General features: G+C 46.6%; 186 protein-coding genes, 2 tRNA genes and 1 pseudogene (2 of these 189 only partly in view). 124 read left to right on the forward strand and 65 right to left on the reverse strand.

What is annotated here, in order from left to right; genetic code table 11:
- Positions 1–469 carry the 3' portion of an HAD family hydrolase gene (locus QFZ48_RS22105; RefSeq protein ID WP_370907477.1) on the forward strand. It extends 152 nt beyond the left edge of the window, so the window shows 469 of its 621 coding nt (coding positions 153–621); its start codon lies beyond the left edge, outside the window; it ends in the stop codon at positions 467–469.
- A 105-nt stretch (positions 470–574) separates the two neighbouring features.
- Here QFZ48_RS22105 and QFZ48_RS22110 read toward each other — a convergent pair whose 3' ends face one another.
- Entirely contained in the window at positions 575–943 is a 369-nt protein-coding gene (locus tag QFZ48_RS22110; RefSeq protein WP_429049653.1) for a hypothetical protein, read from the reverse strand.
- Between the two features lie 100 nt (positions 944–1,043).
- On the opposite strand from QFZ48_RS22110, the gene QFZ48_RS22115 reads away from it, so the two are divergent.
- Entirely contained in the window at positions 1,044–2,903 is a 1,860-nt protein-coding gene (locus tag QFZ48_RS22115) for a family 16 glycoside hydrolase (protein ID WP_429063654.1), read from the forward strand.
- A 21-nt stretch (positions 2,904–2,924) separates the two neighbouring features.
- Positions 2,925–4,868, forward strand: coding sequence for a hypothetical protein (locus tag QFZ48_RS22120; RefSeq protein ID WP_429063655.1), 1,944 nt, complete (start codon positions 2,925–2,927; stop codon positions 4,866–4,868).
- A gap of 396 nt (positions 4,869–5,264) precedes the next feature.
- Here the strand turns inward: QFZ48_RS22120 and QFZ48_RS22125 are convergent, their stop codons facing one another.
- Together QFZ48_RS22125 and QFZ48_RS22130 are read right to left on the reverse strand one after the other, a co-directional pair.
- On the reverse strand, positions 5,265–5,957 hold the full coding sequence (locus QFZ48_RS22125; protein ID WP_370907473.1) for a response regulator transcription factor: 693 nt from the start codon (positions 5,955–5,957) through the stop codon (positions 5,265–5,267).
- 4 nt (positions 5,958–5,961) lie between these two features.
- Positions 5,962–7,392 (reverse strand): sensor histidine kinase, encoded by a 1,431-nt coding sequence (locus QFZ48_RS22130; protein WP_429049648.1) that lies wholly within the window; start codon positions 7,390–7,392, stop codon positions 5,962–5,964.
- 199 nt (positions 7,393–7,591) lie between these two features.
- On the opposite strand from QFZ48_RS22130, the gene QFZ48_RS22135 reads away from it, so the two are divergent.
- Entirely contained in the window at positions 7,592–8,509 is a 918-nt protein-coding gene (locus QFZ48_RS22135) for a hypothetical protein (RefSeq protein WP_429063657.1), read from the forward strand.
- A 32-nt stretch (positions 8,510–8,541) separates the two neighbouring features.
- Here the strand turns inward: QFZ48_RS22135 and QFZ48_RS22140 are convergent, their stop codons facing one another.
- On the reverse strand, positions 8,542–9,009 hold the full coding sequence (locus QFZ48_RS22140) for a hypothetical protein (RefSeq protein WP_429049642.1): 468 nt from the start codon (positions 9,007–9,009) through the stop codon (positions 8,542–8,544).
- Positions 9,010–9,283: 274 nt separating this feature from the next.
- Here QFZ48_RS22140 and QFZ48_RS22145 point away from each other — a divergent pair, with 274 nt between their 5' ends.
- The 5 genes from QFZ48_RS22145 to QFZ48_RS22165 all read left to right on the forward strand — a co-directional run bounded on the left by QFZ48_RS22145 (position 9,284) and on the right by QFZ48_RS22165 (position 14,888).
- The gene (locus tag QFZ48_RS22145) at positions 9,284–9,916 is read left to right on the forward strand and encodes a TetR/AcrR family transcriptional regulator (RefSeq protein ID WP_429049639.1); all 633 of its coding nucleotides are present in this window, start codon (positions 9,284–9,286) and stop codon (positions 9,914–9,916) included.
- Positions 9,906–11,267: a TolC family protein gene (locus QFZ48_RS22150; protein WP_370907468.1), complete on the forward strand. Its 1,362-nt coding sequence runs from the start codon at positions 9,906–9,908 to the stop codon at positions 11,265–11,267. The genes QFZ48_RS22145 and QFZ48_RS22150 overlap by 11 nt, the downstream gene beginning before the upstream one ends.
- 70 nt (positions 11,268–11,337) lie before the next feature.
- Positions 11,338–12,426 (forward strand): HlyD family secretion protein, encoded by a 1,089-nt coding sequence (locus QFZ48_RS22155; RefSeq protein ID WP_370907467.1) that lies wholly within the window; start codon positions 11,338–11,340, stop codon positions 12,424–12,426.
- A gap of 174 nt (positions 12,427–12,600) precedes the next feature.
- Complete coding sequence (locus tag QFZ48_RS22160; RefSeq protein ID WP_370907466.1) at positions 12,601–14,178, forward strand: DHA2 family efflux MFS transporter permease subunit; 1,578 nt, start codon at positions 12,601–12,603, stop codon at positions 14,176–14,178.
- Between the two features lie 137 nt (positions 14,179–14,315).
- The gene (locus QFZ48_RS22165) at positions 14,316–14,888 is read left to right on the forward strand and encodes a hypothetical protein (RefSeq protein ID WP_370907465.1); all 573 of its coding nucleotides are present in this window, start codon (positions 14,316–14,318) and stop codon (positions 14,886–14,888) included.
- A gap of 5 nt (positions 14,889–14,893) precedes the next feature.
- Here the strand turns inward: QFZ48_RS22165 and QFZ48_RS22170 are convergent, their stop codons facing one another.
- Positions 14,894–15,355, reverse strand: coding sequence for a DUF962 domain-containing protein (locus QFZ48_RS22170; protein ID WP_370907464.1), 462 nt, complete (start codon positions 15,353–15,355; stop codon positions 14,894–14,896).
- A 159-nt stretch (positions 15,356–15,514) separates the two neighbouring features.
- Here QFZ48_RS22170 and QFZ48_RS22175 point away from each other — a divergent pair, with 159 nt between their 5' ends.
- On the forward strand, positions 15,515–16,297 hold the full coding sequence (locus QFZ48_RS22175; RefSeq protein ID WP_429063658.1) for an NAD(P)-dependent oxidoreductase: 783 nt from the start codon (positions 15,515–15,517) through the stop codon (positions 16,295–16,297).
- A 102-nt stretch (positions 16,298–16,399) separates the two neighbouring features.
- Here the strand turns inward: QFZ48_RS22175 and QFZ48_RS22180 are convergent, their stop codons facing one another.
- Positions 16,400–16,804, reverse strand: a complete 405-nt coding sequence (locus QFZ48_RS22180; RefSeq protein ID WP_429063659.1) for a winged helix-turn-helix transcriptional regulator — start codon at positions 16,802–16,804, stop codon at positions 16,400–16,402.
- A 166-nt stretch (positions 16,805–16,970) separates the two neighbouring features.
- Positions 16,971–18,881, reverse strand: coding sequence for an SPFH domain-containing protein (locus tag QFZ48_RS22185; protein WP_429063661.1), 1,911 nt, complete (start codon positions 18,879–18,881; stop codon positions 16,971–16,973).
- Positions 18,882–19,397: 516 nt separating this feature from the next.
- Between QFZ48_RS22185 and QFZ48_RS22190 the strand changes: the two genes are divergently transcribed.
- From QFZ48_RS22190 to QFZ48_RS22245, 12 genes are all read left to right on the forward strand, one after another.
- Positions 19,398–20,276, forward strand: a complete 879-nt coding sequence (locus QFZ48_RS22190; protein ID WP_429063663.1) for an ROK family protein — start codon at positions 19,398–19,400, stop codon at positions 20,274–20,276.
- Positions 20,277–20,476: 200 nt separating this feature from the next.
- Positions 20,477–21,094 carry an RNA polymerase sigma factor gene (locus tag QFZ48_RS22195; RefSeq protein WP_429049620.1) on the forward strand — a complete coding sequence of 206 codons (618 nt, stop codon included), beginning with the start codon at positions 20,477–20,479 and terminating at the stop codon, positions 21,092–21,094.
- Positions 21,095–21,164: 70 nt separating this feature from the next.
- The gene (locus QFZ48_RS22200; protein ID WP_429063664.1) at positions 21,165–22,286 is read left to right on the forward strand and encodes a FecR family protein; all 1,122 of its coding nucleotides are present in this window, start codon (positions 21,165–21,167) and stop codon (positions 22,284–22,286) included.
- A gap of 120 nt (positions 22,287–22,406) precedes the next feature.
- Positions 22,407–25,679 carry a TonB-dependent receptor gene (locus QFZ48_RS22205; protein WP_429063666.1) on the forward strand — a complete coding sequence of 1,091 codons (3,273 nt, stop codon included), beginning with the start codon at positions 22,407–22,409 and terminating at the stop codon, positions 25,677–25,679.
- A gap of 17 nt (positions 25,680–25,696) precedes the next feature.
- Positions 25,697–27,295, forward strand: coding sequence for a RagB/SusD family nutrient uptake outer membrane protein (locus QFZ48_RS22210; RefSeq protein ID WP_429049611.1), 1,599 nt, complete (start codon positions 25,697–25,699; stop codon positions 27,293–27,295).
- 166 nt (positions 27,296–27,461) lie between these two features.
- Positions 27,462–28,739: a Gfo/Idh/MocA family oxidoreductase gene (locus tag QFZ48_RS22215; protein WP_370907454.1), complete on the forward strand. Its 1,278-nt coding sequence runs from the start codon at positions 27,462–27,464 to the stop codon at positions 28,737–28,739.
- A 19-nt stretch (positions 28,740–28,758) separates the two neighbouring features.
- Positions 28,759–32,115 carry a DUF1080 domain-containing protein gene (locus QFZ48_RS22220; protein ID WP_429063667.1) on the forward strand — a complete coding sequence of 1,119 codons (3,357 nt, stop codon included), beginning with the start codon at positions 28,759–28,761 and terminating at the stop codon, positions 32,113–32,115.
- Between the two features lie 310 nt (positions 32,116–32,425).
- A complete protein-coding gene (locus tag QFZ48_RS22225) occupies positions 32,426–33,475 on the forward strand; it encodes a hypothetical protein (RefSeq protein WP_429063669.1) in 1,050 nt (349 codons plus the stop codon).
- A 14-nt stretch (positions 33,476–33,489) separates the two neighbouring features.
- Positions 33,490–34,911 (forward strand): hypothetical protein, encoded by a 1,422-nt coding sequence (locus QFZ48_RS22230; protein ID WP_429063671.1) that lies wholly within the window; start codon positions 33,490–33,492, stop codon positions 34,909–34,911.
- A 157-nt stretch (positions 34,912–35,068) separates the two neighbouring features.
- A complete protein-coding gene (locus QFZ48_RS22235) occupies positions 35,069–38,476 on the forward strand; it encodes a hypothetical protein (RefSeq protein ID WP_429063672.1) in 3,408 nt (1,135 codons plus the stop codon).
- A gap of 77 nt (positions 38,477–38,553) precedes the next feature.
- Positions 38,554–42,942, forward strand: a complete 4,389-nt coding sequence (locus tag QFZ48_RS22240) for a DUF6443 domain-containing protein (protein WP_429063674.1) — start codon at positions 38,554–38,556, stop codon at positions 42,940–42,942.
- A complete protein-coding gene (locus QFZ48_RS22245; RefSeq protein WP_429063676.1) occupies positions 42,936–43,205 on the forward strand; it encodes a hypothetical protein in 270 nt (89 codons plus the stop codon). Before QFZ48_RS22240 ends, QFZ48_RS22245 begins: the two co-directional genes overlap by 7 nt.
- 74 nt (positions 43,206–43,279) lie before the next feature.
- Here QFZ48_RS22245 and QFZ48_RS22250 read toward each other — a convergent pair whose 3' ends face one another.
- Positions 43,280–43,624, reverse strand: a complete 345-nt coding sequence (locus QFZ48_RS22250) for a helix-turn-helix domain-containing protein (protein ID WP_429063678.1) — start codon at positions 43,622–43,624, stop codon at positions 43,280–43,282.
- Positions 43,625–43,798: 174 nt separating this feature from the next.
- Between QFZ48_RS22250 and QFZ48_RS22255 the strand changes: the two genes are divergently transcribed.
- Complete coding sequence (locus QFZ48_RS22255; protein ID WP_429063680.1) at positions 43,799–44,386, forward strand: hypothetical protein; 588 nt, start codon at positions 43,799–43,801, stop codon at positions 44,384–44,386.
- Between the two features lie 357 nt (positions 44,387–44,743).
- On the opposite strand, the gene QFZ48_RS22260 is transcribed toward QFZ48_RS22255, so the two are convergent.
- The 4 genes from QFZ48_RS22260 to QFZ48_RS22275 form a co-directional block, all read right to left on the reverse strand.
- Positions 44,744–45,502: a zinc-dependent peptidase gene (locus QFZ48_RS22260; protein WP_429063682.1), complete on the reverse strand. Its 759-nt coding sequence runs from the start codon at positions 45,500–45,502 to the stop codon at positions 44,744–44,746.
- A 29-nt stretch (positions 45,503–45,531) separates the two neighbouring features.
- A complete protein-coding gene (locus QFZ48_RS22265) occupies positions 45,532–45,921 on the reverse strand; it encodes a M28 family peptidase (RefSeq protein ID WP_429065527.1) in 390 nt (129 codons plus the stop codon).
- A 114-nt stretch (positions 45,922–46,035) separates the two neighbouring features.
- Positions 46,036–47,135 (reverse strand): IS3 family transposase gene (locus tag QFZ48_RS22270; protein WP_394349268.1). Its coding sequence is split into 2 segments (ribosomal slippage): positions 46,036–46,880 and positions 46,880–47,135, totalling 1,101 coding nucleotides; the frame shifts between segments, so codons are not numbered across the junction.
- Between the two features lie 64 nt (positions 47,136–47,199).
- Positions 47,200–48,501, reverse strand: a complete 1,302-nt coding sequence (locus QFZ48_RS22275) for a M28 family metallopeptidase (protein ID WP_429063684.1) — start codon at positions 48,499–48,501, stop codon at positions 47,200–47,202.
- A gap of 205 nt (positions 48,502–48,706) precedes the next feature.
- Here QFZ48_RS22275 and QFZ48_RS22280 point away from each other — a divergent pair, with 205 nt between their 5' ends.
- Genes QFZ48_RS22280 through rpiA form a run of 5 tightly spaced genes read left to right on the forward strand, consistent with a single transcriptional unit; the run spans position 48,707 to position 54,217 of the window.
- Positions 48,707–49,630, forward strand: coding sequence for a dihydrodipicolinate synthase family protein (locus QFZ48_RS22280; protein WP_429049580.1), 924 nt, complete (start codon positions 48,707–48,709; stop codon positions 49,628–49,630).
- Positions 49,627–51,216, forward strand: a complete 1,590-nt coding sequence (locus QFZ48_RS22285; RefSeq protein WP_429049577.1) for an aldehyde dehydrogenase (NADP(+)) — start codon at positions 49,627–49,629, stop codon at positions 51,214–51,216. Before QFZ48_RS22280 ends, QFZ48_RS22285 begins: the two co-directional genes overlap by 4 nt.
- 14 nt (positions 51,217–51,230) lie before the next feature.
- The gene (locus QFZ48_RS22290) at positions 51,231–52,232 is read left to right on the forward strand and encodes a 4-hydroxyproline epimerase (protein WP_429049575.1); all 1,002 of its coding nucleotides are present in this window, start codon (positions 51,231–51,233) and stop codon (positions 52,230–52,232) included.
- Positions 52,233–52,243: 11 nt separating this feature from the next.
- Positions 52,244–53,488 (forward strand): NAD(P)/FAD-dependent oxidoreductase, encoded by a 1,245-nt coding sequence (locus QFZ48_RS22295; protein ID WP_429063686.1) that lies wholly within the window; start codon positions 52,244–52,246, stop codon positions 53,486–53,488.
- Between the two features lie 27 nt (positions 53,489–53,515).
- A complete protein-coding gene (gene rpiA, locus QFZ48_RS22300) occupies positions 53,516–54,217 on the forward strand; it encodes a ribose-5-phosphate isomerase RpiA (protein ID WP_429063688.1) in 702 nt (233 codons plus the stop codon).
- Here the strand turns inward: rpiA and QFZ48_RS22305 are convergent.
- A complete protein-coding gene (locus QFZ48_RS22305) occupies positions 54,183–55,466 on the reverse strand; it encodes an MFS transporter (protein WP_370907438.1) in 1,284 nt (427 codons plus the stop codon). The two genes, rpiA and QFZ48_RS22305, sit on opposite strands and share 35 nt — an antisense overlap.
- Before the next feature lie 261 nt (positions 55,467–55,727).
- Between QFZ48_RS22305 and QFZ48_RS22310 the strand changes: the two genes are divergently transcribed.
- From QFZ48_RS22310 to QFZ48_RS22320, 3 genes are all read left to right on the forward strand, one after another.
- Positions 55,728–55,919, forward strand: coding sequence for a cold-shock protein (locus tag QFZ48_RS22310; protein ID WP_079472790.1), 192 nt, complete (start codon positions 55,728–55,730; stop codon positions 55,917–55,919).
- 199 nt (positions 55,920–56,118) lie between these two features.
- Complete coding sequence (locus QFZ48_RS22315) at positions 56,119–56,379, forward strand: hypothetical protein (RefSeq protein WP_429063690.1); 261 nt, start codon at positions 56,119–56,121, stop codon at positions 56,377–56,379.
- A 46-nt stretch (positions 56,380–56,425) separates the two neighbouring features.
- Positions 56,426–56,887 carry a hypothetical protein gene (locus tag QFZ48_RS22320; RefSeq protein ID WP_429063692.1) on the forward strand — a complete coding sequence of 154 codons (462 nt, stop codon included), beginning with the start codon at positions 56,426–56,428 and terminating at the stop codon, positions 56,885–56,887.
- 388 nt (positions 56,888–57,275) lie between these two features.
- Here the strand turns inward: QFZ48_RS22320 and QFZ48_RS22325 are convergent, their stop codons facing one another.
- A complete protein-coding gene (locus QFZ48_RS22325; protein ID WP_429063694.1) occupies positions 57,276–58,229 on the reverse strand; it encodes a nitrilase family protein in 954 nt (317 codons plus the stop codon).
- 120 nt (positions 58,230–58,349) lie between these two features.
- Here QFZ48_RS22325 and QFZ48_RS22330 point away from each other — a divergent pair, with 120 nt between their 5' ends.
- The 25 genes from QFZ48_RS22330 to QFZ48_RS22450 all read left to right on the forward strand — a co-directional run bounded on the left by QFZ48_RS22330 (position 58,350) and on the right by QFZ48_RS22450 (position 88,380).
- The gene (locus QFZ48_RS22330) at positions 58,350–60,587 is read left to right on the forward strand and encodes a helix-turn-helix domain-containing protein (protein ID WP_429049564.1); all 2,238 of its coding nucleotides are present in this window, start codon (positions 58,350–58,352) and stop codon (positions 60,585–60,587) included.
- Between the two features lie 376 nt (positions 60,588–60,963).
- Positions 60,964–61,719 (forward strand): (Fe-S)-binding protein, encoded by a 756-nt coding sequence (locus QFZ48_RS22335; RefSeq protein ID WP_429049561.1) that lies wholly within the window; start codon positions 60,964–60,966, stop codon positions 61,717–61,719.
- Complete coding sequence (locus tag QFZ48_RS22340) at positions 61,700–63,076, forward strand: lactate utilization protein B (RefSeq protein WP_429063696.1); 1,377 nt, start codon at positions 61,700–61,702, stop codon at positions 63,074–63,076. The genes QFZ48_RS22335 and QFZ48_RS22340 overlap by 20 nt, the downstream gene beginning before the upstream one ends.
- The gene (locus QFZ48_RS22345) at positions 63,073–63,645 is read left to right on the forward strand and encodes a LutC/YkgG family protein (protein WP_429049557.1); all 573 of its coding nucleotides are present in this window, start codon (positions 63,073–63,075) and stop codon (positions 63,643–63,645) included. Before QFZ48_RS22340 ends, QFZ48_RS22345 begins: the two co-directional genes overlap by 4 nt.
- A gap of 983 nt (positions 63,646–64,628) precedes the next feature.
- The gene (locus tag QFZ48_RS22350) at positions 64,629–66,416 is read left to right on the forward strand and encodes a polysaccharide biosynthesis protein (RefSeq protein WP_370907431.1); all 1,788 of its coding nucleotides are present in this window, start codon (positions 64,629–64,631) and stop codon (positions 66,414–66,416) included.
- A gap of 133 nt (positions 66,417–66,549) precedes the next feature.
- Complete coding sequence (locus QFZ48_RS22355) at positions 66,550–67,308, forward strand: polysaccharide biosynthesis/export family protein (RefSeq protein WP_370907430.1); 759 nt, start codon at positions 66,550–66,552, stop codon at positions 67,306–67,308.
- A 3-nt stretch (positions 67,309–67,311) separates the two neighbouring features.
- On the forward strand, positions 67,312–69,714 hold the full coding sequence (locus tag QFZ48_RS22360) for a GumC family protein (RefSeq protein ID WP_429049554.1): 2,403 nt from the start codon (positions 67,312–67,314) through the stop codon (positions 69,712–69,714).
- 33 nt (positions 69,715–69,747) lie between these two features.
- Positions 69,748–71,055 (forward strand): nucleotide sugar dehydrogenase, encoded by a 1,308-nt coding sequence (locus QFZ48_RS22365; RefSeq protein WP_429049552.1) that lies wholly within the window; start codon positions 69,748–69,750, stop codon positions 71,053–71,055.
- Positions 71,056–71,159: 104 nt separating this feature from the next.
- Positions 71,160–71,291, forward strand: a complete 132-nt coding sequence (locus QFZ48_RS22370) for an NAD-dependent epimerase/dehydratase family protein (RefSeq protein WP_429063697.1) — start codon at positions 71,160–71,162, stop codon at positions 71,289–71,291.
- Positions 71,269–72,198 (forward strand): NAD-dependent epimerase/dehydratase family protein, encoded by a 930-nt coding sequence (locus tag QFZ48_RS22375; RefSeq protein WP_429063698.1) that lies wholly within the window; start codon positions 71,269–71,271, stop codon positions 72,196–72,198. The genes QFZ48_RS22370 and QFZ48_RS22375 overlap by 23 nt, the downstream gene beginning before the upstream one ends.
- Positions 72,199–72,411: 213 nt before the next feature.
- Positions 72,412–73,860 (forward strand): lipopolysaccharide biosynthesis protein, encoded by a 1,449-nt coding sequence (locus QFZ48_RS22380; protein WP_429063699.1) that lies wholly within the window; start codon positions 72,412–72,414, stop codon positions 73,858–73,860.
- A 49-nt stretch (positions 73,861–73,909) separates the two neighbouring features.
- Positions 73,910–75,352 (forward strand): O-antigen polysaccharide polymerase Wzy, encoded by a 1,443-nt coding sequence (gene wzy / locus QFZ48_RS22385; RefSeq protein WP_429063701.1) that lies wholly within the window; start codon positions 73,910–73,912, stop codon positions 75,350–75,352.
- Positions 75,330–76,442, forward strand: a complete 1,113-nt coding sequence (locus QFZ48_RS22390; protein ID WP_429063703.1) for a glycosyltransferase — start codon at positions 75,330–75,332, stop codon at positions 76,440–76,442. Before wzy ends, QFZ48_RS22390 begins: the two co-directional genes overlap by 23 nt.
- Positions 76,429–77,022, forward strand: coding sequence for an acyltransferase (locus QFZ48_RS22395; RefSeq protein ID WP_429049540.1), 594 nt, complete (start codon positions 76,429–76,431; stop codon positions 77,020–77,022). Before QFZ48_RS22390 ends, QFZ48_RS22395 begins: the two co-directional genes overlap by 14 nt.
- A 1-nt stretch (position 77,023) precedes the next feature.
- The gene (locus tag QFZ48_RS22400; RefSeq protein WP_370907422.1) at positions 77,024–77,917 is read left to right on the forward strand and encodes a glycosyltransferase family 2 protein; all 894 of its coding nucleotides are present in this window, start codon (positions 77,024–77,026) and stop codon (positions 77,915–77,917) included.
- 1 nt (position 77,918) lies between these two features.
- Positions 77,919–78,962: a polysaccharide biosynthesis protein gene (locus tag QFZ48_RS22405; RefSeq protein WP_370907421.1), complete on the forward strand. Its 1,044-nt coding sequence runs from the start codon at positions 77,919–77,921 to the stop codon at positions 78,960–78,962.
- Positions 78,963–79,000: 38 nt separating this feature from the next.
- Positions 79,001–80,149, forward strand: a complete 1,149-nt coding sequence (locus QFZ48_RS22410) for a right-handed parallel beta-helix repeat-containing protein (protein WP_429049537.1) — start codon at positions 79,001–79,003, stop codon at positions 80,147–80,149.
- A 26-nt stretch (positions 80,150–80,175) separates the two neighbouring features.
- A complete protein-coding gene (locus QFZ48_RS22415; protein ID WP_429063704.1) occupies positions 80,176–80,616 on the forward strand; it encodes a WxcM-like domain-containing protein in 441 nt (146 codons plus the stop codon).
- Between the two features lie 41 nt (positions 80,617–80,657).
- Positions 80,658–81,776, forward strand: a complete 1,119-nt coding sequence (locus QFZ48_RS22420) for an NAD-dependent epimerase/dehydratase family protein (protein ID WP_429049532.1) — start codon at positions 80,658–80,660, stop codon at positions 81,774–81,776.
- A 24-nt stretch (positions 81,777–81,800) separates the two neighbouring features.
- Positions 81,801–82,952: a non-hydrolyzing UDP-N-acetylglucosamine 2-epimerase gene (gene wecB, locus QFZ48_RS22425; protein WP_370907417.1), complete on the forward strand. Its 1,152-nt coding sequence runs from the start codon at positions 81,801–81,803 to the stop codon at positions 82,950–82,952.
- Positions 82,952–84,181 carry a glycosyltransferase family 4 protein gene (locus QFZ48_RS22430; RefSeq protein ID WP_429049527.1) on the forward strand — a complete coding sequence of 410 codons (1,230 nt, stop codon included), beginning with the start codon at positions 82,952–82,954 and terminating at the stop codon, positions 84,179–84,181. Before wecB ends, QFZ48_RS22430 begins: the two co-directional genes overlap by 1 nt.
- Positions 84,171–85,091, forward strand: a complete 921-nt coding sequence (locus QFZ48_RS22435) for an NAD-dependent epimerase/dehydratase family protein (RefSeq protein ID WP_429049526.1) — start codon at positions 84,171–84,173, stop codon at positions 85,089–85,091. Before QFZ48_RS22430 ends, QFZ48_RS22435 begins: the two co-directional genes overlap by 11 nt.
- Positions 85,088–86,035 carry an MraY family glycosyltransferase gene (locus tag QFZ48_RS22440; protein ID WP_429049524.1) on the forward strand — a complete coding sequence of 316 codons (948 nt, stop codon included), beginning with the start codon at positions 85,088–85,090 and terminating at the stop codon, positions 86,033–86,035. The genes QFZ48_RS22435 and QFZ48_RS22440 overlap by 4 nt, the downstream gene beginning before the upstream one ends.
- A gap of 2 nt (positions 86,036–86,037) precedes the next feature.
- Positions 86,038–86,574: a hypothetical protein gene (locus tag QFZ48_RS22445; RefSeq protein WP_429049521.1), complete on the forward strand. Its 537-nt coding sequence runs from the start codon at positions 86,038–86,040 to the stop codon at positions 86,572–86,574.
- A gap of 180 nt (positions 86,575–86,754) precedes the next feature.
- Positions 86,755–88,380, forward strand: a complete 1,626-nt coding sequence (locus QFZ48_RS22450; protein ID WP_429049518.1) for a gliding motility-associated C-terminal domain-containing protein — start codon at positions 86,755–86,757, stop codon at positions 88,378–88,380.
- Positions 88,381–88,382: 2 nt separating this feature from the next.
- Here QFZ48_RS22450 and QFZ48_RS22455 read toward each other — a convergent pair whose 3' ends face one another.
- Positions 88,383–89,123: a tyrosine-protein phosphatase gene (locus QFZ48_RS22455; protein WP_429049516.1), complete on the reverse strand. Its 741-nt coding sequence runs from the start codon at positions 89,121–89,123 to the stop codon at positions 88,383–88,385.
- Positions 89,124–89,170: 47 nt separating this feature from the next.
- Positions 89,171–89,641 carry a GAF domain-containing protein gene (locus QFZ48_RS22460; RefSeq protein ID WP_429049514.1) on the reverse strand — a complete coding sequence of 157 codons (471 nt, stop codon included), beginning with the start codon at positions 89,639–89,641 and terminating at the stop codon, positions 89,171–89,173.
- A 179-nt stretch (positions 89,642–89,820) separates the two neighbouring features.
- Between QFZ48_RS22460 and idi the strand changes: the two genes are divergently transcribed.
- Together idi and QFZ48_RS22470 are read left to right on the forward strand one after the other, a co-directional pair.
- Entirely contained in the window at positions 89,821–90,354 is a 534-nt protein-coding gene (idi, locus tag QFZ48_RS22465; RefSeq protein ID WP_429049512.1) for an isopentenyl-diphosphate Delta-isomerase, read from the forward strand.
- Positions 90,355–90,559: 205 nt separating this feature from the next.
- Positions 90,560–91,534: a terpene synthase family protein gene (locus QFZ48_RS22470; protein ID WP_429049511.1), complete on the forward strand. Its 975-nt coding sequence runs from the start codon at positions 90,560–90,562 to the stop codon at positions 91,532–91,534.
- 77 nt (positions 91,535–91,611) lie between these two features.
- Here the strand turns inward: QFZ48_RS22470 and QFZ48_RS22475 are convergent, their stop codons facing one another.
- Entirely contained in the window at positions 91,612–92,652 is a 1,041-nt protein-coding gene (locus QFZ48_RS22475; RefSeq protein WP_429049508.1) for a hypothetical protein, read from the reverse strand.
- Positions 92,653–92,663: 11 nt separating this feature from the next.
- Positions 92,664–93,368, reverse strand: coding sequence for a TMEM175 family protein (locus QFZ48_RS22480; protein ID WP_429049505.1), 705 nt, complete (start codon positions 93,366–93,368; stop codon positions 92,664–92,666).
- A gap of 174 nt (positions 93,369–93,542) precedes the next feature.
- Here QFZ48_RS22480 and QFZ48_RS22485 point away from each other — a divergent pair, with 174 nt between their 5' ends.
- From QFZ48_RS22485 to QFZ48_RS22500, 4 genes are read left to right on the forward strand one after another with little or no spacing between them, the layout of a single operon-like run.
- Complete coding sequence (locus QFZ48_RS22485) at positions 93,543–94,889, forward strand: TolC family protein (RefSeq protein ID WP_429063705.1); 1,347 nt, start codon at positions 93,543–93,545, stop codon at positions 94,887–94,889.
- Between the two features lie 36 nt (positions 94,890–94,925).
- Entirely contained in the window at positions 94,926–96,062 is a 1,137-nt protein-coding gene (locus QFZ48_RS22490; RefSeq protein WP_429063707.1) for an efflux RND transporter periplasmic adaptor subunit, read from the forward strand.
- A 21-nt stretch (positions 96,063–96,083) separates the two neighbouring features.
- Positions 96,084–99,257: an efflux RND transporter permease subunit gene (locus QFZ48_RS22495; protein WP_429049498.1), complete on the forward strand. Its 3,174-nt coding sequence runs from the start codon at positions 96,084–96,086 to the stop codon at positions 99,255–99,257.
- 16 nt (positions 99,258–99,273) lie between these two features.
- On the forward strand, positions 99,274–100,026 hold the full coding sequence (locus tag QFZ48_RS22500) for a class I SAM-dependent methyltransferase (protein WP_429049496.1): 753 nt from the start codon (positions 99,274–99,276) through the stop codon (positions 100,024–100,026).
- Between the two features lie 223 nt (positions 100,027–100,249).
- On the opposite strand, the gene QFZ48_RS22505 is transcribed toward QFZ48_RS22500, so the two are convergent.
- Together QFZ48_RS22505 and QFZ48_RS22510 are read right to left on the reverse strand one after the other, a co-directional pair.
- Positions 100,250–103,174 (reverse strand): FAD-binding and (Fe-S)-binding domain-containing protein, encoded by a 2,925-nt coding sequence (locus tag QFZ48_RS22505; protein ID WP_429049494.1) that lies wholly within the window; start codon positions 103,172–103,174, stop codon positions 100,250–100,252.
- A gap of 87 nt (positions 103,175–103,261) precedes the next feature.
- Complete coding sequence (locus QFZ48_RS22510) at positions 103,262–104,155, reverse strand: DUF72 domain-containing protein (RefSeq protein ID WP_429063709.1); 894 nt, start codon at positions 104,153–104,155, stop codon at positions 103,262–103,264.
- A gap of 175 nt (positions 104,156–104,330) precedes the next feature.
- Here QFZ48_RS22510 and QFZ48_RS22515 point away from each other — a divergent pair, with 175 nt between their 5' ends.
- Genes QFZ48_RS22515 through QFZ48_RS22525 form a run of 3 tightly spaced genes read left to right on the forward strand, consistent with a single transcriptional unit; the run spans position 104,331 to position 108,545 of the window.
- Positions 104,331–105,746, forward strand: coding sequence for a glycogen synthase (locus QFZ48_RS22515; protein WP_429063711.1), 1,416 nt, complete (start codon positions 104,331–104,333; stop codon positions 105,744–105,746).
- A gap of 43 nt (positions 105,747–105,789) precedes the next feature.
- Entirely contained in the window at positions 105,790–107,061 is a 1,272-nt protein-coding gene (locus QFZ48_RS22520; RefSeq protein WP_429049488.1) for a glucose-1-phosphate adenylyltransferase, read from the forward strand.
- Between the two features lie 14 nt (positions 107,062–107,075).
- Positions 107,076–108,545, forward strand: a complete 1,470-nt coding sequence (locus tag QFZ48_RS22525; RefSeq protein ID WP_370913184.1) for a glycoside hydrolase family 130 protein — start codon at positions 107,076–107,078, stop codon at positions 108,543–108,545.
- Between the two features lie 9 nt (positions 108,546–108,554).
- Here the strand turns inward: QFZ48_RS22525 and QFZ48_RS22530 are convergent, their stop codons facing one another.
- Positions 108,555–109,556: a glycosyltransferase family 4 protein gene (locus QFZ48_RS22530; RefSeq protein ID WP_429049486.1), complete on the reverse strand. Its 1,002-nt coding sequence runs from the start codon at positions 109,554–109,556 to the stop codon at positions 108,555–108,557.
- A gap of 218 nt (positions 109,557–109,774) precedes the next feature.
- On the opposite strand from QFZ48_RS22530, the gene bshC reads away from it, so the two are divergent.
- Entirely contained in the window at positions 109,775–111,358 is a 1,584-nt protein-coding gene (gene bshC, locus QFZ48_RS22535; protein WP_429063713.1) for a bacillithiol biosynthesis cysteine-adding enzyme BshC, read from the forward strand.
- A 209-nt stretch (positions 111,359–111,567) separates the two neighbouring features.
- Here bshC and QFZ48_RS22540 read toward each other — a convergent pair whose 3' ends face one another.
- Positions 111,568–113,796: an FUSC family membrane protein gene (locus QFZ48_RS22540; RefSeq protein WP_429063715.1), complete on the reverse strand. Its 2,229-nt coding sequence runs from the start codon at positions 113,794–113,796 to the stop codon at positions 111,568–111,570.
- A gap of 406 nt (positions 113,797–114,202) precedes the next feature.
- On the opposite strand from QFZ48_RS22540, the gene smc reads away from it, so the two are divergent.
- Positions 114,203–117,733 (forward strand): chromosome segregation protein SMC, encoded by a 3,531-nt coding sequence (gene smc, locus QFZ48_RS22545; protein ID WP_429049480.1) that lies wholly within the window; start codon positions 114,203–114,205, stop codon positions 117,731–117,733.
- 77 nt (positions 117,734–117,810) lie between these two features.
- Positions 117,811–118,206 (forward strand): DUF4259 domain-containing protein, encoded by a 396-nt coding sequence (locus tag QFZ48_RS22550; RefSeq protein ID WP_370913189.1) that lies wholly within the window; start codon positions 117,811–117,813, stop codon positions 118,204–118,206.
- A 209-nt stretch (positions 118,207–118,415) separates the two neighbouring features.
- Here the strand turns inward: QFZ48_RS22550 and QFZ48_RS22555 are convergent, their stop codons facing one another.
- Both QFZ48_RS22555 and QFZ48_RS22560 read right to left on the reverse strand, forming a co-directional pair.
- A complete protein-coding gene (locus tag QFZ48_RS22555; RefSeq protein WP_429065530.1) occupies positions 118,416–119,033 on the reverse strand; it encodes a nucleoside transporter C-terminal domain-containing protein in 618 nt (205 codons plus the stop codon).
- Positions 118,954–119,682: a Na+ dependent nucleoside transporter N-terminal domain-containing protein gene (locus tag QFZ48_RS22560; RefSeq protein ID WP_429063717.1), complete on the reverse strand. Its 729-nt coding sequence runs from the start codon at positions 119,680–119,682 to the stop codon at positions 118,954–118,956. Before QFZ48_RS22560 ends, QFZ48_RS22555 begins: the two co-directional genes overlap by 80 nt.
- A 154-nt stretch (positions 119,683–119,836) precedes the next feature.
- On the opposite strand from QFZ48_RS22560, the gene QFZ48_RS22565 reads away from it, so the two are divergent.
- Together QFZ48_RS22565 and QFZ48_RS22570 are read left to right on the forward strand one after the other, a co-directional pair.
- A complete protein-coding gene (locus tag QFZ48_RS22565; RefSeq protein WP_429049476.1) occupies positions 119,837–122,131 on the forward strand; it encodes a DUF7133 domain-containing protein in 2,295 nt (764 codons plus the stop codon).
- Positions 122,132–122,461: 330 nt separating this feature from the next.
- The gene (locus tag QFZ48_RS22570) at positions 122,462–122,836 is read left to right on the forward strand and encodes a GreA/GreB family elongation factor (protein WP_429049473.1); all 375 of its coding nucleotides are present in this window, start codon (positions 122,462–122,464) and stop codon (positions 122,834–122,836) included.
- A 54-nt stretch (positions 122,837–122,890) separates the two neighbouring features.
- On the opposite strand, the gene QFZ48_RS22575 is transcribed toward QFZ48_RS22570, so the two are convergent.
- The 5 genes from QFZ48_RS22575 to dnaE form a co-directional block, all read right to left on the reverse strand.
- Positions 122,891–123,421, reverse strand: coding sequence for a DUF192 domain-containing protein (locus tag QFZ48_RS22575; RefSeq protein ID WP_429049471.1), 531 nt, complete (start codon positions 123,419–123,421; stop codon positions 122,891–122,893).
- A 12-nt stretch (positions 123,422–123,433) separates the two neighbouring features.
- On the reverse strand, positions 123,434–124,615 hold the full coding sequence (gene mqnE, locus QFZ48_RS22580) for an aminofutalosine synthase MqnE (RefSeq protein WP_429063719.1): 1,182 nt from the start codon (positions 124,613–124,615) through the stop codon (positions 123,434–123,436).
- A complete protein-coding gene (locus QFZ48_RS22585; RefSeq protein WP_429063721.1) occupies positions 124,612–126,753 on the reverse strand; it encodes a M43 family zinc metalloprotease in 2,142 nt (713 codons plus the stop codon). The genes mqnE and QFZ48_RS22585 overlap by 4 nt, the downstream gene beginning before the upstream one ends.
- Before the next feature lie 715 nt (positions 126,754–127,468).
- Positions 127,469–127,786 (reverse strand): thioredoxin, encoded by a 318-nt coding sequence (gene trxA, locus QFZ48_RS22590; protein ID WP_079472839.1) that lies wholly within the window; start codon positions 127,784–127,786, stop codon positions 127,469–127,471.
- Between the two features lie 109 nt (positions 127,787–127,895).
- Entirely contained in the window at positions 127,896–131,543 is a 3,648-nt protein-coding gene (gene dnaE / locus QFZ48_RS22595) for a DNA polymerase III subunit alpha (RefSeq protein ID WP_429063722.1), read from the reverse strand.
- A 353-nt stretch (positions 131,544–131,896) separates the two neighbouring features.
- Between dnaE and QFZ48_RS22600 the strand changes: the two genes are divergently transcribed.
- The 7 genes from QFZ48_RS22600 (at position 131,897) to QFZ48_RS22630 (ending at position 138,109) form a co-directional block, all read left to right on the forward strand.
- Positions 131,897–132,571, forward strand: coding sequence for a C40 family peptidase (locus tag QFZ48_RS22600; RefSeq protein ID WP_429049459.1), 675 nt, complete (start codon positions 131,897–131,899; stop codon positions 132,569–132,571).
- An 89-nt stretch (positions 132,572–132,660) separates the two neighbouring features.
- Positions 132,661–133,599: a hypothetical protein gene (locus tag QFZ48_RS22605; protein WP_370913264.1), complete on the forward strand. Its 939-nt coding sequence runs from the start codon at positions 132,661–132,663 to the stop codon at positions 133,597–133,599.
- Positions 133,592–134,302, forward strand: coding sequence for a methyltransferase domain-containing protein (locus tag QFZ48_RS22610; RefSeq protein ID WP_429049457.1), 711 nt, complete (start codon positions 133,592–133,594; stop codon positions 134,300–134,302). The genes QFZ48_RS22605 and QFZ48_RS22610 overlap by 8 nt, the downstream gene beginning before the upstream one ends.
- Positions 134,286–135,092 (forward strand): FkbM family methyltransferase, encoded by an 807-nt coding sequence (locus QFZ48_RS22615; protein ID WP_429049454.1) that lies wholly within the window; start codon positions 134,286–134,288, stop codon positions 135,090–135,092. The genes QFZ48_RS22610 and QFZ48_RS22615 overlap by 17 nt, the downstream gene beginning before the upstream one ends.
- A gap of 9 nt (positions 135,093–135,101) precedes the next feature.
- Positions 135,102–136,100 carry a polysaccharide deacetylase family protein gene (locus QFZ48_RS22620; RefSeq protein ID WP_429063724.1) on the forward strand — a complete coding sequence of 333 codons (999 nt, stop codon included), beginning with the start codon at positions 135,102–135,104 and terminating at the stop codon, positions 136,098–136,100.
- Between the two features lie 3 nt (positions 136,101–136,103).
- A complete protein-coding gene (locus QFZ48_RS22625) occupies positions 136,104–137,345 on the forward strand; it encodes a glycosyltransferase (RefSeq protein ID WP_429063725.1) in 1,242 nt (413 codons plus the stop codon).
- An 8-nt stretch (positions 137,346–137,353) separates the two neighbouring features.
- Positions 137,354–138,109 carry a glycosyltransferase family 2 protein gene (locus QFZ48_RS22630; RefSeq protein ID WP_429063727.1) on the forward strand — a complete coding sequence of 252 codons (756 nt, stop codon included), beginning with the start codon at positions 137,354–137,356 and terminating at the stop codon, positions 138,107–138,109.
- A gap of 76 nt (positions 138,110–138,185) precedes the next feature.
- On the opposite strand, the gene QFZ48_RS22635 is transcribed toward QFZ48_RS22630, so the two are convergent.
- Positions 138,186–140,702, reverse strand: coding sequence for a YfhO family protein (locus tag QFZ48_RS22635; RefSeq protein ID WP_429063729.1), 2,517 nt, complete (start codon positions 140,700–140,702; stop codon positions 138,186–138,188).
- Positions 140,703–141,045: 343 nt separating this feature from the next.
- Between QFZ48_RS22635 and QFZ48_RS22640 the strand changes: the two genes are divergently transcribed.
- Complete coding sequence (locus QFZ48_RS22640; RefSeq protein WP_429063731.1) at positions 141,046–141,852, forward strand: queuosine precursor transporter; 807 nt, start codon at positions 141,046–141,048, stop codon at positions 141,850–141,852.
- 43 nt (positions 141,853–141,895) lie between these two features.
- Here the strand turns inward: QFZ48_RS22640 and QFZ48_RS22645 are convergent, their stop codons facing one another.
- Both QFZ48_RS22645 and QFZ48_RS22650 read right to left on the reverse strand, forming a co-directional pair.
- Positions 141,896–142,348: an NUDIX domain-containing protein gene (locus QFZ48_RS22645; protein ID WP_370913274.1), complete on the reverse strand. Its 453-nt coding sequence runs from the start codon at positions 142,346–142,348 to the stop codon at positions 141,896–141,898.
- A gap of 18 nt (positions 142,349–142,366) precedes the next feature.
- Positions 142,367–143,305, reverse strand: a complete 939-nt coding sequence (locus QFZ48_RS22650; protein WP_079472853.1) for a magnesium transporter CorA family protein — start codon at positions 143,303–143,305, stop codon at positions 142,367–142,369.
- A gap of 280 nt (positions 143,306–143,585) precedes the next feature.
- Here QFZ48_RS22650 and QFZ48_RS22655 point away from each other — a divergent pair, with 280 nt between their 5' ends.
- From QFZ48_RS22655 to QFZ48_RS22665, 3 genes are read left to right on the forward strand one after another with little or no spacing between them, the layout of a single operon-like run.
- On the forward strand, positions 143,586–144,884 hold the full coding sequence (locus QFZ48_RS22655) for a lipopolysaccharide biosynthesis protein (protein ID WP_429063733.1): 1,299 nt from the start codon (positions 143,586–143,588) through the stop codon (positions 144,882–144,884).
- Between the two features lie 49 nt (positions 144,885–144,933).
- Positions 144,934–145,884, forward strand: coding sequence for a class I SAM-dependent methyltransferase (locus QFZ48_RS22660; RefSeq protein ID WP_429049442.1), 951 nt, complete (start codon positions 144,934–144,936; stop codon positions 145,882–145,884).
- Between the two features lie 3 nt (positions 145,885–145,887).
- A complete protein-coding gene (locus QFZ48_RS22665) occupies positions 145,888–146,721 on the forward strand; it encodes a glycosyltransferase family 2 protein (protein ID WP_429049441.1) in 834 nt (277 codons plus the stop codon).
- Between the two features lie 2 nt (positions 146,722–146,723).
- Here the strand turns inward: QFZ48_RS22665 and dapF are convergent, their stop codons facing one another.
- A complete protein-coding gene (gene dapF, locus QFZ48_RS22670; protein ID WP_429049438.1) occupies positions 146,724–147,509 on the reverse strand; it encodes a diaminopimelate epimerase in 786 nt (261 codons plus the stop codon).
- Between the two features lie 240 nt (positions 147,510–147,749).
- Positions 147,750–148,628 carry a nucleoside phosphorylase gene (locus QFZ48_RS22675; RefSeq protein ID WP_429049436.1) on the reverse strand — a complete coding sequence of 293 codons (879 nt, stop codon included), beginning with the start codon at positions 148,626–148,628 and terminating at the stop codon, positions 147,750–147,752.
- Positions 148,629–148,825: 197 nt separating this feature from the next.
- On the opposite strand from QFZ48_RS22675, the gene QFZ48_RS22680 reads away from it, so the two are divergent.
- Positions 148,826–148,899 (forward strand) — tRNA-Cys (locus QFZ48_RS22680).
- 443 nt (positions 148,900–149,342) lie between these two features.
- Positions 149,343–149,831, forward strand: a complete 489-nt coding sequence (locus tag QFZ48_RS22685; RefSeq protein WP_370913279.1) for a GNAT family N-acetyltransferase — start codon at positions 149,343–149,345, stop codon at positions 149,829–149,831.
- Positions 149,832–149,886: 55 nt separating this feature from the next.
- On the opposite strand, the gene QFZ48_RS22690 is transcribed toward QFZ48_RS22685, so the two are convergent.
- The 4 genes from QFZ48_RS22690 to QFZ48_RS22705 all read right to left on the reverse strand — a co-directional run bounded on the left by QFZ48_RS22690 (position 149,887) and on the right by QFZ48_RS22705 (position 154,985).
- Complete coding sequence (locus tag QFZ48_RS22690) at positions 149,887–150,624, reverse strand: 3-keto-disaccharide hydrolase (protein ID WP_429049435.1); 738 nt, start codon at positions 150,622–150,624, stop codon at positions 149,887–149,889.
- 50 nt (positions 150,625–150,674) lie between these two features.
- On the reverse strand, positions 150,675–151,997 hold the full coding sequence (locus QFZ48_RS22695) for a Gfo/Idh/MocA family protein (RefSeq protein ID WP_429063734.1): 1,323 nt from the start codon (positions 151,995–151,997) through the stop codon (positions 150,675–150,677).
- A gap of 305 nt (positions 151,998–152,302) precedes the next feature.
- Complete coding sequence (locus QFZ48_RS22700; RefSeq protein WP_370913282.1) at positions 152,303–153,808, reverse strand: sigma 54-interacting transcriptional regulator; 1,506 nt, start codon at positions 153,806–153,808, stop codon at positions 152,303–152,305.
- An 82-nt stretch (positions 153,809–153,890) separates the two neighbouring features.
- Positions 153,891–154,985: a vWA domain-containing protein gene (locus QFZ48_RS22705; protein WP_429049429.1), complete on the reverse strand. Its 1,095-nt coding sequence runs from the start codon at positions 154,983–154,985 to the stop codon at positions 153,891–153,893.
- Between the two features lie 373 nt (positions 154,986–155,358).
- Here QFZ48_RS22705 and QFZ48_RS22710 point away from each other — a divergent pair, with 373 nt between their 5' ends.
- From QFZ48_RS22710 to QFZ48_RS22720, 3 genes are all read left to right on the forward strand, one after another.
- Entirely contained in the window at positions 155,359–156,204 is an 846-nt protein-coding gene (locus QFZ48_RS22710; protein WP_429049426.1) for a sugar phosphate isomerase/epimerase family protein, read from the forward strand.
- A gap of 200 nt (positions 156,205–156,404) precedes the next feature.
- Positions 156,405–156,914 carry an ABC transporter permease gene (locus tag QFZ48_RS22715; RefSeq protein ID WP_429063735.1) on the forward strand — a complete coding sequence of 170 codons (510 nt, stop codon included), beginning with the start codon at positions 156,405–156,407 and terminating at the stop codon, positions 156,912–156,914.
- Positions 156,811–158,847 (forward strand): FtsX-like permease family protein, encoded by a 2,037-nt coding sequence (locus QFZ48_RS22720; protein WP_429065533.1) that lies wholly within the window; start codon positions 156,811–156,813, stop codon positions 158,845–158,847. Before QFZ48_RS22715 ends, QFZ48_RS22720 begins: the two co-directional genes overlap by 104 nt.
- A gap of 67 nt (positions 158,848–158,914) precedes the next feature.
- On the opposite strand, the gene QFZ48_RS22725 is transcribed toward QFZ48_RS22720, so the two are convergent.
- The 4 genes from QFZ48_RS22725 to QFZ48_RS22740 all read right to left on the reverse strand — a co-directional run bounded on the left by QFZ48_RS22725 (position 158,915) and on the right by QFZ48_RS22740 (position 164,517).
- On the reverse strand, positions 158,915–162,154 hold the full coding sequence (locus QFZ48_RS22725) for a glycosyltransferase family 117 protein (protein WP_429063736.1): 3,240 nt from the start codon (positions 162,152–162,154) through the stop codon (positions 158,915–158,917).
- Between the two features lie 185 nt (positions 162,155–162,339).
- Positions 162,340–162,633 (reverse strand): putative quinol monooxygenase, encoded by a 294-nt coding sequence (locus tag QFZ48_RS22730; RefSeq protein ID WP_429049418.1) that lies wholly within the window; start codon positions 162,631–162,633, stop codon positions 162,340–162,342.
- Complete coding sequence (locus QFZ48_RS22735) at positions 162,630–163,457, reverse strand: SAM hydrolase/SAM-dependent halogenase family protein (RefSeq protein ID WP_370913288.1); 828 nt, start codon at positions 163,455–163,457, stop codon at positions 162,630–162,632. Before QFZ48_RS22735 ends, QFZ48_RS22730 begins: the two co-directional genes overlap by 4 nt.
- 247 nt (positions 163,458–163,704) lie before the next feature.
- The gene (locus tag QFZ48_RS22740) at positions 163,705–164,517 is read right to left on the reverse strand and encodes an SDR family oxidoreductase (protein WP_429063737.1); all 813 of its coding nucleotides are present in this window, start codon (positions 164,515–164,517) and stop codon (positions 163,705–163,707) included.
- 190 nt (positions 164,518–164,707) lie between these two features.
- On the opposite strand from QFZ48_RS22740, the gene QFZ48_RS22745 reads away from it, so the two are divergent.
- Positions 164,708–164,780, forward strand: a tRNA-Lys gene (locus QFZ48_RS22745).
- A 220-nt stretch (positions 164,781–165,000) separates the two neighbouring features.
- Here QFZ48_RS22745 and QFZ48_RS22750 read toward each other — a convergent pair.
- Both QFZ48_RS22750 and QFZ48_RS22755 read right to left on the reverse strand, forming a co-directional pair.
- Positions 165,001–165,882 (reverse strand): toll/interleukin-1 receptor domain-containing protein, encoded by an 882-nt coding sequence (locus tag QFZ48_RS22750; RefSeq protein WP_429063739.1) that lies wholly within the window; start codon positions 165,880–165,882, stop codon positions 165,001–165,003.
- Positions 165,883–165,945: 63 nt separating this feature from the next.
- Complete coding sequence (locus tag QFZ48_RS22755; protein ID WP_429063741.1) at positions 165,946–166,713, reverse strand: hypothetical protein; 768 nt, start codon at positions 166,711–166,713, stop codon at positions 165,946–165,948.
- On the opposite strand from QFZ48_RS22755, the gene QFZ48_RS22760 reads away from it, so the two are divergent.
- The 8 genes from QFZ48_RS22760 to QFZ48_RS22795 all read left to right on the forward strand — a co-directional run bounded on the left by QFZ48_RS22760 (position 166,712) and on the right by QFZ48_RS22795 (position 177,332).
- Positions 166,712–167,811 (forward strand): IS3 family transposase gene (locus tag QFZ48_RS22760; RefSeq protein ID WP_394349268.1). Its coding sequence is split into 2 segments (ribosomal slippage): positions 166,712–166,967 and positions 166,967–167,811, totalling 1,101 coding nucleotides; the frame shifts between segments, so codons are not numbered across the junction. The two genes, QFZ48_RS22755 and QFZ48_RS22760, sit on opposite strands and share 2 nt — an antisense overlap.
- Positions 167,812–168,102: 291 nt before the next feature.
- Positions 168,103–168,516, forward strand: coding sequence for a hypothetical protein (locus QFZ48_RS22765; RefSeq protein ID WP_429063743.1), 414 nt, complete (start codon positions 168,103–168,105; stop codon positions 168,514–168,516).
- Between the two features lie 108 nt (positions 168,517–168,624).
- Complete coding sequence (locus QFZ48_RS22770; RefSeq protein ID WP_429065536.1) at positions 168,625–168,768, forward strand: winged helix-turn-helix transcriptional regulator; 144 nt, start codon at positions 168,625–168,627, stop codon at positions 168,766–168,768.
- Between the two features lie 182 nt (positions 168,769–168,950).
- Positions 168,951–169,505, forward strand: coding sequence for an RNA polymerase sigma factor (locus QFZ48_RS22775; RefSeq protein WP_429063745.1), 555 nt, complete (start codon positions 168,951–168,953; stop codon positions 169,503–169,505).
- A gap of 68 nt (positions 169,506–169,573) precedes the next feature.
- Positions 169,574–170,641, forward strand: a complete 1,068-nt coding sequence (locus QFZ48_RS22780) for a FecR family protein (protein ID WP_429063747.1) — start codon at positions 169,574–169,576, stop codon at positions 170,639–170,641.
- 144 nt (positions 170,642–170,785) lie between these two features.
- Positions 170,786–174,190 (forward strand): SusC/RagA family TonB-linked outer membrane protein, encoded by a 3,405-nt coding sequence (locus QFZ48_RS22785; protein ID WP_429063749.1) that lies wholly within the window; start codon positions 170,786–170,788, stop codon positions 174,188–174,190.
- Positions 174,191–174,200: 10 nt separating this feature from the next.
- A complete protein-coding gene (locus tag QFZ48_RS22790) occupies positions 174,201–176,150 on the forward strand; it encodes a RagB/SusD family nutrient uptake outer membrane protein (RefSeq protein ID WP_429063751.1) in 1,950 nt (649 codons plus the stop codon).
- 21 nt (positions 176,151–176,171) lie between these two features.
- On the forward strand, positions 176,172–177,332 hold the full coding sequence (locus QFZ48_RS22795; protein ID WP_429063753.1) for a DUF1735 domain-containing protein: 1,161 nt from the start codon (positions 176,172–176,174) through the stop codon (positions 177,330–177,332).
- A 314-nt stretch (positions 177,333–177,646) separates the two neighbouring features.
- Here the strand turns inward: QFZ48_RS22795 and QFZ48_RS22800 are convergent, their stop codons facing one another.
- Together QFZ48_RS22800 and QFZ48_RS22805 are read right to left on the reverse strand one after the other, a co-directional pair.
- Entirely contained in the window at positions 177,647–178,096 is a 450-nt protein-coding gene (locus QFZ48_RS22800; RefSeq protein WP_429063755.1) for a VOC family protein, read from the reverse strand.
- An 81-nt stretch (positions 178,097–178,177) separates the two neighbouring features.
- Complete coding sequence (locus QFZ48_RS22805; protein ID WP_429063757.1) at positions 178,178–178,504, reverse strand: T9SS type A sorting domain-containing protein; 327 nt, start codon at positions 178,502–178,504, stop codon at positions 178,178–178,180.
- Positions 178,505–178,551: 47 nt separating this feature from the next.
- On the opposite strand from QFZ48_RS22805, the gene QFZ48_RS22810 reads away from it, so the two are divergent.
- Positions 178,552–179,025 (forward strand): hypothetical protein, encoded by a 474-nt coding sequence (locus QFZ48_RS22810; RefSeq protein WP_429063759.1) that lies wholly within the window; start codon positions 178,552–178,554, stop codon positions 179,023–179,025.
- A 41-nt stretch (positions 179,026–179,066) separates the two neighbouring features.
- On the opposite strand, the gene QFZ48_RS22815 is transcribed toward QFZ48_RS22810, so the two are convergent.
- Positions 179,067–180,329, reverse strand: a complete 1,263-nt coding sequence (locus QFZ48_RS22815; RefSeq protein WP_429063760.1) for a serine hydrolase domain-containing protein — start codon at positions 180,327–180,329, stop codon at positions 179,067–179,069.
- A gap of 518 nt (positions 180,330–180,847) precedes the next feature.
- On the opposite strand from QFZ48_RS22815, the gene QFZ48_RS22820 reads away from it, so the two are divergent.
- Positions 180,848–181,027: an ORF6N domain-containing protein gene (locus QFZ48_RS22820; protein ID WP_429065539.1), complete on the forward strand. Its 180-nt coding sequence runs from the start codon at positions 180,848–180,850 to the stop codon at positions 181,025–181,027.
- 440 nt (positions 181,028–181,467) lie between these two features.
- Here QFZ48_RS22820 and QFZ48_RS22825 read toward each other — a convergent pair whose 3' ends face one another.
- From QFZ48_RS22825 to QFZ48_RS22855, 7 genes and pseudogenes are all read right to left on the reverse strand, one after another.
- On the reverse strand, positions 181,468–182,385 hold the full coding sequence (locus tag QFZ48_RS22825) for an arginase family protein (RefSeq protein ID WP_429063761.1): 918 nt from the start codon (positions 182,383–182,385) through the stop codon (positions 181,468–181,470).
- A gap of 45 nt (positions 182,386–182,430) precedes the next feature.
- Positions 182,431–183,168, reverse strand: a complete 738-nt coding sequence (locus QFZ48_RS22830; RefSeq protein WP_429063763.1) for an SDR family oxidoreductase — start codon at positions 183,166–183,168, stop codon at positions 182,431–182,433.
- 63 nt (positions 183,169–183,231) lie between these two features.
- A complete protein-coding gene (locus QFZ48_RS22835; RefSeq protein ID WP_429063765.1) occupies positions 183,232–183,798 on the reverse strand; it encodes a helix-turn-helix domain-containing protein in 567 nt (188 codons plus the stop codon).
- Positions 183,799–183,831: 33 nt separating this feature from the next.
- Positions 183,832–184,104 (reverse strand): hypothetical protein, encoded by a 273-nt coding sequence (locus QFZ48_RS22840; RefSeq protein WP_429063766.1) that lies wholly within the window; start codon positions 184,102–184,104, stop codon positions 183,832–183,834.
- Between the two features lie 213 nt (positions 184,105–184,317).
- Positions 184,318–184,767, reverse strand: a pseudogene (locus tag QFZ48_RS22845) (glycosyltransferase family 2 protein); the annotation flags it as partial.
- A gap of 150 nt (positions 184,768–184,917) precedes the next feature.
- Positions 184,918–185,664 carry a hypothetical protein gene (locus QFZ48_RS22850; RefSeq protein WP_429063768.1) on the reverse strand — a complete coding sequence of 249 codons (747 nt, stop codon included), beginning with the start codon at positions 185,662–185,664 and terminating at the stop codon, positions 184,918–184,920.
- 71 nt (positions 185,665–185,735) lie between these two features.
- Complete coding sequence (locus QFZ48_RS22855) at positions 185,736–186,533, reverse strand: hypothetical protein (protein ID WP_429063769.1); 798 nt, start codon at positions 186,531–186,533, stop codon at positions 185,736–185,738.
- Positions 186,534–186,819: 286 nt separating this feature from the next.
- Here QFZ48_RS22855 and QFZ48_RS22860 point away from each other — a divergent pair, with 286 nt between their 5' ends.
- Positions 186,820–187,275, forward strand: coding sequence for a protein-disulfide reductase DsbD domain-containing protein (locus QFZ48_RS22860; protein WP_429049358.1), 456 nt, complete (start codon positions 186,820–186,822; stop codon positions 187,273–187,275).
- Between the two features lie 98 nt (positions 187,276–187,373).
- Here QFZ48_RS22860 and QFZ48_RS22865 read toward each other — a convergent pair whose 3' ends face one another.
- On the reverse strand, positions 187,374–187,757 hold the full coding sequence (locus QFZ48_RS22865) for a nuclear transport factor 2 family protein (RefSeq protein WP_429063771.1): 384 nt from the start codon (positions 187,755–187,757) through the stop codon (positions 187,374–187,376).
- 68 nt (positions 187,758–187,825) lie between these two features.
- Positions 187,826–188,254: an EthD family reductase gene (locus tag QFZ48_RS22870; protein WP_429049355.1), complete on the reverse strand. Its 429-nt coding sequence runs from the start codon at positions 188,252–188,254 to the stop codon at positions 187,826–187,828.
- 176 nt (positions 188,255–188,430) lie between these two features.
- On the opposite strand from QFZ48_RS22870, the gene QFZ48_RS22875 reads away from it, so the two are divergent.
- The 14 genes from QFZ48_RS22875 (at position 188,431) to QFZ48_RS22940 (ending at position 206,811) form a co-directional block, all read left to right on the forward strand.
- The gene (locus QFZ48_RS22875) at positions 188,431–189,018 is read left to right on the forward strand and encodes an RNA polymerase sigma factor (protein ID WP_429063773.1); all 588 of its coding nucleotides are present in this window, start codon (positions 188,431–188,433) and stop codon (positions 189,016–189,018) included.
- 63 nt (positions 189,019–189,081) lie between these two features.
- The gene (locus tag QFZ48_RS22880) at positions 189,082–190,293 is read left to right on the forward strand and encodes a FecR family protein (RefSeq protein ID WP_429063775.1); all 1,212 of its coding nucleotides are present in this window, start codon (positions 189,082–189,084) and stop codon (positions 190,291–190,293) included.
- Between the two features lie 229 nt (positions 190,294–190,522).
- Positions 190,523–193,825 carry a SusC/RagA family TonB-linked outer membrane protein gene (locus QFZ48_RS22885; protein ID WP_429063777.1) on the forward strand — a complete coding sequence of 1,101 codons (3,303 nt, stop codon included), beginning with the start codon at positions 190,523–190,525 and terminating at the stop codon, positions 193,823–193,825.
- A 10-nt stretch (positions 193,826–193,835) separates the two neighbouring features.
- Positions 193,836–195,293, forward strand: coding sequence for a RagB/SusD family nutrient uptake outer membrane protein (locus QFZ48_RS22890; protein ID WP_429049349.1), 1,458 nt, complete (start codon positions 193,836–193,838; stop codon positions 195,291–195,293).
- 32 nt (positions 195,294–195,325) lie between these two features.
- Complete coding sequence (locus QFZ48_RS22895) at positions 195,326–196,093, forward strand: hypothetical protein (protein ID WP_429049348.1); 768 nt, start codon at positions 195,326–195,328, stop codon at positions 196,091–196,093.
- A gap of 29 nt (positions 196,094–196,122) precedes the next feature.
- Positions 196,123–197,058 (forward strand): ABC transporter ATP-binding protein, encoded by a 936-nt coding sequence (locus QFZ48_RS22900; RefSeq protein WP_429049346.1) that lies wholly within the window; start codon positions 196,123–196,125, stop codon positions 197,056–197,058.
- Positions 197,058–199,280, forward strand: a complete 2,223-nt coding sequence (locus tag QFZ48_RS22905; protein ID WP_429063779.1) for an ABC transporter permease subunit — start codon at positions 197,058–197,060, stop codon at positions 199,278–199,280. Before QFZ48_RS22900 ends, QFZ48_RS22905 begins: the two co-directional genes overlap by 1 nt.
- 137 nt (positions 199,281–199,417) lie before the next feature.
- Positions 199,418–200,731, forward strand: coding sequence for a MutS-related protein (locus QFZ48_RS22910; RefSeq protein ID WP_429063781.1), 1,314 nt, complete (start codon positions 199,418–199,420; stop codon positions 200,729–200,731).
- Complete coding sequence (locus QFZ48_RS22915) at positions 200,728–202,047, forward strand: MutS-related protein (protein WP_429049339.1); 1,320 nt, start codon at positions 200,728–200,730, stop codon at positions 202,045–202,047. The genes QFZ48_RS22910 and QFZ48_RS22915 overlap by 4 nt, the downstream gene beginning before the upstream one ends.
- A 54-nt stretch (positions 202,048–202,101) precedes the next feature.
- Complete coding sequence (locus QFZ48_RS22920) at positions 202,102–203,580, forward strand: S41 family peptidase (RefSeq protein ID WP_429063783.1); 1,479 nt, start codon at positions 202,102–202,104, stop codon at positions 203,578–203,580.
- A 192-nt stretch (positions 203,581–203,772) separates the two neighbouring features.
- Entirely contained in the window at positions 203,773–203,973 is a 201-nt protein-coding gene (locus QFZ48_RS22925; protein WP_429065542.1) for a DUF1016 N-terminal domain-containing protein, read from the forward strand.
- A complete protein-coding gene (locus tag QFZ48_RS22930; protein WP_429065545.1) occupies positions 203,913–204,296 on the forward strand; it encodes a DUF1016 N-terminal domain-containing protein in 384 nt (127 codons plus the stop codon). Before QFZ48_RS22925 ends, QFZ48_RS22930 begins: the two co-directional genes overlap by 61 nt.
- A gap of 18 nt (positions 204,297–204,314) precedes the next feature.
- Positions 204,315–205,388, forward strand: a complete 1,074-nt coding sequence (locus QFZ48_RS22935) for an ABC transporter permease (RefSeq protein WP_429063785.1) — start codon at positions 204,315–204,317, stop codon at positions 205,386–205,388.
- On the forward strand, positions 205,282–206,811 hold the full coding sequence (locus QFZ48_RS22940; protein WP_429063787.1) for an FtsX-like permease family protein: 1,530 nt from the start codon (positions 205,282–205,284) through the stop codon (positions 206,809–206,811). Before QFZ48_RS22935 ends, QFZ48_RS22940 begins: the two co-directional genes overlap by 107 nt.
- Positions 206,812–206,839: 28 nt before the next feature.
- Here QFZ48_RS22940 and QFZ48_RS22945 read toward each other — a convergent pair whose 3' ends face one another.
- The 6 genes from QFZ48_RS22945 to QFZ48_RS22970 all read right to left on the reverse strand — a co-directional run bounded on the left by QFZ48_RS22945 (position 206,840) and on the right by QFZ48_RS22970 (position 214,069).
- Positions 206,840–207,901: a hypothetical protein gene (locus QFZ48_RS22945; protein WP_429063788.1), complete on the reverse strand. Its 1,062-nt coding sequence runs from the start codon at positions 207,899–207,901 to the stop codon at positions 206,840–206,842.
- A gap of 92 nt (positions 207,902–207,993) precedes the next feature.
- Entirely contained in the window at positions 207,994–208,890 is an 897-nt protein-coding gene (locus tag QFZ48_RS22950; RefSeq protein WP_429063789.1) for an aminoglycoside 6-adenylyltransferase, read from the reverse strand.
- A 30-nt stretch (positions 208,891–208,920) separates the two neighbouring features.
- Positions 208,921–211,569, reverse strand: coding sequence for an ABC transporter permease (locus QFZ48_RS22955; RefSeq protein ID WP_429063790.1), 2,649 nt, complete (start codon positions 211,567–211,569; stop codon positions 208,921–208,923).
- Between the two features lies 1 nt (position 211,570).
- Positions 211,571–211,903: a PadR family transcriptional regulator gene (locus tag QFZ48_RS22960; RefSeq protein WP_370911929.1), complete on the reverse strand. Its 333-nt coding sequence runs from the start codon at positions 211,901–211,903 to the stop codon at positions 211,571–211,573.
- 156 nt (positions 211,904–212,059) lie between these two features.
- Positions 212,060–213,040, reverse strand: coding sequence for a type I glyceraldehyde-3-phosphate dehydrogenase (gene gap / locus QFZ48_RS22965; protein ID WP_429063792.1), 981 nt, complete (start codon positions 213,038–213,040; stop codon positions 212,060–212,062).
- Positions 213,041–213,067: 27 nt separating this feature from the next.
- Positions 213,068–214,069 (reverse strand): GlxA family transcriptional regulator, encoded by a 1,002-nt coding sequence (locus QFZ48_RS22970; RefSeq protein WP_429049320.1) that lies wholly within the window; start codon positions 214,067–214,069, stop codon positions 213,068–213,070.
- A 296-nt stretch (positions 214,070–214,365) separates the two neighbouring features.
- On the opposite strand from QFZ48_RS22970, the gene QFZ48_RS22975 reads away from it, so the two are divergent.
- Complete coding sequence (locus QFZ48_RS22975) at positions 214,366–215,517, forward strand: alginate lyase family protein (RefSeq protein WP_429063793.1); 1,152 nt, start codon at positions 214,366–214,368, stop codon at positions 215,515–215,517.
- A gap of 15 nt (positions 215,518–215,532) precedes the next feature.
- Positions 215,533–215,889, forward strand: a complete 357-nt coding sequence (locus QFZ48_RS22980) for a nuclear transport factor 2 family protein (RefSeq protein ID WP_429063795.1) — start codon at positions 215,533–215,535, stop codon at positions 215,887–215,889.
- A gap of 12 nt (positions 215,890–215,901) precedes the next feature.
- Here QFZ48_RS22980 and QFZ48_RS22985 read toward each other — a convergent pair whose 3' ends face one another.
- The gene (locus QFZ48_RS22985) at positions 215,902–216,675 is read right to left on the reverse strand and encodes a hypothetical protein (RefSeq protein ID WP_429063797.1); all 774 of its coding nucleotides are present in this window, start codon (positions 216,673–216,675) and stop codon (positions 215,902–215,904) included.
- Between the two features lie 103 nt (positions 216,676–216,778).
- Between QFZ48_RS22985 and QFZ48_RS22990 the strand changes: the two genes are divergently transcribed.
- Entirely contained in the window at positions 216,779–217,246 is a 468-nt protein-coding gene (locus QFZ48_RS22990; protein WP_429063798.1) for a hypothetical protein, read from the forward strand.
- Between the two features lie 39 nt (positions 217,247–217,285).
- On the opposite strand, the gene QFZ48_RS22995 is transcribed toward QFZ48_RS22990, so the two are convergent.
- Both QFZ48_RS22995 and QFZ48_RS23000 read right to left on the reverse strand, forming a co-directional pair.
- The gene (locus QFZ48_RS22995; protein WP_370911936.1) at positions 217,286–217,612 is read right to left on the reverse strand and encodes a DMT family transporter; all 327 of its coding nucleotides are present in this window, start codon (positions 217,610–217,612) and stop codon (positions 217,286–217,288) included.
- A gap of 75 nt (positions 217,613–217,687) precedes the next feature.
- Entirely contained in the window at positions 217,688–218,251 is a 564-nt protein-coding gene (locus QFZ48_RS23000; protein WP_429049310.1) for a Crp/Fnr family transcriptional regulator, read from the reverse strand.
- A 50-nt stretch (positions 218,252–218,301) separates the two neighbouring features.
- Between QFZ48_RS23000 and QFZ48_RS23005 the strand changes: the two genes are divergently transcribed.
- The 9 genes from QFZ48_RS23005 to QFZ48_RS23045 form a co-directional block, all read left to right on the forward strand.
- On the forward strand, positions 218,302–218,868 hold the full coding sequence (locus QFZ48_RS23005; RefSeq protein ID WP_429063799.1) for a Crp/Fnr family transcriptional regulator: 567 nt from the start codon (positions 218,302–218,304) through the stop codon (positions 218,866–218,868).
- A gap of 63 nt (positions 218,869–218,931) precedes the next feature.
- The gene (locus QFZ48_RS23010) at positions 218,932–219,744 is read left to right on the forward strand and encodes an alpha/beta fold hydrolase (RefSeq protein WP_429063801.1); all 813 of its coding nucleotides are present in this window, start codon (positions 218,932–218,934) and stop codon (positions 219,742–219,744) included.
- Positions 219,745–219,929: 185 nt separating this feature from the next.
- Complete coding sequence (locus tag QFZ48_RS23015) at positions 219,930–220,520, forward strand: RNA polymerase sigma factor (protein WP_429049303.1); 591 nt, start codon at positions 219,930–219,932, stop codon at positions 220,518–220,520.
- Between the two features lie 111 nt (positions 220,521–220,631).
- Positions 220,632–221,798, forward strand: a complete 1,167-nt coding sequence (locus QFZ48_RS23020; RefSeq protein WP_429049301.1) for a FecR family protein — start codon at positions 220,632–220,634, stop codon at positions 221,796–221,798.
- A 267-nt stretch (positions 221,799–222,065) separates the two neighbouring features.
- Positions 222,066–225,311: a TonB-dependent receptor gene (locus QFZ48_RS23025; protein WP_429063802.1), complete on the forward strand. Its 3,246-nt coding sequence runs from the start codon at positions 222,066–222,068 to the stop codon at positions 225,309–225,311.
- 15 nt (positions 225,312–225,326) lie between these two features.
- Positions 225,327–226,790 carry a RagB/SusD family nutrient uptake outer membrane protein gene (locus QFZ48_RS23030; protein WP_429049293.1) on the forward strand — a complete coding sequence of 488 codons (1,464 nt, stop codon included), beginning with the start codon at positions 225,327–225,329 and terminating at the stop codon, positions 226,788–226,790.
- Positions 226,791–226,870: 80 nt separating this feature from the next.
- The gene (locus QFZ48_RS23035) at positions 226,871–228,520 is read left to right on the forward strand and encodes an FAD-dependent oxidoreductase (RefSeq protein ID WP_429049291.1); all 1,650 of its coding nucleotides are present in this window, start codon (positions 226,871–226,873) and stop codon (positions 228,518–228,520) included.
- A gap of 3 nt (positions 228,521–228,523) precedes the next feature.
- Positions 228,524–229,759, forward strand: coding sequence for an MFS transporter (locus QFZ48_RS23040; protein WP_429063804.1), 1,236 nt, complete (start codon positions 228,524–228,526; stop codon positions 229,757–229,759).
- 32 nt (positions 229,760–229,791) lie between these two features.
- Positions 229,792–230,686, forward strand: the 5' end (the start) of a protein-coding gene (locus QFZ48_RS23045) for a T9SS type A sorting domain-containing protein (protein WP_429063805.1). Its footprint extends 2,021 nt past the window's final position; 895 of the gene's 2,916 nt are visible here — the first part of the coding sequence; the start codon lies at positions 229,792–229,794; its stop codon lies beyond the right edge, outside the window.

Consider the following 230,686-nt stretch of genomic DNA (forward strand, 5'->3'; position numbering starts at 1 on the left):
TACTTACGAAGAAGGTAAACTCACGCTGGACGAATACCTGAGCCGCGTAGTGTTTTATGAAGACAGATCCTTTAGCCGCCAGGATTTCCGCGAGTTTATGTTTGCCCAGTCAGCGCCGTACCCGGAGATGCTGGAGCTGATCCCACAGCTGAAAGAAAAATACAAACTGAAAATTGCTATTGTTAATAATGAAGGCAGGGAGCTGAATGAACACCGGATCCATCATTTTAATATCAGCCGTTTTGTTGACTTTTACATTTCTTCCTGCTTTGTACATTTCCGCAAACCCGATGCAGATATCTATAAGATAGCGCTCGATATTGCACAGGTTAAACCTGCGGAAGTGGTGTATGTGGAAGACCGCTCTATGTTCATCGATGTAGCTGCGGGTCTTGGTATCAACGGCGTTTGCCATACAGATTATGAAAGCACCGTAAAAAAACTGGCGGCTTTCGGATTGGCGTTGTAGCGGATTTTGTCTTTCTCGCTGATTACGCTGATTATACTGATTTTTACTTTGGATTTTATAAAGGATTAAGGGAGATATAAGCGAATTTGTCCGCTTATATCTCCTTTAATTATTAAAATCTAAAAATCCAAAGTAAAAATCAGTATAATCAGCGTAATCAGCGAGAAAGACAAAATTCGCTTTTATCTCCCTTAATCCTTTATAAAATCCAAAGTAAAAATCAGTATAATCAGCGTAATCAGCGAGAAAGACAAAATCCGCTTTTATCTCCCTTAATCCTTTATAAAATCCAAAAGTAAAAATCAGTATAATCAGCGTAATCCTGAGAAAGACAAAATCCGCCAGGTTTTTTACCGCTGGTGTAATTTTTTTGCCCCCACTGACTACTTTCTTGTAATTAATTTCTATTTTGGCACCCGTGATCAAAATTAGTCCAGTCCCACGTTTAGCGATAGTTGAGAATTTAAATTTCATTAACAATTGGGGTTGCCTATATAGAAAATAATGATGTATTAGCTATAGAGCTAAATGCATTTAGCAATCAATGTAAACTTTTTAAAAAAAATCCAGATCTATGCTTAGATGGAACAAGTTCCGTCCAAAGTTGAAACAGTTACGTGTGTACGACCGGAGAACTTTGGTATTGATTTTAAGTATTGGCAGTTGTCAACAGATGATGGCACAGAACAAATTGCCATTAACAGATTTATCTGCATTTCAGCAGCCCGCAGCCAACTGGCGTATAGCCGGTGGCGTTAAAGCAGACCTGCAACAGAACAACCTGCTGCAAACAACTGCAGGTACAGGCATCCTGGTAAACCTGCCTGAAAAGAATGCACATGGACAGGACCTTTTCAGTACACTGCAACATGGCGACCTGGATCTCGAACTGGACTATATGATGTCCAAAGGCTCTAATTCAGGTATTTATTTACAGGGAAGATATGAAATCCAGCTACTCGACAGCTGGGGCACTTCAGCTCCCCGCGCTTCCGACAACGGAGGGATCTACGAACGCTGGAACGACAGCAAACCGGAAGGACAGCAAGGCTACGACGGTCATGCTCCCCGCCAGAATGTAAGCCGCGCGCCCGGCTTATGGCAGCACATGAAAATTTCATTCCAGGCGCCCCGCTTTGATGCCGCCGGCAATAAAACCGCCGATGCCGTTATCCTGAAGCTGGAACTGAACGGTGTAACTATCCAGGAAAACGTAGTGCTTTCCGGACCTACCCGCGGCGCCGTACAAAATAATGAAGTAGCTTCCGGCCCGCTCCGTATCCAGGGAGACCACGGCACCGTAGCTTTCAGGAACATCGTGATCAATAACTACAGTGCTCCCAGACCAACACTGGAAGGCATAAAATACAGCGTGTACAAGGGAGGCTTTGATAAAGAACCCGACTTTGCTACCCTGAAACCCTTAACTACCGGAACTTCCGCGCTGCTGACCTCCAACATTGCAGGTTTGCCGGACAACGACTTCCTGGTGCGTTACACCTCTACCATCGCCATTAAAACCGCTGGTAAATACAACTTTAACCTGCATACCTCCGGCGGCGGCGGCGTATTGAAGGTAAATAACCAGCCTGTTGTCACACCACGGGGCTGGGATGGCCACGGCAGCATTGAATTACAACCCGGCAGTTACCCGGTGGAAGTGCTGTATGTCAAAAATACCGACTGGGCAAAACCGTCCATCACTTTATCCGTGAGCGAAGCCGGTATCCGCGAATTTGTGATCAGCGATGCCAACGTACCGGTGGATGATCCTACTGATCCTATCCTGGTAACAGCCAACGAAAACACCGTGTTGCGCAGTTTCATGGATGTACCTGGTGGTAAACGCGTGGTACACGCCGTATCTGTGGGCAGTCCTGCTAAAGTGCATTACACCTACGATATGGACAATGGCTTACCCTTCCAGGTGTGGCGCGGCGAATTCCTGAACACCACGCCTATGTGGCACGACCGTGGCGATGGGTCTTCCCGTCCGCTGGGTACTGTGCAGGTAATTACCAATCAACCTGCGCTGGCCATTGGTAAACTGGCCACCAAAGAAACTGCCTGGAGCACTGATACCGCCGGTACCGGCTTCCGTCCAACCGGCTATTCACTCGATGAAAGCGGCAAACCTACTTTCCGCTACAATATCTATGGTACTGCGGTAACAGACGATATCAGCGTGCTCCCGGAAAACCAGGGTATTCACCGTACCGTTACGGTGAAGCAACCTGCATCCGACCTGTATCTGCGTATAGCCGAAGGCGATAGTATTGAGCAGGTGTCTCCCGGATTATATGTGATCGGCGACAAATCTTATTATGTGAAGATGGATGATGCCAAAGCGAATCCTATTATCCGCAACCAGAACGGCCGCGCGGAGCTGATAGTGCCGGTACAGGCGAAAACAGGTTATGCGGTTATCTTCTAAGCAGCAACACTAATGACTATTATGAAACTGAATTATAAAAGAATTACAGCAGGAATAGCCGCAGGCATGTTCCTGATGACAACGGCCATCACGCCTGTAAAAGCACAGGAGTCCCCGAAGGAAGAGGACTTTTTCCGCATCGCGCGTATCAGCTCACCCGAAGGCACCCTGCTGGAAGTGGGTGGTTTATGCACCCTTCCCAATGGCGACCTGGGTGTAGCTACCCGCCGCGGCGATATATTTATAGTAGAGAATCCCACCAGCAAAACACCCTACTTCAGGAAAGTGGCCTCCGGGCTGCATGAAGTACTGGGGCTGGCTTACAAAAACGGTTCCCTCTACTGCGCACAACGCGGTGAACTCACCAAAATGACCGATACCAACATGGACGGTAAAATGGACCTGTTTGAAACCGTATACTCCTGGCCTTTATCCGGTCACTATCATGAGTACAGTTTTGGTCCGGTTCTGGGCACAGACGGCTCCTTCTTTGTTTCCGGCAACGTTGCCTTTGGCGATGAAGAATGGTGGCGTGGTGAAAGCAAGGTACCCTGGAGAGGCTGGATGATGCATATTACAGAAGACGGTAAAATGGAACCATTTGCGACCGGTTTCCGCTCTCCATGCGGACTTGGTATGATCGATGGAGAACTGTTCTACACAGAAAACCAGGGCGACTGGATGGGATCCGGTGGGTTAACCCACGTGAAGAAGGGAAGTTTTGTTGGACATCCCGCAGGCTTACGCTGGACCAATCTGCCAAATTCCCCGGTAAAACTCACCACGGAAGAACTGTACAGCAAAGTAGATCCGCGTTTCCGCAGGGATGCAAACGGTCGTGCTATCAAGCCTGAAAACGTAGAGAACGAAAAGTTTGTGACGCTGTTTGATATGAAGAAATATTTCCCTGAAGTACAAGTGCCCGCTGTTTGGCTGCCACACGGTATTTTAGGTATTTCCAATGCACAGCTCACCACCATCCCCGAAGGTGCTTTTGGTCCGTTTGCCAAACAAGTGCTGATCGGCGATCAGGGACAGAGCAAAATTGTACGTGTATTCCTGGAGAAAGTAAAAGGTGAATACCAGGGCGCTGCCTGGGATTTCAGAAGCGGCTTCCAGTCGGGCGTACTGCGCCTCGCCTGGGGTAAAGACGGTTCCCTCTTTGTAGGTGAAACCAACCGTGGATGGGGTTCTGCCGGTGATGCCAACCAGGGCCTGCAACGCCTGGTATGGAACAACAAAGTACCGTTTGAAATGAGAACGGTAAGCGCCATGCCTGACGGTTTTGAAATTACTTTCACTTTACCGGTAGATAAAAAGTATGCAGAAGATATCGCTTCTTACAATGTAGAAAGCTTTATCTATAAATATCACCCGGTATATGGCAGTCCTACTGTTAATTCAGAAAAACTGACCATCAAAGGTGTACAGGTATCTCCCGATGGTATGAAGGTTCGCCTCGTGATCGACGGGCTGCGCCAGTACTACATCCATAAGCTGTCGCTGAATGGTATCCGTACCCAGGAAAATTCCTATTCACTGGTACATCCTGACGTGTACTACACCCTGAATAACATTCCTGATGGTGCAAAGCTGGCAGTTGCCGCACTGAGCACTAAAAACTCTGCTGCCAAACCAACTACTACGGCTACCAAGGTGGCGGATGCAAAAGCAGCTTCCACAGCAGCCAAACCAGCTCCTGCAAAGACGCTGACCTACGAGCAGATCAAGCCATTGCTGAACAAGTACACCTGTTCTTCCTGCCACAATCCTGATAAAAAGCAGGTGGGACCTGGTTTCCGTGATGTAGCAAAAAGAAATTATTCTGTTGCCAAGATACTGTCGCTGATTAAAAACCCGCAGGCGGAGAACTGGCCTGGCTATGCTACGCCAATGCCTCCGTTCCCGCAGGTGCCGCAGGCAGATGCCACGAAAATTGCTATGTGGATCAATTCACTGAAATAAGCGGATTTTGTCTTTCTCAGGATTAAACTTATTACACTGATTACGCTGATTTGATCACTTTTTGATTTTAAAAGATTTGGGGAGATATAAGCGAATATACCCGCTTGTATCTCCCCTTACTATTAAATCTAAAAATCAAAAAAAGTAGAATCCGAAAAATCATTAAAATCAGCGTAATCAGCGAGAAAGACAAAATCCGCTGAACTTTTTTCCGTTATCCCTGTTAACTATGTATCACTATGAAAAACACCTATAGCGGCAATGCCCTCCTGTATATGTTTTTCCCTTGCACGATATTACTGAAATGATGAAGATACGGTTGATAAACAGGCACAACATCTTGTAAGAGATGTGCAGGGGCGGGCCCTTAAGCGATGTAGCGCCCGCCCTTTTTTATTAAGTAAGACTGAACATGAACCCAATCCCATAAATATTCCGGATACTGATATTTTCATTCCCCTGGAAGTATTTGCGGAAGCGGGATACAAACACATCTAAACTTCTTCCTACAAAATAATCATTTGCTCCCCATACCTCGTGCAGGATATCTTCGCGGCGGATTACCTTATTGCTGTTGTGATAGAAGTGCAGCAGCAGGTCGCTTTCCAGCGGGGTGAGAATAGTTTCCTTGCCATTACCAATGAGCTTCAGGGAGTCTTTATGAAAGCGCATGCCTCCAAGTTCAATGGCATTGCTGGTGGCGATGCTGTTTACGATCTGGTTTCTTTTCAGGATATTTTTTATGCGGAGCACCAGTTCATCCACATCAAATGGTTTTACAATGTAATCGTCTGCCCCGATCTTCAGGCCGTACAGGCGGTCCTTCTTTTCACCACGCGCGGTGAGGAAGAGGAACGGAACGCTGGGTTGTATTTTCACCAGTTCCTGCGCCAGTTCGAAGCCGTCCATTTCGGGAAGGTTGATGTCTATCAGAATAATATGCCAGGCTGTAGGAGTAGCGGTAAACGCCTCCAACGCCGATCGCCCGCTTTGTTGCCAGTCGACAGTAAAGTCCATCAGCTCCAGGTATTGCTTTACAACGTTACCCAGGTCCGTTTCATCTTCTACCAGCAGAATGTGATGTTTCATAGCGTTATATTTTTGAAGGTATGTTAATTACGAAAGTACTGCCAGCACCGGGTTCACTGCTCACCTTAATCGTCCAGCCATGCGCATCCACGCATTGTTTTACATAATAAAGGCCCAGCCCCAGGCCTTTGGTGGGCCTGGACAGGTTAGGCTGGTGCCGGTAGAATTTTTCAAAGATATGGCGGAGGGTAGCAGCGTTCATGCCGATACCATTGTCTTGTATGATCAGTGCGATGGATTCTTTTTCCTGCAGCGTGGTAATGGTAATGACCTTCTCTGCCTGGTCGTTGTACTTCACGGCATTATCCAGGATGTTTTGCAGCAGGGTGGTAAAATGAAAGGTGTCTGCTTCAATCATTACCGGTTGGCCGCTGTTGTGAAAATGGAAGCGGACAGGCTGTTTCATGGTATTAAGACTATACACTGCCAGTATCCCGCTGATCAGTTCATTCAGATCCGTGGTGGTGGTTTTGAGCGCCAGTTTCTCTGTGGCTGCAATATTGATCACCTTTTCTACCAGTAGTTTCAGGCGTTCTGCCTGGCGGTGGATGATTTCGGACAGCGCGGTAACGCTTTGTTTATTATCCAGTGTTTTTTCATTCTGGATATTTTTATTAGCAACGATGATAGCAGTGATGGGCGTGTTAAACTCGTGCGTAATATTATTGATGAAATCGGATTTCATATCTGACAGATGCTTTTGCCGGATCCATTTGAAGAGTGTGATGGCAAACAATGTGATCACCGCCAGCAGGGTAAGCAGGCCGGGGAGGATGGTATATTTCATTTGCCGGAGCACCAGGGTGCGGCGGTTATAGGGATCTGCGTAAAATGAGAACGACAGGGAATAAGAATAGGGCAGGGGCGAATTGGCCACCAGCGAAGACGCTGCGCTGTTTTCATTGAGCTTCGGCAGGTTGCCGCAAATAAAGAGTCCCATTTCCTTTTGCCTGTCGGCCGGGATGAGCGGGTACTTTTTAAAGCGGTTGTATACGTTTACATACTGGCTGTCTTTGAACTTGATATCCAGCCGGTGAATACATAAAGCAAACAAGAGGGAGTCTTTGATCCCGTCGTTGGCCTTGATGGCTTTCAGCATGCTGTCGGTGTTCTCATGCTTTACCAGTTCCCGGATGATGCGGTTCACGAGATGTTGTGCGGCGGTGTCGAAGCCGTGGCGGTTGGTGTTATACAGTTGTTCCAGGTAAGGGTACTGCGGCACAATGATACTGTCCAGCAGCGGCTGCCCTCCCGGGAACAGCTTATCATTGGCGATGGCCAGGTTATAGGCTTCGCCGATCCTTCCTTTTTCCACGTAGTTAAAACGGCTGTCCAGCAACTGATAGGTATTATATATCAGGAAAAACTGTACAATAGCCAACGCGATAATACAGATAACAGCTGTCAGGATATACAGCTTGATAGAATGCCTCATGCTTCGCTTTATTACTTTTGGTTGACCTTTCCTGTTCTTCACTTGATAACGACGTCCGTTCCCGATGCTTTTAAGTTTTGTTTACAATCCGTTAGGGATTTTTTAAAATTGATTCGATTCCTGTTGGCTATTTTCACCATTAAGATACTACTTTTTTGATATCAGAAAATCGATTTAGCATTTTTTATAAAATCCCTGTATGAAGAGATATTTATGTAATGTATTATTAGCTGGTTGCAGTCTTTTTACCCTTGCCGCTTTTGCTGCAAAAAATGCAGGATGGATGGCGCCCGTGGTGAAGGATACTACCGCTATGCCGCCGCTTACCTGGAAAGAGCATTGGTTTGAGCATGCGCAGGTGATGCGCAGGGTATTCAGCAACTCGTCGGTGACGGTGTATTACGACAAAGAAACGCCTGAAAGCATTACCTGGCCGGACACGTTGTTAACGAAGGTATGGAACTACACTACTAAAACTTATGGCGCCTTTGGTAAGGATAATCGCCTGTTTGTGCTGTTGCATACCGGCAAATATGGCGGCGGGCACCCGTCTACCTATTTCGATGGTAGTCACGACTACCGCAACGTGATTGATGTGGGGCATGAAGGTGATTGGGTGAGTAATACCGGCTGGAACCTGGATGCCGCTGTGCATGAGGTGGGGCATATTGTGGAGGGCGCCGCCAAAGGAGTGCATGGGTCGCCTGCCTTCCCGATATGGAAAGACAGCAAGTGGATGGAGATCTATCAATATGATGTATACCGCGCATTGGGCTGGGATGCGGAAGCGCAGCGATGGTTTGATACGCAGATGAAGAATACAGATAATTTTCCACGGCCGGGTACACAATGGTTTAAAAACTGGTTTTACCCGGTTTACCATCAGTATGGCGGCGCCAAAGTATTAAACAATTTCTTTACCATACTGGCCGCCAATTTTCCCCGTAACGGTAATGGCTATACGCGCGATATGAACTGGGGAGAGTTCATACATTTCTGGAGCGGCGCTGCAGGTGTAAACCTGAAACCGCAGGCCACTATTGCTTTCGGCTGGCCCGCCAGTTGGGAGGAAGAGTTCCTGCAGGCGCAAAAGGAATTTCCCGGCGTAAAATATTAAAATCAAAAGCGGAGGGAAATTTCCCTCCGCTTTCAGCGTGTATAATACTTGCGCGCCATGAAGGAGAGTGGTAATCCGATCATGACCATCAATATGAGAATATTAATAACGGAGTTGACTAAACGCAGCGGTCCATGCGGTACCTGGCTTAACGGCAATACCACCAGGTTCATCACGCACCACACCAGTAACCCGTAAACGAGCCCTGTTGCCACCGGGTGCTTACGCAGTCCCGGTATCTTCGGATAAATGAGGAAAAAAACAAACGACCAGGCGAGCGCAATAAGATAGTGAAACAGTAATCCCCACCACATCATGGCCGGCTCCCCGCTAAAGGCCGCTTTACCAAATACACCGCTGCTGATGTATACCAGTATCCTGGTGACCGGCTGACCGTGGGTAACAATAAAAAAATGTACAAACGCAGAAAGAATGTCCAGGGTACCGGCAATAAGGCCGGCCAGTAAAACAGTTCCCGGAAAAGAGGAAACAGGACGCATGTGATTTGTTTTTATATGGTAAAACAGGATAGTGTGACTACATCTCTTAAATTAAAAAATTTTACTATAAAAACCTCACCATTGATAAGATTTTCACCGCTTTTATTAATAGATTATTAATAAATATTAAAAACAGCTTAAAATTTCAAGTATTTTTATTGATAATCATTCATATATAGTTGTAAATAATCAAAATTTAAACAAAGAGTTAAATAAACGCTTGTTTAAATTAAACGTTTGTTTAACTTTGTGAAGTCAAATTTAAAAAAGGAACATGGAAGAGTATAGTGAAAAACAGCTCTCAATTTTAACGGTTGCGGAGCGGCTATTTGCCGATCAGGGCTTTCATGGCACATCGGTAAGGGATATAGCCCAGGAGGCAGATGTGAATATCGCCATGATCTCCTATTATTTCGGTTCAAAGGACAAATTGCTGGAATCTATTTTCAAATATAGAATGGAGACTTCCCGGAAGTTCATCAATGAATTGTTGGAGAACGATACGATGGAGCCACTGGAGAAGATAAACAGTCTGATTGACCGGTTCGTCAACAAAATGCTCGGGGAGCAATACTTCCAGTGCATTATGAGCCGTGAACAGTTGAACAGCCAGCAAAGCCCGATCAGGGATCTTATCTGGCAACTGAAAGGAGAAATGCTCGGTCTGATGCGCCCCATCGTTACAAATGCCCAGGAAGCAGGCATCTTTTATAAAGATGTAGACGTGGAAATGCTGATGACTTCTTTATTCGGGACTATTCATCAGGTAATACCTGCCAAACATATATTGAGAACAAACCCTGAGGCGAAGGATTTGAATGACGATGAATACAGGGAGTATTTGAAAAACAGAGTAGGTACACATTTAAAAAAATTGTTCAAAGCAATCCTAACACATGAATTCTAAAAGCATATACACACGATTATATGCGCTTGCATCGGGAATACTGCTGACTTTTTTCTTTCAGACAGCATCCGCACAACAGAGCGTAAAACCGCTTTCGTTAAATGAAGCCATATCGCTGAGTATACAAAACAGCAAACAATTAAAGGTGAGTCACGCTAAAGTAGATCAGGCTACTGCCTCACTGAAAGAAGCCCATGAACGCCAGTTACCGGACGTAAGTGTTTCCGGTTCTTATTTGAGGCTTGCACAGCCTAACATCGACATGAAACTTAAGTTGGGAGATGATAGTAATGGTGGCGCCAAAAGTGAAAGCCCCAAAGTGAATTCGGCAGCTTATGGTATCGCCAGTGTATCCCTTCCCATCTTTTCCGGTGGATTGATACAAAGCGGTAAAGAATCTGCCCGTTACCTGGCAGAAGCTGCACGGCTGGATGTGGACAAAGACCGTGAAGATGTAATTCAGAATACCATTGCTGCCTACAGCAATCTTTATAAGGCAAAAGCCGCAGTAGCACTGGTACAGGAAAACATCCGGCAGTCGGATGAAAGAGTGAAGGAGTTTTCCAACAAGGAAAAGAATGGTCTCCTTGCCCGTAACGATCTTTTAAAAGCGGAGCTACAGCAATCCAATTACCAGCTGGCATTAATGGACGCTGAAAACAACCTGAAAATTGCCAACCTGAATATGGATATCATGCTGGGCCTTCCGGATAACACCGTGATCCAGGTAGACAGCACCGTATTTAAAGTAGATGATAAAGTAGATGGCCGCGGAGTGGCAGAGTTTGAGCAACTGGCTTACCAGAACCGTAAAGATGCAGCTTCTCTCAGCGCACGTGAAAAAGCCGCCAATGCAGGAATCAAAGGAGCGAAAGCAGATTATTTCCCGTCACTCGCAGTAACCGGCGGATATGTGGCAGCTTACATTCCTAATGTAATCACCATTACCAATGCGGTAAATGCAGGCGTAGGACTGAAATACAATCTTTCTTCCCTCTGGAAAACAGGATCAAAAGTAAGTAATGCAAAGGCGCAACTGGCAGAAGTGCAGGCCAATGAGGCGAAGCTCGTGGATGGTATTCACCTGGACGTATATCAATCTTACGAAAACTACCTCCTGAGCCATAAGAAGATGGATACTTATATCAAAGCGATAGAACAGTCGGAAGAAAATTACCGGATTACGAAGAACAAGCATGATAACAACCTGGCTACCACAACAGACCTGCTCGATGCCGACGTTGCAAATCTGCAGGCGCATCTCAACTATGCGTACGCGAAGGCAGATGCACTGGTAGCATATAACAAACTGTTACAGTCTGCAGGTATACTGGAATCCAACAATAAATAATACCAACAAACCAATAAATATCAAAGCCGTGGAAACGCAAACTCAAACAAAACCTACTAACAATATAAACATGCAGGAAACAACCGCCCCTAAAAAGAAAAGCAAAGGGTTCGTCATAGTGCTGGCAGTGCTGGTGCTGGGTGGCGGCGCATTCGGTATCACCAAGTATGTTCATGGTCAGCATCATGAAGAAACTGATAACGCGCAGATCGATGCCAATGTGAGCCCGGTTATACCCCGTGTATCCGGTTATGTGAAAGAAGTAAGGGTGAAAGATAACCAGGTAGTGAAGAAAGGAGATACGTTAGTGATCCTGGACGACCGCGACCTGGCCATTAAAGTACAGCAGGCTGAAAACGCCCTCTATGCCGCACAGGCTAACCTGGGCGCCGCACAGGCTACCACCGCCGCTGCTGAAGCCGGTATCAGTACCGCACAGGCGCAGGTAGGAACCATTGATGCACAGATCGAAGCAGCAAAAGTAAACCTCTGGAGAGCCAGCCAGGATTACGACCGCTACGCCAACCTGATCAAAGATCATTCGATCACCCAACAGGAATTTGAACAGGCTTCTGCTGCAAAACAAACTGCTGAACGTCAGCTCGACGTACTGGCCAGGCAAAAAGCTGCTGCCAGCCGTCAGACAAACGTAGTTAGCTCCCAGAGCGGCGCTACCTCCAAGCAGATCAACGTAGCCAATGCAGGTATCAAACAACGTGAAACAGATGTGGAAGATGCAAAGCTGAATCTCTCTTATTCCGTAATCCTCGCTCCGGAAGATGGCGTATTATCAAAAATCTTCGTACAACCTGGACAGTTTGTTACGGCGGGCCAGTCTTTATTCAGCGTGGTACTGAGCACTACTCCATGGGTAGTGGCCAACTTCAAGGAAACACAGCTGGATAAAATGAAACTGGGTCAGAAAGTGACCGTGCATATCGACGCTTATCCTGAAAAAGGACTGGAAGCAAAAGTAACTTCCTTTTCTCCGGCAACCGGCTCTAAATTCGCCCTGCTGCCTGCGGATAATGCCTCTGGTAACTTCGTAAAAGTAGTGCAGCGCTTACCGGTAAAAATCGAGTTCGATAACCCTAACGATGAACTGGTAAAACAGTTGCGCCCGGGTATGAACGTGCTGGTAGACGTGCATCTCAACTAATCATATACATGAATAGCAACGTATCCGGAGTTAATAATTAGTGGGAACCATGCAATAATTAACAGGCAGGCGTAATCGATTAGCTCTAACAACAGATCCTCAACAGAAAGGTCATGTTCGTCATTAATTATTAACTCCGGGTAGGGTTGTTCTCATTCAAAATATAATTGCTGCATGCAACAAGAATCATTGATAGAATACGGCTCACGCAGGGTGATCATTACGATCACCGCTATATTCTGCGCTTTGCTGGAGATAGTGGATACCACTATCGTAAATGTGGCGTTGAATGACATGCGTGGTAACATGGGCGCTACGCTCAGTGAAATCGGATGGGTCATCACTGCATACGCTATCGGTAACGTAATCATAGTACCGATGACCAGCTGGTTATCACAGCAATTTGGTCGTCGTAACTACTTCGCGGCGTCTATTATTATATTCACCGTTTCCTCTTTCCTCTGCGGTAACGCAACTGCCATGTGGGAGCTGATCATATTCCGCTTCATACAGGGTTTGGGTGGAGGTGCTTTGCTGGTAACTTCTCAAACGATTATCACAGAAAGTTATCCGCCTGAAAAACGCGGTATCGCCCAGGCCATTTACGGGTTGGGTGTAATCATCGGCCCAACATTAGGCCCTCCGTTAGGCGGTTTTATTACCGATAACTATTCCTGGCCTTATATCTTTTACATCAACATTCCTATCGGTGTAATCGCCACCCTGCTTACTTTGCAGTTTGTGCGCAGCCCGAAGTACGGAGCGAAAAGAGCGATGTCGGAGATAGATTTCCTCGGTATAGGGCTCCTGGCGGTGATGGTAGGAAGTTTGCAGTTTGTGCTGGAACGTGGGCAGGAAGACGACTGGTTCAATGACTCCACTATTACGGCCCTCACCGTTACAAGTGCATTGGCCCTGTTCTTCTTTGTATGGCGTGAGCTTACCTATAAGAACCCTATCGTGGAGCTGAGGGTGCTCAAAAACGGGAACCTCCGGGCAGGTACCATTCTCTCTTTCATCATGGGCTTTGGATTATACGGATCTACCTTTATTATCCCGCTGTACACACAGGGTTCACTGGGATGGACCGCTACCCAGTCGGGTATGCTGATGATCCCTGCGGCATTGACTACCGCAGTAATGATGCCGCTGATAGGTAAAATGCTGGAGAAAGGTATTCCACAACAATATATGGTGGCAAGTGGTATGTTCCTCTTCTTTGTTTTCTGTTTCTGGGGATATAAAATTATCACACCGGCAGATACCGGCTCAGATGCCTTCTTCTGGATGCTGATCGTTCGCGGTATAGGTATGGGATTACTCTTTATTCCTATCACCACGTTGTCACTGTCTGGTTTGAAAGGGCAGCAGATTGGCCAGGGAGCAGCTTTTACTGGTATGATGCGTCAGCTGGGAGGTTCATTTGGGGTGGCTTTGATCACTACCTTTATGGCCCGCCAGAATATGCTGCACCGGAGCGACCTGGTATCTAAACTGGATACCAACAACCCTGATGTGATTAACCGGGTAAACGGCTTACAGCAAAGTTTTGGCGCGAAGGGAATGGACCCGCACCAGGCACTGAATACAGGTTATAAATTACTTGATTTTAGTGTTACGAAACAGGCCGCCATATTATCTTATATGGATGTGTTCCTGTACCTGGGCCTGATATTCCTCATTTGCGTACCGTTTGTACTCATGGTAAAAGCTAAGAAAGCTGCGAAACTCGATCCGTCTGCTATGCACTAACGGAAACAGTTTTTCAAGATAAAATATTGTTGCAATAACAGTGTAACAGTTGTAGGTTTAGGTAAATAAGCCCCGATTTTAATCGGGGCTTTTGTTTTTTCAGGGGCAATGAATTAAATTCATAGAAATACCCCGCTATGGAAACATTCGGCCATGTAAGAATGGTGATAGGATTTATCCTGAGCCTCAGCATTGCACATCTGCTCAAAGGCACTGCCAAATTCATCCAGCATCCCAACCGGGAAAAGCCTTACTGGATACACCTTTCATGGGTAGCCTACATCTTTGTGATGCTGGTGCATTTCTGGTGGTGGGAAATGCCGTTGCACGCACTGAAGAAATGGACTTTCCCGGAATATATCTTTATCATCTCCTTTATTACCACCTTTTTCCTGCTCTGTGCACTATTGTACCCCGACGATCTGAAAGATTATAAAGGATACCAGGACTACTTTTACTCACGACGAAAGTGGTTCTTTGGGGTGCTGGCGTTTTCGTTTATTGCAGATGTAATAGATACGCTGATAAAAGGACACGATTACTTTCATCATTTCGGGATAGAATACCCGATCCGTAATATCACGCACATTGTCCTCTGCCTGCTGGCCATCAGGATCAGTAACCGGACCTTTCACGGGGCGCTGGTTATTTTATTTATCTTATACGAGATGAGTTATGTATTACGGCTTTATTTGTCGGCCGCCACATGAGGCATTTACAGGCGGATGCCTACTTTTTTATAGATGAAACTCAGCAGCCATGCCGGCCCGATGAGCAGAAATTGCAGGTCCTTGAAGAAGGAAGGTTTTGCGCCTTCTATTTTATGGCCGATAAACTGCCCGATCCAGGCTGCTACAAAAATAAACAGCGCCACCTGCCAGATCACCAGCTGAGTGGCCGCTATAAGGCGCCATAGCCATAAGCAGATCACCCCTATCAGCAACATGCCAGCCGCCAGAGAAGGAGAGAGGCGCAAATAGTAAATGATCAGTAACAGCAATACCACATGCGCTACCGAAATGTAGGAACGTACGCCACCAATGGGCAATGGGATCGCGTATAAAAATCCGACGATACTAAAAAAAATAGCGGGTACACAAATCCAGTGAATCAGTTTGTTGGTATGGTTACGGTGGCTGCTGCCGTACTCGTCCAGCCATTGATGGATTGTTCTCATAGCGGTGGCGGTTTATAAAGTGCTGGTATTAAAATACGTTAAATAAGCGAAAATGAGTACTTCAGAAATTTCTTTACCAACAAAGCAATATCCAAATATGTTCTTATTAATCGTTTTGAATTGATAGATTTGAATCAGGAAGTCATTAACTGAAGTATTATGGAAACCATTGGATTTATCGGCACTGGCCATTTAGGCTATCCCATTGCAGAGAACCTGCTGAAGGCAGGATACACTTTAAGAATTTATAACCGTACGAGGGAGAAGGCGTTGCCGCTGGAGCAGCTGGGCGCTATACTGGTGGGCAGCCCGGAGGAAACTGCCGTTAAAGGAGGAATTGTACTGAGCCTGGTAGCGGACGACAAGGCGCTGGAAGCAATAGCTACCGATGCGCTGGTGCAGGCCCTTGGTGAAGGTGGTATCCATGTGTCTATGAGTACGGTATCACCGGATATTTCCAGGGAGTTGTCGGCGGGTCATGCAAAGCACGGGGTGTTATTTGTAGGGGCGCCGGTATTTGCGCGTCCGGAAGCGGCGACCGCGAAAGCGGGTAATTCGGTAATTTCCGGTCCGGCTAAGGCTAAAGAAAGGATCCGTCCTTTATTGGAGGCTGGATTTGCCCGCAACATTTTTGATCTCGGAGAAGACGCAGGCAGCGCCAATGTGCTGAAGCTGATGGGTAATTTTATGATTGCCGGGGCGTTGGAACTGATGGCAGAAGCCTTTGCGCTGGCGGAGAAAAACGGGGTAGATCCCAGAGAGGCATATGAAATGCTCACGACTACTTTATTTTCGGGTCCCATCTTCAGGAATTATGGAGCCATGATCCTTGACCGTAAATTTACGGGTAATCCTTCTTTCAGTGCGGAATTAGGGTTGAAAGATATGGACCTGGTATTGCAAACGGCGCGGAAATCGCATACCGCCGATGCCGCTGGCTAACCTGGTGCAGAACCGGCTCACAACCATCCTGGCGAAGGATATACATGATGCCGACTGGACCGCGCTGGCTTCCGGTGCGCTGGAAGACGCCGGACTTACTGTTTAATCTTTACCGGCCATAGCCGCTACGGTCTTTTCTTTGGACGCCTGGCGCGCTATGGCGTCTTCCCGGTGCATGGTTCCCCAGTCGGAGATATGCTGCAACATACTTTCCATACTCCATCCCAGCGGGGTGAGTTCGTATTCCACCCGCGGGGGCACTTCCGGGTACACGATCCGCTTAACGAGGTGGTCGTTTTCCAGTTCCCTTAACTGCAATACCAGCACTCTTTCCGAAATGCCGGTGATCGACTTTTTCAGTTCGTTATAACGTAGTTTACCATCCAGCAATCGCCACAGTATGCTGGGTTTCCAGCGTCCGCCGATCAACGACAGGGTATATGCTGTGCCGCAGTCGCCGCGCAGCTGCTTTCCGTTGATGGCATTAGAGGAATTTTCTTTTCGCATACGTTCAAATTTTCTTTTTCCGGGTATAAACGGGTATAAAGATACGCAATGCGCTGCTATCGTAAAGGATAACGCTATCCTTTTGGTAACCCTGTCCAGGGGAGCTTTATTAAACAACAAGGGAAGGCATCACGGCCTCCCCTTTTTGTTATGCCTGCGGCAGTGACTATTCTGCCTGTTTACCGGCTTCGTTTTTCTTTGCCACGTCTTCCAGCAGTCTGAGTCCGAGCAGTCCGCTGATCGGTCCGTTGGCGCTGTCTCCACCGTTGATGAGTACATCCGGCATGATACGGATCTGCTGCGTGCCGATGGCTTCCATTACTTTCAGTTGGGTAAAGTTGTTGCCACCCATTGCTTCCACCGCCAGTTTATAGGATTCTGCGCTGGACTGACCAATAGCCAGGATCTTTTCTGCTTCTGCCTTACCAGTGAGGGCAATTTTTTCCGCATCCGCTTTTGCAATCCATTCAGTACGCTCCGCTTCTGCCTTGGCCAGCAGGCGTATTTTTTCTGCTTCACCGCCGGCCAGTAATTTCATCCGGTCGCTTTCCGCGTTGGCTTGCAACCGCACGCTGTTGGCGTCACCGGTCGCTTTTTTCACGGAGGCGTCTGCATGTCTTTCCGCAATCCAAACACCCTGGTCGGCTTTTACAATTTCCTTCTGCATTTCTGCAATGGCGGTTTCTTTTTCCAGCGTCTGGCGGGTTTCCTGTGCCAGTCGTTCTGTATCATAGGTGATTTTCTGTTCTTCCGCAATTTTACGGTCGGTCAGTGTTTTCATCAGTGTTTCCGGTGGCACAATGTCACCAATGAGGGTATCTACCCCGAACACATTATACTGGTCCAGTACCTGGCCGATATGCTCCTTCGCGGAGGTTTGCCGTTCCTTACGACTGGTGAGGAAACTGATCACATCTGATCCCTGGGCGGAGTTACGGAAGTAGTTACCGATGGTGGGTTCCAGCACCTGTGTGACCAGGTTGCTCATATTACCAAAGCGGGCAATTACTTTGGGGGCTTCGGTAGTAGGGATGTGGATGATCTGTGCCACGTCGAGGTTAAAAGTAAAACCGTCGCGGCTCCTTACGGTGATGGTAGAGAGGTTCTTATCCAGCTGGTGGGCTTCACTTCTGGCGGTGGCCCAGTTCAGCACCAGGTTGGTGGTAGGTACCAATTCTACTTTCATGATATAGGGATTAACAGGATACTTACCGGGTCCCAGTGGTTCTGCCCATACGCCTTTGGTACCTTTGGCCACAATATTACCGTGTTTGAATTCTGCGCCGCTGAGATCCACGCCATCATTACCCACGAAGGAAATGACCACCCCTACATGGCCGATCGCGATTTCCGTCATGCGAACCATTTCCAGTTTGGCAAACCAGGGGTTAATAAAGTAGGAGCCGGCCAGGATCACCTGTTCCTGCAAGCCTTTGTAACCGCCTTTTTCGAGGAAGGCATCCACATCCTGGAAGTTGTTGTGTTTGTCGATGGTTTTACCCGCAATGGAGCCGGTTTCAATGGCTTGTCCTTCGAGGGTAGTCACAATTCCTACCGCATTGTCGGGGATGGACAGCATGTCCGTGATTTCCACTTCAAACAGGAAGGTATTGATACGGTATGATCCGGGCGTGATAATAGCAGTTTGCCGGCCTTTGCGGCCACCATTCCGGAGAAAGGCCACTGCGTCCTGGAAGGAGTCGCAGGGAACCTTGCGGGCCAGGATAGCACCTGTTTCCAGTTCTGAACCGTCTTTAGCCAGTACCAGTCCTATTTTACCGGTAGGGATGATGGTAAATGGCTGGAAGGCAACGCTGTACTGCCAGATCCATTTCCAGAAGTATACGCCGGGAGCGAGTGTTTGCGCCTGGAAGCCAGCTTCGCCGTTGGTGGCGAGGATGCGGCCTTCCGGCAGTTCCTGTTTACCGATCAGTACAAATTTTTTAGTAACCAGACCAATACGGTCTTCCGGTACAATGACTACGCCAAAGCATATACGAAGAATTACTTTGTACAGTACAAGGCAAAGAATGGGCAGGCCGATAAGCAAAGCCCATCTGAGAAATGTGTTTTCCATTTGCAGGGTTGTTGTTAAGGTATGTATTTGTGTAAGATGAATTTAACGGCATGGCGATACGGCTGACGGACTTGTCAGATCAGGGTTTGGGCCATGCAGGTATGTTTCAGAAAAGTGGGGGCGAAGTGTTGAAGTTCGTAGCGATATAAGATATCAGGATGTTGTTGCCGGAGCAATGATCAGATTCCATTGAAGAATGAATTACGATGTAAAAGTGATGATTATTTTTCATCTGTCAAAATAATTCCGGGCAAACGATAGTTCCTTTAGCACGGATTTTCAGATAAGTTGTTCCGGATCATTTTTGCAAACTGTTTCAGATAATGCCGGGCAGTTTTTTTTGATATCCGTTGAAAATTTGTCCGTTTTTTTTGATTTTTGGAAAAACGCCCTATATTGGGAAGAGTTTAACCATTATTCACTCTGCTAAAACGATTTTTCCAAGCATGTCAACCAAATAGTTTTTTATATTTGTATAGCTTTAACGATTTAGCAAAACATTCTATTATTGAATTTATGACAAATTCCACGGCGTTAGGAATAGATATCGGCGGCTCTCACATTACCGCAGCACTCGTAGATCTTGGCACAAGATCCATCATAGAAAGTTCATGGAACCGCACACGTATTAACTCACAGGGCGAAGTAGCAGATATCATCGATGGCTGGGCGGCTGTTATCAGTGAGGTTTTCACCCACGCTTCTGAAGATGTACGGCACATCGGCATCGGGATGCCTGGCCCGTTCGACTATGAGCGGGGGATCAGCCTCATGAAAGGGCAACACAAATATGACGCTTTATACAACCTGAATGTAAAGGAATTACTGGCAACGCGCCTCGGAATTTCCCCCCAGCAAATCCGCTTTATCAATGATGCCGGCTGCTTCCTGCAGGGCGAAGTATTCAGCGGCGCCGGCAGGAATCACCAACAGGTAATTGGCCTTACACTGGGCACCGGACTGGGTTCCGCCATCTATCGCGACGGAGCAGCCAACGATGCCAATCGCTGGTGCGCTCCCTTTAAAGAGGGTATGGCGGAAGACTATCTCTCTACGCGCTGGTTTGTAAAACGCTATGAAGAAATAAGCGGCGAAGCAATAGCAGATGTAAAAGCGCTGGTAGCACGTATAGGCGTTGACGATAGGATACCGCAGCTGTTCAATGAGTTTGCGGTAAACCTCGGTACTTTTCTTACCACCTTTATTAAAGAAGAACAACCTGAAATTGTAGTGATCGGCGGAAATATCGCCAATGCGGCAGAACTGTTTCTTCCCCAACTAAAAAAAGAACTGGAAAAACAACAGATCACCATCCCGGTAGTTATAGCTATCCTCGGCGAAGCCGCAGCACTGATCGGCGCAGCCAGCTTATGGCATGCCTTCCAGGAAGCATAAGCACCACCCGTTCAGCAAAAACATAAAATAAAAAGAAGCTATTGGCGCAATGACCAAAGCAGGTAAGTTCCCGGAGCATATTCATCTCCGGAAAAAATATCCGCTCCGGTGCCTGTGCCAGTAGCTTTTTGTTTATTGCTTTCAGCTTTCTGCTTTTTCCTTTATATTAGGGGCATCAACCACTTCTAAATATTTACTGTTTGAAAGACCGCCTAATTGCAGCTGATAATATTTTGTGGAACAATGTCATCCTGGGGGATCAACAAGCCTACAGGGAGTTGTATGAAATGTATGCGGATATGCTTTTCCGGTATGGCCTGAGATATATAAAAGATACCAGCACGATAAAAGACTGTATCCAGGAGCTTTTTACCAGTCTTTATCACTACAGGAATAACCTGGCGCATGACGTGAACATCCGGTTTTACCTGCTCCGGTCATTCCGCAGGAAAATCCACCAGGCCGTAAAAAAGAATGCCACTATGCTGCATACTGCCAATCCGGAAGACTATTTCTCGATCTTCTATGAGCCGGATGCAGAACAGCTGCTGATTGCAGCGGAACAGCAGCAGGAATTGCTCCGGCTGCTGGCCCGTGAACTGAACGAATTACCCGCCCGGCAGAAAGAAGTCCTTTTCCTCAAATTCAACTGCAGCCTGTCGTACGAAGAAGTGGCGGGAATCATGAAAATAAGTGTACCAACCTGCCGCACTCTCGCCTACAGAGCGTTCCGGCAACTGCGTGCCAACATGGAAAAGGTACCGGTGCTGCCGTTAATGATCCTCTTAATGTCCTGGATTTCCCGGGAGCATCCCTGAATAAAAAAAGTTTCGTTCCGGAGTCTATATCCTGTTTGTTTGTTGCTCTATATAGCAAAGATGCCGAAAGATGCCTGATAAGAAACACCTGAAACTGGAAGACCTGCTTGGTAATGACCATGAGCCGCCTGCACAAAGCGATGATCCCGTGCAACAGCAAATGGCAGATGCCGTGCAACGCATGATCACAAACGCCGCCACAGAAACGTGGGACCCGGCCGATAAAGCCCTGCTGTGGCAGGATATCGCCGCGGGGTTAGCAGCCAAACCATTTGTGCACAGATACCTGTTCCTCAAAATCGCCGCTGCCGTCTTGCTGTTGTTGTCCGTGGCCACCTGGTTGTTCTGGCCCCAGGCTCCGCACTCACTGGTACAGTTTGCTCAGCAGCAACACCTGGAACGCGCCACCGATACCCGCCTGATCCTTGGGCAGCAACCCGCGATCGTAGTAAAAGGAAAAAACGCATCACTGGTATATGGAGGTCAAGGCGTAACCATCAATGCGGATAGTACCCTGTCGTCTACAGCTCCATACAATACGCTGTTGGTACCTTACGGCCGCCGCGCCCGCCTCCAGCTGGAAGATGGCACCATCGTGCTGCTGAATGCCGGCTCCCGCCTTGTTTATCCCGCTACCTTTCACCGGAAAAAACGGGAAGTATACCTGGAAGGGGAAGCCTTTTTTGAGGTAGCCCCCAATGCCGGATCGCCATTTTTCGTATATGCTTCACGTATAGAAACAGAAGTGCTCGGCACCTCCTTTAATATCAGCGCTTATCCGGACGACCACCAGCAAACCCTGGTACTGGCATCGGGAAGTGTGCGCCTCCACCTGCCTTCACAGCGCCGCTTCGGGCAACATTCCCGTCAGCTGCAACCCAACGAAATGGCTACGGTAGGCATGGAAAGCGAAACCCTGCAGGTAAGCACTGTGAATGTAGCAACCTATACTGCCTGGAAAGACGGGCGCCTGCTGTTTTACAGTACACCGCTGAAAGAAATCCTGAAAAAATTAACGCGTTACTATAATATACAGCTGGACCTTGCATCAACACAACCCGGACTGGAAACCTGTTCCGGCGACCTTGACCTGGAAGATCATCTTGAAAACGTACTTGACGTGATATGCGCTACCAACTCGCTGCGCTATGAGCGCCAGGGACAGCGCATCGTACTGAAAGAGAAAGACTAATTACCAAACATATCACCAAAAAAAAGCCGGAAGATGGTGGGACATCTTCCGGTTGCACAGCCCCGCCGAAGCGGGGACGGGCTTGTCTTTTTGTTTAACTAAAAAAACTGTAGTGAAGTTATGAAAAAAATCTATGCACAATGGCGGGTACCGCCAGGCAATGTTTTTGCCATTAAACTCCTGAGAACAATGAAACTGACTGTAATTTTACTGTTCATCGCTATCCTTGGGGTTTCTGCTACCGGCAAGTCGCAGGACGAACACCTCAACATCAAACTGCACCAGGGCACCTTGCCTCAGCTGTTTAACCAGATCCAGTCGCAAAGCCGCTGGCGTATCTTTTATAAAGATGAACTGGTAAACAGGGAACAACCGCTGACGCTTGATCTGCAGGACAAAAAGATCAACGAAGTACTGGACAAAGCCCTGTTAAATACAGGTCTCAGCTACCGCATCATGCGCAACCAGGTAGCCATCATTCCGAAGGAAAAAGGTAAGCCGGAGCAACGCCTGTCAACCATCTCGCTGTTGGAGGACAGTACCTATCTCATACGCGGACGGGTATACGATACGCATGAACCTCCGCAGGCGCTACCGGGAGTAACTATCCGGGTAAAAGACAATAACAGTCTTGGTACCACTACCGACGCCGATGGCTACTTCACCTTCCGCGCTAAAAAAAATGCGGTGCTTGTTTTTACGCAAATGGGGTACCTCGCGCAGGAATATACCATTATCCGGAGCCACAATGCACTGAATATTTCCCTGAAAGAAAACGTAGCTGCCCTCGATGAAGTAGTAGTGGTGGGCCTTTCAGAACAGCAACGGAAACATATTGCCAGCTCCATCAGCTCTGTAAATATTGCACAGCAAACCAATGGCAAGCCCATTACCGCATTATCACAGGCATTGCAGGGAGGCGTTACCGGTTTGCAGGTAACGCAAAGTTCCGGTCTGCCCGGTGGCGATGCTGCTATAATAAAGATCCGTGGCATCAGCACGACGAACGCCTCCAATCCATTGGTAATGGTGGATGGTGTGCCGATGGACATGAACTATATTGATCCCGTTACCGTGGAAAGCGTTACCATCCTGAAGGATGCCGCCGCTGCCGCTGTATACGGCGCCCGCGCCGCTAACGGTGTTATACTGGTAACGACCAAACGCGGCGTAGCCGGAAGGGTAGCCGTTACCTACGATGGCTATTATGGTGTGCAGTCGCCCTCCTCCATGCCGGCGCTGGTGGAAGCGCCGCAATATATGCGCATGTTTAACGAAGCACAGGTGAATGCCGGCAACGCGCCATTCTATTCGGAAGAAGATATTCAACATACAGCAGCCGGCGACGACCCGGTAAAATATCCTAACACCGACTGGCAGAAGGAAATCCTGAACCGCGCGGCACCTATTACCAGTCACTCGGTGGGAGTGAGCGGCGGTAACAGCCTCGCACGTTTTGCCTTAACGGCCAACTATCAGAACCAGCAAGGGATGATTCCCCTCAACCACTCCAATAAGTATAATATCCGCGCCAATACCTCCATTACCCTTACCAAAAAGTTCCTGGTATACATGGACATGCTGGCCATCAAACGAAATACTTTTTATCCTAACCGTCCCAATGGGAGTAATGGAAACAGGATATTGGAAGATATTTTCCGGGTACCGCCTACCATTCTTCCCAAATACCCGGCAAAAGATGGCGCACCGGTCATGTATGGCCGCTACGTGGATATTGTAAACCCGGTGGCCTACGCAGAACATGGCGGTCAATCTGCCAATGAGTACGGTCAATCCAGTATTAACCTGCAGCCTAAATGGGAAGTATTGCCTGGCCTGAATCTCCGCGGACAATTCAGCTTCCGGTTGAACAGCGACGTGACCCGCACTTCCCGTGACAATTATTACTTCTTTGATTATTATACCGGTAAACTGGTGCAAACATGGGGTGTGCAGCGGACTGCTGCTATGGATAGGACTACTTACTATTACGCAGGCGTAACGGCCGACTATACCTATGACCTGAAAGATCATCACTTTTATCTGATGGGTGGCTATTCACAGGAAGAGAACAATAGTAAATTCTGGGATGTAAATTCCCTGTTATCGTTTTATGGAAAAGTAAATTATTCTTATAAAGATAAATACCTGCTGGAAGGAGCCATTCGTACAGATGGTTCATCACGTTTTGGTCCGGGTCATAAATACGGTACATTTCCTTCCGTAGCGTTGGGCTGGAATGTACATAAGGAGTCCTTTATGGCGCCCGTATCTGTTATTAGCAGCATGAAGCTCCGTGCATCTTACGGCCGGCTGGGTAATGAGAATATAGACCTTTACCAGTACCAGAATATGATCAGCGCCACAGATGGCGTGGAATCAATTTTCGGTAACCCGGATATTACCTGGGAAACAGTGGACATGTTGGATCTGGGACTGGACCTGGCTTTGCTGCAGAGTAAACTGGAGCTTACGTTCGACTTCTACAACAAAACTACCAATGGTATTATTCTCAAGCCACCGGTATCTTATGTAGGCGGTATGGGCACTCCTCCCATCAACGCAGGCAAATTGCGGAACAAAGGAGTGGAGCTGTCGCTGAATTATAATGGTCGTATTGGTAAAGATGTCACCCTCTCTGTACGCCCTGGCGTTTCTTATAATAAAAACACCTTCCTGACGGTATTGGGCGGCCCTTATATCAGTGGCAGGAACATTGACAAGGAAGGATATGCACTGAAGAGTTTATATGGTTATAAAACAAATGGTTTGTTGCAGGCCGCGGATTTTAAACCGGATGGCACGCCGCTGGTACCAGTGATCGCTAATGCAAAACCAGGAGATATCCGCTACCTGGATCAGAACGGGGATAATGTCATTGATGGGAACGACCAAACAGTGATCGGCAATCCTACACCGCGCGCCGACTTCTTTGCCAACTTCCGCATCACCTATAAAAAATGGGAACTGGAAATGCTGTTGCAGGGCGTGAGTAAAAGCGATGCGGTGCTGTCAGGTATGCTGGCCTATCCATTGGATATGTCTTTTGACGGAGGTGTTCCTACACAATATTATGCAGACAACTACTGGACGCCTGAGCGTACCAATGCCCGCTTTCCCCGCTTAACCACTACACCGGATATCAATAAGCTGTCGTCCGATTTCTGGATCCAGAACGGCGCCTACATCAGGATGAAATATATCCAGCTGGGTTATAATTTCAGCAGCACTACGTTAAAACGTATAGGCGTTAACGGTGCCAGGGTATACCTGAATGCACAAAATCCGTTTGTATTCACTTCCATGAAACTGGTAGACCCTGAAAGCCAGGGCAACCAATGGACGTATGGCATTATGAAAATGTATACTGCAGGGGTAAGTATTCAACTATAACCATTCAACTTTTCGCAATGAAAATGAAATTCAACATAACGATGATACTGGGCCTGGTATTACTGTGTTCACCGGGCTGCAAAAAATTTCTCACCCACGATAACCCCTCCGGTGTTACCGACCTGGAGTGGTGGAAAACGGAGAGTCATGCCTATAATGCGCTTGGCTCTATTTATGCCGGGGTGCCGGCAGGTTCCAGCGGCAGGAATGTAATGTTCTGGTCGGGCCTGAGCGACGAAGCCGTTTGCCGCGGCGACTTCAGAGGTAACTACGATATTTACACCCGCGGATTGCAAAACCCTACCTGGGATGTGGCCGAATGGATCTGGCGGGATGATTATATAGATGTACGCCGTGCCTGCCGTTTTCTTGAAAACGTGGATAAATGTTTTATGGACGAGCAGCTGCGCACCCGTATGAAGTATGAAGCCCGTGCATTACGTGCCTTTTATCATATGGAGATCATGCTGTTTTTTGGTGACATTCCCATTGTAACAAAGTCCGTTACCCCGCTGGAGAACCGACTGAAAAGAGATCCGGCCGAAAAAGTATATGAATTTATCCTGAGCGAGTTAAAAGTGTGTGCGGAGAACTTACCGAAAGAATACGACAGCGATGAAACATGGCGTATTTCCGCAGGGGCCTGTAATGCGCTGATCGTGCGGTTGGCATTGTTTTTCCATCACTATGATGTGGCCAGGGATGCGGCGGCCAAGATCATCGGCACCGGGGTTTATAAATTACACCGCAGTGAAAAAGCAGGCGTGAACAGTTATGCGGAATTGTTCAGTTACACCGGTGAATTAAACAAAGAGCGTATTTTTTTCAAGGCCAATGGTTGTGACAACGCCTGGACCACCTTTGCGCCTTATGGCATCGGGGGAGAAACCTACGTGTCGCCCACGGCGCAGGTAGTAGATAACTTTGAAACAAAACAGGGTAAAACCCCGGCGGAGCTAGGCCCTGATTCCATGGCGATATACCGTAAAGATCCCAACTATAAAAATAACCGTGATCCCCGGTTGGCTGTGTCTGTCCTGTATCCCGGTCAGTCGTACCTCGATGCCAATTATATCCTTTCTCCTTTTGATAATGCTACCAACAACACCGATAAAATAGGTGTGCAGAAATCTACTGCCACCGGCTACTGGATCCGGAAATACCTTGATCCGCGCGACCGGCAGGGCAGGAGTGGGTCCCTCGATTTTATGTACATCCGTTACAGTGAGATATTGTTATCCTATGCAGAAGCCGTGATTGAGCTGGGCAACTGGCAGGATCCACTGATCATACAATATCTGAATGATGTTCGTACCCGGGCTGGCATGCCGGTGGTTGACCAGCAGCGCTACAATAGTGCAGCAATGCTGCGGCAGCTGGTGCGCCGGGAACGGCAGGCGGAGCTGGCATTTGAAGGGCAGCGGTATTTTGATATCCGGAGATGGGGTATTGTTAAGCAGGTAATGAACGGGCAGGTATTTGGCGCTACCAATCCAGAAACAGGTGTGGCCGTAAAGGTGCAGGACCGTTCGTATACCGACCGGGATTACCTGTGGCCCATACCGGAAAAGGAAATGTTATCTAACCCGGAAATGACGCAGAACACCGGGTATTAATTTTTTACCGTTTATCAAATTTTCGTTACTGTACTTGCATATCATCTTGTTAGATTATATCTTACCATTCATACAACCACGATGTGACAATACAGTGAATATATCATCATACAGTGAACTAATACTATCAATCAAAACAAATCCAGGCATTCAATTAAACTGAATTATGGCGAAACAAAACAGCGATTCAAGGCGGGCATTTCTCAAAAATTCCCTGGGAGCGCTTGCTGCATTTACAATTGTGCCCAGGCATGTGCTGGGCCGCGGTTACCTGGCGCCCAGCGACCAGCTGACCAAAGCCGTTATAGGCACCGGTGGCATGGGACGCGGCCACTTTGGCTACGCCGGCACCCGGGTAGTGGCGCTCTGCGATGTAGACCGCAGTCACCTGAAACTGGCAATGGACCAGCTGGGAGATAAAAGTAAAGGCGTAAAAACCTTTAGCGACTACCGCGAAGTAATCACCCTGCCAGAGGTAGATATTGTACACGTGGCCACGCCGCCGCACTGGCATGGTATCATTGCCGCAGACGCTGCGCGCGCGGGTAAAGACATCTGGTGTGAAAAGCCGATGACAGCCACCATTGGCGAAGGCAAACGCCTCGTGGAAGCAGTACAGCAACATGGAAGGATCTTCCGCCTGAATACCTGGTTCCGCTTTGAAGACCGTTTTTATGGAATGGGCACCACGGTGAAGCCGATTAAAAAACTGGTAGACAGCGGCCTGCTTGGCTGGCCGCTGAAGGTAACCGTAAGCAAGCATACGGGCTTCGACTGGAAATTCTACTGGGTAGGCAAAACCAACCTGGAAGCCATGCCGGTACCGAAAGAACTGGATTATGATATGTGGCTGGGGCCTGCGCCTTATCGTCCGTATAACCCGCACCGTGTGCATCAAACCTTCCGTGGTTACTGGGATTATGATGGTGGTGGTTTGGGAGATATGGGGCAGCATTACCTGGATCCTATCCAGTATTTCCTGGGTAAAGATGACACCAGCCCGGTAAGTGTGGAAGTGGATGCACCACAACAGCATCCTGATGCAGTGGGCACCTGGAGAAGAATTACCTACACCTATGCAGATGGCTGCCAGATCATCCTGGATGGTGATGGCGCCGATGAAAAGGCCGCTTATATAGAAGGACCCAAAGGAAAACTGTACCCGGGTTTCCGCTCAGATATCCAGGACCTGGAAAAGAAACTGGCTGCATTCCCTGACCCCGCCCCACAGCAAACAGATTTTGTGGACGCTGTAAAGAACCGCCGGAAGTTTGCGCTGAACGAGGAAAATGGTCATCGCTCCGCTACCCTCGTAAACATGGGTAAGATTGCCCTGCGCCTGAACCGCTCGCTGAAATTCGACCCGGTGAAACAGGAATTTATAGAGGATGCTGGCGCCAATGCGCTGATCTATCAGCCAATGCGCGGACCGTGGACTATCTAAACAATCAAGTAAACGAATTATGAAAAAGATACAATACTTACTCGTTGCATTACTGGTTGGCTGGAGTAGCCTGGTTTCCGCACAGGGGCCATCAGATCAGCGTGCGTTTCATACCAAAATAGCCGATGTGCTGGCGTTGATGCCGGCACCCAATAAAACGCAGTTTAACGCCAATATGGAGTCGATTGCGGCGCTGGGGGAAGAAGGGCTTACTACTATAGCCGGTATGCTGGCTGCGCCCGGAAAGGGCAATAATACGCAGCTGGAATATGCGCTGGCAGGATATGCTTATTATGTTACCCAGCCGGGAAAAGAAACCGTCCGCAAACAGGCTTCTGCAGCGCTTTGCAAAGCACTGGCAAAAACAGCGGAACCGGAAAACAAATTTTTCCTGATCACGCAGCTGGAAACCCTGGCAGATGATAACGCCACCGGCACGTTGCAATCGTATCTTACAGATAACCGTTTGTGCGACCCTGCTGCGCGCGCACTGGTAAAAGTTAACACGCCCGCTGCACAGCAGGCCCTGTTACAGGCGCTCAGCGCCGCTTCCGGCAACAACCGCATCACCCTTACGGAAGCGTTGGGTGATAGCCGTTATACTGCCGCTGCTGCTACTATTGCGCCACTGGCCACCAATGCAGATAAAAAACTCGCCAAAGTAGCGTTGTATGCACTGGCGCAGATCGGCGCGCCGGCTTCTGCACCGGTATTAGCCACTGCCGCTGCCAACAGCGGTTATTCCTACGATGTAACCGACGCTACTGCTTCCTATCTGTACTACGCTGCCAATATCACTGATAAAGCAGCTGCAGCGAAAATAGCAGAGAACTTACTGAAGCAAACAAAAACAGATGCACAGGTACACACCCGTACGGCAGCATTAAAACTGCTCACTGCCATCCGTGGTGAAAAGAATATGCCGCTGCTGTTAGCGGCTGCGGATGATAAGAATGCGGAATACCGTGATGCTGCACTGAAATTTGCAGGTCAATACGGCCTGGCAGCTAATGCCTTGTGGCTGAAGAAACTGTCGGGTCCTGATAATGCCAATAAAGCTGCTGTAATAGCTATGTTGGGAGATAATAAAGTGGCCGCAGCTTTACCTGCCCTTCAGAAATTACTGGGTAGCAAAGAGGAGAGCGTAAAACTGGCTGCCATCAAAGCGGCTGGCAAAACCGGTGGCGCCGCTGCCTTACCTTCCCTGCTGCAAACCATGAAAACAGGAGATGCTGCTACCGTGGAAGCCGTAAAGCAGGCACTCCTGATTATGCCGGGCGAAGAAGTAGCTGCACAATCCGGCGCCTCGCTGGCCACCATGCCTGCTGCAGCGCAAACAGCCTTACTAACGGTACTGGCCGCACGCAAAGCAGACAGCCGCGTAAATGATGTACTGCCCCTCACCGCCAGCACAGATGCCGGCACCCGCAGTGCGGCCATTGCCGCATTGAAGGATGTGGCCACAAAGGCAAATCTTCCGGAACTATTTACCTTACTCAATAACACCACCAGGGAAACGGATATCGCCAGCATACAGGCTGCGCTCATCAGCGCCGGCGCTACCAGCAGTGACGTACTTGCACAGATGAAGCAGGCGCCCGCCGGTCAGCAAGCCCGCTACCTTCCCGTATTGGCAGGTATCGGTGAAAAAGATGCCTTGTTACCGGTAGTTACCTCCTTTAATAACGGTGACGCAGCTACGAAAAAAGCAGCAGTAAGGGCATTGTCTTCCTGGAAAGATATGGCCGCTACCCCTGCGCTCTTAAAAATTGCACGCGAAGATGCTACCTATCGTGATGAAGCACTTGCCGGCTACGTGGCGCTTACCCGCCGCTCCGCTTTGCCCGCCGATCAGCAACTGCTGATGTTCCGCAACGCCATGGAGCTGTTGCCCTCAACAGTAATACAACAGAAGGTGCTGGAAGGCGTAGAGCGTTGCAAAACACTGCCTGCCTTATTATTCGCAGGTAACTACCTCGATAATGCACCCGTGCAACAGGCCGCCGCCAACGCTGTAATGAACATCGCACTGGCAGATAAAAGTTATAATGGCGCCATCGTACGCGCTTTGTTAGAGAAAACATTCAAAGTACTGAACGGCCCCGATGCCGATTACCAACGGCAGTCGATCCGCAAATATCTCGCTGAAATGCCCGCTGGTGAAGGATTCGTTCCGCTCTTCAACGGTAAAGACCTTACCGGCTGGAAAGGGCTCGTAGAGAACCCAATAGCACGCGGAAAAATGGATGCCAAAGCACTCAGCAAAGCGCAGGACAAAGCAAACGACAACATGCGCAAAGGCTGGTCCGCAAAAGACGGCCTGCTGGTGTTTAGCGGCAGCGGTGATAACCTCTGCACCGAAAAGAAATATGGCGACTTTGAGATGCTGGTAGACTGGAAGATCACCTCACAGGGCGATGCCGGTATTTATCTCCGTGGTTCCCCGCAGGTACAGATATGGGACACCTCCCGCACCGATGTGGGCGCACAGGTTGGCTCCGGTGGCTTATACAACAACCAGCAACATGAAAGCAAACCACTGAAACTTGCAGACAACGCTATCGGCGAATGGAATCATTTCCGTATCCTCATGCAGGGTGATCGCGTAACGGTATATCTCAACGGAGAACTCGTAACCGATAACACCATCCTGGAAAACTATTGGAACCGCGGATTGCCGATCTTCCCCGAAGAACAGATCGAGCTGCAGGCACATGGTACCTATGTAGCATACCGTGATCTTTACATCCGTGAAATTCCCCGTCCGAAGCCTTATGTGCTGAGCGATGAAGAGAAGAAAGCCGGCTACAAAATGCTGTTCGATGGCACCAACATGCACGAATGGACAGGCAACACCAAAGACTATGTGATCGATAACGGTAATCTCGTGATCTATCCAACCAATGGCGGTCACGGTAACCTCTATACGAAAGACGAATACAAAAACTTCTCTTTCCGTTTCGAATTCCAGCTGACACCGGGCGCTAACAATGGCCTGGGTATCCGCGCACCGCTGGAAGGTGATGCTGCCTACGAAGGTATGGAGTTACAGATCCTCGATAACGAAGCAGATATCTATAAAGACCTGCAGGTATATCAATATCATGGCTCCGTATACGGCGTTATTCCTGCCAAACGTGGCTTCCTGAAACCTGTTGGAGAGTGGAATACGGAAGAAGCCATTGTTGATGGCACGCACATCAAAATAATACTGAATGGCACCGTTATCCTCGACGGTGACATTGCAGACGCCCGTAAAAACGGTACACTGGATCATAAGAAGCATCCTGGCCTGAACAGGGAAACCGGTCATATCGGTTTCCTGGGACATGGATCAATTGTGAGGTTCAGGAATATCAGGGTGAAAACGCTGTAGTTTTTTGTTTGAGATATAGAACCGTTCCTGCGCAAGTAGGAGCGGTTTTTTTTGTGGTTGCCTCATCAGTTAAATTGTCACTTATTGTAATGTGAAGTTGAGATGAATGCACATGACAAAATACCACGAACGTGGGATGATCTGATTAATGATAAGTTAATTACTTTTGGCCTTGGATTTAATTGATTTTTACTATTTTGTATCGGAATTAACTGTAGTGTTCAACCCAGTAAGAATGTAACTGTTTGCCCTGATAGTAAGTCATATTTGTATACCTGATAAGTTTGTTTAATTATTTTATCCTCTATTTATGAAATATTCTTGTTCCCTGCTTCTTTCTTTTGTTGCGTTGAGCAGTTACGCCCAGAATAAGCTGGAAGCCACTGGTAATGCGGGTATTGGTACTACTTCGCCAACTGAAAAGCTGGAAATTTACTCCGCTGGTTTGTCAAACATAAAACTGACGCATTCTTCCGACGTTTTAGATGTGGTAGGCGCCCTCAAGTTTAATATGGCCGGTTTCGACCTGGGAAAACTCGAAGTAGAGAGAACTGACGCTTCAGGAAGGATGTCCGCTATGAAGTTTTTTGTAAGAGGCAGTGGTGGTGAATTTGAAGCGATGAGGATTGCAAATAATGGATTTGTTGGGATTGGAGAAACCTCACCGTCTGCCAGGCTGCATGTTGATGGTTCGCCTGGAACTGTATTTGCCAGATTTACACAAACTGATGTTTCAGCGCTGGATGGCGCACTGAGTTTTATGAATGGCACTGGTAGCGCGGGGAATTATATTCCTGTTATCAACGGAGGGGGTTATATCCCAGGTCGTTCGTTGGGTCTTTATCTTATAGCTGATGTGGAGGATGTACTTCCGGCTTCTGATATTGCCTATGGCGGAATAATACTTGACAGCAGAAGTAAAACAGGGGCGAAGCTGACAACCAGTAATATCCTGGCGGTTAACAGCGCAGGCGTAAACCTCATGTTGGTAAAAGCCAACGGCAGCGTAGCCATTGGAACTACAGATACCAAAGGCTATAAGCTCGCAGTGAATGGCAGCGGCATCTTTACAAAAGTCGTCGTGAAATCCTATGCCAATTGGCCTGATTTCGTTTTCCATGCAGATTATAAACTGCCAGCCCTGTCTGAAGTAGAACAGTTTGTTGTAAAGAACCAACATCTCCCCGGCATTCCATCTGCCAGCGAAGTGGAGAAAAACGGAGTAGATGTAGGAGAGATGAACAAACAGTTATTGCAGAAAGTTGAGGAGCAAATGTTGTATATTATAGAGATGAATAAGCAACTGCTATCCCTTACCAAAGAAGTAGCAGTGCTTAAAGAAAAGATCGCCACGAAATAACCCCTGTATTCGCCATGAAAGCTATTTATCAACTGACCTTACTGTTATTTTCCTGCTTGTGTACAGCACAAGCCCAGGACAGCCTGTTGCAAAAAGCCAACGCTATTCCGGGTAAGTACCTGTCGCAGGTAAAACAGAAGTCAGATAAAATGGAGCGCCAGATCACCCAGCGCAGCGAAAAAGCCCTGAGCCGGTTCATGAAACAGGAGGAGAAGCTCAAACGCAGATTGGGGCGCATCGATTCCCTGAAAGCCAATAATCTTTTTGCCCATTCGATCGATTCTCTCGGAAGCCTGAAGTCCCGTATGAAAGGCAAGCTTGGGAAGTACTCCGGTGCTTTAACCCAATCCGGCGGTCCTTATCTTGATAGCCTTAGCAATTCATTGTCCTTTCTGAAAGACTCCAAAGGGTTACTGGAAAAATCAAAAGGTGTTACCGATAAATTGAATGGCTCGTTAAAGTCGGTCGATAACCTGAAAGACAAACTGGCCCAGGCAGAACAGATCAAAGCGTATATCCGTGAGCGTAAACAATTGCTGAAAGATCAGTTGAGTCAGTATACCGGCTTCACCAAAGATCTGCAGAAGCTGAATAAAGAAGCCTACTATTATGCGCAGCAACTGAAAGAGTATAAAGAGGTTTTTAAAGATAAAAAGAAAGCAGAGCAAAAAGCGATGGAAGTGATTAAGAAGATCCCCGCTTTCAATGACTTCATGCAGAAGCATTCTCAGCTCGCCAGCCTGTTTAATATACAAGGCGCTACTGCATCAGCCGCCAACCTCGAAGGACTGCAAACGCGCAACCAGGTGGAACAGCTCATCCAGCAGCGTTTAGGCAGCGGTCCTAATGCCAGTGCCGCCGTAAGCCAGCAGATGGCCGAAGCCCGCAGCAAATTCGATGAACTGAAAAGTAAGTTCCCTGATCTTGATAATGCCGCAGAGATGCCGGATTTCAAGCCAAAGGAAATGAAAACAAAAAGCTTCCTGCAACGATTGGAATTCGGAAGCAACATCCAGTTCCAGCGCAGCAATAAATTCTTCCCCACTACCGGCGACCTCGCCGGACAAGCCGCCTATAAGTTTCATAAAAACGGAAGCGCTGGTCTTGGGCTTTCTTACAAACTGGGCATGGGCACCGGCTTTGACAATATCCATTTCTCCGGTCAGGGTATGGGCATCCGCTCGTTCATCGACTGGAAACTGAAAGGCACCTTTTTCCTGAATGGCGGCTATGAGCAGAATTATCAGCCGGATTATGCCGGCGTACCGGAAGGAGTAGGGCAGAAGTGGACCCAGAGCGGGTTGATTGGTATTAGCAAGAAGTACAAAATCAATAGTAAGCTGAAGGGGAATATGATGGTGTTGTTTGATTTTTTGTATAACCAGCATGTGCCGCGGACGGACCCTGTGAAGGTGAGGCTGGGGTATAATTTTTAAATCCGCATATGCTATTTATTGAGGGTAGTTATTTTAAAACCTATACTTAGCTTATTAAACAGTGAAATACCGGTTTAATAAGCATGTCAACCAAGATTAACACAATATGCCTAGCAATTTCTGTCAAAAAGTAAGATGTCTTTCAATCTTTCTTTCTATGTTCCCTTTATTTCTGAGCGCCCAGAATAATTATCTTAATACAAAAAATGTTATACTGCCTTCCCCTAATGTGGCAGCTATACAACGATATGGAAACTGGCCGCTAGGTAGTTTCACCGGAACTGCACCTGTCAGCATTCCTTTATTTGAAATTAAATCCGGAGAATTATCCTTGCCAGTTTCACTGTCTTACAGTTCAGGAGGGATCAGGGTCAATGATGTTGGTTCAGAGGTAGGAATAGGATGGTCTATAAACGCAGGTGGCGTGATCAATAGAACTATGATGGGGGGACAGGTGGATGATAATTTAAGTGATGGATTCTGGGCCCGGTATCCGATAACATTTGTTCCAGACAACCCGTATATGGAATATGATAAGGTGAACCTTTATAGTTTAGGAAAGCTGGATGCACAGCCAGATCTTTTCAGTTATAACGTATCGGGTATAAGCGGTAAATTTGTTTTTGATTACCAGAAAAATGTTTATCCAATTCCTTATTCAAGTAATTTGATAACTCCTATAATTCAGACTAATTATAGAAATTCGTATACAGGTATTACTGTAGGTAATGCGATTATCGGGTTTAATCTTACAGACGAAAATGGTACTCAATACCAGTTTCTGACACCTGAATTGTCTGTAACTACGCCATATACCTATATCAATGATGAATTCAGCCCCCAGCCCGCTGATGATTTTACTCATGTATCTGAAAGTTATATATTCAATTGGCATCTGACCAATATTATAAGTGCCAGTAAGAAAGATACCATCAGTTTTGTATATGAAACTGCCGATACCTATTACTGGACTTCTGGTTCGAGTGACATTCATTCCTCTAAACAACTAGCCGGTAATCTTTCACCGAAACTTACACCGTATAAAAGCAGGACCAACTTTAAAAATCAGATCGAATCACAGCGTATAAAGTTTATAAAGTTCAATGGTGGTTATCTGCAATTCTATGGAAATACCGACCGTAAAGATATGCAGCAAGGAAAATGTTTAGACAGTATTGTTCTTTATAACGTGAAGAATAATAAGGTAAAGTCATACAATTTTGAATACCGGTATTTGTATAAAACCTTTTTATATAAAGATGCTGAAGTGCCCGGAACCGCTGCCAAAGAGGAACTGAGGTTAATGTTACATAGTGTTAAGGAAACTGGTGGAAGTGGTAGCTCTTTACCCCCTTATCTTTTCGACTATGAGCATTCAATAGGGTTGCCTTCGCGATTGATGTCCGGTGGAGATACGTGGGGATTTGCCAATGGGAAAAGTTATAAAGGGATTGGCGACATTATTCCTGGCAGAAGCTTTGATGCATTTATGGGATATCAAAAGGATTTGACACTTTTGAAAAAGCCGGATTTTAATTATGCGATCCAGGCTGTTCTTACAAATATTCAATATCCTACTGGTGGCAGTACAACTTTTGTGTATGAGCCTCACTTCAGTGAATCTATATCAACAACTGAGCCTGTTGAGGTATGTGATGGTAACATTAACACTAATTTTACCGGAGTACAGTTTGCACCTCTTATTCCCAATGATCCAGATGCTCTGGCACCACGTGAATTTCATGTTTCTGTTAATAGTTCTGCTGTAGAAGTTGTCACTTCACTTGATGCCAGGTATAGTAATTTTCCACCGTATTACTACATCGAAATAAGAGATAGTGCCACTAATAATCTCATTTATACCTATCGGAATAGCTCATTATTTTGTGATAGTTATTCGCAATATCCCTACCCAACGTGCACAAAAAATTTGATATTGAATAAAGGAACATATTATGTGTATCCTAAAAATACTGGCCAGACTTACCCAGGAAGCGCGGATGATATTTTTTGCAATATGAAGATTGCGCCTTTTAATTGTCATACGGAGTATATCACAACAGTAGACAATGTTGCAGCTGGTGGAATAAGACTTAAAAGTGTAACAGACATCGATTCCGTATCAGGAAACACAGTGGTGAGGGATTATGAATATAGTAATGGTGTAAGACCTCCATGGAACGGAAATTATTATTTTGAGAAGTACGCTGATTTTCTCTATACTGATTTATCCGGGCAAAACGATGGCTACTCAAATGAACAGGAGAAGGTAATCTCTTCCAGTAGTCTTTATCCCATTATTGATATGATGGGTGGCGTAATTGGATATGGCACAGTAAAGGAAACACAACGCAATCTTACAACTGGTACTACTAACGGGTATACGATTACCTCCTTTGATAATAATATTGACGATTCCCCCGGTGGAGAAAATTATAAGTTCATACCTTATCCACCTTTTACAGGTAATAGTTGGACCTATGGGAGATTACTAGGAAAATCTGTATATAAAATTCAGGGAACAGGAACATCCCTGGTATCAGATGAGAAGAGAAGTTATTCTGCCTTAAAACGTAATAGAAAAGCTTATGGAGAGGCATTTTTTGCATCCAGGTATTTGGTGCCAGGCAGCTCTTATCCATTTTGGAGCAATGCTCATCATGAATACCAGTTACAGGAATATTTCAGGCATGCCACTTTTAACTATACATCCGGATATAGCACACTTGATAGTGTTGTTGTGAAAACATATGATGATAATGGCAGTGTAAATATTGTTAAGGAACAATACGATTATGATACCACTACCACTTTACTGAAGCAAACAAAGAAGAACGACAGCAAAGGTGAAATGATTATTACCAATATTCTGAGAGCGTCTGATTATGGGAACCTGACAGCTACAGATGCGACAACTGCCGGTGTTAAGTTATTGCAGCAAAGGCATGTATATGCACCAGAAATAGAGTTTAGCAGTTATAAGGCAAATTCGGATGGTACCAATGCACGGTTGCTATCCTCTTATTTCTCTTCATTTCGTTCAGATTTACCTCTAAAGGATAAGGTTTACAGTTTACAAAGCAATGTGCCGATAACTGATTTTGTAGCATCAAGGAATCTTACAGGAGCTGTTACCAAAGATTCCCGCTATACAGAACGTATTTCTTTCAACAAATATGATGTCAGGGGAAATCTGACAGAGCAGCAAAAAACAAATGATGTTAAGGAAGCTTATTTATGGGGATATGGAGGAATGTATCCTGTGGCCAGGGTGATCGGGGCGGAGTACGATACGGTGAAACAGTATGTTAATCAAAGTATTCTCGATAATCCTACTGACGATGTCCAATTACGTGCAGAACTGGCAGATCTGAGAATAAAACTTCCAGGAGCAATGGTAACTACATATACTTATAGCCTGTTGAAAGGAATGACATCTGAAACAGATCCTTCTGGTAAAACAATCTTTTATGAGTATGATGGTTTTGGAAGACTTAGGCTTATAAAAGACCAGAACGGAAAGATATTGAAACAGTTTGATTATCGATACAAACAAACGAATTAACTAAGCTAATTGCAGACACCTAAAGTAATTATATGTCTTATCTGTCGCCCCGTATTTTAAAAATAACCTATTGTATATTGTTGCTTTTAATCGCAGTCAACGTACAAGCCCAAACCCCCGGAGGAACACAATTGCCAACAGCCATCCCTGTTGCAATTCCCTCGGCCTATACCAGTTCGGCAATCAACTACCTCCGCACCTGGGAACCTGCAACACCAACCACTGATACTGCCTATGTGGCATCATCCAGTCGGTCGGTGGCGGAGGTAAGGCAAACAACCACCTATGTAGACGGACTTGGCAGACCATTACAAACCGTATCAAAAGCAATGAGCTTTGGTGGTAACGATATTGTGTCTCCCGTAGTTTATGATCAATTTGGAAGAGAACAGACTAAATATTTGCCTTATGTTCCGCAAGGCGTAAAAGATGGCAAGTTTAAAACAGATCCCTTTAACGCGCAAAAGAGTTTCTACCAAACACAGGTGCCCGGCGCCAGTGGAGAAAATGTGTATTATAGTCGTGTTGATTATGAGGCATCACCTCTGAACCGGGTATTGAAATCCTATGCTCCAGGTAACAGCTGGGCAAAGAATGATCCTTCAACGGTTGAAAGGGGAGGGAATCACCCGGTGGAAAGTCAATACCTGATAAATGCTGTGACGGATTCGGTGCGTATCTGGGATTTTGTAGCCGGAGCTATTATCCCAACCAGCGTAACGGGGCGCATGTATGCAGCCGGTCAGCTGTATAAGAACATATCAATCGATGAAGCAAATAACCAGGTAGTTGAGTACAAGGATAAAGAAGGGAAAGTTCTTCTTAAAAAAGTACAACTGGGTGCAAATCCGGGTACTGGCCACATGGGCTGGCTATGTACCTATTATGCATATGATGACCTGGGAAATCTGCGTTTTGTAATTCCTCCTAAGGCAGTGGAAGCTATTATCAGTAACTGGACAATCAGCACCGCTATCGCAGCTGAACTCTGTTTTATCTACCGGTACGATGGGCGTAACCGCATGATCGTAAAAAAAGTACCCGGCGCTGATTCAACAGAAATGGTGTATGATGTACGCGACAGATTGGCTTTCTCCCGGGATGGCAATATGAAGGGCAAAAGTTGGCTGGTTACTTTTTATGATGGACTGAACCGGCCTACGATGACTGCCCTTTACAATGTAGCTACTGACCGGGCTACATTGCAAAGTACTATGAATACGGCAACCAGCAATACACAAAGCCTGTCGTATGACTTCCCCGGAACAGCCGACCTGGTATTGGCATCTCATAATGGAAGTAGTTCCTATGTGGCCACCAACAGTATCACACTTACCGATGGTTTTGATACCGGAACGGGCGTGGAAGTGACTGCAGAAATTAATGCCTCGGCTCTTAATGGCAATGCAAATGTTACGGTTACCAATCCGCTGCCGAACATACCCATGAGTGCACTAATACCGCTAACTTATACCTTTTACGAGAATTACGGATTTGCAGGCAAGCAAAACTACGCCAGTACCGATATCACTAAACCGCAAGCCGGTAGCAACTTAAATGCAGAGGCATTACCTGCCGTGGCCAGCACTATGATAAAAGGGCTGGTTACCGGCACCAAAGTAAGAGTGCTGGGTTCCGATCAATGGTTGACAACCACCAACTATTACAACGACAAGGGACGGCTGATCCAGACATTATCAGATAATCTCAGCGGAGGACAAGACGTAGCCACTAACCTGTATGATTTTAACGGGAAGTTATTAAGCACCTATCTCCGCCATAGGAATCAGCGCTGCGGCACCATTCCACAAACCGAGGTGTTAACGATGTTGGCATACGATGCCGGTGGCCGTCTGCTTAACATTAAAAAGCGGTTGAATAATGATGTGAACCAGGAAAAAACAATAGCTGTAAATGAATATGATGAATTAGGTCAGCTAAAGAAGAAACGTTTGGGCGTAACAAGTACCACACAGCTGGAAACGTTGAACTATGAATATAATATCCGCGGCTGGCTGAAGGGAATTAATAAAGACTTTATTTCCACAGCAGGAAGTACTTCTAATTGGTTTGGGCAGGACCTGAGTTATGACTATGGCTTTACCACCTCCCAGTATAACGGCAATATATCCGGAGCCAGATGGAAAAGCCGCAGCAATGGCATTGCCCGTGCTTATGGATATAATTATGATAAAGCCAGTCGTCTGACGGGAGGACAGTTTACCCAACAGAACACAGGTAGTACCAACTGGACGGATAACCTTGCTAATTTCTCGGTAAGCGGCTTGTCCTATGATGCCAATGGTAATATTTTATCCATGAACCAGAAAGGATTGAACGGTACAGTTGTACAAACTATTGACAGCTTAAAGTATGGTTATCTTACAGGTAGTAATAAATTATCCTTCGTAACAGACAGGACAAATAACACACAAAGTCAGTTGGGTGATTTTAAGGAGATCAATAACAATGAAACAGCGGATTATACTTATGATGTTAACGGCAATCTTACTAAAGATGCCAATAAAAATATAGCCGCTATTCGTTATAATTACCTCAATCTGCCTGATAGTATAGCTATTACCGGTAAGGGCGTCATTAAGTATCAATACGATGCTGCTGGTAATAAACTGAAGAAGACGGTTACAGACAACACAGTAACTCCGGCTAAAATCACTACCACAGACTATATAGGTAGTTTTGTGTATCAGAATGACACCTTGCAGTTTTTAGGTCATGAGGAAGGACGTGTACGTGCTGTTTTTCAACCCGGTCAGCCTTTTGCGTTTAAGTACGATTACTTTGTAAAGGATCATCTCGGAAATGTACGGATGGTGCTCACAGAACAAACAGATTTCTCAATGTATGCTGCAACAATGGAAACGTCCGCAGCCGCAACTGAAACAGCTTTGTTTAGCAATATTGATAATACCCGTTCGGCTAAACCAGTAGGGTACCCATCAGATGAGAGTGCCGGTAATAACGCATCTGTGTCGAAGCTGACAGCCGCCAATGGAGGCAAAAAGATAGGTCCCTCCCTTGTACTACGGGTGATGGCAGGGGATACAATCCAGATAGGAGCCAAAGCTTTCTATAAATCCACAGGACCTCAAAATAAGAATACCCCAACTGCACCTGCGGAAAGCATGCTGGAGGATCTGGTACAGGTATTTAATGGAGGCGCCTCCATAGATGCCACCCACGGGATGGCTTCGTATGAACAGGCAACGCCGTTTAACAGCAGCTTCTACAATAATGATTACCAGCGTCTGAAAGAAAAGGAGCCCGATCAGCAAAACATTGACAGACCCAAAGCGTATCTTAATTTTGTTTTGTTCGATGATCAGTTTAAATTAGTGGATGGGAACAGCGGAGTTAAGCAAGTAAAAGCAGAACCAGATCAATTACAGACATTGACCCAGGATAAAATGGTGGTGGAGAAGAGTGGGTTTCTGTATGTTTACACAAGTAATGAAAGCCCGCAGGATGTGTTTTTTGATAATGTAGTAGTGGCGCAGGCAAGTGGACCGTTGCTGGAGGAGACGCATTATTATCCATTTGGTCTCACCATGAGTGGGATAAGTTCCAATGCATTAAAAGGTGCGAATTATCCGGAGAATAGGAAGAAGTATAATGGTATAGAGTTTACAGATGATCTGGATCTTGATATATATGATGCTCAATTGCGAAATCTTGATCCACAGATAGGACGATGGAATCAGATAGATCCAAAGATAGAGAATATGGAAGCATGGTCGCCGTATGTATCGAACTATGATAATCCCATCAGATATAACGACTTTTTAGGGGATGAGCCGGAAGGAGGACCAGGTGATCCAATTAAACAGGTTGGACTTGTTACAGGTAGGGAGTATAACCTTACCGCTCCAACTGGTATTGGATCTGCACTCAAATTTGCAGGGCAATATGCCTTAGGTACAGTAACTGAATTTGTAGCAGGCGTAAATCAAAATTTAAATCCAGTTTATTTTGCTGGAAATGGAGCGCAAGCACTGTTTACGGGTAAAGATCTTCAGACTGGCCAACCTATGAATAAGGCTGATGCAACGATTAGTATTTTGTCCTCTATTCCTGTAGGTAAGGCTTTTCAAATGTTAGGAAAATTATCAGGGGCTGCCGAGGGAATGGTTATGAGGACAACGGGTCAGGCAGCGGAACAAGCGACTAAATTAAATTTGGGAGCATATAATGATGCTCTTGGCTTGGCGAAAACATCTGGAGGGGACTTTGCTAAAGCAGCTGAAGCGACCAGGACATTTGCAGGAGATATTAACAAGAGTTTTGTAAAGAATCTCAAATCGGAAGGTATCGTTACCAAGCAAGGCTTAAAGCAATACCAGGGCCAGTTAATAAAGGCAATTGATACATTTAAATCCAGAGAGAAAGATTACTCCGTTCAACAAGCACGTTTGGAAACGATTAATAAAGTATTAAAGCTATGGTAAGTACAGATTTGATTTTAAAATTTGAAAATACAACAGAGGAGCCTTTGTTGATTATTATAGATCCACCTTGTACAGATTATAAATTAGAGCCTGGACAAAGTTTGAAATTAAAAATAGTTGACTATAAAAGTTGCGAGGATGATGTTAGTAATATCATTGATGTTAGATATTCTACTCAGAATGCAATTAATATTGATATTAACTATAGTTTTAGATTAGTTGTTGTTATTAATAATGAAGAGGAAGTAATATGGGGCTTTTAATGTAGGTAATAATTAAGGTAGTCCAAACGTCATAAAACAGAGAGCCGCAGGTAATCACTTGCGGCTTTTATATTTTATGCTTTTAATTTTTTAGCAGTAGTGGTGAGTTGGGCTTCTTTTAAGAAAGCATCGACCACCCGTAGTATGGTATTACGGTCTTCTTCTGAAATTTTATCCAGCAGCTCCAGGCGATAGAGCATTTTTTTATCTTTCACTAAAAAGGTAGTGTTACCCACCAAATAATCCAGGCTAACGTCCAGCGCGTCCGCAATTTTTGCGGCTACTTCCACAGATGGCGTAATCTCATTACGCTCATAACGGCCAATGATAGCACCGGAGGTGCCTACCGCCCTACCGAGTTCGTCCCGGTTAAGATCCTTCTCTTTACGCAGTTGTACTATTTTATTACCTAAATCCATACCTAATAAGTGATGAAAATGCCTGATTGATCGGCGTTTTAGTAAAATTAGTTTATTGATAGGTGAAAAACAACAATGAAAAGTTTGTTTTTTAATTTACCTATCCATTATCTTTGTCACCAATAGGTGAAGAAAAAATATTTTTTATGGCTAAGATCAATATCGATAATCAGGATGCCATTACTTACCAAACGGAGGGAACTAGGGTTTACAATCCTGGGAGGTATCCGGTTGGATGGTTTAGACCGGATGCGGGTAACGTTGAAGGTGGAAGTATTGAACCGTAAGTTCAATCACTATCTTGACCATCCTGATATTGCGGGTCTTGCCATCCGTCAGAATCTTGATCTTTATAACCATCACCAGGAGGAAAAGCTATCCAGGTTAATAGCCGACCGGCTGGAAGTGGGCAGTAGTCCAGTAGTACAGGCGCTGGGGGAAATCACCGATCAGTTGGAAGGCTACCGCCTGCAACAGATCGAGGCCCGGAAGCAGGAACAGGTAAAGCCGCTGAAAGTGCTAACAGAAGCTGAACAGGGCCAAAAAGATAACAAACCATTTAGTGGAATAGCAGTGATTAAGTTTGACAACGGAAAAGTTTCAAATTCAATTCATTTTAAGAATGGAATTCCTGATGGAAAATGGACAGCCTATGGATACCAGGGAGAAATAGTACAAGAAGGAAAATATACACCAATTCCTATCGATAACTCAAACGAGTTATTTGAAAATATTAAGAGAATTAGTGTTTTATTTTTTTAAGGAAGGAGAATTTAAAACCAATGACATACTTGTAGTTTTGAAAAATGAGAATAAATCATCTAATAGTTCAGATAAATTGCGAGCAGAAGTGCTGAAGTACTTAAATTTACGTCATAAGAATATTCTTCAAAATGCCAAACTGGACAGCATAATTTTTGTAAAACATGAATTGGAGGTTGGCAATTAGGAGTTAGAGGGGCTTTATCCGCCGTTGTCGATTGTCGCAGAAACAGTTCGAATTGGCATTCGTTTAGATTGCAGCAATCTGGAAAGTGATTTTTCTACAACAGAGCTCTCAAATAAACTTAAATCTAAAGAAGCCGCAAGTTGAATGCTTGCGGCTTCTTTAGATTCTCATCACCCCTTCCCCGCAGGGTCCTGCCTGAATATCTTCACCAGCATCCCATACAACTCCGGGTGCTTCTCCGCCAATAAATCCGGTCTTTCAAAAAAGTACTCCGATATCACCGCAAAAAACTCCGCTTCATTCATCGCGCCATAAGGATTGATATCCGTATGCCCTTCTGAAATCTCCTGGATCGTTTGATGCACCAGTTTCATCCATGGGATGCTATAGCTGTGATCCAGTAGTTTACTTGGGAAGCCGTCAATCACACCATCGGTTTTATCCAGGAGGTGTACAAATTCATGGATGGCGGTATTATTTTTATCGGTAACATTGGAGAAGCCTTCCCGCAGCGCGGAGCGGGAAAGGATCATCTGTCCGTTCAGTGTGCCGCTGCCCACCATGCCGAGGATGTTACGTCGATTCCCTTCATACTGGTAAGTTTCGTCGAAAGTATCGGGGTAGAGGATTACGTTGGTAAGATTGAAATATTCCCAGTCTTTGAATCCGAAGATGGGGATGATGGCGCTGGCGGCTACCAGCACGCGGTCCAGCGGTTCCACTTCGGTGCCTACGCCTTCTATGCTGGTTCTTTTGAGGAAGCGTTGCAGCATGCCTTCAAAGCGGGTTTTTTCTGTGGGTTGCAGCTGCTGGTAGTAGCGTACATGTTCTTCTAACAACGACTGGTACCCTTCAGGCACCGCCGTTTTCTTCCCTTTCCTGCGGCCGTACATATTTTGAAAGTACAGGAACAGGATGAGTCCTATCATTATCAATCCGAATAAAACCATGTCTGTAGTTATTTTCTGTATGCTTTAAACTCTGAACCTTTCTTCCATGCAGGGAAACTGCTTTCATTGCTGAGGTGGTAGCCTACGTCAAATAAGAGGCGGATATCTTCTACCATGCCGTCCATGTTCCAGGTGGCGGCATTAAATTCATCGGCAGGGGAGTGGTAACGTAAGCGGTTATACGCAGCTGTCTGTTCCTTTCCCCAGCCGGTTTCATGGCCGATGGCATCGTTGCCGGGGCCGATATACAATCCCGGCACGCCCTTTTTGGCGAAGTTGAAATGGTCGGAGCGGAAAAACCAGCCACCTTCAGGATTGGCTTCAGGCACGGTGACGCGGCCTTGTTTTGAGGTCCCCCCATTTGTCGGGTCAGTGTGAGATAGAGAAAGCCGGGCTATCTAAAGATACAAAACTGATGGGAAAAAGATGTCTTTTCTGATGCCGTTGGTTTATATTCTACTGCCGCAAAAGACGTCTTTTTATCATCAGGATTTATTTTTATTTCTACCATCTCAATATTCGTTCTGTTTGCAATTGGCTACAAACTGAGCAGGTGTTAGCTCGTTTAATGAGCTATGTGGTCTAAAGGTATTATACTCTTGTACCCAGTTGCTAATTTTCTCATAGGCATCATCCAAGGATAAGAACCAGTTTACGTTTAAGCACTCATCCCTGAATGAACCGTTGAAGGATTCTATGAATGGGTTGTCTGTAGGTTTACCTGGTCTAGAATAGTCCAGCACAACCTTGTTTTCATATGCCCATCGATCAAAATCCTTCGAGATAAATTCACTTCCATTATCGACTTGTATCCGTTTTGGGACGGTGCCATTCTCCCGCTTAAGAGTTTCCAGAGCCTCCACTACATCTATCCCCTTGATGGATTTCCCGACCCGGATCGCATGGCAGTAGCGACTAAAATTATCGACTATAGTTAACGACCTGAATTTACGTCCGTCGAAGAGAGCATCGGCTACGAAATCCATGCTCCAACATTGGTGTAAATTAGTGATATTGGGTCTTTCCAGACGGTGTGCCGCTGATTTATTCCTTCGTGGTCTTTTGCTGCGTAGGTTAAGCCCTTCTTCTTTGTAGATCCTATGAATCCTTTTATGATTGTCCTTAAACCCCTCTCTGCGTAACAGTATGTAAATCCGCCACATCCCATATCTGACCCTCGCCTCTGAAATCTCGCGCATTCGTTGGCGAAGGTGCCGATCTTCTCGGCGGCGCGAACGGTAATGCCAATTGGACCAGGGCATGCAAACTACGCGGCAGGCTCTTCGAAGGGATACCTGGTAGTCGGCAGTTAAATGGGTTACCAACTGCCGTAGTTGACGGGTTTTCAAAGATTTTTTTTTAGCACATCCTGCAACATCTGTTTGTCCAGGCTTAAATCTGCGACAATCTGCTTCAGCTTCGCATTTTCGTCCTGAAGTTGCTTCAGTTGCCTTAGCTCACTCATTCCAAGTCCTCCATACTTTTTCTTCCAGTTGTAAAAAGTAGCTTCGCTGACACCCATTTGCCGGCATACTTCTTGGACCTTTACACCACTGTCCGCCTGCTTAAGCGCAAACACAATCTGGCTTTCGGTAAATTTTGTTTTTTTCATGAGCAATTTTTCATGTTTAAATTATGAATTATTGCCCGATTTCTCTACTTTTCAATGGCCCGATTTATTGGGAGGAGGTCAGTTTCCGGGCGGCGCGCAGCGCGTATTCGTCCAGCTCCGATTGGCCAAAACCTATCACCGTGATGTCGCGGGTACGGCCAAACGTATTGAGTACATCCAAATTGATATCTGCTACGGTCTTCTCCATCGGGAACACGGGATGCGCGGCGTAGTATTCCGATCCCAGCAGCCCTTGTTCTTCGCCGGTAACGGAAAGGAACAGGAGGGAGCGGGCCGGGCGCTGTGGCAGCCTGGTGAAGGCTGTGGCCAGTTCCAGCAGTCCTGCGGTGCCGGTGGCATTATCTACGGCGCCGTTGTAGATAGAGTCGCCTTTAACGGGCTCGCCTATACCAAAATGATCCCAGTGGGCCGAATATACTACACATTCCTGCGGGCGTTTGGCGCCCGGTAATACGGCCAGCACATTATGCGAGGTGGATTTTTTAATAGTATTATTGATAACGAGAGATGTTTGCAGGTGGAGGTCTACCGGCTTGAAACCTTTTGTCCTGGCCTGCTGCATAATATCAGGTGTTAGGCCGGCCAGCTGGAAGATCTTCCTGGCGGCATCCAGTGTGATCCATCCTTCCAGCGCTGTACGATGCATATTGTTATTGGCGGTTTGCAGGTGCAGCTTGGAGTTTGACCAGCCGCTGCGCACTACCTTCCAGGGATAGCTGGCGGCGGCGGTTTCATGGATGATGATTACGCCGGCAGCGCCTTGCCTCGATGCCTCTTCAAATTTATAGGTCCAGCGGCCGTAGTAGGTCATGATGCGGCCTTTAAACAGCGTGCTGTCGGCAAAGCCGGGGTCGTTGATCATTACAATCACCGTCTTTCCTTTTACATCCAGCCCTTTATAGTCATTCCAGTTATATTCCGGCGCTACAATGCCATAGCCGGCAAATACCAGTTCGCTGGTGGGAATGGTTACCTGCTCCTGCACGCGGCGGGTGGCGGCCACAAAGTCTTCGAGGTATTGCAGCGATACTTCACCTCCCGCACCTTTTATTACCAGGTTGCCGGCGGGCTTGGAACTGATAGATACCATCGGCACTTCCTGGAAATAGCTGTTGCCATTACCGGGCTTTAACCCCAGCTGCTTAAACTGCGCCGCCAGGTATTGAATGGAGCTGTCTTCCCCGCGGGTAAAGGGCTTACGGCCCTCAAAGGCGTCGGATGCAAGTACGCTGATGTGCCGTGCAAAATCTGCCGGGTTAATAGCTTTGATGGCCGTTGAATCCTGCGCTTTCAGCCCGGTACCGGGGAAAAGCGCTGCAAGCGCCAGTATGATAGGTACTTTCAATGTTTTACGGTTTATTCAGGGCAAAAATTAGCGGACTTAAGCTAGAATTCCAAAAAATAGGTGAGGTGATAATATGCGGATATTTTTTAAATTTCGGTAGAAGATGAGTTTTTTCGGTTAAAATCTGCGTAGTATTGATTAATTACAGCAGCGTGCTATCGGGCCTCCACGGCTATTTTTGTTGACATAAAAAAGATAGGAAAAAATGGCAGCAATTAACTGGCAAGGCGTATTTCCCGCACTGCTCACCCCTTTTACTGCGGATGATCATATTGATTATGAGATGTTCGACAAAAACCTGCAGGCACAGATCGATGCAGGCGTTAATGGTATTATCCTCGGCGGCTCGCTGGGAGAAGCCAGTAGTTTACTGAACGAAGAAAAGTATGCGCTCGTAAAACACGCAGTGGCTTTTCTGGCTGGTAAAGTACCGGTAGTGATGAATATTGCAGAGCAAACTACTGCTGCAGGTATCGCCTGCGCGAAAGCCGCAGAGGAAGCCGGTGCAGCAGGACTGATGCTCCTGCCTCCCATGCGCTATAAGGCAGACGACCGCGAAACAGTGGCCTACTTTCTCGCCATTGCAGGCAGCACTTCTTTGCCAATTATGATCTACAACAACCCGGTGGATTATAAGATCCTCGTTACATTGGATATGTTTGAAGAATTGTCGAAAGCGCCCAACATCCAGGCCGTGAAAGAATCTACCCGCGATACCACCAACGTAACCCGCATGATCAACCGCTTTGGCGATCGTTTCAGTATCCTCTGCGGCGTGGATACGCTGGCGCTGGAATGCCTGGTACTGGGTTCCAATGGTTGGGTAGCTGGGTTGGTAGATGCCTTCCCCCGCGAAACAGTTGCCATCTATCGCCTCGTGAAAGCCGGCCGCATCGCGGAAGCACTGGCCATCTACCGCTGGTTTATGCCACTACTGGAACTGGACATCGATCCTAAACTGGTGCAATATATTAAACTGGCAGCCACTGCTACAGGTATCGGCACTAAGAATGTACGCGCACCACGACTCATACCACAGGGCGCCGACCTGGCCTACGCGGAAAACGTAATAGCAACAGCACTGGCTGTACGCCCGCAACTACCGGATTACTTAAAACTCCCTGCATGATAACAGGCAAAAATATTATCGGCTTCACGACGGCTGCTACGGGAACGGATACACTTCGTGCATACGATCCCGTTAGCAATGCCGCCCTGCCGGAAATGTTCGCAACAGCAACAACAGAAGAAGTAAACCTGGCAGTGGAAAAAGCCGCTACGGCTTTTAAAACATACCGCCACACTTCCCCGGAACAACGGGCCGTATTCCTCGAAGCCATCGCAACGGAAATACTGGCTATCGGCGATCCGCTGCTGGAAAGGGCTGTATCGGAATCCGGGCTCCCGCTGGCCCGCATTACCGGTGAACGTATGCGTACGGTAAACCAGCTTCGCCTCTTCGCAGCAGTGCTGCGCGAAGGCTCCTGGGTAGAGGCCATCATCGATCCGGCCCAACCGGAACGTACGCCGCTACCGCGGGCGGATATCCGAAAAATGCTGGTGCCATTGGGCCCCGTACTTGTATTTCCTGCCAGCAATTTCCCGCTGGCATTCTCTACTGCCGGAGGCGATACCGCATCCGCACTGGCTGCCGGTAACCCCGTTATTGTCAAAGCCCATGAATCTCATTTAGGCACCAACGAACTGGTGGCTTTCGCTATACAGAAAGCAGCCCAATCCTGCGGTATGCCCGATGGCGTATTTTCCAGCCTGAATGGCCCGGGCGCATTGCTGGGACAACAACTCGTAAAACATCCCGGTATTAAAGCCATCGGCTTCACAGGCTCCTTCAAGGCAGGCACCGCTATCTTTGATGCAGTGAACCAAAGGGCCGAGCCTATCCCCGTATACGCGGAAATGGGCAGCATTAACCCCGTACTGCTGTTACCCGGCAAACTGGCGGAATCCGCGCAACAAACAGCGCAACAGTATGCGCAATCTATCACACTGGGCACAGGGCAGTTCTGCACCAACCCCGGTCTCCTGGTAGCACTGGCCGGCGATGCCACAGAACAATTCGTGGTGGCATTGCAAAAGGAGTTAGCTGCCATCAACGCCGGAACCATGCTCAATCCCGGTATCTGTTATCACTATTATGAAAACAGGGACCAGCTGTCGCGCCGCAAAGGAGTGCAAACCCTGTATGCCGGCAAGCCGGAAAAAGACGCTACCAAAGGCTCTCCGGCGCTCTACCGCGTAGCGGCGCAGGATTTTATAGCCAATGAAGAACTGCAACAGGAAGTGTTTGGCCCCGCGTCATTACTGGTAGTATGTAAAGATGCTACGGAACTGACAAAGTTGTTATTACATTTACACGGTCAGCTAACCGGTACTGTAATGGCTACGCCTACGGACTTGTTAGCATATGAAGAAGCCGTGGAAACCCTGTGCCAGAAAGTAGGCCGCGTTATTTTAAATAATGTGCCTACCGGCGTGGAACCCGGTTACGCCATGCATCACGGTGGCCCGTTCCCTGCTACCACGGATATACGAAGTACCTCTGTGGGCGCATCGGCGATCATTCGTTTTGCACGACCGCTATGTTTCCAGGACTGGCCACAGCAGCTGCTTCCGGATGCCCTGAAAGATGAGAATCCCTTAGGTATCTGGAGAAAAATAGATGGTCAGCTGACAAAGGACACCGTTAGTCGTTAAAATATTAAATGCTTATGTCCACCAAGACTTTTTTTTGTATAGATGCGCATACCTGCGGCAACCCGGTTCGACTGGTTGCCGGCGGCGGCCCGGTGTTGAAGGGTAACAACATGATGGAAAAACGACTGCATTTCCTGCAGGAGTTCGACTGGATCCGTAAAGGGCTCATGTTTGAGCCCCGTGGCCATGATATGATGAGCGGCAGTATCCTGTATCCACCCACTGATGAAGCAAACGATACAGGCGTATTATATATTGAAACCAGCGGCTGCCTGCCCATGTGCGGCCATGGTACCATCGGTACCGTTACCATCGCCATTGAACAAGGCCTGATCATCCCGAAAGTCCCCGGCCAGCTGCGACTGGAAACACCAGCAGGACTGGTACTGGTCAGCTACGTACAGGAAGGAAAGAAAGTGAAATCCGTAAAGCTCACCAACGTAAAATCTTTTCTCGCTGCAGAAAATCTGGAAGTAATGTGCCCCGATCTCGGCATGCTGAAAGTAGATGTGGCCTATGGCGGTAACTTCTACGCAATAGTAGATCCGCAGGAAAACTTCGAAGGACTGGAAAATCATACTGCGGATCAACTGGTATCCTGGAGCCGGGAACTACGGAAAAGACTAAACGAAAATTATTCCTTTGTGCATCCGGAGAATGAGCACATCAAAGGATTAAGCCATATTCTCTGGACCGGCGCCACCATTAGCCCGGAGGCAACCGCGCGCAATGCCGTGTTTTACGGCGATAAAGCCATCGACCGCTCACCCTGCGGCACCGGCACATCCGCAAGGATGGCACAGTGGCACGCCAAAGGGAAACTGAAAGCAGGCGACCGCTTTATCCATGAAAGCATCATCGGCTCACAATTCACCGGCACCATTGAAGCAGAAACCACCATCGGCGGCAAACCCGCTATTGTACCGGGCATCGAAGGCTGGGCAATGGTAACCGGCTATAACACTATTATACTGGATGACGACGACCCGTATGTACACGGATTCCAGGTGATCTAACTTATTAAAACATGAAAGCAATCGTCATCGGTGGTGGAATTATTGGTCTTTGTACCGCTTATTACCTGAACGAAAGCGGTTGGGATGTAACTGTACTCGATAAAGGAGATTTCAGTAACAACTGCTCCTATGGAAACATGGGCATGATTGTTCCAAGTCATTTTGTACCACTGGCTGCACCAGGTATCATCTCACAGGGAATCAGGTGGATGTTTAGCAGCAAAAGCCCGTTTTATGTAAAACCTTCGCTCAATAAACAACTCATCGGCTGGGGGCTTAAATTCATGAAAAGCGCTACCGCAAAGCATGTGGAAGCTTCCGCGCAGCCGCTGCGGGATATTAATTTGCTCAGCCGCTCTTTGTATACATCGCTGGCAGAACAGCCCGGGTTTAACTTCGGACTGGAACGGAAAGGCATTATCATGTATTATAAAACAGCAGCCGTTGCGGAAGAAGAAGCACACCTCGCAGCCCAGGCCAATAGCATGGGACTGGACGCTGTAGTGCTGGATAAAGCCGCCCTGCAGGCGCTGGAGCCACAGGTACAGCTGGATGTACTGGGCGGCGTGCATTATCGTTGCGACAGCCATCTCTATCCCAACGACCTGATGCAGCAACTGAAACAATACCTGGAACAAAAACAGGTGCAGTTCCTGCCGCATCGCGAAGTAACAAAGATCAGAACCAATGGCAATAAAGTAACAGCGGTAATAACCGGGCAGGAAACCCATACTGCAGACGTGTTTGTATTGGCAACCGGCTCCTGGAGCCCTGCTGTAGCACATCTGGCAGGTGAACGGCTGCCCATGATGCCCGGCAAGGGATATTCCGTTACCCTGGAGGCGCCATCCGTAAACTTAAATATTCCGGCCATCCTTTGCGAGGCAAGGGTGGCACTAACGCCAATGGGTAATCGTTTGCGTTATGGCGGCACTATGGAAGTAGCGCCGGTGAACGACCAGGTAAATATGAACCGTGTGGCGGGGATCGTGGATTCTGTGAACCGTTATTTTACAAATCTCCCTATACAAATACCCGACAAAAATCAGGTATGGAGCGGTTGCCGCCCCTGTTCGCCGGATGGCCTGCCTTATATCGGTTACGCGCCCTCCCATACAAATCTGCTGATGGGTACGGGGCATGCTATGATGGGCCTCAGCCTGGGACCCGCTACAGGCAAGCTGTTGGCGGAACTGGCCAATAATGCCAATACCAGTATGGATATTGCCGCATTTTCTCCCGCAAGATATCGTTAGCTAACAGCTAATAGTTATATTTGTTCCATGCAAACAGATATCGGAAAAAAAGCAGCAGGCGAAAAAGCCGCTGAGTATATTAAGCCTGGTATGACCGTTGGTTTGGGTACCGGGAGCACCGCATATTACACTATTCTGCGTATAGGCGAGTTAGTTAGGGCCGGTCTTGAAATAAAGGCAGTCGCTACTTCTGCACAGTCGGAGCAGCTGGCTGTTGAACAGCAGATCCCCCTGGTGGATTTTGAAAAAATTGAAAAGATAGATATTGATATAGATGGGGCAGATGAAGCCGATGCCCAGTTGCAACTGATCAAAGGAGGCGGCGGCGCATTGCTGCGGGAAAAAATTATAGCAGCAGCATCCAAAGAAATGCTGGTGGTGATAGACGAAAAAAAATTCGTGAAGCACCTGGGCAAATTTCCTTTACCGGTAGAAGTAGCCACGTTTGGATGGGAGCTTACCTTCAAACAACTGGCAGCGCTGGGAGCCCATCCCGCGCTGCGTTTAAAGGATAATAACCGCTTTGTAACAGATAACGGTAATTATATCCTCGATTGTCATTACCAGAAAATACACAATGCGGCCGCGCTGCATACACAGCTGAATAACATTCCCGGCGTAGTGGAAAATGGTTTATTTCTCCACTACGCCAGCCGGCTCATCATCGGTAACGCAGATGGCACCGTCAGGGAGATCACGCATCCTTATCAAGCAAAGACGTCTTTTTAGTATCCCGCGAAGTGGCGTATACCAGCAGCGAAATAAAGATGCAGATGGTTACATACCAATAGTACAGCGGTTCATACCCAATTTTTTTGAAGTACAGCGCAATAGGTTCTGCCGTGCCGCCAAAAAGCGCCACCGTAATGGCATAGGGAAATCCAACACCCAATGCCCGCACCTCTGCGGGGAACATTTCCGCTTTCACCACGGCATTGATGGAAGTATACCCGCTTACGATCAGCAGCGCCATTAAAATAAGCCAGAAGGCCGTCCATTCGGAGGCCGCATGGCTAATCCCCGTAAGAATAGGAACGGTGAACAGCGTTCCTAACACTCCAAAGCCGATCAGTAAAGGCTTCCGGCCATAGATATCTGAAATCCAGCCGAAAAGCGGTTGCAAAACCGCGAAAATAAGCATGAGGAAAAAGGTGAGGGTAGTAGCGTGTTCTATTGTAAGATGAACGGTGTTTACCAGGAACTTCTGCATATAAGTGGTGTAAGTATAGAAGGCCAGGGTACCGCCCATCGTTAAGCCTACCACTGTCATCACTGCCCGCGGATGCTTTTTAAACAGCAGCTTCAGGGAGCCTTTATCTTTTGTTGCTTTTATTTTTTCGAAAGAAGTTGATTCCTGCATATGCCGGCGCAGGTACAGCGCAAAAAATGCCAGCGCGGCCCCGATCACAAACGGAATACGCCATCCCCATTCGTGCAGCTGCTCAGGTGTAAGGAATACCTTTTGCAGCAACATCTGCACGCCAAGCGCTACGAGTTGCCCGCCTATGAGCGTTACATACTGGAAACTGGAATAAAAGCCCCGCAGGTCCTTTGTGGCTACTTCACTGAGATAAGTAGCGGAAGTGCCGTATTCACCGCCTACGCTGAGGCCCTGTAACAGGCGCGCTATCAGCAGCAGTGCGGGCGCCGCCAGGCCAATGCTGTTATAGGAGGGGGTAAATGCAATCAGCAGGGAGCCCAGCGACATCAGGAGCACCGACAGCGTCATAGAGGCTTTACGCCCCTGTTTATCGGCAATGCGGCCAAACATCCAGCCGCCGATAGGCCGCATCAGGAAACCCACCGCAAATATGGCCGCCGTATTAAGCAGCTGGGCGGTATAACTGCCCTTCGGAAAAAAGACCGGCGCAAAATAAAGGGAAAACGTGGCGTAAATGTACCAATCGTACCATTCTACGAGGTTGCCGGCAGACCCGGTTAATATGGCTTTAATTCGCCATGCGTCAGGATGTTTCATATAGAATGCGAAAATATATTTTAATACGGAATTATGAGCCAGGAGGCCATGGTGGCGAAGAAAAAGTTGAAAAAAAATTAGGGTTGTATTCTGGAAAACACCTATCTTCGTATTGCTTCTTAAGGATAATGTATTGCAATTCTGTTGGTAGATCACCTCTCACATTCAGCTTTTTCTTACAGTCTTTCTTCTAGTTGCCCAGGTAGCCGCCTGCTGTAATAATAATGGCGAGAACACGTTCACAATTAAATATTAAATATAATGCAAACAGGTGTAGTAAAATTTTTTAATGAAGCTAAAGGTTTTGGATTCATTAAAATCGAAGGTTCAGGACAAGAAATTTTTGTTCACGTATCTGGTATCAAAGAAAGCATCGGCGAAAATGACCGCGTAGTTTTTGACGTGGAAGAAGGTAGAAAAGGCCCGAATGCTGTTAACGTAAGACTGGCATAATTTATTTTATAATAGTTCGTTATAAACCGCGCTGGCTTTGCCAGGGCGGTTTTTTTTATGCATAAACTTTTACGCATAAAACAGGAATGAACAGCCCCGTTCTTGTTCATTTTGTTCACTCTTCTTTCAGTGTCCCACCAGCCAGCCTGTTTTCGTATTTTTAAGGAAACAATTTTTTAAAAAACAGGTGTATTAAACTATGGCAAAACAAACAGGCATCGTCCTTTTTACCGGTAAGCTGGAAAACCAGGTAGGTTACCGGAGAAATGGCAATTATTTTATCCGCGCAATGGCGCAAACAGTGCGGCAAACCAGCGCTACCAGGTGGTCTGCCCGGGAGTTTGGCATGGCCAGCCAAAAGGGAAGGCTGATCCGGCATGCCATCGCCCCGCTGCTGGATATGATACCGGACAACACCTGCGTAAACCGCCTCAAAAGCACTGATCAGGGCTGGGAATAACCGCCTGCAGGATCTCGCAGGGTTCCGGTTCAACAGGCACACCCCGGTGTCACAGTTTTTTTGCCGGCAACCGCAGCTAACGCCCGCAGGAAGCTGGGATATACCCCCACAGGAGCTGCTTTCCCAGGGAAGTGCCACACACCTCCATCTCTCCGCCATCGCTGTCCGCATCAGCTTTATACAACGGCGCATCATCAGCAGCCGTGCCAGTACCATCACCATCGACCTCCACAGGCCCTTCAACGGCGTAATACTGGATAACCACCTCCGGGGCAATGGCGCCCTGTTGCACGTTTTACAAATAATTACCTCCGAAGACGGGGCTATATTGGCGAACCGCCGCAGTTCGGCCGCCGATATCATGCAGGTGGTACCCGCGATAACCGCCAAACAAAAAATCGCCAAAACTCTTACTGCCAGTACAGTTCCTGATCAAGTCCACGTGAACTCCGCCTTTACTCCATGTCATCCCCATTCCCACCGTATTTCCCATCCCATCGCCACGTAATATCCCTGCTATAGCCATGTATATCCAATAATAGTCCCTTTCTCGCCGGAATAATCAAATCAGTGAAATCAGCGTAATAAGTTTAATCCTGCTCCAAGACAATTTAAAAGCGCCGAAGGCGCCCGGCAATCCGCGCCTCCGGGAAATAAAAAACCGCTCCACAAGGGAACGGTTCTCTTATACAAGAAGCTAAAAAACGGGTTATCTTAAAGCTTTGTAAACGGTGTAAATGAGTTGCAAAGATAACCGGTCAGCCGGATTTGTCGCTTTTATTTATGGCCGGTCAGCCAAAACCCGCAACCAATCGTGTTTTTTTATTTGTATGATAATTTAGTTTAAATTATCAAGTCCGGGGACCGCCGCTCCGGAACGCTTATCCGCCGCGCCTTCACGGTTTTTCCTGGAGCCATACTACTTTTTGCACCGGCGTATGCGCCGCCGCAATCACTTCTCCATACAAATCAGGACGGCGTGCCAGTCGATACCGGTACCCACCGGCTTCGGTCAGCTTATTTCGTGTAAGCGTAGCCGTTACTACATCATTGTCCAGTTTCCGGCATTCTGCTATCACATCACCAAACGGATCAATGATCATGGAACAGCCGTTTTTCAACTGGTCGTCGTCCATACCGATAGGATTGGAGAAAACAGCATACACCGCATTATCATACGCACGCGCCGGCAGCCACTTCATCAGCCAGGAGCGGCCCTTCATGCCGTCAAATTCCAATCGCAGCGAAGTAGGATCTTCCCGGCGTTTTTCCCACAGCGCCGGATCCACGAAACCCGCGCCGGGCCGCGTAGATGGCGTACACATAGTTACATGCGGCATGAAAATGATTTCTGCACCCAGCAGGGCCGTTGCGCGTACATTCTCTGTAATATTATTATCGTAACAAATCAATATGCTGCATTTCCATCCCTTCAGGTCAAAAATTACATATTCATTTCCCGGTTGTAAATGCGGATTGATAAACGGATGCAGCTTGCGGTACTTCGCCACCAGCCCGTTTTTATCTACACATACGTAGGCTTTGAACAGGTTGTCGTCCGCATCTTTCTCAAATAATCCCGCCAGCACGGCAATATTATTTTCAGCGGCAATATCCTGTAATACCTTGATAGACGGGCCATCAGGGATTATTTCCGCCAGCTCCAGCATCTGCTCCCGCGACAAACTCCTCGCAAAGGTATATCCTGTCACTGAACACTCGTGAAAGGCCACTGCATCTGCACCATCAGCGGCAGCCTGCCGCGATAACTCCCGGATAACCCCCAGGTTATACGCTTTATCATTACTCCTGTTTTCAAATTGCGCGGTAGCAATTTTCAGATCGTTCATATGAGAAAATTTTTTTGTTGGCAGAAAGTAAAACGAAGATACTTTACATTTGGTTACACGCAATATCTCCGCTATTTTCGCCGCTTTTTCTGTATATTCGCCCTTTCAATTTAACAGCAAATGCCCCAACCGGATAATACAAATACTATCTTTCACCTGGCGGCAGATTTCATAAACCACACACACCGCCATATCTTCCTTACCGGTAAAGCCGGTACAGGGAAAACTACGTTCCTGAAATACATCAAAGAACATACGCGTAAAAACACGGTAGTAGTAGCGCCTACAGGAGTAGCCGCTATTAACGCCGGTGGTGTTACCATGCACTCCTTTTTTCAGTTGCCCTTCGGACCCTTTATCCCCGGCACTAAAAGAGGATTTGGAATGGATGAAATCAGCAGTACAGATAAACACGGCCTGTTCCGCAATATTCGTTTTACCAACGATAAAAAAGTATTGCTGCAGGAAATGGAACTCCTCATCATCGATGAGGTAAGCATGGTGCGCTGCGATATGCTCGATGCTATCGATGTGATCCTCCGCCATTTCCGCAATAAACCACTGCTGCCTTTTGGCGGTGTGCAGGTATTGTTTATCGGGGATCTGTACCAGCTCCCGCCGGTAGTGCCCGACGCGGAATGGCGGATGCTCTCGGAATATTACAACAGCACCTTTTTCTTTGCGGCCAAAGTAATAGAACAGGCGCCGCCACTGTATATCGAACTGAAGAAAATTTACCGGCAGAATGAACAGCATTTTATTGATGTGCTGAACAGGATCCGCAATAATGAAGTGCTGCACGAAGACCTGCAGCTGCTCAATGAACATTATCAGCCGAATTTTACGGGACAGGATGAAGAATACATCGTACTCACCACCCATAACCGGAAGGCCGATGAAATCAATGCCAGGCGCCTGGCAGATATGCCCGGAAAAGTATATCGCTTTGAAGGAAAGATAGAAGGGGATTTCAGCGATAAGGCATTGCCCACGGAATTACTGCTGCAACTGAAAATAGGCGCGCAGGTAATGTTCCTCAAAAACGACCTGGCACAGCCACGCCGCTATTACAACGGCAAAATTGCCACCGTAAAGGAAATTAACGACGAAGAAATTGTACTGGTGCTGGCAGGCTCCCATGAAGAGCTTAAACTGGGAAAGGAAACCTGGCGCAACATCCGCTATTCCTATAACCAGGACGAGAACAGCATCGAGGAAGAAGAAATCGGCAGCTTCACCCAGTTCCCGATACGGCTGGCATGGGCCATCACCATCCACAAAAGCCAGGGACTTACCTTTGAACGCGCCATCATCGACGCGGGATACGCCTTTGCACCCGGACAGGTATACGTGGCGCTGAGCCGCTGTACTTCGCTGGACGGACTGGTACTGCATTCCCGCATCGGGCACGGCAGCATCAGAACAGACCGCCAGGTGATTGAATTCGCAGAAAAGGAAAACGAAGCCAATGAACTGGTAGTGCTGCTGGAAATGGAAAAGAAGAAGTTCCAGGCCACATCCCTGCTGCAGCTGTTCGACTGGTACCGTATGCAGGCCACCATCCGCAGCCACGCCGTATGGATCCAGGATAAAAAGATCCCCGACTTCGATGCCGCCATTAAACTCAGCCGCGCCATGTCTGCCAAAGTAGAACAGCAGCAGGAAGTAGCGGCCAGGTTTGTGACACAGCTGCATCAACTGCTGGACACCGCCGTGCAAACAGGCGAAATGGAACAGCTGAAGCAACGCGTAAATAAAGCCATCGGCTACTTTACCCAAAGCATTTATGAGGACCTCATCCAGCCTTTGCAGGCGCACATCGCTGATGTGAAGAAAGCAAAGTCGAAAAAATATCTCCTCCAGCTCATGGCCCTTGAAGCCGATTGCTGGAACAAGCTGCGTCACGTTTGGGAAGTATCCTACGCGGACCTGGATTTTACCACCGGCCTGAAAGACTACACCAAACTCAGAGACGCAGATGCTGCCGCCGCCGCACCTGCCGCCGCCGCAAAGGAAAAAGCCGCCAAAGGCAAAGTGGAAAAGGGCAGCAGCCGTCGCGGCACCCTGGAACTATACCTCGCCGGTAAATCTATCCCCGACATCGCCACCACACGCCAACTCGCTGTCAGCACCATTGAAAGCCACCTGGCCCAATGCGTGGAAGCCGGCGAAATGGACATCAACCGCTTTGTTACAGAAGGCACCATGCGCCTTATCCTCCGCCATATTGGCGAATTAGGCGCTACCGCCGCAGGCCCCATTAAGGAGCGGGTTGGCGATGCCGCCACCTTCGCTGAAATCCGCGTGGTCCAGTGGTACCTCAAAAAGAAACAGGAAGAACAGATTATGAACGACTAGGAGGTTGTCTTACTCAGGATTACGCTGATTACGCTGATTTTGCTGATTTATTTGATTTTACTTTTTGGGTTTTTAAATGATTATGGGAGATATAAGCGGATATTTTCGCTCATATCTCCCATAATCTTTAAAATCATTTAAAAATCCAAAAAGTAAAATCAAATAAATCAGCAAAATCAGCGTAATCCTGAGTAAGACAACCTCCGCACCGCGCCGAAGGCGCGCAACAGGACAGACCGGGTTGCCACTCTCCAAACACTGCTTTAATTTGTATCAGTGAAAAATAAGCCAGTAACCGGTAAAAAAGAGGGAGGATTACTGTCAAGTTGCCCGCTAAATTTGCAGGTCAGCAATGATCATTTAAATTACTTCACCCGTGAAAGTAGGATTATTTATACCATGTTATATTGACCAGTTCTACCCGCAGGTAGGTATTGCCACCCTGCAACTGCTGCAGAAGCTGGGTTGTGAAGTGGAATACCCGCAGGGGCAAACCTGCTGTGGCCAGCCAATGGCCAACTCAGGATACGAACATCTTACACACCAGTGCAATAGCCTGTTCATAAAAAATTTTGCTGACTACGACTACATTGTAGGCCCCTCCGGCAGTTGTGTGTTACATATCAAAGATCATCTGCACGATCCGGCAGCAGAAACAGCTGCTACACATATCCGTGAACGGATCTACGAACTCACCGAATTCCTGACGGATGTACTCAAAGTGGAAAACCTGCCGGCACGTTTCCCCTGTAAGGTAGGACTGCACCAGAGCTGCCACGGGCAGCGCGGCCTCGCCCTTGCCCAGATGAGTGAGCTGGTGGCGGCGCCTTTCTCCAAACCGGAAAAGCTGCTGCGTATGGTGGAAGGAGTGGAGCTGGTACCGCTCGACAGGCAGGATGAATGCTGCGGCTTTGGCGGCACCTTCTGTGTGACCGAAGAAGCAGTATCTGTAAAAATGGGTAAAGATCGTGTAGCCGATCACGTTAAACATGGCGCAGAGGTGATCACCGGAACAGATGTGAGTTGCCTCATGCACATGGAAGGTATCTTACGCCGGCAGCATGCAGGCGTAAAAGTGATGCATATTGCAGAAATTCTCAATCAGAATATCCATGAACAGGCAAACAGCTGATCACGCCACGCTGGCAGACAAGTTCAACGAGAATGAGTCGCGGGTCGACTGGCACGACAAAACCCTCTGGTGGGTACGCGCCAAAAGGGATAAGATGGCCTGGACCATCCCGGAATGGGAACAGCTGCGGGAAGCCGCTTCCCGCATTAAGCTGAACGCCCTGGGCAACCTGCATGATTATCTCGTACAGTTTGAACAACAGGCCATACAAAATGGCGCCACCGTTCACTGGGCCGCGGATGCAGCAGAGCATAACCGGATCGTGACAGACATATTAAAGAAACATGGGGTACACCACCTCGTGAAAAGTAAGTCCATGCTCACGGAAGAATGCCACCTGAATCCCCATCTCATCGCCAATGGCATCGATGTAATTGATACCGATCTGGGCGAACGGATTGTGCAACTCGCCAAAGAGCCGCCCAGTCATATTGTACTGCCCTGTATCCATAAAAAGAAAGAAGAGATAGGAGAGCTGTTCCACGAACACCTGGGAACGCCCGCCGGGAATGCCGACCCGCAGTTTCTCACCGCTGCCGCCAGGCAACACCTGCGCAAGGAGTTCCTGCAGGCCAAAGCGGCTATCACCGGCGTGAACTTCGCGGTAGCGGAAACCGGTGAAATGGTGGTGTGCACCAACGAAGGCAACGCCGATATGGGCGCCCACCTGGCCGATGTGCATATTGCCTGTATGGGCATCGAAAAAATAATCCCGCAACGTAAGCACCTGGGCGTATTCCTGCGTTTACTGGCGCGCAGCGCCACCGGGCAGCCCATTACCACCTATTCCAGTCATTTCAGAAAGCCCCGGCCTGACCAGGAGCTGCATATTGTATTGGTGGATAATGGCCGTTCCAGGCAGTTGGGCAGGGAAGACTTCCGCAATTCATTGAAATGTATCCGTTGTGGCGCCTGCATGAATACCTGCCCCGTATATCGCCGCAGTGGCGGGCATAGTTATCATACCGCTGTAGCAGGGCCTATTGGCGCTATCCTGGCGCCTAACCTGGATATGAAGGATTATGCCGACCTGCCCTTTGCATCAACGCTGTGCGGCTCCTGCTCTAATGTATGCCCCGTGAAAATAGATATTCATCAGCAATTGTATAAGTGGCGGCAGGTATTGGTAAAAGAGGGGTATACTACGGCCGCAAAAACAGCCAGTATGAAGGCTATGAGCGGTGTATTATCCACTCCCCGTGTTTACCGGACAGCGGGCAAAATGGGACGCTGGGTAATGCGTGCATTCCCCGGTATGGTGAATAACCGTTTAAACCCCTGGTATAAACAAAGGGAAATGCCTGCGCCGCCGGCGCAATCATTCTCCCAGTGGTATGAAAAAAATAAAAAGTCATGAGCAGCAGGGACCAGATATTAGCCGCCGTTAAGCAAAATCAGCCGGAGGCATCCGTATTACCTTCCCTGGAAGGGTTATCCGGCAATATGCCCGGTACGCTGGAAGCTTACCGCAAAGTACTGGAAGGATTAGGCGGCAGTTTGTTTGAGATAAAAGATGAAAGTGAGATACCGGCATTACTGGCGGAGCATTATCCGCATCTGCAACGTATTATCGTGGTAGGCAGTGAACAACGTGCATGGATACACGAAGATCCGCATTTGCTGGAGGATGTGGATATGGCGGTTGTGCCCGGTCAGTGGGGGGTAGCGGAGAATGGCGCCATATGGCTTACAGAGGCGGAAATACCGGTAAGGGTGCTGCCGTTTATATGTCAGCACCTGGCAATTGTACTGCCTGCGGATAAGCTACTTCCTACTATGCATGAAGCTTATGAAAAGATAGGCGCTCCGCAAACGGGTTTCGGGGTATTTATTGCGGGTCCTTCCAAAACCGCTGATATCGAGCAATCGCTGGTACTGGGCGCGCATGGAGCGAAAAGCCTGGTCGTATTTATTACAACAGCATAATATCTTTTACGTATACACAAGTACGTTACACTTTGTGGAAACGGCCTCACCAGTAACCGGTGAGGCCGTTTCTGTAGTGAAATCTTCTGGATGGGAATGCTAAAATTATCTACAGAATATTTTCGTTATTTTTCAATAATTGAAGCAGTATAATAAATACTTCACTAACTTTAGGCCGGGAAATTAAATAGATCCCCCGAAGTTGGTATGGTGTTTGTTCAATTGCGTGCGTTGCAAGAATCGATAGCGCAGTGATTTTTTAACCATAGTATATTATAGCCATATTTTTTAGTAGCTGCGTTAACCAGAAAAAAAGAAAGACCATGTTTCATCTACTTAACACTTTAGAGCGGCATCAGAACACGTCGTTACAGCAAAAGATCCAGGTGCATCACCACCAATGTAGCATCACGGGAGAAATCTCTTTAATAGTATGCAAAATGGACAGCATGATTGGCTGATCCGCATTTTTCGTTTAACCGACGGAGTTATTTGCCGTTATGTGCCAACTGATCAGTGTTTGAGCAAATAGTCCATAGGAAAAAATGGTTGTCATAACCGCTTTGTTAGAGTGGTCGGGGAATGCGTGTGTTGTTGATCTTTCAGAAGAGTAGCAGCTGGAAATTTTTTTCAACAGTTTACTTTTTCATAACAGAACTTTTCACTTTTAGTACTTATCTTGCGCTAACTTTGAAAACCGAAAGAAAGATCGTAATCGTTTAATTCTCCGTCCTGTATTTTAACTAAGCGCCTCTATGAAAACCTTGAAACTTGCGCGACCTTAGTTGAACAGGCGAGCTTATATTTAATAACCATATCTTATTATTGAACCTATGGTGCGTAATTCATCATGGATTACCCCGTCGTGGCTAATCTTGCTATTAGACCTGGGGTGCTCTGTCATCGCAATCAATTTAGCATTTCTTCTCAGGCTGAACTTTGATGCTGAGTTATATGCAGCATTTCCTCTGGGAAAAATCGGAATGCTTGTTTTAGGTGTAAACCTTTTCCTCTCCTTATTTTTGCGTACTTATCGCGGTATTGTAAGATTTACAAGCCTCACGGATATTGGCCGCATAGCAGGATTGAATATTGTGAGTTGCCTCATCCTTTTCACTATTGGCTATAGTCATGTGATGGATCAGCAACAGAACCTCTTTCCCATTTCAGTAATCCTGATTAATTTCTTTATCAGCTCCTTCTGTTTATTATCTTATCGCCTGCTGGTAAAGTGGACGTTTAAATACTACAACAATTTCAGGAGCCAAAGCCGGACGCGCGCCGCTATTTATTATACCGGGCATACCAGTCTTATGCTGCGCAAAGCCATCAGCGACAACCCTGAATCGGATGTGAGGATAACGGCGTTTCTGGCCGATACTAATGCCCATGCTGGTAAATCAATTGAAGGGCTGCCAGTGTATGCTTCCCGTAAGGGACAACTCTTTAAGATGGTAAAAGAGGGCAAAATTTCGTTGTTGCTCATTCCTGATGATCACCTGGATGCAGCGCATCTGAATGAACTCGTAGAAGAATGTATTGCATTGAATATAAGAGTGCAAAAAATTATTCCCGTGAGTCAGTGGACAGAAGGTTCTAACAATAACAGTATTCAATTGAAAGACATCAACATTGAAGATCTGCTTGATAGATCTGTTATCAGCATCAAAAATCAACAGCTCAGCAAAGAGCTGAAAGGTAAAAGCATTTTGGTAACGGGGGCTGCCGGTTCTATTGGCAGTGAGATAGTAAGACAACTGGTGAGTTATGAACCCTCTGTGATTGTGTTGTGCGATAAGGCGGAATCCCCGCTCCATGAGCTGGAGCTGGAAATGTCAGAAAAAGCAGTGAGCGTACCCATCATCCCATTCATCGGAGATGTATGTGATAAGGTGCGTATGCAACAACTGTTTGAAATTTACGCTCCTTCCATTGTGTATCACGCAGCAGCATATAAACATGTTCCAATGATGGAAAAAAATCCATCCGTGGCAGTGATGAACAATGTACTGGGAACAAAAATTGTGGCGGAGTTATCAGTAGAGTATGGTGCAGAGAAATTTGTAATGGTATCTACCGATAAGGCGGTGAACCCTACTAATGTAATGGGAGCTTCCAAAAGAATTGCGGAAATCTTCTCCCAATCCTTTAATAATCACCTGAACGAAAAATACCAGAAACTGGGCCCGGTGTACGGCACGCCACCAACACGTTTTATCACTACGCGTTTTGGTAATGTACTTGGTTCCAATGGATCTGTAATTCCACGATTTAAACAACAACTGGAAAAAGGCGGGCCGCTGACGGTTACGCATCCCGATATCACCCGGTATTTCATGACCATACCAGAGGCATGTCAACTGGTGCTGGAAGCGGGAGCAATGGGACAAGGCGGGGAAATATTTGTATTTGATATGGGCAAGCCCATGAAGATTGCAGAACTGGCCCGGAAAATGATCTGTATGACAGGTAAGGAGCCCGGAAAGGATATCCAGATCGTATACACCGGCTTACGTCCCGGGGAAAAGCTCTACGAGGAACTATTGAACAATGCAGAAAATACATTGCCTACTTACCACGAAAAGATCATGATCGCCAAAGTAAGGGCATCTGATTTTACAGAGGTAAATGAGCAGATCAATCAGTTGATAGCTACAGCCAAAGAGCACTACCTGACGCCCACTGTTGCAAGGATGAAGGCGCTGGTACCAGAGTTCATCAGTAAAAACTCTGCTTACGAAGAATTAGATAAGGGAAAAATAACTACCTGATTCATCAGGGAATAATACCAAAACATATTTTTAATTAGTCTGTCTTAAAATGAGTATAATCTATCAGGGTAAACATTCAGCCCGACGTGTTCCAGCTCTGGCTGTATTGTTATTGAGTGTATTTAGCTTTTGTGTGAGTTCCTGTTCCGGACCTAAAAATATTACCTACTTCAGGGATGTTCCGGATTCTGTAAAGCGACAACTGGTAGATATGGCGGCTTATTCCATGCCCCTCATCCAGACAGATGATATTTTGCAGGTAACTATTCAAACACTGGACCCGGCTGCCTCCACATTGCTTAACCAGCAGAACACCGCACAGTGGCCGGTGGTAGGAACCGGAAGCGCTGCAGGGCTTTCCAATGCAGGTCCGGGAGTAAGCGGATATGTAGTAGATAAGGATGGATACATTACGTTGCCACTGGTAGGCAGGATCCTGGCAAAGGATAAAACAACAGACAGTGTAAGGAATGAAATAACAGGTAAAGTAAGCACCTACTATAAAGATCCGGTAGTAAATGTACGCTTCGCAAATTTTAAAGTAACCGTACTGGGGGAAGTAGCCAGGCCATCGTCCTATGTAATGCCCAATGAAAAGGTAACGATCATGGATGCAATAGGTATAGCCGGCGATCTGACCATTTATGGCAAGAGGGAAAATGTGTTGCTGATCAGGGAAACCAACGGGAAGAAAGAGTTTATACGTTTTAATCTCAATGACAGTAAGCTATTTACTTCTCCCTACCTGTTTCTGCACCAGGGAGATATTGTATATGTGGAACCAAACAAGGCTAAATCAGCCTCCACAGATATGGCACAGGTAAAACGTATTTCAATTTTAGCATCTGTACTTTCCTTGTTGATAGTAATTGCGACCAGGGTTAATTTTTAGAAAATGAGAGAAACATTTTATACTAACGGGAACGGGAAAATGCCTCCCAATGGGTTTATGCCCTCAGAGGAGCCAAAGGAAAACGGTTTCGAACTGAGGCAAATTGTGGATTGGGTGTGGCACTATTGGTACTGGTTTCTCATCAGTACCCTGGTTTGTGTGTTCGGCGCCTACCTGTACCTGAGATATGCCACACCAACTTATAAAATAAGTGCGAAGATTCTCGTAAGAGACGATCAGAAGGGGCCCAGCATCCCGGGAGGAGAAATCCTGGAGCAACTGGAAATATTTGACAGCAAAAGTAATGTGGATAATGAAGCTGAAATCCTCAAATCCCGCAGCCTGATGGAACGGGTGGTAAAGGATATGCAGCTGAATGTTGAATATTATGTGGAAGGAAGGGTAAAGAAAAGCGAACAATTCAATAATGTTCCCTTTGCATTTCATTGGATCACACTCCGGGACACGCTTAACAAAGAAGTAAATTATTCGCTGATCCCAGAATCTGAAACCGCTTTCCGGATCACAAGGGAAGATGGCCAGGCAAGGAAACTGAAATGGAACGATACTTTACATACCCGGGAAGGAATCTTACAGGTAACAAGAATGGCGTCTGTACCGCTGAATGAAGATGCATACCTGGTTAAAATCCGTTCGGTAGACAAAACAGTGGCCGATTACCAGAAGGTATTAAATGTGAGTGTGGCCAATAAGCAGGTAAGCACAGTAGATCTCAGTATTACCAGCTCCGTTCCCGGTAAAGGAGAAAAGATCCTGGATAAACTGATTGACGTATACCTGCATAACAGCGTGGAAGACAAAAACAGGATAGTAGACAGTACGATTGCTTTTGTGGATAACCGTCTGTCGGTGGTAAGCCGCGAGCTAAGCGGGGTGGAGAAAGATATCCAGGAATTTAAACAAACGAATGAACTGGCAGATCTGACGGAACAATCCAAATTATTATTCTCCAATACCAATGATTTTGCCAAGCAACTGATAGATCAGCAGGTACGCCTGAATATAATAGAATCCCTGAACCAGTATGTGCAGGACGACAAGAACAATAAACGTATTGTACCTTCTGCCCTGGTAATGGAAGATCCTACTTTTGCCTCACTGGTAGAAAAATATAACAACCTGCAGCTGGAAAGGGAGCGGATGTTGCTGTCGAGTACCGAATCAAACCCGATGATCCGTAATATAGATCAGCAATTAAGCGGATTGCGGACAGATCTGAGCAGCAACCTGTCGTCCTTTAAACGTAATGTGGAGGTAAGTATCCGGGAGCTGAAGAGGAACGCAGATGCCGCCAACCAGCAGATCCGCCAGGTGCCGGCAAAGGAAAGAGTATTCCTGGATTACTCCAGGCAACAGGCGCTGAAGCAGGAACTGTACCTGTTTCTGCTGAAGAAACGCGAGGAATCGGCTATTTCAAAGGCATCCAACCTGGCCATTGCCCAGGTAGTAGACCCCGCGAAGAGCGACGCCTTGCCGTTTTCACCGAAAAAGCTCCTTATATTTGCGCTGGGTTTAATATTAGGCGCCGGTCTTCCTGCCTTGATATTATACCTGAAAGAAATGCTCAGCAGGCGTATCCGCTCCAGGGGAGATATTACCAATAATACACCGGTGCCTATCTTATCAGAGATCGGACACAGTGATAAACACGAAGCTGTGATCAGTAACAATACAAGAACCCCGCTGGCGGAACAGTTCCGGGCGTTACGCACTAACCTGCAGTTTGTATTGTCCGGCGCCAACGACAAAGTGATCCTGCTTACCTCCAGTATGAGTGGCGAAGGCAAGTCCTTTGTTGCCACCAACCTGGCAACTATGCTGGCCCTCTCCGGCAAAAAAGTGGTCCTGATGGAAATGGATCTGAGAAAACCCAAAATATCCACCATGCTGGGACTCAGTAACCATGCAGGATTCAGCACTTATGCTATCGGAAAATCACTGATGGATGTTATTATCCAGCCATCAGGGTTACATGAAGGCCTTTATGTTATACCTTCCGGCCCGATTCCCCCAAATCCCGCAGAATTAATGCTGCTGGATAAAACAGAATCGCTTTTCAGGGAGCTGAAAGAAAACTTTGACTATATTGTTGTTGATACCGCCCCGATAGGTATGGTAACTGATGCCCAGTTGCTGGCCAAATGGGCAGATGCCACCCTCTACCTGGTCCGGCAGGGCTATACTTTCAAAGATCAGCTCCAGATCAGCAGGGAATTATATCTTCATAGAAAAATGCCTAAACTTAATCTCATTATCAATGACGTTAAAAGCGGCAGCACCTATGGTTATGGCTATGGATACGGGTATGGCTATGGCTACGGATATGAGGAAGAAAACAAAAAAGGCATCTTTAAAAGAATAGGAAAATCTATTTCACGAAGCTAATAAACAAGGACATAAACAGTAATTAAATTGGATATGAACAATAATGCTCCATCCGTAAAGGATGCCAGGATAGCCCTAATAGGACTAGGTTACGTAGGATTACCACTGGCGGTTGAATTTTCAAAGAAGTACAAAACTATAGGCTTCGATATCAACAGCAGCCGGGTAAAGGAACTCAACGAAGGAACAGACAGAACACTGGAAGTTACCTCAGCAGATCTGAAAAATGTACTTACTGCAGACAACAATGCTCCGGCCGGACTTTACTGTTCCAGTACCCTGGAGGATATCCGCAGCTGCAATTATTATATCATAACAGTACCCACCCCGGTAGATAAATATAACAGACCGGATCTCACCCCCTTGTATAAAGCAAGTGAAACTGTGGGTAAGGTGCTGAAGAAAGGAGATATCGTAGTGTATGAGTCCACCGTATATCCAGGGGTAACGGAAGATGAATGTGTTCCGGTGCTGGAAAAAGTATCCGGACTTAAATTCAACGTTGACTTTTTTGCAGGATACTCACCTGAACGTATCAATCCCGGAGATAAAGAACATACGGTTGCTAAAATAAAGAAAGTTACTTCAGGCTCAACCCCTGAAATAGCAGATAAGGTAGACCAGCTATATAACTCCGTTATCACTGCCGGTACGCATAAAGCTACCTGTATTAAAGTAGCGGAAGCAGCCAAGGTAATCGAAAATGCACAGCGCGATATCAACATCGCATTTGTAAATGAACTTGCAAAAATATTTAACCGTTTAGGCATCGATACCGACGATGTACTGAAAGCTGCCGGTACCAAATGGAACTTCCTGAACTTCAAGCCCGGATTGGTAGGCGGCCACTGTATCGGTGTGGATCCTTACTATCTGGCGCAAAAGGCACAGGAAGTAGGTTACCATCCGGAAATTATCCTGGCTGGCCGTCGCCTGAACGACGGAATGGGAGAATATGTGGCGCATGAAGTGGTAAAACTGATGGTAAAGAAAGACATCGCTGTCAGAAATTCCAACATCCTTGTACTCGGTATTACCTTCAAGGAAAACTGCCCGGATGTTCGCAACACAAAAGTGGTTGATATCCTGCATACACTTAAAGGCTACGATACCAATATCACCATTTACGATCCGTGGGCAAACCCGGCAGAAGTGGCACATGAATACGGATGGGAGTCTGTTACAGAACTGAAAAATTTACAACAATTTGATGCGGTGATCCTTGCTGTATCCCATGACGATTTCAAAACACTGGATCTGGGTAAGCTCTGTAAGGAAAATAAAGTGATCTATGATGTGAAAGGGGTATTGAATGTAAACAGCATTGATGCCAGATTGTAATAACCGTCAATGGCGGTTCGGCAATTGCCTGCCGCCATTGTACATACATTGTATTCATCAGGCAGGAATTTTATCATTAAAGCAGAAAAGATAGTATTTACGAGATGATCAGTAATAGTAAAATATTAGTAACAGGGGGAGCAGGCTTTATCGGGTCCAATCTGATTGACCAGCTACTGGCGCAGAACAACACCGTGATCTGTTTGGACAACTTTGCTACCGGGGAAAAAAACTAACCTGGAACCTGCACAGCAACAGCCCGGTTTTACACTCCTGGAGGGCGATATCCGCGATTATGAAACCTGCGTAAAAGCAGCGGAAGGTTGTGAATTCGTTTTTCACCAGGCAGCCCTGGGCTCTGTACCCCGTTCTATCATTGATCCCATGACTACCACAGATGTAAATATCGGTGGTTTTGTAAAAGTGCTCCATGCAGCAAAGGAAGCGGGTGTTAAACGGGTGGTATATGCCGCCAGTTCCTCTACTTATGGTGATCATCCTGATTTACCAAAAGTGGAACATAAAATTGGAAATGCACTGTCGCCCTATGCCATCACAAAATATGTAGATGAGTTATTTGCAAAAAATTTCTCCGATATCTATGGTATTGAAACAATAGGTTTGCGGTACTTCAATGTATTCGGCAGAAGACAAGACCCCAACGGGGCCTATGCCGCAGTGATACCCAAGTTTGTTTCGTCCCTGATCAACGGGGAGCAGATCGTTATCAATGGCGATGGTTCCTATTCAAGGGATTTTACTTACATAGATAACGTGATACAGGCGAACCTGCTGGCCGCCGCTAAACCATCTGCGGCATTGAAACAGGATCTGGCGCGGTATTACGAAGGGATAGGCGAATCATATACCGCTGGTAAAGCAATATCAGAAGTGTTTAATGTAGCATTTGGCGAAAGAACCACTTTACTGGAGCTGGCACAGATTTTAAAAGATAACCTGTCTGCTTTTGACCCGGCTATCAGCCAGGCGGAGTTTAAACACGGAGGTAACAGGAACGGGGATATCCCTCATTCGCTGGCTTCTATAAACAAGGCAGGAACAGTTCTTGGATACCGTCCGGAATTTTCTGTGCGCGATGGACTGAAACTGGCTTGTAACTGGTACTGGGACAGCCGTCAGTAAGAAGAAGTATAATATTATTGTATAACCATATTTTTGAGTAATAGGAGAACCAGGAAGATTATCAGTTTTTGCGCTTCCTGATTCATTCTGTTGATACCATGTCTTTATTGAAACCATCACCGCCACTTCTCCCGGAGTGTGCCGGTGATGCGGTACACCAACAGAAATCCTTTCCATATTTTAAGTAAAAACTACGTACCGTATTCTTTTTTAATGACAGCACTTAGATATAAAGTACTTACAGGTACTTTTTGGTCAATGTTCGGACAAGTTGCTTACGTAGGAGTGATGTTGATTACCAACATCATTATGTCCAGGATATTATCCCCTTATGAATTCGGGCAGGTGGGTATTGTGATGTTCTTTATCGTGATCGCAAATGTGCTCACGGAAAGCGGATTAAGCGGCGCGCTGGTAAGAAAAAGTGATGCCAGTGAAACAGATTTTTCAACGGTATTCATCTTTAATCTTGTTGTAAGCATAGCGCTTTGCTTATTGCTGATCCTGTTTGCAGGAACCATTGCTGCTTTTTATAAAGATCCGTCATTGAAACGCATATTAATGGTACTGAGCACTGTACTGGTTATTAATGCGTTTCAAATGGTACAGAACGCAAAACTGGTTAAAGAGCTTTCCTTCAAAAGGAAATCAGTTTTCAATTTTGTTGCCATTGCACTGGCTTCGGTCATAGGTATTATTGCAGCATGGAAAGGGGCCGGTGTATGGGCTATGGTGTTAATCCAGATCCTTTCTTCCCTCTTCCTGACCATACTGTTATGGTACTATGAAGGACCGGTACGCAAATGGATCTTTAGCAGGGCGTCGTTTAAGGATTTATATGCTTATGGCGTAAATACCACGCTGGCATCTATTCTCAACACTGCCTTTGATAATATTTACCAGATAATAATAGGAAAGTATTTTTCAATTATGCAGGTCGGATTATATTACCAGGCAAAAAAATTACAGGATGTTCCCGGTAACGTGTTAAACTTAACCATACAGGGAGCCCTGTTTTCTTCTTTATCACAATTACAAAATGATAAGGAACAGTTTTCCCGTGCCTATAATAAAATTATTCTGTTGTTTACCGTGCTCATGGGATTAATAACATCAGTTACCTTCCTTTTTTCAAAGGAAATAATTGTATTCCTGTTTGGCGCTAAATGGTCAGACTCTACTTATTTCATCCAGATGCTGACACTGGGCTCCTTCTTTTTTCTCCAGGAAACCATGAACCGGAATATTTTCAAGGTATTTAACAGAACCAGGACCATACTGCATCTTGAACTTGTTAAAAAGGCGATACTCTGCGTCAGCCTTGTGATAGGAGTATTTTACAGGGACCTGCATATCATGCTCGTGGGTTTTGTTATTACATCAGCTATCAGTTACCTGATCAACTTCTACTATTCCCGTAAAATACTTGGAAGTGTTTCCGCGTATGAGCTGATAGTAGTGGCAAAGATCATTGTGATAGCTGCTTTTAATACACTCGCCTGGGGCCTGCTGTTTAACTACATAAATCTGAAAGGACCGCTGTTGTTGCTTTTAACACCGGTGTTTGCGGCTACTTACTTTGTGCTGCTCCGTGTTTTCAGGGTGTCCGATATTGTAAAAGAGGGTAAACAGGTATTGACGATATACAAAACAAAAAAATAACAGCAATGGCTATAGGTATTTATTTGGATAATCATAAAGATTGTAATAAATGATTGTTGAAATCATCCTGTTACTGGTATCAATTGTTATATACATGTTTGCACCCGGTGTGTATTCATACAACTATTGCGTGCTTACATTCGTCGTATTCCTGGTTTCATCGCTTTGGGTGATCCGGAAACGGTCTAATGGAAATTATTTCAATTTTCATGTGCTGTTCCTGATCAGCTACTTTTTTGTGAATTTTGTGTACCCGGTCTTTTTATTTCCTGTAGATAAGTATTATTTCCCTGTATTTAATTACGATTTTAACGAGAACCTGATCTCTAAATCTACCGCGCTCGCTATGCTGGGATCAAGCGCCTATACACTTGGCGCGGCCATGTTGAGAATAAAATCAGATTATACGTTTGAAGCGAACTACCGCCCAATGCAGTTTGCCCGGTTTACCGGGATTCTGAAGCTGCTCACATATGCCTTTTTTGGTTTGTTCCTGGCTTTTGTGGGGCGCGACTTTTTCTCCGGTATCTTCAACTCCGGCACCTCCAGTTCCAATTATTTCCTCATCGGGTTTCAGTCACTGGTCGCACTAACAGTAACAGTGGTTTGTTATACCGGCTATTACAGGTCTTCCGAAAAGATGACCTTCTGGAAATTCGTTGGGCAGTTCGATAAGGTTTTTTTAGGATTTATGTTCCTGTTTATATTGTTGTTCTTTTTTATCGGCGACAGGGGACCTGCGTTGCAGGTATTCCTGATCCTGGTAACGCTGTATGCCGTGTACGTAAAAAAAGTGAAGCTAAAAGTATTCCTGCTCGGAGCTTCTCTTGGCATGTTCCTCATGCTGTTTATTTCTTCTGCCCGCGTAACCAGAACATCCGGTTTTAACGACAGCAACTCCATCGGGGGATTTCTTGAGCGGGGTTCGAGCAATATGAAATTCAACTCCATTTTTGATTTGGGAATGGACCTGACGATGAACAACAGGAACCTGTATGTAGCGGTGGATTATGCCGACAAGAACGGCATCAACTACGGCAAAACCATGATCACCCAGGTAGTAGGGATCGTGCCTGGTTTACAACCTGTTGTATTGTCAGTGCTTGGGATGACGGAAGACGAGATGTCTTCAGGAAGGATTATCAATAAACTTACCATCGGCGACGATGCCACCTGGGGGGTAGGAACCAACCTGATAGGGGATATTTACCTGTCGTTTGGCGTGCTGGGAGTGGTGGCATTCATGTTGTTTTTCGGATATATACATACAAGATTTCAGCAGAAGATGCTTTATTCACAGGATATTAATTATGTGATCGCTTATGTGATCTCCATGTCGTTCGCGATTTATTATCCAAGAGCATCCTATTTCTCTGCGTTCCGTAATATTTTATGGCCCATTATTTTGCTGGCCATCATCAGGTTCATGACCTATAAGCGTCAAAGGACAACAACAAAATTGATATTCCATGAAGATATTAGTTATCAATAGTAACGCGATGTTTGAAGATAGTAAGGGGCTATATATCTATAAGGAAACAGGAAAATTTCTGAATGAACTGAATCATGTTTTCCAGATAGAGAACTTTCATTATAAGCGTCCTTTCAACGGGAATGACGCTATGGCCAATTACAATCTGAAAGAAACGCAAATACAGTTAACGGCATTAAAGATCAGGAAAAGTAAGGTGCTGTCTTATGTAGTGGCTTATACCACCGGTTTAAAACGGTTAATGAGCAATGATTTCCTTTATCTGTTTTATCCCAACAGTTTCTTTTTACTGGGATTTGCAGCAGTGATACTAAGAAAACCTTTTGGCTTGTATGTGAGAGGAGAGAAGGGGATCAGCAGCTGGCCATCCACTTTTTTATTTAAACGTGCGGCTTTTATAGCTACCGTGTCTCCGCGGTTTACCAACAATACAAAGCCGTTCTGCGACCAGTCATATACCATCAAACCCATGATGGGGTTTGGGGCCGGGGATATCGTAACGGACAGGACTTATGAAGCAAAGCCGGTACTGCGTTTTCTGTTTATAGGAAGGGTGGAGCGCGACAAAGGTATTTACGAGCTGATAGAAGCGTTCGATAAACTGCTTGAAAGCGGCATCACCAATTTTGTAGTGGACGTGGCAGGGGAAGGAGCCGATATGGAGGCCGTAAAGCAAATGCTGCAAGGCAGCGTGCTGGCTGACAAGGTAATCCTGCATGGCCCAGTATATGATAAAGACCGTATCCGGGACTTTTACCTGCAGGCAGATGTATTCCTGCTGCCCACGCATCATGAAGGATTTCCGAGGGTACTCTATGAAGCGATGATCTTTGGTACGCCTATCATTACCACGTTTGTAGGGAGTATTTCGTACGTGATGAAAGACCAGGAGAACTGTTATGAAATACAGCCTAAAAACGGCGCAGATCTGTATGCGAAGATGTTGCCCTTTTTTAATAATTATAAAAAACACGCACAGGTGGCGGTAAACGGCACCGCTACCATAAAAAGATATCTGGAAGAGAATAGCAAATCCCACCTGGATATTGTTTTGGACGAAGTAAAAATGATTAGTAATGGCAAGGCTTAGCGGTTTTTGGAATAACAGGATAAGTGGCGTGGGAGGACTGGTAATGCTGGTGGCCTCCCGCTGTGTTGAGCAGTTCAAAGATAAGCTGGGTGGCGCCCTGGTACAAAAGAACCTGGGCAGCGTTGGAAAAGGAGTTACTATTCTCAGGGGATTCAAATACAGAAATCCCGGCAATATTTCCCTGGGAAACAATGTAACAATAGGTATGAATGTCATCTTCTCCTCAGAAATACCTGCAGGAAAAATCAGGCTGGATGATCATGTGGTGATTGGCCGGAATTGCAGGATCGATTTTAGCGGGGACATACATATAGGAGAAGGTACTTTATTATCGGAAGGCGTTATCATCCAATCTCATGATCATGGATTGGATCCCAGAAGTAAGCCAGAGGGGAAGAAACTGGTGATCGGGAAAAATGTATGGGTGGGACTGAATGCCATGATCCTGTCGAATGTTTATGAAATAGGAGATAATGTAGTGATTGCCGCCGGCGCTATCGTAACAAAACCCGTTCCCGGCAATAGCATTGTGGGGGGGGCGCCGGCTAAATTAATCAAACATAAAACAGCAGTTGAATAGTATGGTGAATCAGGCGAAAATAAGTGTAATCATTCCGTTTTATACGAATGTTGACTGGCTGGCTCAGGCGATTGACAGTGTATTGGCCCAAACTTATCCGCATTATGAAATACTGGTCATTAATGATGGATCACCGGAAGATGATACCTACTTTTTGATGCAGTATGAAACTAAGATCAAATACATAAAAACAAAGAATGCAGGCCCTGCCAGCGCCAGGAACCTGGGCATAGAAATGGCAGAGGGAGAATATATCGCATTCCTGGATTCAGATGATCTTTGGATGCCGGAGAAACTGGAAGTGCAGCTTAATGCCATGATTGCGGAGAACGCAGTATGGTCGCATACCAGCTATACATCATTCTATGATGGCAGTGAAGCCGATTATAAACTGGTAGACATTTCTGACTTCAGTGGCGAAGTATTTAAGAGGGGTTTACTTTCTACGCCCATTGCCACTCCTTGTGTGATGATCCGGGCAAAATACCTGAAAGAGAACCCCGCATGCAGATTTTCAAATGTTATGAGACACGGACAGGACTGGTATTTGTGGATCATGATGGCCAGATTGTTTCCGTTGCTGGCTATTCCTGCATCTCTTACCAGGGTGCGGCTGAGAGGCGCCAATGCGGCGCTGCGGGCAAGGGTACAGATAAAGTCCAAGGCGCAGCTCTGGACGCTCTTTAATAATAACAACGCTATTAAACCGGAATTGCAAACGCTGAAGCCGGGCGTAAGGTTCAGTTATAAATTTTGTAAGGCCGGCAGCTCGCTGATTGATTTTACAGAGAAATATTTTATTAAGAACAGGAAAACACTGGAATTTATGTCAAAGGTAGTTTACCTGACGCCCTATTTGATTTTAAAAATGTATTCATTAAACTATAAGAACTGATATGTTTAAAGATAAGGTATTACTGATCACAGGTGGAACAGGTTCATTCGGAAACGCTGTTCTGAATAAGTTTCTTCATACGGATCATTTCAGGGAGATCCGGATTTTTAGCCGGGATGAGAAGAAACAGGACGATATGCGCAACCAGTTGAAAAACGGGAAGCTCAAGTTTTATATCGGCGATGTGCGGGATTATAACAGCATCGAAAAGGCCATGCGCGGCGTTGACTACGTGTTTCATGCGGCAGCGCTGAAACAGGTGCCTTCCTGCGAGTTTTTTCCGATAGAAGCCACCAAAACAAACGTGTTTGGAACGCAGAACGCCATCGATGCGGCAGTAGCCAATAATGTATCGAAGATTATTTGTCTCAGTACAGATAAGGCTGCTTATCCCATTAATGCCATGGGCATTTCAAAGGCCCTGATGGAAAAGGTAGCCATTGCAGCTTCCCGCAATATTCCCGAAAACGCCACCAGGGTATGTCTTACCCGCTACGGTAACGTAATGGGGTCCAGGGGCTCTGTTATTCCTTTGTTTCTTAAACAGATCAGAAACGGTGAAAGTTTAACGATCACAGATCCGAATATGACCCGTTTCCTCATGTCACTGGAAGAAGCAGTGGACCTGGTGTTGTTTGCTTTTGAAAACGGTAACCAGGGCGATCTCTTTGTAAATAAAGCGCCGGCTGGTACCATTGGCGACCTGGCAGCTGCTTTAAAAGAATTATGCCATGCGGATAACGAAATAAAAATAATAGGTACCCGTCATGGTGAAAAATTATATGAAACCCTTTGCACCCGCGAAGAAATGGTGAAGGCAGAGGATATGGGAGATTTCTACCGTATTCCTGCTGATAACAGGAACCTGAACTACAGCCAGTATTTCTCCGAAGGAGAGGTGAATGTAGCCACTGTAGATGATTATCATTCCCATAACGCGGAACAACTGGATGTGGAAGCTATGAAGAAGCTGTTAGCGAAGCAACCGCTCGTGAAGGCGGAACTGATGAACAGCAAGGAAGCTGTGGCCAATATAGCGTCATAGGAGAGAAACACGAAATGTTCAATATTAAAAGCAAAGGAATGATCCACTTGCCATTATATCCGCTGGTTGCCTTTAGTCTGGTTTTTGCATCTCCGGATGCAAATTCCGCTGTCGACAGCCATTGCCGGGAAGCAGCAGTATATAGTGTGGGTACTGCACCAGGTACAACGGATCAATCTGCCGCGTTTAATATAAAAGATGCTTTGCCACCGGGCTATGTGAAAGATGGCTCTGTCGATTATACGGATGTAATACAAAAGGCAATTAATACGCATGATGTAATCATCTTCCCTGGCTTTCCGTTACTGGTAAATGATAAAGGGCTGATTATCGGCAGCAATAAGCATATTACTTTCGGGAGTGGGGCAAAAATTATGTTGAAGCCTACCACCGCAGGGTCGTACGCGATATTAAGGATGCGTGATGTGAGTAATGTTACCATCGTAAATCCGGTGATTTACGGCGACCGGAAGCAGCATCTCGGAACGGGCGGCCAGTGGGGCGCAGGAATAGGCATTTATTCCGGCAATAATATTACTATCAAAAATCCAAAGGTATACGATTGCTGGGGAGATGGTATTTATATCGGGGAAGATATGAAACTGGGCAGGGAAAGCCGGGACATCCTGATTTCCGGCGCCTATTGCAGGAATAACCGGAGAAACGGCATTTCTGTGGTGAGTGTGGACGGTCTTCAGCTGATATCGCCCTATGCGGGGTATACAAACGGCCAATCTCCTATGTGTGGTATCGACGTAGAGCCTAATAATGCAAAAAATGTACTGAAGCGCATCCGTATCACAGATGCGGTAACGGAAAAAAACGAAAGCTATGGTATCCTGATGAACATTACCCGCTTATATGGCGGGGGCAACAACCTGGTAGATGTAACCGTGCAAAACCATAATGATAATTATTCCGCCGGAGGGCTAAGGGTAGTTGCCTATCGGCTGCAGCCTGGCAACGGCGGTAATCTTGGCGGGAACATCTCGGTTATTAATCCACATTGGAACAGCAACTCAAAAAGAGCCCTTGACGCCATGGGTGTATATGAAAAGAACCTGAAGCTGAATTTCTCCGGTGTTAAAATATCCTCCGCCAACAGGAGGGTATTGGATTCCAGTCAGACCCGGAACTTAATCATCAACTCCGTTAGTAAAAAAACGGACCTTCAGTTTGTACACTAGCAATAAACAGGAAACAATAACATTGAATGAAAGAAGTAACACTCATAAAAGGAGCATCCTTCACTGATCACAGGGGAACGCTGAAATTTGTTAATGATTTCTCTTTTCCGGACGTAAAAAGATTTTACCAGATGTTACATCATGATATCTCTGTTGTGCGTGCATGGCAGGGGCACCGGGTGGAGCAGAAATATTTTTACGTGGTAAAAGGAGCTTTTGCACTGGCATGGGTGAAAATAGACGATTGGGACAAACCCTCTCCCGGACTGAAGGCAGACCATGTGATATTAAATGAAGATGAGCCGGTAGTATTGAGTGTGCCCGCCGGATATGCCAATGGTATCAAGGCACTTATACCCGGATCAGTGCTGATGGTTTACAGCGATCTGACCCTGGAGGAATCGGCCGCCGACAGGTGGTCATTCCCGGAAGATCAGTGGTTCGATTGGCAGCATGCCAGGTTGTAAACAGACCGCACAACTATTATCATAAATCAAGTAGTTTATAAATGAAAAAAATTGGTATTACCGGACAGAATGGATTTGTGGGATCTTATTTGTTTAACAGGTGTTCGCTGTTAAAGGAAACATTTACATTGGTGCCGTTCAACAGATCCTTCTTTGATACCGCCGAAGCCCTGGAAAACTGGGCAGGGCAATGTGACGTTATCGTTCATCTCGCCGGCCTGAACCGGCATCCGGATCAGCAGGTGATCCATGATACCAATCTGGGTCTCGCACAGCAACTGGTAAATGCATTAAAGAAAACAGGCAATAAACCGCATGTCATCTTTTCTTCTTCCACTCAGGAAGAACGGGATAATCTTTATGGAAAATCAAAGAAAGCCGGCCGCGAATTATTACAGCAATGGGCTGCTACCAGCGGAGCCAAATTTACCGGGATGGTAATCCCCAATGTATTCGGGCCATTTGGGAAACCGTTTTATAATTCCGTGGTGGCTACCTTCTGCCATCAGCTCTGTAATAATCAAATACCCAAAATAGATCAGGATGGTTTTCTGAAACTGATTTATGTAGATGAACTGGCTACGGCCATCATCCATGCAGTGGAAACCGGCAACAACGACGGCGTATATGAAGTAGCGCCCACCAGTGAAATATATGTGTCTGAAATTCTGGCAAAACTGAATACCTTCAGGGAGTTATACCTGGAACAAGGTGTTTTCCCCGAAATGAAGGACCAATTCACCATCCAGCTGTTTAATACATTCCGTAGTTATATAGACCATAAAAACTATTTTCCTTTCCCCCTCAAAAAACACGCAGATAACCGTGGTGTATTTGTGGAAATGATCCGCCTCGAAGTAGGAGGGCAGGTGTCTTTCTCTACCACACACCCGGGAATCACCAGGGGGAATCACTTTCATACCAGGAAAATAGAACGTTTCCTGGTGATTAAAGGGAAGGCGCTTATCCAGCTGAGGAAATATAATACAGATGAAGTGCTGGATTTCGAACTGGATGGAGATACGCCTTCCTATGTAGATATGCCCGTTTGGTATACACACAATATTAAAAATACTGGTACAGAAGAACTGTACACAGTATTCTGGATCAATGAATTCTTTGATCAACAGGACCCCGATACTTATTTTGAAACGGTATAGCAACTAATTAATCATATAATTTTTATGAGCACGGTTACGAAGAAATTAAAAGTATTAACGGTAGTAGGCACCAGACCTGAGATCATACGCTTATCAAGGGTATTGGCGAAGCTGGATGAATCGGCAGCAATTGAGCATATTTTAGTGCATACCGGTCAGAACTACGACTATGAACTGAACCAGATTTTCTTTGAAGATCTTGGTTTGCGGAAGCCGGATCATTTCCTGGAAGCCGCGGGGAAAACAGCCACCGAAACCATCGGGCAGATCCTGATTAAAATCGATCCTCTACTGGAAACCATACAACCAGACGCCTTCCTCGTACTGGGAGATACGAACAGTTGTTTATGCGCTATACCCGCAAAAAAGAGAAAGATCCCGATCTTCCACATGGAAGCAGGTAACCGGTGCTTCGACCAGCGGGTACCCGAGGAAACAAACCGGAAAATAGTGGATCATATCAGTGATATCAATTTAACCTATTCAGATATTGCCAGGGAATATTTACTAAGGGAAGGGCTGCCGGCAGACCGTATCATTAAAACAGGCAGTCCGATGTATGAGGTGCTGCATCACTACATGCCGAAGATAAAAGCCGCTACCATCCTGGAGGAATTAAAGCTGCAGCCGGGCCAATATTTCGTGGTGTCTGCACACCGCGAGGAGAATATCAATTCGGAACGCAACTTTAACCACCTGGTAACTTCCCTGAACAGCATTGCAGAAGTATTTAATGTGCCGGTGATTGTAAGCGCGCACCCGCGCACCCGCAAAATGATAGAGGCAAAAGGAGTGACGTTTAACCCCCTGGTAAAACTCATGAAACCATACGGTCTCAGTGATTATATCTCCTTACAAATGCAGGCCAAAGCGGTATTGTCGGATAGCGGCACTATCTCTGAAGAATCTTCCATCCTTAATTTCCCCGCGCTGAACCTGCGCGAAGCGCACGAAAGACCGGAAGCTATGGAAGAGGCGTCTGTTATGATGGTAGGACTGAATCCGGAAAGGATATTGCAGGGTCTTCAACAGCTTGAATACCAGGAACGGGGTGATCGCAGGAACTTCAGGGAGGTAAGCGACTATTCCATGCCAAATGTTTCCGATAAAGTAGTCAGAATCATTATTTCTTATGTGGATTATGTGAGAAGGACTGTCTGGAAAATAAACGACTAATGAAAAAAGACAAACGGAAATTATGGGTAGTTACTGAGTTGTTTTTCCCGGAAGAAACTTCCACTGCGTATATCATGACAAAGATCAGCGAGCATTTTGCCAGGGATACGGAAGTACATGTTATATGCGGGCCGGCGGCCTATCAGAAATCAAACCTGGTAGCCACGGAAGCACTTAACGCTAACATAACAATTACGCGGGTGAAAACGCCCGGGCTGAATAAAGATAAATTGTTGCAGCGTGCGTTGCGGATGGCATTGCTAAGTATCCAGTTAACGTATAAATTATGGAGAAAAGCCGGTAGAGGTGACAACGTGCTGATCGTAACCAATCCCGCTCCCGTAGTGCCACTGGTAACATGGGTGTGCAGATGGAAATCCCTGAAGTGCTTTACCATTGTACACGACGTGTTTCCGGAAAACCTGGTGGCGGCAAAAATAATGAAGCCGGGAAGCTTGCCATATCGTTTGTTGAAATCAGTTTTTAACAAGGCTTATAGTAATATGGCGGTACTTTTTGTGCTCGGCAGGGATATGAAAGCGGTGTTTGAATCCAAATTGCAGGGGTACAAAAAGCAACCTGATATAAAGATTGTGGAGAATTGGGCGGATACGGTATCTATTGCTCCAACAGCGAAAGATGAAAACCCTGTCATCAGGAAACTGGGTGTTGCCGATAAAATCATTTTCCAGTTTGCCGGTAACCTGGGCAGGGTACAGGGGTTAATGGAATTATGTCATATCATCAAAGATATCCGGAATCCGTTGCTGCATTTTATATTTATAGGCGAAGGCGCCGTAAAAAAGGAAATGCTGCAGTTTATAGCAAAGCATCAATTGAGTAACGTATCTATGCTGGATTCTTTCTCCAGGAGCAAACAGCAGGAGTTTCTGAACGCAACTGATGTCGGTATTGTGTCTTTACAGGAAGGAATGGCAGGATTGGGAGTACCGTCGAAGTCATATAACATTCTGGCTGCAGGCAAGCCCATATTGTTTATTGGCAATGCCAACAGCGAGATTTCACTCATGATAAATGAACACAATGTAGGTTGGACTTTTGATGTGTCTGAATCAGCGGCCCTGCTTGATTTTTTCAATGGATTATCCGTTACTGATGTAGCACAGCTTACACAGAAAGGTAAGAATGCAAGAGCCCTGGCAGTTAATAATTATGCACAGGACATCATTTTGGATAAGTATGTAAAACTGACAATGAGTGAAAACTGATATTCTATTGACCGGGGCATCCGGTTTTCTTGGAAAGGTGATATACGAGGTTCTTTCTTCGCAGCACCTCATTACCACTGTGGGAAGAGGACCTGCTGTAGCAAACGGCGGGCATCTGACCGCCGATTTTTCAAAGGAACTGATTACCGGTCTGCCTGATGTTGATTGTGTAATTCATTGTGCAGGGAAGGCCCATAGCGTGCCAAAAACGGAAGAGGAAAAGGAAAGCTTCTTCCAGGTAAATTATCGTGGAACAGTAAACTTGTGTCAGTCGCTGCAACAGGAAGGTAAAGTTCCCCGGTCCTTTATTTTTATCAGTACGGTGGCAGTTTATGGGAAAGAAGAAGGAGTGCTTATCAGCGAGGATGATCCGTTGGACGGCACCAGTCCGTATGCAAAGAGTAAAATTATGGCAGAAGAATACCTGCAGGAATGGGCGGCCGTTAACAATGTTAAACTGGGCATATTACGGCTGCCGCTGATAGCCGGACCCACTCCTCCCGGCAACCTTCAGGCAATGATAAATGGCATCCGTACCGGTCGGTACCTGAGCATCGGCAAGGCAGATGCCCGCAAAAGCATGGTATGGGCATACGATGTGGCAATGGTTATACCTGCAGTTGCGCAAAGGGGAGGTATCTATAATCTGACCGATAGCCGGCATCCTTCCTTCAGGGAGCTGGAATATAAAATAGCCGAAGGCCTGGGTAAAAAAGCTCCGCTGACAATTCCGCTTCCGCTGGCAAAACTGCTGGCTCTAGCCGGAGATGTAATGGGAGACAGATTTCCTATTAATACGGATAAATTAAAAAAAATAACAGCAACGCTGACTTTTGATGACGCCAGGGCGAAATCCTCGCTTAACTGGAGGCCATCGCCGGTTGCAGAAAAAATACGATTTGTTGTATGATCTACCTTGTTTTAGCGCTGGTTTTCTTTCTTACTATTAAAGTATATTTTAAAATAGCCGCGCATTATAACATTATCGACAAACCCAACGAACGCAGTTCCCATACCACCCTTACTATCCGGGGTGGTGGAATCATCTTTGTTGTTGCCGCCCTGGCAGCGCTGGTTTGGCACTTTGATGAATACTGGCTGCCCGTACTGGGTATGCTGATTATTGGTACCGTTAGTTTCCTGGATGATATCTACAGCCTTCCTAACCGCGTCCGGATGATATTCCAGGTGGCCGCCGTAACCATGATGCTGTACTACCTGCAGGTATTCGCCAACGTAAATATTTTTATGGTGATCCTGTTGTATATCCTTGTTATAGGTATTATTAATGCCTATAACTTTATGGACGGCATCAATGGTATCACTGGCTTATACAGCCTGGTAGTACTGGCGGCGATGCAGTATGTAAATATCCGGCAACAGGCTTTTATCAGTGAAGATCTTATCTGGTTACCGGCATTGGCATGTGTTGTGTTTCTGTTCTTTAATTTCAGAAAAAAAGCAGCATGTTTCGCCGGCGATGTAGGAAGCGTTACCATTGCCTTCTGGATCGTTACCATGTTGCTGAAACTGATATTTACTACCGGCGACTGGAAGTATCTCTTGTTCCTTTCTGTATATGGGGTGGATACTATCTTAACGATCATTCACCGGTTGTCATTACGCCAGAATATTTTTAAAGCACACCGTTTGCATTTTTACCAGATACTGGCTAATGAAAGAAAAATACCACACCTGGTAGTAACGTCTTTATATGCAGCGGCCCAGTTGCTGGTGAATTTTTTTGTAATCGGCAATGCCACTAACCTGATGGTAAATATCTTAGTGGTATGTTTGCCGCTGGTGCTGGTGTACATTGTTGCAAAATCAAAACTGATGCATAAAACTGTTTAACAATGGAGTCGTGTCTTATTTATGGTGCTGGTGGCCATGCAAATGTACTGGCTGATCTGGTCATGTTGTCAGGCGGATCCGTTCCCGTAATGTTCACGGATCAGGCAACAGGTGAAAGCTCCCGGGTACAGGCATATCAGCCTTCACTTTTTCCGGAGGTGCCCCTTGTATTGGGAATTGGTAATAACGAAGTCCGGCGGCATTTATCTGAAAAGGTATCGCATCGTTTTACCGCTTTAGTGCATCCGGCTGCTTATGTAGCCGGCAATGCGGTGGTGGGTGAAGGCAGTGTTGTACTGGCCAAGGCGGTAGTGCAGGCCAACAGCATTATTGGAAATCATTCCATCATCAATGCCGGGGCTGTTGTGGATCACGACGCGGTGATAGGTGACTATGTTCATATTGCAGGTAATGCCTATATAGGCGGAGGCGCTGTTATTGGTAATGGCGCACTGATAGGCCAGGGTGCCGTTATAATGAGAAATACCGTTATTGCACAGGGCGATGTGGTACCACCACTAACAGTGGTAGGTGATTAATCCTGTTTTTATGCTGAATCCTTATACCACTGTGTACGCTGGAAAAAAACTGCACGGATATCAATGAAGTATTCGTTACATTAGTCATGGTGGATAATATAAATACTTTTCAACCGTTATTCCCTCAACCGGGAGAATGTACATGTGATCAGTATCCTGTTTTTGAAATTAGTATTATCTATGAAGACCATATCCTGTATAGTGCATATCGCATTATTGAAAGCCCGTGCAGACGCTTCTTTAATAAGCAATGGCTTGTTAAGGAAAGTTGTTTGTGTGGCAACTTTCCTTTCCCTTTTTTTAACATCCGCCTTTGATACTGCTGCACAGGATATTGTAATAGATAATCCCTCATTGGAAGGAAAAGTAACGGTGTCAGGACGTTTACCCAAGCCCTGGCTGGTGATAAGCCAATCGCCGGATCAGCAACCGGGAATTGCCGGTTTTTCTTTTCCTGCGTCAGCCGGAGATTTTTATATTGGCGCAGTGCTTACAAATGATTGGCAGGAACTTTTTGGACAAAATCTTCGCAGTCCGCTAAAAGCAGGCAAAACATATACGCTTTCAGTAGACCTTGCTTCTACCACATTTTATACGAGAGATATTTGTAATGGCTCTTTCGCTATTTATGGATGTAATCCCGGCGAACAACCCGAACTGCTCTGGGAATCCGGTAATTTTAATCACACCACCTGGAGACGTTACGCTCCGGTTTTTACGCCTAAAAAAGATTACCGGCAGATCATTTTCGGACCTAATTCAATATTTAAATGTAAAGAGAGAAGTTATGCGGCTGTATTGGTGGATAATTTCTCTCCTACTATCCGCGAGGTGCCACAGGTATCAGTAACCACTACCACCACCTGTAAAAATGCCAGTACCGGCGAAGCATCCGTGAAGCTGCTCAGTGCCCATAATCCGGTCACCTATTTATGGATGCCTGGCGGGCAAACGACCTCTCATGTCAGTGGCTTGTCTGCCGGCACTTATAAGTTGACCGTTACTGCGCTTAATGGCGCTTCGGTTACTGTAGATGTGATCATTAAAGAAACGGATCTGAAAAGCGTTGTAAACATCATCATCTCAAAATGTAACGGGGATAACGAAAATGGAATTGCGCTCACAACCAGCGGCGGGATTCCTCCTTACCGTTATTATTTAAATGACGATACGCAACCGAGTTACACACCTGCATTTAATCAGCTGCATCCCGGTACTTACCGCGTGATGGTAAAGGATGAACAGGGATGTGAAGATCCGTATGAAAAAATAGATTTGAAAGAACCACCGAAACTGCAACTGTTGAGCGTTACCACGAAAGCAGCCAGTTGCAGCGAAACAACTGATGGCAGGATCTTTTTACAGGCAAACGGTGGCACCCAGCCCTATGCGTATCGTTTGGAAGGCACTGAATGGCAGATGGACAGTATACTTGGACACCTTGACAAAGGCAGGTATTATTTTCAGGTAAAAGATAAAAACGACTGTGAGGTGAAAGGATCTGCAGATGTTGATAAAAACATCCGCCAGTGCGCCGTTTTCGTTCCCACCGCATTCTCCCCCAACGGCGACGGTCAGAATGACCTGTTCCGTGCAAAAGTACACGACGATGTAACTGACTACAAGCTGGAAGTATATACCCGCTGGGGACAAACAGTTTTCAGTACCAATAGCCCGGATGGCGCATGGGATGGCCTTTTCAAAGGGAAAATGTTACCGGCGGCCGCTTATGTGTGGGTACTTTTGTATACTGATAGCAAGCAACAGGCGAGAAAGCAAACCGGTACGGTCATGCTGATCCAATGATATTATAATGCGGCGTTGCCAAAGGGATAGGCTTCCAATGCCTTGCGGAGCTTCGTATTTTTGGCTATGCCGGCAATGGCACGGAGGTGTTTTTCATGATGAAGATCGGTACCGATAAGATCAAATAAACCAGCCGCCATCAGCTTTTCAGCGGCTTGCTGTACATGTTTTCCGTAATAACCCGTGAGCGACAGCAGGTTAAGCTGCAACAGGCAGCCCTGTTGTTTCAGTTGTTCGTACTGCGGTATGTTTGCGTGATAGTAGCCATATCTCTCGGGGTGGGCCAGTACGGGCTGATAGCCGGCGGCCTGTATATCAAACAGCCATTGCGCCAGTTGCGGCGGAGCCGACATAAACGATATTTCCACCAGCACCCTGTTCCCGGAGATGGTTAGCAAAGGTTGCTGCATCAGCGGCACAAACTGTTCATCCAGATAGTATTCTGCAGCAAAGTGAAAAGGAAGGGGACTGTTTTTCCGGAGCAACTCCTGTTGTACCTGTTGATATGGATTGGTTAATGTACCGGCGGAATTTGGGTACCGGTCCATCATAATATGCGGGGTAGTGATAATTTTCCGGATCCCCATCGCCTGCAGCTGTTCAATAAAATGTAACGACGTAGCCACGTCAGGTACACCATCATCCACTCCCGGCACCAGGTGGGAGTGGATATCTGTAGCCATGAACGCCAGCAGGTCTGCAGGCGGCGTTGTTTCGGTATTTTTTTTTCTGAAAAAAAGCATAATAATGGTCTCTCAATAAAGCGATGATACGAAAATCCGCTTTGCTATCACACAATCAGTGCCACAATTTCTTCCAGGTATTGCTGGTCAGTAACATCAAAATGAGAAAGATGCTCACTGTCTGCATCCAGTATCGCAGTTACTTCGCCGTTACGGATCAGCGGTACCACGATCTCAGATTTCGATAAGCTGCTGCAGGCAATGTGCCCGGGAAATGCTTCCACATCAGGTACAATCAGTGTTTGGGCCTGTGCCCAGCTGCTGCCGCAAACACCCCGGTTCTTACGGATACGGGTACACGCTACCGGGCCCTGAAAGGGACCGAGTACCAGTTCATCTTCTTTTACCAGGTAAAAACCTACCCAAAGCCATCCAAACTGCTCTTTCAGCGCAGCGGCTACATTGGCCATATTGGCCACCAGGTCGGTTTCCCCGTCCAGTAATCCTTTTATCTGGGGGAGAAGAGAAGTGTATTGCTCCGCTTTATTTCCTCTAATGATTTGTAAGTCTTCTGCCATTTTTTTGTGGTTGTTAATATTGCAAAAGTCCGGAAAATTTATATTATATTTATCTAAGTAACCGTTAAAGTATTGCTGTTAACCACTCAACCAATTATTATTTGTTTAAGCATAGTTTTTTGATTCTTTGTCCTATTTTTTATCTGCCGGAAGCGTAAATCAAATATCTTTGACAGTCTATGAAATCACCGGACGTAATATTAGTGAACGAACAGGATGAGGCTATTGGGACGATGGAGAAGATGGAAGCCCACGAGAAAGGATTACTTCATCGCGCTTTTTCTGTATTTATCATCAATGATGCAGGCGAGATTTTATTGCAGCGCAGGGCACTGGAGAAATATCATTCTGCCGGACTATGGACCAACGCCTGTTGTAGCCACCCGTATCCAGGTGAAGATACTGCTGCTGCCGCGCACCGGCGTTTACGGGAAGAAATGGGTTTCGATTGCGATCTGCAGGAGATTTTTTCTTTTACTTACAGAACCGGTTTTGACAACGGGTTAACCGAACACGAATTTGATCATGTATTGCTGGGTACCTATAACGGCAACATATTTCCCGAAGCATCCGAAGTGTGTGATTACCGCTACCTGTCTCCCGGTGAGATACTGGAATTAATGAAAAAAGAACCGGCTGCATTTACCATCTGGTTTCATCGTGCACTGCCAATGGTATTACAATACCTGGGTACGCCGATCAGCGCTGTATAATTAAACTTTTATTTTACTATGCCAATTTTGCTGTTAACCGGATCATTTTAATTAAAATGATGATAGCACCTACCTGCCTTATTTTCTGCTTTTAGTAGCGGATGCTTTCCTGTGCCCGCTCCTTTACAACCGTCCGGGATTCCCTCCCGGTAATGCCAACGTCATTTTATTACCCACCATAGTTAACTATTAAATCCAAAGACACATGACAACCATCCAAATGCCAACTGTCAGTTACCCTTTCCCTTCCGGCGTTAACCAACACGCAGATGAAGCCCAGCAACACATTGTTTCCTGGGTACAAGCTTATGGTCTGATCACTTCTGAGCTGGCCTGGCGGCGCTTTGAGAAAGCCCGGTTCGCCTGGCTGGCTGCCAGGGCCTTTCCTGATGCCGCTTTGCACGAGCTTTGCATCATCGCGGATTTCAACACCTGGCTGTTTATCCTTGATGATCAGTGCGACGAAGCCTCCATGGGCCGCAAAGCCGACTATCTCAAAAGCATGATGGCGGGATTAATGGACATCCTGCATCACAACCGGGTAGTAACCCCGGAAACCGGTGGCCCGCTGCCGGCGGCCCTGAGCAGCATATGGGAGCGCATGCGCGCCATCAGCAGCCCCGCCTGGCGCCTTCGTTTTATCCGCAGCATGGACGATTATTTTACGTCCTGCATCTGGGAAGCCGAAAACCGCGAAGCCGGTATTGTTCCCTCCGTGGCGGATTATGTGCACATGCGGCCCTTTACCGGCGCACTCCTGGCGGATATTGAAGCCATAGAAATCATCGAAAAAGTGTATCTCAGCCGGGAAGTGGTCGAACAACCCCTGATCCAGCGCATGATCCAGGCCTGCAACAATATTGTTTGCTGGGCAAACGACCTGTTTTCCTGTACGAAAGAAGCGAAGCAGGGCGATGTGCACAACCTGGTGCTGGTATTACAACACGCCCGGCAATGCAGCCTGCAGGAGGCGATTAACGAAGCTGTCCGGATGCACAATGAAGAAGTAGCCATTTTTGTTACCCTGGAAAAACTCCTTCCCCTGAAAGGAGTGGAAACCGATTATGAACTGTTGCGGTACGTGTCGGTGCTCCGGTCCTGGATTACAGGAAATTACGACTGGAGTGTGAAAGATACCGGCCGGTATGGTATGGCCGTAGGAGAGGTGGTAGCAGCCTAGAAGAGCGCCTGCGGCGCTGGTTTTTCAGAAAGAAGCATTTATTTTTTCAGAAAGAAGTATCGCGCCGCAGGCCTTTTTTATTTTCGTTCAGTTCCCTGTTTCATCCGTCTTTCAATGAGCCGCCCTACCCACCAGAAGGATAACGCCAGGATGCCGAAAAAGAGTCCTTTATTGGTAAAGTCCCAGAGATATTCAAAGTAGCGGGTATACAGGTCCAGCAACAGGAAGGCAACACCGAGGTCGCGCAACAGGTCGTCTTTTAGCTTGAGACCCAGCAGCAATACGCCCGCACACAGCACGGTGTAAACGATCACCCATTGCAACAGGTGAACCTGCCGCAATTGCTGCCATTCATCCCAGGTACCGCAATTCCCGAAAATAGAGATCAGCCAGCCGGAAATAAGCAGCAGCAGCCAGCCTCCGCTCCACGTAATGTCTTTGATGGGTGCATATACTTTAAATTGACGGAGTATCCAGGCCACGCCTGTGAGCAGCACCCCCAGCAGGGCCATGCGGCAGGGAAGATTCATGCCCAGGAAATAAGCGGCGTCGCCGGTAAGGAAATAAGTGAGCTTTACATAAGCCGGGATCAGGCAAAGCAGGGTGGCAATCCATAACAGGCGGGAGTGAAGCGTAATGCCCAACACGCCGTAGCAGGCCGTAGCCAGCAACCAGAACGCGCCATAATTGCCTTCCAGGTAGTTAACGCTTTTGCCCAGGTAAACCACGCTCACGCCTATACTAAGAACCGGCAGCAGCCAGAAAAGCTCCCGGTTAAACGAAAACAGCGGCTGATGTTTATTGCGCCGCCAGCCCTCATAACAAAGAAAAATGGTCAGCGCACCAAATACCAGGGCAATCACGCTATCGGTCAGCGAAAACTTCTTCCGGATAATCTCTATCCACTTCTCATCCAGGACCAGTGATCCAAACGCCATCAGCGCACAGGATATAGCCGCAATAAAAATATAAAGCGTAAGCGTTTGCCAGTCGGTGTTCACCACTTTGTAGCTTTTCTGCAGCTCGCCGGCCTGCTCATCGCTGATAAGCTGGTCGCGCTGCCACGACTGAATCGCCCGTTGTACTATCTGTGCTTCCTTTTTGTCTAGTTCTAACATAGGCCGCTTTTTCAGTTGTTCGCTCCCATTTTGTGTACCAGGCGGAGCGTATTACGTTTTTTTATCTTTAAACGGAAATAATTAAACAAAGCCAGCGCAGGTATCAGCATATAACTGATACGCTGGTACGCCGTATTCTCCGGATACAGGAAATAAGTCATCGCTATACAGGTAAAGCCCGTTGCCATGGTGAGAAACCCGTATTTAAACCGCTGGTATAACAGTTCTTTTTCCGTGTGATGACCGGCAACGGCCAGGTCCGGATTTTTCTGGAATACATAATAGCTGATCCAGAACAAAGCCGCCAGGCAACCCGCCAGGTTGCACAGGTAGATAAAGAAAGGAAGCATAAAGTGGGAACTCGTATGCAGCAAGGCAGAAGTAGAAAAAGGAAACGTCACAATAAAAAATAAAAAGAAAAGATGACGATGAATCAATCCTTCATTGTAATTTTGGAGAAACCGGCATAATTGAAGATGCCGTACCCAGAAGTTTCCAATAAACACAAAACTCACTACGAAAGTTAAAAACTCAATAGCAGTAGGCTCAAAAAAATCCCAGTAACCGTTGGCAGGCATTTTCCCCGGAAGGGCAGGCAGTTTTATTCCGATGATCAGTAAAGTAATGGCAACGGCAAACACCGCATCACTGAAAAACATCAATCGATCCAGCTCAAACTCACGATGAAACGGTTTGGGTTCTTTTATAACAGACATAGACATAGTTAACAATAACTTTTCCGAAAGATACGAAAATAGCTTTTAGCCGGCAGTTATTAGGCATGTTGTTCCTTTTCCGGAGCCGTATAATAGCCGGCTCGTCAACAGAACCTTTTTACCTGTTTGTTGTTAAGTATTTATCAATCATCATATACTTTCAAAGTAATACGTATGCATTGTCGTCTTTTTCTATTCACCTTTGTTTTACTTTCAGGGATAACAAGAGCTTACGGGCAAACAGATACAGCGCAACAGGGACCCTTTGCTTTTAATCTGGCGAATTGCATACAGTACGGCCTGGCTCATCAGAACGATGTCGTAAATGCCCGGCTGGATATCAATTTTTCCCAGGAACAGATCAAGGAAGCCACCGGGAAGCTGTTCCCCCATGCAGATGTCAATGCCAGCTTTACAGATAACCTGAAACTGGCCACCTCTTTGATACCCGATCTGACCAACCCGTCTTCCGGCGTAAGAATCCCCGTTCAGTTTGGAACCCGGTTTGCCTCTGCTGTAACAGGACAGGTAAACCAGACTATCTTCAACAGCGACTACTTCCTCGGGCTGAAAGCCGCAAAAGTATATGGCGGCCTGGCAGAGAAATCCTATAAAAGAACGGAGATCGACACCCGCGTGGCTATTACAAAAGCCTACTACGCCGTGCTGGCCAACGAAGAAAGTATCCGCCTTTCCAAAGCCAATATGGACCAGCTGGAGAAAACCCTGAAAGATACCCGGGCCCGCTATGATGTAGGTGTGGCAGAAAGAGTAGATGTAGACAGGATCCAGGTGTCTTACAATAATGTGGTAACCGATATTGAAACCCAGATCCGGTTACTCGTATATACGACCCAGTTATTAAAGTTCCAGATGGGCATGCCCCAGGAAGCAAAACTAGATCTTACACAAACTGTGCAGGACCTCAACGTGGAATCGTTTATCAGTGATACCGTTGATTACCAGGTACAGGACCGCGTAGAATACGGGATACAAACCACCCAGATCGCCCTGAATGAACTGAACCTGAAAAGTAAGAAGATGAGCTTCCTGCCATCATTAAATGGTTTTGTGAACTATGGCTGGAACTATTTCTCCTCAGATTTCGGGGATTTGTATAAAACCGGTTTCGGCGCCTCGGCTCTCGGACTTACCCTCGCATGGCCCATTTTTACTGGTACGGAAAGAATACACCAGATCAGGCAGAACAAAATTACTTTGGAGAAATCAGAGAACGACCTCAGTTACCTGTCCCAGCAGATTAAACTGGAAGTTACCAACGCCAATACGCAATACCTTAATAACAAGTCCAGGTTCGTTACCCAGAAAACAAATATGGGACTCACCCAGGGCATTTATGAACGTATTGTGCTCAAATTTGAACAGGGAGTAGCCAGCAGTCTTGATGTGATCTCCGCAGAAAGTGAACTGAAACAGGCGCAGGTAGATTATGTGCAGGCCCTGTTAAACACCCTGATCAGCAAAACAGAACTGGATAAAGCCATGGGCAAAATCAAATAAAGTATCAGCATTCGTAATTCGCAATCAATTTCTCATATGTATCTAATAAATTACAAGCGGACCTTTTATGTAGCAGGAATGATACTCTGTGTGGCCTGTGGCAACAGCAAAAAGCAACAGCAACAGGCTGCTATGATGGGGAAGATGAAGCCAACGGTGGTAGCCGTAGAAGTAGTACCGGCCGTATATACCGTGTCGGAGAAATTCCCTGCTACCCTCATGGCCCATGATGTTGTGCAGCTGAAGCCGGATGTTTCCGGTTACCTGGAAGCCATCCGGGTGGCCGACGGCAGTAATGTAACAAAGGGCCAGCCCCTGTATGATATTGACAGAAGCCGCTATGCCGCTGCTTACGGACAGGTAGCCGCTACCCAGCAACAGGCCGAAGCCGATCTGGCACAACGGCAACGCGACTACGAAAGATATAAATCCCTCCTGGACCATGATGCGATCTCCAAACAAACGGTAGATCAGGCTTATACGGCTATGTTAACCGCCCAGGCCAATGTGGCCGCGGCAAAAGCTTCCGTGGCAAGGGCCGGTACCGATGTAAACCATGCCGTGGTGCGGGCGCCGGTAACCGGCAAAATCGGTATCGCACAAATAAAGGTAGGAGATGTGATCAATGCCGGTCAAACCCTCATTAACACCATCGTAAATGAACACCCCATGTTTGCGGATATGGATGTTCCACAGGCCCGCCTGCCGGAATTCCTGCGCATTCAGCAAGGCAAAGGCGGTGATCAGAAATTCTATATCCAGTTTGGCGATGGCACCCGCTACGGCGAAGCAGGCAAAGTGTTAACCATCAATAATATTGTGGATCCGCAAACCGGTACCGTACGGGTACGACTCGTTTTTGAAAACAAGGAAAATATGCTGAAGTCGGGTATGAGCATCGTCATCGTAATGCAATACGGCACTCCCGCTACCCAGCTGGCAATTCCGGCTAAAGCAATTATCCAGAACTTGTCAGAAACCAGTGTATATACTATTTCGAAAGACAACGTAGTTGGCGCTACGGACATTGTTCCCGGGCCGGTTACAGATACCATGCAGCTGGTTACCAGCGGACTGAAAGCCGGCGACAGGGTCGTGGTGGACGGCATCCAGCGGGTGAAACCGGGAGATACCGTGAATATCGCCGGAGCAGGAGCAGGGGCAAAACAATAAATCCTAAATCACCATCACAGTATGATCTCAAAAACATTTATAGAGCGAAAGAATACTACGATCGTAATTGCTATCATTATTGTGATTGTAGGGCTCATCTGTATGTTTAACCTCCCGATTGCACAGCTGCCGGATATTGCACCGCCGGTAACGGATGTAAGGGCCAACTATGTGGGAGCCAACTCCACAACGGTAGAGGAAACAGTGACCACCCCCATAGAAAACCAGGTGAATGGTACACCAGGCGCCATGTACATACAATCCGTAAGTGCAAACGATGGCTCCATGAGTATTACCGTCAGCTTTAAACTGGGCACCAACCCGGATATCGCTACCCTGGATGTGCAGAACCGGGTAAGTCTCGCGCTGCCAAGTACCCCCGATGAAGTACGTCGTGTAGGGGTAACCGTTAAGAAACGTTCCAATGATATGTTGATGGTAATCGCGCTGAATTCTCCCAAAGGAAAACACTCGCGCGAATTCCTCGATAACTACCTGAACATTTACCTGAAACCGGAGCTGGCCCGTGTATCCGGCGTAGGTGACGTAAATGCCTTTTCCCAGGATTATAGTATGCGCATCTGGCTGAACCCGGATAAAATGGCCGCCCTTGGATTAACCGCCGGCGATATTGCCCGGGCCATCACAGAACAGAACCAGCAGGTGCCGGCCGGTAGTGTAGGCGCCGCGCCTATGCGCAGTACGCAGGCTTTTGAATATACGGTGAGTGTAAAAGGCCGTTTGGCTACCACCGAAGAATTTGGCAACGTGGTAGTAGCTACCAGCCAGAATGGTAGCCTTGTTCGCCTCCGTGATGTAGCCAGGATCGACCTCGGCTCCTTTACCTATGCCATCGAAGCAAAAGCAGATGGTAAAACCGGCAGTGGTATGGCTATTTACCTGGCGCCCGGTGCAAATGCACTGGACGTAAACGACCTGGTAATGGCCAAAATGGAGGAAATGTCCAAACGTTTCCCGGAAGATGTGAAATGGCTGGTGCCGTTTGAATCTACCTCTTTCGTTAAAATTTCTATCGAAGAAGTAATAGAAACCTTTGTGGAAGCCCTGATACTGGTGGTGATCGTGGTATTTGTATTCCTGCAGAACTGGCGGGCTACCATCATCCCCATCCTGGTAATCCCGATTTCACTGATAGGTACCTTTATATTTTTCCAGTTGCTGGGCTTCTCCATCAATACCCTCACGCTGTTCGGTTTTGTACTGGCTATCGGTATTGTGGTGGATGATGCCATTGTGGTAGTGGAGGCCGTGCAGCATCATATCGATGCCAACCTGATGTCGCCGCGTGAAGCCACTTTCAAAGCGATGTCGGAAGTACAGGGCCCGGTAATTGCCATCGCCCTCATCCTGGCAGCGGTGTTTGTGCCGGTAGCCTTTATTCCCGGTGTAAGCGGACGGCTATACCAGCAGTTTGCCTTAACCATCGCCTTCTCGGTGTTGTTATCGGCATTCCTGGCACTAACGTTAACGCCTGCACTCACGGCTATTCTCTTGAGGCCCGCGCATCTTACGCAGAAGTCGACAGGACTGAATAAGCTCTTCTTCAAGTTTAACCAATGGTTTGAAAGATTTACTAACCGCTATGGTAAAGGCGTGATGTTCAGCATCCGTAAAACGCCGGCAGTACTGGTGATTATGGCAGTACTGTTTGCTGCGGCATTCTATCTCTTTAAGAAAACACCCACCACCTTTGTTCCCCAGGAAGATATGGGCGCCATGTTCATCGCACTGGAGCTGCCGGAAGCATCTTCTTCCCAGCGAACAAAAGAAGTAGTGGCGCAAATCAGCGATATCCTGCTGAAAGACAGTGCCGTGCTGCACTTTTTTGGTATAACAGGGATCAACTTCGTGGCAAATGCCACCAAGCCTAACTCCGGCACCTTCTTCGTGAGCCTCCGCCCCTGGGATGAGCGATACAAGCATGGAGATAACATGAATACTGTATTGGGGAGAATTCAAATGGCGACCAGTCGTATCATCGGGGCCAATATCATCTGTATCCCTTCACCCACACTGCGTGGATTAGGTAATACCGGTGGGTTCTCCTTTATGCTGGAGCAGCGGACGAATCCCGATATCAACCAGTTCCTGCAGGTAATGGGACAGTTCCTGATGGCCGCTAACCAGCGGCCGGAAATAGCGAGGGCATACGCTTTCTTCAGCGCCAATACTCCGCAATTCAACGTGGAGGTGGACCGAGATAAATGTAAACAACTCGGTGTAGCCGTCAGCGATGTGTTCAATGCATTGCAAACTTTCCTCGGAGGGTTGTATGTAAACGACTTCACCAAATTCAGCAGGAGCTTCCGCGTAGTACTGCAGGCAGATTCTACCTACCGTACCAGCATCAATAACCTGAATACTTATTATGTCCGCAATGTTACAGGGCAGATGGTGCCGCTCAGCGCACTGATCACCACCAAAAAAGCATCCGGTGCCCCGGTAATCAACCACTTTAACCTGTACCGGTCCGTTGAAATCAATGGTGATACCAAACCAGGTTACAGTAGCGGGGATGGTATCAATGCACTGAAAGAAGTGGCTGCACAGGTGCTGCCGGAGAACTTCTCCTTCGAATGGGCGAACGTATCCCTGCAGGAAATTGAAGCAGGTAACAGTAGTGTGCTCATCTTTGGATTGTCTATCCTGTTTGTATTCCTGTTGCTTACCGCGTTGTATGAGAGCTGGTCGGTGCCGTTCTCCGTATTGCTGGCTGTGCCAATCGCGTTGTTCGGGTCTATCCTGGCGCTGTCGTTAACGAAACAATCCAATAGCGTATACTCCCAGATTGGTTTGATCACGCTGATCGGTTTGGCGGCAAAAAATGCCATCCTGATCGTAGAGTTCTGTAAAGAGCGTGTAGACAGGGGCATGCCATTGTTAGACGCCACACTGGAGGCCGTAAAACTGCGTTTACGTCCAATCCTGATGACTTCCTTTGCCTTCATATTAGGGGTGTTGCCATTGTGTTTGGCACAGGGTGCCGGCGCGGCTTCCCGTGTCAATATAGGCTTTACCGTAGTGGGAGGGATGCTTGCTGCCACCTTATTGGGAATTTTTACCGTACCCGTTTTGTACGTGCTGATCACGAAAGTATCTTACGGTAAAAAGAAACTGGCAGACCTCGAAGCCCATGGTAATGAAGAGAAAAAGCCAAAAGGATTAGGAGAATAACCCTAACTTCATTACGATGAAAAATACTGAACGCTTCAGCACCCGCGTAGATAACTATATCAAATACCGGCCACATTATCCTGTGGCCATTATTCCTTATCTCGAAGCCGAAACCGGCTTAACACGTCATACTATTGTGGCCGACATCGGTGCGGGTACCGGCATTTCTGCGCAGCCATTCCTCGACAATGGTAACAAGGTATATGCCGTGGAACCCAACAAAGATATGCGGGAGGCCGCTGAAAGATTGCTGAACCGGTATCCGAACTTCACCGCCGTTAACGGCAGCGCAGAACATACCACCCTCCCGGATGCCTCCGTAGACCTGGTGGTGGCCGGCACCGCTTTTCATTGGTTTGATCAGCAGGCCACCGCCGCAGAATTCCGCCGCATCGGCCGCGAAAATACAAAGGTAGTATTGATGTGGAATGTACGCCAGGCCGACCTGCCGTTTGAAAAAGGTTATGAAAAACTCCTCCATCAATACGGCACCGACTATAAAGATATGCAGCACAGAAACGTTGGGGCGTCGCAGTTAGCCGGCTTTTTTCAGCCCGGCACCATGCAGGAAAAAGTATTTCAGAACGCCCAGCTATTCGATTTCCCCGCCCTCAAAGGAAGATTACTCTCCTCCTCCTACGTCCCCGAACAGGACCACCCGTCGCATATCCCCATGATGCGCGCACTCGAAGACCTCTTTGGAAAATACAAAGAGCAGGGGATGGTGAAATTCCACTACGAAACGAAACTCTACGTGGGACGGGTATAACGCGGATTTTGTCTTGGCTCAGGATTACGCTGATTTTACTGATTACCTGGATTTTTACTTTTTTGATTTTATAAAGGATTATGGGAGATAGAAGCGGATATATTCGCTTTTATCTCCCATAATTATTATTTAAATAAAATCAAAAAAATCTAAAAAAATCCAAAAGTAAAAATCCAGGTAATCAGTAAAATCAGCGTAATCCTGAGCCAAGACAAAATTCGCGTTAGGCCAAACTGTTGTACAATATCTCCACAGGATGCAGCGCTTTCACACCCGTGCCATCTTTCACCTGGTGGCGGCAGCTGGTGCCTGGTGCGGCTATAATGGTGCCCTGCGCCGCATTGCGGACGGCGGGGAATAACACCATTTCGCCGATTTGCATGCTCAGGTCGTAGTGTTCTTTTTCGTAACCGAAGGAACCGGCCATACCGCAGCAGCCGGAAGGGATTACTTCTACTGAATAATTTTGTGGTAAAGAAAGCATTTTTTTGCTGTGCAGGGCAGACGATAACGCCTTCTGCTGGCAATGGCCATGCAATTTGATATGTTGTTTATTGGCGGTAAACTGTTGGGCGGTGATATGACCTTTGTCTGCTTCTGCTGCAATGAATTCGTCTATCAGGAATACATTTTTAGCCAGCGCTTTCGCCTGTTCGCGGAGCCCTTCACTTACAAGATCCGGGTATTCATCGCGGAAACTGAGGATAGCAGAAGGTTCTATGCCGAGCAGTGGTACATTTTCATTAATAACGTTGCTGAATATACGAACATTACGGTCGGCATATTCGCGTGCTTTGCGCAGTAATCCTTTCGACATATACGCGCGGGCGCTTTCAGGATGTTCAATCATTTGTACGTCGTAACCCAGGCGGTGCAGGAGTTGTACGGCTTTGATACCGATGGTGGTATCGTTATAGTTGGTGAACTCGTCACAGAAAAGATATACTTTTTTATTACCGGCAGCGCCTTGTTTTTCCTTCGGCCATTTTTCGTGGAACCATTTCCGTAAGGTAGTGCTGTGCAGGCCGGGCAGCGAGCGTTTGGCCGCAAAGCCGGAGAACTTACGGATGATGCCACCGGTGAAGGAGTTATTGATCATCGCATTATAAACGCCGGGAGCAATAGCCGCCAGTGAAGTTAGTTTGGTGAAGTTGCCGATCATATTGGCACGCAACGGAACGCCGTTGGCGTCGTAATAATGCTGCAGGAATTCCATTTTCAGCTTAGCCATATCCACGTTGGATGGGCATTCGGACTTGCACCCCTTGCAGGCCAGGCAAAGATCCAGTACGTCATAAATTTCTTTATGGTCGAAGCGGTTTTCTTTGGTGCTGTTGGTGAGGAACTCGCGCAGGATGTTAGCCCTGGCGCGGGTGGTATCCTTTTCATTGCGGGTAGCCATGTAGCTGGGGCACATGGTGCCGCCGCTGAGCTGCGTTTTACGGCAATCGCCGGAGCCGTTGCATTGCTCTGCATGTTGCAGCATGGTTTGATCCGGGAAATGGAAAATGGTTTTCAGTTCCGGTGCTTTTTGTCCGGGTTCGTAGCGCAGCATCGTGTTCATGGATGGCGTGTCTACGATTTTGTTGGGATTGAAAATGTTTTCCGGGTCCCAGGTATATTTGATCTGGCGGAGCAGTTCATAGTTTTTGTTGCCCACCATCTGTTTAATAAATTCGCCTCTGAGCCTGCCGTCGCCATGTTCCCCGCTGAGGGAGCCATTATATTTCTTTACGAGGGTGGCTATTTCTTCTGCGATTTTACGGAACAGTAAATTTCCTTCTTCCGTTTTCAGGTTGATGATGGGACGGAGGTGGATTTCACCGCTGCCGGCATGTGCGTAGTGCACCGCGTATAATTTGTATTGCGCCAGGATATCGTTGAAGTCGCGGATAAAGTCCGGGAGGTCTTCCACGGCAACGGCGGTATCTTCAATCACGGGTACGGCCTTTTCATCGCCGGGGAGGTTGCTGAGTAAACCCAGACCTGCTTTACGGAGCGCCCAGATCTTTTTACTGTCGTCGCCGAATAACAGCGGGAAATGATATCCCAGTCCTGCTGCGCGCAGCGTGGCTTCCAGGCGGCCGGTAATTTCAATGATTTCTTCGCGGGTATTGCGGCAAAACTCCACCACCAGGATAGCGCCGGGATCCCCCTGCACAAAGAAACGGTTCTTGCTTTGTTCGATGTTATCCTTGGTGCATTCCAGGATGTAGTGGTCAATGAGTTCACTGGCGCTGGGTTTGTATTCCATTACCAGGATGTTGGCCCGCAGGGATTCATCGATATTATTAAAATGTATGCAGAGCAGGCCTGTTTCCTTTGGAGGAAGCGGGTCTACATGCAGTTTTATTTCCGTGAGAAATGCCAGGGTACCTTCTGAACCGGCGATGAGTTTACAGAAGTTAAAGTCTTCCGTGCCGGCGGTGAAGGGATTTGTTTCCAGCAGCATGTCTACCGCATAGCCGGTATTGCGGCGGGGAATACTTTTTTTCGGGAATTCTTTCCGGATTTCCTCCTGGTAGCTGTAGTTACTAAGACTGGTACGTATCTGCTTATAGATACGGGTTTCTAGCGTATCGGGTCCTTCGCATTTCTGGTGGAAGCTTTCTGCGTCGAGGCTGCCAAAGGTTACTTCTTCTCCGTTGCTCAGGAGGGCTTTTACTTCCAGCAGGTGTTCGCGGGTGCTGCCATATACTACGGAGTTGGAGCCACAGGAGTTGTTGCCCACCATACCACCTATCATGGCGCGGTTGGCGGTGGAGGTTTCAGGGCCAAAGTAAAATCCGTGCGGTTTGAGGAACATGTTCAGTTCGTCACGGATAACGCCCGGCTCTACCCGTACCCATCCTTCTTCTTTATTAAATTCCAGTATTTTGGTGAAAGTGCGGGAAACATCTGTAATGATCCCGTTGCCCACTACCTGGCCGGCCAGCGAAGTGCCGGCAGTGCGTGGTATGAGGGATGTTTTATTTTCACGCGCAAAACTGATCAGTGTCTTAAGATCGTCGATATGCTGCGGAATAGCTACTGCCAGCGGCATTTCACGGTATGCCGACGCATCGGTGGCATAAAGTGTCCGCATTGTATCATCTGTATAAAGCGTGCCTTCCAGTTTCCCGGCTAATTGCTCTAGCTTGTCGCGCATCATGGTAAAAAACCTGTTTTGAGAGGGCGAAATTAATATTTCAGTCCGTCTTTTTCATCCCTTGTAATGTATTCGTAAAAAAAAGCGCTATTCTTTTACAAATCGGGGCTTTTTTACGTCTATCCCGCAAACGGCTTCCAGTTTGTCTGCCAGGTACACGGCCAGCTCGGGCGAGGTGGCTTCATCGTGCATGTGCATGAAGAAATAAACCTCCTTCAAACCGTTGTCCAGCCAGTATTTGATGCGGTTGGCCCAGTCGTCGATGCGGGTATAATCCGTTGGATGCAGGCTGTTGCCTACAAGCCGGATAAATACTTTCGGGATGGTGAGGTGCATATGTGCCACATCGCGTCTGCCGGCGGTATCGGTAATAATGAGGCCTACATTGAGTTCGTTGAGCTTTTCGTACAATTCCAGCCGCACGGCCTCGTCTTCAAACCATTCCTTATGGCGTAGTTCCACGAAAAACTGCAGGTCGGTGGGCAGGGAGGCGAGGTATTCGTATAGGTTTTCCCGTTTGGCCGGGCCAAATTTATCACTCAATTGTAAAAAGATGGGTCCCAGGTGTTTACCAAAGGCCAATACCCCTTCCAGGAAAGAAGTGGTTTTGGCGCCGGCATTAATTAAGGTACTGAAATGACTGATCGACTGCGGTACTTTAGGGCAGAACTTAAAATCCATTCCCTGTGCTTTGGCGTCCCATTTGGAAATGGTTTCGGGGCCGTAGATCTGGTAATGCGTGGCATTCAGCTCTATGCTGTTGAAGTGTTTTACATATTCCTCCAGGAAGTTAGCCTCCTTGGTGCCCTTGGGGTATATTTTCCCGATCCATTCCTTTCGCCCCCATTTGGCGCATCCCAGCCAGGCCTGCGGCTTTTTCACGGGTTTACCTTTCAATACCTTCTTATTAAAGACAGGTTCTGCGGGCAACTTAAAATCAATGTCCATCAGCATATCCGTGGGAACGCGACCAAAATCCATGAGCATTCAGCATTTAGAGGTGAGACACATAACAATTCGCCGTTACAAATATAAACTATCACAACGGGTCCTGTCCCCGCAGCGGGGATATTCATAATAATCGTAAAAAATCACGGTTAAGTTTTTGTTTTCTTATTTTTCCAGTTTAACTTAATAAGGATTTCAACTAACCAGCATGGAGATTTTACACATCAGCGCGGAATGTTACCCGGTAGCCAAAGTAGGTGGACTAGGTGATGTGGTAGGGGCGTTGCCCAAATACCAGCACCAGCTTGGCAACTTTGCCAAAGTAGTGATACCGGCCTACAGGAATAAATATTACCACACCCACGAATTCGACGTGGTACACCAGGCCGGCATGTGGCTGGGACACAACTGGTACCACTTTAACGTTATAAAGGAACGCAGCAATGAGCTGGGTTTCGACCTTTACCTCGTAGATATCCCCGGTTTACTTGACACTCCCGGCGTTTACGGCTATCCCAACGATACAGAACGGTTCCTGGCCTTCCAGATTGCCGTGCTCGACTGGATCAACGAATGGCAGCATCAGCCGGATGTGATCCATTGCCATGATCATCATACCGGGCTAATCCCGTTCCTGCTCAACTATGGTTATAAATATGAGCGCCTGAAAAGTATTCCCACTGCACTTACTATTCACAATGCACAGTACCAGGGCCAATTTGGCTGGGATAAACTCTACCTCATTCCATCTTTCGATTTATGGAAGTCCGGTATGCTGGACTGGGGCGGCGCTATCAATCCCCTCGCATCGGCTATCAAGTGCGCCTGGCGCGTTACTACCGTTTCCCCGGGCTACCTGGAAGAGCTGTATTATAATGCCAACGGCCTGGAAGCGCTTATCAACCAGGAAAGAGGGAAAATGGTGGGCATCCTGAATGGTATCGATAATGTGGTATGGGACCCGGCTACCGACCGGATGTTACCCCGTAATTATGACCTGGATACTATCACCGCAGGTAAACAAACGAACAAGCAGCACCTGTGCGAACGCTTCGGGCTGGATGCCTCCCTGCCGCTGATATCTTTTATAGGCCGCCTGGTAGGCGACAAAGGCGCCGACCTGCTGCCGGAAATAATTGGCAGATCCCTGCATGAACTGCCGGGGGAAGTAAATTTCCTCGTACTGGGGAGCGGTGACCCACATATTGAATGGTCCCTGCAACAAACCCGTGCAGTAGTAAGCTATGGCTTCAATGTGCACATTGGTTACGACGAATCATTATCCCATCAGATATATGCCGGCAGTGACTTCCTGCTGATGCCGTCCAGGGTGGAGCCCTGCGGCCTCAATCAGATGTATGCGCTGCGTTATGGAACCGTTCCCGTAGTACGCAGCACCGGCGGACTGAAAGACACGGTTATTGACTTTGGAGACCAGGATGGCGTAGGCATCCGCTTTAACCAGGCCAGCGTTGCGGATGTTTGCTATTCCGTAAAACGGGCCATCGAATTGTATCAGGATGCCAGGCACCTGGATGAAGTACGATTAAGAGGCATGAACATTGATAATTCCTGGGACAGTTCGGCACTACGCTACCTGGAAATGTACAAGAGTATGAAATAGCTTAGAATAATTGAGTGATGACTTTCTAAAACCAATTCCCATTATGACTAACGATGTAATATCCATTATTCTCGGAGGAGGGGCCGGCACCCGCCTGTATCCGCTTACCCGTCGCCGCTCAAAACCAGCGGTGCCCCTGGCAGGTAAATACAGACTGGTGGATATTCCTATCTCCAATTGTTTGAATGCAGAACTGAACCGCATCTTTGTATTAACGCAGTTCAATTCCGCCTCCCTGAACAAGCATATTAAAAACACTTATCACTTCAGCAATTTTGATAAGGGGTTTGTAGATATCCTGGCAGCGGAGCAAACCCCCGATAATCCCACATGGTACCAGGGAACGGCCGATGCCGTAAGACAATGCCTTCATCATATGGAGAACTTTGAGTTTGAATATATACTCATATTGTCCGGTGACCAGCTGTACCAGATGGATTTTAAAAAGATGATCAAACATCATATCGACACGGGCGCGGAAATATCTATCGCTACTATTCCCGTGAGCGCAAGGGATGCTTCTGATTTTGGTATTTTAAAGGAAGATGAAAACGGCGCTATTGTGTCTTTTACAGAAAAGCCTTCCCAGGCCGTTCTTCCACCATGGGCGTCTGAAGTAAGCGAGGAAATGCAGAAAGAAGGACGCGTATACCTGGCAAGCATGGGCATTTATATCTTCAGCCGGCAGGTACTGTTCGATATGCTCAATGCACAACCGGAAGCCGCCGATTTTGGTAAGCAGCTCATCCCGCAGGCCATCGAAAACAAACGCCGGATTTTCAGTTATCAATATGAAGGCTACTGGACAGATATCGGGAACATCCAGTCTTTCTTTGAAGCCAATATCGGCCTCACGGATGAAATCCCCTTGTTTAACCTCTTCGATGAATCCCAAACTATCTTTTCACGTGCCCGCATGCTGCCGCCTACAAAAATTTCCGGCCACATGGAGAAAACAATGATCGCCGACGGTTGTATTATTATGGCAGATAAACTGGAAAGAGTAGTGGTGGGCATCCGTACCCGCATTGGTAAAGGCAGCGAAATCAGCAATGCCTATATCATGGGAAGCGATTACTACCAGACACTCGACGAAATAGAAAAGTCACGTGCAGAAGGAAGCCCGTTGATGGGAATAGGAGAGAACTGCGTGATCAGTAATGCCATCATTGATAAAAACTGCCGCATTGGAAACGGCGTACATATAAATGGCGGAAAACACTTAGCTGATGGGGACTTTGAAAAATATACAGTAAAAGACGGCATTGTTGTTGTTAAAAAAGGAGTGGTCCTGGAAGACGGATTCAGTATTTAACAAACAAGATAACCATGCGATTGTCCATAGAGCGGAAGAGTACAAAAATTTATCCTGACCTTAAGAGGGTAGTAGCCAGGTTTTTTTTCAACGGGGAGGCCCGGGCCAAGTCTATCATTCAACAGGTAGCAGCAATGAGCGACCCCGAGGTGGATATAACGGTCATGCCTATACTGAGGGAATTTTCCCGGCGACACAGGAACATCACGAGGATATTTGAACGACATGCAGACCGGCTGAGACATTTGTTTCCCGGTTTGCAGATCGAGTACGAAGGGCTCTCGCTCAAACGTAAATTGCTCACCGGTTCTTATTTCACCAACGAATACTCCATTGAATCAGCCGCGTTCTTCAACCCTTCCCTCGTGGAAGATGTGGACCAGAGCGGGCTGGAAGAAGGACAAAAGCGCGTCATCATGAGCTTTCGCGCAGTAGGTGAAGGACACGTATCTTCTATTGCCTTCAGATCCGGTATCATCGACAAAAACAATGAAATCTCCCTGATAGCACCCGGTAATTATGTGGATGAAGCGGAAATTATCCGCAACTCCATGTACCATAAACAAACGTTCTTCCAGAATGCGGTATCCATCCGGCTGCCGGATTCTGTGATGCGTGAAATACAAAACTCCCTGCCGGACCAGTTTGAATACCTCGCCCTTAAAAAGGTGATCCGGGAAATGCAACAACGGTTCCAGGTAGATCATCTCCTTAAAAAAGGACTGGAAAGGGTACTATGGCTGGCAGACTCCTACTATGAGCTGAACTTTTCACTTGATACCGACTTGTCTGACCGCGTAATTTTTCCTTATTCAGATGCAGAAAGCAGGGGCATTGAAGATGCCCGCTTTGTAAAATACACCAGCGAAAACGGGAACATTACCTATTACGCTACCTACACGGCGTATGATGGCATTACCATCCAGCCAAAGCTGCTGCAAACAAAAGACTTCTATAACTTCAAGATCATGCCACTCTACGGAGAAGGGGCGCAGAATAAAAACCTGGCGCTTTTCCCCCGAAAGATCAACGGCAAATATGCGATGATCTCCCGGATTGATGGTATCAATGGGTATATTATGTACTCTGATAAAATCAATATCTGGGAAAATCCCCAGATCCTTCACGTGCCTAAATATGCGTGGGAATTTGTTCAGGTGGGCAACTGCGGTTCGCCCATTGAAACAAAAGACGGCTGGCTGGTGATCACGCACGGAGTAGGTCCCATGCGTACGTATTGCATTGGCGCCAGCCTGCTGGACCTGGAAAATCCTGAAAAGGAAATAGGCCGCCTGCGTGAGCCCCTGCTCATGCCCAATAAAGACGAACGGGAAGGATATGTACCGAATGTACTGTACTCCTGCGGCTCTATTATCCACAACGATGAACTGATCATTCCCTACGGCCTGTCGGATTATGCTTCCGGCTTCGCCACCGTCAACCTGGAAAAACTGCTGACGCAGATCAAGGAAGACGGCGTGTAGCGAGGCTATCTATAATTGGTTATATACGGCGATATACTTCTCTGTCATGATTTCCGCGCTGAAATTATTTTTCGCGTGCAGATGGCAATCCTGGCGGTTGATCAGTGTGAGATCTTCCACACAGGCGGCGGCCTCGTGTAAATTATTTACAAGGAAACCTGTTTTGCGGTCATTGATCAGCTCCGGCATGGAGCCGCGGTTGTACGCGATAACGGGCGTGCCGCACAGCATGGCCTCTGCTACGCTTAAACCAAAAGGTTCATCAAAAAAGATGGGATGCAGCAGTGCATTGGCTTTTCCCAGCAGCAGGCTGCGTTCTTCCCCGCCTACCGCGCCGATATAAATGATCTGTTCATCATCTATATAGGGCTTTACCTTTTCATTAAAATAGGCTTCGTCCTGTATAATCCCGGCTATGATCAGCTTGCGGCGGGAGTGAAGGGCGATTTGTACCGCATCATGCGTGCCTTTGTCCGGATGGATCCTGCCATAATATAAGAGGTAGCTGTCCGGCGTAGGCTCAAACGCAAAATCTTCCGTGCGGATACCATTATATACCGTGGCTGCGTAATTCAGCGACGGATGGCGGTCGGAGTTACTGATAGACACATATCTTCCTATATCATTATACCGCTGGTATACCGGTAATATTTTATGAGAGGAAAATCCGTGAATAGTGGTTATCATAGGCGTTTTAATCAGCCTGGAGTAGGTAAGGGGGAGAAAATCGAAGTGATTATGGATGATGTCGAAATCCCTGGCCTGCTCCATCAGGTAACTGATATGCATACACTCATTTACTTTGGCATCTGCCTCGCGGTCTTCCTCATACCCTTTGGCGCAAATGGCCGCCAGGGTACCGGAAGTGAGGGAGTCGGCCGTGGCAAAGAGCGTTACGTCCATTCCTTTGGCTACCAGGCCTTCCGCCACGTTAGCCGCCATCTGTTCCCATGGGCCGTAATGCCTTGGAGGCGTACGCCAGGCTATCGGCGCCAGTATTGCTATCTTCATAATCGTATATTTTCCAACATTAGCGCACTAAGGCGCCTGTTGTTTGCAGCATAGCTGTCAAAACAAGCGCCAAAGAAACCGGTGTACCGGAATGATGACCGGTCAACCAATAATCTGATCAACCAATTGACTAATTACCTAACTTCGTACATTCAAAAATTTCGATGTGTTGGCACTGCATCGTTTTGTAATTGGTAATTTGTAATTCGAAACTCAATATGCCCGAATATATTCCTTATGGGGAAACTGGTTATTTTAACCAGCTGGTAACAGATTTTTTAGCAGAACGTCCGCAGATCAGACCATTTTATACCTATTCTCCTGTACATCCGGACTTTGCCGCCGCAATAGCCGCCCGTCAAAATTTTGATACACCAAGAACCGCACTGGTAGCCGCACTGGAACAGCAATACACTTCCCTGGAGCCCGTAAAGGCAGTACAGGATAATATCACCGCCCTGTTGCAGCCTAATACCTTTACAGTGTGCACCGCACATCAGCCCAATATTTTCACCGGCTACCTCTACTTCGCTTATAAGATCCTGCAAACCATTAAGCTGTGTCATGAATTGAAACAGCAATACCCGCAACATAATTTTGTACCGGTATATTATATGGGCAGTGAAGATGCCGACCTCGAAGAGCTGGGCAGCATCTACCTGGAAGGGAAAACCATCACCTGGAATACCAGTCAGCAGGGCGCAGTAGGGCGTATGAAGCCGGAAGGACTGGAAGCGCTGATCGCTGAAGTGAAGAAAACGCTGGGATATGCACCTCACAGCGACGAACTGACAGACCTCCTGCAAAAGGCCTACCTGGAACATGAAAATATCCAGGAAGCCACGCTGTACCTCGTGCATGCCTTATTCGGCCGCTTTGGCCTGGTGGTGCTGATACCGGACAACGCCGCATTAAAACGTTTATACCTTCCCGTTATAAAGGACGAATTGTTTAACCAGGCGTCGCATGCCATTGTCAGCGATACGTTGGCGAAGCTGGGAGAACATTATAAAGTGCAGGCCAATCCACGCGAAATAAATCTTTTTTATTTACAGGAAGGATCGCGGGAGCGCATCGTTCAGGACGGCGATCAGTGGAAAGTATTACACACGTCGTTGACTTTCAACGCCGCTTCGCTGGAAGCAGCCCTGGAAACACATCCTGAAAATTTCAGTCCCAATGTTATTTTACGGGGAATGTTCCAGGAAACCATCCTGCCCAATATTGCCTTTATTGGCGGGGGCGGTGAAATTGCCTACTGGCTGGAATTGAAAGGGCTTTTTGCGCATTATAAAGTGCCTTTCCCTGTTTTATTGCTGCGCAACTCCCTGTTGCTGACTGATACACTTTCCCAACAGCGGATCAATAAGCTGGGACTCACCACCACCGATCTTTTCAAGGGAACGGAAGATATCGTAAACGATTACGTGAAGAAACACACCAATGCTTCGCTGGTATTGAAAGATGAATATGCGGCCATCGAGCAGTTGTTTGATTCCCTGGAAGAAAAGGCCCGCAGCATTGATGTCACACTGATTGCCACTACCGCTTCTGAAAGAAAGAAAGCGCTGAAGTCGATCGGTAAACTGGAACATAAGTTCCTGCGTGCCGAGAAGAAAAAGTTCGCCTGGCAAACAGATCAGATCCGCCAGATTAAGAATAAATTATTTCCTGCCGGTTCGTTACAGGAGCGCAAGGAGAACTTCCTGCCCTGGTACGCCCAGGAAGGCCCCGCCTTCTTCGACCGCGTGCTTGCCGCGCTGACACCGGTAACCGCGGAGTTTACCATTTTAGCGGAGTAACGCGGATTTTGTCTTTCTCGCTGATTACGCTGATTATACTGATTACTTTGATTTTACTTTTTGGATTTTTCTGATTTTTAGATATAATAATCAAGGGAGATAAAAGCGAATATCCGCTTCTATCTCTGTTAATCCTTTATAAAATCCAAAAAGTAAAATCAAAGTAATCAGTATAATCAGCGTAATCAGCGAGAAAGACAAAATCCGCGTCACTCCGCTTTCAGCGCTTTGCTCATGTCTTTTACGAGGGAGAGGATGGCTACAAGCTGGTCGTGCACCTGTTTGGTTTCCAGCATTTCGTCGCGGGTGGGTGTAGGGCCTTTGCCTTCATTGATTTCCTGTTGACGCAGATGTACGAGGCTTTCCAGGTGGGCGTCCAGCCGGTCGAAGGCATGTACCTGCGGGAAGGGTTGGGCGCTGCTGCTGGTAGCGGGATCTGTGAGCAGGGTGAGCTGGTCCATATAATGGAGGAGATAATCCGTTATTTCGCGGTATTCCGGGCGGGGAAACTGCACCCCGTGATGCAGGCTGTAGGCGGCCAGGGTGGCGGTATGCGAGGTGAGTGTATGATTCAATACCACGAAATGATATACTTCTGACGCGTTCTTTTGTTTGCTTTTGGGTTCCGATAACATACGCTGGAAGGCCGACATCATATTGGCGGCGGCCACGTAGGTATCTTTCCTGGCCAGTTTGAAATCTGTAATGGATACCTTTTCATTGGAATAGGCGCGCATCACCAGTTCGAAATATTTCCGGTTGGCTTCCATCATCTTTTTCATGTAGTCCGGGAGGAAGTTATGCTCCCAGGTAGGCCACAGCAGCATGTTGGCAAAGAAAGCGATGCCTCCGCCAATGAAAGTGTCCAGTACCCGCTGCGTTACATTGTAGAGGTCTGAAGGATGAAGGAAATGCAGCAGGAAGATGATAAACGGCGTCACAAAAAATACGCTGACGGTATACTGGAAGCTCATAAAGCTGTAGGCGCCCAGGATGCAGATCAGCATGACTATAAAGATCACCGTATCGTTGTGCGTAAGGTAAAGCAGGCCGGCGGCAAATAAGGCGCCGGTAACGGTACCGATTAAACGTTGTATGCTGCGTGATTTTGTAAGCCCGAAGCCTGGTTTCAGGATCACCACGATGGTTAGCAGGATCCAGTATACCCGGTCGAGGTGAAGGGCAATACCCAGCCCGTAACCCAATACGGTAGCCAGGCTCACGCGGATGGCGTGCCGGAAGATATGTGATTTGAAAGTGAGGTTATCCCGGAAGGTTTCAAAATCGTATTTCTGGCGGGTAGTGAATTTCGACAGCTCCAGTTTTGGATCTATGGATTCGTCTTTCAGTCTTTCCAGCCGGGTAAGCCTATGCAGGTTATAAATGCGTTGGGCCATGTCCTGCAGGTTTTGCAGGATGTTGCTCAGCGGGATGGTACGGGTTCTTTCCTTGAGGGTAGGCAGCTTCATGGTAATGTCGGCAATGGCCTGTTTTACCTTTTCCATCTCAAACTTCAGGTTGGTTTTGGGCAGGGAGCGCTGACCCGCTGCCACGGCCATCCCGATGTTTTTCAGCTCCTGGGTGAATTCAAGGATGAGGGCATGGAATTTTTCCAGGATCGCCAGATCTTTAAAATCGGCGTGCAGGGCGTTATAGTCGGTTTGAGAGGCCATGATCTGTTCCTGGAGATCTACCATATCCAGGAAAATGAGTACCATGCTTTTATTGAGACTGGTAGTGCCCTGTTGGGCGGATCTTCTTTTCAGCAGCAGTTCGCGTACATTTTCCTGTTTTTCGTTGACGATCACCTGCTGGTCCAGTACAGCCTTGTAGTTTTCGCTGACATTTACGCCGGGCGTGTAGAAGTTGGCCCTTACCTCGAGGTAGCGGGCGGTTTGCAGGATACAGTCGCCCAGTGCCTGCTGCACATTGAGGTAGGGTCGGATCTGCCAGAGGATGAGGGCCAGCACCGCGTACCAGATACTGCCCAGCAGCACCATAGAGGAGTGGAGGAGGGTAAGCTTCGGTGTGAGCTGGGTTTCCCCGAGAATAGACACTACTACCAGCAGGCAGCCGGTACCAATATTACCTCCCCGGTTACCATATACCAGCAGCATGGCAAACATAAAACAGCACACCGCTATCCAGATGGCCATGGGTATTACGTAAGGAATGAGCAGGCCGGTGCCCAGCGCGGAAAAAAAAATCAGGATGGTGCTAATGATAAGGCCGTTCCGCTTGTGTACAATGGTGCCGGGTACATCGCTGAGGGCCGTACACAAGGCGCCCATCGACATAGCGATACCCAGGTCCAGCATGCCAAAGTAAGCGCATACCAGTGAAGGCACTACCACGCTGATGGTGGTACGCATACCGTTGCTGAAATGATAACTGTAAAGGAAACTTTTTATATTATTGATCCGCTGTTCTGTACGCAAACGTAAAAGGGTTTTTGATGGCGCAAAGATAAGCGGATTTTGTCTTTCTCAGGATTACGCTGATTAAACTGATTATCTTTTTTCTTATCCTTTAAAGATGAATATATTACTTTTGACTTTAATTTAATGCAGGGTTCAGAAGATATCTCACGTTAATCAGTATAATCAGTGTAATCCTGAGAAAGACAACATCCGCGTAATTTTCTAACAGGGAGTTAAATTCTAATTGTTCTTTTTACTATATTTATAACCAGTCTTTTAGACTTTAGTTGCGTGCTGCGGACAGGGGCAAATGACCGGTAATTGTGTATAAATAATTACTGTATATTATTGCATCTCACTTAAATTACTTTTTGATTCGGGTAAAATTATATCTTTGACGCCTTAAAAAACCTCGGAGTACGACGTGCGCTTAAAAACACTAGAAATTAAAGGCTTTAAAAGTTTTGCAGATAAAACCGTTTTGCAGTTTGATGAGGGCATCACTGGGGTAATTGGGCCAAACGGTTGCGGCAAAAGTAATATTATCGACTCCATCCGCTGGGTAATCGGCGAGCACAAAATCAGTAACCTCCGGTCTGATAACCAGGCAGGACTTGTGTTCAATGGTTCTAAAAGCCGCTCTGCAAGCGGTATGGCGGAGGTTAGTCTCACTTTTGAAAACACCAAGAACGTACTACCCACCGAGTTCACCACGGTGACGATTACACGCAAATTTTATAAGAACGGCGACAGTGAATACCGCCTCAACGATGTGGCCTGCCGCCTCAAAGATATCCATAACCTGTTCATGGACACGGGCGTAAGTACCGATTCCTATGCCATCATCGAATTGGGAATGGTAGACGATATCATCAAAGACAAGGAAAACAGCCGTCGCCGTATGCTGGAACAGGCGGCAGGCATCTCCATATATAAAACCCGCAAAAAAGAAGCTAAATCCAAACTGGACGCCACTGAAGGAGACCTGAACCGTATTGAGGACCTGTTGTTTGAAATCAATAACAACCTCAAAACACTGGAAAGCCAGGCCCGTAAGGCGGAACGCTTCTACGAAGTAAAAAAGGAATACCGCGAAATCAGCATAGAACTCGCCAAAGCAGCCCTGGAAGGCTTTAACGTAACCTTCAAGGAACTGTCGGATACCCAGCAAAATGAAAGCGACCGCAAACTGGCGCTGGAAACCGAGATCCTCACCGCAGAAGCGGCCGTGGAGCAGGATAAACTGCATTTTGTGGCAAAAGAAAGAGAACTGCAAACCATGCAGAAATCTTTTAATGAGCTGGTATCCACCATCCGCACCAAAGAAAACGATAAGAACCTCGCCACGCAGCAACTTACCTATCTGCGCGAGCGGGAAAAAAATATCAGCGACTTCCTCAACAATGCAGAAGGACAACTGCAGGGACTTACTTCTTCTATTGAATTCACCGAAAAACAGGTAGAAGAAGAAGGGGAAGTGTTTGAAACCATGGCAGACGAACTGGACACCCTCCGCGATATGGTGGAGGAAAAGAAAGAACGCTTCCATCAGAAGAAACAGGCCCTTGAAACCCTGCGCAACGATCAGCAACGCTGGCAGCGTCAGCAATTTGAGGCCGAAAAGAAAGTAGCCGTTGCCGATACTTCCGTAATGAACCTGCAACGCAGCATGCAGCAGCTCCAGGAAGAAAAGACCAGCCGGCAGCAGCAGATCGCCCAACTGGAAACAGAAAAGGAAGCCCTGCAGCAAACACTGACCGGCGGCAAAACGGAATTGGAAAACATGGTCCGTTTCCAGGAAGAAACCAAAAGTAAAATACTCGCCACCCAGTCCGATATCGAAGGATTGCGTGATAAACTGGTAGACGAAAACCGTACCCTCGATTCCAAAAAGAACGAGTTCGACCTGCTCAAGTCATTGGTCGACAGCCTCGAAGGCTACCCGGAGAGTATCAAATTCCTCAAAAAGAATCCCGACTGGAACAATAACGCCCCCATCCTGAGTGATATATTTTTCTGTAAAGAGGAATACCGCACCTGCGTGGAAAACCTGCTGGAACCTTACCTGAGCTATTATGTAGTGAACAACGTACATGAAGCCGTACAGGCCATCCAGCTGCTCGATAACAACAAAAAAGGAAAAGCCAATTTCTTCATCCTCGATCAGTTCCGGACTGATTACAGCCCGCTGCTGGCGCCGGCAGGCACCATTCCTGCGCTGGAAGTAGTGGAAATTGAAGAGAAGTACCGGGGACTGGGACAGCACCTCCTTGGAAAAGTATTTATCGGGGAAGACCTCACCCGCCTGGAATTCAGCCAGGTGGCGGACGAAAGGATGCTGCTGGTGGAAAAATCCGGCCGCATGCATCGTGGTAAATACAACATCAGCGGAGGTTCTGTAGGATTATTTGAAGGTAAAAAGCTGGGAAGGGCCAAAAACCTGGAAAAGCTGGAAATAGAGATCAAAGATCTCGAAGGAATAGTGGGCCGCCTGAAAGTGGCGCTGCAAAGCAAACACGACGAAGTATTAGGCTACAACAGCCAGCTGAATGAAAATAATATCAATGCTGCGCGGGAAAGGGTAAACCAGCTGAGCAATCAGCTGTTTGGCTTACAGAACAGGATTGAAAACTTTCACCACCTCATTGAAGCCGGCGATAAACGCCTCGAAGAAATGCAGCAATCCCTGGAAACCAACCAGGAAAGCATTTCCGGTGTGAAAGACGAACTGGAAAGCCTGAACGAAAGGGTCACCGAGCTGCAGGACAGCATCGCAGATGCCGACAGGATGGCCCAGGAAGCGGAACAGCAGTTTAATATGGCTACGGTGCAGTTTAATAACCAAAACCTGCAGCATACCCGTCAGCAAAGTAAAGTACAGGCCCTTAAACAGGAACTGGAATTTAAGCGTAAACAGCTGGCAGACCTGCACATACAGATCACCAGTAACAAATCGCAGCTGGAAGACGCGGTGGCCAACATCGCTGCTGCCATGGATAAACTGAGCCATGCAGATGACGGACTCGTGGAATTATTCCGCCAGCGCGAAGAAGAAGAAAAGGCACTCAACGAAAAAGACCAGGAATACTATAACTTCCGTAACCACCTCCAGGAACTGGAAACCACGCTGAGAACGAAACAGCGCGCCAAACAAGACCTGGAACAGCAGCTGAATACCATTAAGGACAAGGTAAATGAACTGCGGCTGCAACTGGCCTCCATGAAGGAAAGGCTCAGCGTGGAGTTTAAAGTGAACCTCGATGAAATTATAGATGAGCAACGCAACTCAGAACTGTCGGTGGATGAGCTGACGGGCAGTGCAGAGCGACTGAAAAAGCGCATGGAGAACATGGGGGAAATCAACCCCACGGCCATTGAAGCTTACCAGGAAATGAAGAAGCGCTACGAGTTTATCCTGGAGCAGAAAACGGACCTGGTAAATGCGAAAGATTCCCTGCTGGCCACTATCCAGGAGGTAGAGTCCACCGCTAACCAGAAATTCCTGGATACCTTTAACCAGGTGAAGGAAAACTTTATCCGGGTATTTAAAGCCCTGTTTACGGAAGAAGACCAGTGCGATATGATCCTGAGTGATCCTGAAAACCTGGCGGACACTGGTATTGAAATCATCGCGAAGCCAAAAGGCAAGCGGCCGGCGGCGATTACACAGCTGTCCGGTGGAGAGAAAACACTGACAGCGACCGCATTGCTGTTCGCCATTTACCTGATTAAGCCGGCGCCGTTCTGTATCCTGGATGAGGTAGATGCGCCATTGGATGATGCCAATGTGGGTAAGTTTACCAACATGATCCGCAAGTTTTCCGATAATTCACAATTTATTATTGTAACACATAACAAGCAAACGATGGCGGCTGTAGACGTGATCTACGGCGTAACGATGCAGGAACCGGGAGTGAGCAAACTCGTTCCGGTTGATTTCAGGAGTTTGAACTAGCCGGTTGGTTTGGTTGTTGTAAAGAGAGTTCATTACTTTTATTCTTTATTCTAAAAAAATAAAAAAACGTAAACACTATGGGCGCATGGGGCACCAGAAATTTTGAAAATGATGGATCACAGGATTGGATTTTTGACCTGATTGATAATAAAGACGGTGGTTTGGTGTCTGACACGTTAGCGCGTGTCATCAACAACATCGAAACACTGGAAATTTCGGATTGCGAAGAGGCGTTGGCCGCTGCAGAACTGGTGGCAGCATTGGTAGCACGCCCAAGCGAAGATTTCCCGGAAGATCCTTTGGATCAGCTGGATGTGCTGAACCTTATTGGTACCCGCGCACTCAGAAACCAGGCAATCGCCGCTGTAAATAAAATTGTGGCAGCCTCCGAAATGAAGAATTACTGGGAAGATGCGGGTCAGGGTGAAGCCTGGGCGGCTGTGCAGGCGGGGCTTATCAAACGTTTGGAATAAAGCGCGCGCGGAGTTTGTCTTACTCGCTGATTACGCTGATTTTGCTGATTAGTTTGATTTTTACTTTTGGATTTATAAAGGATTAAGGGAGATAGAAGCGGATATTCGCTTTTATCTCCCTTAATATTATTAATCAAATAAAAATCCAGAAGTAAAAATCAAACTAATCAGCAAAATCAGCGTAATCAGCGAGTAAGACAAACTCCGCGTTAGATCAATATTCCCGCAATAGAGGCCGACATATAAGACGCCAGCGTTCCACACAACAGGGCTTTCAGCCCCAATTTAGCCAGATCAGCCCTTCTGTCGGGGGCCAGCTCACCGATACCACCGATCTGCATGCCTACGCTGCTGAAATTGGCAAAACCCGCAATAGCAATTGTAACGATGGCAATCCCTTTGGAGGTTAATACCGGTACTGTTTTATCAGTGAGACTTTTAAAAGCCACAAATTCATTAATGGTGAGTTTTTGTCCGAGCAGGGTAGCTACGCCTTGTACATCTCCCTGTGGTACGCCCATTGCCCAGGCCATCGGCATAAACACTTTTCCGAAGATCCAGTCGAGGCTGAGATCAAACTTAGGATTGAAGATATGACCGATATGAATAAGGCCCCAGTCGATCAGCGCAATGAAAGCAATAAACCCGATCAGCATGGCGATCACGTTCATGGCTATTTTAAAACCATCGCCGGCGCCGTGTGAAATCGCGTCGATTACGTTGGTATAATTGCTTTTTACTTCCATTTTAACGCGACCCATCGTTACGCTTTCCTCTGTTTCGGGGAAAACGATCTTCGAAATCACCAGTGCCCCCGGAGCGGCCATGAGGCTGGCGGTGATCAGGAAAGGCGCAATATGCAAACCAGCCTGCAATCCCATATTCACATACACCACGAGGATGCCGCCGGCAATACAAGCCAGGCTTCCACTCATGGAGGCGAGGATTTCGCTTTTGGTCATGCTTGATAAATAAGGACGGATCATCACCTGTGCTTCTACCTGTCCTACGAAGGCGCTGGCCACATTGCTCAATGCTTCCGCACCACTCACGCGCATTACATAATTCAATGGCGCGGGCAATTACCGCTACCACGCGCTGCATAATGCCATAATGATATAAAACCGCTACCAGCACACACACCAGGATGATGGTGGCGGTTACGTTAAAAGCAAATACAAAACCTCCGGCAGCATAGTCTTTCAGACCGGTGCCATCGGGCTGCGATACACCAATACCTCCATATACAAAGGCAGCGCCTTTACGGGCAAATCCTTCCAGCTTTCCCATTGCATCTCCTACCCGCTGGAAGAACCAGGTAATAGGGGGCACCTTAAATACCAGAAAGCCGATTAACACCTGTAAGCCAATACCGCTGAACACCAGCCTGTAATTGATCTTACTTCTGTTGTTAGAAAATAGAAAGGCGATACCCAGAATAAGTACGATGCCTATGATGCCCTGAAAGCGTTCCATAAATGCAAATAAATCGTAAAATGTATGCAATGAAGCGACGAAGATAAGTTTTTTTGCCGTCGCTCACATAGTAAACTGTTATCTCATATAATTTTTCAGAAAAAATATATTTAGAAATGTATTTTTATCGCTTTCGTAACCCGAATAGTAAAAAATGCAGCGTATTCATTATCGTTTAATCACCACGTTATCTCTGGCTTTATTTGCCTGTGGACAAGGAAATCAGCAGAACAACGGGAACAAGCACGAAAAAGATTCTATTGCCATGCGGGAGCAGTTTGCTGCTTCACCCGTACTGGATGGCAAAACAGCCATCCAACACATGCAATTTGATGAAGGATTGGAAGTACAACTGGTGGCGGCCGAACCAATGGTAGTGGCGCCCGTGGCCATGACTTTTGATGAGCGCGGGCGCATGTGGGTGGTGGAGATGACCGGCTTTATGCCTGATACTGCCGGTACCGGGGAAGATAAACCCGACGGTAAAATTGTGATCCTGGAAGATACCAACCGCGATGGCGTAATGGATAAACGCACCGTGTTCCTTGATTCACTGGTGCTGCCAAGGGCTATCTGCCTGATAGAAAACGGGGTGCTGGTAGCTACGCCGCCGCAATTATGGTTTATAGAAAACAATGGCGACAAACCCGGCAAAAGAACCCTGGTGGATGATCAATACGCTGCCGGCGGAAACGTGGAGCACCAGCCCAACGGGTTGCTGCGCGCAATGGACAACTGGATCTATAATGCAAAATCGGATAGGCGTTACCGTAAGGCGGGAGATAAGTGGCTGAAGGAGCCCACGCATTTCCGCGGACAATGGGGCATTACGCAGGATAATTACGGCCGTCTTTATTATAACAACAATTCGGAAAACCTGCTGGGCGATTATTTTCCCCCCGGATTAGGCGGTACCAACCTGCAACAGAACAATGCCGCCGGTTTTGATCAGAAAATAGTACCCGATAACCGCACGTACCCCGCGCATCCAACGCCGGGTGTAAACCGTGGTTACCAGAAAGGCTCGCTGGACGACAGCCTCCGCCTGGTGAAATTCACCGCCGCCTGCGGCCCGGTGATTTACCGCGGCACCTTGCTGCCATCTACCTATGCCGGTAATGCGTTTGTAGCCGAGCCTTCTGCCAACCTGATTAAAAGGAATATTTTATCAGACAGCAGCTATGTCGTGAAAGGTGTACAAGCATACCAGCGGAAAGAATTCCTGGCCAGCACCGACGAGCGTTTCAGACCGGTGGACCTGCGTACCGGTCCGGATGGCGCTTTGTATATCGCCGATATGTACCGGGGCATCCTGCAACATAAAACCTACCTCACGGATTACCTGAAGAACGAGATAAAGATGCGTAACCTTACGCTGCCGCTGAACTGCGGACGTATTTACCGCATCATTCCTGCCGGCAGTAAACCACAGCCGGTTACATTTGAACTTACGCCCGCTTTCCTTGGGAAAATGCTGGGTAACGAAAATGGTGTTTTAAGAGATAAAGCGCAACAGCTCATCATTGATCAGCACTTAACCGCGATGGCGCCGGAACTGAGAACCATGCTGAAAGACGCGGCACACCCGCTGACACAGATCCACGCCCTCTGGACGCTGGAAGGCTTGCACAGTCTCACCGGAGATGATATCAGCAGCATCTGGCAACAGGCAGATCCTGCACTAAAAATGCAGGCGCTCGCGGCATTGCCATCTGTATTAAACAGCAGTAACATCAAAGCAACAGTAACAGCGCTGGACTCCTTGTCGGATAATCCATACCTGGCGCCGGCAGTGGCTTATATATTGCCTGCGGTAGGGAAACTGGATCAAGCAGCTGCCACCCGCCTGGAAGATAAAATGATAAAAGCGTATGCCCCTAACCGTTATGTGGCGGCAGCGCTGGTAAATAATGCGGCCAACCGGGAAGCAGCCTTGCTGAAAGAGGTCATTGCCTGGAACCCTGATACCACGCTGATATTGCGCCGTCAGCTGGAAACAGTGCTGAAAAACATGGACAGCAAAGCCAATGTGAAAAAGATGGAAGCGTTACGGAAAGAACTACCGAGAGGATATAAGATCTTCAATACCGTATGCCAAACCTGTCATGGTAAAAACGGGGAAGGCATTACGGCGATGGCGCCGCCGCTGAATGAAAGCAACTGGGTAAACGGTAACAAAAAAGCATTTATATCTATCGTATTATACGGTCTTACCGGTCCGGTGGAAGTACACGGGAAAGTGTACAAAGCCCCGGAAATAAATGGCGATATGCCGGGTATCGGCGCCAGTGATGAATTCAGTGATGCAGATATTGCACAACTGCTCACTTTCCTGCGCAGTGCCTGGAATAATAAAGCCGATAAAGTTTCCGCTGCAGATATCCAGCAGGTGCGTAAGCTGAATAATGGCCGCCAGAAGCCCTTCACAGCAGGAGAGTTAGCGAATTGACCGCTTGTTGTAAATAAAAGCCTTATCTTTGCCGGATACAATTATTCATTAATTGAATCCGGCAATTTACATATTACACTTACTCAATACACCACGTGCATCCAAACGCACGTGCGGGTTCCTGTTGCCGTTCCTATCCTGCCCAAAAGACTTCAACAATTAAGCCCGGGCAACTTTTAGTACATAAAGTGTTGTACCCGGGGGGATAACTACCTGCGTAGTGCTATTCCGCTAATATTTTCTAAAACAATCTTATCAAATCAGTTTTATCATTCATCGGATGACACGATGGGCAGTCATCTGTAAACACTGACATAAAACCCGGTTATCATGAAAAAGAAACAGATTATCGTGTCCCTGCATGATTACGAAATCCTTAAAACCCTGTGCTATCACGCACCGGGCACCGACAAGCTGAGAGAAGAGCTCGACAGGGCCACTGTCAGGAAAGGTAAGGTACCCGCTGATGTGGTACAGGTAAATTCCACCCTCAGATTCAGGGATGAGCGCAGTGGGGCTATCAGGAATGTACAGCTGGTATTGCCGGCTGCCAGCAATTTACAGCTGGGCAAATTATCGATCCTTTCTCCCATAGGCACTGCCTTGCTGGGATATAGTACCGGTGATGTGATAGATTGGGAAGTGCCTGCGGGAAAAACGCAGCTGCATATCCTGGATGTTACAAAGCCTGAAGGGAGTGTATAAAAAGAGGTTATTATATAAGCGAAGAAAGCCCTGGCGTTTGCCAGGGCTTTCTTTTTATTGGTAAGTTATTTTATCGCCGTATTTAATGTGATACTTGTCGCAGAATCCACCGTTTACCTCCAGGACGTATTTTGCTTTTTTGAAAGATGGAAGACTTTCTTCCGACAGGGGCGTTGCGTATTTCTGAATGGACACAATTTCCAGCTTATCATCTATGTAGATAATATCCAGGGAGATGTAGGTGTTTTTCATCCAGAATGCGCGTTCTTCCATGTCAGGGAAAATGAAAAGCATGCCCTGATCGTCTGTCATGGATTTGCGGAACATCAGTCCGTCGGCGCGCTGTTCGTCTGTTTGCGCCAGCTGGATATCTATTTTTCGCAGGGTATCTGCGCCTGATTTGGAAACGAAAGCCAGGGCGCCTTGTTTTTTAAACGCAATGCCATTGGATGTTTCACCGGCAGTTTCCGTGGTGGCCGCCGTATTGGTATCGGTGGCTGCGGAATTGTTGGTGCTACTGTTGTTCTGGTGACAGCCAGCGATATATAAACTGGCTATCAGTATACATTTCAGGTGTAATTGCATAAAACAGCGATACTATTTGGTCAGCAGTTCTTCATCTGAAAAAACCACATCAGTGTAATCTCTTATTTCGTTGTACACGGTATCCCGTTCAACTGGTCTTCTGCCGGCCTGTTTGATGAGCATGGTGAGCTGGGCGGTGTTCATGGAAGGGTTTTGTTCTTCCGAACCGGCCATAGAATAGATCTTCGTGGTATCGTCTATGGTGCCGTCCAGGTCATTTACGCCGAAAGACAGGGTCAGCTGTGCGGTGTTCCTTCCCAGCATAGGCCAATAGGCTTTCAGGTGGGGGAAGTTATCCATATACAAACGTGCGATAGCGTACAATCTCAGGTCTTCCACGATAGAAGATTCCGGGATATGCGACATATCGTTGCCTTTATTACGGAACTTCAGGGGGATGAAGGTGTTAAAGCCACCGGTTTCGTCCTGCAGTGTACGTAAGCGTTCCATGTGGTCGATGCGGTCCGCAAAAGATTCAACGTGGCCGTACAGCATGGTGGCGTTGGTGTGCATGCCGCGGTTGTGGGCGGCTTTGTGAATGGCAAGCCATCCGTCGGCATCTACTTTATCGTGGCATATTTTAGCGCGTACTTCCGGTGCGAATATTTCGGCGCCGCCGCCAGGCATGGATTGCAGGCCGGCTTCGTTGAGGATACGCATCCCTTCTTCTATGCTCACTTTAGCTTTGCGGAACATGTAATCCAGTTCCACAGCGGTAAATCCTTTGATATGCAGATCCGGACGGTGTGCCCTGATTTTCTGGATCAGCTCCACGAAGAAGTTGAGCTGCATTTTAGGATGTACGCCACCAACAATATGTACTTCTGTAACGGGTTGGTTATCGTATTTTTTAACGATGTCCATCATCTGGTCGATACTCAGTTCCCATCCGTCTTCCCTGTTTTTATACAGGCGGGAATAGGAGCAAAAGTGGCAGGTGAATACGCAAACGTTGGTGGGTTCGATATGGAAGTTACGGTTGAAGTAGGTCTTGTCACCGTGCATCCGCTCCCTTACCAGGTTGGCTAACGCACCTAAAAAGCCGATATCGCCTTTTTCAAATAAGATCAGCCCTTCTGCGGGTGTAATTCTTTCCTGTTGGAGGATCTTTTCTGCAATGCCCTTCAATGCTGCGTCCAGGTTAGGTTGCTGAAGGAGCGTTTGAACAGCCGGATAATCTTGTCTCATCGTCATCTTACTTTCATTAATTTGATGGTGTTGGCCCTGTTCCTGTAAATTAATTTTACAAAATAAACACCATTTGGCTCATTTACCAAATTAAAGGTCATCCGGTTGCCGGCGCCGATATCTGCTGCCGGACGGCTCATAATGAACTGTCCCTGTAAATTGTAAATAGATACCTGCACCAGGTCTTCCGGTATTTCCAGGAATGTTACCCAAACGATGCCATCTGTAGGGTTAGGATTCACTAATACCCCTTTTTCCCGGAGGATTGGATTCACTGATTTAGTAACAATATTAATATTATCAATATAAATGTTATTCTCTGAGTTTGAGATGTTTCTGAAGGCTACCTGGAACTTTCCTTTATGGCTTGCAGCGGTCAGGTTTACAGAATCCCGGCGCCATTCGGTGGTGGTTGGGATGAATTCTGTTTGAACCGGTGTTGGGCGTGTAATAAGATTGGGGCCCCATTTGGAATAAATGATTTGGCCGGTTTGGCGGCAATCGTTGGTCACGATTACCTGAAGGGTATCCCAGGCATTGGAGGTGGTAGCAGGGTCGGTAAATACGGCTGCGGCTACGTCGAAAAAGAGGAATACGGAATCTGCGCCCTGCGGATCAATGACCGGCGTGATGAGGTCATCTGTCTGGTCGTTGGTATTATATCCCAGGTTGCGCATGAGCGCGGAAGCGCTGCTGTTTTTGCCCACATTACGAACGCGTTCCCAGGTGAAGCTGTGGTCGGGATTATAGAGATCCCAGCCTGGTGGCGGGAAGCTGTCGTTTTCAAAGCCCTGTTCAAAGGGGAGGGCTGCTTCCGCGTCGTACCGGAAGCGGATATCCGCTGTATCGTTGGTAACATTTCCATCCGGCTGGCCGTTGGGTGATTGCGTATATGCTTTCAGGTTATAGCTGCCAATAGCTACATTGGAAGAAGGAAGTGTAACGCTGGTTTGCTGCAAACTGGCCAAACTGCCCGTCCACTGGTAAGAAGTAAGGGCGCCGCTGTTTACCTGGTACCAGATTCTCACAGCAGTGAGGGTGTTGGCGCCGCGGTTACGCAGGGTTACTACGGGTGTAATATTGTTGTTGCATATTTTGCCATCCGGCGCGTTGACACTCACCAGGGAGGCATCGTTGTTTACCATGGAAGGTGGTACGCATCCGTTGGAGGTCATCAGGCTGGCGGTGATATTTTCCAGTACAAAGCGCATGCGGTCTACCTGCCCGGCGGTAAAGAGATGCATGCAGGCATCATCGGTATAGTCCATGTAGTTCATGAACATCACGCCCGGTGAGGTGGCGGTGCAGTTGTCGAGCCGGGGAAAGGACGGGCATCCGTAGGTATTATCGCCCTGGAGCGGTGTGTCGGTGATACCGTCATCAATGGTACATCCCCCGTTATCATCTCCCCAAACATGCTTTAAACCGAAGTAATGCCCTATTTCATGCGTGGCGGTTCTGCCGAGGTTGTAGGTACTACCTACGCTGCCGGTAGTGCCAAAAGCGGTGTATTGCACCACCACGCCTTCCTGTTCAACAGGGTAGCCGGTACCGGGAGGGGCGGCCACGCCGAGGTAATTACCGGAAAGGCGGGTCACCCAGATATTAAGATATTTGCTGTGATCCCAGGCATCGGAGCCGCCGGTGCTGTTGTACTTGGCGTCTGCCGCCGCGTTGCTGATAGAAAAGCTTTGGCCGGGAGCTGTTTGCACCCTTACAACGCCGTTGGTGGGTTCATCGTCGGGCGTTCTTTGAGCGAGACAAAAATTAATGCGGCTGTTGCCGATGAGCGCCTGCCATACGGCAGGTACCTGGCTTACATCAGGGTTAGCGGCATTATAATCCCGGTTCAGGGCATCTATCTGGGAGGCGATCTGCGCATCTGTAACCAGCGCGGGGTTATCCAGCACGATGTGGATCACTACCGGAACAGATACTGCTTGCGGAATGGCTTCCACCATCGCACGCAGCTGTTGCCGTTGCTGGCCCAGCATCATTTTATCTTCGTTATTCTGTATAATCTTTTGAAGGGAAGGGATTTCTTTTACCCGCTGTTGCAGTGCTTCGGCAGTGCCGCATTTACGTTGAGCGTTGGCGGTGACGTAATAAAAAAAGGCACCCAGGGCGAGGAAGTAGTGACGCAAAAAAGTAGATTTTGGCTTTGAAGATACGCGAAAAATGTGTTTTCCGGATCGCCTTCGGCGATGTTAAATTGTCTTTCTGCCTGATTACGCTGATTATGTTGATTACGCTGATTTGATTATGTTGGATTTTATAAAGGATTTGGGGAGATGTAAGCGGAGGTTGTCTTTCTGCCTGATTCGCTGATTTTACTGATTACCTGGATTTTACTTTTGGGATTTTGTAAAGGATTTGATGAGATGTAAGCGGAGGTTGTGCGCTGATTTTACTTTTTCTTTGGGAGATGGGTATTTAAAAAAAAGATGGTGTGAAGATGGGATAGCCCATGCTTTGCATTTGCCTTATACGTGCTTTTGACCTGCCTTTGATGTGGAGGTGACGTGGACTTGATCGGTAATGTATTGGGTATCAATTGGCTATAGGGGGTTTAACGACATTCGTTAGACAAGTTTCAACAAAGAAAGAAACTGGATATCAACACTTTAGGTACAATATAAAGATAAACATAATCAGGCAGAAAGACAACCTTCGCTTACATCTCCCCAAATCCTTTAAAAAATCCCAAAAGTAAAATCCAACATAATCAAATCAGCGTAATCAGTATAATCAGCGTAATCAGGCAGAAAGACAATTTAACATCGCCGAAGGCGATCCACTCGCAAAAAAAAAGCGCTCCGGAACAAACCGGAACGCTTTCAAAACTCAGTTTTTATAAAATTACATATTGGCCTGTATTTTTTTATCCAGTACGGATTTAGGCACAGCGCCTACCTGTTTGTCTACCACCTGGCCGCCTTTTACGAAAAGGATAGCAGGGATGCTGGTGATACCGTAGTTTACAGATAACTGTGGGTTCTGATCCACGTTAACCTTTCCAATATTTACTTTACCAGCGTAATCTTTAGACAATTCTTCGATTACCGGACCGATAGCGCGACACGGGCCACACCATTCTGCCCAGAAGTCAATAACAGTTAATTTATCGGAATTCAGAACTTCCGTTTCAAAGTTCGCATCAGTGATTTCTAAAGCCATATTCTTTGATTTTAAAATGTTTTTATTTTAACGATTGTTTTGATTTTTATGATTTGTTATATTACGATCAAATCTTGATCCGAGTGCAAATTACTGCATTTTTGACATCCTACTTATTGATTATCTCTATATACACATCAATATCCGGCTGTTTGTGCAGGAAACCCGCCAACTCGTCATTCATCTCAATATTCCGGTTGAAAGTATGCAGTTTTGCCTGCGTGTGATCGTCCCGGTCGGTCAGATGTACATGCAGCACGCTGTTGCCCGGAAAGCGGTTTACGTTGTCTACCAGGAAGTCTACCGTTTCCTTTTTGATGAACTTAGGCATCGTGTTCAGGTACACCTGTTTAGTGTGTGTTTTCTTCACTTCCTGTAAGAGCTGGATGCTGCCTACTTTGAATTCATATTCATTGTCATTGAACCGTTTGGACTTGAAGCCGCCATTGATGAACAGGCACAGGCCTGGTTTCAGGTAGGGGGCGAAGCGGATAAAATCTTCACTCCACAGGGCAAATTCAAATTTTCCGGTGTAGTCTTCGATGGTCATCACGCCAAACTGCCGGTTGTTGCGGGAAATCCTTTCCTGGGCATTGGTAATGTATACTGCCAGGCGGAAATTGCGTTCCCTGGAGCGGCCGCCGTTGCCACCCGGTTGGGCTATTTCGGTTTGATACTCCACGAGTTCCTGAACAGTATTCATGTGGTAATACTTCATTTCAAAGCGGTAATCATCCAGTGGATGGCCGGAAATGTAGATACCAGTGATATCCCGTTCGTTGTTGAGCTTCATGATCAGCGGCCAGGCGTCGCAGGCCGGGATCTTTGGTGGCTCTACATCCGGGAGGTCATCGGCGCCGAAGAGGCTGCCCATGTTGGAAGAGCCTGCTGTTACCTGCTGTCCGAATTTCACGATTTTATCAAGGCCGGTGAGTTGTTCGCCTTCCGGTTTATGGAAATATTGCGCACGATGCAGTTCGGGGAAGCTGTCGAAAGCGCCTGACATCACCAGGGCTTCCAGGGATTTTTTATTGACGGCGCGTTGGTTAACGCGTTTGATAAAGTCGAATATATTTTTGAAAGGACCGTCCTTTTTACGTTCTTCCAGCAGGTTTTCGATGGCGGCTTCACCTACACCTTTCAGGCCACCAAGACCGAAGCGTACCTGGCCCTGTTTATTTACAGCGAAACCCTTGAAAGATTCATTCACATCCGGTGGCAATACGTCGATGCCCATGCGTTTGGACTCTTCCATGAAGAAGGTGATCTTTTCAATATTGCTGGCGCAGTTCAGTACGGCAGCCATGTATTCAGAAGGGTAGTGGGCTTTCAGGTAGGCTGTTTGATAGGCCACAAAAGCATAGCAGGTGGAGTGCGATTTGTTGAACGCATACGAGGCAAATGCTTCCCAGTCGGTCCATACTTTTTCGCAGACTTTTGGATCGTGGCCGTTTTTGGCGCAACCTTCCATAAACTGCGCTTTCATTTTGTTCAGTACCGCGATCTGCTTTTTACCCATCGCTTTACGCAGTACGTCCGCATCCCCTTTGGAGAAGCCTGCCAGTTTCTGGCTCAGCAACATCACCTGTTCCTGGTATACCGTGATACCGTAGGTATCGTTGAGGTATTCCTCCATTTCGGCGATGTCGTATTGCACTGGCTCCAGGCCGTGTTTACGGCGGATAAAGGAGGGGATGTACTCCAGTGGGCCCGGCCGGTACAGGGCGTTCATGGCGATGAGGTCATCGAACCTATCGGGTTTCAGTTCACGCAGGTATTTCTGCATACCGGGCGACTCGAACTGGAACGTAGCGTTGGTTTCACCTTTCTGGTAGAGGTCATATGTTTTGGCGTCGTCCAGCGGGATATTATCTATTTCGATGGAGATGCCATGGTTCTGGCGGATGAGTTCCAGCGCACCTTTGATGATGGTAAGGGTTTTCAGCCCCAGGAAGTCCATCTTGATTACGCCGGCAGATTCAATAATGCTTCCTTCGAACTGGGTTACCAGCAGGTCGGAGTCTTTTGCGGTAGATACGGGGATCAGGTCGTACAGGTCCTGCGGGGCGATGATGATACCTGCCGCATGGATACCGGTGTTGCGTACGGAGCCTTCCAGTACGCAGGCTTCGCGGAGCACTTCTGCCTGGAGGTCGGTGCCTTTGATGAGTTCGCGCAGCTTTTTCACATTCTCAATATCTTCACCGGCGAGGCCTTCCTTATCGGCGAGGCTCTTTTCTCCTTCGAGGGGGGCGTTGAAGATACGATCCAGCTGGATGCCGGGTTTATCCGGAACCATTTTAGCGAGGATATTGGATTCCACCAGGGGGAGGTCCATTACGCGGGCCACGTCCTTGATACTCATTTTGGCGGCCATGGTACCATAGGTAATGATCTGCGCTACCTGGTTACGGCCATATTTCTGTACTACGTAGTCAATAACTTTCTGACGGCCTTCATCATCGAAGTCCGTATCAATATCGGGCATGCTTTTACGTTCCGGGTTAAGGAAACGCTCAAACAGGAGGTTGTACTTGATGGGATCTATATTGGTGATACCGATACAGTAGGCAACTGCTGATCCGGCGGCGGATCCGCGGCCCGGGCCGATAAATACGCCCAGTTCACGACCGGCCTTGATGAAGTCGGCCACAATGAGGAAGTAACCGGCAAAACCCATGTTTTCGATTACCTGCAGTTCAAAGTTGATGCGTTCTTCAATATCGGCGGTCATTTCCATATACCGGGTACGGGCGCCTTCGAAGGTGATATGGCGCAGGTACTGGTCCTGGGTAATAAATTCTTTCGGAATAGGGAAGTTGGGCAGCAGGATATCTCTTTTAAGATCCAGCAGCTGTACTTTATCTGCAATTTCGTTGGTATTATCAATAGCCTGCGGAAGATCATGAAACAGTTTGCTCATTTCTTCCGTTGTTTTGAAATAGAACTGGTCGTTATAAAAAGCAAAACGCCTGTTCTTTCCGCCGCCACCGCTATCATCATCTGAAAAGTCTTTATTGGTGGGGGTGCTTTTCTTTTCACCGGTATTGATACAAAGGAGGATATCGTGTGCGTTGGCATCGGCCTGGTCTACATAGTGGGAGTCGTTGGAAGCGATCACCTTTACATTATACTTCTCAGCAAAGCGGAGTAGTACTACGTTTACCTGTTCCTGTTCCGGGATGCCATGGCGTTGCAATTCCACATAGAAATCTTCTCCGAAAATATCCAGCCACCAGCGGAATTCTTTTTCTCCTTCTTCTTCGCCTTTTCGCAGGATGATCCTGGGTACAGAGGCACCGAGGCAGCAGGTGGTGGCGATAAGTCCTTTGTGATATTGTAATACGAGTTCTTTATCGATACGGGGATACTTACCATACAGGCCTTCCATATAGCCCAGGGAACAAAGTTTGATAAGGTTGCGGTAACCTTCATCATCTTTGGCCAGTAACACCTGGTGATAACGCACATCTTTTTCTTCCCTTGTAAAAGCTCTCTTGTGGCGGTTTTCCACTACATAGAATTCGCAGCCTACAATAGGTTTTACTTTCAGTCTTTTATCTTTCGGATCACCCGGGTTTAATTTATTGTTGTATGCTTCTGCCACAAACTGAAATGCGCCAAACATATTACCATGATCTGTAATCGCCAGTGCGGGCTGATTGGAAGCCATCGCTTTTTTATACAGCGATTTGATGTCGGCTGCCCCATCCAGTAAAGAGTATTGGGTATGAACGTGTAAGTGGGAAAAATTCATCTGCTAATCTGTTTCGTCAAGCGACAAAAGTAATGTAATTAGGGGAAAGGATCGCCTTCGGCGATAAAAATTGTCTTTCTGCCTGATTACGCTGATTAACCGTGATTACACTGATTTGATTATGTCTTGATTTTATAAAGGATTCAGGAAGATATAAGCGGATATATTCGCTTACTGAATTATTAATCATATAAAATCAAAACATGATCAAATCAGTGTAATCACGGTTAATCAGCGTAATCAGGCAGAAAGACAATTTCCGTCGCCGAAGGCGACAAACGATCCCTCTCGCGAAAATCGACATTCGTAAATCGCTATATATTTGTATTTTAGCGAAAATTTAGCCAGCGCTTATGATCAGAGTAAAGGGACATCTATTTGTGAAGTTATCGATATGTGCATTATCGCTCAGTTCCTGCGCTTCATTAAAGAAAGGAAATGCTAATAAAAAAACTGCTACCACACCTGCTGCTGCCAACAACAACCGTATTCAATTTATAGATGGTATTGCTACCAGCCGTACCACCCGCAATAATACTTCTCACTATAACAGCAAAGATGTAAGCATCAGCAAAAACATCACCAGGGGCAGTGCCAACCTAGAAAATGCGCAGAGCTGGCAATTTAAATATGCACAGTTACTGGATGTTCCGGTAGAAGAGGTACTGAACCAGAAGCTGTATGGTTTTATTGACGAATGGTACGGTACACCCTACCGGTTGGGTGGGAAAACGAGAGACGGCATCGATTGTTCGGGATTTGTAAATACCCTGATGAACACCGTGTTTCAGTTGGGGCTTTCCGGAAACTCCACCGACCTGTTTTCACAGGTGAAACGATTAAAACCGCATGACCTGCATGAAGGCGACCTGGTATTTTTCAGGATCCATCATAAACGTATTTCTCATGTAGGTATTTACCTGGAGAATGATAAATTTGTTCATGCATCTACCAGTGCCGGCGTCATGATCAGCGATCTGAAAGAGCCGTACTGGAAGCGTTATTTTGCCGGCGGAGGAAGACTATAGCCACTTCTACACATTTGTTTTATTGTTATTTTTATACGATTTTTACTTTTTTAACCTAACAGCTGCGCTGCGCAGTACTTTTTTGTATTATGGAATTTGCTCCCATCGTATTATTTGTATACAACCGGCCAGAGCTGACGCTGAGCACTTTGCAACACCTGAGTGAAAACAGGGAAGCAGGGGAGAGTACGTTGTATGTATATTGCGACGGTGCAAAAGAGAATGCCACACCGGAACAGGTAGCGTTGGTTAAAAAGGCCCGTGAAGTGGTGCATAGCAGGCAATGGTGCAAGGAAGTAGTGGTGCTGGAGGCTGAGAAGAATAAAGGGTTGGCCACTTCAGTGATAGATGGTGTAACGGAGGTGATCCGTAAACATGGTAAAGTAATCGTTTTGGAAGATGACCTCGCGGTGTCCCCTTATTTTCTGCAGTATATGAACGATGGTCTCCGGAAGTATGAGCACGAAGAAAAAATGATTGCAATCCATGGTTATCTGTACCCGATAGAAATGCCGGGAGATTATAAGCCGGCTACCTTTATGATACATGATCCCGGTTGTTTGGGCTGGGGGACGTGGTCGAGGGCATGGAATAAGTTTGAAAGAGATACAGAAAAGGTAATTGCGCAAATAAAGGAACGAGGGCTGAAGAAGGAGTTTGATTTTTGGGGAGGGTATCCGTTTTTCAGGATGTTGCACCAGCAGAAGAATGGAAAGGTGAGTTCCTGGGCTATCCGCTGGAGGGCCACCGCATATCTGAATGATATGTTAACCCTTTATCCGGTGAAATCACTGGTGAGGCACGATGGCAATGTAGCCAGTGCCACACACCATTTTATGGAATACGATTACACCTATACAGAAATCTACCAGGAAAGGATTCCTGTGGAAGATATTCCTGTAAGCAATTACCTGTTGATAGAAAAAAAATTCGGTACTTTCTTAAGGCGTAATGCCGGAATGACCTTTGAAGCAAAGGTGAAGCAGCGGATAGCTAAATTCTGGAAAAAAATTACTGGAAATGGTTAAGCTGGTCAGGAAGATAATAAAGCGTTTAAAAAGGAATACCGTTTCGCCGTTGTCGTGGACTAATTTAAGAAGTCTGCAACCGCTTTCCACCACTTTTGGTTTTGACCGTGGAACGCCGGTAGACCGCTATTACATTGAGCAGTTCCTGAAAGTGAACAGGACGCATATTTCCGGAAGTGTACTTGAAATAGCAGAAAGCAAATATTCCAGGCAATTTGGACAGGAGGTAAGTAAATATGAAGTGCTGCATATGAAGCAGGAACCACAGGTAACTATTGTGGGGGATTTAACCTCCCCGGCTACCTTGCCTGAAAATTGTATTGACTGCTTTATTTGCACACAAACTTTCAATTTTATATATGACTTTAAGTCGGCTATTGCCGGCGCCTATTATCTGCTGAAGCCGGGAGGAGTGTTACTGGCAACACTGGCAGGAATTACCCAATTGTCTGCCACTGATATGAAACAATGGGGAGATTACTGGCGATTTACTACCCAATCGGCCGCTAAGGCGTTTGGTGAAGTTTTTGGAGAGGAGAACATAGAAGTATCGTCATCTGGAAATGTACTTGCCTGCACTGCCATATTGCAGGGAATTGTGACAGAGGAGTTAACAGCCGCAGAATTGGATTTTAACGATCCGGTATACCCGGTAATTATCACCATTAAAGCAAAAAAAAGACTACATGGGATTGATCAGTGAAAATCTGCAGAAGATTAAACAGGTTATCAGTAATAAGTATTACAGGGAGTTCTTACGCTTACACCGCAAACATTATCAACAGCGGATAAAGGAGCAAGCGCCTGCTGATTTTCTGGACTACCATGTAAACATTGTAGACGGGCCTTCTTTTGTATTTCAGTATAAGGAGATATTTTTTTCCGGCGTATACCAGTTTGAGAGCAGTAATAAAGCCCCTGTGATCTTTGACTGTGGCGCTAATGTGGGTTTAAGCTGTATCTATTTTAAATCGCTTTTCCCCGGAGCCCGGATTACGGCTTTTGAAGCGGATCCATTCATAGCGGGTGTTCTTGGTGATAATCTCCGGAAAAACAATTTTGCTGACGTTACCGTAGTGCCCCGGGCCGTATGGACGGATGAAGCAGGTATTACTTTCTACAGCGATAATGCCGATGGCGGCAGTGTATTCGGAAATGGGAGCGGAACCAAAGTAGTAGTACCAACGGTGCGCCTCAAAAGCTTACTGGAACAGGCCGGAAGCGTTGACTTTCTTAAAATGGATATCGAAGGTGCGGAAGTAGCTGTGATCAAAGACTGCGACACCGCTTTGTCTGTGGTAAAGAACATCTTTATAGAATATCATTCCTTTAGCAAAGCGCCGCAGGGATTGGGAGAAATACTCGAAACCCTTCAACGGAATGGTTTCAGGTACTTCATTGAATCGGCGACAGAAAGAGCGGCTCCGTTTGTGAATAAAGCGGTGAACGATACTATGGACATGCAGTTGAATGTATACGCCTATAAAATGTAGCATTATCTGATGGGAAACCTGAGCAAAAAAATATTTTCTGTTGCGCATTATGTAGCCAACAAAGTGCAGCAACCGGCGGTTATTTTACTGTACCACCGGGTTACCACCCTGCAACAGGACCCACAGGACCTTTCTGTTACGCCGGAACACTTCAACTCACACCTTGCGCATCTGGCCACTGACTTTAATCTACTGGATGCTGAACGATTCCTTTATCATGTAAAAAATAAAAAAGCTTTCCCCGAACGCTCTGTATTTGTGACGTTCGACGATGGCTATGCAGACAATTACCTGGAGGCATTGCCTTTGCTGACAAAGCACCAGGCGCCTGCCCTCTTTTATATTACCACCTCTAAGATCAATACCGCCTTCGAATTGTGGTGGGATGACCTGGAGAGAGTATTGCTTACACCCGGCAACCTGCCCCCTGTTTTACAGATTACCATCAATGGACAGCCGGCGCGGTATATTACAGATACGCTTGCGGCTATACGCGAAACATATTATGCGCTGCAACAGGTGCTGCGCTTTTGTAAACCGGCGGAAATTGAATCCGCCATGCAGCAGCTGTATGACTGGTCCGGTAAAACCGCTACCGGCCGCGCTTCGCACCGGTTAATGACCTGGGAAGAATTAAAAGCAATGGGCCAGGCGGCCTATGCTACTATCGGCTGTCATACCCACCGCCATCCGGCTGTGGGCATGCTGAGCTACGAAGAACAATATACCGAGATAGGGATGTCCAAAGAAATCCTGGAAGGGGTATTGGGCGCCCCGCAGGTACATTTTTCCTATCCCTTTGGCGGCAGGAAATTCCTCGGTACCAAACGTTATTACAATGCAGACAGCATCAAAGCCTGCAAGGCGCTGGGGTTACAAATGGTATGCGCCAACTACCACGGACAGGTGCACAGCTGGAGCAATCCATATGCGCTGCCCCGCATCCTGGTACGCAACTGGCCGCCGGATGTGTTCCGCAAACAAATGCAACAGTTCTTTAAATACTAGCCGGTGAAAGTACTTTTTATCAATAAATATGAGAACAGCGGTGGTGCTGCTATAGCAGCGCAAAGGATTGCAGCCGGGCTGGCGGAGTATTATCATACCGCCAATGATTTCCTGGTAGGCACCCACACGGCTTCTCCCCGCGCCACAGCTACCCGTCCGGGTGCCGTGCGGAATGTTATTGAAAGAGGACTCAATGTATTAAGTAACCGGGCCGGACTGCAATATCTGTATTTTCCTTTTTCTACTTCCGCCATCATGCGGCATACCCAGGCTTATCGGCCCGATGTGATCAGCCTGCATAATATTCACGGCGGATATTTTGATGCTACCTTATTACCACGCTTATCTGCTATCGCGCCTATTGTGTGGACGCTGCATGATATGTGGGCCATCACAGGCAACGCAGCGCATACCTTTGGCGATACTTCCTGGAAAAGCGGGAGGGCCGGCAAGGAAGAGCACAAACATGCGCCTGCCATGGGATTGCCTACCGGAAATTACCTGATAAAAAGAAAACAGCGGCTCTATGCCAGCAGCGACCTGCACATTGTTTCGCCTTCACGCTGGTTGTATGACATGACCGCAGAAAGTCCGCTTACAAAGAACAAACCGCTGTATCATATTCCTAATCCTATTGACACAGATTATTTCCGCCCGCAGGATAAAACCGCTTCCCGCCAGGCACTTGGTCTTCCGGCAGATGCGCAGGTAATTACCTTTGTATCCGAGCGGTTGTTTAACAGCGAGTTTAAAGGCGGTGCAGAATTGCTGCATATTTTACACCTGCTGGATGCGCAGCTCGACCGGAAAGTATACCTGCTCATGATAGGCAGGGACCAGTTGCCCGGAACATTTAAGCACCTGGAATGCGTATATACCGGCTATGTGAAGGAAACGGAGAAAATGATGCAATGCTACAGCGCCAGCGATATTTTTTTCTATCCCACCAAGGCAGATAACCTGCCCAATGTGCTGATAGAAGCCGGTAGTTGTGAAACGGCCTGTATTACCTTTGATGTAGGCGGATGCCGGGAAATAGTGCGGGATGGCGTAACCGGATATGTGGTAGCACCGGGTAACCAGCAGGAGTTTGCTGCAAAAACGCTGCATTTGCTGAACCACCCGGATATTTGCCGGCAGTTTGGTAAAGCGGCCAGAACATTTACAGAACAGTATTTTGGAATGAAAATAGTAGCCGGGCAGTACTATCACCTGTTTCAATCCGTGGTAAGGAACCCGCAATAATCAGATACATGAACAAAGCCTCTTCACCGGTATTAAGCATCATTACGGTTTGTTTTAATGCCGGAAAATTTATTGAGAATACCATTCAGAGTGTGCTGGCGCAAACATACCCGCATATTGAATACATCATCGTGGACGGTGCTTCACGCGATAATACGATGAGCGTGATTGAAAAATACCGCTCCCGTATTGCCACCGTGATCTCTGAAAAAGACAATGGTTTGTATGATGCGATGAATAAAGGCATGCAACTTGCTACAGGGGGCTACCTGTTGTTCCTTAATGCCGATGATGTACTGGCGGCGCCTGATGTGGTGGAGAAAATGTTCGCTGCCTGTGAAGATGCGGATGTGTATTACGGTGAGGCCATGTTTATGGATGAGAACGGGCAAGACATAGGGCTGAGATCTGAGCAGACACCACACCGCGTACCGGAACAGCTTACTTGGAAGAGCCTGAAACATGGCATGGTAGTATCTCACCAGGCCTATGTGATCCGTCGCAGTTTGAGCCCGTTATACGATTTACAATACCGGGTTTGCGCGGATATCGACTGGATGATCCGCACGTTGAAGGCATCGCGTAAAGTATGTAATACGCACCTGGTAGTGGCCAGGTTCAGGGTGGGCGGCACTTCCAAACAGCATCAGCAACGGGCGTGGAAGGAGCGGTATAGGATATTGAGTAAATACTACGGGCATCTGCCTAATTTTGCGCATCACCTGTTTATTGGATTGCGGTATATTTTTTCGAAGAGATACTAAAGGAAACCGGGATAAAAAAGAGGCGCCTCTATTACAGAGGCGCCTCTTTTTTATCCCGGTCGTTGTGACCCGTACATTATTTTTTTACGTCGCTTACGCCTTGCCCTTTGGATTCCTTTGTTTGCTGAAAAAACTCCCAACCAAACAGCAGTACCACCAACAGTAAAAGGATCGAGGAAGAAATGCCGGCGATCCTGAGGCCGGTGAAGTAAGTTTGAGGTTCAAATTTCATTTCTATTTTGTGCTCCCCCGCTGGTATTTTCAGTCCGCGTAGTGCGTAGTTGGTGCGGATAATATCGGCGGGTTTACCATCGATAAATGCGTTCCATCCGGCGGGATAGTATATTTCAGAGAACACGCCGAAACCTTCCTGGCTGTTGCGGGATGTGTATTCCAGTTTATTCAGGCCGTATTTGGTGAGTTTGATGGCAGCGGTGCTGTCGGCGCCTGGCTTGAAGCTGCCCAGTTGCTTTTCAAACCGTTTATCGATCACTGCGGAGTCGCGGGTATTCAGCGCATCCAGCGTTTTCATTTCTGTATTGGCATCGGGCGCCCATACGATATCACGTACAAACCATGCGTTGCCATAGGCGTCGGGGTTGCGTTGTGCCACAGGCTGACCTGTTTTCTGATCCGGAACGATAAAGTATTTTGTGTTGAGCATGTTCAGCACATGCATATTGTTTTTGGCGATCTGGTGGGAGATGAGATCCTGGTAAACCCACAATTTCGCGGGGCTGTAGCCACCGATGTTTTTGTGGAAGTAAGAAGGAGACGCATCATCAAACGGAGAAGTAGTAAGATTGAACACGCGGTAGTATGGGTCCGGGTCCTGTTTGATCTGAAGGTCGGCAGCGGATGGCTGCAGGTCCTGCATATAGCTCATATCATCCACGAAACTGTCGCTGCCGAGGTAGTTTTTATCTACCTGCCACAGGTCGATGGTAACGGCTGCGGTGATGATGATCGCTGATACCTGCCACTTCATTTTATTCAGCAGGAAAGCCCAGATAGCACCTGCAGCCACGAGGATGAAGAACACGGAGCGGAACGCATCTGTAAGCAACAGGCTGGCGCGGTCTTTCTCCAACGCGCGGATGAGCAGTTTACCGTTTTCCTCGCCACCCATCATTTGGGCGAAATATTGCAGCATGCCTTCATCGCTGGCAGATTTGAAGCCTACGAAGAAATAGCTGATGAGAATAAAGCCAAGGATACATGCGCCGGTGATCAGCGCCGACTCTTTCAGTTTTTTCAATAATTCTTTGGTGGTATGCTTGCCATTGGCAATTTCCTGCAAGCCCCAGCAGGCCAGCACCACAAAGGTGAGTGACGGCAATACCAGCGCCTGCGCAGGTGCGCGGAATTTATTATACAGCGGAAGGTAGTAAAACAGCGGATCATTGATGAACGCCATGTTTTTACCCCATGCCAGTATGAAGCCGATAACCGTTATAGCAATCAGCCACCATTTATGCCAGCTCTTCACTAACAGTAACGATAATACGAAAAGGAAGCAGATGATAGCGCCTACGTATACGGGTCCGGAAGTGCCTTTCGACTGGGCGCCGTAATAGAGCGGTAACTTCTGCTGGCTCAGGAACTGTTCTACCTGTGGTTCTGCTGCGCCAAGGCTAATCATTTGCTGGCCAAAGTTGGAGCTTACTTTCAGCTTCTGGCCAGAGGAATTACCCACGTATCCGGGTATCAGGAGCGTTCCTGATTCTGCTTTACCATAGCTCCAGTCGTATGCGTAATCGATATCCAGGCCGGTAGACTTCTTCTGGTTTACATCATCTTTATCCAAAGTAAGTTCCGATTTGCTGCCACGCATGGTGTAGTCGGTGTATTCACGCAGGATCATGAGACTGTCCATAGACGTAAGCACCGCCAATATGCCGGCCACGGCGAGTAAGGCCGAAGCTTTGAAGAACTGGAGCAATTGTTTCTCCCGGAAAAAATGTATAAATGCACACACGGCCAGGCAAAGCACCATGATCAGTGTGTAGTAAATGATTTGCAGGTGATTATTATAAACCAGCATGGCAGTGGCCAGGGCGGTTAATGCTGCGCCGGTGAGCAGTCGGCCACGGTAGGTGAGGACAATGCCTGCGAGTACCGCGGGCATCAGGGCAATGTCGTACATCTTGGTAACGTGACCTACATCAATGAGGATCACATTATAGGAGCAGAAAGCAAATGCAATGGCGCCCATTACCCTGATCCAGTATTTGAAGTCCAATATACAGAGGAGCAGGTACATGGATATCATGGCCAGGAACAGCATATTAACGGGATCCGGCGTATTCAGCGTCACAACTCTGTTCATGTACGCTATTTTATTGGCGCCGGGACCTGTAAATATCACATAGGAGGGCATACCGGAGAACATACTGTTGGTCCATAACGGACGTTCGCCGGTTGCTTCATAATAGTCCTTTGCCTCTTTCGCCATTCCTTTTACATTCTTCATGTCGCTCTGATTCACCACCTTGCCTTCAAGGACAGGAGCGCAATACACAAATGCCAGCAGGAGGAAGATCCCTATTGCTGCAACATGTGGAAGAATGGCTTTTAGCCAGTTTTGCTTCATCGGATATTTTGGATTTAGTTTTAAAGAAACAAAAATAACTGTAATTTATCCGAAATTTCAATATGCGCTGGATCCGGTTCCTCTTAAAATTTGCATTTATATGCAATCTGTGCTTCATAACCAGTGAAATCCTGCGCATCACGGCTTATGATCATTCTTTTGATAACGTAGTGAATCACATACTGGTACTGGGTGTAGGCATTGCCTTCCCGCTGAATGCTGTTTTGTGTGTGCTGACGGGCGTGTTATTATTGTTAAAAAAAATACAATGGAAAACATTGCCGCCCTGGTTATATTTGTTCAATATTGCTATCCTTATATTTCAACTTATAGTTAATTACTAATGCTCAGAAATCTGTTAAACGATAAGCCCACTAAGCTGTTCGTGATTTTTACCAGCTTCTTTGTGGCCAATGCGCTGATTGCAGAATGTATTGGCGGCAAGCTGTTTTCCCTGGAGCAATTACTGGGATTGCCCGTGCATACTTTCACCCTTTTCGGCGAAAGCGGATTGGCGTATACCTTAACGGCAGGGGTGCTGTTGTGGCCACTGGAGTTTGTGATGACGGATATTGTAAATGAATATTTTGGGCCGAAGGCGGTGCGCCGTATTTCCTACATCGCGGTGGGATTGATTTCCTATGCGTTTATTATGTTTTGGGTAGCCATGAGCGTGCCTGCAGATGGCTGGTGGAAGGGCAGCCGGGCGGACGCCGGTATTCCCGACATGCAGCATGCCTTTACCAGCATTTTTGGCCAGGGTATGTGGATTATACTCGGCAGCTTAACGGCTTTCCTGGTGAGCCAGATCGTGGATGTGACCGTGTTCCATAAAATTAAAAAACGTACCGGGGAAAAGCATGTATGGTTAAGGGCTACCGGTTCCACCATTGTGTCGCAGCTGGTAGACAGTTTTATTGTATTGTATATCGCCTTTAAACTGGGCAACGACTGGAGCTGGCAGCGGGTACTGGCTATATGCCTGGTGAACTACAGCTATAAGTTTGTGGTGGCGGTGGTGCTCACGCCGCTGATCTATTTGATAGAACACCGGATAGAGCGTTACCTGGGGCATGATACCGCTAAGCAGATGAAGGCGGCGGCGATGGGAAAGGAGCAACCGTTTGAAGAACCTGTTACGAACGACTGATAAAGAGAAAGGGGCTGTTTGATCAAACAGCCCCTTTCTCTTTTTAATATTTTGCTTTTACCAGGTCGGCCACCACCTTATCGATGGGCAGGGTAACGGCTGCTGACGAAAAGTCGTCCCAGCTGATCCAGCGGGCGCGTTCCACTTCTTCCACGCCTTCCGGTATGGTAAAGTCGAACGGGGTGGTGCTTACGGATGCCGTAAACGGCGACAGTGGCGTTACGAGGTAGTAAATAGAGATGATCTGCGTAACGTTGTCGAACGCCGAGATCTGGAAGAAGTCGGTGGTATAGATATGTTCTACCACTTTTACATCCTGGCCCAGTTCCTCCTGCCATTCACGTACAATGCATTCCAGGGTGCCTTCCCCGAATTCCAGGCCGCCGCCGGGGAATTTGGTATAATAACCCCCACGGATATATTCATCGCTCACCAGCACCTGCTTCTGATCGTTGATCATGATGCCGTATACTCTTACGTTAAATCCTGTTTGCATATGCTTAATTAAAAGGGCTTAAAACCATTTCTTCTTCATAAAATACCAGCTGATGACTACAGAAATAGCGATAGACAAGATAACCGGTATATAGAAGGCATGAAGGGTATGCTGGTAGGGGATATCCACGTTCATGCCATAGATACTGGCCACCAGCATGGGGAATGTAAGGATGATGGTAATGGAGGTGAGCCGCTTCATCACCACGTTGAGGTTATTGGAGATGATGCTGGCAAAGGCATCCATGGTGCTGCTGAGGATATTCGTATATACGTTGGCCATTTCCAGGGCCTGGGAGGTATCTACGATCAGATCCTGCAGGAATTCTTTTTCATCTTCGTTCAGTCCCAGGAAGTTAGTCCGTTCCAGTTTCATGAGCAGCAGCTCATTACTGCGCAGCGCGGTTACAAAGTACACCAGGCTTTTCTGGATACGCATGATACCCAGCAGTTCCTCGTTCCGGTTGGAATCATATAGTTTAGCTTCCAGCATGTTCCTGCGCTGGTTAATTTCCTTCAGGTAATCGAGGAAATTGATGACTACTTTTTCAAATATTTTCAGGACCATCATATTCCTTTTTTCGGGAGAGCGGTTATGAAAAGTATTCAGGAACTTTTTGATAGCGGTATTGTCGAAAGAATTTACCGTAATGATCTGGTGGTGGGTAAGGATAATTACGATGGGGATGGTAATGTAATAGGCTTCACTTTCATTGATGGAATTATTTTCGGTTGGCGTTTTCAGCACAATGAGCTTTACATTGTCTTCCAGCTCAAACCTGGCTTTTTCGTCAATATCGAGGGAATCCGTGAGGAAGTCCAGGGGAATATCGAGTTCCTCGGATAACTGTTCAAATTCGGCCTGTTTAAGCGGCGGGGTAATATTTACCCAGGCGCCGTTTTCCGGCTGGTGTATTTCTACAGTTTTGGAATCTATATTTGTAAAATACTGGATCATCGGGCGCAAAGGTAGTTAAAATGTTGAATCCTGTTGGCTTTTAATGTAATATTGTAACCTGAAGTTTATATTCATATTATGCCAATATTTAATGGGAATAATTAAAAAGCAAAGTATTATATCTACGGTAGTTATCTATGTCGGGTTTGCCATTGGGGGAATCAATACCTTGTTCCTTTTTCCGCATTTTTTTACAGACGACCAATTCGCATTAACACGCCTTTTCCTGGATATTGGGGTTATAATGGTGCCTTTCTGCACGTTAAGTATGGGCCCAACAATGAACCGGTTCTACCCTTATTATAGTTCAAGGCTGGACGACAAGAAAAATGACATGTTGAGCTGGGTACTTTTGGCCACGCTGGCTGGATACCTGTTGTTTGTACTTGGTACTGTGGTTTTCCAGGACCTGATTTTCCGGAAGTATTCGAAGAATGCTCCGATGTTCCTGGAGTACTTTTATCTCCTTTATCCTTTCATGTTTTGTTATTCTTTTTTTGCGATCATCGAAAACTACAGCTGGTCCAGGCATGAAACGGTGATGCCTAACTTTCTGAAGGAGCTGGTAGTGCGTGTAGCCACCAACCTGCTGGTGGTGCTTTATATATTTAAGGTACTCAGTTTTGTTCAATTCCTTTGGTTATTTAACCTGATATGGGGGGGGATTCTCCTAGTACTGCTGGTATACCTCCGGCGAAATCACCTGCTGCATTTGAACTTCCGGGTGAGTTTTGTGACGAAAAAATTATTCCGGCCAATGAGTGCATATTCCATGTCGCTGTTGCTGGCTACTTCCTTCACTTTGTTGGCGAACAATATTGCCCCATTGATCATTTCCAGTACTAACGGGCTCAAAAATGTGGCATACCTCAGCATTGCCATGTACATGGCCACTTTGATACAGGTACCGCAGCGCAGTATTTCTGCCATAGCGCTTCCTGTGCTGGCTGAGGCATGGGTGGGAAAAGAGATGGATAAGATCCTGGAAATTTACCGGAAATCTTCCTTATTACAACTGATAGCGGCTATGTATATCTTTTTGGGTATATGGCTGAGCATTGACCCGTTTTTCCGGTTATTGCCACCCGAATATACTGTGGGTAAGTATGTCTTTTTTTATCTTGGGGTGTCAAAAATAATAGACCTCGGTACCGGGGTAAACAGCCAGTTGCTGAGTACTTCGAGATTATGGCGTTTCGACCTTATCAGCTCAATGGTATTGGTGACTTTGTCTATTCCGCTGAATTACCTGTTGATACGCAACTATGGTTTGCTGGGATCAGGATATGCGGCCTTATTGTCAATGTTCGTATTTAATACGATTCGTTGTGTGTTTATATGGAAAAAGTTTGGGCTGCAACCGTTTACTTTTCAAACGTTGAAGGCGCTGGTAGTGGCAATAGCCGCTTATTGGGCAATTGCCTGGCTTCCACATATGGCTCAGCCAGTTATTGATATTATTTTAAGAAGCGTCTTTTTCTCGGTTATTTTTATACTGGGCACCCTGGCATGGCGTGTTTCTGATGATATCAACAGCACGGCAGCTACTTTCTTTAAGAAGCTGGGTAGGAAAAAGTAAAGATAAAAGTTTATTTTTCGGCATTAAGCGATTACAAAAAGAGACCTGTATGAATTGTAAATATTGCGGCAGCCCACTGGATGTATTTTATAAGGATATGTTTGATAACCGGTATGGTTATCCTGGAAGTTATACGATGTGGCAATGCAGGAACTGTGATCATCTTTCACTGGCGGCAGACTTTACGCCGGCTATGATTGGCGACCTGTATTCAAACTACTATCCCAGAACACATATGTCGCTGGAAGAATGGCAGCCTTATAAAAAAGCAACAGGATTCATGGCCTGGTTTAAAGGGTTACGAAGTACCGCTTATAACTGGGTGCCGGAAAACGTGAGGATATTGGATATAGGTTGCGGTTTTGGAGAAACCCTTGGTTATCACCAAAGCCGTGGATGTGAAGTGTATGGGGTAGAGGCAGACGAAAACATTAAAAGGGTAGGAGATAAATTCGGGTTTAATGTAAAGGTGGGGTTGTTTGAAGCAGATGATTATCAGCCAAACTATTTCGATTATGTTACCATGGACCAGGTGATAGAACATGTCATCGATCCGCTGGTATCCCTTAAAGGCATCGAAAGGATACTGAAACCGGGCGGCACAGCTATTCTTACCACGCCGAATGGCAAGGGCTGGGGTATTCCGGTATTTGGCAAAAAGTGGGCGCACTGGCATATTCCCTACCACCTCCATATTTTCTCCAGAAAATCAATGAAGAAATATGCTGCAGAGGCGGGGCTTGTACTGGAAAAGTCGATTACCATCACCAATTCAGAATGGCTGCATTACCAATGGTTACATATGGCTGTGTATCCCAAACAGGGAGAAAAATCTGTATTCTGGACCCAGAGCTTTGCAGAGCGAACTACTTCACAACGTATTATTATGAAGATCTTAGCAGGTTTCCATCGTTTGAAGATCAATTACCTGATCACCCGCTTATTTGATGCGTTTAATGCCGGCGATAATATTATCTATTTTTTAAAGAAACCTTTGTAGTGAATGAATCCGAGCGTTTATATTATCCTGCCTGTTCATAACAGGAAAGAGATTACCCGGACTTTTATTCTTTGTCTGCTTAAACAAACATATCAGCATTATCATCTTATTCTGGTAGACGATGGATCTGTTGATGGAACAGCTGAAATGGTGAGATCTTATTTGCCTGATGCCACCATTCTTACGGGGACCGGCGATTGGTGGTGGGGAGGAAGCCTGCAGCAGGGATATAATTGGATCAAAAAGCATGTAACCAATAAAAATGATGTGGTGCTGATTGAAAATGATGATGTTGAATTTGAACCTGATTATTTGCAGAAAGGGGTTGAATTCATCACCCGTGTTCCGGATACGCTGTTGTTATCGCAGGCCCATGGCAAGCAATCCGGTAAGTTGATTGACCTTGGCGTATTGGCAGATTGGCGTAAGATGACCTTTGATCAGGCAACCTGTGCGGAAGAGATCAATTGTCTTTCTACAAGAGGTCTGTTTATGACGGTTGGCAGCTTTATGAGAACAGGAGGTTTCAGGCCATTGCTGCTCCCACATTACGGATCGGATTATGAATTTACTATACGGGCGAGAAGGAGAGGGCTTAGATTAGCCAGTGATGAAACAGTGAAAATATTAATGAATGAAGAAACCACTGGTATTCATAGCTTGAAAGAAAAATCTCTTCGAAAATATCTTAAGAAAATATTTTCGAAGAGAGCCACCGGTAATCCAGTTTATTTTTCCTCTTTTATTTTGTTATCGTGTCCTGTTCCCTTAATTCCTTATAACCTGTTTAAGGTGTGGGGAGGATTTGTAAAGAATCTTTTGTCCCGGAACAAGTGATATTACTTTACCTGGATTTCCCCTTCAAACACTAGTGTAGCAGGCCCGCAGAGCCAGATATTTTCAAAAGTGCGTTCACCGGTTTTGGTAAAGCGTACTTCCAGTTGTCCGCCTAAAGTTTGTACCGGCACTATGTATTCTTTTGCTTCGGTGCCGGCGAAAGTAAGTGCGGCGGCGGTTACGCCGGTGCCGCAGGAGTAGGTTTCATCTTCCACGCCTCTTTCGTAGGTGCGTACAAATATGCCGCTTTCAAATTTCTGTACGAAGTTCACGTTAGTGCCTTCTGCTGCGAATCGGTCGTTGTAACGGATGCTGCGGCCTTCGTTAAACACATCTACTGCCTGTACATCTTCCACAAATTTTACAAAATGTGGTGAGCCGGTATTGAGGTAGTAGTAGAGGGGGCCATGTTCCACATCATCTACATCCTGCATTTTCAGGTTTACCCAGTTGTTACCGTCCATGGTAGCCTGATGTTCGCCATCCACTGCGATGAAATAGAGGTTACCGTCGCCTACGCCCATTTTGTGGGCGAAAGCCGCGAGGCATCTGCCGCCATTACCGCACATGGTTCCTTCACGGCCGTCGGCGTTGTAATATTTCATGGCGAAGTCGTAGTCCTCGCTTTTATTGAGCAGCATCAGGCCATCTGCGCCAATACCGAAGCGGCGGTCGCATAGTTCATTCACCTGTTCGTCTGTCAGCCAGTCGTATTGTCCGTCCCGGTTATCCATAATGACAAAGTCATTACCGGTTCCCTGATATTTATAGAAGTGGATTTTGTTCATGGGTACAAAGATAAAAAATTAACCGATGCGCGGATTTTGTCTGAAGCACTGATTACGCTGATTTTGCTGATTTTTATTTTGGATTTTTCCGGGATTTTATAAGGATTTTTGGGAGATAACAGCGAATATATCTGCATTATTTCCCTTACTCATTTCTAAAAATCTAAATAAAATCCAAAATAAAAATCAGCAAAATCAGCAAAATCAGCGTAATCAGTGCTTCAGACAAAATCCGCACTGCTACATGGTGGCAATAATGCCCAGTCCTTTTTCGACCAGTGCAGCCACTGCTGCGCCGCTGTCTTTACTGAATTCCTGGCGGATGCGGTTGGCAACGATGGCGCTTATGGAAAGGCATTCGTGTCCGAGTACGCGGCCCATGCCATAGATGGCAGAGGTTTCCATTTCGAAGTTAGTGATGTGGTGATGCTCGTAGCTGAAGCTGGTGAGTTTATCGATCAGGTTTGGATTAGACAGGGCGCCACGGAGTACGCGGCCCTGTGGTGCATAGAAACCGGGGCAGGTAACGGTGATGCCTGTATGAAAACCATCTGTGAAATGTTCCTGTAATTTTGCGGATGATTCGAAGAGGCAGGGGTTGGCGCCGCCGGGCTGCAGGAATACCTGTCCGCGGAACGACTCCAGCAGCTGCTTTTCTGCGCTGGTATTTTCAAACACATAATAGTTCATGAGGTTGTCGAGGCCCAGGCCATGCGACGATACCACGAAGCTATCCACCGGTATGTTTTCCTGCAGCGCGCCGGAAGTACCGAGGCGGATGATTTGCAGGGAGGTGAGGGTTGGTTTCACCTGGCGTGTTTCAAAATCTATATTTACGAGTGCGTCCAGTTCATTGAGCACGATATCGATATTATCGGTGCCGATGCCGGTAGAAACTACGGAGAGGCGTTTGTTGCCGATATAGCCGGTATGTGTTACAAATTCACGGTGCTGGTATTTGCCTTCTATTTTATCAAAGTGTTTGCTTACTGCGCCTACACGGTCAGGGTCACCTACGGTGATGATGGTATGGGCCAGTTCATCCGGTCTTACATCAAGATGATATACGGCTCCGCGGTTGTTGATGATCAGTTCTGATTCTGCAATACGGTTATCCATTGTACTAATTTTTATTATTCGCAAATCAACATTTCCAGTGTCAATATTCCTTTGTTCTGCTATATTATCAAAATATTTTTTCAGATATTTTTTAAATAATATTTGGTGGTTGTTAGAAATTCACTACTTTTGCAATCCCACAAAATGAATGAGATGTACGCCAGTGGGGGACTTACGGCGAACATTTTGAAACTGATGGTTCCGTGGCCGAGTGGCTAGGCAGAGGTCTGCAAAACCTCGTACAGCGGTTCGAATCCGCTCGGAACCTCCACATATCTCTTTCTTAAAGCCGCGTACACCGCGGCTTTTTCATTTCCGGTAAAACTGTAATAGATTTTTGTAATGGCAACCGGCATATTATGTGCCAAAGGGGCTGATGGAATACAGGGGTATCTGGGAAGTATAGGTGTGTTTGAAGCGAAGATGCCCGCTGCTGGCTGGCTTCAGGGGTGAAAAAGAAATAATGCCAAGTGTGTTGAAATATCAATTCAAAAGATTATATTGCATACCCCGCAAGAGGCAGGTGAGGTTATCAGAAGGCAAGAGATTTATCAATAATTTACTATAGCTATCTAAACACAGCGTGTGTAATTGATAATAAAGATATCGGCGGCATTTTCTATTAAAATATGGAGCTGCCATCATTTTCCGGTCAACAAGCCTTCTGCATGCAGAAGGCTTGTTGCGTTTTATATACATTAAAAAGAAGTGGTTATGACAGAGATTATTAAAGTAACCGCCGAAGATTCCAAGCACCTTAACCAGGTGAAGCTGCTTTTCCGCGAATATGCCAATTGGCTAAATGTAGATCTTAGTTTTCAACAATTTGAAGATGAGCTGGCGAACCTGCCGGGTGTGTATGTGCCTCCAACCGGCGCATTGTTCCTTGCATTGGTAGATGGACAGCTGGCCGGATGTGTGGCCGTGCGGTCGTTCGACAACAGTACCGCAGAAATGAAGCGTCTTTTCGTAAAGGATGCATTTAAAGGACACGGCGTAGGAAAGGCCCTGGCCAGTGCCGCCATTGCAGAGAGCCGGGAGCTTGGATACAAGCGGATCCTGCTGGATACATTAGCGCATATGCGTCCTGCAATTGATTTGTACACCTCACTCGGATTTCAGCCGATCGCAGCGTATTATGATAATCCCATCAGCGACGCAGTGTATTTATCGCTCAATATTGAAGAGGACAGTTTAACTTAAAAAAAATGCAGCGGAGGATTTTCCTCCGCTGCATAACATATAAAAGGATGATAGCTTACAGGGGTCTTATCCAGATATTCCTGAAGCTTACCGGATTTCCATGATCCTGCAGTGCGATGGATTTGGCACCGTGTTTTACATAGGTTGGTTTGCCGATATATTCTGTTTTACCTTCCAGCTCCACATTATTCTGCACCAGTACGCCATTTTGCAGTACAGTGGCTCTTGCAGGAGATTTCAGGGAACCGTCGCCGTTAAAGCGGGGAGCGGTCCAGATTACATCATAGGTTTGCCATTCGCCTGGTTTTTTACAGGCATTTACCAGCGGAATTTTTTGTTTGTAAAAGCTGCCGGCCTGCCCGTTGGAATAGGTGCGGTTGTTATAGTTATCCAATACCTGCAGTTCGTATTGTTCCTGCATAAATACACCGCTGTTGCCGCGGCCCTGGCTTTCGCCTTTTACTTCAGCAGGGGTGCGCCATTCGATATGCAGCTGGAAGTCTTCAAACTGTTCCTTTGTTTTAATAACACCACCTCCTTTTACAACTGTCATAGCATCATCTTTCACCTCCCATTTTGCGGGTCCTCCCTTTTCTGATTCCCAGCTGTCGAGGTTTTTGCCATTAAACAGTATGATCGCATCTGATGGCGCCGTAAGGGTTTCAGTACCGGGTGTAATTACTTTTGGTACCGGCTCCCATACTTCCGTGGCTTCGGGTTTTATCTGCTCTTTGTTTTGCGCTGTTGCGGTAACGGCGAGCAGGGTACAGGCAGATAGCAGTAGCGTACGCATGTGTCTTTTTATTTTTGTTAGGTAGATGATATTTAAATATGTGTTTTCGTTCAGGCGGTAACGTTAGGCAGATGGTACCCGTTATGGTATTGGGCTGCTAACAGTTTATTGGCATCGCTGTCGGTAAATTTACCTGTTTGCTGATCCCAGTATACTTTTTTACCTGTGCGATAGGCGATATTACCCATTTGTGCGGTGGTAGCTACGAGGGAGCCCACCTGTACGGAGGCGTGGAGGTCGTCGAGTTTCCTGGACTTCACTACTTCCACGAAATTGGTGGTATGGAGGTCGAGGCCGTTATCAACGGATTTTTGACGTGGTATGGCTTCCATTTTTCCTTTTTCGGGGATTACTTCCCATCCGCCGCGGTCCAGCACCAGTGTACCGTTGTTGCCGATGAAGGCAATACCGTGATCGCGTCCGTAAGGGCCGCCATCGATGCCTATAGCTTGTTCCCACTGGATGTTATAGTCATCGAATTCATAAACGGTGGTGAGTGTATCCGGTGTTTCGGCGGCATCATCGGGGTAGGCGAACTTACCGCCTGCGGCCATGATGGATTTTGGTGCGCCGGATTTCATACCCAGCAGGGCATAGTCGAGGAGATGCACGCCCCAGTCGGTCATCAGGCCGCCCGCATAATCCCAATACCAGCGGAAGTTGAAATGGAAGCGGTTGGGGTTAAAAGGCCGGGTAGTTGCCGGTCCCAGCCAGGCTTTATAATCCACACCTTCGGGCGGGGTGCCGTCTGGTTTTACAGGGATGGACTTCATCCAGCCCATATAGGCCCATGCTTTTACCAGGCGTACTTTGCCCAGTTTGCCCGAGTGTACAAACTCGATCGCGTCTTTAAAGTGTTTTTGGCTGCGTTGCCATTGACCCACCTGTACGGCGCGGTTATATTTCTGTTGGGCGCCTACCATAGAGCGGCACTCTATGATGGAGTTGCCCATGGGTTTTTCTACATATACATCTTTGCCGGCGGCGCAGGCGTCTGTCATTTGCAGGCAGTGCCAGTGGTCGGGTGTACCGATAACAACGGCGTCGATATTTTTGTCTTCCAGGAGCTTGCGGTAATCGCTGTAGGCTTTTACCTTGATGCCTTTCTGTGCGAGCTCGGCAACCCGTTTATCCAGCACGTTTTTATCTACGTCGCAGAGGGCAACGCATTGTGCGGCGGGGTTTTTCAGCATGGAGGTGAGGTCGGCCCATCCCATACCGTTAATACCGATGGCGGCGATATTGAGCCGGTCGCTGGCGGCTACTGTCCGCAATGGGAATGCCTGCAGTCCGGCTGGCAGTGCAGACACCAATCCTGCTCCTGCCACCAGGGTGGAGGCGGATTTGATAAAGTTTCTACGGGAGTTATTCATGTAATAAAACGTTTTGTGGAATGTGGAATTGTTAAAATGACAATTAAAAATACAAAATAGGGAAAAAAGTGGAGTTTATCGCCTTCCACGCGAATTTTGTCTTTCTCGCTGATTACGCTGATTTTACTGATTACCCGGATTTTTACTTTTGGATTTTTTAGATTTTCTTAAAATAATAATGAAGGGAGATAAAAGCGAATATCCGCTTCTATCTCCCTTCATCCTTTATAAAATCCAAAAGTAAAAATCCGGGTAATCAGTAAAATCAGCGTAATCAGCGAGAAAGACAAAATCCGCGAAGGTAATTACTCCTCCTCCGGCTCGCCGCTTTCGCCGCCGAGGCTGAAGTTCATCATGGTGCCCAGCAGGTCGCTGAAGCGGGTTTCGTTTTCAACCACTTTTTTGCTGATGAGTGAGTAGGACGACAGGCCGTGCAGCACGAATTCCATGAGCAGCAGGGCTTCTTTGCTGTTGGCTTTCGGGAAGCGGGCTTTGATGAGTTCTTTCAGTCCGTCTACTTTGCTGAGGGTAGCGTCGTATTGTTTGTCGCTGATATCCTGCAGGAGCTGAACGGAATTGCCTTTATCGAACCACTGGATAACGCTGCGGTAGGGATTTTCAGCAGGTGCGCCGGCTTTCTTTTTCTTGAAGGAATCCGGGTTGGGGAAGTAGATGGCGAAGAGGGTACGGATGGCTTTGTCGAGCAGGTTATGGGCTACCTGGAGCGGACCTTCCTGTTCGCCTTCGTATACCAACTCTATTTTGCCGGTGATAGCAGGGATGATGGCCTGCAGATCGGCGATGCGCACCTGTGTTTCCTTTTCCTTGTTGATGATGGCGCGGCGTTCGCCGGCGCTCACCGCGTTTTCGTAGGCGGCGATGGTTAAGCGGGCGGAAACACCGCTTTTCTTATCAACGTATTCGCTGGAGCGGGCTTCAAAGGACACCTGTTCGATAAGGCGTTTTACCATATCGGCGATTTGTACTTTGGCTTGCTGATCTTCGTGGATATCGGCTTCCTGTTCTGTGATGAGCAGGGAATTTTCTATTGTTTTCGGGTAGTGGGTAATGATCTGGCTTTCGATCCTGTCTTTCAGCGGCGTTACAATAGAACCGCGGTTCGTATAGTCTTCCGGGTTAGCGGTGAAGATAAACAGGATATCGAGCGGCATTCTCACTTTGAAGCCCCTGATCTGTATATCGCCTTCCTGGAGGATATTAAACAGGGATACCTGTATACGTGCCTGGAGGTCGGGTAGTTCGTTGATGACGAAGATGCCGCGGTTTGACCGGGGGATGATCCCGAAGTGGATCACTCTTTCATCTGCGTAGCTAAGTTTCAGGTTAGCGGCTTTGATAGGGTCTATATCGCCTACGAGGTCGGCAACGGAAACGTCTGGTGTAGCCAGCTTTTCGCCGTACCGTGCGCTGCTGTGAAGCCACGTGATGGGCGTCTGGTCGCCTTTTTCGGCGATCAGGTCTTTTGCGTAGCGGGAGAGCGGGTGGAAGGGATCATCATTTACTTCAGATCCTTCCACTACGGGAATATATTCATCCAGGAGATCGGTCATCTGGCGGGCCATGCGTGTTTTGGCCTGGCCGCGCAAACCGAGGAAGAGGATATTATGTCTTGACAGGAGGGCTCTTTCGGTGTCGGGGATCACCGTGTCTTCATAGCCGATGATGCCGGGGAAAGTGCTTTCCTTTTCTTTTAATTTTCTGATCAGGTTACGCCTGATTTCTTCTTTTACGGAAACTGGTTTATAGCCGCTTTTTTTGAGTTCGCCTAGTGTTTTTATGTTTGTGTTCATCTTTAATAATTACGCATTACAAATTGGCAGTAGCTGTTGGCGGATGCGGGGATCCGTTTTTTGTCTATGCTGCTGTTTACTATTAATAAAACTTTCTTTTGCCGCTTTCGAAGTCGCGGAAAAGAAACTGTCCCAGTTTATCGGTGCCGGAAAAGAATGCTTTACCGTTGTTGGTTTCGGTAAATTCTGTTACGAACTTCTGGAGCCACGGATCGGTGGCTACCATAAAGGTGGTGATGGGAATTTTCAGCTTTTTGCATTGGGCGGCCAGGTTGAGGGTACGGTTGAGTATTTTCCTGTCGAGGCCAAAGCTGTTTTTATAATACTGTGATCCTATTTTCAGGCAGGTGGGTTTTCCATCTGTGATCATAAAGATCTGTTTGTTCGGGTTGCGCCTGCGGCGGAGCAGGTCCATGGCCAGTTCCAGTCCTGCTACGGTATTGGTATGGAAGGGGCCGACCTGCAGATAGGGAAGGTCTTTGATTTCTATCTGCCAGGCATCATTTCCAAACACAATGATGTCGAGGGTATCCTTCGGGTAGCGGGTGGTGATCAGTTCTGCCAGGGCCATGGCCACTTTTTTTGCGGGCGTGATCCTGTCTTCCCCGTAAAGGATCATGGAATGGGAGATATCGATCATCAGGGCGGTTGACGTTTGTGTTTTGAAGTCGGTTTCTTTTACTTCCAGGTCGTCCTGGCTGATAGAGAAACTGTCTATACCGTGATTGATCTGTGCGTTACGGATGGAGGCGGTAATATCCAGCTGATCCACGCCATCGCCAAATTCGAAGGGGCGTGTTTCGGCATTGAGCTCGTCGCCCATGCCTGATTTGCGGACATTATGATTGCCGGTAGCTGATTTTTTCAGTTTACCGAAGATTTCTTCCAATGCGTTTTTACGGATGGTTTGTTCTGCTTTGGAAGTAATTTCTATGGCGCCGCTTTCCTCGTTTTCGCGGATGTATCCTTTATCTTTCAACTCCTGGATAAAATCGCCGATACCGTATTCCTGGCTGGTGAGATTATATTCATTGTCCAGCTCAGTGAGCCATTGCAGGGCTTCTGACACGTCTCCGCTGGTGTAGGTAAGGAGTTGGGTAAAAAGGTCCAGTAATTTCTGGAAAGGTGGTTTTTTGTTCTCGTCCGGGTTGAACCTGGTAAATTGTATTCCTCTCATAGCTTAGCTCATCTTCTGAATTAAATTTACCACTTTTCGCGGAGAATCGCCTTCGGCGATTTTTAAATTGTCTTACTGCCTGATTACGCTGATTATACTGATTAGGATGATTTGATTATGTTTTGATTTTTTTTTATGATTAATAATAATCAGGAGAGATAAAAGCTGATATCCGCTTATATATTCCTTCATTCTTTATAAAATCCATTATAATCAAAACATAATCAAATCATCCTAATCAGTATAATCAGCGTAATCAGGCAGTAAGACAATCTAAAATCGCCGAAGGCGATCCCCTCGCGGATTTTTCTTCGCTTAAAACTTGCATTTTAGATTGAAACCAACTACTTTCAATCATCAAAAAAATAGCTATATGAAAAAACTGAGAAATGCGTTGATCCTGGCAGGCGGCCTGGCGGTTGCATTATTTGCAAAATCGGCAGTTGCCCAGAGCAGGGCAGATGCATTGGGATGGAAGCTGGGAGCGCAGGCGTGGACATTCAATCATTTTACGCTGGCGGAGGCGCTGGATAAAATGGACAGCTGTGGTATCCAGTACGTGGAAGCATTTCCCGGACAAGTGATTGGCGGTGGTATAGAAGGTAAATTTGATTACCATATGTCGCCTTCCAAACAGGAAGAAGTAAAGGCGTTGTTTAAGAAAAAGCACAAGGTGCTGCAGGCATTTGGCGTGGTAGTGCCGGAATCGGCTGCCGAATGGCGTATGCTGTTTGATTTTGCCAACAGGATGGGTATCCAGAGCATTACTTCTGAGCCCAAGCCGGAAGACCTGGACCTGATCTCTTCCCTGTGTGATCAATACCAGATTAAGCTGGCGATACATGATCACCCGAAACCGAGCCGTTACTGGAACCCTGAAACGGTACTGGAAGCGATCAAAGGCAGAAGTAAATTAATGGGCGCCTGTGCGGATATTGGTCACTGGGTACGCTCAGGCCTCGATCCGGTAGAATGTATCAAAAAGCTGGATGGTCATATTGTAAGCCTGCATTTCAAAGATCTGAACAACAAATCTGCTGATTCCCATGATGTAGTTTGGGGTAACGGTGTTTGCCAGATGCCGAAAGTGCTGGAAACATTGAAAAATCAGAAGTTCAAAGGTTTGTTTTCTGCGGAATACGAATACAACTGGGATAACAATGTTCCTGAAGTGAAGGCCAGCGCTGCGTTCTGGAGAACGATCGTTAGCAACCTGTAATAAATTATTGTCTTTACGGACAATTGATCCGGAGATAACGGCCTGGCCGGGATCTCCGGATTTTTTATGGATGTTCGATATCGGACATTCCCTGTTCTTTACTGAACATTCGCACGGCTTCTTTTTTTATATCTCTTTGAAAATTAAATAAATATATTCCTGTCCCGGTTTTTGCAGGCAAAGCGGCAATACTTCCTGTTATGATCAATAGCTACTTCAAATTATCATTCAGAACACTCTGGAGAAAGAAATCGTTCTCCCTGCTCAACATCACAGGACTGGCCGTGGGCATCGGCGCCAGCCTGTTGATCTTCCTCGTGATCCGCAACGAGATGAGCTATGATACTTATCAAAGTAAGCGCGAAAGAATTTTCCGGGTAGTGACCACTTTCACCAACCGCAGCACCGGTGAAAAGTGGAGGCATAGTATGGTGCCGGCGCCGCTGGCATCTGCCATGCGACGGGATTTTCCTTCCCTTGAAAAAGTAGCGGTTGCTGAATATATCGGCGGCGCGCAGGTATATGTTCCGGGGGAAAACGGCGGCGAAGAGAAAAAATTTAAAGAAAGCGGGGGGCCTCTTTTTTGTGGAACCTGCTATTTTCGACATCTTCGATTTTGCCTGGCTCTATGGAAGTGCAGCGGAATTAAAGGAACCCAATACCGTGGCGCTTACGCAAAGTATGGCCGAAGCCTATTTTGGCAACTATAAAAACGCCATTGGCAAAATAATACAACTATGGTCTTACCGCGTGCCACTGCGTGTGACCGGCGTTTTTAAAGACCTGCCATATAATACAGATCTGCCGGTACGTATGGCAGCATCTCATGCTACCTGGCTCAGGATGGACGATCATGAACGTCAGACGCGGGAAGACTGGCGCTCGCTTAGCGGCGGAACACAATGTTTTGCGCTCATCTCCCCGAAAGATGATATAGGCAGGCTGCAGGCGCAACTGCCGGCATTTGTGAAAAATAATTACCGGGAGAATGCGGATCAGACAACAGGCTTTAGCAGCCTGACTTTTCAGCCGCTGAAGGAAATGCATCTCGACAAACGTTATGCTACCGTAAAAGACGACTCCCTGTCGGCCACAGAACTATGGGCGTTGGCTATCATAGGTCTGTTCCTGTTGATGGTGGCCTGTATCAACTTCATTAACCTGGCTACAGCGCAATCGGTTAACAGGGCTAAAGAAATTGGTATCAGAAAAGTACTGGGCAGTAACCGTCTCCAGTTATTAAAACAGTTCCTGGGAGAAACTGCACTGATCACGGCTTCCGCCATCATATTGGGCAGCATAATGGCCTGGCTGGCTATTCCTTACCTGAGTAACCTGGTAGGAAAAACGCTGGAGTTGAATCCGCTGCGCCATCCGTCGATATTACTCTTTTTAATATTATCCGGTGTGATAGTTACTTTCCTGGCTGGTTTTTACCCTGCTATTGTGCTCTCGGGATTCAACCCGGTGGCCGCTATTAAGAGCAGGATCAGCGTCCGTCCGGCAAGTGGTATTTCCTTACGCCGGGCTTTAGTGGTATTCCAGTTTGTGGTAGCACAGTTGCTGGTAATAGGTACACTGGTGGTGGTAAAGCAAATGAAGTATTTCAGGGAAAAACCCATGGGCTTTGAAAAAGAAGCGGTGGTGTTGCTAGAACTGCCCAGCGATAGTACTTTAAGACTAAAATATTCCCATTTGAAATCGCGGCTTTTGCAGCTGCCTGGAGTAGAAGCGGGCAGTTTATGCTCTATAGAGCCATCTTCCCATTTCGGACGGTTCACCGATTTCTATTATAATAACGAAGCTAAGAGGCAGCCTTACAGCGTGAAGCGGATCAATGCCGATACCGGTTATTTCAATACCTTCCGTTTGGGCCTGGTGGCGGGACGTTATCCATTTTCCGATGATAGCACAAGGGAAGTACTGGTAAATGAAACGGTGGTCAGAAAACTGGGATTGCGTTCTGCAGAGGATATTATCGGGAAGATAGTTGCGGTTGATAACGGCTCCCGTAAATTCCCGGTGGCGGGCGTATTACGCGATTTTAATAATAATTCACTGAGAGATGAGATTTCACCATCTGTAATTTCGGCTGATAATAATGATTATGGCACGCTGGCACTCCGGCTGGATCCTGAAAAAGTACCTGCTACGTTAAAGCAGGTAGAGCAGATATTCACTGCCATATATCCTACTTACATTTATGATTGTACTTTTTTTGATGACCAGATAGGGAACTTCTACAGGGCTGAAGCCATTACTGCAGCGTTGTTCAAGGTATTTGCCTTCCTGGCCATTTTTATTTCCTGTCTTGGATTATATGGGCTGGTTTCTTTTATGGTAATACAGAAAACCAAAGAGGTAGGTATCCGTAAAGTACTGGGGGCTTCTGTACAAAGTATATTGTACCTGTTTTCCAGGGAGTTTACCACGTTAATAGGTATTGCATTCCTGGTGGCAGCTCCAGTAGGATATTATTTTATGAAGAAGTGGTTACTTGGTTTCCACTATCATATAGACATGGGCTGGGGCATTTTTGTATTGGCTATTGTATTGTCCGTTTTAATTGCGTGGATAGCGGTAGGGTATAAGGCCATCAGGGCTGCCTTGGCCAACCCGGTTAAGAGTTTAAGAGCAGAGTAATTATATTGATAAAAAAGAGAGCCCGTACCATTGGTACGGGCTCTCTTTTTTATATCCGGAAGTACGGTTACTTCGCTGAATCTGCCGGCTTTGGTACCGGTGTAGAATCTTCCGTATTTACTTGTATGGCGCCGGCGCCGTCTTTGTTTCTTTTGGTACCATTAGGGCCAAACTCGCCTTTCATCTGGTTTAACCAGGTGATGAACTGTTGTGCATTCTGGCCATCGCGTTGTAAGTCGTTGGTCATTCTGTTTGGCGGCAGTGAGCTGTAGTAGCGCAGTTGCTGCTCACAGTCTTTGATCACCTGGTTCGACAGTTCTTCTGCTCTTTTCGCATCACCGGCCATATAGTAGGCGTAGATGGTTTGAATAGAAGTATAGTTGTGCATGTTACCCGGAGTGGTCATGGCATAAGGGAAGTTGGTTTCCATTATGTTTTTGTCCATGTAGCGGAGCACGTTGAGGGCGCTGTCTTTAGAGGCGCCTTCCTGCGTCATGGCTACAGACAGTTTGGTAAATGCCTGACGGAGGTACATGATCATTTTCCTGTTGGGCTCATCGAAGTAGGTACCGCGTGTTTGAGCGCCACCGAATTCAAATTTGTGCATCAGGTTATCATACATCACACCTACGTTCGCGTTGATGTCCATGCCCAGCGGATCGGTAGATGTAGCTTTAGGCAAAGGCACCAGGTGGTAGGTGAGACCATCAGTTTGCATATATTCATTCAGGCCAAGATCGGTAGGGCTGGTGAAATAGATAGGCCGTTTCCAGTCGTTGGCAGCGATGATGTCATATACTGCGAGGTCGTTTTTCAGCAGGTAGCTTTTGGTGATTTTGAAAGGCATGGAAGGCAGGATCTTCGCACTATCTTTTGCCGCTACTACGCCATTGGCGAGGATCGCCTGTTTGTCGACCGGAATAAACAGCTGACGGGTAGGCAAGAAGTTTTCTGCGCCGCCGTCCTGCGTGGTTACTTTACTGTTTACATCATCGCTTCCCATGAAGTTCATGATTTCTTTCAGGTTAAAGTATTTGTCGGCAGGAATATTTCCCGGATCGAAGAAGCGGATATAGTTGCGGTTTTCACCTTTATATTTATCGGCAGACCAGGTCATTGGGATGGCAGGGCTTTGGTTTACGGCTCTGCGCATCTGATCAATGTACCAGTCGACCCCGAGGAGGCTGAGGTTGATCACCCTGATATCGGGGCGGATGCCTTCTACTTCCTGTGCGTACCAGAGGGGATAGGTATCGTTATCTCCGACGGTGAACAGGATCGCATTTTTCTGACAGGATTCCAGGTAATCTTTGGCCACATCCCTGGCTACGTATTTAGTGGAGCGGTCATGGTCGTCCCATTCCTGGAAGGCCATTAATACCGGTACGGCGAGCAGGCAGATAGCTGTAGCCAATACGGGGGTGATGGCGCTTTTGATCCTCTTTTTCAGGAAGCTGTATACCGACAGTACGCCTAAACCGATCCAGATAGCAAATGCGTAGAAGGAGCCTACGTAGGCGTAGTCACGTTCACGCGGCTGGTTACCTGCCTGGTTGAGGTAGATGACGATAGCGAAGCCTGTGAAGAAGAACAGGAGAGATACGATGAGGGTATCTTTACGGTGATTATTATATTGATAGAAGAAACCGATGACCCCGAGAATAAATGGCAGGAAGAACAGGGTGTTGTGAGCCTTGTTATTTTTCAGACTGTCCGGTAGCATGGACTGGTCGCCATATAAGAAGTTATCGATGAACGGAATGCCTGAGATCCAGTTACCGTCACGTACGTTGCCGTAGCCTTGTGTATCGTTTTGTTTACCTGCAAAGTTCCAGAGGAAGTAGCGGGCATACATGAAGTTCACCTGGTATTGCAGGAAGAATTTGAGGTTATCGCCAAATCCTGGTCTTTCACCTTGCTGGAGGCCCAGCCAGGTGCGGTAGTAATCGGCGTGGCCCTGATCGTTGCTGGCGTCCCAAACACGTGGGAAGAGCATCATATCAGCCGGGTCATATTCCGGTTCCATTTTCTTGCCGGCGATTTCATATTTTTTTGCGCCGCGTGCGTAGATGTTACCGCCTTCTTTGTAACCTGTTGGGCGGGCAGTGAACACCTGGCCGTATACCAGCGGGAAGTCGCCGTATTGTTCACGACCGAGGTAACCTACCAGGGAGATGGGATTATCTACGTTGTACATATCTACTGAAGGATTGGCAGTAGAGCGTACCATGGTGGTAATATAAGTAGAGTATCCTACGAGCATGAACAGCACGAAGGAAATCGTGAGCCGGCTGAAGTGTGCTGTTTTGGATATATCCATTTTCACGCCTACGGCTTTCAGCAGGTATGGGATGGCTATAAAGAAAGCGGCCAGCAGGAATTTGAAGAAGATGGCACCGGAGCCTGCCTCGTTAAACGCGGGTACCAGGATGATGGTAGCGATTACGATGAAGGGGGCGTAGATACCGAACTTTGGCTTCTGGTAACCGATTACCAGCAAGGCTATGATGAGTACGAAATAGAAGGTAAATCCGGAGAAATATCCCATTCCGAGGCTATTTACGAAGAAAACGTCCATATATCCGGAGGCCTTTACGGTATCCTGGATAAGGTATTTCTGTACGAGGCCGGTGACGCCGCAACCGATAACGAAGGCCCAGAAGGTTCCCCAGCCGGTTACTTTAAAGCGTCTGAAGTAGTACACCATTACCATAGCGGGGATGGTGAGGAGGTTGAGCAGATGGACACCGATAGAGAGGCCGAGGAGGTACCCGATAAGGACGATCCAGCGGTCGGCATAGGGTTCATCGGCTTCATGTTCCCATTTCAGGATGGCCCAGAAAACGATGGCGGTAAAGAAGGAGGACATACCATATACTTCACCTTCCACGGCGGAAAACCAGAATGAATCGGAGAAGGTGTATGCTAAAGCGCCTACGGCGCCTGCGCCCATGATAGCGATCATTTTTTCACGTGAGATCTCTTCACCGGCTTTCACCATGAGTCTGCGTGCGAAGTGGGTAATGGTCCAGAACAGGAACAGGATAGTGAAACCACTGGCCAGGGCTGTCATGGTATTTACGCCCAGGGCGGCCTGAGATGGTTTCAGGAACATACTAAACAATCTTCCAAGCAACACGAACAATGGCGCTCCGGGCGGATGGGGAATCTGTACTTTGTAAGCACTTGAAATAAACTCGCCGCAGTCCCACAAGCTGCCTGTAGCTTCCATCGTTTTAATGTAAACAAAGCAGGCGATGATGCAAATGACCCAGCCGACCATGTTGTTGGTCCTTTTAAAATTCATAAGGTTGTTTTAAGGTCCGACAAAAATATAAAAAACAGCAAATTATGCTAATCTGGCGAACAGTTTTAACTTTTTGTAAATATCTTTTTAGCTGTTACCCTTTTGGCTAGCCGCATCCGGGCGCCGGAAGGGAGTTTTCCGGGAGATTAAAAAAGCATTATAATTCAATGATCAGGCGCTGTTGGTTACAGGCTCACGGCAGTTTGGACGGTCCAGGCAGCAGGTTTTGCATTGAAAAGCGCTTTGGTGGCGGCCCAGGTTTCCCGGAAGAGGGGGGATTGCCGGTACTTTTCGAGTGCCGTTTCAGATTCCCACTGGCTGAAGGTGAACCAGGTATTTCCGGAGGCTGCGTGTTCCCACAGTTCGAGGTGGAGGCATCCGGGGAAGTGGCGGATGAGTTCCTGTTGTTTGGCAAAGAGTTCCCGGAAGGTGTTTACTTTTCCCGGGTCGAATTCCATTTTAACGATACGGTTAATCATTGAAAAATTATTCTAACAGTTTGGTAGTATGACAGTTGCTGGTAGCCGGCTGGCTGTGTGAGCTGGTCGCGGCGGAAGCCTTGCAGGCCGAACAGGCCGGCGGCATTTCCTTTGTTGATGGCTATTTCCAGGTAGCCGGCAGCGTTGAATAGGGCGAGCTTGGTGCCTTCGGGAACGTCTGCATAGGTTTCGCTGATCTGGCTGATGACTTCATCGCGTCGGAAGAAGATGCGGAACTTCCGGTTTTTGCACTGCATATCGAACTGTTGGCGTGTGATGTTCACGACAACGTTTTCGAAGCTGTCGATATGAATGATCTGTCCTTCTATGAAGTCGTCGCCCACAAGTGGCTGCAGGTTGTGTTTTACGTGGATCTGCTGGGTGAGCGGGCCGAGTTCACCGAGGGCTTTGCCGCGGCTTAGCTCCCGGGCGGCGGATGCCAGCAGCTGGATAATGGTAAATGTGTTTTTGGGGGCATCCGGCGGAAGGGGCAGTTTAATGACCTTCTCCGGCATACCTCCGGCAATCATGGTGAGCAGGCCATTGTCTGCGCAGCCGATGTATTGCCCGTTATGTTCTGCTACCAGCACATGATCCGGGCGTTTATCGAATAAATTGATTAATACAAAGTGAAAGGTACCGAGCGGGAAATAGGCAAAGGCGCTTTTACAGATATAAGTGGCCTGTGGTAGATTGAAGGGGCTGATATGGTGGGTGACGTCCGTAACATGACATTCCGGGCAGTATTGCCAGAGCTGCCCTTTGATGGCACCTACCAGGTAATCCTGCATTCCTATGTCTGATGTTAAAGTTATAATGGACATGCCCGAAAATCTAAATCCAAATCCCAGTGTTCAAAACCCACGAATCAATTCCCGTCCTCACTCGTCTATCCGTTTTTCATTTATCCGGAATGGCAAATTAAAAGTGCGCTTTCCTTCCAAAAAAGATGCCATTGGGGGTTAAGTGAACTAAACTTAGTGCAAATAAAGACAAAAAAGCCGAGGCGATCGTATTTTAAGCGGAATTTTTTGCACTAACGTTAACGGCTACAGTGAAAAGAATGGTTACTTACTGAAGAGGGGAACCGGGTTCTTTTTTAAAGTGATTATAAACCATTTTGTCCAGGAAGCCGGGGAGGAGTTTACTTAACAGCACGGTGAGTTTGCCCTGGCCGGTGAGTACCAGCGTACGTTTTCGTTTGGCGATAGCGGTGGCAATAGCGGCTGCTACTGCTTCTGCGCTCATCAGCTTACCTTCGTCCAGCGGGGTTTCGCTTTGTGCCTGCCCACGCGGATTGAGTGCGGTGTTACGTATATTCGAGGCCGTGAATCCGGGGCATACCCACATCACGTTAACGCCTGTATGTAAATTTTCGGTGCGCAGCGCTTCCAGGAAACCCTGCATGGCGAACTTGGAAGCGGAGTAGCCGGTACGTGCGGGCAAGCCCCTGTACCCGGCAATGGAAGATACTCCCACAATCGTTCCCTTGTTAGCCTGAATAGAGGGATATGCAAATTTGGTACAGTATACGGTTCCCCAGAAATTGATATCCATGAGCGATTTCAACACGCTTACATCCAGATCGCGGAACAGGGCGCGCATGGAAATGCCTGCATTGTTAATAAGGATATCTATTTTTCCGAATTGACTGATGGTACTTTCGATAAAGGCTTTACATTCGGCCTCTACACTAACATCTGCGACGAAAGTAAACAGCCGGGTGTTATTGACTTCCTGTTGCAGGTCATTGAGGGCAGCCTGCTTTCTGCCGCAAACAGCCACATGAGCACCATGTCCCAGTAATTCTGTTACAAGGGCTTTTCCAATTCCTGACGATCCGCCTGTGATGACAACCGTTTTATTCTGAAAGTACGTTTTCATGGGTATAATTTAGCTTCACAAAAATAGGTGAGTAACATCAATTTATTACAAGGCATTTACAGAAATGTAATGAACTATTTTTGGGTGGGTGGTGTTATAATACTTTGTGGTGCCCGGTTTGGGATATTTTTGAATAAAAATTTGGCAGGAATAAAAATATTCCTATTTTTGCAACCGCTTAACAGCAAAGGATCTCCTAGCTCAGTTGGTAGAGCAATACACTTTTAATGTATGGGTCTTGGGTTCGAGTCCCAAGGGGATCACTGGAGAAACGGGAAACCTGCGCTTGGCGCGGGTTTTTTGTTTTTGGTCTATTTGTTAGTCTATCAAAGTGCGGGTTCGCTGTTTCGGCTTACTTAGTTTTATGCGGGTTGACTTATCGTTATAAATTTAATCAATTTTAACGTGAAATATAACGTGAAATTTTTCTCGCACTAATTTTAGGACTTTTGTTTACTAGAGGAAGCTTCCTTAAGCAAAATTTCACACTGTTATTGCAGTATGAATTTTACTAACTAAAGCCTCAATCTCTTGTTGGTATTGCTCTTCTGTTTTATTTTCTTTGGAGGGCCATGTCAAACCAAAACAGTCAGCTAAAGATGGAGAATAATCATATACTTCCTCTACGGTAATATTGTACCAGATCGGTAAAATTATCTTTTGATTGAATATCAATTCTCGTGTAAAAATAGCGTCAAATTCAGTTTTTGTCCATCCACTATTGGTTAGAAAATTTTTTGTCAAAATTAAAATACATTTTTTAGCCTCTTTGATTCCTTTTTCTATTGAACCTCTTAAGCTATCGCCAACTTTTAGTGTAAATTCGTCATACCAGACAAAACATAATCTAGAGTTTAATGAATGAGCCAAAGGACGAGCGATAATATCCTTATCTCTGGAATCGTGTGATATGAAGGCTATTGGACTTTCTAGTTTCATTTTACTTTGTAAATATTTCTGATCTCTAATTGTGATGTTAAGATTACTTTTTTTTGATAATTCATCAAGAAATGTTAGACCCTCTATTGGGAAGTCACCTTCATAATAGAAATATATTTTATTAGAAAAGGTAGGGGATTTATTTCCTATTGTGATGTCTCCTATTGAACTTGTAAAAGCATGCAAAAAGTTAGTTTCACTGACTGTTTCATTTACGCTAGTCGTTAGAGTATATATTATGCTAGTTGGGTCTGAATTAGGCTGTAAATAGTATGTCAGAAAGCGAATTGCAGTTTGTAGCTCTACACGTAACTGTAGATTTATATTTGTTTCCTCACCGCTTATTGGATCTTTCAATGTATAGGATTGGCCTATGGCCAAAGTCCTAGGAAAGTCATTGTTGAAATATTCTAATAAAGTGGCCATAATTCCATTATATGTCTTAATCTACAGAATCGTTTATCAAGTTTATTTTTGAGTGACCTTAGATCAGAAAAGAGTCTTTGTAAGTTTATCCACGCCCTTAAGCAAGTCTATTACTTCATCTTCTGTTGGTTCTCTTTTATTGTGGTCACATACATTTCTTATATCGGCAAGATGTTGAATAAATCTCCATCGAGGAATATCAATGACGTTATTAGCTTTTAAAAGCTCATTAAAGTCATTTATTGTGGGATTCTTCTTAGCGGTGTTCAAATTGTGGTTAGAACAAACTTGTGCCAGGTGTTTTTCTAATACAACTCCTCCAATTGCACCTGCTGCGCGATGGAATTTATTTTTGGCTAATTCTTTCGCTGCTTCAAGTTCAGAATCAAATAAGTCGGCTTGCACTAATTGCCTGATATCAAACAAGGAACTTTCAAACCTTCTTTCTACTGATTTCAAAATGCTTACCTGTTGTTCAAATTGAGGAATTGCCGCCTCAGGGCCAACTTTAAATTCGCCTCCTCTTCTAACGGTCAAAGAAATTAGATAATCCTCTATCACATAATTTCCATATTCTATGGCCTTTCTTGTTTTAGGTTTTTCATATAATTTAATAAAATCGCTTAGTCGATCCGGCAACACAATTTTAATTAGAGCGCAAGCTTCCGAATACCACGTTTGATACTCTTCTTTAAAAGAGATAAAGCTTGATAGTGCTTTTTCTATCTTCTTAGGATCTTTTGACCTCTGACCTCCTCCCAATAAATCGGGCCATTGAAAAGTAGAGAAATCGGGCAATAATTCATAATTTAAACATGAAAAATTGCTCATGAAAAAAACAAAATTTACCGAAAGCCAGATTGTGTTTGCGCTTAAGCAGGCGGACAGTGGTGTAAAGGTCCAAGAAGTATGCCGGCAAATGGGTGTCAGCGAAGCTACTTTTTACAACTGGAAGAAAAAGTATGGAGGACTTGGAATGAGTGAGCTAAGGCAACTGAAGCAACTTCAGGACGAAAATGCGAAGCTGAAGCAGATTGTCGCAGATTTAAGCCTGGACAAACAGATGTTGCAGGATGTGCTAAAAAAAAATCTTTGAAAACCCGTCAACTACGGCAGTTGGTAACCCATTTAACTGCCGACTACCAGGTATCCCTTCGAAGAGCCTGCCGCGTAGTTTGCATGCCCTGGTCCAATTGGCATTACCGTTCGCGCCGCCGAGAAGATCGGCACCTTCGCCAACGAATGCGCGAGATTTCAGAGGCGAGGGTCAGATATGGGATGTGGCGGATTTACATACTGTTACGCAGAGAGGGGTTTAAGGACAATCATAAAAGGATTCATAGGATCTACAAAGAAGAAGGGCTTAACCTACGCAGCAAAAGACCACGAAGGAATAAATCAGCGGCACACCGTCTGGAAAGACCCAATATCACTAATTTACACCAATGTTGGAGCATGGATTTCGTAGCCGATGCTCTCTTCGACGGACGTAAATTCAGGTCGTTAACTATAGTCGATAATTTTAGTCGCTACTGCCATGCGATCCGGGTCGGGAAATCCATCAAGGGGATAGATGTAGTGGAGGCTCTGGAAACTCTTAAGCGGGAGAATGGCACCGTCCCAAAACGGATACAAGTCGATAATGGAAGTGAATTTATCTCGAAGGATTTTGATCGATGGGCATATGAAAACAAGGTTGTGCTGGACTATTCTAGACCAGGTAAACCTACAGACAACCCATTCATAGAATCCTTCAACGGTTCATTCAGGGATGAGTGCTTAAACGTAAACTGGTTCTTATCCTTGGATGATGCCTATGAGAAAATTAGCAACTGGGTACAAGAGTATAATACCTTTAGACCACATAGCTCATTAAACGAGCTAACACCTGCTCAGTTTGTAGCCAATTGCAAACAGAACGAATATTGAGATGGTAGAAATAAAAATAAATCCTGATGATAAAAAGACGTCTTTTGCGGCAGTAGAATATAAACCAACGGCATCAGAAAAGACATCTTTTTCCCATCAGTTTTGTATCTTTAGATAGCCCGGCTTTCTCTATCTCACACTGACCCGACAAATGGGGGGACCTCAAATTAATTTATAACTCTAATTCTTGCGGCCGAAATATGGGGGAGCCGACAATACCCTTCCCGAATAAAGGGCTTGGTTTATTTATCGGCGTTTCTGTTGCCCGATGGTATTGCTCCGCCGGAAATTATGGAAAACGATACATTGTCAATTATGCAGTCATCTTTAATCATAGACCAAGACAATGGAACAGTGAGCGTAGATAGGAATAAGGCAAAACAGTTGTTTTATGGAGACTGTAACGATTCGGTCGCAAGGTGGGCTATTGACAACTTGACACCAGAACCGATAATGCCTAAAAATTATAATGAAATCGTCCAAGTAGATACCTTAGCTACTGTACCTGTTAAAAGATTCTATATTGAAACGTTAAATGATAAAGCCCTTAGTATTAACAGCCAACGAAGAATGCAGACCATAATACCGTGTGAGAAAGTATATACGCTTAAAAGTGGGCATTCACCCTTTTTATCGCAACCGGATAGCCTTGCAACAATACTTACTGAAATAAGTAATGTACTTTGCGAAAAAGAAAGTATATAAAAAATCATTATGAAAGAGAAAATATTCAAAACTGTTGAGAATTGGCATAGGGCGTTGAACGCCAAAGACAGAACTCACTGGGCTACCAGGTAGAACCGGCAAGATGGACTGGTAAAAAGAACCGTTTGCGCCGAAGTTCAGCCAAGGGTAGAATATGAACTCACTGAAATGGCAAAAGAGTTCGGTCCTATCTTCAAACAACTCAGCGAATGGGGTGGTAAACAGCGGAACCTGCCGGCAAAGGAGTTGTAGTATCATGATGCTATTTTGACTTTTGCTCCCCGGATTTTATCCGAATCTTGGTAAATCAAGGACATGGCCTTAATTTAATTTTCCAATCAACAAGTCCGACTATACTGCAGGCACCGGAAAATGCTGACGCTGTATTTTATAATATTGCATACTCTTATTATTAAGGCATTTACCAATTCGTTATGAAAGGAGGGACCGAAGCGGGGCTTCTATTCCAGCAACTGCAAACCGCAAATGGAGAGACTGTTCTCGTGAAACTGCATAACTTATACTTTAGCCGGATATTCAAGCTTATTTTCTCCCTGGTAAAACAGCGTGAATCTGCTGAAGAACTGGCCAGCGACGTATTCGTACAGCTATGGCAACGGCGGGAAAAACTATCGGAAGTGGTAAATCCCGAAGTCTATTTATATGTTATTGCCCGCAACAAAGCCTTTACGTTCCTGAAACAACAACTCAACATGACCGAGCCGCTGGAAAACATCGAAGATTTCCGGCTGGAAGTAGCGCGCTCCCCCGAAGAACTACTGATCTCCTCAGAAATGCTACACCGCATCAATACCGCCATCAATCAACTTCCTCCCAAATGCAAACTCATATTCATGCTGGTTAAAGAGGAGTCGTTCAAATACCGCGATGTCGCTGAAATATTAAATATCTCTCCCAAAACCGTTGAAACCCAGATGGGAATTGCATTAAAGAAATTAAGCAAGGCCTTCATATTTTCCACCACATAATTTTTTTTTCTGTCTTTAAGGGTAAGGGGGCGTTTTACCACTCCTTCTAATAAACGACCGTCATCTTAATGGACAGAATTTGGGAATTACTCGCAAAAAAATTTAATCACGAGATCTCTGATCAGGAGGTCAAAGAGTTGGAGGACCTGCTAAAGAAGCATCAGCAGGAGTTCCAGCAGAGCGAGGTATTAAATTCTGTTTTCAACCTGGAAATTATTACGGAAGAAGAACCTGCTGTGATCTCGCAGAGCGAGAAACGCCTTCGTCATGCCCTCGGGCAACTGACCGCAGCTGATGAACCGGCAGAACCTTCAGTATCCGGCGTTAAACACCACTTCAGGCGCTATTCGAAGATGTATATAGCTGCCACGCTGAACCTGGTTGTCATCACAGTATTATACCTGGTAGCCGGGCGTGACGGCGCCGGTACCTTCGACAATAAGATCAACACGGAGCGTGGCGCCAAAACAACCGTTCACTTGCCGGATGGATCTGTTGTGATCTTAAACTCCGGCAGCCGGCTTAGCTACGATAAAGATTTTGGTATAAAGAACCGGCAAATCAGCCTGGAAGGCGAAGCGTATTTTGACGTGAAGAAAAATCCGTCTATGCCGATGATCGTTGCTACTTCTACCGTAAAGGTGAAAGTACTGGGAACGACTTTTAATGTAAAAGCCTACGCAGAGGATTCAGTGGTGGAGGCGTCGCTATTTACCGGCACCATTCAGCTCACCACGGAAAAAGATCCTGAACGGGTGATCCTGCTCCGGCCACGGGAAAAAGTGATCATCAATCAAAAACAAAACCTGTATACCGCCCCTGCTGCGGCGAAAGAAACACATAACGAAACGGTGTCGTTACAGCATATGATGTTTAACCGGATCGACAGCAGCTTCGATGAAATGGCCTGGTTAAAAAATAAACTGGTGTTCCGCTCCGCCAGGTTCCAGGATGTGGCTAATGAGCTACAGCGAAGATTTAATGTGAGTATTTATTTTAATGACACAGTATTCCAGGATATACGTATTACCGGCACATTTTCGGATGAATCCATATACGAAATCATCCCGGCACTGCAACAAACTATTCCATTTCATTATACAAGTTCAGGAAACAAAATTTACATCAACCAGTAGATATCCGCCGTGCAGGTGATATCCATTACGGCAAAACTATTTTTATAACTACAACCGGTTCACATATCAGGGTATTGCAGACGTCATGAAGTCCGCAGGTATCTCTTTTTGCCTTTAATCTTCATTTTATAAACCAAAATCTACATGAACGTGAAAAAATGCTGCAAGCTGCTGCTGTATCTTACCGTCATACTATGCTTAAGCCCATGTCTTGGGGCTTTTTCACAACAAATCAGTATTCCCGTAGGTAAAAAATCAATCCGGGAGGTACTTGAATACATTGAAAAAACCACGCCATACCGGTTTCTCTATACAGAAGATCCGATGTTTGATAAAACGGCGGGAAGTTATGACGGCAAAAGTAAAGACATCTCCACCGTATTAACAGCACTGCTGAAAGAAACCGATATCTCTTTCAGGATTAATAACAATAAACTTGTAACGCTTCATACACCACGTTCTGCGCTGCTGGCTGCAAGAGATACTGCCGGGTCAAATATTACCATTTCAGGTACCATCGGAAATCTTCAACAACAGCCATTGACTTCCGTCAGTATTTACCTGAAAGCAAACCCGCTGGTAGGAACCGTTTCCGACAAAAATGGTTACTTTATCCTGAGTAATATTTCCCGGTATTCCACACTGGTATTTTCATCGGTAGGATACAAAACCCAGGAAGTGGATATTAAAAACATCCCGAATGCCAGTCTCCGGAAATTCCCCGTTTTAATGGAATCAGAAAGCCTTACAAAAGATGAAGTGGTAGTAACGGCCATGGGTACACAAAAGAAAGTGAGTGTTGTAGGCGCCATCACCACCGTAAACCCAACTGAACTAAGAGCTCCTACCCGTTCCCTTACCACACAGCTCGCAGGCCGGGTGGCCGGTGTTACCTTTGTGCAGCAGTCCGGTCAACCCGGGCAGGACGGCGCCTCCTTCATCATCAGGGGCATTAATTCCGTGACCGGCAATACCGCACCGCTGATATTGATTGATGGTCTCAGGAGAAACATCGACGACGTTGATCCTAACGACATCGCCACTTTTTCAATATTAAAAGACGCATCCGCTACCGCGGTATACGGGCTGGAAGGATCCAATGGTATCATTGTGATCACCACCAAAACAGGTAAGATCGCCTCGAGGCCAACTATCCGTGTTTCTGCATCCAGCTCTGTTAACAACGCCTCCTACAAACCTCAGTGGGTAGACGCGCCCACTTATGCACGAATGAAGAATGAGGCATTGGTAGTGAGAGGCAAACGCCCTTTTTACACAGAAGCAGAAATTGCAAAATTTGCCGACAGCGATATGGATTTCTATCCGAATGTAGACTGGTATAAAACGATGGTAAAACAAAACAATCCTTCGAACAAAGCCAACTTTAACATCAGCGGTGGCGGTAACGCAGTGACTTATTACATGTCTGGTGGTTTTTACAATGAGAAAGGCATGTTCAACAGCAAAGGCGCTGCCAACGCCAACTACAACCAGTTCAATTTCCGCTCCAACCTGAAGGCCGACCTGACGCCAACTACAACACTGGGTATCGGGTTCGATGGCCGGTACAATACCACCACGGAGCCGGGGCAGGGAGTAGACAAACTACTCGATATCATGAATATGATTAATCCTACGTTGTTCCCGGCCGAATATTCAAATGGTACTGCCCCCGAAGAGCCTATTGGCATACAAAATCCTTATTCCCTGTTGAACAAAACCGGTTTTATCAAGCGTTACGCCAATTACATGTCTACCAACTTAAACGTAACACAGAAACTGGACTTTATCACAAAAGGCTTATTCCTGAACGGAATTGCGTCTTTCACCAAAAGCAATTTTTACGCCCATCAGTATATCAAAAACTATCAGCGTCATGCGCCGGATTTTGCCAACAGTTACATGGGCTCCGGCAGAGACCAACAGGGCAACCTGGTCACCATTAATAAAACACCGGACCTTGATGACAAAATGAGTTTTAATTATGTAGCTCCCACCGGTAACCGTGTAATAGAGCTACAAGGCAGCATGAATTATGTGCAAACGTTTTTTAAAAAGCTGGCAGTAACCGGTTTACTACTGTACAAGCAGCGGGAATACCTGACCGATGCGCCCGATGGCAGTGGCGCTACGTTGCTCATCAACGCACTGCCTGCGCGCGAACAGTCTGTTGCAGGAAGACTGACATTAGGCTGGGACGACAGGTATTTCACGGATATCAACTTTGGCGCATCCGGATCACAGATGTTTACACCCGATAAACGTTGGTCTACCTTTCCTTCCATCGGGTTTGGCTGGGTGCCTTCTTCCGAAAAATTCTGGGGTAATATTTCCAACGTGGTGGACTTCCTGAAATTCAGGGTATCCTATGGTACAGTAGGCGCGCCCGGTAATGCTACCCGCTTCGGATATATGGCCACTACAGGCCCTGTTAACGGCTATACCTTCGGATTCGGACAGGCTGCGGGCAGTGGCAGCTATATTCCCGGTGTGGGCGAATCGCGGCTGGAACAATTGAACCTCACCTGGGAACGTAACCAGAAGCTGAACCTGGGCGCCGAAATAGGTTTTTTCAGAGAAGCCAAACTGGTGATCGATGCATACCAGTATGTCAACAACGATCAGCTGATTGATCTGAGCCGGTTACCTGCTACACTGGGCCTTCCTGCTATTCCCAGGGCAAACCTTGGCAAAACAAAATCAAGAGGTATTGATTTCGATCTTACCTATACCAAATCATGGAATAATTTCAGGATTAACTATATCAAAGGAATTGTCAGCTACAATACCAACACCATCCTTGAAAATGGACAACTGGATCCTAAGGTAGCCTACCAGAGCGGCATAGGACTCGACTGGGGCCGCAGCCTGAATTATATTGCACTGGGATTATTTAAAGATCAGAAAGATATCGATAACAGCCCGGTGCAAACCTGGAACAAAGTAATGCCCGGTGATATTAAGTACAAAGATATCGACGGTGATGGTGTAATCACACCTAACGACCGGATATGGACCGGGAATGTATATCCGAAATGGAGTTACTCCCTGGCCATCGACCTGCGGTATAAAAAATGGACTTTTGCTACCCGCGCAATCGGTAAGTTCAACATGTACCGGAGCATCTCCGGCGGAAGAATACCATTCAATCCTTACAATGCCGGGGGCAACGAAAACGGCGCCGTTTATACAACAGCCGTCAAAAACCACTGGACACCGGCATCCTACTCCGGTAATACCGCTACCGAAAATTTTGAAGCCACCTATCCCCGGCTGGGTTTTGGTACCGATAACCAGAACAACGCGCAAACGTCCACCTTCTGGTTAAGAGAAGCGTCTTACGTGAGGATCGCTGATGCAGAAATAGGTTACAACTGGACGCCCCGAACAAAAAAATCACCTTTTAAAAGTATTTACTACTATGGAAGATGTGATAATGTTATCACCTTCTCCAGGTTTAAAGACTGGAATCCGGAGCAGTTCTCCTCGTATGCCTATCCGTTGAAGAGAACAATATCCCTGGGACTGGAAATTGGATTTGACCTTTAAAACCGCGTACATGAAAAACAGCATATCAAAATTATTCATAGCCCTGCTATTCATCTTTTCAGCTGTCAGCTGTCATTATCTCGAAGCTGATGAATACCTGCACGAGGTAAACAATCTCAATAACATCTGGACACAACGGGTAGATATCCGGAAGGCCTGGGCTGCCTGTTACGGCAATATTCCCAACTATGCTGATATGGTATACTCGTGGCCATTTAACACCAATTACGACGAGGGCCATGGCGGATTGGACAACTATCCTAATCTCATTTTTGCGCAGGGTAAGTTCAATGCAGACAATCCACTATTCAGTTTCTGGGCCAACTATTACAAGGCCGTGCGCACCTGTAATCTTTTCCTGGAAAACTACCATAAGGCCAACGATAAGTTACTTGCGCCGGGTGAAGTAGAAGGATATGCTGCGGATGCCAGGTTTCTGCGGGCATTTTATTATTCGCAGATGCTGGAGTTGTATGGTCCTTTTCCCATTGTCAGTAAAACGATCGATTATTCCAACACCGAAGCGTTACCCACCAATAGAAATACAGAAGAAGAATGCGTGAATTTCATTGTATCGGAACTGGATAGTTGCATCAGCAAGTTGCCTCCGAAGGAGAACGTGCTGACCTCAGAACTGGGTCGTCCTTCCCGCGAAGCCGCCATGGCCATCAAGGCCAGGGTGCTGTTGTGGGATGCCAGCCCGCTGGTGAACGGAAACCCCGATTACAGCAACTTCAAAGATGCAAAAGGGAAAGCCTATTTCGCACCGGCTGCTGATCCGCAGAAATGGAAGAAAGCCGCCGATGCTGCCAGGGCCGTTATTGACCAGGGTAAGTTTGAACTGTTTACTGTACCGGCCAACAGCGGCTATACCACTGTTCCGCTGGGCAACTTTCCCGGGAACAATGTAGCCTGGCCCAACGGACCTGCAGGCATTGATCCCTATCGCTCCTTTAAGGGATTGTTTAGTGGCGGAAAGGCCTACTGGAATAAGGAAGCGATCTGGATCGTTAATTTGCCCAGCCAGACCTATAACCTCTCCATTCTTGGATTCCCGAGAAACTATAACAATGGCGAAGGCGCTATCAATACCGCCCGGGTTTATGCCACACAGAAACTGGTAGATGCCTTTTTTATGAACAACGGGGCTACCATCGACGAGGAAACCAGGAAGTTGTATAATGATAACGGCATCGCTGAAAGCGGTGATGCCTTTTATATAAAAGGAACCGGCAAAGATCCTGTTACGCCCATTATTACGGGCTTTAACCTGTCGAATATAAATGCAAAGGTTCCTAACCGCTGTTTGAACCGTGAAGCACGATTTTATGCTACGATCGGATTTATCGGACGAGGCTATGAACAGAATAACGGAACGTTATATTACGCCGACTATAAAGCTAATGCGCTCGATGGTTTCCTGCAGTCAGACAGACCTTCTACCCGTTCCGGCTACCCTATTGTGAAATGGGTGGCAGATGACGACCAGAAAGCAGGTGGCAGCTACGACAAACCCTATCATGTGGTACGTTTGGCAGAAATCTATCTTTCCTATGCCGAAGCGCTGAATGAATTTAGCCCCGGTGATGCCGATATATTAAAATACCTCAACCTCGTACGGTTCCGTGCCGGGTTGCCCGCCTACGAACCCGCGGGTAAGGAAATTACCCGGGAAAGAATTAAACGCGAAAGATATGTGGAACTGGCCTTCGAAGGCAAACGGTACTTTGATTCACGCCGCTGGAAAGATGCCGGCAAAACAACCCGCGATACCTGGGGCAATAGCCTGGGTATGGGCGGCCTCGTTTATGGTTGCAATTTTATGGCGCCGGATGGTGGCTTTTACGACAGGGCTGTTATAGATGGATATGTATTCAGACCCAAAAACTATTTTTTACCCATCCCTTTCCAGGAGGTGGCTAACTATTGGGGCACGCTTACACAAAATCCGGGCTGGTAGTTCATTCTTAAATCAGATATCATGAAACGCATTCATACTATATTTTTCTCGCTCTCCGCTATGGTAGCGCTTCACAGCTGTGGTAAACCGGACTACGAAAACAAAGAGTTCTACAAACAGGAAGCCTATATTATTTCGGCGGAATCTACCTCTGCTACTGAAAGGGAAATATCCGACTTCCCGGCGCATACTTTCGTGGATACCATTAAGTACCTCAATGCCCAGTACGATTCGGATACTATCATTGATACAAAGACCTTTGTAGCACAGGTGAAATTCAAAATCGGTATCGGCGGATCATTGCCCGCTGCCCAGGATCTCCGGATAGTAGTAGGCTTTGATGAGGAATCGTTGGAAGATTATAATATCCTGAAAAATACCACTAAGAAAATTCCTGATCCTTCCGCTTATACTCCCAGCATTCCCTACAACGAAAAGGAAAAAGGGTTTGTCGTCGAAATAAAAAAAGGCGCCTCTTCTGCTTCGCTGATCTTTGATGTACCCATTGAAAGAGCGAAGATGAGTGACTACGAAGATTACGCCTTTTCTTTGAAAATCCTGCGTGCGGATAATGTTCCGTTAAGCAGACAGTATACTCAGTTCCTGATTGCCGGGCTGTTGGTTACAAAAGACAGAACAGTGAACTGGTCGGGGTTTCCCATTCCCAAAATTCCCGCGGGAAAATACTACTCTGTACAGCTGGCCGGCAACGCCGGCGAAAACAGTCCTGACGGCAGAACCAGGAAATATAAATACATCACCCCCATGAGCATGACCGACGATCCCCTGCTCAACAATAAATACATCATTTGGGGAACGAGTGCCTGGAGCTTTGAAGTGTTCGGTTTTCACAGCGCCGGCTGGATGTATAATGTGCTTAGCCTGATAGATAAAGATTTCGGGACTTACCGGGTAGAGCCTGTGCTGGCCGGCAATACCAATTTCCCGGCGCCCACATTTGCCTATTCTACCGTACAGCAATCGAGCGATAACAATTTTTATGATCCCAGGCTCAAAACCCTGACCGTTCATTACAAAAACGTTATCGGCCAGGACTACACGGATGTGCTGACGTTTGTGAGTTCAGATTTTACGCTCGATGTGGTACGAAGCGGCTGGCCTGCACCACAAAGCTGGGCGGAGGCCAGAAGCAAAGGATTTAATTACTGGCTGCCGCTCTAAGGCGTTTCGCAAATTGGCGGCAACCATATTTCATTTACCTACCCCAAAACAAAAAAGCCTTGCAACGTGATGTTGCAGGGCTTTTCAAATTTTAGCGATGGTTACCCATGGTCTTAAAGAAAATTACCCGGAATGGGAGCGCTGCCGCGCCCTGTAGTGCCTGAAACGACGCGTTAACTACGCAACAGCAAAATTATTTCATGACAAAGGCTGGAAAGTAATAGCTGATAAAACTATAGAAGACATATTTTGACAAAAAGGCATCCATTTACAACAGCAACACCAGGAGAAAAAAAACACAGTCGATTATTCACTTAATTATTGAGTTGTTCTGCCAGCCCGATAATGATCCCTTCGGTTCCGCGAATATAACAGAGGCGATATAAGTTTTCATACTGAACAATTTCACCAACAAGCTCGGCTCCATGCTTGCTCAGCCGGGATAGCAGCTCATCGAGATTATCAACAGCGAACATCACACGAAGATAGCCGAGCGCGTTCACAGGAGCAGTACGGTGGTCAGAGATAGTAGCGGGAGTTAAAAACTGCGAAATCTCGAGCCGGCTGTGACCGTCCGGAGTAACCATCATAGCAATTTCTACGCTTTGATCACCCAACCCTGTGATGCGGCCAGCCCATTCTCCCTCCACTTTCCCTCTCCCTTCGAGTGTTAGACCTAACTCCGTGAAAAAAGCGATGGCATTATCGAGAGATTCCACAACGATGCCTACATTGTCCATTCTGAGTACTTTACTTTTTGTCATAGTTCTATGTATATATGTATGTCCAATTTAGCTAAATATTTCAGAATTCCGGGCTTTAAGGCAAGGCCGACTTTGAATGTCCTAACGCCGATATGCTAATTGTTTTACAAATTTCGCAGACGCAATGTCAGCCCCGTTCCTGTAAACAAGTAAATATACGCCTTCCTGTAAAGAGCCAGTCTCAATTGCCGACTGAAGCAACCCTTTCTGAACACGTTTGCTGCTTAAAATATTACCGCTTACAGATACTACCTGTAATACTGCATGATCTGTTGCAGGATAAGGTAATGTTACCACCAGGTGATCAGTAGCGGGATTAGGCGCTAACAGCAGTTTTTTAGCCCGTTTTTCTTTTAGCGCTAGTGAGGCCGGCCGGCTTGCACCAGGTTGCTTTAGTATAATCAGCATTCCCGGATAGCGATCGAAGCTATAGTGCTTTATGCGTTATGCATACTATGTCTACTGATGGAATAGGGACGAATGGTATGCCAATATCCAGTTACCTGCCGCCAGCCAACACGGGAGCTACTTTTAACGCCACTTCCGAATACCGGATTTTTAATTATAGTATTCTCAGTGGGGATAACCGGTTGATACAAACTATTGAACGAATCTATGAACCGGGAAATCCGTCAAATTTAGCAGCAACGATTACAGATTATAATTATGATAATTTCAATCATATGCAGCCTACTAGTATTGTTACCAGTATTAGTGATGGGGCTACAATATCCGTTTACAATAAATATCCTTTGGATTATACTATAGGCACAGCATCCAATAGTATAGCCAAGGGTATTAAGATTTTACAGGACAAACATATTATTACGCCGGTTATTGAGCAATATATTAAGAAATCGAATGCAGATGGTACTAATATCGGTACTATATCTTACAAGCCTGCGCATAGCGCGGGTTTTTGTTTTTAGCCGAGTTCGATTGTATAACCTCTTTACAACCTATGTATTTATCATTTAACCAGGTGCAATTTTCCTGCGTAGTGGCTCATAGTGCCCCATATCTTTTCAAATCCTGTCAGCAATTTTTTGTTCACACCATTCAGTCCTTCCAGTTCTGTATTGGTGATTAATAACATGCCATAACCTTTGGTGGGGCTAAAGAAAAGGAAAGCAGTAACTCCTCCATCGCTGCCACTATGCCCGATGATACCATTTTTTTTCATGGCATAGAACACACCAATATTAGGCTCTCCTGGATCTATATTCTTTGGATTATAAGCAGTTGAAAATGCAGGTTGTAACATGGTGGTGTAGGAGGCAGCAGTAAGAATTTTTCCTTTTCCTTCCTGCCCTGCAATATTTTCTTTCAGAAAAAGACTCAGCTCATGACAAGAAGTGGTAAGCCCGCCATCTGGATAAGTAACGGAACTGTATTTTGGATAAGAGACTTTGAGGCCGGTGTATAAGGTTGCCAGCTTTGCCTGGTCTGCGGTGGCGGTAGACCAGGTGGTATGTGTCATCTGCAATGGCTGCAGAATGTATTGTTGTGTGTACTGAGCGAAGGAAATACCTGATTTAAGTTCTATCAGCCAGGCCGCCAGATCAGAACCGATATTGGAGTACTCATATCTTTTACCTGGTGCGGCTTTATCAAAATTATTATTTGAATAATAAGTGCCGGACGCGCTTAAATAATCCTGGAGAAATGCGCCTAAAGTAGTGTCTTGGCCTTTTGCACCATAACCTTTTGATTTCATTAGACTATAGATGGGATTGTCTTCCTGCAAGGGGGTATTGTATAAGTATGTCTTTTTGTATGCAACAGGGTTATCTATTATCCCTGAAGTGTGCGTAACGAGTTGTTTTAACGTGATGGGTATTTTAGGCGCGTACGGATGTTGTACTTTAAAAGGTAAAATACTGTTGATGTCAGTGTCCAGTGTAAACAGGCCTTGTTCGATAGCTTTCATCACAGCCATTCCAATAAATAGTTTGCTGATAGAAGCAATCGGTTGTACCGTAGTAGTGGTGTAAGGAATGTTTTTTTCAAGGTCAGCGAATCCGAACGCATGTTCGTATAAAATGCTATCACTGTTTACAATAGATACGCTGAATCCCGGAAAACCGTTTTGCTGGTATTGTGTAGTGAGCGCGGCTGTTAGCGAATCAGCTGCTAACTGTCCCCTGACAGGATCAGCATTACAGATAAACAAAAGAAGGAGAAAGAGTTTTCCGACGATTTTTTCAACAGAATCCTGGTGTATACCTTTCATATTTAGAATATATTTCTTACCATAAAGAAAGGTTATTTTAATGAGAACTTTTTTAGGAAAATGAGGTTGGCCGAATGCCTGCGATTACTGTATATTTTACAAAAGTACGAATGTACAGTTAGGCTATTTCGGCCAATTTTCGTAAATCAAAGACAAAAAGGTTCGGGTTTTGTACCATAGGGATCACTGGAAGATTGAAAGCCTTCAAGTCGCAAGATTTGAAGGCTTTCTCTAATTTAATTTATTTGTTTTCAATTGATAAGGAGTTCAAGTACCATAGGGCCGATTTCTTAGTCGTTAGGTTGCACAGTTCCTCGGTTTAATGTTACCAACGATTTGTTTTAATACCACACAATTATCAAACAATAAAGCATGCAGTTTATGCAAACGACTAGTTTTGCTCAGCGAAGAATCTATTCTTAATATAAGTATTATTTAGGGCTAAAAATATTAAACAAACTTCAATTCCAGATGAAATAATAATGGATAAAATCTATTTTATCAGAGGACAGAAAATTATGTTAGACCGTGACCTCGCTGAACTTTATGGTGTTGAAACTAAAAGATTGAAAGAGGCTGTAAGAAGAAATATAAGTCGGTTTCCTGAGGATTTTATGTTTGAAATGAACAAAGAAGAGTTTGAGAATTGGAGGACGCAATTTGCGTCCTCTAACGAAGAGTTTAAGGGACTTCGCTAGGCACCTTTTTGCTTTAGTGAGCAAGGTGTGACTATGCTTTCCTGTGTTTTGAACAGTGAGAGAGCCATAGCTGTAAATATCCAGATAATACGGATATTTCATCGGATGCGGGAGATGATTTCACCTCACAAGGACATTTTATTGAAGGTGGAGTAACTTAAAAATAAAGTTAGTAACCATGGAGAAGATATAAGACTGATCTTCGATTACCTTAAACAGTTACTGAGTCCTGTATCTGCTCCCCGTGACATGATAGGATTTAAGGTGCATAAGGGTAGTATGTTGAACTTTAGGTAGTCGTGCTACAAGTATGCAACAGAAATTTTTACATGCTAAAGGAAGAAATTGTAATATTTCCAATCTGTCTGCAAAATCAGAAGCATCATTCGCTCCGTTATCTAGCTCACCTTTCTCTAAAGGATAGCCAGTGTTACCGACAATCAAAACACGTGTTTATCATTACAGGAACGGAAGGCACGCACAATGGTATCGCTGATATTTTGGGCGATCTGTCCGGTAGTATCGAAGCGGGGGTTGAAGATGGTGACATCAAAACCAATGATCCTGCCGGTACGTAGAAGTTGCTGAATAAAATATTCCGACTGCTTAAAATCAAGGCCGCCGGGCAGGCGATACTCTACTGCAGGGTTCAACTCATCAGCCAATACGTCGGTATCAAAATGGATCCAATAACCATCCAGGCCGGGATTAAGGTCTGCTATTGCAGCAGCTGTAACTTGTTCTATTCCCTCCTTTTCTATGTTTTCCAGGTCATAACGAATGATAGTAGTTTCGCGGATATCCTGCGAGCCGTATTTTTTTGTCTCCTCCCAATCCCGCTGACCTATATGAATCACGTGATCATCCTGCACATAGGGCTTTGAGTTGTTGATGTTGGTAAGTATATCCGGTCCCCGGCCGGTAACAATCGCCAGGTCCATATCCGCCACTTCGCCGGTTACTGATTTTTCGGGTTCGTAGAAGTCGGCATGTGCGTCTATAAAGATCAGCCCATATTTACCACGGGCTTTAAGACCTGACATGATACCCAGGAGGATGCTGCAATCGCCGCCCAATATCAGCGGGAAGCGGTCTTTATCCAGCAGTAAATTGACGGCTTTTCCCAGCTCGATAGAGAATTCGCGTAGCGGCACCGGGTTGAGACAGTGGGTGTCTGGGTCTCTTTTATCACTGTACTGCGCGTTGAGGGTAGCCAGGTGCAGCACCGGCTGTTCGGGCTGCAGCCGGTCGAGGCCGGCTCCCAGCAGGGCAGCTGCCAGGTCCTGCACGCCATTCGTGCGGAGCCCCAATATGGAAGGTGCCGCCAGGATCTGTATGTTGAGATTTTGTGTACTCATATACGGGATACCAGGGCACAAAATCTATTCCAGATCAGCTGCCCACTACCAGGGTATTGCTCCTGTTTCGGGATTATTTTCCTCACTGAAAAATTTCCCAGTAGGGCCATCATTGTCAATCAGCGCATATTTTACGATCCGTTTTCCGGCGTCTTTAACCGTTCCGGGTCCACGATGTCCATTAAAATCTGTTTTTGTAAATCCAGGGCAAACGGCATTTATTTTGAAAGGAGAATTTTTAAACTCGTATGCTAAAACCACCGTGTACATATTCAAGGCTGATTTGAAAGAAAGATATACAGCGCCTTTGTAGTCGTAGTATTTATATGTTGGGTCACTGTGGAGGGTAATTGAACCCTGACTTGAACTTACATTTACAATGCGGGGTGCTGACGACTCTTTCAATAAATCAATAAATGCCTGCGTAACCCGCACTGCGCCGTAGATATTTGCGTCATAAACTGCCTTAAACTGGTCAATCGTTGAATCAAGTGCCGTTTGTGGGGAACCACCATAAATACCCGCATTATTAATAAGTATGTCCAACACGTTTGTTTTTTTACCTATTTCTTTACGGGCTTTAATTACTGATTCATCGTCTGTAATGTCAAGCTGAATAGCTTCTGCATTGTTTAATCCCTTTGCTTTTAGTTTACCAACGGCTTCAACGCCGTTTTCTAAACTACGACTGCCGAGGTAAACATACATTCCTTCCTGAGCAAGTTGCTGTGCAACTTCAAAGCCAATGCTTTTGTTGGCTCCTGTTACTAATGCAAATTTCATGTTGTATGAATTTTATAAAGCAAAAGTAGAGGGGCCAAAAATAGCGGAGATGGACAAATCTGTTTATTCTCCCGACAAATCTTGCCTGGGTAAAAATTCACTGGCGCTTTTTCCTGTGCTTTTTTTGAAGAGCCTTGAAAAATAATCGGGCTCATTAAAACCCAATTCGTAAGCCAATTCTTTGATGGAAATATTAGAATACCGCAATTTTCTCTGAGCTTCCGCCATCAGGCGGTTAATAAAATAGTCTTTGGGCGATGTGCCGGCGTATTCTTTTACAATCCGGTATAAACTGTTGGTAGATAAAGCTAATTTTTCTGCTATTGCGTTGATAGAAGGTTGCTCTGTAAGAGATGTTTCCACAACTAATTTGAATTCAATAAACTTTGAAAGGTTTGCATTTAAGATATTGGCGTGTTCTTTATTTTTGAAATAGGCGCTGTTTAATTCTGATAGCAATAAGTTCAAATAAGCTAATATTATTTCAGTATCGGTTTCATATTTATCTAAGTAGAGTATCTCATTTAAAATCCCAAAAACCTTTATTACTCTTTCTTTTGCAGCACTGTCAAGAGCTATGGTCGGTGCATTTAAAGGGTTGACTAAAAAAGGAAATTGTTGTGGCAACAAGACCAATGTATTTTCATCAAACAGTAATTTGAATTATTTGAGATTGTCTGTTTTAGCGGGTGGCGTCAAAATTTGATTGGGCATTGCAAAAAGCAGGTGCCCGTCAGTAAGCGTAAAGTCTTGTAAGTCTATATTGTATGTAATGGAACCGCTTTCAATTAATACAATAAAATAAGAAGATAATCTGCGGGGTTGCAGCAATTTTTTTTGAGGGTCAACTGATTGATAAGGATTGTCGTTTGATCGAATCTTTATCCCCAGCTCATCATGCTGTAAGCCTTCATATTTCCCTTTTTGTTCCTGCATATTATTGATCAAATTTTGTAAGGTGTTGTTATACGATGACCGATAAGCTGCTTGTTATAAGAATATGGTAAGTCCGCGCCGCAAAAAATATTAACGCCGTTTTAAGGTTTGCTACCGGATGACGCAAAGAGATTTTGTAAGAAAGCTCATAATCCTCCGCGGGAGAAAAATCTTTATATCCACCTGCCTCAAGCATGGCTGAACTTTTGATCATTAAGGTTGAATTGATGTATTGTGAAATACCAATTCAGGAGATATATTCTTATCTCCAGCCATCACATTTAAGTTTCCGGTCTGCTTGCCGGATTCATCAATAGTTACGGCTTGCCCTCCGCATAATGCGATTTCAGGATTCGAATCTAAAAAACTGGTTTGCGCTTCGAGCCGGTCAGGCATGGCTATATCATCACAATCCAGAATTGCAATGTATTGTCCTCTGGCCTCTTCAATCCCACGGTTACGGGTGAAAGTAAGACCTTTATTGCCATCATTGTGAACTAAACGAATTCGGGGATCGGTAAATTTACCAACTATGTCAAATGTACGATCCGTAGAGCCGTCATTAACAATTAATAGCTCAAAATCAGTAAAGCTCTGATCAAGGACACTTTGTATGGACTTTTCAATATAAGCTTCACCGTTATAGGCGGCCATAAAAACAGTAACTAAGGGCGGATTTTATATTGTTATCCATGTAGACGTCGGTGTCAAGCGGATTTGTCTTAATTTTTTCTCCGTAGAGATCTACTTGTGTCGCCATTTTTCTTTCGCGTATAAGGTATAAAAATGTAGATTTCTTAAAGGCTTACGCAGCTACTCAAATGACGCACTTCTTTCAATACTCCCTATAATACTGATACTACTACCTTTGGCCAGCTCAGGACTTACTTTTCCAATTTTTTGAGCAATAAATCTGAACGAGAGTATGTTGACCTGGTGCGTTGGACTATCAAAAGTTGACTTAGATACCACATGACGCCCTTCAGAATGAATGCTGATCGTATCCGGCATATGCTCCTCATAGGTAGTAATATTGGGCTCCTCCTGTTTTTTTACTTTCAGGGTTCTCGCGATGGCCAGGTAATTTACGCCGGTCAGCTCTTTCCAGGTTATTTCATAATCCTTATTTAGATTTCCCTTTTCTGTATAACTGATGTTTTGACCATTTACCAGGTCAAGGGCATCCACCTCAGCCAGGAATGATTTTTTACCATCCGGAAGCGCTATTTCAAAATTGAATTGATTGTTTTTTGGATTAGCACTATCCTTTAAATAATAAGTGCTGGATGTGTAATAGAGTCCTTGTCTGACCGTGTACTTTACTTCCGCCCCGTTCACATAAATTTTGATAGAATCGTTTTTAATGGTCTTCCCTTCTTCATCGGACAAAATGACCACCACCTGGTTTTCGATCTTGCTATGTAAACGTTGCGTGATATTGATTTCTGCGCGGATGAGCGAGAGGCTGGCTACAGGGCCTTTAGACAATTTTGATTCATCACACGACAGTGCAACGATCAGCATGCAGAAGATAGGAAATAGTTTTTTCAATTTTGCCATGATTGTACGGTGTTATCATCTGTCGTGAGATGTCTGTCTGGGTGAATGTTCTGTTGATTCAATCTTCCTTCTCAATGGGGACAAATCCGTTCCCCCTTTTCACTTTTGATGCTATCAACACTTTCATAGGCAAAACCGAGAAAGTGCTTCCGGCCGGTGATGTATACTACCGTACCTGGTCCGGGATCAGGGTTGGTGCTGCATTTATAACCATCTTCTGTATTGGCAGCGGCATACACCCAGAATTTCTCCCTGCTCCCGTTCGGGAATTGCATATTCCAATACCGGTGATAGTAATATTTTCCTCTTACAGCACCATTGCTGGTAACCACCGCTGTGATATGAACTTTTTTCCCGGGTAACAGGTAGATACCCGTGCAAACAAATTTATCCCATGCTCTCCAACAGAGAAACACTCCGAATGCCAGCATCGGTAGTGCAAAAATCTTATAAAAAAGTGGCTCGTGGTTGTTAGTAAGCTCCTTGCGAAGTGTCGCCAGGGTTAAACGGAAAACCCGGATAATAGCGATAACGAGAACCAGCAGCAACATGATTTCGATAGCAATAATAAGGGCCAAAGGCTTGTGCCACAGTATGGCGGCTGGCCAGAGCAGGTCTTCGGTCATAAAAAGCGACACGAATATTAATACACCTGCCCAGATCATGGAGAATTTAAATGCGGGCTTGTAAATAGAGACCATGCAAAGTATGACTGTAATCAGCAGGTAACTGGTGGCGACTGCCGGCAGTCGCATTCTTTTATCAATAAATGGCAGCGCACTGACCACCAGATATAACAATACCCCGGTTAGTACTGGTAGCATCGCCGCAAGCACATACATTAGTTTTTTACCGGTTTCTTTCTTCATTGATTAACGGCACTGGTTTTTATTTTCATCTCCGACTGCATATACAACAGGTATAGCACTTTTTGTACGACATGCCTTAACCATTGAATCTTTTTTGATGGCAATTTGAAATTACTTTGAAAGTAGTATTTTTTGTGGTAATCCAATATGGTAGTTTAGATTAATTATGGAATGACCTGAAATTTTTTTTAATGAAGGTAGGGACGAACGGCTGTTTTGATACTTTATTAGTGAGTAGTGTCTAATTACAGTACTAAAAATGAATGTTGAATCAATAAACATATATATGAGACATCTATTGGTTGCAGTTTTCCTGCTTTTACTATCCCATCTTGCCAGTGCGCAAATCGAGAACCCCGTAAAATGGACATTTAGTGCAAAGAAAATCGATGAAAAGCGAATCGAACTGCAAATGACAGCGAATATTGATGTACGCTGGCATATCTATGCTCAGGAAACCGGAGAAGGCCCCATTCCTACTTCATTCCGGTTTAATAAGAATCCGTTGGTTACGTTCGTGGGAAAAGTTGAGGAATCCGGAACTTTGAAGAAAGCTTATGACGATAATTTTAAAACAGAATTGAAGTACTATGAGAGAAAAGTTAATTTTATTCAGCAGATAATGCTAAAGGGGAAGGCGGCCACTAAGATTAAAGGATGCGTGGAATTTATGGCCTGTGACGACCACCAATGTTTGCCGTCAAAAGTAGTGGAGTTTTCACTTAGTGTTGGCGGAAAGTAGTGCTGTGATCACTGGACTTTAGAAAAACCCGTCTCTACTCAGTAGAAACGGGTTTTTGTTTTTAACCTATAGTTCTTTCTATAGAAGCAGGAGAGCTCTCACGGTAATTCTTGCCGATAGGAAACCTTATCCACAATCAGCCATTTCCCGTCTAACTTTATCAGGTTAAACCGGTCAATGAACCGAAAGGTGGCAAAAGTCAATTGCACGTGGGCTGAGCCAGTGTCTCCGTCCCAGGTAAATGAAATGAGTTCGGGTTGGCATTCCTGTATTGTTGCCTGGGCAACGAGGTCCAGGTATTGTGGCAGCGCCCACTGAACCAACTTTCCATCTATGACGGTCCTGATGTTGGCATCAGGGTGAAACGCCGCCCGGATCCTTTTGATATCCAGTACCGGACGTCCTTGAAGATAATCATTAAGTGTAAGTAGGATCAATTGCTTTTCCTCTTCTACAGTAACCTGGCTTGTTTGGGTTTCCATTTTTTTTGCCACAAATTTATTTGTTTTTCCTTATAAATACATGCCGGAAATAAATCGCTATGTTAGCTTTATTTTACCACCTCACTCACCAAAATGACAGGAACGACATTGGTGTAGTTTATAAAATCTGCACGAATCGCATCCCTGTTTGGAGCAATAGCCGCCTGATATTCACTCAGGCTTTTTACATAGAATGTACCAATAGCCATAAAGGGTAAAGGTTGGTTAGGAATACCGCTGGAAAGCCCTTTTTCAATAGTATATTTAACCAGGTTTACCCCTAAAAAACCAGCCACCATGGGCATATGCTTAGTTTCATAATACTCCATATTGAAAGTTTTACCCTCGGCATATGGATACATGACGGATATCTTTATTAAGCCTTTTTCAGTAACAGTAATGTCGTGATTTTGGGATTTTCCAGATGGCATATCTTGACTAAATGAAACAAAACAAGTGGTTAAAAGAAAAAACGATAAAATTAGTTTAAACTTCATGATCAGTTAACTTTAAGTTACAAACAGGAACAGAACTATCATGATCAATTTACGATTTTTGTTGATGTGGATATAGTTTTTTGGTTAAGACTGGAAAAAATCCCACTACTCAATTGCATTTTTATAGCTTGATTTTTTGACTATTTTTACATTTCAACTAAAATCGGGGTGCAAACTTGTCGCGGAAATCTTTTAATAATGAGTATCAGCTTTTGCGGGGCTTGACTTCGGGGGATACATTGCATTATTCTTATATCTTTAAAGAGTATTATAATGCCCTTTGCCATTACGCCGAATCTATTATCGGCGAGCCTGGGCATGCAGAAGATATTGTGCAGGACGTTTTTGAAAAATTATGGCAGAAGCCATATGCCTTCGAGGATCTCCGGCATCTGAAGGATTTTCTGTACAAGGCTACACGTAATGCAGCCCTTAATTTCCTGAAAGGGGCACAGCATAGCAAGGAACGCCAGGCTAAATTCCTTCACGAGCAGGAAAAGGTCGCCACAGGCGAGGACCTGGATATCATCCGCATGGAGGTGTTCAGGGTAATTTACCGCGAGATCAGCAACCTGCCCGAACAATGCGGGAAGATCGTCCGTATGAGTTACATCGACGGACTGAAGAACGAACAGATCGCCGAAATCCTTTCTATTTCACTCCAAACGGTTAAAAACCAGAAAACCAGGGGCATGAAGCTGCTGAGAATGCGCGTGTCGCCGGCTGTAGTAGCCTTATTTTTGTCGTTTTCCCTCCACTCATAATTTTTTTTCGATTCTTTTAGTACGATCGGAATACCATGTTGTAATAAGATAAACACATCAGACATGGGGTCTTCTTTAAACGATCCATTCATCATAGCTGCGCTTATTTCCCGTTCGCAACAGGGCACGCTTACGGCCGACGAGCAGGATCAGCTGGATGCGTGGATCGCTGCCAGCGACGAAAACCGGCAGTTATGGATGGAATTGAACAATACTGACATACAACAGCAAAATGTGCGGGCCATGGCCCGGTTCGATGAAACCGCTGCGATGGAGCGTTTTCTTTCCAACAAACCTGCAAAATCAAATGTACGCCGGATGCAGTTCCTTCGCACCTGGAAATGGGCGGCCGCGGTACTTGTGCTGGGGTTAGGCATATCCACTTATTTCCTCCTCACACCTGGTGCACAAAATGCTGACCCTTTTGGCCGGAAATCCGCCCTGCACGACATTCCACCGGGTAAAAACGGCGCTATCCTGACACTGGCAGACGGTACGCAACTGGTGCTGGACAGCCTGGGCGAAGGGAAAATCGCTACACAGAACGGAACGCAAATCTCGCTGAGCAATAACGAGCTTAAATACGACGCCTCCGCTGCTACAGACGGAGTGGCCCATAATACCATTACCACACCTAAAGGCCGCCAGTATCACGTCACTCTTCCCGATGGAACGGAAGTATGGCTGAATGCCGAGTCTTCTATACAATACCCGGTCGCTTTCAAAGCGGGGGAACGAAGGGTGAAAATCAGCGGGGAGATTTATTTTGAAGTAGCCAGCAAGAGCTGGCAGCCATTTGTAGTGGAAACCGGTCAGATGAAACTGGAAGTATTGGGTACTTCATTTAATGTGAACACGTACGATGACGAAAAAACAATTCGCACAACCCTGTTGACCGGCGCTGTGAAAATAACGCCGCTGGCAGGCGATAAGCACACCACGCCTCCCCAGGTACTTGTGCCCGGCCAGACAGGGGTTTTAAGCAAACCGGATGCATCGGAGGGAGTTACGCTGACCGTAACGGAAACGCCTGATGCGGGCAACGTGATCGCATGGAAAAACGGCCTGTTTAATTTTGACGGCATGGATTTATACAGTGTAATGCGCCAGCTGGAAAGATGGTACAATATAGATGTACAATACGTTGGAAAGCCGGATAATGTCATCTTCAAAGGGAAAATGCACCGCAATACCAATTTGTCTAATGTATTAGAAGTGCTGGAAACGATGGATGTGAATTTCGAACTGAAGGGAAATATTTTGTATGTAAGATAGCAAGTAATAAAAGAGGTTGCTTAAAACGAAACCGGAAGTGCTTGCGACACTCCCGGTAGATGTTCAAGTAATGTAATCATCACAATCAGGTTAAAGACTGCTTATTTATTCACTTAAACATTCCGCCCTTTATGAAAAGGACGGACGATGCAAAGCTATGCTAATTATTTCTTATTGCATACGGGTTCCCTATGGATGGAAACGTGGCTCAACCAAATCTCTGTTAGTTATGAAGCTAACATTCTTTCTCCTTACCGCTGCCCTGTTGCAGGTATCTGCCAGAGGGCTTTCACAGAGCATCAATTTTAACGGTAAAAACGTTGCACTGGAAAAAGTTTTTGCAGCTGTAGAATCGCAAACCGATTATGTTTTCCTGTACAAGGCTACTGCCTTATCAGTGGCAAAACCGGTCACCATCACTGCCAGGGGAATTGACCTGGGAGCCTTTCTCAACAAGGTATTTGAGAACCAGTCACTGACCTACAAGATCATCGACAAAAACATCCTGGTATCCCAGAAGGAGTCCAGGCCGGCTGTAGCCAGTCCGCCCGTTGATACGGTACCGGCGAAACAGGAATCGATCACGGTCTATGTCTATTCTTCCGGTTACACGCCGTTGGTCAGCGCTACCATTAGCAATCTTACCGACAAGCGGAATTATCTGACCGCAGGGAATGGGTCGGTCCAGGTGCCGATGAAGGTGGGCGACCAGATGCGGATCAGCTATATCGGCTATGTGGATCATTTATTTAAAATAACGGAACCGATTTTTGCTGCCAGGGCATACAACACGGAGCTGGTGCTTTCCGAAAACAAATTAGATGAAGTGCAGGTCACTGTTTTGGGCACCACCAATAAAAGAATCGGTACCGCCAATATCGCCACAGTGAAAGCCAGTGATATTGAAAGGCAGCCCGTCGTAAATGTGCTGGACGCGATCGCAGGCCGCGTCCCTGGCCTCCGGATCAGCCAATCGGCCAACACAGCAGGGGCGAGGAAGGTAGAACTACGCGGACGGAATGTGCTGAACGAAAACATGTTTACAGATCCGCTGTATGTGGTTGACGGATTGCCGATTGCTACTTTATCTGTTAATCCATTGGGTGCAGGCACACCTGTTAGCGGCGGGTATTCAACTACTGAAAGCCCTTTGTATATGATCAATCCCCTGGACATTGAAAGCGTGGATGTGCTGAAAGATGCGGATGCCACCGCGTTGTATGGCTCCAGGGGCGCCAACGGCGTGATCATCATCACTACCAAAAAAGGAAAACCAGGTCCTACCAGGTTTAATGTCAGCTACTCCAAAGTGTTTTCGGGCGTGCAGCGCTACATGGATATGATGAACACAGAACAGTACCTGGCGGTGAGAAAGGAAGCAATGCTGAATGATGCAGTTCTTCCTACCCGCGATAATGCCCCGGACCTCACGATCTGGGATCCCAAGGCCTATACCGACTGGCAACGCGTCTTCTTCAAAAATGAGCAGTCGAATGATGTGCAGCTGAGTGTGGAAGGCGGATTGCTGCAGAATACCTACCGCGTGAGTGTGGGATATACCTCCACAACGGAAATGTACAACCAGGGGAGAGGGAACGATCGTTTAACAGTAGGATTGTCTTTCAACCATCGCAGCCCGAACGGCAAGCTGATGGTGGAACTTTCTTCCAACAGTACCTATTCCAACAATGAAACTGCCGCTACGTTGGACTTTTACTCGCTGGCGCCCAATGCTCCGTGGATTTATGATGAGAAGGGGCAATATAATTTTGAGCCGTACAGGAACCAGTATGGGAGCATTTATCCATTCAGGGATATTAAAAACTGGGGGGAGAATCAAACGCTGAAAAGTCAGACCAATGTTGGGTTTACTTACGAAATATTTAAGGACCTGACGGCAGGCGTTCGCTTTAGCGGGGAATTTTTCTCCAATAAAACCGGCTACTATATGCCTAAAGCCGGGAAAGATCCCATGTATTTTCCCATGAGCATGGCAATTTTCGGTAATGGTTCCGGAAAAAGTCTGCTGGTGAGGCCAAGTATCAACTATGTTAAACTGTTCGGCGGCGCCAGGGTGTCGGCTTCACTGGCAGCAGACTACAGTTATGCCGATCAGGATGTGGTAACAACGATAGCAATGATGTTCTCGAACGATAACCTCATCAAAAGCTACTCGAATGCCCAGGTGCTGCAGGCAATGAATAATTATGCCCAGCTGAAAGTTGCTTCATTGCTGGCAACGGTGGCATTCGACTGGGAAAATAAGTACATCGTTAGTTTAAACGGCAGGAGGGATGGCTCTTCGCGCTTCGGTAGCGGGACCCGTTTCGGGAACTTCGGATCTGCAGGGGTGTCATGGGTTTTATCTAATGAAGAATGGTTTAAAAATGCCGGCATGGATTGGTTCTCGTTTGCCAAAATCAGGTCTACCTATGGCGTGATGGGGAATGCCAATGTGGGCGATTATCAATACCTCTCGCGCTGGTCGAATATTCCAACGGGTATTCTGGACAAACTGCCGGATTATGACGATCAGACTATTTATACGCTCATACAACCCGTTAACCAGAAATACAGCTGGTCCAGCGCCAGCAAGTTTGAAGTAGGCGCCCGGGTGGGATTTTTCAACAGTACTGTGAACATTGAAGGGAACTTCTACATCAACAGGGACGGAAAGCAGCTGACAAACATTACCACGCCGGCATTCACAGGGTTTGCTTCTGTGGTGGGCAACTGGCCCGCTGTTATCCGGAACAGAGGGGTGGAGCTGATGTTGGATGGAACGATTTTGAACACAAAGACCTGGGGCCTGACCGCACGTTTCCAGGTAAGTAAGAACAATAATACGCTGGTAGCTTTCGAAGGGTTGGAAGATTCTCCTTACAAGGATATGTACAGGATAGGGACTTCTGTAACCGCCAAGTCCTACTCGCACTATATCGGTATCAATCCAATGAAAGGAACACCTGAGTTTGAGGATTATAACGGGGATGGGGCGAAACCTGTTGGAATATCTTCCACGAATTTTCCTGATACGGAGCTGGACGATCATTACCGGGTGATTGACCTGAATCCTAAATATTTCGGTGGGATGGGCTTCCGGGTAGATTTCAAGCGGGTGTTGTCGCTGGATGCACAATTCAGCTTTGAAAATTCCCTGGTGGAAGATAAGTTGAATAATCTCGGGTACGGGAATGTGGCCAACATGGTGATGTATAAGGAAATCCAGGACAGGCACTGGCAGCAACCGGGCGACAAAGCGCTTTACACCAAGTATTCCACTTTCAACAGCGGCGGATTTTCCGGATCGGATGCCTACTATGCCAAAGGGGCTTATATCAGCCTGGACAATCTTAGTTTGTCGTACATGCTGCCAGCAGCATGGTTAAAGAAAGTAGGCATGACCCAGGGAACGGTTTCCCTGAATTCATCAAAGATTTTCAAATTCTCGCAATACAGGATGTCGGATGTTGAATTGGGCACTACGCCGCAGATCAGAAGAATTGCCGCTAACCTGAGATTAAGTTTCTAAAATCAATTGTATGAAAAGATTTGCTTTCAATATATATGCAACCGGTATGCTGTTGTCCGGCCTGCTGGTAACGGGGTGCAATAAATTGCTCGATATAAAGGACCCGGTAAATTCAATTACTACCAACCAGGTTTTCCAGAGCGATGATCAGGCATCCATTGCGCTTAATGGTTTATATTCTTACCTGATCAGCGGAGGAGAACTTGAAGTTAATTCGTACGAGCAGCTGGGCAGCGATTTATACAGCGCCGGGGGAATTACGCTGGCTGCCGGGCATTCGGCGGATGAATTATATCAGCCTTCGCTCAGCGGGGACTACCAGTACTATGTAGAGATGGCGGCCAGGATTACATTGCGGAACCCTGGGTATTCCACGAAAATATGGAAGACAGCCTATAAGGGAATCTTCAATGCCAATGCGCTGATAGAAGGTGTAAAAGCTGCTACGTCAAATGAGTTTACGCAGGACTACCGGAAACGGGTGCTGGGCGAAGCGCTGGCAGTGAGGGCAATGGGATATTTCTACCTGGTAAACCTGTTCGAAAAAATTCCGCTCGCCTTATCCATCGATTATAATAATACAGTAAAACTCCCTTCTGCCAGCCCTGGCGCTGTATACCAGCAAATCATCAACGACCTGGAAGAGGCGTCAGGGTATCTTTCTGAAAATTATGAGGGTAACAACACGGAGCGCATCCGGATCAATAAGTGGTATGTTAAGGCAATGCTGGCAAGGGTATACCTCTTTACCAAGGATTATGAAAAAGCCTGGCAGCATGCGAACGATGTGATCAGCCGGACAGATTTGTTTAAACTGGAAAATCTGAACAACGTGTTCAGTGTATCCAGCCGGGAAGTTATTTTTCAGTTGAAGCAGACCAACATTTCAGCAACGCGGCGAAATGCCACGCCAGAAGCGATTTCCATGACAGGCCGGTATCTCACGCCGGCGCTGGCGAATGCTTTCGAAGCGGGCGACAACAGGAAAACGGCATGGACGACGGCTATCACCGGCGGTACATCTATACCTGCCGGTTTTTCGCCGGCCAAGTATAAAATCAATTCAACTAACTATGAATTGGGAGGGTTCAGGTCCGAATATTATGTAGTGATGCGGCTCGCGGAAATGTACCTGATCAGGGCGGAAGCGAATATGTTGCGGAGCGCAGGCAATAAAAATGCTGCGATCGATGACCTGAACGCTATCAGGGTACGCGCGGGATTGAGTGGTCTTCCTTATACTTTAACCGATCAGCAGGTAACGGATGCCATCGCACAGGAAAGGCGCATAGAGTTGTTTGCCGAATGGGGACATCGCTGGCTGGATCTGAAAAGGACGAACAAGGCCACGCAGGTGCTTTCGGAGATATTTTACAAACAGCCATGGAGTCAGCACCAGTTGCTATACCCCATTCCGCCGGAGGAAATCCTCCTGGACAATCATCTCTCCCAGAATGCCGGCTACTAGTAAAAAGTTGATCACTATATAAATCAAGCAAGATGTTTCAATTCAGCTATAAAGAATTTTTCAAAGCGGTCCTGTTAGCCGGAGGTCTGCTGATATCCGGTACTTCCTGTAAGAAGGAGTCACGGGAAGAGATATTTCCGGCGTCTTTAACGATTGTAAATGGCATTAACGACAATACCTCCTTCCTGTTGGCCTATTTTGGAAATTCACAACCCAAATACTACAACAGGCTGTCTTATGTTGGCAGCGGCAGCTCTTTTGATTATGCTACCGATAAAATGAACCAACCAGTTACGCTATTCAGAAACTACGATACGCTCCAGTCCAATAATCCTTTCCTGAAAACCACGCTGCAACTGGAGCCTGGCGGGATCTATACGCATTTTGTGTATGGTAGTCCGGCGAAAGTGCAACAAAAAACTGTGAAGGAACAACTTCCTTCCCGTAGCCTGAATGACAGTGTGGTGAACCTCCGGATTATTAATCTTTTCGATAACAGGCCGATCGATGTGGTGCAGCTGGAGCCGGTACCGGTAACCATGGCCACGGATCTCGCTTATGAACAGCTGTCCGGTTTTATAAAGGTTCCTGCTAATGTATCCGTAAACAACTTCCGTTTTGAGGTGCGGGATCATGCAACAGGCGTCACGCTGACCACCTTGTCCAGCGAAAATATTGCCCCGGGTACTACTACGCCGAATACCCAATGGCTGTTTAAGGCACGTACGATGCTGGTGACCGGAACATGGACTTCAGAAGGTGTTTTTTCGGCCAGGGCAAAAACTATCGGTCATTTTTAATCCAAGTTTTTAATCATAAGTAACATTATATGCAGCCTATATTAAAGGTGGAGAACCTATCGCATAAGTATGCCAGTTCCTGGGCCATACGCGAAATAAATTTTGAGATCAATGATACCGGTGTTGTCGGATTGCTGGGTTCGAACGGAGCAGGCAAGTCTACCACCATGAATATCATTTGCGGCACCTTGCTGCAAACGGAAGGGAATGTTTCCATCAATGGATTGAACATCAAAGATGATCCTATTGAATATAAAAAGCAGATCGGCTTCTTACCGCAGCAGGCGCCCCTGTACCTGGACTTTACGGTGCAGGAGTACCTGGAGTATTCCGCGCAGCTGAGGTTAATGGATAGACGTCTTATCAAAGGAGCCGTAGATGAAGTACTGGAGAAAACGTCCATTACACAGATGAGGTCACGTCTTATAAAGAATTTGTCGGGCGGATACCGCCAGCGGGTAGGCATCGCGCAATCTATCATCAATAAACCGAAAGTGGTAATCCTCGATGAACCTACCAACGGTCTCGATCCCAATCAGATCATTGAAGCCAGGAAGCTGATCAAGGAAATTGCGCAGGACCGTGCGGTATTGTTGTCGTCGCATGTATTGTCTGAAATTAACCTGCTCGCCAAAGAGATCATCATGATCGAATCAGGGCAGGTGGTGTTTTCGGATACCCTCGATGCTTTCAATAACATTCTCCAGCCCAATACCATGATGGTGAGAATGCTCCATATGCCTCCGCCGGAAGAATTGATGGCGATGGAAGATGTACAGAAAGTAGAGTTGCTGCCGGATAACAAATGCCGGATCTATTTCCAGCCCAACGACGACCTGGCTGAAAGAATTGTGAGGAAGAGTGCAGAGAAAAACTGGAGGCTCACTTCTATTCATATCGAATCTTCCGGTATGGACAATGTATTCAAACAATTATCATCAAATTCTTCTTCAACATTACACTAATGAGAGTAGTTTTTAATATAGCGCGGGCAGAATTACGATATTTTTTCTTTTCGCCGATCGCATGGTTTATATTGATTTTATTCCTGATGTCCAGTGGGGGCATCATTATGGGAAACCTGGCGGAAACTGCGTTACAGCAGGACACCTTCCTTGAGTTGCAGGGGAGTGCTTTCAATGGTTTTCTCAATTTGCCGTTAACCCGGGTGGTGATCGGCAAAGGGCTCGATACGGTGATGATGATCTTCTTTTTGTTCATTCCGCTGTTGACTATGGGTGTGATTAACCGCGAATATTCTGCCGGAACCATTAAGTTGCTTCATTCGTCGCCTTTGAAAACACGCCAGATCGTCTTGGGTAAGTTTTTGGGTGTATACAGTTTTGTATGCCTGATGATACTGATTTTCCTGGCGGAGGTGCTCATATTGACCCTTTCTATTAAGAATGCAGAGTTCCCGCATATTATGTCCATGGTGCTCGGGTTCTTTTTACTGGCGGCAATGTATGTGGCGGTAGGTATGTATATCTCCAGTTTAACCTCGTATCCGATTGTTGCCGGGATCGGAACATTTGTGGTGCTGATCATGTTTACTATGCTGGGTATGTTGTTCCAGGGAACGGATTACGTGCGGGATGTCACCTATTTCCTTTCCAGCTCGGGAAGAGTGGAGAGCTTTCTGTCTGGCCTGATTACCACAAAGGACCTTGTCTACTTCTTCAGTATTATTTCCCTTTTTATCATATTCACCATCATCAAAACGAAATCCGTTACTGAGTCGAAGTCGTGGCGTGTATCGGCAGGCAGATACCTGTTGGCGTTCGCGATAACGGTTGTTGTACTCGTTGTTAGCTCCCTGCCCAGGTTGATCGGCTATTGGGATGTGACGAGAGGCAAGATAAATACACTGCATGAAAATACCCAGGGCGTATTGAAACAGCTGGATGGATCGCCACTGAAGGTAACGCTGTATACTAACCTGTTAGGGTATAACCTCGGCAGTGGTTTGCCTACTGCGCGCAATGCATATCTATGGAACTTTTGGGCCAGGTACCGACGCTTTTATAACAATATGGAGTTTAAATATGTGTATTATTACGATGTAAACGAGGGAGACAGTTCAATATTCCAGGCATACCCGGGTAAAACGCTGGATGAAATCGCGGAGAAGTATGCGGAAATGTATAAAACCGATCTCTCGATATATAAAAAGCCGGCAGAAATCAGGCAGATCATCGACCTGGAATCGGAAGCGAAAGGCTTATTGATGGAGGTGGAGTATAAAGGGAAAAAGACGATCCTGAGAACGTACCCCGACCCGGAGGTTTTTCCGTATGAGAAACATGTTTCCGGCAGCTTGCTGCGTTTAGTGAATGATACAACGCCTACGTTTAAATTTCTTACCGGGCACTATGAGCGTTCGCCGCTGAAGTTCGGAGAACGGGAATATGGGAACCATGCAGTCAATAAAGCTTCCAGGGGCGCGATGATTAATATGGGATTGAATTTCGACACCATCCCGGCGGTGGGCTCCGGCAGGTTTAAGCCCAACGATGTACTGGTGGTTTCCGATCCGAAATCATTATTGGATAATGCCATTATCGATAGTGTTAAACGGTATATCGACAATGGAGGAAATGCTATGTTCTATTCCGAACCAGGCAAGCAGTTTATCATGAACCCTATTCTGAATCATGTGGGGGTAAATGCGGATGAAGGCACCATTGTACAGGTGAACCCGCAGGATATGCCGCACAAGTTTTTAGGATTGATTGCTAAGAAAGGTTCGGATATGGCAGATGAGCAGCCGTTTTTCTACCTGAGAAACGGTATCGTCAAAGCTTGCTATACCGCTATCGTTGGCGCCAGTGTATTAAGCTATTCTGATACCACCGGATTTAAGGTAGAACAGATTACCACTTTACATAACAATGAAAATACCTGGGTAGAAAGAGGCTTGTTGGTAGTGGACTCCGCAGCGCCGGTATTCAGTACCGCGGAAGGGGATTACAGGAAGGAAGCGCCTTATCCTGTGGGCCTGCAGCTTACCCGCAAAATTGGCAACAAATTGCAGAAGATCATTATTTCCAGCGATGCGGACATGATGTCTGCAGCGAGAGGGGATGGAAGGGATTATGGCAATGCGTTCTACAGCTATACGGTTGATAACAAATACCCGGTTTACCATAATTTCAAAGTGCCTACGGATATATGGCTGACGATTTAAAAAGGCCCCGGCGCAAACATTGAAGACGATACTTCAATATGTTATACCTTCCCTGATCCTGGTGGCAGGTATCATCATACTGATAAGAAGAAAACGCAAATAGCGGGTACTTTAACTGTTTCATAAAAAGTATAATTATGTATTTGCAGACAGATATGCAGACGATGGATGATCTGCGGTTGTTTTCGAAAGCAGACACGCAAGGTATTTACGATATTTATAATCATTCGTTTACCCGTGGCGGACAAACCATTATGGAAGCGATGTTCAGGAAGCCACTGAACAACAGGGAAGCGATCATCAAGCGGATCAACATCATTACTGCTTTCGTGAAAATGAAGGCCAGCTTTCCTTTTGATGGCGCTATGCTGGACCAGGCCGAGAAATACATCTCTTTTGACGATAACCCGGATGGCGGAACAAAAGTGTCGCTCAGCGAGAAGGAAGTACAGAATGGGATTATTTCCATCATCGATCTTTTCCATGCACTCAGAAAATACCTGGAGTCGCCCGAAATGGCAGAGGTGAAGGAGCTGGAGGAAGAACGGCTGGCGGCTATCGGTATATTGAATGACCCGGTTTTTATACCGGTGTTTAACGAGAAACCGAATGCCAGAATTTCGTTCGCTGCCGTTACGGCTTTTGATGTGTTGATCCGTAGCAAGGAGAAAAGGAAGGTGCTGCAACTGCTGCATTTTATTTATCATATCGACGTGTATGTTTCAGTGGCGCATGTTACGCTGAAGCATAACATGGTATTCCCCGTGGTGCACCCGAAAGGCACCAGCATTTTAAAAGTGGATGGTGTATACCATCCGCTTTTAAAAAATGCGGTGGCCAACAGTCTGCATATGACGCCTTCCTGCAACCTGATCTTTCTTACGGGCGCCAACATGGCGGGGAAGTCCACTTTCCTGCGTTCGTTCAGTACCGCCGTTTACATTGCGCATATGGGCTTCCCGGTGGCCGCGGCCTCTATGGAGTTTTCGGTGATGGACGGCGTATATACCACAATCAACCTGCCTGATAACCTGGGTATCGGCGCCAGCCACTTCTATGCAGAAGTGTTGCGCGTGAAGAAAATAGGACAGGAGCTCAGTGAAGGAAAATCACTGTTTGTATTGTTCGACGAATTATTCCGCGGTACGAATGTGAAGGATGCCCTGGAAGGAACCCTGGCTGTGTGTAATGCGTTTACCAACCGGAAAGACAGTAAGTTTATCATCTCCTCCCATATTATAGAAGCGGCAGACGAGTTGCGGAAAAAAGAAAGTGCCGCATTTTATTTTCTGCCCACCGTGATGAAAGGGACTGTACCTGAATACACGTATACCCTCGAGGAAGGCGTTACCAATGATAAGCATGGAATGATTATCATTAATAACGAAGGTATACTGGACATTCTTAAGCACGGAAACAAAGGCGGAAAAAAATTAAATAAGCAATTATGAGTTTTAAAATAGATCGCCAATCGATAGGGGAGCTGAACCTCATGGGAAAATTCCGTCAGGGGTCCGTATACTTTTTATTCAATAAAGTGAGAACACGGATCGGGGAGAAGCTGATGGATGAGATGTTTTCCCATCCGCTGAATGATGCCAACGCGATCAACCGGCGGGTAGCGATTTTTGAGTTTTTTGAAGAGAAGGGTGTTGCATTTCCTTTTGAGGCCGACCAGGTTGCCCTGATGCGGGAATATATCGATACTACGGCAGGAAAATCGCAATGGGCGGTAGCGGTGGATATACAACTGCAAAAAGTACTGGCGGGCCTCACGAAAGACGGTCGTTTCAAAAATACGCTGCTGCAGTTGCAGGCGACGATCGTAACACTGAAGAAGTGTTTCGGACTGCTGGAGTTGCTGAAGCTCGAAAACAGTCCTTTGCAGGACCGTGTGGAAGGTTTACTGGCCACCATGCACCAAAAGGATATTCGCAGAATCCTGGACAGCGACATCTACAAATCAATGTCGACGGGGACGGTATCCGAGTACGATTTCCTGCTGCGCAACCGGCACAACGAAGCTATGAAAGACGTGCTGCAGTTCATTGCGGAAACAGATGTATACATCGCAGTCAGCAATGTATCGCGGGAGCGGCATTTTTGTTATGCAACGGCAGTGGAGAAAACCGAAAACCTCTTCCATGCCCGGGGGCTGAGGCATCCCTGTATTTCAAAAGCGGTGGGCAATGACATACAAATGATGGAGGGGAGCAATGTCCTGTTCCTCACCGGAGCCAATATGGCGGGTAAATCTACCTGGATGAAATCTATCGGCATCGGTATGTACATGGCGCATATAGGTTTCCCGGTGGCCGCTTCCGAAATGGTGTTTTCGGTACGGGAAGGCATCTTCTCCAGCATCAACGTGGCCGACAACATAGCGATGGGGTACAGCCATTTCTACGCAGAAGTAGTAAGGGTGAAGGATGCTGCGCTGGCCGCAGCCACCGGCGAACACCTGCTGCTGATGTTCGATGAATTGTTTAAGGGCACCAACGTGAAAGACGCCTTTGATGGTACCCTGGCCGTTACGAGAGGGTTCTCCGAATACAACAATTGCCTGTTTATCGTATCCACTCATATCATCGAAGTAGGGGAAGCACTGGAAGATCTTCCCAATGTGCAGTTCCGGTTCATGCCTACTGTACTGGAAGGCAATGTGCCCAGGTACACTTACACTTTACACGAAGGTATCACCGAAGACCGGCAAGGCATGATGATCATCGAAAACGAAGGAATTATTGCGCTTATCAATAAAATGTAGCCTGGGAGAAACGCTCACCTGAACATATCAACTATTTAAAAAATTACAAATAGCATGAAGCAAATTTTTGCCTCAGGGATACTTATGTCCCTGCTCTCCACATCTGTTATGGCCCAGGTACAACCTTTTACCGGGTTTACCAGGCAGGATTTGAAAGATGATTTTAAATATGCCGTTGAGCTGTTGAAGAAGCAACATCCGAATCCTTATAAGTTCACGGACACTGTTACGTTTAACCGTAAAATGGATTCCCTGATGAACAGGCTGGATAAAGATCCGTCGATATTAAGCGGTTTGCGGTATTCTCCCGTACAGTTATTCAATGATGTGCATCTGAAACTGGATTATGATGAGGAACGTGTGGTGAATGTATTATATGGCATGAATCACTTTCCCCTGGCGACTACCACTTTTAAAGACAGGGTCATTGTTAATGCGAAAGGAGAAACCATTCCTTTTGGTGCAGAGATACTGAGTATTAATAAAATGCCTGCCGCAAAGCTGTTGAGCGAAATTGGCTACGCCACTTATAGCGATGGCTTTATCAGAACAGGCGCCGATCGCACCGGAACAAGTCTTAGTTTGTTTATCAGCCTCATTTTTCCGGAAGCCACCAGCTATGAGGTGGTATACAAAGAGTACGGCGCTAAAAATTCCACTACCATACAGCTGAAAGCAGTAGACGCCAAAACCGGTTATCATAACCGGAGCCTGGGAGAGCTGCCCTTTAATACTTTCCTGAAGCGCGCCTATGTAACAAAGGAATACCAGGAGAAGGAATCTACCGCCATCCTGACGGTTCTTACATTTATGCTACAGGAAAATGCGATGTATAAGGAGCTGAACGACTTTTTCGCAGAAGTAAAGAAGCGGAATATCAGTAACGTTATCATAGATATCCGGTCGAACGGTGGCGGTAACCCGAACATGTCTGCCCTGTTGTATTCCTTTGTGGCGTTACGTCCGTTCGATAATGTATTCAATTACCGCACAAAGAACATACAGATGAATGATCCCGAAAACCTGTTGAATGGTTACGGCACCAAGATGGCAGAAACGGAAGTAAAGGAGACGGAGAACTTCCTGAAACAACGGTTCGATTACGACAGCGCGGCGGGGTTTTACTATGGCAATGCACGCCTGACGGAAGGCTCCATTTCCAACTATCCGCCAGATAAGAATAGCTTTAAAGGGAACGTATATGTGCTGATCAGCGGCGGCACGGTAAGTGCGGCCACCTACTTTGCGGCGCTGGTGAAGAATAACAAACGTGGTGTGCTGGTAGGCACCGAAACCGGTAGCGGTGAAGCGTCTACCACGGCCGCATGGTTTAATACCTATATACTGCCTAAAACGAAAAGTAAGTTAACCGTTCCGATGAGCGAAGTGTATTTTATGAAGGCAAAGCAGGATAATGGGCGGGGCAGTCAGCCCGACAAAGAGCTGACTTTTGAAGCGTTTCAGCAATATATCCATGCTGGTAAAGATCCGGAGATTCAATATACATTGGATATGATCCGGGGCGGTAAGTAATGGGTTTGGGGTTTGTGGCATAGGGATCATAGAAAAAATACCTGCCTTATAAGCAGGTATTTTTTTACCTGGTATCAGTTGGACACACTGTTATGTTAATCTTTTATTGTTAACCTCAGCATATAAAGTCCTATTGGCGCAAAGAAGGATATTGCGCTTATGTTAAGCAAGTAATTTTTTGAGATAATTCAACTGATCAAAAAAAACCGTATTGCGGCGACGAGATCAGTTAATATTGAGTTAATCAGCCTGTATTGGAATATTGGCGAATATATTAGCAGAAAAGTGAAATGTGCGGAGTGGGGGCAATCTGTGGTTAATGAGTTGGCGGAATACATACACATAATGAACCAGAACTTAAGGGGTTCTCTGACAAAAATTTATGGCGTATGAAACAGTTTTATGAAGCTTACGAATCTTCTCCGGATCTTATTCCTCTGTTAAAAGAGGTTACCTGGACTAATAATCTAACTATTTTTAGTCCTACTAAATCACAAGATGAGCGTGAATTTTATCTCAAGCTATGTATAAGGGAGAAATACAGTGCAAGGGAATTGGATCGACGGATTAATAGCAGCATTTTTGAACGGACAGTAATCGGTAATTCAAAACTCTCAGCAGAGCTGAGAGAAATTCATCCCAATATAGATATTTCCCTGTCAAAAGAAAAATGTCCGACCAGCGTGCGTTTTAGAAAGGCCGTTTGCTGCTGGTGAATAGTAACTGTTCTACAAGTGAACGATTTATTGTTCATTATCGAACAGGTGAACGGAAAGCACTACTATAATTTATTGATTATCATATTGCTTAATTCCTGGCATTTTTTTGGCGACCCGGCTCAAATGCTAAAGACTCATTTCAGGACTGCATGGCGCGGTATCAGACGCAATAAAGTATACAGTGCGTTGAATATTCTGGGATTGGCTTCTGGAATGGCCGCGGCCTTGCTCATCGGCTTATGGGTTTATGTGCAGGTTTCGTATGATCGCTTTCTACCTGGCTACCAACAGGTCTACAAGGTAAGATATAATACAAATAATAACGGTGAGATCAATACTTCCAATTCCACCAACCTGCCATTGGCACAGGCACTGAAAGAAGATTTTCCAGAGATTAAGTATGTTGCACAAACGGACTGGATGGGGCCGCATCCGCTGAGCGTTGGTGATAAAAGAATAAACGTTAATGGCGCAATGGCCGGAAGCGACTTCCTGAAAATTTTTCAATATTCGTTTATACAGGGTAATGCAGGTACAGCGCTGAGTGATCCATATTCCATTGTGCTGTCACAAACTACGGCAGTTGCCTTATTTGGCCAGGAAGACCCGGTGGGAAAAATGGTGCGCATTGATAATTCGCATGATTTACGTGTTTCCGGTATACTCAAGGACCTGCCAGCTAATTCTACATTTCAATTTAGCTTTATTGTGCCTTTTGCCTACTATTCAGCTACTGATGAAGGGGTTAAAAATTCACTTGATGACTGGAACAATAATTCTTTCCAGACCTTTGTTGCCTTGCAGCCTAATATTTCTTATGCAGATCTGGCACCTAAAATAAAGGGCGTACTGGTTAAGCACAGTCCTAAGTATTTTGGACAGACAAAAGCGGCGCTGTTCCTGGAACCTTTAAAGGACTGGCATTTATTTTCGGAGTATAGGAATGGAGTAGCAACTAGTGGCCTGATAGATTACGTGGAAGATGTTCGCGCTCATCGGAATCCTCATCCTGGTTATCGCCTGTATCAATTTCACGAATCTCTCCATAGCACGTTCAGAAAAAAGGGCGCGCGAAGTGGGCATCCGTAAAGCCATAGGCTCCCGCCGTAAAGACTTGATTTTACAATTTTTAACCGAATCCATGACCTTAACCCTGGTGGCATTTTTGCTTTCACTGCTTTTAGTCGTCCTGGTACTCCCGGCTTTTAACAATCTTACCCATACCACCATCAGCATTCCTTTTGCTAATGGCTTGTTTTGGCTGGCCATGGCAGGCTACGTCCTGTTTACGGGCCTGCTTTCCGGAAGCCGGCCAGCTTTTTACCTGTCTTCCTTTAACCCGGTAAAAGTTTTAAAAGGATCCATGCAGGCAGGTAAAGGCGGCAACCTTCCCGGAAAAGTCTTGGTAGTGGTGCAGTTTACCTGTTCTATTATACTGATCATTAGCACGATCATTATTTATCAGCAGATCCAGCATGCGAGGAACAGGCCTGTAGGGTATGATGCCAGCCGTTTATTGATGACTGATGCTACCGGGGACCTAACGCGCAATTATGAGGCCTTTAAAAACGAAATAATGGGTACAGGCGTTATTAGCAGCGTCACCAAATCGTCCAGTCCCGTTACTGAGCTTTGGGCCAGTAACAGCGTAACAGATTGGTCAGGCAGATTGCCTGGTGAGACGCTGAGCCTGGCAGTTATCGGTGTATCCGATGCGGATTATTTTAAAACGCTGGGTATGAAAATGGTAAACGGACGAAATTTCACCGGAAATCAAGGTGCGGATTCCCTGAGCGTTGTTCTCAATGAAGCGGCTGTTAAGCGTATGCGCTATAAGGATCCAATCAACCAGATTATCACCTGGCACACAGTGGAACAACGGGCTACAGTCATCGGCGTAGTTAAAGATGCGTTAATGTTGTCGCCATTTTCAGGCTCGGTTCCAACCATTTTTGTTTACGAGCCAGGCTGGTCAAATGTAGTGACCTATCGTTTATCACCTCACGTCAATACACAAGCAGCGCTCGCAAAACTTGCTCCGGTTTTCAATCGTTATAATCCAACTATTCCATTTCAATATCGTTTTGTAAATGAAAGCTATGCGGCAAAATTCGATTTTGAATCGCTGATTGGAAAGCTCGCAGGCATCTTTGCTTCGCTGGCTATCATGATCTCTTGTGTCGGCCTTTTTGGCCTGGCCTCCTACGTAGCAGAAAAACGAACCAAAGAAATTGGAATACGCAAGGTACTCGGTGCTTCTATTCCCCAGGTATGGTTACTGCTTTCAAAAGATTTTCTCCTGCTGGTGTTGATCAGCTGCCTGATCGCATCCCCGGTTGCTTATCATTATTTGCAAAACTGGCTGACTAAATACGAATATCGGATCACAATCAGCCCCGTGGCATTCGTACTGGCGGCGATGGCGGCTATCCTCATCACTGTATTTACCGTCAGCTTCCAGGCTATTAAAGCGGCTATTGCAAATCCGGTAAAGAGCCTGAGGTCGGAATGATTATCTTTTTCCGGGAGACTCTTATTTTTTATGAGACAGGCAGCCCATAACTGCGTAACTCACCCTCACCGGTTGTCATCAACAGCATATCATGCACAATCATTACATTGATAATATTGCTGCTGTAGTCAAAGATATAATCCGGGTTGGTAGTAGGATTGCCATCCAGGTTGTACGCTGTAAATTCAATACCCTCTGGCATTACCTCTGCTTTACATCGTAAATCTTTTCTGTCCAGCAACAGCAATCGTCCAAACTGCGAAACCACCAGGATGTTGTGATCATCTACAAAAAATACACTGTAGTTGATATTATCCGGTTCAGCAGCAGGAAAATCTTTGCTGCCATCGAAAATAGCCTCCTGATCCTGCTCGGCTACTTTGGCAATTTCAGGGAAGGAGTAGATGGCTAACGGCCCATCATAATGCGGAGCCATAACAAACTCTTTCCCGGATGGGGCAAAGTTGCCCATGATCATGTCACTGCATTGAGTAAGCTCAGCGAGGGAAATGACACCGTTGTTCAGTTGTAACTGCATCAGGATGGATTTCTCCTGACCAGCAGAGGCTTCGAGCAGGATAATACCATTGTTGGGCGTAGAGTGAAAAGCGTAGGCGTATTGTTGGCTTTCCAGCAGTGGGTAAGAAGCAATTACTTCAAAAGTGGCCGTATCCATTACCTGCAGTTCGTCAGTTTCATTTTCATCACCTGGCAATACATACCAGATCGTTTTATTATCCCTGCCGAAATAACAGGCCGCACCCAGGAACCAGCCCCAGGAGTTATGTTCCACCGAATGTAATACCATGGTCCCTTCTGCATCGAGAATGCGCATATCGGTTATACCCGCAATAGCAATCAGGCGGCCATCAGGGGAGGCGGACAGCTTGCTGCTGACATAGTTCGCATTCCGCCCCTGGATGATTTTTTCCCAGACAATTTCAAGATTGGCATTGAGCTTTGTAATCAGTGGCTGACTCGCAAAGTTCATCAGGATCTCTCCATCCGGCAATGGCACTACGTTTACCGGGTTAGCCGTGAATGTCAGTTTGTTCTTTAATGACAGGTTTATATGCGGAAATTGACTCATGTATTTTGCTTGTAAGTCGCAAAGGTAATACACAACAGCTTTTCCAGCAACCCTGTATTTTTTTATTTAGATTATGCAAAAGGAAAGAGGCATTATTCCTGCGCATAAATCATTTCCGCATCCTTCGGCAACTGCTGTACATGCAACATATAAGCCGTCACATTTCTATCCCAATTTTCCGGATACTCGTAACCCAGCTGCGTTGCAACAAACCTGGCGGAGCTTCTGAAGAGATCCATGGTAGTATACACTGCCTGCCATATATGTTGCAGGTCGGCATCTGAATAAGTGGCCAGCATTTTATCGTAAACTTCCGGCTCTAAGTAACGCTGGTAGAATTTTCCAAACTTGCCGGGGTTGACTGTAAATCCATGACGGCAGCCGATATACCAATCCATCATCTGTATCAATGCCTGGCGAATAATCTGGTTGAGTAATTCCTTGACCAGTATCACTTCTTCGCGCCACAATCCTTTTGTCAGGCCGGCATTGGTATACCAGAATTCATTGCAGCAATCGATGAACGAACGTGCTGATGGCTTTTGTACGATATAACTCAAGTCACTTGCAGGAGGGAGGGGATGATCATTTAACACGCCTTTTTTATCCCATATAACTTTGCAAAGACTATCACTGGTGAAGTGATCCAGTATTTCCAGGGGTACTATTACCAGATCAATACGGTTCCCGTCTTTAAACTGTAGCAGGTAGGAGAATGCGCCTGCCAGTTCCGGTGAAGGTGGGTACAGTTCCATGTCTTCCGGCATCTGCATTATCATTCTTTCTCCAAATACATCCACCCAACTATGATCCTGTACGAATGGGTCGAGACTTTCTACCACATAAATAATATCGTAATCCTGGAAGATATCCTTTGTTACATTAGGATTAGATCGCGATCCATCCTGCAATACAGCCAGTATCTGAGGTGTTCTTTCTGCCACTCCCATTATTAATTCCATCATTTCGGTTTCACTCCTGCTAACCATATTATGCTTAGTTTAATGATATTTCTCCTGTTACTCGCTCTTCAAAACCGCTACCGGGTTGCTCCTCGCGGCCTTTAATGTTTGTGATCCGATCATAATCAACGCGATGAGTAACACCGCCAGTAAGCCTGCGAAAAGCTCGGTGATATGAACGGGTGTATGATAGGGGAAATTCGGGAGCACAACGGCGCTGAAGAAAATGTAAGTTACCGGCAGGGCGATGATCGCCGACACGGAGAGCAGCAATAGAAAGCCACGGCTCAGCAGATATATAAGGTTGCCTATGCTGGCGCCCATCACTTTGCGGATGCCGATCTCTTTTAGTCTTGTTTCGGTAGTGAATACCACCATTCCGAACAACCCCATTGATGCGATGGAAATGGCCAAAACCGAAAGGAAACCAATAATCTTGATCATAGTGGAAAATTCGCTGTATGCATCTTCTATTTCTTCGGTATAAAATTCAGCCGTAAACGGGTGAACACGATCGATCTTCTTCCATATGGATTCGATCCTGGCTAAGGTAGCCGGCATGTCGGTGCTTTGTATCTTGGCGCTGATGATGGCCCTGTCTTCAGGTGTCCAGAAGGTGAAGGCTACCGGTCCGATGAGGTTGTCCACTTTGCCGTAGTGAAAGTCCTGCATTACACCAACAATGGTCATTTTGCGTCCATTCAATATGATTTGTTCCCCGATGGCTTTCCGGGGATTATTGGCGCCTATGTTGAATCGCTTTACCACCTGCTCATTAACGATTACCTCACCAGTGGCCTGGGCGGTGGCCGGCCGGGCAATGAAATTTCCGCCGGCAACGAGTTTATAGTTATGCAGCGGCAAATAGTTTTCATCAACGTGGTTGGTCATGACCAGCACAGAATCCCGCGAGTCTTTGTATTTCATATTACTGCCCCATGCATTCCCAACGCCTGTTGTAATCAGCGACCGGGACAGCGCCGTTACTTCCGGCAGCTCACTGAGTTCCTGGAGCATGGCGTCGGGTTTATTATCCAGCATGTTGATGTTCAGAATATTGGCGGTGCTGAATCCCAGGTCGAATGCCAGTATGTTTTTATACTGCACATAGCCGACGGCGGTAGTGGTAATAAAGATCAGTGTAACGGTGTATTGAATCACCACTAATGCGCGCCTGAAGGTCAGGTGTTTGAACATTTTCACGGAGGAAGCATTTCCGAACGCATTGATCGGACTTACTTTCGAAAAGAATATAGCAGGAATGAATCCGGCGATAACACCTACGGCCACCGCAAAAACGATGAAGGCTGCAATCATGGATGGTGTGAGATCGAGCTTTACGGTACGCTGCATCTCGGGGGCCATGTTGATCAGCATCGGCCGCAATATAAGAAACAGGAGGAAGGAAAGCAGAAGGGAGGCCAGGGAAATCATGACCGCCTCGGCCAGGAACTGCAGCCTCACCTGGCTCTTTCCGGCGCCGATAGCTTTGCGGAGACCTATTTCCTTAATGCGGCGCATTGCGCGTGCTATGGAAAGATTGGTGTAGTTGAAGCAGGCAGACAGTATCACAACAGATGCGAGCCCGCCAAGGATCCAAAGCACCACGGGGGGCATGTGAGGGCCTACAAAGCCAGGCCCACCCTCGGATTGACGGAGGCTCTCTCCAACCACGATGTGATATAAAGGAAGCAGTTCGAGTTGAATCTTTGTATTTTCCTCAGCGAGATTTTCCGTTCCTGCAAGTGCGTTGAGCTGCGACCGGATGGCATCCATGTCGGCATTTTTTGAGGGGAGGACGTACACCGAATGGGACCACATGTTTGTCCATGCGTCAAAATTTTTATCACCTTTATTGGTTTGTTCAGCCGTGGACAATGATACCAGCGCTTCAAAACTGAGATGCGAAAAGAAGGGAACGTCCTTCATAATACCTGTCACCTGGTAAACGGCGGTATCAATCCTGATGGCCTTTCCGAGCGCCGCCTGGTTACCGAACAGTTTTCTTGCTGCCGTTTCAGTGAGCACAACCGAATACGGATCTTTCAGTGCCGTTTCGGGGTTGCCTTCCAGCATCGGAAAAGTAAAAACCCTGAACAGCGAAGGCTCTGCCCAGTAGCCCTGGATGGGAATAATATTGTCTCCTACCTTCGCATCACCCGAAAAGTTGTTGCGCATCGTAGTCACTTCTTCAATACCGCTTACCTTCTCGCGGATGAGCTTTCCCGTCTTTATGGAGGTAGACGCAAACTTGCCGTTTTCTTCACTGTTGGAGGTTAATACGTTGGTGATGCGATAGATCCTGTCGCCATTTTTATGGAACCTGTCGTACGAACGCAGGTCGAGCAGAAACGCGATCAGTAGTAACCCAACGGACATACTGATGGCAAGTCCCAGGATATTGATGAAGGAGAACAACTTGTTGCGCATGATGTTGCGCCCTGATGTTTTAACGTAGCTTCCAATCATAATGCGGTTCGTAAAAAGGTTGACAAATATTGATCTTCGTACCGTATAACTTCTGAAGAATTTGAAGGCGTCAATGATGTAGATCAGCTTTGCACGGCGTGGCCCGATGGATTGTACATTCCGGTCGAAGCATTCGTGGAGGTCGCCCGTAAGGTCTTCCACAAGTCCGGGTTTACAATACCATTCTACAAATCGCTGCGCCCAGGCGGGGGGATGGTGTTGCCGTTGTTCTTTCATGCTACATTTTTTTCCAGGCAAGCGCCGGTATCCTGGCCCACAGCTGATCCCGCATCGATTTAGCGTTGATCAATGCTGCCTGTCCGTGCATCGTGAGTTGATAGAATCTTTTGCGTTTACCGCCACGGGCTTTCGTTGCTTCCCCCAGCTCACTTTTCACAAGTCCCTTTTCTTCAAGACGGTTGAGCACCGAGTGCACTACGCCAAGTTTCACAGAACGGCCGGTATGGTTTGAGAGTTCGTCGCATACCGCTACGCTATATGCTTCGTTTGTCAACGCTGCAATGGTGAGTAGCACCAGTTCTTCAAATTCTCCGAGGTTTGTACCTTTCATTTCCGATATTAATTACGTAAATGTATGTAAAAGGATTTTATTATACATACAAAATGGGAGTAATTAATTTGATCAGGATTAAAACAGGGGAGATAAAAGCAGGAAAAGCCGCACAAATCCTAAGATTCGCGCGGCTTTTCTATTCTATCTATAATCTTATAACGTACTAACCAGTTCAGCTATACGATTAGAGATACCCATCTCATTGTCGTACCATGCCACCACTTTAACGGTATTGCCAATATTTTTTGTCAGCAGGCTGTCCACAATAGAGGAATGGGTGTTACCAAGGATATCAACAGAAACGATGGGGTCTGTGGAATATTCCATTATTCCCGCCAGATCAGTGTCAGCATGATGCTTAAGCAACTCATTTATTTCTGCTGCGGAGGCAGACTTTGACAGGTTAAGCGTCAGTTCTGCAATAGAGCCGTCTATAACCGGTACCCTGTAGGAAAAGCCGTCCAGCTTACCTTTAAGATCCGGTAGTACGTCTCCTATTGCCTTGGCAGCACCCGTAGTGGTGGGGATGATCGATTGTGTGGCTGCCCTGGCCCTGCGCAGGTCTTTATGCGGACCATCCTGTAACATCTGATCCATCGTAAATGCGTGTATGGTAGTCATAAAGCCGGATTCAACACCATAGGCGTTATGCAGTACATGTAAAACCGGGGCGATACAGTTGGTGGTGCAGGATGCCGTGGACAGAATGGTATCTTCCGGGCTGATGATATTATTGTTAACGCCATCTACAATGGTTTTCACACCACCACTTGCAGGCGCCGTGATCAGCACTTTTTTTGCACCGGCCGTAATATGCGCCTGTGCCTGTTCCTTCGCGGTAAAGCGTCCGGTAGATTCAATGACAACCGCTACTTCCAGCTCCTTCCAGGGCAGGTTTTCCGGGTTTCGTTCATTCAATAACCGGATATGGTTACCATTGATCACCAGGTCGTTATTATTTACTGCAACTGTTCCGGGAAACTTACCGTGTGCCGAATCAAATCGGAAAAGATGTGCCAGCGTATTAATATCTGCGAGATCGTTGATGGCAACTACTTCAGCGCCTGGTTGGGCAAGGAGTGCCCGCATGGTCATTCTTCCTATCCGGCCGAATCCATTGATAGCAATTTTCATGATATCCAATTTTATAAGATGAATAAATTAATCGGTATGCAGTGCAGTACGGAAAGTACTGCGATAAGTGCCGGGTGATATTTCCAGGTGACGCAGGAATACCCTGCGCATGGAAACGAGGCCGCCCAGACCACATCTAACGGCTATTTCCTCCAGGGAGAGCGCGGAGTTTTCGAGGTAATTGCGCGCCATTTCTACTCTTAATTTCTCGAGGAATTTAGCAGGAGTGAAGGCTGTTTCTTTCAGAAATACCCGGGCAAAATTACGGGCACTCATATTGCATTGAGCTGCCATTTCCTCCACACTGATGTTTTCGTGCAGGTGTTCCAGTAACCAGGGACGTAATTGTACCAACAACGGAGACACCAGCTCATAGCCCGGCAGCAAACCGCCAAATTGTTTCTGATTCCCCGGCCGCTTCAGGTGTATAACCAGTTTCCTGGCAACCCGCAGCGCAATGTCCCGGCCATAGTCTTCCTCCACCATTGCGAGCGACAAGTCCATGCCGGAGGTAACACCTCCAGCGGTGTAGATATTGCCGTCTTTTATAAAAAACGGAGTAGTATCTACTATAATATCAGGGTATTGGCGCTGCAGGTCATCATTACGCTCCCAGTGTGTTGTAGCACGCCTGTTATGTAACAGTCCGGCTTTAGCCAGCACAAATGTGGCCACACATACGCCTGCTATTCTCCTGATCTTCGGTGCATGCCTGGTCAGCCAGTGATAAAACTGATCTGAATCCGGTTGGTTTTCCAGTCGCGCCCCAATCAGCATCAGGGTATCTATCTCCCGGTCTATTTCATGCACCGTGGTGGCAGCCACCAACCTGGCGGAACTGTTAAGTTGCAGGTCCTTCTTGTTAGTGGCACTTGCCAACACTACTTCATATCCTTTGGAATGCCCCCCGGATTCCGCTTCCAGCATCTGCTGCGCAAAGGAAAACACATCTGCCGGGCCAGCCAACGTCAGCAATCTGCTGCCGGGAAGGACAACAATAACAACAAGTTTGGAAGTATTGGTAGCCATGATGCGCTGCTTTGTGACCACAAAAATACAACCGAATCGGCGTGGCTGCAATGACAAAAATTATACAGTTTCTGCCAAACCGGGTTCTTTGGTGATAATCATTACGTTAAATTCCCGTTCTATATGTCGGCTATAGTAAAAAGAAAACAGCCCGTATAGTTATCATGTTTTTTTAATTGTCATTATTACAATTATATTTGCCGCACATATATAGTTCATTTCCTATGAGAACAACTCGACTTTGCTGGTTTACTGCAGTTTTTACCTTGTTATATTTAATGGCATGCAGGAAAGATATGTCAACGAAAACGCAGAAACTGGCGCTTAACGACCATGATACCGCTTTTGTACATCCCGGGCTATTGCATAAACAAGCCGACCTGGATCGTATGAAAACAAAAGTGGCGGAGAAGGCAGAGCCCTGGATGTCCGGTTGGAACAAGTTACTTACCAACTCACACGCAGCCCTCACCTGGCAGCCGAATCCGGCTGATACCATTTACAGGGGCAGAGACGGTGTTCACCCGGAAAATTACCCGCGGCTGTATAATGATATCGCCGCAGCCTACGCCACTGCCTTACGATGGAAGATTTCAGGAGAAAAATCCTATGCCGATAAATCCATAGAGATCATGAATGCCTGGTCAGCCAGGTTGAAAGGACTCGGCGGCAATAACGATGTGAACCTCGCCGCCGGTTTGTATGGATACCAGTTTGCCAATGCAGCGGAAATCATGCGGTCGTATAATGGCTGGGCAGCGGCCGATTTCACCCGTTTCCAGCAAATGATGCTGCATGTTTTTTATCCGTTAAATCATAACTTTATTACAAGAAAGGAGAGATGTATGAGCCATTTCTACGCCAACTGGGACCTTTGCGTGATGAACTCCCTGCTGGCTATCGGTGTGCTTTGTGATAACCGGGACATCTACAATGACGCCATCAGTTATTTTAAATCCGGTGCCGGTAATGGTGCTATTGGAAATGCGGTATATTTTATTCACCCGGGAGGACTGGGGCAGTGGCAGGAGAGTGGCCGCGACCAGGGCCATGCTACATTGGGTATTGGTCTGATGGGCGCCTTTTGTGAGATGGCATGGAACCAGGGGCAGGACCTGTACGGCTATGATGATAACCGCTTTCTCAAAGGTGCTGAATACGTAGCAAAATATAATCTCGGCGATTCCGTACCATACGTTACCTACAGCAATTGCGTAGGCGTTATCCAACCGGTAATCAGCAGCGGGGGAAGAGGTAATATGCGGCCCATCTGGGAACTGGTATATAATCACTATGTGAACCGTAAAGGCCTTGCGGCGCCGAACTGCCAACGGATGGCACAGGCAGTAAGACCGGAAGGCGGTGGTGGTAACTATGGGCCCAACAGTGGCGGTTATGACCAGTTGGGGTATGGTACGCTTACCTGTTCTTTAGATCCTGTTAAATAAGTAAACCAGTAATACATGAATCCGGATAATAAAGCCATACTGGAAAAAGCAAATGCAGCTATCACTAAAGGCGATAATGAGGGGTTCCTGTCGTTCTGTACAGACGATACGGAATGGACATTTGTAGGCGACAAAACCCTGCGGGGAAAGGAAGCTGTTCGACAATACATGGCTACGGCATACCTGGAGCCGCCCAGGTTCATGGTCGAAGCCCTCATCGCCGAAGGGGAGTTTGTTACAGCAACCGGCAAAATAAGCATGAAGGACGAAAACGGCATTATGGTCGATTACGATTACTGCGACCTATGGCGGTTTCGTGATGGTAAGATGGCTGCATTAAAGGCGTTCGTCATAGCAACCGGGTCAAGATAAAAATCCCGGTTATCAGGTATATTCAAAACAAATCACCGCCTTCTTTACCTGATCATTATGAAATAAATAGAGCTGATCTGCGGCATTTTCCTGGAAATGGTATCCTTCCATACAGGCTATGTAGTTAAAAAGGCTTCCATCTGCATTCACAGGCTTTTCCATCAGGTTGTTACCCGTGTATTGGCATTCTTCAAGGGGAAGATGACCGGTATTAATTTCATCTATTACCCCGTTGATTTTTTTGCCGATAATTTCTGACATGTAATCTGAAGGTGCATCGTTCCGTAAATCATCCGCAGTGAGTTTCAGCAGCCGTTCTAATCTCCTGATGTCGTCTACCGTTAGTCCCGGCCGGTCGAAATCCCGGTCATATAATTCTCCGAATTTTTTATAATACGACTTCTTTAACTGATACATCGCATCGTTAAAATTAAATTGGATCTCTTCGTCGCTATATTCCAGGTGGTAGTTTTCCGGCGAAATTTCAGTGGAAACGCTAAAATATTCCCACGGCGCGTCAAACTTATATTTACCATCTATAATATCAAAACCAAGCATATCGCACCTGGTATAGTCGGTATGAAAAGAGGTGGTGTTTTCGCCTAACCGGCCGTTGTATATCTCTTTTACCGATACAAAATGCAGCCACTGATCTTTTCCCTGGGGCAGGAACTGCAAATTAACAGAACACAACGGCAGGAAATATTTCCTGTGATTTTCTATATCACCATAAAAAACATCCTCATATTCCGGAAATATTTTAATGAAGTTTGCTGGTATTTCCATTAACGCCTGATTTTATCTATTTGAATTATTAAAGATAGTTTTTTACCTGTTGATTGTAATGTTAAATGAATATTGTATTATACTTGCTATTCAATGAACCTTTATGACAAGCCAGGAGAAGATCGCTTTTAAAGCCAGGTTAAAACAGGCAGGGCTGCAGTTAATATCCGAACGTATTGCCATGGCGAAATCGGCCGGGGACCGCGCACAGGAGGCTGCGAATGGTGAAGATAAAAGTTCGGCGGGGGATAAATATGAAACAGGAAGAGCAATGGGCCACCTGGAGAAAAATATGTATGCACGGCAACAGGCGGAGCATGTAAAGGAACTGGCAAGGTTGCAGCAGGTAAATACGGATAGTATTTATACCACCCCGCAAACAGGCGCCCTGGTACAATGTGCAGAGCAGTCTTTTTTTATTGCAGCAGGACTGGGCAGGCAACTGATAGATGAGCAGACCATCTTTTTCCTGTCTCCCTATACACCCCTGGCGGAATTATTGCTGCAAAAAAAAGCGGGAGATCAATTCCTGTTCAATAAAGAAGAAATAACGATCCTCACAATTTATTAGGCGCTTTTTTGCAACAATAATTTTCACCGGCTGATATCGCTAATGTGAGGCCGCTTTCAGCCCAACAATAGATCCTATTAATGTTGCTATAAAGAACAGTCTCCAGAAATGAGCGGGTTCGTTAAAAACAAAAATACCCATCAAGGCAGTGCCCACTGCGCCGATACCTGTCCATACCGCATAGGCCGTTCCCAGGGGCAGGTTTTGGGTAGCCTTCATCAGCAAAAGCATACTGGCCACCAGTGAGAACAGGAAAGCGCCATACCACAAATACATGGTGGTGCCTGTTGATTCCTTTGCTTTTCCAAGGCTGGAGGTAAATGCCACCTCGAACAAGCCAGCGATGATTAAAATAATCCAGTTCATGATAATTGATTTAGAGTAGCTAAGGTCGCATGTTGCCGGCAGTAAAAATTTTACAAATGATAAAAACTTTGAAATCTATTTTAATTCAGACCTGATCCTGCTCAAACTGACCTGTGTCATACCGAGATAAGAGGCGATATGACCAAGTTGTACCCGCTGCAGTAATTCCGGATCAGTTGTCATCAGTTCTTTGTAGCGTTCCATGGCTGTTCTGCACTGCCTGAAAATAAGCCGTTCTTCTATTTTTATCAATTCCTGCTCCGCAAATTTTCGCCCCCAATTAGCGATGTGAATATCTTTATTAAACAGCTTACGCAAATGATCCGTATTTAATTCATACAGGTCGCATGATTCCAGCAATTCTATGGTTTCATATCCTTTTTGATTGTCCACATAGTTTTTCATAGAGATAACAGCGTCGCCTTCTTTTCCAAACCAGAAAGTTACTTCTTCCTCACCCGGATTGGCGTATGCCCGTACCACACCTTTCGCTATGAAATACATTTTAGATTCTATCCTGTTCACTTTAAATAAAACATGTCCTTTAGGATAGGTTATTTCGTAAATATTTTCTTTTAGTAAGACTTTTGATTTTTCCGGCAACGGATATATGCTGTCAATTATATTGTCTATATTCATAAGGCGCCTGCGTTAAAAAGTGAATATACTATATATTAAGAATTGAATTTATGGAGCGATATGAGTTTTTCCGGCAATTTCATGATATCAGTATAGCCGATTATCAACTGCTGACGGATAGTCTTGGCGTAAGGTCGTTTAAGAAAGGGGCGTTCATTACGGTGCCGGGGCAGGTTCAACGCGAGCTGTACTTTGTGAAAAGCGGTGTGCAGATGTCGTACTTTGATACGGGCGACAAGATCTATACACTTGCCTTTACTTATTTCCCTTATCTATGCGCCATAGCAGCATCTTTTTCGTTCCAGGAACCTTCGAAATACTTTTTAACCTGTTTAACCGACAGTGAACTCGAGTATATTACTTACGATGACCTGCAGAAACTGATCGATCAATCGCAGCAAATAGAACGGCTTTTCAGGCGGATGACAGAAGCCATGTTAGCAGGTATGATTGACCTGCATATTGACCTGCGTGCCATGACCATTGAAGAACGATATAAAACGTTTTGCAGGAAAAACCCCGACCTGCTTCAACTGGTGCCCCACAAGTACATCGCGTCTTACCTGGGGATAGATCCCACTAATTTCAGCAAGCTGTTTAACAACGTTATATTCTGATGTTGGTGTATACCAAGATTTGTTTGCCGGCAAGAAGCGAATTTAGCAGGCAAATAAACAGCTATGCAGATCTCAGAAAAATATACGATCCATGGGAATTATGCGGAGGTGAATGGACTAAAGATGTATTATGAAATACACGGAGAAGGAAAGCCGCTCCTGCTGTTACCGGGAGCACTTTCCGGAATCGGCACTGCATTTGGAAAGCTAATTCCGCTACTCGCCGGGGAGAGACAGGTGATCGCCGTTGAGTTTCAGGGATACGGGCATACCACTGACATCCCGGAACGTCCGCTTTCTTATGAGCAATTTGCGGATGATGTGATTGCTTTACTCGGTGTGCTGAATATATCACAAACAGATATTTTCGGCTATAGCACGGGAGCAGGTGTAGCGCTGCAGGTGGCTATCCGCCAACCGGGCGCCGTCAGAAAACTGATATTGGCCTCCGTCAGCTACAACAGCAGCGGACGCCATCCGGATCTTAGCATCCTGTTTACCCCGGAAGTGATGAACGAAGCGCTGAAGGGGAGCCCTTATGAAGCGGAGTACCTGAGCACAGCCGCCCGACCGGGAGATTGGTCTGCGCTTCTTGCCAAGGTGAGAGCGTTTGAACAAACGGTGCAGGATTGGCCTGCAGCTGACATCAGGAATATTAAGGCGCCTGCCCTGATTATAGCCGGCGACGCGGATATTGTCCGGCCGGAGCATGTGCTGGACTTGTATAAATTATTGGGTGGTGGGAGCCTGGGGGAATTGTCGATGCCCGCATCGCAACTTGCCATATTGCCCGGAACCATGCATACCGCGTTAACCCAAAGGACTGATTTACTCATGGCAATGATTCCTGGTTTCCTGGACACAGAAATAATGTAGCGAATACTTTACGAATGCCTATACCATGGGTAGGCTATGTGTAACCAATGGGGTTCGCATGGACTTCTGATGCACTTCCAATGCACTACTCATGGACTCCCCATGCACTTCCTATACACTATGCCCACTCCGATTTCCCGTAGAATCCACTTTTCTAATTCCCAATTTTATTACATTTATGCCAAATGGGGGATTCCACGATCACTGAAGCAGAATACCTGGAGCGGCTCCGGAAGGGCGATGTAGCCGCATATATGCAGCTGTACGACCAATACAATGGGCACGTGTATGGATGGGTGCTTCGTTTTGTGAAAGTACCCGCTTATGCGGAAGACATTGTACAGGACGTATTCCTGAAAATATGGGAAGTCCGCGACCGGCTGGACCCTGCGCAATCTTTTCCCGCTTATCTTTATAAAATCAGCCGTAACAAAACTTTTACTTTCCTAAAAAAGAATGCTTCCGACGAAGCTACCCGCCTTCAGATCATGCAGCGGATCGGCGAAATAACAGAATCGCCCTATCACCAGACGCTGTGGGCCCAGTACCAGCAAATGCTCAACAACGCTATCACCCAACTGCCTTCCCAGCGGCAAAAGGTGTTTGTGCTGTGCCGGCAGGAAGGCAAAAGCTATGAGGAGGCCGCAAAGGAGCTGGGCATTTCCCGTAATACTGTGAAAGAACACATGGTGATGGCGCTGAAGGATATCAAAGCGTATTTCTACCGGCACGGCGACCTCTCCCTGGCCATACTGCTTTTCCTACACCGGCTCTGACACCGGCTGTTTATATAATAATAAAAATTATTTATTCACCCACCCACCCTCTTTTTTCCGGCGACAGTATATATTACAAGCAGGTCCACGTACTGCGTACAAAACTGATACATGCCACAGGAAAAAGATCATTACCAGCAACTGCTGCGGCGCTTTCTTGACAATAACTGCACTCCCGCGGAAACCAGGGAGCTGTTCGACTTCCTGCAGCAGGACGCATCCAACCGTTTGCTGCTGGAGGAAATGAATGCTTCGTTTGGCCTGCCCGCTCCTGAAGTGCAAGGGCCCTGGCGCGACCGGGTAAGAGAAAAACTGCTGCTTGCCGCGCAACCCGTGAAGGTAATCCCACTCTATAAAAAATGGCTGCCGAAAGTGGCGGCGGCGGTGCTGTTGCTGGCAGTCGCCACTTTTGCGTGGCAGTATTCCCGCACCACAAAAATTGCAGCACCCACAGTCACATTGGCCAGCACCTCGAAGGATGCTATGCCGGGCGGCAGCAAGGCGACGCTCACCCTGGCCAATGGCGCCACAGTAGTGCTCGACAGCGCCGCTCATGAAGTGATCCCCAGTCAGGGTACGGCAAAAGTGATCCGGATAAACGGACAATTAAAATATGAAGCAGGCCAGGTGGCAGATGCTGCCGTGGTGTATAATACACTGGCCACACCACGGGGTGGTCAGTTCAAAATAGAGTTGCCGGATGGTACGATGGTATGGCTCAATGCAGCATCATCCCTGCGTTTCCCGACTGCGTTTAACGGGAAAGAGCGCACGGTGATACTCAACGGCGAAGGCTACTTTGAAGTGGCACACCGGGATAATATGCCGTTTAAAGTACAGCTGGGCAGCGGCGTAGTAGAGGTGCTGGGCACCCGCTTTAATATTATGGCTTACCAGAATGAAGCAAACGTAAAAACCACCTTGTTACAGGGCGCGGTGAAAGTGAGTCATAACAGTCAGCGTGTTCGCCTTGTTCAGGGGCAGCAGGCCAGTTGGGCGGCCGGTGGCAGCAGTATCACCGTTGGGCCGGCAGATACCGACGAAGCAGTGTCCTGGAAAGAAGGCTATTTCCAGTTCAACAGGGCGCCGCTGACGGATGTAATGCGGCAGCTGCAGCGATGGTATGATGTGGAAGTTCGTTATGAAGGCAATACCGGAAAAAGAGAGTTCTGGGGCAAGATACCGAGGAATGTGCGGCTGAGTGAAGCGCTCAAAATACTGGAGCTTAGCAGCATTCAATATTCCATGAAAGGCGATACTATTATTATTCACCAATAAAAACAATCAACAATCAACAACCAACAACCAACAGTGTCCACTTATGAAATGACAGCAATGGTAATATAACCAAAAACGGAAGTGTCGTTACCACCTCCGTTTTGTTCAGGTTATCATTACAATAATTCCGTGTATGAAAGATTGATTATCTCACCTAAACAATTCCAATTTATGCAATTATCAGGTCTCTTCAAAAACCTGAGCGAGAAACATTTTCCTGTTACCAGGCGATTCCGCCTTTTACCGGGCAGAAAAATCAGGCTCATTATGAAACTGACATACTTTCTTTTACTGGCATGTTTTTGCCAGGTACGCGCCAGCAGTAGTTACGCGCAAAAGGTCACGCTTCATGAAAAAAACGTATCCCTCGAACACCTGATCAGGAATATTGAGCGGCAGTCGGGCTACGTATTTTTTCTTGACTATGCACTGCTGGATCCTGCAAAAAAGGTCAGCGTAGATATTACGGAGGGCACATTACAGGACGCGATAAACCTTTGTATCCGGCAGTTTGCGCTGACTTATACCATCGTAGGCAAAACGATTGTTGTAAAACAAAAAACGTACGAGGCGGCCGATCCCGCCATTGAGGTGCGTGGTAAGGTAACGGATGCCGATGGCAAACCGGTTCCGGGCGTATCCGTTTCGGTGCCGGGAACCAAACAAGGCACGGTTACGAATGATAGCGGCGACTTTATATTATCGGTGCTGCCTACAGCCACCCTGCATTTCAGCATGATTGGCTACAAGGCAACAGATGTTGCGGTAAATGGACGTAAAACTATTACGGTAGTTATCACGATGGAGAATACTGCCCTGAGTGATTTTATCGTGGTAGGTTATGGCACACAACGCCGGGGAGATGTAACCGGCGCTATCGCTTCGGTAAACACCAAAACGCTGGAAGGAACACCTATCCGCTCTGTGGATCAGGCATTGCAGGGCAGGGTAGCGGGTGTTACCTTTGTGCAGAACTCTGGTATGCCCGGCGCAGGATCTTCTATCCGCGTGCGTGGTGGTAACTCCATCAATGGCAGCAATGAACCATTGTATGTGATAGATGGTGTGCCGGTATTTGCGGATCAGGGCAGCGATGGTACATCGCTTAACCCACTGAACAGTATCAGTCCTACCGATATCGCCTCCATTGAAATATTGAAAGATGCTTCGGCAACGGCGATTTATGGTTCACGCGGGGGCAACGGCGTAGTGCTCATCACCACTTCCCGCGGGCAACGCGGCGATTCGCGCGTTACATTTGATTCCTATTACGGCTCGCAGCAGGTGCTCAAAAAATATTCGCTGCTGAATGCGGCGCAGTTTGAGCAGCTGGCCAATGAAGCCAGTGTTGCTGAAAACGGTCCCGAATTATATGATCTCAGCAAAACTCCCGCCACTACCGACTGGCAGGACGCGATCTTCAGAACGGCTCCCATACAAAGCTATTCCCTGTCATTTTCCGGCGGCGATCCAAAGACCCGCTTCCTGGTTACCGCCAACTATTTTGACCAGCAGGGTATTGTGCGGGCGTCTGATCTGAAGCGGTATTCGCTGCGCGCTAATCTTGATAAAGATATCCGGGATAATGTTAAACTCGGCAGTAGTCTCACCATCAGTAATGTGCGCACCAACCGGGTGAATAGTTCTTCCCTGTTTACAATGGCCACTACCGCACCCAATCTCCCTATATATCAGCCCGATGGCAGTTATACGGAAGTGAACAACCAGGGGGCGCCTTTCGATAACCCGGTGGCGTTGATCGAAAACTATAAGAACTATAACAACGTTTACCGTACACTTGGAAATGTATACGCCAGTATCGACATCATCAAAGGGCTTACTTTCAAAACGCTCTGGGGCGCCGACGTTAGCTTCGCCCGCAATGATACTTACCTTCCGCAAGCCGTGTATTCCGGATCACAGCTGGGCGGAAATGCAGCAGTATCCACCAATCAAACCTTTACATGGTTAAACGAAAATACGCTTAACTACACGATGAACCGTGACGGGCATCAGCTCAACCTGCTCGGTGGTTTCACCCAGCAAAGTTCTTCTTATCAGTCGCTCGGTGCAGAAGCACAAGGTTTCCTGAACGATAACCTCGGCACCAACGCATTGGGCAATGCGGCCTCTGTGCAACCTTCTTCTTCCAGCATTGCCAGGTGGGCGCTGCTTAGCTATCTCGGCAGGATCAACTATAGCTTCCGGAACAAATACCTGCTTACACTCACCGGCCGGTACGATGGCTCTTCGCGTTTTGGGAAAAACAACCGCTTCGGTTTTTTCCCTTCGGCAGCAGTGGGCTGGAAGCTGGACCAGGAGCCTTTCATACGCGACCTGCATGTTTTCAGTAACCTGAAATTAAGGGTGAGTCATGGCCTCACCGGCAACCAGGACGGCATCGGCAATTATCCTTCACTCGACCTGATGGGCAAGGCTAACTATTCCATCGGCGGCGTGAATGTGATAGGGCTTACGCCTTCACAGGTAGGCAACCCGGATCTGCGCTGGGAATCTACCGCGCAATCGGATATCGGTCTTGAATTCGGATTCTTTGATAACAGGCTGACTTTTATCACAGATGTGTACTATAAAAAAACAAGCGACCTGTTGTTGTATGTGAAAATTCCTACCACGTCGGGTTTTTCCACTTCACTGCAAAACAGGGGACAGGTAGAAAACAAAGGGATAGAGTTCACGGTAAATGCTACGCCGCTGGAAAAGGATCTCCGCTGGGAAACCGGTTTTAATATTTCTTTCAACAGGAACAAAGTGCTGGACCTTGCCGGTGCCGAACGCCTCTTTGCAGGCCAGGGACCTAACCAATCCACCATTGTGCAGGTGGGACAGCCGTTAGGCACTTTCTTCGGCTTTGCCAGTGATGGCATTTTTAAGTCGAAGGAAGAAGTGGATGCTTCTGCCCAAAAAACTGCCAAACCTGGTGATATCCGCTTCATGGATGTAAACGGCGACAAAAAGATCAACGACGACGACCGCGTATTACTGGGTAACGCACAGCCGAAATTCTCTTTCGGATTCAGCAATACATTTTCCTTGAAAGGATTCGACCTGATGGTGCTGCTCCAGGGCGTTTACGGTAACAAGCTGTATAACGTTAACACCAGTACGCTGGAAAATCTTACCGGCCTGCAAAACCAGAGCACTACCACGCTTAACCGCTGGACGCCCGAAAACACCAACACGAATATTCCGCGTGCTACCACCGTGAAGCCAACCGCCCGTTCGTGGGACCGGATGGTGGAAGACGGCTCTTACATGCGGGTGAAAACGGTACAGTTGGGATACAATCTGCCGCAGGCAAACCTGCAACGCATCAAACTCGCTGCATTGAAGGTATATGTGAATGTACAGAACCTGTTCACCATCACCAACTACTCGGGGCTTGATCCGGAAGTAAGCCGTTATGGGTCAGACAATGTAAGCCCGGGCTTCGACTCCGGCGCTTACCCGAACGCACGTACGATTTCTTTTGGTATTAATGCCAGCTTCTAATCAAAATCATTTGTCATGAGATCTGCATTTTATTTCATCATCATATTTTTTACGCTGGCGGCAGCGGGTTGCGCCAAGCTCGACGGCGTTCCGGAAGGCACTTATACCACGGACAACTTTTATAAAACAGAAGCAGATGCCGTGTCTGCCGTCAATGCCGTGTATTCCGGCATGACCAGCTCTTATCTCTACAACCAGTTCATGGAAGTGATACAGTCGCAAGGCACGGACGACTGTGAGTGGGGCTTTGGCCGCAACACCAGCAATACCGATAAAACGGCGCTGGATAAATTCAATTTCGATGCCGGTACTAATTTGTTCTACCAGTTCTGGAGCACTTCTTACCAGGTGATCAACCGCGCCAACACAGCGGTGGAAAATATCGGGGCCATGACGGCCGTTGGCAGCGATAAAAAGCAACGTATGCAGGCGGAAGCCCGTTTTGTGCGGGGGCTGATATATTTTAACCTCGTTCGTCTTTTTGGCGGGGTACCATTGCAGCTTGCACCCACCACTTCGTTGAATAATCTTGCAGTTAAAAGAGCAACCGAAGAAGAAGTGTATGCGCAGATTATTGCCGACTTCCAGTTTGGCGCGGAGCACCTGCCGCCGGATTACGATGCGGTGAACGCCGGAAGGGCCACCAGTGGCGCTGCTACGGCCATGCTTGTGAAAACCTACCTGACCCGGAAGGAATATACAAAGGCAGTGGAAGAGGCCCGGAAGGTGATCACATCGGGGCGTTACTCGCTTTGGGCATCTTACCAGGATGTATTCCTGATCGCTAATGAAAATAAAACGGAATCCATTTTTGAAGTGCAATTCCTGAGCGGTTCCGGTAATATTCCCAGCAGCTTTGCGGGTTTCTATCGTCCGTCGTTTGATAAACGACCCGGCTTCGGCGGCAATGGCGATAATCCTGTTACTAAGAATCATTATGAAGCTTATGCTGAGGGCGATCTGCGGAGGGATGTAAACGTGATTAAGTATTCCTATACCACTGATCCCAAAGCGCCTGCCACGATAAAAAATCCTTATTACGTTGCCAAATTTAAAGATCCTGCAGCGCTGAATGTGAATGATGGCGGTAATAACTATTACATTGTCCGTTATGCAGATGTATTGCTGATGTTCGCAGAAGCGCTGTATATGTCCAGCCCCGGCAGCACCGAAGCGCTGGAGGCATTTAACCAGGTAAGAAGGCGTGCGTATGGCCTGCCGGTAAATACGCCGTCTGCAAAAGATCTTGCAGGAGGTTTGAGCGCTGCGGCATTCCAGGATGCCGTACTGAAAGAAAGACGGTTGGAATTTGCGTTTGAAGGTCAGCGGCGCTTCGACTTGTTGCGTACCGGCAAACTGAAACAGGCCATGAACGCGCAGGATCCTTCTATAACAGTGAGGGATTCCGACACGCTTTTCCCAATTCCGTCGCAGGAAATGGATACCAATCCGCTGCTGGAACAGAACCCGGGATTCTGATCAGATAACTTTTTTCCGGCTGGCACGAACAGGAAGGTACCTGTTCGTGCAGCTATACTCATGCTTAAATAATAACGAAAATGAGGACTTCAATTATCCGTAGCCTGGTGATAATGATCATTTTGCTGGGCAGTAACCGGTTGCAGGCCCAGAAGCACTGGGATGTATGTGTGTATGGAGAAACGCCCGCGGGCATTATGGCGGCCATACAGGCGGCGAAAATGAATAAACAGGTATTGCTGGTCAGCAACACGGCACATGTGGGTGGTGTGGCTACTTCGGGCCTTACGGCCACCGACCTGAATAATTTTAGGAGCGCCGGCGGGCTCACACGCGAATTTTACCAGCGCCTGTATACGTACTACAGTGATAGCAGCGCATGGCGTTGCGAATCGAGAGACGTATTTTTTGAACGTTCCAAAAAGCGCACCTTCTCCGGGAAGAACGACTCCCTGAAAATGCAGTGGGTGTATGAGTCCCGCGTAGCGGAAAATATCCTGAAAAAAATGCTGGAAGAAGCCGGCGTGACTGTGGTATACAAAGAAAGGCTGCAGCTGAAAAAAGGCGTAGGAAAAAAAGATGCCCGCATAGTTTCCATTCAAATGGAGAACGGCCATCGCTATCATGCAAAAATATTTATCGATGCTACCTACGAAGGAGACCTGATGGCAACCGCCGGTGTTTCCAACATCGTGGGCAGGGAAGCAAATAGTGTTTATAATGAAACGTTGAATGGTATTAAACTGAACGATATCATTGGCAAAGGCAGTAGTTCTATCGATCCTTATATTAAAAAAGGTGAGCCTTCCTCCGGTGTGCTGCCTTTCCTGGAACCAAAAATTCCGGGTGCAAACGGGGAAGGTGATCACCGCACGCAATCGTACTGTTACCGGATGACGCTGACCGATGATCCGGCGAACCGTATCGACATTGTAAAACCCGCCGGCTATCAGCCGCTCTGGTATGAATTCCTGGCGAGGACGCTGGAAATGAATCCCGGCTACATGCTGAAAAATATTATTTCTTTCACCCCCATGCCCAATAAAAAAACGGATACCAACCAGGCCGATTTCGTTGGCGCCAATTACGGATGGCCGGAAGGCAATTATGCAGAGCGGGACAAGATCGCTCAAATGCATAAAGACTATGTACTGGGGTTGCTTTGGTTCCTGGGTAACGATCCGCGGGTACCCGATTCCCTGCGCACAGAAATGAAGCGCTGGGGTTTACCGAAAGATGAGTTTACAGATAATGGCAACTTCCCTCATCAACTGTATGTGCGGGAGGCGAGGAGAATGGTGAGCGATTACGTGATGACAGAAAGGAACTGCAATGGAGAGGAGCCGGTGGAAGATGCCGTGGCAGTAGCCACCTATCCGCTGGATTGCCACCATGTTTCCCGCGTGGTAGACGCACAGGGGAGAGTACATGCGGAAGGCAGTTATGGTAAACAGAAGAACACTTATTACACGATCAGTTACCGTTCATTAAGACCAAAGTCCTCCGAAGCGGTCAACCTGTTGGTGCCGGTATGCCTGTCGGCCTCGCATGTGGCTTACAGTTCTATCCGCATGGAGCCGGTATTCATGGTGCTGGGGCAATCTGCCGGCACAGCTGCCGCACTTGCGCTCGACCGGAATATTACCCTGCAGGAATTGTCTTATGATGTTTTACAGCCGGTATTGCTGAAAGACGGGCAGGTACTTTCAATTGAGCGGAATAAATTATAGCAGATGACGAACATACAACAGTCGAACAGGGGCGCCGTTTTAGCCGCCGTAGTAGTAGCTTCTCTCGGGTATTTTGTAGACATCTACGACCTGCTGCTTTTCAGCATCGTCCGTGTGCCCAGCCTTCAGTCGATTGGCCTGCATGGTGAGGATGTAACCAACAAAGGTATTTTATTACTCAATGTGCAGATGACGGGCATGTTGCTGGGTGGTATTCTCTGGGGCGTGCTGGGCGACAGGAAAGGGCGGTTGTCTGTACTTTTCGGCTCCATTTTTCTTTATTCCGTGGCCAACATTGCCAATGGTTTTGCAGACAGCGTGTGGAGCTATGCGTTATGGCGTTTTGTTGCCGGTCTGGGCCTGGCTGGTGAACTGGGTGCGGGCATCACGCTGGTGGCGGAACTGATGCCCAAAGAAAAGCGTGGTTATGCCACTACCATTGTTGCGGCGGTAGGTATCAGCGGTGCGGTGGCGGCATATTTTGTTGCACAGTATTTCACCTGGAGAACCAGCTTTTTTATTGGCGGTGGCCTTGGCCTTTTATTATTGCTGCTGCGCATTGGTGTGGCAGAATCGGGCATGTTCGGGGCGGCGAAGCATTCGGAGAACAGGGGCAACTTCCTGGCGCTTTTCACAAATGGGAAGAGGTTCTTTAAATACCTGCGCTGCATCCTCATTTGTGTGCCGCTCTGGTTCGTGGTGGGTGTGCTGATCACGCTCTCACCTGAATTTGGGAAAGTGCTGCATATCCAGGGCGATGTAAATGCCGGTGCGGCAGTGGCGTGGTGTTATGGCGGCCTTGTAGTGGGCGATATTTTCAGCGGCGCCCTTAGCCAGTTATTAAAAAGCAGGATCCGGGTAGTATATGTTTACCTGTTTTGCTGCATGGCTGCTGTCAGCATTTATTTCCTGGCGGCAGGTATCAGCCTGCAGCTCTTTTATTGGATATGCGGCCTGCTTGGTTTTTCGGTTGGCTATTGGGTAGTTTTTATGACGATTGCCACCGAACAATTTGGCACTAATATCCGGGCAACGGTGACCACTACCGTCCCAAATTTTGTGCGCGGCGCAGTAGTGCCGCTCACCTTTCTCTTTCAATCCATGCAACTGCTTTTTAACGGATCCCTGGTGTATGCCGGTATCAGTGTGGGCGTGATATGCCTGGCACTGGCTTTCTGGTCGCTTACCGGCATGCAGGAAACATTTCATAAAGACCTGGATTACCTGGAGGAATGGTAGATATACTCACTTTTTAAAACCACGTTCTACTTATGAAAAAACTGATACTTATGCTGACGGTGCTAGCCGTTGCGGGCAACGCGATTGCGCAGGCCGTCAAAACCACGTTGACAGAAACTGCGGGCGTATATACCCTGCATCGCGGCGGTGTGCCGTATTACATTAAAGGCGCCGCCGCCAACAATTTTCATGTGCAGGTAGCTGCCTATGGGGGCAATACCATCCGTACTTACAGTATCAACGATTCCACCGCAGCGTGGCTCGACAGCGCCAATGCGCATGGCATCACCGTTTGTTTGGGATTGGGTATTAAGAAGCAGCAGGAAATGAATTACGGAGATACCGCTGCCGTGCGGTTGCAATTTGAAAATATGCGGAGCCAGGTGCTCGCATTCAGGGATCATCCTGCCGTGCTGATGTGGGCGATCGGTAATGAAACAGATGCCAATTATAACAGCCTGGATACAGCTGCCAATATCCTTTTCTGGGATGCACTCAACAATATTGCCGAAATGATCCATGAGGTAGACACCAACCACCTCACCACTGCGGTACTGGTAAACTCCGATGTAAAGAAGATTAAGTTGCTGAAAGAAAGATTTACAGCATTGGATATACTTTCCATTAACAGCTATGCGCCCAATATTCCCGGGGTGTTGGGCAACCTGCAAACCGCTGGCTGGGCAAGACCCTATATGATTACGGAGTTCGGGCCGAGAGGCACCTGGCAAATGAATCCGGAGCCTTCACGGAAAATGCCCTGGGGTGGATTGGTGGAACAAACCAGTACAGAAAAGGCGGTAGTGTACCGACAAATATACCAGGATCATATTGCTGCGAATGCGTCTAATAATTGTCTTGGTGGCTTTGTGTTTGTATGGGGATATCAATCTTCCGGCGACGTAGTCACCTGGTTCGGGCTGTATA

It is taken from the genome of Chitinophaga sp. W2I13 (assembly GCF_050434005.1).
Lineage (GTDB): Bacteria > Bacteroidota > Bacteroidia > Chitinophagales > Chitinophagaceae > Chitinophaga.

Excerpts from the sequence above, each read along its gene's own strand:
- dnaE (WP_429063722.1), bottom strand. The coding sequence starts at position 131,543 with ATGAATTTTTCCCACTTACACGTTCATACCCAATACTCTTTACTGGAT.
- QFZ48_RS22830 (WP_429063763.1), bottom strand. The coding sequence starts at position 183,168 with ATGAAATTTGCATTAGTAACAGGAGCCAACAAAAGCATTGGCTTTGAA.
- QFZ48_RS22350 (WP_370907431.1), top strand. The coding sequence starts at position 64,629 with ATGCTTGTTTTAGGTGTAAACCTTTTCCTCTCCTTATTTTTGCGTACT.
- QFZ48_RS22900 (WP_429049346.1), top strand. The coding sequence starts at position 196,123 with ATGCAGCCTATATTAAAGGTGGAGAACCTATCGCATAAGTATGCCAGT.
- QFZ48_RS22865 (WP_429063771.1), bottom strand. The coding sequence starts at position 187,757 with ATGGAAACCCAAACAAGCCAGGTTACTGTAGAAGAGGAAAAGCAATTG.
- QFZ48_RS22255 (WP_429063680.1), top strand. The coding sequence starts at position 43,799 with ATGCCATTACTTACCAAACGGAGGGAACTAGGGTTTACAATCCTGGGA.
- QFZ48_RS22130 (WP_429049648.1), bottom strand. The coding sequence starts at position 7,392 with ATGAGGCATTCTATCAAGCTGTATATCCTGACAGCTGTTATCTGTATT.
- QFZ48_RS22675 (WP_429049436.1), bottom strand. The coding sequence starts at position 148,628 with ATGGATAACCGTATTGCAGAATCAGAACTGATCATCAACAACCGCGGA.
- QFZ48_RS22840 (WP_429063766.1), bottom strand. The coding sequence starts at position 184,104 with ATGCAGGAACAAAAAGGGAAATATGAAGGCTTACAGCATGATGAGCTG.
- QFZ48_RS23040 (WP_429063804.1), top strand. The coding sequence starts at position 228,524 with ATGACGAACATACAACAGTCGAACAGGGGCGCCGTTTTAGCCGCCGTA.
- QFZ48_RS23000 (WP_429049310.1), bottom strand. The coding sequence starts at position 218,251 with ATGAATATAGACAATATAATTGACAGCATATATCCGTTGCCGGAAAAA.
- QFZ48_RS22985 (WP_429063797.1), bottom strand. The coding sequence starts at position 216,675 with ATGGAAATACCAGCAAACTTCATTAAAATATTTCCGGAATATGAGGAT.
- gap (WP_429063792.1), bottom strand. The coding sequence starts at position 213,040 with ATGAAAATTGCTATCAATGGATTCGGCCGGATAGGAAGAATGACCATG.
- QFZ48_RS22140 (WP_429049642.1), bottom strand. The coding sequence starts at position 9,009 with ATGCGTCCTGTTTCCTCTTTTCCGGGAACTGTTTTACTGGCCGGCCTT.
- QFZ48_RS22415 (WP_429063704.1), top strand. The coding sequence starts at position 80,176 with ATGAAAGAAGTAACACTCATAAAAGGAGCATCCTTCACTGATCACAGG.
- QFZ48_RS22910 (WP_429063781.1), top strand. The coding sequence starts at position 199,418 with ATGTATTTGCAGACAGATATGCAGACGATGGATGATCTGCGGTTGTTT.
- QFZ48_RS22125 (WP_370907473.1), bottom strand. The coding sequence starts at position 5,957 with ATGAAACATCACATTCTGCTGGTAGAAGATGAAACGGACCTGGGTAAC.
- dapF (WP_429049438.1), bottom strand. The coding sequence starts at position 147,509 with ATGAACAAAATCCACTTCTATAAATATCAGGGAACCGGTAATGACTTT.
- QFZ48_RS22690 (WP_429049435.1), bottom strand. The coding sequence starts at position 150,624 with ATGCGTACGCTACTGCTATCTGCCTGTACCCTGCTCGCCGTTACCGCA.
- QFZ48_RS22150 (WP_370907468.1), top strand. The coding sequence starts at position 9,906 with ATGAATTCTAAAAGCATATACACACGATTATATGCGCTTGCATCGGGA.
- QFZ48_RS22165 (WP_370907465.1), top strand. The coding sequence starts at position 14,316 with ATGGAAACATTCGGCCATGTAAGAATGGTGATAGGATTTATCCTGAGC.
- QFZ48_RS22705 (WP_429049429.1), bottom strand. The coding sequence starts at position 154,985 with ATGAGAGGAATACAATTTACCAGGTTCAACCCGGACGAGAACAAAAAA.
- QFZ48_RS22455 (WP_429049516.1), bottom strand. The coding sequence starts at position 89,123 with ATGCTTTTTTTCAGAAAAAAAAATACCGAAACAACGCCGCCTGCAGAC.
- QFZ48_RS22805 (WP_429063757.1), bottom strand. The coding sequence starts at position 178,504 with ATGCTGATTATACTAAAGCAACCTGGTGCAAGCCGGCCGGCCTCACTA.
- QFZ48_RS22330 (WP_429049564.1), top strand. The coding sequence starts at position 58,350 with ATGCCCCAACCGGATAATACAAATACTATCTTTCACCTGGCGGCAGAT.
- QFZ48_RS22155 (WP_370907467.1), top strand. The coding sequence starts at position 11,338 with ATGCAGGAAACAACCGCCCCTAAAAAGAAAAGCAAAGGGTTCGTCATA.
- QFZ48_RS22815 (WP_429063760.1), bottom strand. The coding sequence starts at position 180,329 with ATGAAAGGTATACACCAGGATTCTGTTGAAAAAATCGTCGGAAAACTC.
- QFZ48_RS22565 (WP_429049476.1), top strand. The coding sequence starts at position 119,837 with ATGCAGCGTATTCATTATCGTTTAATCACCACGTTATCTCTGGCTTTA.
- QFZ48_RS23025 (WP_429063802.1), top strand. The coding sequence starts at position 222,066 with ATGAAACTGACATACTTTCTTTTACTGGCATGTTTTTGCCAGGTACGC.
- QFZ48_RS22955 (WP_429063790.1), bottom strand. The coding sequence starts at position 211,569 with ATGAAAGAACAACGGCAACACCATCCCCCCGCCTGGGCGCAGCGATTT.
- QFZ48_RS22395 (WP_429049540.1), top strand. The coding sequence starts at position 76,429 with ATGGCAAGGCTTAGCGGTTTTTGGAATAACAGGATAAGTGGCGTGGGA.
- QFZ48_RS22560 (WP_429063717.1), bottom strand. The coding sequence starts at position 119,682 with ATGGAACGCTTTCAGGGCATCATAGGCATCGTACTTATTCTGGGTATC.
- bshC (WP_429063713.1), top strand. The coding sequence starts at position 109,775 with ATGCCCGAATATATTCCTTATGGGGAAACTGGTTATTTTAACCAGCTG.
- QFZ48_RS22915 (WP_429049339.1), top strand. The coding sequence starts at position 200,728 with ATGAGTTTTAAAATAGATCGCCAATCGATAGGGGAGCTGAACCTCATG.
- QFZ48_RS22515 (WP_429063711.1), top strand. The coding sequence starts at position 104,331 with ATGGAGATTTTACACATCAGCGCGGAATGTTACCCGGTAGCCAAAGTA.
- QFZ48_RS22800 (WP_429063755.1), bottom strand. The coding sequence starts at position 178,096 with ATGACAAAAAGTAAAGTACTCAGAATGGACAATGTAGGCATCGTTGTG.
- QFZ48_RS22445 (WP_429049521.1), top strand. The coding sequence starts at position 86,038 with ATGGAGTCGTGTCTTATTTATGGTGCTGGTGGCCATGCAAATGTACTG.
- QFZ48_RS22295 (WP_429063686.1), top strand. The coding sequence starts at position 52,244 with ATGAAAGCAATCGTCATCGGTGGTGGAATTATTGGTCTTTGTACCGCT.
- QFZ48_RS22285 (WP_429049577.1), top strand. The coding sequence starts at position 49,627 with ATGATAACAGGCAAAAATATTATCGGCTTCACGACGGCTGCTACGGGA.
- QFZ48_RS22430 (WP_429049527.1), top strand. The coding sequence starts at position 82,952 with ATGAAAAAAGACAAACGGAAATTATGGGTAGTTACTGAGTTGTTTTTC.
- QFZ48_RS22500 (WP_429049496.1), top strand. The coding sequence starts at position 99,274 with ATGAAAAATACTGAACGCTTCAGCACCCGCGTAGATAACTATATCAAA.
- QFZ48_RS22520 (WP_429049488.1), top strand. The coding sequence starts at position 105,790 with ATGACTAACGATGTAATATCCATTATTCTCGGAGGAGGGGCCGGCACC.
- QFZ48_RS22120 (WP_429063655.1), top strand. The coding sequence starts at position 2,925 with ATGAAACTGAATTATAAAAGAATTACAGCAGGAATAGCCGCAGGCATG.
- QFZ48_RS22610 (WP_429049457.1), top strand. The coding sequence starts at position 133,592 with ATGGTTAAGCTGGTCAGGAAGATAATAAAGCGTTTAAAAAGGAATACC.
- QFZ48_RS23035 (WP_429049291.1), top strand. The coding sequence starts at position 226,871 with ATGAGGACTTCAATTATCCGTAGCCTGGTGATAATGATCATTTTGCTG.
- QFZ48_RS22115 (WP_429063654.1), top strand. The coding sequence starts at position 1,044 with ATGCTTAGATGGAACAAGTTCCGTCCAAAGTTGAAACAGTTACGTGTG.
- QFZ48_RS22975 (WP_429063793.1), top strand. The coding sequence starts at position 214,366 with ATGTCAACGAAAACGCAGAAACTGGCGCTTAACGACCATGATACCGCT.
- QFZ48_RS22695 (WP_429063734.1), bottom strand. The coding sequence starts at position 151,997 with ATGAATAACTCCCGTAGAAACTTTATCAAATCCGCCTCCACCCTGGTG.
- QFZ48_RS22885 (WP_429063777.1), top strand. The coding sequence starts at position 190,523 with ATGAAGCTAACATTCTTTCTCCTTACCGCTGCCCTGTTGCAGGTATCT.
- QFZ48_RS22170 (WP_370907464.1), bottom strand. The coding sequence starts at position 15,355 with ATGAGAACAATCCATCAATGGCTGGACGAGTACGGCAGCAGCCACCGT.
- QFZ48_RS22380 (WP_429063699.1), top strand. The coding sequence starts at position 72,412 with ATGACAGCACTTAGATATAAAGTACTTACAGGTACTTTTTGGTCAATG.
- QFZ48_RS22970 (WP_429049320.1), bottom strand. The coding sequence starts at position 214,069 with ATGGCTACCAATACTTCCAAACTTGTTGTTATTGTTGTCCTTCCCGGC.
- QFZ48_RS22740 (WP_429063737.1), bottom strand. The coding sequence starts at position 164,517 with ATGAAAACGTACTTTCAGAATAAAACGGTTGTCATCACAGGCGGATCG.
- QFZ48_RS23030 (WP_429049293.1), top strand. The coding sequence starts at position 225,327 with ATGAGATCTGCATTTTATTTCATCATCATATTTTTTACGCTGGCGGCA.
- QFZ48_RS22365 (WP_429049552.1), top strand. The coding sequence starts at position 69,748 with ATGAACAATAATGCTCCATCCGTAAAGGATGCCAGGATAGCCCTAATA.
- QFZ48_RS22990 (WP_429063798.1), top strand. The coding sequence starts at position 216,779 with ATGACAAGCCAGGAGAAGATCGCTTTTAAAGCCAGGTTAAAACAGGCA.
- QFZ48_RS23005 (WP_429063799.1), top strand. The coding sequence starts at position 218,302 with ATGGAGCGATATGAGTTTTTCCGGCAATTTCATGATATCAGTATAGCC.
- QFZ48_RS22190 (WP_429063663.1), top strand. The coding sequence starts at position 19,398 with ATGACAAATTCCACGGCGTTAGGAATAGATATCGGCGGCTCTCACATT.
- QFZ48_RS22655 (WP_429063733.1), top strand. The coding sequence starts at position 143,586 with ATGAACCGGTTCTACCCTTATTATAGTTCAAGGCTGGACGACAAGAAA.
- QFZ48_RS22995 (WP_370911936.1), bottom strand. The coding sequence starts at position 217,612 with ATGAACTGGATTATTTTAATCATCGCTGGCTTGTTCGAGGTGGCATTT.
- QFZ48_RS22495 (WP_429049498.1), top strand. The coding sequence starts at position 96,084 with ATGATCTCAAAAACATTTATAGAGCGAAAGAATACTACGATCGTAATT.
- QFZ48_RS22510 (WP_429063709.1), bottom strand. The coding sequence starts at position 104,155 with ATGGATTTTGGTCGCGTTCCCACGGATATGCTGATGGACATTGATTTT.
- QFZ48_RS22775 (WP_429063745.1), top strand. The coding sequence starts at position 168,951 with ATGAAAGGAGGGACCGAAGCGGGGCTTCTATTCCAGCAACTGCAAACC.
- QFZ48_RS22600 (WP_429049459.1), top strand. The coding sequence starts at position 131,897 with ATGATCAGAGTAAAGGGACATCTATTTGTGAAGTTATCGATATGTGCA.
- QFZ48_RS22820 (WP_429065539.1), top strand. The coding sequence starts at position 180,848 with ATGTTAGACCGTGACCTCGCTGAACTTTATGGTGTTGAAACTAAAAGA.
- QFZ48_RS22895 (WP_429049348.1), top strand. The coding sequence starts at position 195,326 with ATGTTTCAATTCAGCTATAAAGAATTTTTCAAAGCGGTCCTGTTAGCC.
- QFZ48_RS22750 (WP_429063739.1), bottom strand. The coding sequence starts at position 165,882 with ATGGCCACTTTATTAGAATATTTCAACAATGACTTTCCTAGGACTTTG.
- QFZ48_RS22960 (WP_370911929.1), bottom strand. The coding sequence starts at position 211,903 with ATGAAAGGTACAAACCTCGGAGAATTTGAAGAACTGGTGCTACTCACC.
- QFZ48_RS22555 (WP_429065530.1), bottom strand. The coding sequence starts at position 119,033 with ATGGCCGCTCCGGGGGCACTGGTGATTTCGAAGATCGTTTTCCCCGAA.
- QFZ48_RS22530 (WP_429049486.1), bottom strand. The coding sequence starts at position 109,556 with ATGAAGATAGCAATACTGGCGCCGATAGCCTGGCGTACGCCTCCAAGG.
- QFZ48_RS22200 (WP_429063664.1), top strand. The coding sequence starts at position 21,165 with ATGCCTGATAAGAAACACCTGAAACTGGAAGACCTGCTTGGTAATGAC.
- QFZ48_RS22245 (WP_429063676.1), top strand. The coding sequence starts at position 42,936 with ATGGTAAGTACAGATTTGATTTTAAAATTTGAAAATACAACAGAGGAG.
- QFZ48_RS22180 (WP_429063659.1), bottom strand. The coding sequence starts at position 16,804 with ATGCGAAAAGAAAATTCCTCTAATGCCATCAACGGAAAGCAGCTGCGC.
- QFZ48_RS22290 (WP_429049575.1), top strand. The coding sequence starts at position 51,231 with ATGTCCACCAAGACTTTTTTTTGTATAGATGCGCATACCTGCGGCAAC.
- QFZ48_RS23020 (WP_429049301.1), top strand. The coding sequence starts at position 220,632 with ATGCCACAGGAAAAAGATCATTACCAGCAACTGCTGCGGCGCTTTCTT.
- QFZ48_RS22725 (WP_429063736.1), bottom strand. The coding sequence starts at position 162,154 with ATGAATTTTAAAAGGACCAACAACATGGTCGGCTGGGTCATTTGCATC.
- QFZ48_RS22235 (WP_429063672.1), top strand. The coding sequence starts at position 35,069 with ATGTTCCCTTTATTTCTGAGCGCCCAGAATAATTATCTTAATACAAAA.
- QFZ48_RS22780 (WP_429063747.1), top strand. The coding sequence starts at position 169,574 with ATGGACAGAATTTGGGAATTACTCGCAAAAAAATTTAATCACGAGATC.
- QFZ48_RS22475 (WP_429049508.1), bottom strand. The coding sequence starts at position 92,652 with ATGTTAGAACTAGACAAAAAGGAAGCACAGATAGTACAACGGGCGATT.
- QFZ48_RS22665 (WP_429049441.1), top strand. The coding sequence starts at position 145,888 with ATGAATCCGAGCGTTTATATTATCCTGCCTGTTCATAACAGGAAAGAG.
- QFZ48_RS22550 (WP_370913189.1), top strand. The coding sequence starts at position 117,811 with ATGGGCGCATGGGGCACCAGAAATTTTGAAAATGATGGATCACAGGAT.
- QFZ48_RS22230 (WP_429063671.1), top strand. The coding sequence starts at position 33,490 with ATGAAAGCTATTTATCAACTGACCTTACTGTTATTTTCCTGCTTGTGT.
- QFZ48_RS22205 (WP_429063666.1), top strand. The coding sequence starts at position 22,407 with ATGAAAAAAATCTATGCACAATGGCGGGTACCGCCAGGCAATGTTTTT.
- mqnE (WP_429063719.1), bottom strand. The coding sequence starts at position 124,615 with ATGACGATGAGACAAGATTATCCGGCTGTTCAAACGCTCCTTCAGCAA.
- QFZ48_RS22410 (WP_429049537.1), top strand. The coding sequence starts at position 79,001 with ATGATCCACTTGCCATTATATCCGCTGGTTGCCTTTAGTCTGGTTTTT.
- QFZ48_RS22890 (WP_429049349.1), top strand. The coding sequence starts at position 193,836 with ATGAAAAGATTTGCTTTCAATATATATGCAACCGGTATGCTGTTGTCC.
- QFZ48_RS22345 (WP_429049557.1), top strand. The coding sequence starts at position 63,073 with ATGAGCAGCAGGGACCAGATATTAGCCGCCGTTAAGCAAAATCAGCCG.
- QFZ48_RS22620 (WP_429063724.1), top strand. The coding sequence starts at position 135,102 with ATGGGAAACCTGAGCAAAAAAATATTTTCTGTTGCGCATTATGTAGCC.
- QFZ48_RS22850 (WP_429063768.1), bottom strand. The coding sequence starts at position 185,664 with ATGGCAAAATTGAAAAAACTATTTCCTATCTTCTGCATGCTGATCGTT.
- QFZ48_RS22225 (WP_429063669.1), top strand. The coding sequence starts at position 32,426 with ATGAAATATTCTTGTTCCCTGCTTCTTTCTTTTGTTGCGTTGAGCAGT.
- QFZ48_RS22490 (WP_429063707.1), top strand. The coding sequence starts at position 94,926 with ATGTATCTAATAAATTACAAGCGGACCTTTTATGTAGCAGGAATGATA.
- QFZ48_RS22810 (WP_429063759.1), top strand. The coding sequence starts at position 178,552 with ATGTCTACTGATGGAATAGGGACGAATGGTATGCCAATATCCAGTTAC.
- QFZ48_RS22175 (WP_429063658.1), top strand. The coding sequence starts at position 15,515 with ATGGAAACCATTGGATTTATCGGCACTGGCCATTTAGGCTATCCCATT.
- QFZ48_RS22905 (WP_429063779.1), top strand. The coding sequence starts at position 197,058 with ATGAGAGTAGTTTTTAATATAGCGCGGGCAGAATTACGATATTTTTTC.
- QFZ48_RS22250 (WP_429063678.1), bottom strand. The coding sequence starts at position 43,624 with ATGGATTTAGGTAATAAAATAGTACAACTGCGTAAAGAGAAGGATCTT.
- QFZ48_RS22370 (WP_429063697.1), top strand. The coding sequence starts at position 71,160 with ATGATCAGTAATAGTAAAATATTAGTAACAGGGGGAGCAGGCTTTATC.
- QFZ48_RS22645 (WP_370913274.1), bottom strand. The coding sequence starts at position 142,348 with ATGCAAACAGGATTTAACGTAAGAGTATACGGCATCATGATCAACGAT.
- QFZ48_RS22525 (WP_370913184.1), top strand. The coding sequence starts at position 107,076 with ATGCGATTGTCCATAGAGCGGAAGAGTACAAAAATTTATCCTGACCTT.
- QFZ48_RS22405 (WP_370907421.1), top strand. The coding sequence starts at position 77,919 with ATGTTTAAAGATAAGGTATTACTGATCACAGGTGGAACAGGTTCATTC.
- QFZ48_RS22390 (WP_429063703.1), top strand. The coding sequence starts at position 75,330 with ATGAAGATATTAGTTATCAATAGTAACGCGATGTTTGAAGATAGTAAG.
- QFZ48_RS22470 (WP_429049511.1), top strand. The coding sequence starts at position 90,560 with ATGACAACCATCCAAATGCCAACTGTCAGTTACCCTTTCCCTTCCGGC.
- QFZ48_RS22505 (WP_429049494.1), bottom strand. The coding sequence starts at position 103,174 with ATGCGCGACAAGCTAGAGCAATTAGCCGGGAAACTGGAAGGCACGCTT.
- QFZ48_RS22945 (WP_429063788.1), bottom strand. The coding sequence starts at position 207,901 with ATGAGTCAATTTCCGCATATAAACCTGTCATTAAAGAACAAACTGACA.
- QFZ48_RS22615 (WP_429049454.1), top strand. The coding sequence starts at position 134,286 with ATGGGATTGATCAGTGAAAATCTGCAGAAGATTAAACAGGTTATCAGT.
- QFZ48_RS22135 (WP_429063657.1), top strand. The coding sequence starts at position 7,592 with ATGAAGAGATATTTATGTAATGTATTATTAGCTGGTTGCAGTCTTTTT.
- QFZ48_RS23010 (WP_429063801.1), top strand. The coding sequence starts at position 218,932 with ATGCAGATCTCAGAAAAATATACGATCCATGGGAATTATGCGGAGGTG.
- QFZ48_RS22260 (WP_429063682.1), bottom strand. The coding sequence starts at position 45,502 with ATGATAGGACTCATCCTGTTCCTGTACTTTCAAAATATGTACGGCCGC.
- QFZ48_RS22660 (WP_429049442.1), top strand. The coding sequence starts at position 144,934 with ATGAATTGTAAATATTGCGGCAGCCCACTGGATGTATTTTATAAGGAT.
- trxA (WP_079472839.1), bottom strand. The coding sequence starts at position 127,786 with ATGGCTTTAGAAATCACTGATGCGAACTTTGAAACGGAAGTTCTGAAT.
- QFZ48_RS22755 (WP_429063741.1), bottom strand. The coding sequence starts at position 166,713 with ATGAGCAATTTTTCATGTTTAAATTATGAATTATTGCCCGATTTCTCT.
- rpiA (WP_429063688.1), top strand. The coding sequence starts at position 53,516 with ATGCAAACAGATATCGGAAAAAAAGCAGCAGGCGAAAAAGCCGCTGAG.
- QFZ48_RS22795 (WP_429063753.1), top strand. The coding sequence starts at position 176,172 with ATGAAACGCATTCATACTATATTTTTCTCGCTCTCCGCTATGGTAGCG.
- QFZ48_RS22685 (WP_370913279.1), top strand. The coding sequence starts at position 149,343 with ATGACAGAGATTATTAAAGTAACCGCCGAAGATTCCAAGCACCTTAAC.
- QFZ48_RS22325 (WP_429063694.1), bottom strand. The coding sequence starts at position 58,229 with ATGAACGATCTGAAAATTGCTACCGCGCAATTTGAAAACAGGAGTAAT.
- QFZ48_RS22940 (WP_429063787.1), top strand. The coding sequence starts at position 205,282 with ATGTTCGCGCTCATCGGAATCCTCATCCTGGTTATCGCCTGTATCAAT.
- QFZ48_RS22790 (WP_429063751.1), top strand. The coding sequence starts at position 174,201 with ATGAAAAACAGCATATCAAAATTATTCATAGCCCTGCTATTCATCTTT.
- QFZ48_RS22710 (WP_429049426.1), top strand. The coding sequence starts at position 155,359 with ATGAAAAAACTGAGAAATGCGTTGATCCTGGCAGGCGGCCTGGCGGTT.
- QFZ48_RS22765 (WP_429063743.1), top strand. The coding sequence starts at position 168,103 with ATGGAAAACGATACATTGTCAATTATGCAGTCATCTTTAATCATAGAC.
- QFZ48_RS22640 (WP_429063731.1), top strand. The coding sequence starts at position 141,046 with ATGCTCAGAAATCTGTTAAACGATAAGCCCACTAAGCTGTTCGTGATT.
- QFZ48_RS22880 (WP_429063775.1), top strand. The coding sequence starts at position 189,082 with ATGGGGTCTTCTTTAAACGATCCATTCATCATAGCTGCGCTTATTTCC.
- QFZ48_RS22630 (WP_429063727.1), top strand. The coding sequence starts at position 137,354 with ATGAACAAAGCCTCTTCACCGGTATTAAGCATCATTACGGTTTGTTTT.
- QFZ48_RS22110 (WP_429049653.1), bottom strand. The coding sequence starts at position 943 with ATGAAATTTAAATTCTCAACTATCGCTAAACGTGGGACTGGACTAATT.
- QFZ48_RS22785 (WP_429063749.1), top strand. The coding sequence starts at position 170,786 with ATGAACGTGAAAAAATGCTGCAAGCTGCTGCTGTATCTTACCGTCATA.
- QFZ48_RS22480 (WP_429049505.1), bottom strand. The coding sequence starts at position 93,368 with ATGTCTGTTATAAAAGAACCCAAACCGTTTCATCGTGAGTTTGAGCTG.
- wzy (WP_429063701.1), top strand. The coding sequence starts at position 73,910 with ATGATTGTTGAAATCATCCTGTTACTGGTATCAATTGTTATATACATG.
- QFZ48_RS22420 (WP_429049532.1), top strand. The coding sequence starts at position 80,658 with ATGAAAAAAATTGGTATTACCGGACAGAATGGATTTGTGGGATCTTAT.
- QFZ48_RS22440 (WP_429049524.1), top strand. The coding sequence starts at position 85,088 with ATGATCTACCTTGTTTTAGCGCTGGTTTTCTTTCTTACTATTAAAGTA.
- QFZ48_RS22310 (WP_079472790.1), top strand. The coding sequence starts at position 55,728 with ATGCAAACAGGTGTAGTAAAATTTTTTAATGAAGCTAAAGGTTTTGGA.
- QFZ48_RS23015 (WP_429049303.1), top strand. The coding sequence starts at position 219,930 with ATGGGGGATTCCACGATCACTGAAGCAGAATACCTGGAGCGGCTCCGG.
- QFZ48_RS22360 (WP_429049554.1), top strand. The coding sequence starts at position 67,312 with ATGAGAGAAACATTTTATACTAACGGGAACGGGAAAATGCCTCCCAAT.
- QFZ48_RS22650 (WP_079472853.1), bottom strand. The coding sequence starts at position 143,305 with ATGATCCAGTATTTTACAAATATAGATTCCAAAACTGTAGAAATACAC.
- QFZ48_RS22305 (WP_370907438.1), bottom strand. The coding sequence starts at position 55,466 with ATGAAACATCCTGACGCATGGCGAATTAAAGCCATATTAACCGGGTCT.
- QFZ48_RS22635 (WP_429063729.1), bottom strand. The coding sequence starts at position 140,702 with ATGAAGCAAAACTGGCTAAAAGCCATTCTTCCACATGTTGCAGCAATA.
- QFZ48_RS22860 (WP_429049358.1), top strand. The coding sequence starts at position 186,820 with ATGAGACATCTATTGGTTGCAGTTTTCCTGCTTTTACTATCCCATCTT.
- QFZ48_RS22575 (WP_429049471.1), bottom strand. The coding sequence starts at position 123,421 with ATGCAATTACACCTGAAATGTATACTGATAGCCAGTTTATATATCGCT.
- QFZ48_RS22980 (WP_429063795.1), top strand. The coding sequence starts at position 215,533 with ATGAATCCGGATAATAAAGCCATACTGGAAAAAGCAAATGCAGCTATC.
- QFZ48_RS22700 (WP_370913282.1), bottom strand. The coding sequence starts at position 153,808 with ATGAACACAAACATAAAAACACTAGGCGAACTCAAAAAAAGCGGCTAT.
- QFZ48_RS22870 (WP_429049355.1), bottom strand. The coding sequence starts at position 188,254 with ATGAAGTTTAAACTAATTTTATCGTTTTTTCTTTTAACCACTTGTTTT.
- QFZ48_RS22400 (WP_370907422.1), top strand. The coding sequence starts at position 77,024 with ATGGTGAATCAGGCGAAAATAAGTGTAATCATTCCGTTTTATACGAAT.
- QFZ48_RS22950 (WP_429063789.1), bottom strand. The coding sequence starts at position 208,890 with ATGGTTAGCAGGAGTGAAACCGAAATGATGGAATTAATAATGGGAGTG.
- QFZ48_RS22485 (WP_429063705.1), top strand. The coding sequence starts at position 93,543 with ATGCATTGTCGTCTTTTTCTATTCACCTTTGTTTTACTTTCAGGGATA.
- QFZ48_RS22715 (WP_429063735.1), top strand. The coding sequence starts at position 156,405 with ATGATCAATAGCTACTTCAAATTATCATTCAGAACACTCTGGAGAAAG.
- QFZ48_RS22220 (WP_429063667.1), top strand. The coding sequence starts at position 28,759 with ATGAAAAAGATACAATACTTACTCGTTGCATTACTGGTTGGCTGGAGT.
- QFZ48_RS22605 (WP_370913264.1), top strand. The coding sequence starts at position 132,661 with ATGGAATTTGCTCCCATCGTATTATTTGTATACAACCGGCCAGAGCTG.
- QFZ48_RS22340 (WP_429063696.1), top strand. The coding sequence starts at position 61,700 with ATGAACAGGCAAACAGCTGATCACGCCACGCTGGCAGACAAGTTCAAC.
- QFZ48_RS22215 (WP_370907454.1), top strand. The coding sequence starts at position 27,462 with ATGGCGAAACAAAACAGCGATTCAAGGCGGGCATTTCTCAAAAATTCC.
- QFZ48_RS22825 (WP_429063761.1), bottom strand. The coding sequence starts at position 182,385 with ATGAGTACACAAAATCTCAACATACAGATCCTGGCGGCACCTTCCATA.
- QFZ48_RS22855 (WP_429063769.1), bottom strand. The coding sequence starts at position 186,533 with ATGAAGAAAGAAACCGGTAAAAAACTAATGTATGTGCTTGCGGCGATG.
- QFZ48_RS22280 (WP_429049580.1), top strand. The coding sequence starts at position 48,707 with ATGGCAGCAATTAACTGGCAAGGCGTATTTCCCGCACTGCTCACCCCT.
- QFZ48_RS22160 (WP_370907466.1), top strand. The coding sequence starts at position 12,601 with ATGCAACAAGAATCATTGATAGAATACGGCTCACGCAGGGTGATCATT.
- QFZ48_RS22460 (WP_429049514.1), bottom strand. The coding sequence starts at position 89,641 with ATGGCAGAAGACTTACAAATCATTAGAGGAAATAAAGCGGAGCAATAC.
- QFZ48_RS22450 (WP_429049518.1), top strand. The coding sequence starts at position 86,755 with ATGAAGACCATATCCTGTATAGTGCATATCGCATTATTGAAAGCCCGT.
- QFZ48_RS22315 (WP_429063690.1), top strand. The coding sequence starts at position 56,119 with ATGGCAAAACAAACAGGCATCGTCCTTTTTACCGGTAAGCTGGAAAAC.
- QFZ48_RS22570 (WP_429049473.1), top strand. The coding sequence starts at position 122,462 with ATGAAAAAGAAACAGATTATCGTGTCCCTGCATGATTACGAAATCCTT.
- QFZ48_RS22730 (WP_429049418.1), bottom strand. The coding sequence starts at position 162,633 with ATGATTAACCGTATCGTTAAAATGGAATTCGACCCGGGAAAAGTAAAC.
- QFZ48_RS22145 (WP_429049639.1), top strand. The coding sequence starts at position 9,284 with ATGGAAGAGTATAGTGAAAAACAGCTCTCAATTTTAACGGTTGCGGAG.
- idi (WP_429049512.1), top strand. The coding sequence starts at position 89,821 with ATGAAATCACCGGACGTAATATTAGTGAACGAACAGGATGAGGCTATT.
- QFZ48_RS22185 (WP_429063661.1), bottom strand. The coding sequence starts at position 18,881 with ATGGAAAACACATTTCTCAGATGGGCTTTGCTTATCGGCCTGCCCATT.
- QFZ48_RS22735 (WP_370913288.1), bottom strand. The coding sequence starts at position 163,457 with ATGTCCATTATAACTTTAACATCAGACATAGGAATGCAGGATTACCTG.
- QFZ48_RS22920 (WP_429063783.1), top strand. The coding sequence starts at position 202,102 with ATGAAGCAAATTTTTGCCTCAGGGATACTTATGTCCCTGCTCTCCACA.
- QFZ48_RS22210 (WP_429049611.1), top strand. The coding sequence starts at position 25,697 with ATGAAAATGAAATTCAACATAACGATGATACTGGGCCTGGTATTACTG.
- wecB (WP_370907417.1), top strand. The coding sequence starts at position 81,801 with ATGAGCACGGTTACGAAGAAATTAAAAGTATTAACGGTAGTAGGCACC.